General features: G+C 59.8%; 218 protein-coding genes, 1 tRNA gene and 3 pseudogenes (2 of these 222 running past the window's edge). 107 read left to right on the top strand and 115 right to left on the bottom strand.

Annotated elements, in window-relative coordinates:
- Positions 1 to 41 carry the 3' end of an alpha/beta hydrolase gene (locus FHT82_RS14805; RefSeq protein ID WP_183731802.1) on the top strand. Its footprint begins 973 nt before the window's first position, so the window shows 41 of its 1,014 coding nt (coding positions 974-1,014); its start codon lies beyond the left edge, outside the window; it ends in the stop codon at positions 39 to 41.
- A gap of 3 nt (positions 42 to 44) precedes the next feature.
- Here the strand turns inward: FHT82_RS14805 and FHT82_RS14800 are convergent, their stop codons facing one another.
- Positions 45 to 1,226, bottom strand: a complete 1,182-nt coding sequence (locus FHT82_RS14800; protein ID WP_183731799.1) for a glycosyltransferase family 1 protein — start codon at positions 1,224 to 1,226, stop codon at positions 45 to 47.
- 236 nt (positions 1,227 to 1,462) lie between these two features.
- On the bottom strand, positions 1,463 to 2,503 hold the full coding sequence (locus tag FHT82_RS14795; RefSeq protein WP_183731797.1) for a glutamine synthetase beta-grasp domain-containing protein: 1,041 nt from the start codon (positions 2,501 to 2,503) through the stop codon (positions 1,463 to 1,465).
- A gap of 427 nt (positions 2,504 to 2,930) precedes the next feature.
- On the opposite strand from FHT82_RS14795, the gene gstI reads away from it, so the two are divergent.
- Positions 2,931 to 3,122: a glutamine synthetase translation inhibitor GstI gene (gene gstI, locus FHT82_RS14790; RefSeq protein ID WP_183731794.1), complete on the top strand. Its 192-nt coding sequence runs from the start codon at positions 2,931 to 2,933 to the stop codon at positions 3,120 to 3,122.
- A 91-nt stretch (positions 3,123 to 3,213) separates the two neighbouring features.
- On the opposite strand, the gene FHT82_RS14785 is transcribed toward gstI, so the two are convergent.
- From FHT82_RS14785 to FHT82_RS14760, 6 genes are all read right to left on the bottom strand, one after another.
- Complete coding sequence (locus FHT82_RS14785) at positions 3,214 to 4,125, bottom strand: sugar kinase (protein ID WP_183731791.1); 912 nt, start codon at positions 4,123 to 4,125, stop codon at positions 3,214 to 3,216.
- Positions 4,126 to 4,239: 114 nt separating this feature from the next.
- Positions 4,240 to 5,226 (bottom strand): oligopeptide/dipeptide ABC transporter ATP-binding protein, encoded by a 987-nt coding sequence (locus FHT82_RS14780; protein WP_183731788.1) that lies wholly within the window; start codon positions 5,224 to 5,226, stop codon positions 4,240 to 4,242.
- Positions 5,219 to 6,226: an ABC transporter ATP-binding protein gene (locus FHT82_RS14775; RefSeq protein WP_183731785.1), complete on the bottom strand. Its 1,008-nt coding sequence runs from the start codon at positions 6,224 to 6,226 to the stop codon at positions 5,219 to 5,221. The genes FHT82_RS14780 and FHT82_RS14775 overlap by 8 nt, the downstream gene beginning before the upstream one ends.
- Positions 6,227 to 7,144 (bottom strand): ABC transporter permease subunit, encoded by a 918-nt coding sequence (locus tag FHT82_RS14770; RefSeq protein ID WP_183731782.1) that lies wholly within the window; start codon positions 7,142 to 7,144, stop codon positions 6,227 to 6,229.
- The gene (locus FHT82_RS14765; RefSeq protein WP_183731779.1) at positions 7,141 to 8,064 is read right to left on the bottom strand and encodes an ABC transporter permease subunit; all 924 of its coding nucleotides are present in this window, start codon (positions 8,062 to 8,064) and stop codon (positions 7,141 to 7,143) included. Before FHT82_RS14765 ends, FHT82_RS14770 begins: the two co-directional genes overlap by 4 nt.
- A gap of 48 nt (positions 8,065 to 8,112) precedes the next feature.
- Positions 8,113 to 9,693 (bottom strand): peptide ABC transporter substrate-binding protein, encoded by a 1,581-nt coding sequence (locus tag FHT82_RS14760; protein WP_183731777.1) that lies wholly within the window; start codon positions 9,691 to 9,693, stop codon positions 8,113 to 8,115.
- 274 nt (positions 9,694 to 9,967) lie between these two features.
- On the opposite strand from FHT82_RS14760, the gene FHT82_RS14755 reads away from it, so the two are divergent.
- Complete coding sequence (locus tag FHT82_RS14755; RefSeq protein ID WP_183731775.1) at positions 9,968 to 11,617, top strand: alpha-glucosidase family protein; 1,650 nt, start codon at positions 9,968 to 9,970, stop codon at positions 11,615 to 11,617.
- Here the strand turns inward: FHT82_RS14755 and FHT82_RS14750 are convergent, their stop codons facing one another.
- The 7 genes and pseudogenes from FHT82_RS14750 to FHT82_RS14725 all read right to left on the bottom strand — a co-directional run bounded on the left by FHT82_RS14750 (position 11,618) and on the right by FHT82_RS14725 (position 18,262).
- The gene (locus tag FHT82_RS14750) at positions 11,618 to 11,866 is read right to left on the bottom strand and encodes a DUF2442 domain-containing protein (protein ID WP_183731772.1); all 249 of its coding nucleotides are present in this window, start codon (positions 11,864 to 11,866) and stop codon (positions 11,618 to 11,620) included. It abuts the gene before it with no gap.
- A complete protein-coding gene (locus FHT82_RS30560) occupies positions 11,847 to 11,975 on the bottom strand; it encodes a hypothetical protein (protein WP_281411225.1) in 129 nt (42 codons plus the stop codon). The genes FHT82_RS14750 and FHT82_RS30560 overlap by 20 nt, the downstream gene beginning before the upstream one ends.
- Before the next feature lie 41 nt (positions 11,976 to 12,016).
- Positions 12,017 to 12,093, bottom strand: a pseudogene (locus FHT82_RS30350) (hypothetical protein); the annotation flags it as partial.
- A 202-nt stretch (positions 12,094 to 12,295) separates the two neighbouring features.
- Positions 12,296 to 13,993, bottom strand: a complete 1,698-nt coding sequence (gene ade, locus FHT82_RS14740; RefSeq protein WP_183731766.1) for an adenine deaminase — start codon at positions 13,991 to 13,993, stop codon at positions 12,296 to 12,298.
- A 117-nt stretch (positions 13,994 to 14,110) separates the two neighbouring features.
- Positions 14,111 to 15,214 (bottom strand): branched-chain amino acid ABC transporter substrate-binding protein, encoded by a 1,104-nt coding sequence (locus tag FHT82_RS14735; protein ID WP_183731763.1) that lies wholly within the window; start codon positions 15,212 to 15,214, stop codon positions 14,111 to 14,113.
- 527 nt (positions 15,215 to 15,741) lie between these two features.
- On the bottom strand, positions 15,742 to 16,794 hold the full coding sequence (locus tag FHT82_RS14730; RefSeq protein WP_183731760.1) for an alpha/beta fold hydrolase: 1,053 nt from the start codon (positions 16,792 to 16,794) through the stop codon (positions 15,742 to 15,744).
- A gap of 139 nt (positions 16,795 to 16,933) precedes the next feature.
- Positions 16,934 to 18,262, bottom strand: a complete 1,329-nt coding sequence (locus FHT82_RS14725) for an aspartate aminotransferase family protein (protein ID WP_007824535.1) — start codon at positions 18,260 to 18,262, stop codon at positions 16,934 to 16,936.
- A gap of 247 nt (positions 18,263 to 18,509) precedes the next feature.
- Between FHT82_RS14725 and FHT82_RS14720 the strand changes: the two genes are divergently transcribed.
- Complete coding sequence (locus tag FHT82_RS14720) at positions 18,510 to 20,483, top strand: PhoX family phosphatase (protein ID WP_183731757.1); 1,974 nt, start codon at positions 18,510 to 18,512, stop codon at positions 20,481 to 20,483.
- A 143-nt stretch (positions 20,484 to 20,626) separates the two neighbouring features.
- Here the strand turns inward: FHT82_RS14720 and FHT82_RS14715 are convergent, their stop codons facing one another.
- From FHT82_RS14715 to FHT82_RS14695, 5 genes are all read right to left on the bottom strand, one after another.
- Complete coding sequence (locus FHT82_RS14715; RefSeq protein WP_183731754.1) at positions 20,627 to 20,944, bottom strand: metalloregulator ArsR/SmtB family transcription factor; 318 nt, start codon at positions 20,942 to 20,944, stop codon at positions 20,627 to 20,629.
- A gap of 115 nt (positions 20,945 to 21,059) precedes the next feature.
- Complete coding sequence (locus tag FHT82_RS14710; RefSeq protein WP_183731751.1) at positions 21,060 to 21,809, bottom strand: pyridoxamine 5'-phosphate oxidase family protein; 750 nt, start codon at positions 21,807 to 21,809, stop codon at positions 21,060 to 21,062.
- Positions 21,810 to 21,846: 37 nt separating this feature from the next.
- On the bottom strand, positions 21,847 to 22,893 hold the full coding sequence (gene choV, locus FHT82_RS14705) for a choline ABC transporter ATP-binding protein (RefSeq protein WP_183731748.1): 1,047 nt from the start codon (positions 22,891 to 22,893) through the stop codon (positions 21,847 to 21,849).
- On the bottom strand, positions 22,890 to 23,735 hold the full coding sequence (gene choW / locus FHT82_RS14700) for a choline ABC transporter permease subunit (protein ID WP_183731745.1): 846 nt from the start codon (positions 23,733 to 23,735) through the stop codon (positions 22,890 to 22,892). Before choW ends, choV begins: the two co-directional genes overlap by 4 nt.
- A gap of 77 nt (positions 23,736 to 23,812) precedes the next feature.
- Entirely contained in the window at positions 23,813 to 24,769 is a 957-nt protein-coding gene (locus tag FHT82_RS14695; protein WP_183731742.1) for a choline ABC transporter substrate-binding protein, read from the bottom strand.
- A 235-nt stretch (positions 24,770 to 25,004) separates the two neighbouring features.
- On the opposite strand from FHT82_RS14695, the gene FHT82_RS14690 reads away from it, so the two are divergent.
- The 3 genes from FHT82_RS14690 (at position 25,005) to FHT82_RS14680 (ending at position 28,030) form a co-directional block, all read left to right on the top strand.
- Entirely contained in the window at positions 25,005 to 25,607 is a 603-nt protein-coding gene (locus FHT82_RS14690) for a thymidine kinase (protein ID WP_183731739.1), read from the top strand.
- Positions 25,608 to 25,680: 73 nt separating this feature from the next.
- Positions 25,681 to 26,754 (top strand): hypothetical protein, encoded by a 1,074-nt coding sequence (locus FHT82_RS14685; protein WP_183731736.1) that lies wholly within the window; start codon positions 25,681 to 25,683, stop codon positions 26,752 to 26,754.
- Between the two features lie 154 nt (positions 26,755 to 26,908).
- On the top strand, positions 26,909 to 28,030 hold the full coding sequence (locus tag FHT82_RS14680) for a DUF2333 family protein (protein ID WP_183731734.1): 1,122 nt from the start codon (positions 26,909 to 26,911) through the stop codon (positions 28,028 to 28,030).
- A 7-nt stretch (positions 28,031 to 28,037) separates the two neighbouring features.
- Here FHT82_RS14680 and FHT82_RS14675 read toward each other — a convergent pair whose 3' ends face one another.
- The 3 genes from FHT82_RS14675 to FHT82_RS14665 form a co-directional block, all read right to left on the bottom strand.
- The gene (locus tag FHT82_RS14675; RefSeq protein ID WP_183731731.1) at positions 28,038 to 28,499 is read right to left on the bottom strand and encodes a PAS domain-containing protein; all 462 of its coding nucleotides are present in this window, start codon (positions 28,497 to 28,499) and stop codon (positions 28,038 to 28,040) included.
- A gap of 46 nt (positions 28,500 to 28,545) precedes the next feature.
- Positions 28,546 to 29,271: a LuxR family transcriptional regulator gene (locus tag FHT82_RS14670; RefSeq protein ID WP_183731728.1), complete on the bottom strand. Its 726-nt coding sequence runs from the start codon at positions 29,269 to 29,271 to the stop codon at positions 28,546 to 28,548.
- A 145-nt stretch (positions 29,272 to 29,416) separates the two neighbouring features.
- The gene (locus tag FHT82_RS14665; protein WP_183731725.1) at positions 29,417 to 29,878 is read right to left on the bottom strand and encodes an Lrp/AsnC ligand binding domain-containing protein; all 462 of its coding nucleotides are present in this window, start codon (positions 29,876 to 29,878) and stop codon (positions 29,417 to 29,419) included.
- A 112-nt stretch (positions 29,879 to 29,990) separates the two neighbouring features.
- Here FHT82_RS14665 and putA point away from each other — a divergent pair, with 112 nt between their 5' ends.
- From putA to FHT82_RS14650, 3 genes are all read left to right on the top strand, one after another.
- Positions 29,991 to 33,107 (top strand): bifunctional proline dehydrogenase/L-glutamate gamma-semialdehyde dehydrogenase PutA, encoded by a 3,117-nt coding sequence (gene putA, locus FHT82_RS14660; protein ID WP_183731722.1) that lies wholly within the window; start codon positions 29,991 to 29,993, stop codon positions 33,105 to 33,107.
- A 95-nt stretch (positions 33,108 to 33,202) separates the two neighbouring features.
- Entirely contained in the window at positions 33,203 to 34,879 is a 1,677-nt protein-coding gene (locus FHT82_RS14655; RefSeq protein ID WP_183731719.1) for a hypothetical protein, read from the top strand.
- Positions 34,880 to 35,052: 173 nt separating this feature from the next.
- Positions 35,053 to 36,732, top strand: coding sequence for a formate--tetrahydrofolate ligase (locus FHT82_RS14650; protein ID WP_183731715.1), 1,680 nt, complete (start codon positions 35,053 to 35,055; stop codon positions 36,730 to 36,732).
- 85 nt (positions 36,733 to 36,817) lie between these two features.
- On the opposite strand, the gene FHT82_RS14645 is transcribed toward FHT82_RS14650, so the two are convergent.
- The gene (locus FHT82_RS14645) at positions 36,818 to 37,753 is read right to left on the bottom strand and encodes an extensin family protein (protein WP_183731712.1); all 936 of its coding nucleotides are present in this window, start codon (positions 37,751 to 37,753) and stop codon (positions 36,818 to 36,820) included.
- Between the two features lie 262 nt (positions 37,754 to 38,015).
- On the opposite strand from FHT82_RS14645, the gene FHT82_RS14640 reads away from it, so the two are divergent.
- Both FHT82_RS14640 and FHT82_RS14635 read left to right on the top strand, forming a co-directional pair.
- A complete protein-coding gene (locus FHT82_RS14640; protein WP_183731709.1) occupies positions 38,016 to 40,250 on the top strand; it encodes a TonB-dependent hemoglobin/transferrin/lactoferrin family receptor in 2,235 nt (744 codons plus the stop codon).
- Between the two features lie 267 nt (positions 40,251 to 40,517).
- The gene (locus FHT82_RS14635) at positions 40,518 to 42,707 is read left to right on the top strand and encodes an anthranilate synthase (RefSeq protein WP_183731706.1); all 2,190 of its coding nucleotides are present in this window, start codon (positions 40,518 to 40,520) and stop codon (positions 42,705 to 42,707) included.
- Between the two features lie 68 nt (positions 42,708 to 42,775).
- Here the strand turns inward: FHT82_RS14635 and FHT82_RS14630 are convergent, their stop codons facing one another.
- The 4 genes from FHT82_RS14630 to FHT82_RS14615 form a co-directional block, all read right to left on the bottom strand.
- The gene (locus FHT82_RS14630) at positions 42,776 to 42,940 is read right to left on the bottom strand and encodes a DUF1328 domain-containing protein (protein ID WP_007824505.1); all 165 of its coding nucleotides are present in this window, start codon (positions 42,938 to 42,940) and stop codon (positions 42,776 to 42,778) included.
- Positions 42,941 to 43,040: 100 nt separating this feature from the next.
- Positions 43,041 to 43,562, bottom strand: a complete 522-nt coding sequence (locus tag FHT82_RS14625) for a hypothetical protein (RefSeq protein WP_183731704.1) — start codon at positions 43,560 to 43,562, stop codon at positions 43,041 to 43,043.
- A gap of 117 nt (positions 43,563 to 43,679) precedes the next feature.
- Complete coding sequence (locus FHT82_RS14620) at positions 43,680 to 44,360, bottom strand: GNAT family N-acetyltransferase (protein WP_183731701.1); 681 nt, start codon at positions 44,358 to 44,360, stop codon at positions 43,680 to 43,682.
- The gene (locus tag FHT82_RS14615) at positions 44,357 to 44,851 is read right to left on the bottom strand and encodes a MarR family transcriptional regulator (protein ID WP_183731698.1); all 495 of its coding nucleotides are present in this window, start codon (positions 44,849 to 44,851) and stop codon (positions 44,357 to 44,359) included. Before FHT82_RS14615 ends, FHT82_RS14620 begins: the two co-directional genes overlap by 4 nt.
- A gap of 253 nt (positions 44,852 to 45,104) precedes the next feature.
- On the opposite strand from FHT82_RS14615, the gene emfA reads away from it, so the two are divergent.
- Together emfA and queF are read left to right on the top strand one after the other, a co-directional pair.
- Positions 45,105 to 46,019, top strand: coding sequence for a CDF family cation efflux transporter EmfA (gene emfA / locus FHT82_RS14610; RefSeq protein WP_183731695.1), 915 nt, complete (start codon positions 45,105 to 45,107; stop codon positions 46,017 to 46,019).
- Positions 46,019 to 46,483, top strand: a complete 465-nt coding sequence (gene queF, locus FHT82_RS14605; protein ID WP_183731692.1) for a preQ(1) synthase — start codon at positions 46,019 to 46,021, stop codon at positions 46,481 to 46,483. Before emfA ends, queF begins: the two co-directional genes overlap by 1 nt.
- A gap of 191 nt (positions 46,484 to 46,674) precedes the next feature.
- On the opposite strand, the gene FHT82_RS14600 is transcribed toward queF, so the two are convergent.
- Entirely contained in the window at positions 46,675 to 47,427 is a 753-nt protein-coding gene (locus FHT82_RS14600) for a DUF2076 domain-containing protein (protein WP_183731689.1), read from the bottom strand.
- A 115-nt stretch (positions 47,428 to 47,542) separates the two neighbouring features.
- Positions 47,543 to 48,253: a hypothetical protein gene (locus FHT82_RS14595; RefSeq protein ID WP_183731687.1), complete on the bottom strand. Its 711-nt coding sequence runs from the start codon at positions 48,251 to 48,253 to the stop codon at positions 47,543 to 47,545.
- Between the two features lie 157 nt (positions 48,254 to 48,410).
- Here FHT82_RS14595 and FHT82_RS14590 point away from each other — a divergent pair, with 157 nt between their 5' ends.
- The 3 genes from FHT82_RS14590 to leuA all read left to right on the top strand — a co-directional run bounded on the left by FHT82_RS14590 (position 48,411) and on the right by leuA (position 52,433).
- On the top strand, positions 48,411 to 48,998 hold the full coding sequence (locus FHT82_RS14590) for an ATP-dependent Clp protease proteolytic subunit (protein ID WP_183731684.1): 588 nt from the start codon (positions 48,411 to 48,413) through the stop codon (positions 48,996 to 48,998).
- 160 nt (positions 48,999 to 49,158) lie between these two features.
- A complete protein-coding gene (locus FHT82_RS14585) occupies positions 49,159 to 50,373 on the top strand; it encodes a benzoate/H(+) symporter BenE family transporter (protein ID WP_183731681.1) in 1,215 nt (404 codons plus the stop codon).
- A 326-nt stretch (positions 50,374 to 50,699) separates the two neighbouring features.
- On the top strand, positions 50,700 to 52,433 hold the full coding sequence (gene leuA / locus FHT82_RS14580; RefSeq protein WP_183731678.1) for a 2-isopropylmalate synthase: 1,734 nt from the start codon (positions 50,700 to 50,702) through the stop codon (positions 52,431 to 52,433).
- A gap of 99 nt (positions 52,434 to 52,532) precedes the next feature.
- Here the strand turns inward: leuA and FHT82_RS14575 are convergent, their stop codons facing one another.
- The 4 genes from FHT82_RS14575 to FHT82_RS14560 all read right to left on the bottom strand — a co-directional run bounded on the left by FHT82_RS14575 (position 52,533) and on the right by FHT82_RS14560 (position 55,733).
- Positions 52,533 to 53,369 (bottom strand): anti-sigma factor, encoded by an 837-nt coding sequence (locus FHT82_RS14575; protein ID WP_183731675.1) that lies wholly within the window; start codon positions 53,367 to 53,369, stop codon positions 52,533 to 52,535.
- A gap of 5 nt (positions 53,370 to 53,374) precedes the next feature.
- Positions 53,375 to 53,887, bottom strand: a complete 513-nt coding sequence (locus FHT82_RS14570; RefSeq protein ID WP_183731672.1) for an RNA polymerase sigma factor — start codon at positions 53,885 to 53,887, stop codon at positions 53,375 to 53,377.
- Between the two features lie 217 nt (positions 53,888 to 54,104).
- Positions 54,105 to 54,665, bottom strand: a complete 561-nt coding sequence (locus FHT82_RS14565) for a hypothetical protein (protein ID WP_183731669.1) — start codon at positions 54,663 to 54,665, stop codon at positions 54,105 to 54,107.
- Positions 54,666 to 54,824: 159 nt separating this feature from the next.
- Entirely contained in the window at positions 54,825 to 55,733 is a 909-nt protein-coding gene (locus FHT82_RS14560) for a metallophosphoesterase (protein WP_183731666.1), read from the bottom strand.
- Between the two features lie 68 nt (positions 55,734 to 55,801).
- Here FHT82_RS14560 and FHT82_RS14555 point away from each other — a divergent pair, with 68 nt between their 5' ends.
- Positions 55,802 to 56,281: an NUDIX domain-containing protein gene (locus FHT82_RS14555; protein WP_183731664.1), complete on the top strand. Its 480-nt coding sequence runs from the start codon at positions 55,802 to 55,804 to the stop codon at positions 56,279 to 56,281.
- 3 nt (positions 56,282 to 56,284) lie between these two features.
- On the opposite strand, the gene FHT82_RS14550 is transcribed toward FHT82_RS14555, so the two are convergent.
- Complete coding sequence (locus FHT82_RS14550; RefSeq protein ID WP_183731661.1) at positions 56,285 to 57,274, bottom strand: glutathione S-transferase family protein; 990 nt, start codon at positions 57,272 to 57,274, stop codon at positions 56,285 to 56,287.
- A 210-nt stretch (positions 57,275 to 57,484) separates the two neighbouring features.
- On the opposite strand from FHT82_RS14550, the pseudogene FHT82_RS14545 reads away from it, so the two are divergent.
- A pseudogene (locus FHT82_RS14545) lies at positions 57,485 to 58,058 on the top strand (N-acetyltransferase).
- On the opposite strand, the gene FHT82_RS14540 reads toward FHT82_RS14545, so the two are convergent.
- Genes FHT82_RS14540 through FHT82_RS14520 form a run of 5 tightly spaced genes read right to left on the bottom strand, consistent with a single transcriptional unit; the run spans position 58,059 to position 65,306 of the window.
- The gene (locus FHT82_RS14540; protein WP_183731658.1) at positions 58,059 to 58,475 is read right to left on the bottom strand and encodes a GNAT family N-acetyltransferase; all 417 of its coding nucleotides are present in this window, start codon (positions 58,473 to 58,475) and stop codon (positions 58,059 to 58,061) included.
- Positions 58,476 to 58,477: 2 nt separating this feature from the next.
- Complete coding sequence (locus tag FHT82_RS14535; RefSeq protein ID WP_183731654.1) at positions 58,478 to 60,550, bottom strand: hypothetical protein; 2,073 nt, start codon at positions 60,548 to 60,550, stop codon at positions 58,478 to 58,480.
- Position 60,551: 1 nt separating this feature from the next.
- A complete protein-coding gene (locus FHT82_RS14530; RefSeq protein ID WP_183731651.1) occupies positions 60,552 to 63,365 on the bottom strand; it encodes a DUF4159 domain-containing protein in 2,814 nt (937 codons plus the stop codon).
- Positions 63,362 to 64,282 carry a DUF58 domain-containing protein gene (locus tag FHT82_RS14525; protein WP_183731648.1) on the bottom strand — a complete coding sequence of 307 codons (921 nt, stop codon included), beginning with the start codon at positions 64,280 to 64,282 and terminating at the stop codon, positions 63,362 to 63,364. The genes FHT82_RS14530 and FHT82_RS14525 overlap by 4 nt, the downstream gene beginning before the upstream one ends.
- Before the next feature lie 13 nt (positions 64,283 to 64,295).
- Positions 64,296 to 65,306, bottom strand: coding sequence for a MoxR family ATPase (locus FHT82_RS14520; RefSeq protein WP_183731645.1), 1,011 nt, complete (start codon positions 65,304 to 65,306; stop codon positions 64,296 to 64,298).
- Positions 65,307 to 65,466: 160 nt separating this feature from the next.
- On the opposite strand from FHT82_RS14520, the gene FHT82_RS14515 reads away from it, so the two are divergent.
- Genes FHT82_RS14515 through FHT82_RS14505 form a run of 3 tightly spaced genes read left to right on the top strand, consistent with a single transcriptional unit; the run spans position 65,467 to position 68,002 of the window.
- On the top strand, positions 65,467 to 66,102 hold the full coding sequence (locus FHT82_RS14515) for a DUF1285 domain-containing protein (protein WP_183731642.1): 636 nt from the start codon (positions 65,467 to 65,469) through the stop codon (positions 66,100 to 66,102).
- Positions 66,099 to 66,749 carry a CoA pyrophosphatase gene (locus FHT82_RS14510; protein ID WP_183731638.1) on the top strand — a complete coding sequence of 217 codons (651 nt, stop codon included), beginning with the start codon at positions 66,099 to 66,101 and terminating at the stop codon, positions 66,747 to 66,749. Before FHT82_RS14515 ends, FHT82_RS14510 begins: the two co-directional genes overlap by 4 nt.
- Positions 66,746 to 68,002, top strand: coding sequence for a CCA tRNA nucleotidyltransferase (locus FHT82_RS14505; protein ID WP_183731636.1), 1,257 nt, complete (start codon positions 66,746 to 66,748; stop codon positions 68,000 to 68,002). The genes FHT82_RS14510 and FHT82_RS14505 overlap by 4 nt, the downstream gene beginning before the upstream one ends.
- A 2-nt stretch (positions 68,003 to 68,004) precedes the next feature.
- On the opposite strand, the gene FHT82_RS14500 is transcribed toward FHT82_RS14505, so the two are convergent.
- From FHT82_RS14500 to hemF, 3 genes are all read right to left on the bottom strand, one after another.
- On the bottom strand, positions 68,005 to 68,190 hold the full coding sequence (locus FHT82_RS14500) for a DUF1059 domain-containing protein (RefSeq protein WP_112563244.1): 186 nt from the start codon (positions 68,188 to 68,190) through the stop codon (positions 68,005 to 68,007).
- 126 nt (positions 68,191 to 68,316) lie between these two features.
- On the bottom strand, positions 68,317 to 68,592 hold the full coding sequence (locus FHT82_RS14495) for a hypothetical protein (RefSeq protein WP_183731633.1): 276 nt from the start codon (positions 68,590 to 68,592) through the stop codon (positions 68,317 to 68,319).
- Positions 68,593 to 68,714: 122 nt separating this feature from the next.
- Positions 68,715 to 69,626: an oxygen-dependent coproporphyrinogen oxidase gene (hemF, locus tag FHT82_RS14490; protein ID WP_183731630.1), complete on the bottom strand. Its 912-nt coding sequence runs from the start codon at positions 69,624 to 69,626 to the stop codon at positions 68,715 to 68,717.
- 134 nt (positions 69,627 to 69,760) lie between these two features.
- Between hemF and FHT82_RS14485 the strand changes: the two genes are divergently transcribed.
- Positions 69,761 to 70,021, top strand: coding sequence for a hypothetical protein (locus tag FHT82_RS14485; RefSeq protein WP_183731627.1), 261 nt, complete (start codon positions 69,761 to 69,763; stop codon positions 70,019 to 70,021).
- Between the two features lie 2 nt (positions 70,022 to 70,023).
- Here FHT82_RS14485 and FHT82_RS14480 read toward each other — a convergent pair whose 3' ends face one another.
- Both FHT82_RS14480 and FHT82_RS14475 read right to left on the bottom strand, forming a co-directional pair.
- On the bottom strand, positions 70,024 to 71,670 hold the full coding sequence (locus FHT82_RS14480) for a Na/Pi cotransporter family protein (RefSeq protein ID WP_183731624.1): 1,647 nt from the start codon (positions 71,668 to 71,670) through the stop codon (positions 70,024 to 70,026).
- 192 nt (positions 71,671 to 71,862) lie between these two features.
- Positions 71,863 to 72,324: a tRNA (cytidine(34)-2'-O)-methyltransferase gene (locus tag FHT82_RS14475; protein ID WP_183731622.1), complete on the bottom strand. Its 462-nt coding sequence runs from the start codon at positions 72,322 to 72,324 to the stop codon at positions 71,863 to 71,865.
- A gap of 384 nt (positions 72,325 to 72,708) precedes the next feature.
- Between FHT82_RS14475 and FHT82_RS14470 the strand changes: the two genes are divergently transcribed.
- Entirely contained in the window at positions 72,709 to 74,565 is a 1,857-nt protein-coding gene (locus tag FHT82_RS14470; RefSeq protein WP_183731619.1) for an ABC transporter ATP-binding protein, read from the top strand.
- Between the two features lie 69 nt (positions 74,566 to 74,634).
- On the opposite strand, the gene FHT82_RS14465 is transcribed toward FHT82_RS14470, so the two are convergent.
- Positions 74,635 to 74,886: a ribbon-helix-helix domain-containing protein gene (locus FHT82_RS14465; protein ID WP_183731616.1), complete on the bottom strand. Its 252-nt coding sequence runs from the start codon at positions 74,884 to 74,886 to the stop codon at positions 74,635 to 74,637.
- Positions 74,887 to 75,046: 160 nt separating this feature from the next.
- On the opposite strand from FHT82_RS14465, the gene FHT82_RS14460 reads away from it, so the two are divergent.
- Positions 75,047 to 76,945, top strand: a complete 1,899-nt coding sequence (locus FHT82_RS14460) for an ABC transporter ATP-binding protein (protein ID WP_183732753.1) — start codon at positions 75,047 to 75,049, stop codon at positions 76,943 to 76,945.
- Here the strand turns inward: FHT82_RS14460 and FHT82_RS14455 are convergent.
- A complete protein-coding gene (locus FHT82_RS14455) occupies positions 76,916 to 77,845 on the bottom strand; it encodes an endonuclease/exonuclease/phosphatase family protein (protein WP_183731613.1) in 930 nt (309 codons plus the stop codon). The two genes, FHT82_RS14460 and FHT82_RS14455, sit on opposite strands and share 30 nt — an antisense overlap.
- Before the next feature lie 287 nt (positions 77,846 to 78,132).
- On the opposite strand from FHT82_RS14455, the gene petA reads away from it, so the two are divergent.
- From petA to FHT82_RS14435, 4 genes are all read left to right on the top strand, one after another.
- Positions 78,133 to 78,708 carry a ubiquinol-cytochrome c reductase iron-sulfur subunit gene (gene petA, locus FHT82_RS14450; protein ID WP_183731610.1) on the top strand — a complete coding sequence of 192 codons (576 nt, stop codon included), beginning with the start codon at positions 78,133 to 78,135 and terminating at the stop codon, positions 78,706 to 78,708.
- A 14-nt stretch (positions 78,709 to 78,722) separates the two neighbouring features.
- The gene (locus tag FHT82_RS14445; protein ID WP_183731607.1) at positions 78,723 to 80,003 is read left to right on the top strand and encodes a cytochrome b N-terminal domain-containing protein; all 1,281 of its coding nucleotides are present in this window, start codon (positions 78,723 to 78,725) and stop codon (positions 80,001 to 80,003) included.
- Between the two features lie 25 nt (positions 80,004 to 80,028).
- Complete coding sequence (locus tag FHT82_RS14440; RefSeq protein ID WP_183731605.1) at positions 80,029 to 80,898, top strand: cytochrome c1; 870 nt, start codon at positions 80,029 to 80,031, stop codon at positions 80,896 to 80,898.
- 114 nt (positions 80,899 to 81,012) lie between these two features.
- Complete coding sequence (locus tag FHT82_RS14435) at positions 81,013 to 81,555, top strand: adenine phosphoribosyltransferase (protein WP_183731602.1); 543 nt, start codon at positions 81,013 to 81,015, stop codon at positions 81,553 to 81,555.
- A gap of 9 nt (positions 81,556 to 81,564) precedes the next feature.
- Here the strand turns inward: FHT82_RS14435 and FHT82_RS14430 are convergent, their stop codons facing one another.
- Together FHT82_RS14430 and FHT82_RS14425 are read right to left on the bottom strand one after the other, a co-directional pair.
- Positions 81,565 to 82,032 (bottom strand): MaoC family dehydratase, encoded by a 468-nt coding sequence (locus FHT82_RS14430; protein ID WP_183731599.1) that lies wholly within the window; start codon positions 82,030 to 82,032, stop codon positions 81,565 to 81,567.
- Complete coding sequence (locus FHT82_RS14425; RefSeq protein WP_183731597.1) at positions 82,029 to 82,499, bottom strand: MaoC family dehydratase; 471 nt, start codon at positions 82,497 to 82,499, stop codon at positions 82,029 to 82,031. Before FHT82_RS14425 ends, FHT82_RS14430 begins: the two co-directional genes overlap by 4 nt.
- Before the next feature lie 80 nt (positions 82,500 to 82,579).
- On the opposite strand from FHT82_RS14425, the gene FHT82_RS14420 reads away from it, so the two are divergent.
- Positions 82,580 to 83,650 (top strand): hypothetical protein, encoded by a 1,071-nt coding sequence (locus FHT82_RS14420; protein WP_183731594.1) that lies wholly within the window; start codon positions 82,580 to 82,582, stop codon positions 83,648 to 83,650.
- 117 nt (positions 83,651 to 83,767) lie between these two features.
- On the opposite strand, the gene ychF is transcribed toward FHT82_RS14420, so the two are convergent.
- Positions 83,768 to 84,871: a redox-regulated ATPase YchF gene (gene ychF / locus FHT82_RS14415; protein ID WP_183731591.1), complete on the bottom strand. Its 1,104-nt coding sequence runs from the start codon at positions 84,869 to 84,871 to the stop codon at positions 83,768 to 83,770.
- Between the two features lie 227 nt (positions 84,872 to 85,098).
- On the opposite strand from ychF, the gene clpS reads away from it, so the two are divergent.
- Entirely contained in the window at positions 85,099 to 85,410 is a 312-nt protein-coding gene (gene clpS, locus FHT82_RS14410; RefSeq protein ID WP_183731588.1) for an ATP-dependent Clp protease adapter ClpS, read from the top strand.
- Between the two features lie 24 nt (positions 85,411 to 85,434).
- Here clpS and FHT82_RS14405 read toward each other — a convergent pair whose 3' ends face one another.
- The 5 genes from FHT82_RS14405 to FHT82_RS14385 form a co-directional block, all read right to left on the bottom strand.
- Positions 85,435 to 85,890, bottom strand: a complete 456-nt coding sequence (locus FHT82_RS14405; RefSeq protein WP_183731586.1) for a GNAT family N-acetyltransferase — start codon at positions 85,888 to 85,890, stop codon at positions 85,435 to 85,437.
- Between the two features lie 5 nt (positions 85,891 to 85,895).
- Entirely contained in the window at positions 85,896 to 86,612 is a 717-nt protein-coding gene (gene pth, locus FHT82_RS14400; RefSeq protein WP_183731583.1) for an aminoacyl-tRNA hydrolase, read from the bottom strand.
- Between the two features lie 107 nt (positions 86,613 to 86,719).
- A complete protein-coding gene (locus FHT82_RS14395) occupies positions 86,720 to 87,442 on the bottom strand; it encodes a transporter substrate-binding domain-containing protein (RefSeq protein WP_183731580.1) in 723 nt (240 codons plus the stop codon).
- Positions 87,443 to 87,468: 26 nt separating this feature from the next.
- The gene (locus FHT82_RS14390; RefSeq protein WP_183731577.1) at positions 87,469 to 89,826 is read right to left on the bottom strand and encodes an EAL domain-containing protein; all 2,358 of its coding nucleotides are present in this window, start codon (positions 89,824 to 89,826) and stop codon (positions 87,469 to 87,471) included.
- 185 nt (positions 89,827 to 90,011) lie between these two features.
- Entirely contained in the window at positions 90,012 to 90,623 is a 612-nt protein-coding gene (locus FHT82_RS14385; RefSeq protein ID WP_183731573.1) for a 50S ribosomal protein L25/general stress protein Ctc, read from the bottom strand.
- Positions 90,624 to 91,028: 405 nt separating this feature from the next.
- On the opposite strand from FHT82_RS14385, the gene FHT82_RS14380 reads away from it, so the two are divergent.
- The 3 genes from FHT82_RS14380 to FHT82_RS14370 all read left to right on the top strand — a co-directional run bounded on the left by FHT82_RS14380 (position 91,029) and on the right by FHT82_RS14370 (position 97,139).
- Positions 91,029 to 93,818 (top strand): EAL domain-containing protein, encoded by a 2,790-nt coding sequence (locus FHT82_RS14380; RefSeq protein ID WP_183731571.1) that lies wholly within the window; start codon positions 91,029 to 91,031, stop codon positions 93,816 to 93,818.
- Between the two features lie 170 nt (positions 93,819 to 93,988).
- Complete coding sequence (locus tag FHT82_RS14375) at positions 93,989 to 95,512, top strand: hypothetical protein (protein WP_183731568.1); 1,524 nt, start codon at positions 93,989 to 93,991, stop codon at positions 95,510 to 95,512.
- Positions 95,513 to 95,615: 103 nt separating this feature from the next.
- Entirely contained in the window at positions 95,616 to 97,139 is a 1,524-nt protein-coding gene (locus FHT82_RS14370; RefSeq protein WP_183731565.1) for a hypothetical protein, read from the top strand.
- A 51-nt stretch (positions 97,140 to 97,190) separates the two neighbouring features.
- On the opposite strand, the gene FHT82_RS14365 is transcribed toward FHT82_RS14370, so the two are convergent.
- The 6 genes from FHT82_RS14365 to lgt form a co-directional block, all read right to left on the bottom strand.
- A complete protein-coding gene (locus tag FHT82_RS14365; RefSeq protein ID WP_183731561.1) occupies positions 97,191 to 98,123 on the bottom strand; it encodes a ribose-phosphate pyrophosphokinase in 933 nt (310 codons plus the stop codon).
- Between the two features lie 105 nt (positions 98,124 to 98,228).
- Positions 98,229 to 99,071: a hypothetical protein gene (locus FHT82_RS14360; RefSeq protein ID WP_183731558.1), complete on the bottom strand. Its 843-nt coding sequence runs from the start codon at positions 99,069 to 99,071 to the stop codon at positions 98,229 to 98,231.
- 103 nt (positions 99,072 to 99,174) lie between these two features.
- Positions 99,175 to 100,326, bottom strand: coding sequence for a Xaa-Pro peptidase family protein (locus FHT82_RS14355; protein ID WP_183731555.1), 1,152 nt, complete (start codon positions 100,324 to 100,326; stop codon positions 99,175 to 99,177).
- A gap of 5 nt (positions 100,327 to 100,331) precedes the next feature.
- Positions 100,332 to 101,126 carry a peptidoglycan editing factor PgeF gene (gene pgeF, locus FHT82_RS14350; RefSeq protein ID WP_183731553.1) on the bottom strand — a complete coding sequence of 265 codons (795 nt, stop codon included), beginning with the start codon at positions 101,124 to 101,126 and terminating at the stop codon, positions 100,332 to 100,334.
- Positions 101,127 to 101,229: 103 nt separating this feature from the next.
- Positions 101,230 to 102,330 (bottom strand): class I SAM-dependent methyltransferase, encoded by a 1,101-nt coding sequence (locus FHT82_RS14345; RefSeq protein ID WP_183731550.1) that lies wholly within the window; start codon positions 102,328 to 102,330, stop codon positions 101,230 to 101,232.
- 19 nt (positions 102,331 to 102,349) lie between these two features.
- A complete protein-coding gene (lgt, locus tag FHT82_RS14340) occupies positions 102,350 to 103,201 on the bottom strand; it encodes a prolipoprotein diacylglyceryl transferase (RefSeq protein WP_183731547.1) in 852 nt (283 codons plus the stop codon).
- A 193-nt stretch (positions 103,202 to 103,394) separates the two neighbouring features.
- Here lgt and FHT82_RS14335 point away from each other — a divergent pair, with 193 nt between their 5' ends.
- From FHT82_RS14335 to FHT82_RS14320, 4 genes are all read left to right on the top strand, one after another.
- Complete coding sequence (locus FHT82_RS14335; protein WP_183731544.1) at positions 103,395 to 103,655, top strand: accessory factor UbiK family protein; 261 nt, start codon at positions 103,395 to 103,397, stop codon at positions 103,653 to 103,655.
- Positions 103,656 to 104,055: 400 nt separating this feature from the next.
- Positions 104,056 to 104,556, top strand: coding sequence for a YbjN domain-containing protein (locus tag FHT82_RS14330; RefSeq protein ID WP_113323648.1), 501 nt, complete (start codon positions 104,056 to 104,058; stop codon positions 104,554 to 104,556).
- Between the two features lie 3 nt (positions 104,557 to 104,559).
- Entirely contained in the window at positions 104,560 to 105,387 is an 828-nt protein-coding gene (proC, locus tag FHT82_RS14325; RefSeq protein ID WP_183731541.1) for a pyrroline-5-carboxylate reductase, read from the top strand.
- 9 nt (positions 105,388 to 105,396) lie between these two features.
- Positions 105,397 to 105,738 (top strand): tRNA-binding protein, encoded by a 342-nt coding sequence (locus FHT82_RS14320; protein ID WP_183731538.1) that lies wholly within the window; start codon positions 105,397 to 105,399, stop codon positions 105,736 to 105,738.
- 44 nt (positions 105,739 to 105,782) lie between these two features.
- Here FHT82_RS14320 and FHT82_RS14315 read toward each other — a convergent pair whose 3' ends face one another.
- Entirely contained in the window at positions 105,783 to 106,352 is a 570-nt protein-coding gene (locus FHT82_RS14315) for a DUF1349 domain-containing protein (RefSeq protein ID WP_183731536.1), read from the bottom strand.
- A gap of 2 nt (positions 106,353 to 106,354) precedes the next feature.
- Positions 106,355 to 106,999: an MBL fold metallo-hydrolase gene (locus FHT82_RS14310; protein WP_183731533.1), complete on the bottom strand. Its 645-nt coding sequence runs from the start codon at positions 106,997 to 106,999 to the stop codon at positions 106,355 to 106,357.
- Positions 107,000 to 107,278: 279 nt separating this feature from the next.
- Here FHT82_RS14310 and FHT82_RS14305 point away from each other — a divergent pair, with 279 nt between their 5' ends.
- The 5 genes from FHT82_RS14305 (at position 107,279) to FHT82_RS14285 (ending at position 111,827) form a co-directional block, all read left to right on the top strand.
- Complete coding sequence (locus tag FHT82_RS14305) at positions 107,279 to 107,896, top strand: DUF1236 domain-containing protein (RefSeq protein ID WP_183731498.1); 618 nt, start codon at positions 107,279 to 107,281, stop codon at positions 107,894 to 107,896.
- A gap of 294 nt (positions 107,897 to 108,190) precedes the next feature.
- Positions 108,191 to 108,457, top strand: coding sequence for a hypothetical protein (locus FHT82_RS14300; protein ID WP_183731496.1), 267 nt, complete (start codon positions 108,191 to 108,193; stop codon positions 108,455 to 108,457).
- A 774-nt stretch (positions 108,458 to 109,231) separates the two neighbouring features.
- Positions 109,232 to 109,723 (top strand): MarR family transcriptional regulator, encoded by a 492-nt coding sequence (locus FHT82_RS14295; RefSeq protein WP_183731493.1) that lies wholly within the window; start codon positions 109,232 to 109,234, stop codon positions 109,721 to 109,723.
- Positions 109,724 to 110,425, top strand: coding sequence for a response regulator transcription factor (locus tag FHT82_RS14290; RefSeq protein ID WP_183731490.1), 702 nt, complete (start codon positions 109,724 to 109,726; stop codon positions 110,423 to 110,425).
- A gap of 25 nt (positions 110,426 to 110,450) precedes the next feature.
- Positions 110,451 to 111,827, top strand: a complete 1,377-nt coding sequence (locus FHT82_RS14285) for an ATP-binding protein (protein ID WP_183731487.1) — start codon at positions 110,451 to 110,453, stop codon at positions 111,825 to 111,827.
- Here the strand turns inward: FHT82_RS14285 and FHT82_RS14280 are convergent.
- On the bottom strand, positions 111,824 to 112,204 hold the full coding sequence (locus tag FHT82_RS14280; protein WP_246698138.1) for a helix-turn-helix domain-containing protein: 381 nt from the start codon (positions 112,202 to 112,204) through the stop codon (positions 111,824 to 111,826). The two genes, FHT82_RS14285 and FHT82_RS14280, sit on opposite strands and share 4 nt — an antisense overlap.
- 98 nt (positions 112,205 to 112,302) lie before the next feature.
- Here FHT82_RS14280 and FHT82_RS14275 point away from each other — a divergent pair, with 98 nt between their 5' ends.
- Positions 112,303 to 113,175 (top strand): oxidoreductase, encoded by an 873-nt coding sequence (locus FHT82_RS14275; protein ID WP_183731484.1) that lies wholly within the window; start codon positions 112,303 to 112,305, stop codon positions 113,173 to 113,175.
- 65 nt (positions 113,176 to 113,240) lie between these two features.
- On the opposite strand, the gene FHT82_RS14270 is transcribed toward FHT82_RS14275, so the two are convergent.
- The 3 genes from FHT82_RS14270 to FHT82_RS14260 form a co-directional block, all read right to left on the bottom strand.
- Positions 113,241 to 113,714, bottom strand: coding sequence for a BA14K family protein (locus FHT82_RS14270; RefSeq protein WP_183731481.1), 474 nt, complete (start codon positions 113,712 to 113,714; stop codon positions 113,241 to 113,243).
- Positions 113,715 to 113,857: 143 nt separating this feature from the next.
- A complete protein-coding gene (locus FHT82_RS14265) occupies positions 113,858 to 114,073 on the bottom strand; it encodes a cold-shock protein (protein ID WP_007824341.1) in 216 nt (71 codons plus the stop codon).
- A 489-nt stretch (positions 114,074 to 114,562) separates the two neighbouring features.
- Positions 114,563 to 115,453 (bottom strand): DMT family transporter, encoded by an 891-nt coding sequence (locus tag FHT82_RS14260; RefSeq protein WP_183731478.1) that lies wholly within the window; start codon positions 115,451 to 115,453, stop codon positions 114,563 to 114,565.
- A 132-nt stretch (positions 115,454 to 115,585) separates the two neighbouring features.
- Between FHT82_RS14260 and FHT82_RS14255 the strand changes: the two genes are divergently transcribed.
- Both FHT82_RS14255 and FHT82_RS14250 read left to right on the top strand, forming a co-directional pair.
- The gene (locus tag FHT82_RS14255; protein WP_183731475.1) at positions 115,586 to 116,125 is read left to right on the top strand and encodes a DUF1176 domain-containing protein; all 540 of its coding nucleotides are present in this window, start codon (positions 115,586 to 115,588) and stop codon (positions 116,123 to 116,125) included.
- The gene (locus tag FHT82_RS14250; protein ID WP_183731473.1) at positions 116,098 to 116,547 is read left to right on the top strand and encodes a hypothetical protein; all 450 of its coding nucleotides are present in this window, start codon (positions 116,098 to 116,100) and stop codon (positions 116,545 to 116,547) included. The genes FHT82_RS14255 and FHT82_RS14250 overlap by 28 nt, the downstream gene beginning before the upstream one ends.
- Here the strand turns inward: FHT82_RS14250 and FHT82_RS14245 are convergent.
- The 3 genes from FHT82_RS14245 to FHT82_RS14235 form a co-directional block, all read right to left on the bottom strand.
- Entirely contained in the window at positions 116,544 to 117,698 is a 1,155-nt protein-coding gene (locus tag FHT82_RS14245) for a PQQ-dependent sugar dehydrogenase (protein ID WP_183732747.1), read from the bottom strand. The genes FHT82_RS14250 and FHT82_RS14245 overlap by 4 nt on opposite strands.
- 109 nt (positions 117,699 to 117,807) lie before the next feature.
- The gene (locus tag FHT82_RS14240) at positions 117,808 to 118,140 is read right to left on the bottom strand and encodes a sortase (protein ID WP_183731470.1); all 333 of its coding nucleotides are present in this window, start codon (positions 118,138 to 118,140) and stop codon (positions 117,808 to 117,810) included.
- Entirely contained in the window at positions 118,130 to 118,429 is a 300-nt protein-coding gene (locus FHT82_RS14235) for a hypothetical protein (RefSeq protein WP_183731468.1), read from the bottom strand. Before FHT82_RS14235 ends, FHT82_RS14240 begins: the two co-directional genes overlap by 11 nt.
- 385 nt (positions 118,430 to 118,814) lie before the next feature.
- Here FHT82_RS14235 and FHT82_RS14230 point away from each other — a divergent pair, with 385 nt between their 5' ends.
- Entirely contained in the window at positions 118,815 to 120,017 is a 1,203-nt protein-coding gene (locus FHT82_RS14230) for a pyridoxal phosphate-dependent aminotransferase (protein ID WP_183731465.1), read from the top strand.
- A gap of 124 nt (positions 120,018 to 120,141) precedes the next feature.
- On the opposite strand, the gene FHT82_RS14225 is transcribed toward FHT82_RS14230, so the two are convergent.
- Positions 120,142 to 121,236: a calcium:proton antiporter gene (locus tag FHT82_RS14225; protein ID WP_183731462.1), complete on the bottom strand. Its 1,095-nt coding sequence runs from the start codon at positions 121,234 to 121,236 to the stop codon at positions 120,142 to 120,144.
- Positions 121,237 to 121,473: 237 nt separating this feature from the next.
- Here FHT82_RS14225 and FHT82_RS14220 point away from each other — a divergent pair, with 237 nt between their 5' ends.
- On the top strand, positions 121,474 to 121,755 hold the full coding sequence (locus FHT82_RS14220) for a DUF2188 domain-containing protein (RefSeq protein ID WP_007824317.1): 282 nt from the start codon (positions 121,474 to 121,476) through the stop codon (positions 121,753 to 121,755).
- 35 nt (positions 121,756 to 121,790) lie between these two features.
- Here FHT82_RS14220 and FHT82_RS14215 read toward each other — a convergent pair whose 3' ends face one another.
- Complete coding sequence (locus tag FHT82_RS14215; RefSeq protein WP_183731459.1) at positions 121,791 to 122,699, bottom strand: LysR family transcriptional regulator; 909 nt, start codon at positions 122,697 to 122,699, stop codon at positions 121,791 to 121,793.
- 89 nt (positions 122,700 to 122,788) lie between these two features.
- Here FHT82_RS14215 and FHT82_RS14210 point away from each other — a divergent pair, with 89 nt between their 5' ends.
- A complete protein-coding gene (locus FHT82_RS14210; protein WP_183731456.1) occupies positions 122,789 to 123,808 on the top strand; it encodes an NAD(P)H-binding protein in 1,020 nt (339 codons plus the stop codon).
- Here FHT82_RS14210 and FHT82_RS14205 read toward each other — a convergent pair.
- The 5 genes from FHT82_RS14205 to trxB form a co-directional block, all read right to left on the bottom strand.
- Positions 123,805 to 124,602, bottom strand: a complete 798-nt coding sequence (locus FHT82_RS14205) for an aminoglycoside phosphotransferase family protein (protein WP_183731453.1) — start codon at positions 124,600 to 124,602, stop codon at positions 123,805 to 123,807. The genes FHT82_RS14210 and FHT82_RS14205 overlap by 4 nt on opposite strands.
- Positions 124,603 to 124,781: 179 nt before the next feature.
- Positions 124,782 to 125,906, bottom strand: a complete 1,125-nt coding sequence (locus tag FHT82_RS14200) for an alkene reductase (protein ID WP_183731450.1) — start codon at positions 125,904 to 125,906, stop codon at positions 124,782 to 124,784.
- 99 nt (positions 125,907 to 126,005) lie between these two features.
- Positions 126,006 to 126,299: a metalloregulator ArsR/SmtB family transcription factor gene (locus tag FHT82_RS14195; RefSeq protein WP_113325116.1), complete on the bottom strand. Its 294-nt coding sequence runs from the start codon at positions 126,297 to 126,299 to the stop codon at positions 126,006 to 126,008.
- A gap of 576 nt (positions 126,300 to 126,875) precedes the next feature.
- Positions 126,876 to 127,772 (bottom strand): LysR family transcriptional regulator VtlR, encoded by an 897-nt coding sequence (locus FHT82_RS14190; RefSeq protein WP_183731448.1) that lies wholly within the window; start codon positions 127,770 to 127,772, stop codon positions 126,876 to 126,878.
- A gap of 22 nt (positions 127,773 to 127,794) precedes the next feature.
- Positions 127,795 to 128,769: a thioredoxin-disulfide reductase gene (gene trxB / locus FHT82_RS14185; RefSeq protein WP_183731445.1), complete on the bottom strand. Its 975-nt coding sequence runs from the start codon at positions 128,767 to 128,769 to the stop codon at positions 127,795 to 127,797.
- Between the two features lie 230 nt (positions 128,770 to 128,999).
- Between trxB and FHT82_RS14180 the strand changes: the two genes are divergently transcribed.
- Positions 129,000 to 129,467 (top strand): Lrp/AsnC family transcriptional regulator, encoded by a 468-nt coding sequence (locus FHT82_RS14180; protein WP_112564538.1) that lies wholly within the window; start codon positions 129,000 to 129,002, stop codon positions 129,465 to 129,467.
- 160 nt (positions 129,468 to 129,627) lie between these two features.
- Here FHT82_RS14180 and FHT82_RS14175 read toward each other — a convergent pair whose 3' ends face one another.
- From FHT82_RS14175 to FHT82_RS14145, 6 genes are all read right to left on the bottom strand, one after another.
- A complete protein-coding gene (locus tag FHT82_RS14175; protein WP_183731442.1) occupies positions 129,628 to 130,677 on the bottom strand; it encodes a glycosyltransferase family 4 protein in 1,050 nt (349 codons plus the stop codon).
- Positions 130,678 to 130,707: 30 nt separating this feature from the next.
- A complete protein-coding gene (gene greA, locus FHT82_RS14170; RefSeq protein WP_183731439.1) occupies positions 130,708 to 131,184 on the bottom strand; it encodes a transcription elongation factor GreA in 477 nt (158 codons plus the stop codon).
- Between the two features lie 365 nt (positions 131,185 to 131,549).
- Entirely contained in the window at positions 131,550 to 132,740 is a 1,191-nt protein-coding gene (locus FHT82_RS14160; RefSeq protein ID WP_183731436.1) for a DUF2235 domain-containing protein, read from the bottom strand.
- Positions 132,741 to 132,862: 122 nt separating this feature from the next.
- Positions 132,863 to 136,348: a carbamoyl-phosphate synthase large subunit gene (gene carB, locus FHT82_RS14155; RefSeq protein ID WP_183731433.1), complete on the bottom strand. Its 3,486-nt coding sequence runs from the start codon at positions 136,346 to 136,348 to the stop codon at positions 132,863 to 132,865.
- 173 nt (positions 136,349 to 136,521) lie between these two features.
- The gene (locus tag FHT82_RS14150; protein WP_183732743.1) at positions 136,522 to 137,550 is read right to left on the bottom strand and encodes a zinc-dependent alcohol dehydrogenase family protein; all 1,029 of its coding nucleotides are present in this window, start codon (positions 137,548 to 137,550) and stop codon (positions 136,522 to 136,524) included.
- A 77-nt stretch (positions 137,551 to 137,627) separates the two neighbouring features.
- Positions 137,628 to 138,398 (bottom strand): LytTR family DNA-binding domain-containing protein, encoded by a 771-nt coding sequence (locus FHT82_RS14145; RefSeq protein WP_183731419.1) that lies wholly within the window; start codon positions 138,396 to 138,398, stop codon positions 137,628 to 137,630.
- A gap of 86 nt (positions 138,399 to 138,484) precedes the next feature.
- Between FHT82_RS14145 and FHT82_RS14140 the strand changes: the two genes are divergently transcribed.
- Both FHT82_RS14140 and FHT82_RS14135 read left to right on the top strand, forming a co-directional pair.
- On the top strand, positions 138,485 to 138,973 hold the full coding sequence (locus FHT82_RS14140; protein ID WP_183731417.1) for a DUF2306 domain-containing protein: 489 nt from the start codon (positions 138,485 to 138,487) through the stop codon (positions 138,971 to 138,973).
- Between the two features lie 85 nt (positions 138,974 to 139,058).
- Entirely contained in the window at positions 139,059 to 139,988 is a 930-nt protein-coding gene (locus tag FHT82_RS14135; RefSeq protein WP_183731414.1) for a neutral zinc metallopeptidase, read from the top strand.
- A 52-nt stretch (positions 139,989 to 140,040) separates the two neighbouring features.
- On the opposite strand, the gene FHT82_RS14130 is transcribed toward FHT82_RS14135, so the two are convergent.
- Positions 140,041 to 141,033: an aldo/keto reductase gene (locus FHT82_RS14130; protein WP_183731411.1), complete on the bottom strand. Its 993-nt coding sequence runs from the start codon at positions 141,031 to 141,033 to the stop codon at positions 140,041 to 140,043.
- A gap of 110 nt (positions 141,034 to 141,143) precedes the next feature.
- Here FHT82_RS14130 and FHT82_RS14125 point away from each other — a divergent pair, with 110 nt between their 5' ends.
- The 3 genes from FHT82_RS14125 (at position 141,144) to FHT82_RS14115 (ending at position 144,975) form a co-directional block, all read left to right on the top strand.
- Entirely contained in the window at positions 141,144 to 142,049 is a 906-nt protein-coding gene (locus FHT82_RS14125; protein WP_183731408.1) for a LysR family transcriptional regulator, read from the top strand.
- A 134-nt stretch (positions 142,050 to 142,183) separates the two neighbouring features.
- Positions 142,184 to 143,431 carry a TCR/Tet family MFS transporter gene (locus FHT82_RS14120; protein ID WP_183731405.1) on the top strand — a complete coding sequence of 416 codons (1,248 nt, stop codon included), beginning with the start codon at positions 142,184 to 142,186 and terminating at the stop codon, positions 143,429 to 143,431.
- Between the two features lie 140 nt (positions 143,432 to 143,571).
- Positions 143,572 to 144,975 (top strand): MATE family efflux transporter, encoded by a 1,404-nt coding sequence (locus FHT82_RS14115; protein ID WP_183731403.1) that lies wholly within the window; start codon positions 143,572 to 143,574, stop codon positions 144,973 to 144,975.
- A 16-nt stretch (positions 144,976 to 144,991) separates the two neighbouring features.
- Here the strand turns inward: FHT82_RS14115 and FHT82_RS14110 are convergent, their stop codons facing one another.
- Together FHT82_RS14110 and carA are read right to left on the bottom strand one after the other, a co-directional pair.
- The gene (locus FHT82_RS14110; RefSeq protein ID WP_183731400.1) at positions 144,992 to 145,312 is read right to left on the bottom strand and encodes an antibiotic biosynthesis monooxygenase; all 321 of its coding nucleotides are present in this window, start codon (positions 145,310 to 145,312) and stop codon (positions 144,992 to 144,994) included.
- Positions 145,313 to 145,425: 113 nt separating this feature from the next.
- Positions 145,426 to 146,631 (bottom strand): glutamine-hydrolyzing carbamoyl-phosphate synthase small subunit, encoded by a 1,206-nt coding sequence (gene carA, locus FHT82_RS14105; protein WP_183732740.1) that lies wholly within the window; start codon positions 146,629 to 146,631, stop codon positions 145,426 to 145,428.
- A gap of 272 nt (positions 146,632 to 146,903) precedes the next feature.
- On the opposite strand from carA, the gene FHT82_RS14100 reads away from it, so the two are divergent.
- Entirely contained in the window at positions 146,904 to 147,356 is a 453-nt protein-coding gene (locus tag FHT82_RS14100; RefSeq protein WP_183731396.1) for a GatB/YqeY domain-containing protein, read from the top strand.
- Here the strand turns inward: FHT82_RS14100 and FHT82_RS14095 are convergent.
- Complete coding sequence (locus FHT82_RS14095) at positions 147,337 to 148,233, bottom strand: hypothetical protein (RefSeq protein WP_183732726.1); 897 nt, start codon at positions 148,231 to 148,233, stop codon at positions 147,337 to 147,339. The genes FHT82_RS14100 and FHT82_RS14095 overlap by 20 nt on opposite strands.
- A 761-nt stretch (positions 148,234 to 148,994) precedes the next feature.
- Between FHT82_RS14095 and dnaG the strand changes: the two genes are divergently transcribed.
- The 3 genes from dnaG (at position 148,995) to FHT82_RS14080 (ending at position 153,385) form a co-directional block, all read left to right on the top strand.
- Entirely contained in the window at positions 148,995 to 150,983 is a 1,989-nt protein-coding gene (dnaG, locus tag FHT82_RS14090; protein WP_183731393.1) for a DNA primase, read from the top strand.
- Positions 150,983 to 152,848, top strand: coding sequence for a DNA helicase RecQ (gene recQ / locus FHT82_RS14085; protein WP_183731390.1), 1,866 nt, complete (start codon positions 150,983 to 150,985; stop codon positions 152,846 to 152,848). Before dnaG ends, recQ begins: the two co-directional genes overlap by 1 nt.
- A gap of 75 nt (positions 152,849 to 152,923) precedes the next feature.
- Positions 152,924 to 153,385, top strand: a complete 462-nt coding sequence (locus FHT82_RS14080) for a cupin domain-containing protein (RefSeq protein WP_183731387.1) — start codon at positions 152,924 to 152,926, stop codon at positions 153,383 to 153,385.
- Positions 153,386 to 153,408: 23 nt separating this feature from the next.
- On the opposite strand, the gene FHT82_RS14075 is transcribed toward FHT82_RS14080, so the two are convergent.
- Both FHT82_RS14075 and FHT82_RS14070 read right to left on the bottom strand, forming a co-directional pair.
- The gene (locus FHT82_RS14075) at positions 153,409 to 153,735 is read right to left on the bottom strand and encodes a VapC toxin family PIN domain ribonuclease (protein ID WP_348647608.1); all 327 of its coding nucleotides are present in this window, start codon (positions 153,733 to 153,735) and stop codon (positions 153,409 to 153,411) included.
- 95 nt (positions 153,736 to 153,830) lie between these two features.
- Positions 153,831 to 154,073: a type II toxin-antitoxin system VapB family antitoxin gene (locus FHT82_RS14070; protein ID WP_183731385.1), complete on the bottom strand. Its 243-nt coding sequence runs from the start codon at positions 154,071 to 154,073 to the stop codon at positions 153,831 to 153,833.
- Between the two features lie 173 nt (positions 154,074 to 154,246).
- On the opposite strand from FHT82_RS14070, the gene FHT82_RS14065 reads away from it, so the two are divergent.
- On the top strand, positions 154,247 to 155,434 hold the full coding sequence (locus tag FHT82_RS14065) for a glycine C-acetyltransferase (protein WP_183731382.1): 1,188 nt from the start codon (positions 154,247 to 154,249) through the stop codon (positions 155,432 to 155,434).
- Positions 155,435 to 155,544: 110 nt separating this feature from the next.
- Positions 155,545 to 156,582 carry an L-threonine 3-dehydrogenase gene (gene tdh / locus FHT82_RS14060; RefSeq protein ID WP_183731379.1) on the top strand — a complete coding sequence of 346 codons (1,038 nt, stop codon included), beginning with the start codon at positions 155,545 to 155,547 and terminating at the stop codon, positions 156,580 to 156,582.
- A gap of 41 nt (positions 156,583 to 156,623) precedes the next feature.
- Here tdh and FHT82_RS14055 read toward each other — a convergent pair whose 3' ends face one another.
- The gene (locus FHT82_RS14055; RefSeq protein ID WP_183731376.1) at positions 156,624 to 157,166 is read right to left on the bottom strand and encodes a L,D-transpeptidase family protein; all 543 of its coding nucleotides are present in this window, start codon (positions 157,164 to 157,166) and stop codon (positions 156,624 to 156,626) included.
- A 496-nt stretch (positions 157,167 to 157,662) separates the two neighbouring features.
- Here FHT82_RS14055 and rpoD point away from each other — a divergent pair, with 496 nt between their 5' ends.
- From rpoD to FHT82_RS14015, 8 genes are all read left to right on the top strand, one after another.
- Positions 157,663 to 159,717 carry an RNA polymerase sigma factor RpoD gene (rpoD, locus tag FHT82_RS14050; protein WP_183731373.1) on the top strand — a complete coding sequence of 685 codons (2,055 nt, stop codon included), beginning with the start codon at positions 157,663 to 157,665 and terminating at the stop codon, positions 159,715 to 159,717.
- Between the two features lie 238 nt (positions 159,718 to 159,955).
- Positions 159,956 to 160,249 (top strand): GYD domain-containing protein, encoded by a 294-nt coding sequence (locus tag FHT82_RS14045; protein ID WP_183731370.1) that lies wholly within the window; start codon positions 159,956 to 159,958, stop codon positions 160,247 to 160,249.
- Between the two features lie 78 nt (positions 160,250 to 160,327).
- Positions 160,328 to 161,098: a DUF930 domain-containing protein gene (locus FHT82_RS14040; protein WP_183731367.1), complete on the top strand. Its 771-nt coding sequence runs from the start codon at positions 160,328 to 160,330 to the stop codon at positions 161,096 to 161,098.
- An 18-nt stretch (positions 161,099 to 161,116) separates the two neighbouring features.
- Positions 161,117 to 162,205, top strand: coding sequence for a DUF930 domain-containing protein (locus FHT82_RS14035; RefSeq protein ID WP_183731364.1), 1,089 nt, complete (start codon positions 161,117 to 161,119; stop codon positions 162,203 to 162,205).
- Between the two features lie 100 nt (positions 162,206 to 162,305).
- Positions 162,306 to 162,467 carry a hypothetical protein gene (locus tag FHT82_RS14030; RefSeq protein ID WP_183731361.1) on the top strand — a complete coding sequence of 54 codons (162 nt, stop codon included), beginning with the start codon at positions 162,306 to 162,308 and terminating at the stop codon, positions 162,465 to 162,467.
- Positions 162,468 to 162,517: 50 nt separating this feature from the next.
- Positions 162,518 to 163,315, top strand: a complete 798-nt coding sequence (locus FHT82_RS14025; protein WP_183731358.1) for an APH(3') family aminoglycoside O-phosphotransferase — start codon at positions 162,518 to 162,520, stop codon at positions 163,313 to 163,315.
- Between the two features lie 77 nt (positions 163,316 to 163,392).
- On the top strand, positions 163,393 to 164,193 hold the full coding sequence (locus FHT82_RS14020; protein WP_183731355.1) for an AraC family transcriptional regulator: 801 nt from the start codon (positions 163,393 to 163,395) through the stop codon (positions 164,191 to 164,193).
- A gap of 72 nt (positions 164,194 to 164,265) precedes the next feature.
- Positions 164,266 to 165,153, top strand: coding sequence for a DMT family transporter (locus tag FHT82_RS14015; protein ID WP_183731352.1), 888 nt, complete (start codon positions 164,266 to 164,268; stop codon positions 165,151 to 165,153).
- Here FHT82_RS14015 and FHT82_RS14010 read toward each other — a convergent pair.
- Positions 165,150 to 166,013 carry an AraC family transcriptional regulator gene (locus FHT82_RS14010; RefSeq protein ID WP_183731349.1) on the bottom strand — a complete coding sequence of 288 codons (864 nt, stop codon included), beginning with the start codon at positions 166,011 to 166,013 and terminating at the stop codon, positions 165,150 to 165,152. The genes FHT82_RS14015 and FHT82_RS14010 overlap by 4 nt on opposite strands.
- Before the next feature lie 135 nt (positions 166,014 to 166,148).
- Here FHT82_RS14010 and FHT82_RS14005 point away from each other — a divergent pair, with 135 nt between their 5' ends.
- From FHT82_RS14005 to FHT82_RS13970, 8 genes and pseudogenes are all read left to right on the top strand, one after another.
- Positions 166,149 to 167,084, top strand: coding sequence for a phytanoyl-CoA dioxygenase family protein (locus tag FHT82_RS14005; RefSeq protein WP_183731346.1), 936 nt, complete (start codon positions 166,149 to 166,151; stop codon positions 167,082 to 167,084).
- Positions 167,085 to 167,307: 223 nt separating this feature from the next.
- Complete coding sequence (locus FHT82_RS14000; RefSeq protein WP_183731343.1) at positions 167,308 to 167,706, top strand: DUF427 domain-containing protein; 399 nt, start codon at positions 167,308 to 167,310, stop codon at positions 167,704 to 167,706.
- Between the two features lie 139 nt (positions 167,707 to 167,845).
- Positions 167,846 to 168,472 carry a hypothetical protein gene (locus FHT82_RS13995; RefSeq protein WP_246698136.1) on the top strand — a complete coding sequence of 209 codons (627 nt, stop codon included), beginning with the start codon at positions 167,846 to 167,848 and terminating at the stop codon, positions 168,470 to 168,472.
- 16 nt (positions 168,473 to 168,488) lie between these two features.
- Positions 168,489 to 168,748: pseudogene (locus FHT82_RS13990) on the top strand (hypothetical protein); the annotation flags it as partial.
- 70 nt (positions 168,749 to 168,818) lie between these two features.
- Positions 168,819 to 169,172 (top strand): DUF1428 family protein, encoded by a 354-nt coding sequence (locus FHT82_RS13985; RefSeq protein WP_183731337.1) that lies wholly within the window; start codon positions 168,819 to 168,821, stop codon positions 169,170 to 169,172.
- 73 nt (positions 169,173 to 169,245) lie between these two features.
- The gene (locus FHT82_RS13980; RefSeq protein ID WP_183731334.1) at positions 169,246 to 169,668 is read left to right on the top strand and encodes a secondary thiamine-phosphate synthase enzyme YjbQ; all 423 of its coding nucleotides are present in this window, start codon (positions 169,246 to 169,248) and stop codon (positions 169,666 to 169,668) included.
- Between the two features lie 121 nt (positions 169,669 to 169,789).
- Positions 169,790 to 170,095, top strand: coding sequence for a hypothetical protein (locus FHT82_RS13975; RefSeq protein WP_183731331.1), 306 nt, complete (start codon positions 169,790 to 169,792; stop codon positions 170,093 to 170,095).
- A 152-nt stretch (positions 170,096 to 170,247) separates the two neighbouring features.
- On the top strand, positions 170,248 to 170,649 hold the full coding sequence (locus FHT82_RS13970; protein ID WP_183731328.1) for a hypothetical protein: 402 nt from the start codon (positions 170,248 to 170,250) through the stop codon (positions 170,647 to 170,649).
- A 108-nt stretch (positions 170,650 to 170,757) separates the two neighbouring features.
- Here the strand turns inward: FHT82_RS13970 and FHT82_RS13965 are convergent, their stop codons facing one another.
- A complete protein-coding gene (locus tag FHT82_RS13965) occupies positions 170,758 to 171,501 on the bottom strand; it encodes an SIMPL domain-containing protein (protein ID WP_183731326.1) in 744 nt (247 codons plus the stop codon).
- Positions 171,502 to 171,731: 230 nt separating this feature from the next.
- On the opposite strand from FHT82_RS13965, the gene FHT82_RS13960 reads away from it, so the two are divergent.
- Together FHT82_RS13960 and FHT82_RS13955 are read left to right on the top strand one after the other, a co-directional pair.
- Complete coding sequence (locus FHT82_RS13960; RefSeq protein WP_183731323.1) at positions 171,732 to 172,469, top strand: glycosyltransferase family 25 protein; 738 nt, start codon at positions 171,732 to 171,734, stop codon at positions 172,467 to 172,469.
- On the top strand, positions 172,463 to 173,806 hold the full coding sequence (locus tag FHT82_RS13955; protein ID WP_183731320.1) for an O-antigen ligase family protein: 1,344 nt from the start codon (positions 172,463 to 172,465) through the stop codon (positions 173,804 to 173,806). The genes FHT82_RS13960 and FHT82_RS13955 overlap by 7 nt, the downstream gene beginning before the upstream one ends.
- A 65-nt stretch (positions 173,807 to 173,871) precedes the next feature.
- Here FHT82_RS13955 and FHT82_RS13950 read toward each other — a convergent pair whose 3' ends face one another.
- Positions 173,872 to 174,255 carry a hypothetical protein gene (locus FHT82_RS13950; protein ID WP_183732827.1) on the bottom strand — a complete coding sequence of 128 codons (384 nt, stop codon included), beginning with the start codon at positions 174,253 to 174,255 and terminating at the stop codon, positions 173,872 to 173,874.
- Here FHT82_RS13950 and FHT82_RS13945 point away from each other — a divergent pair.
- Positions 174,254 to 176,467 (top strand): adenylate/guanylate cyclase domain-containing protein, encoded by a 2,214-nt coding sequence (locus FHT82_RS13945; RefSeq protein ID WP_183731317.1) that lies wholly within the window; start codon positions 174,254 to 174,256, stop codon positions 176,465 to 176,467. The two genes, FHT82_RS13950 and FHT82_RS13945, sit on opposite strands and share 2 nt — an antisense overlap.
- 14 nt (positions 176,468 to 176,481) lie before the next feature.
- Here the strand turns inward: FHT82_RS13945 and FHT82_RS13940 are convergent, their stop codons facing one another.
- Both FHT82_RS13940 and FHT82_RS13935 read right to left on the bottom strand, forming a co-directional pair.
- Positions 176,482 to 176,994 carry a YHS domain-containing (seleno)protein gene (locus FHT82_RS13940; RefSeq protein ID WP_183731314.1) on the bottom strand — a complete coding sequence of 171 codons (513 nt, stop codon included), beginning with the start codon at positions 176,992 to 176,994 and terminating at the stop codon, positions 176,482 to 176,484.
- A gap of 43 nt (positions 176,995 to 177,037) precedes the next feature.
- Complete coding sequence (locus tag FHT82_RS13935) at positions 177,038 to 177,628, bottom strand: ankyrin repeat domain-containing protein (RefSeq protein WP_183731311.1); 591 nt, start codon at positions 177,626 to 177,628, stop codon at positions 177,038 to 177,040.
- Positions 177,629 to 178,372: 744 nt separating this feature from the next.
- On the opposite strand from FHT82_RS13935, the gene FHT82_RS13930 reads away from it, so the two are divergent.
- Entirely contained in the window at positions 178,373 to 179,335 is a 963-nt protein-coding gene (locus tag FHT82_RS13930) for a sterol desaturase family protein (RefSeq protein ID WP_183731308.1), read from the top strand.
- Positions 179,336 to 179,646: 311 nt separating this feature from the next.
- Here FHT82_RS13930 and FHT82_RS13925 read toward each other — a convergent pair.
- Positions 179,647 to 179,722: transfer RNA gene (locus FHT82_RS13925), tRNA-Ile, on the bottom strand.
- A 192-nt stretch (positions 179,723 to 179,914) separates the two neighbouring features.
- On the opposite strand from FHT82_RS13925, the gene FHT82_RS13920 reads away from it, so the two are divergent.
- On the top strand, positions 179,915 to 180,283 hold the full coding sequence (locus tag FHT82_RS13920; RefSeq protein WP_183731305.1) for a response regulator: 369 nt from the start codon (positions 179,915 to 179,917) through the stop codon (positions 180,281 to 180,283).
- Here the strand turns inward: FHT82_RS13920 and FHT82_RS13915 are convergent.
- The 4 genes from FHT82_RS13915 to FHT82_RS13900 form a co-directional block, all read right to left on the bottom strand.
- Entirely contained in the window at positions 180,235 to 180,519 is a 285-nt protein-coding gene (locus FHT82_RS13915; protein ID WP_183731303.1) for a DUF2934 domain-containing protein, read from the bottom strand. The genes FHT82_RS13920 and FHT82_RS13915 overlap by 49 nt on opposite strands.
- 239 nt (positions 180,520 to 180,758) lie before the next feature.
- Positions 180,759 to 180,950 (bottom strand): hypothetical protein, encoded by a 192-nt coding sequence (locus tag FHT82_RS13910; RefSeq protein ID WP_183731300.1) that lies wholly within the window; start codon positions 180,948 to 180,950, stop codon positions 180,759 to 180,761.
- Complete coding sequence (locus FHT82_RS13905; protein ID WP_183731297.1) at positions 180,947 to 181,612, bottom strand: acyl-homoserine-lactone synthase; 666 nt, start codon at positions 181,610 to 181,612, stop codon at positions 180,947 to 180,949. The genes FHT82_RS13910 and FHT82_RS13905 overlap by 4 nt, the downstream gene beginning before the upstream one ends.
- 152 nt (positions 181,613 to 181,764) lie before the next feature.
- Complete coding sequence (locus FHT82_RS13900) at positions 181,765 to 182,490, bottom strand: LuxR family transcriptional regulator (protein ID WP_183731294.1); 726 nt, start codon at positions 182,488 to 182,490, stop codon at positions 181,765 to 181,767.
- A 126-nt stretch (positions 182,491 to 182,616) separates the two neighbouring features.
- On the opposite strand from FHT82_RS13900, the gene FHT82_RS13895 reads away from it, so the two are divergent.
- The gene (locus tag FHT82_RS13895) at positions 182,617 to 182,802 is read left to right on the top strand and encodes a hypothetical protein (protein ID WP_113300036.1); all 186 of its coding nucleotides are present in this window, start codon (positions 182,617 to 182,619) and stop codon (positions 182,800 to 182,802) included.
- Positions 182,803 to 182,821: 19 nt separating this feature from the next.
- On the opposite strand, the gene FHT82_RS13890 is transcribed toward FHT82_RS13895, so the two are convergent.
- Complete coding sequence (locus FHT82_RS13890) at positions 182,822 to 183,148, bottom strand: hypothetical protein (protein WP_183731292.1); 327 nt, start codon at positions 183,146 to 183,148, stop codon at positions 182,822 to 182,824.
- A gap of 386 nt (positions 183,149 to 183,534) precedes the next feature.
- On the opposite strand from FHT82_RS13890, the gene FHT82_RS13885 reads away from it, so the two are divergent.
- On the top strand, positions 183,535 to 185,475 hold the full coding sequence (locus tag FHT82_RS13885; protein ID WP_183731289.1) for a DUF5054 domain-containing protein: 1,941 nt from the start codon (positions 183,535 to 183,537) through the stop codon (positions 185,473 to 185,475).
- A gap of 8 nt (positions 185,476 to 185,483) precedes the next feature.
- Here FHT82_RS13885 and FHT82_RS13880 read toward each other — a convergent pair whose 3' ends face one another.
- The 3 genes from FHT82_RS13880 to FHT82_RS13870 form a co-directional block, all read right to left on the bottom strand.
- Complete coding sequence (locus FHT82_RS13880) at positions 185,484 to 185,732, bottom strand: DUF2934 domain-containing protein (protein WP_183731286.1); 249 nt, start codon at positions 185,730 to 185,732, stop codon at positions 185,484 to 185,486.
- Between the two features lie 231 nt (positions 185,733 to 185,963).
- Complete coding sequence (locus FHT82_RS13875; protein WP_183731284.1) at positions 185,964 to 186,179, bottom strand: hypothetical protein; 216 nt, start codon at positions 186,177 to 186,179, stop codon at positions 185,964 to 185,966.
- A gap of 9 nt (positions 186,180 to 186,188) precedes the next feature.
- Positions 186,189 to 186,395, bottom strand: a complete 207-nt coding sequence (locus FHT82_RS13870) for a hypothetical protein (protein ID WP_183731281.1) — start codon at positions 186,393 to 186,395, stop codon at positions 186,189 to 186,191.
- 319 nt (positions 186,396 to 186,714) lie between these two features.
- On the opposite strand from FHT82_RS13870, the gene FHT82_RS13865 reads away from it, so the two are divergent.
- Together FHT82_RS13865 and FHT82_RS13860 are read left to right on the top strand one after the other, a co-directional pair.
- The gene (locus FHT82_RS13865; RefSeq protein ID WP_183731278.1) at positions 186,715 to 187,098 is read left to right on the top strand and encodes a hypothetical protein; all 384 of its coding nucleotides are present in this window, start codon (positions 186,715 to 186,717) and stop codon (positions 187,096 to 187,098) included.
- A 94-nt stretch (positions 187,099 to 187,192) separates the two neighbouring features.
- Positions 187,193 to 187,600 carry a DUF4174 domain-containing protein gene (locus FHT82_RS13860; protein WP_183731275.1) on the top strand — a complete coding sequence of 136 codons (408 nt, stop codon included), beginning with the start codon at positions 187,193 to 187,195 and terminating at the stop codon, positions 187,598 to 187,600.
- Positions 187,601 to 187,604: 4 nt separating this feature from the next.
- Here FHT82_RS13860 and FHT82_RS13855 read toward each other — a convergent pair whose 3' ends face one another.
- Positions 187,605 to 188,315: a GntR family transcriptional regulator gene (locus FHT82_RS13855; protein ID WP_183731272.1), complete on the bottom strand. Its 711-nt coding sequence runs from the start codon at positions 188,313 to 188,315 to the stop codon at positions 187,605 to 187,607.
- Between the two features lie 268 nt (positions 188,316 to 188,583).
- On the opposite strand from FHT82_RS13855, the gene FHT82_RS13850 reads away from it, so the two are divergent.
- From FHT82_RS13850 to FHT82_RS13820, 7 genes are all read left to right on the top strand, one after another.
- Positions 188,584 to 189,672 carry an ABC transporter ATP-binding protein gene (locus tag FHT82_RS13850; RefSeq protein ID WP_183731269.1) on the top strand — a complete coding sequence of 363 codons (1,089 nt, stop codon included), beginning with the start codon at positions 188,584 to 188,586 and terminating at the stop codon, positions 189,670 to 189,672.
- A 29-nt stretch (positions 189,673 to 189,701) separates the two neighbouring features.
- Positions 189,702 to 191,003: a PotD/PotF family extracellular solute-binding protein gene (locus FHT82_RS13845; RefSeq protein ID WP_183731266.1), complete on the top strand. Its 1,302-nt coding sequence runs from the start codon at positions 189,702 to 189,704 to the stop codon at positions 191,001 to 191,003.
- Positions 191,004 to 191,166: 163 nt separating this feature from the next.
- Entirely contained in the window at positions 191,167 to 192,078 is a 912-nt protein-coding gene (locus FHT82_RS13840) for an ABC transporter permease (protein ID WP_183731263.1), read from the top strand.
- A 1-nt stretch (position 192,079) separates the two neighbouring features.
- Complete coding sequence (locus FHT82_RS13835) at positions 192,080 to 192,901, top strand: ABC transporter permease (RefSeq protein ID WP_183731260.1); 822 nt, start codon at positions 192,080 to 192,082, stop codon at positions 192,899 to 192,901.
- Position 192,902: 1 nt separating this feature from the next.
- Positions 192,903 to 193,646 (top strand): aspartate/glutamate racemase family protein, encoded by a 744-nt coding sequence (locus tag FHT82_RS13830; protein WP_183731257.1) that lies wholly within the window; start codon positions 192,903 to 192,905, stop codon positions 193,644 to 193,646.
- A gap of 109 nt (positions 193,647 to 193,755) precedes the next feature.
- A complete protein-coding gene (locus tag FHT82_RS13825; RefSeq protein WP_183731254.1) occupies positions 193,756 to 194,244 on the top strand; it encodes a heme-degrading domain-containing protein in 489 nt (162 codons plus the stop codon).
- A gap of 123 nt (positions 194,245 to 194,367) precedes the next feature.
- Complete coding sequence (locus FHT82_RS13820) at positions 194,368 to 194,991, top strand: DUF2799 domain-containing protein (RefSeq protein WP_183731251.1); 624 nt, start codon at positions 194,368 to 194,370, stop codon at positions 194,989 to 194,991.
- 10 nt (positions 194,992 to 195,001) lie between these two features.
- On the opposite strand, the gene FHT82_RS13815 is transcribed toward FHT82_RS13820, so the two are convergent.
- Positions 195,002 to 196,246 carry an AGE family epimerase/isomerase gene (locus FHT82_RS13815; RefSeq protein WP_183731249.1) on the bottom strand — a complete coding sequence of 415 codons (1,245 nt, stop codon included), beginning with the start codon at positions 196,244 to 196,246 and terminating at the stop codon, positions 195,002 to 195,004.
- 171 nt (positions 196,247 to 196,417) lie between these two features.
- Here FHT82_RS13815 and metH point away from each other — a divergent pair, with 171 nt between their 5' ends.
- From metH to FHT82_RS13800, 3 genes are all read left to right on the top strand, one after another.
- Entirely contained in the window at positions 196,418 to 200,191 is a 3,774-nt protein-coding gene (gene metH, locus FHT82_RS13810) for a methionine synthase (RefSeq protein WP_183731246.1), read from the top strand.
- 197 nt (positions 200,192 to 200,388) lie between these two features.
- A complete protein-coding gene (locus tag FHT82_RS13805) occupies positions 200,389 to 200,622 on the top strand; it encodes a type II toxin-antitoxin system prevent-host-death family antitoxin (RefSeq protein WP_183731242.1) in 234 nt (77 codons plus the stop codon).
- Positions 200,619 to 201,020 carry a type II toxin-antitoxin system VapC family toxin gene (locus FHT82_RS13800; protein WP_183731239.1) on the top strand — a complete coding sequence of 134 codons (402 nt, stop codon included), beginning with the start codon at positions 200,619 to 200,621 and terminating at the stop codon, positions 201,018 to 201,020. The genes FHT82_RS13805 and FHT82_RS13800 overlap by 4 nt, the downstream gene beginning before the upstream one ends.
- 3 nt (positions 201,021 to 201,023) lie before the next feature.
- On the opposite strand, the gene FHT82_RS13795 is transcribed toward FHT82_RS13800, so the two are convergent.
- Positions 201,024 to 201,788 (bottom strand): GntR family transcriptional regulator, encoded by a 765-nt coding sequence (locus FHT82_RS13795; RefSeq protein WP_183731236.1) that lies wholly within the window; start codon positions 201,786 to 201,788, stop codon positions 201,024 to 201,026.
- On the bottom strand, positions 201,785 to 202,669 hold the full coding sequence (locus tag FHT82_RS13790; protein ID WP_183731234.1) for an N-acetylglucosamine kinase: 885 nt from the start codon (positions 202,667 to 202,669) through the stop codon (positions 201,785 to 201,787). The genes FHT82_RS13795 and FHT82_RS13790 overlap by 4 nt, the downstream gene beginning before the upstream one ends.
- A gap of 534 nt (positions 202,670 to 203,203) precedes the next feature.
- On the opposite strand from FHT82_RS13790, the gene FHT82_RS13785 reads away from it, so the two are divergent.
- The 5 genes from FHT82_RS13785 (at position 203,204) to FHT82_RS13765 (ending at position 208,539) form a co-directional block, all read left to right on the top strand.
- Positions 203,204 to 204,463: an ABC transporter substrate-binding protein gene (locus FHT82_RS13785; protein WP_183731231.1), complete on the top strand. Its 1,260-nt coding sequence runs from the start codon at positions 203,204 to 203,206 to the stop codon at positions 204,461 to 204,463.
- Positions 204,464 to 204,661: 198 nt separating this feature from the next.
- A complete protein-coding gene (locus FHT82_RS13780) occupies positions 204,662 to 205,606 on the top strand; it encodes a sugar ABC transporter permease (protein ID WP_183731228.1) in 945 nt (314 codons plus the stop codon).
- A gap of 14 nt (positions 205,607 to 205,620) precedes the next feature.
- Positions 205,621 to 206,463: a carbohydrate ABC transporter permease gene (locus tag FHT82_RS13775; RefSeq protein WP_183731225.1), complete on the top strand. Its 843-nt coding sequence runs from the start codon at positions 205,621 to 205,623 to the stop codon at positions 206,461 to 206,463.
- Positions 206,460 to 207,527 carry a Gfo/Idh/MocA family oxidoreductase gene (locus tag FHT82_RS13770; RefSeq protein ID WP_183731224.1) on the top strand — a complete coding sequence of 356 codons (1,068 nt, stop codon included), beginning with the start codon at positions 206,460 to 206,462 and terminating at the stop codon, positions 207,525 to 207,527. Before FHT82_RS13775 ends, FHT82_RS13770 begins: the two co-directional genes overlap by 4 nt.
- Before the next feature lie 10 nt (positions 207,528 to 207,537).
- Positions 207,538 to 208,539, top strand: coding sequence for an ABC transporter ATP-binding protein (locus FHT82_RS13765; protein ID WP_183731221.1), 1,002 nt, complete (start codon positions 207,538 to 207,540; stop codon positions 208,537 to 208,539).
- Between the two features lie 230 nt (positions 208,540 to 208,769).
- On the opposite strand, the gene FHT82_RS13760 is transcribed toward FHT82_RS13765, so the two are convergent.
- The 6 genes from FHT82_RS13760 to FHT82_RS13735 form a co-directional block, all read right to left on the bottom strand.
- The gene (locus tag FHT82_RS13760; protein WP_183731218.1) at positions 208,770 to 209,075 is read right to left on the bottom strand and encodes an NIPSNAP family protein; all 306 of its coding nucleotides are present in this window, start codon (positions 209,073 to 209,075) and stop codon (positions 208,770 to 208,772) included.
- Positions 209,076 to 209,292: 217 nt separating this feature from the next.
- Complete coding sequence (locus FHT82_RS13755; RefSeq protein WP_183731215.1) at positions 209,293 to 210,354, bottom strand: ABC transporter ATP-binding protein; 1,062 nt, start codon at positions 210,352 to 210,354, stop codon at positions 209,293 to 209,295.
- A gap of 12 nt (positions 210,355 to 210,366) precedes the next feature.
- Positions 210,367 to 211,155 (bottom strand): ABC transporter permease, encoded by a 789-nt coding sequence (locus FHT82_RS13750; protein ID WP_183731212.1) that lies wholly within the window; start codon positions 211,153 to 211,155, stop codon positions 210,367 to 210,369.
- Positions 211,152 to 212,045 carry an ABC transporter permease subunit gene (locus FHT82_RS13745; protein WP_183731209.1) on the bottom strand — a complete coding sequence of 298 codons (894 nt, stop codon included), beginning with the start codon at positions 212,043 to 212,045 and terminating at the stop codon, positions 211,152 to 211,154. The genes FHT82_RS13750 and FHT82_RS13745 overlap by 4 nt, the downstream gene beginning before the upstream one ends.
- 71 nt (positions 212,046 to 212,116) lie before the next feature.
- Positions 212,117 to 213,220, bottom strand: coding sequence for an ABC transporter substrate-binding protein (locus tag FHT82_RS13740; RefSeq protein ID WP_183731206.1), 1,104 nt, complete (start codon positions 213,218 to 213,220; stop codon positions 212,117 to 212,119).
- Positions 213,221 to 213,410: 190 nt separating this feature from the next.
- Positions 213,411 to 214,283 carry a MurR/RpiR family transcriptional regulator gene (locus FHT82_RS13735; protein ID WP_183731203.1) on the bottom strand — a complete coding sequence of 291 codons (873 nt, stop codon included), beginning with the start codon at positions 214,281 to 214,283 and terminating at the stop codon, positions 213,411 to 213,413.
- A 177-nt stretch (positions 214,284 to 214,460) separates the two neighbouring features.
- Here FHT82_RS13735 and FHT82_RS13730 point away from each other — a divergent pair, with 177 nt between their 5' ends.
- The 6 genes from FHT82_RS13730 to FHT82_RS13705 all read left to right on the top strand — a co-directional run bounded on the left by FHT82_RS13730 (position 214,461) and on the right by FHT82_RS13705 (position 221,994).
- Positions 214,461 to 215,231 carry an N-formylglutamate amidohydrolase gene (locus FHT82_RS13730; protein WP_183731200.1) on the top strand — a complete coding sequence of 257 codons (771 nt, stop codon included), beginning with the start codon at positions 214,461 to 214,463 and terminating at the stop codon, positions 215,229 to 215,231.
- 120 nt (positions 215,232 to 215,351) lie between these two features.
- Positions 215,352 to 216,899, top strand: coding sequence for an amino acid permease (locus FHT82_RS13725; protein ID WP_183731197.1), 1,548 nt, complete (start codon positions 215,352 to 215,354; stop codon positions 216,897 to 216,899).
- Positions 216,900 to 217,045: 146 nt separating this feature from the next.
- A complete protein-coding gene (locus FHT82_RS13720) occupies positions 217,046 to 218,410 on the top strand; it encodes a glutamine synthetase family protein (RefSeq protein ID WP_183731194.1) in 1,365 nt (454 codons plus the stop codon).
- A 98-nt stretch (positions 218,411 to 218,508) separates the two neighbouring features.
- Positions 218,509 to 219,894: an aldehyde dehydrogenase family protein gene (locus FHT82_RS13715; RefSeq protein ID WP_183731191.1), complete on the top strand. Its 1,386-nt coding sequence runs from the start codon at positions 218,509 to 218,511 to the stop codon at positions 219,892 to 219,894.
- Positions 219,891 to 221,045 carry an iron-containing alcohol dehydrogenase gene (locus tag FHT82_RS13710; RefSeq protein ID WP_183731188.1) on the top strand — a complete coding sequence of 385 codons (1,155 nt, stop codon included), beginning with the start codon at positions 219,891 to 219,893 and terminating at the stop codon, positions 221,043 to 221,045. Before FHT82_RS13715 ends, FHT82_RS13710 begins: the two co-directional genes overlap by 4 nt.
- Before the next feature lie 238 nt (positions 221,046 to 221,283).
- Positions 221,284 to 221,994 (top strand): ParA family protein, encoded by a 711-nt coding sequence (locus FHT82_RS13705; RefSeq protein WP_183731185.1) that lies wholly within the window; start codon positions 221,284 to 221,286, stop codon positions 221,992 to 221,994.
- Between the two features lie 139 nt (positions 221,995 to 222,133).
- Here FHT82_RS13705 and FHT82_RS13700 read toward each other — a convergent pair whose 3' ends face one another.
- Positions 222,134 to 222,224, bottom strand: the final stretch of a protein-coding gene (locus FHT82_RS13700; RefSeq protein WP_183731182.1) for a L,D-transpeptidase. Its footprint extends 1,298 nt past the window's final position; the window shows 91 of its 1,389 coding nt (coding positions 1,299-1,389); its start codon lies beyond the right edge, outside the window — the gene reads right to left on this strand; it ends in the stop codon at positions 222,134 to 222,136.

Below are 222,224 nucleotides of genomic sequence, written 5' to 3'. Positions count from 1 at the left end.
CGGTGGCCAACGACACGCTACGGGCCGCCCTTCACAAGTAAGCCTCAATCCGTGGGCGGAAGAGGCCCGGCAGGTTCGCCGGGCTTTCTTCTTGGAAGGGATTTGGTGGCATACTGCCACGCTTTCTTCCATTTCGGCGTGATGACGCCGTTGGCGGCGCGGATATTGTTGATGAACTGCAGCGTCGCCGCTTCCCAGGAATATTGCATGGCAAGCTCGCGCGCCTTCTCCCGCGAGGCGGAAAGCGCAGCAAGGCAGGCCACCTGCAGATCGTCGTCCAGCGCGCCGACCAGGCTTTCCTCGCCGATGATATCCAGCGGGCCGGTGACGGGATAGGCAGCGACAGGGACGCCCGACGCAAGCGCTTCCAGAATGGTGTTGCCGAACGTGTCCGTCAGCGACGGGAAGACGAAGACATCGGCCTGCGCATAGGCCTTTGCCAGATCCTCACCGAGCTTGATGCCGGTGAAGTGCACGTCCGGATAGCGCTCTTCCAGGTCCGCGCGCGCCGGGCCGTCGCCGACCACCACCTTCGAGCCGGGCAGGTCGAGATCGAGGAAAGCCGGCAGGTTCTTTTCCAGCGCCACGCGGCCGACAGTCATAAAAATCGGGCGGGGAAGGCCGAAGGGTTTCTCCTCCAGAGGCATCGGGTGGAATTGCGTCGCATCGATGCCACGGCTCCACGGCATGAGGTTCTTCATGCCCTTTGCAGAGAGCTCCCGGGCGAGGCTAGGCGTTGCGACCATGCAGCCTGCGCCGCCGTTGTGGAACCACCGTATGAAGGCGTAGAGCCAGCTCTGGGGGATCGGCAGGCGGGCCGAAACATATTCGGGGAAACGGGTGTGGTAGCTGGTGGAGAAAGGCATGTGCTTACGAAGGCACCAGCGGCGCGCCGTCAGCCCCAGCGGGCCTTCCGTCGCGATGTGGACGTAGGAAGGATTGTGCTTCTCAATCTTGCGGGCAACGCGCCTGTACCAGGCGATCGACAGGCGGATCTCGGGATAGGTGGGGCAGGGAATGCTGGCGAAGCGCTCCGGTGTCACCATCGAGACTTCGACGCCCATCTTGGCGAGTTCCCGATTGGTGTTCTCGATTGAGCGCACGACACCATTAACCTGCGGATGCCAAGCGTCCGTCACGATCACCAGCCGCTCGGGCACGGTTCCAGCGGCCGCGGCACGAGCCCAGCTTTCGCCGCTATAAGAATTTGACGGACGTTGCAGCATGCTTCCATTTCCACCCGCGTCGCATGATTCTGGCAACGCACAACCCCTGGGCGGGGTTCCGGAATGGCGACTCCCGCTCTCTTATTTTGGCGGAAGTGCATGATGGGAATATTACAGCCCTGTATGAGTATTTACAGGCGCTTGCGGCCATAGTGGCGAGCAATTGTGTCGGCAGCCAGGGCCGGTATCTTTGAAAAGGAACGGCGCCGGCGGGGAGGCCGACGCCGCGGTAAAACTTAGGCTGCGGCCGAAGCAGAGCCGGAGGTCGGAACTTCCGAGATCGTCTTCAGAACCTGCGATGCGATCTGGTAGGGGTCGCCCTGGGAGTTCGGGCGGCGATCTTCCAGATAACCGCGGTAGTCGTTCTTGATGAACGAGTGCGGAACGCGGATCGAAGCGCCACGGTCAGCAACGCCGTAGGAGAACTTGTTCCACGGAGCCGTCTCGTGCTTGCCGGTCAGGCGCTTGTCGTTGTCAGGACCGTAGACATTGATGTGGTCCATCAGGTTCTTTTCGAACTGAGCCATCAGTGCTTCGAAATAGGCCTTGCCGCCAACTTCGCGCATGTACTTGGTCGAGAAGTTGCAATGCATGCCCGAGCCGTTCCAGTCGGTGTCGCCGAGCGGCTTGCAATGATACTCGATGTCGATGCCATACTTCTCGGTCAGGCGCTGCAGCAGGTAGCGAGCCATCCAGATCTGGTCGGCGGCCTTCTTGGAGCCCTTGCCGAAAATCTGGAACTCCCACTGGCCCTTGGCCACTTCGGCATTGATGCCTTCGTGGTTGATGCCGGCGGCGAGGCAGAGATCGAGATGTTCTTCGACGATTTCGCGGGCAACCGAGCCGACATTCGAATAGCCGACGCCGGTGTAGTACGGACCCTGCGGAGCCGGGTAGCCGGACTCGGGGAAGCCGAGCGGACGGCCGTTTTCGAAGAAGAAATATTCCTGTTCGAAGCCAAACCAGGCGTCTTCGTCATCGAGAATGGTTGCGCGAGCGTTGCTTGCATGCGGCGTGACGCCATCCGGCATCATGACTTCGCACATGACGAGCACGCCGTTGGTGCGGGCCGGATCGGGATAGACGGCAACCGGCTTCAGCACGCAATCCGAGCTGCGGCCTTCGGCCTGCATCGTCGACGAACCGTCGAAGCCCCAGAGCGGGAGCTGTTCGAGCGTCGGGAAATTATCGAATTCCTTGATCTGCGTCTTGCCACGCAGGTTCGGTACCGGGGTGTACCCATCGAGCCAAATATACTCGAGCTTATACTTTGTCATCGCGACTCTCTCTGCTGCGAACTTGAGCAAATCCTGAGGCAGTAGACGCAAGGGTGCGCTCTTCCGCCAGGGATGTCTCTTGTGAAGCACGTAGCGTGCCAGATCGTCTTTCAGACATAAAAAATTTACGAATCACCATGCCGAAGCAGTTTTCAGCCTGGGGGCGGCAGAGGGAAGGGCAATGCCGGTTGGCCCCGTTCCGCTTTGAAGCGGCCATTTTCGGGGTTGGAACCAGATCAAAATTCCGGCGTTTAGGCCAATGGATGAAGTTTTAAACAAATAAGCGCAAGCTTAATCAGGAAATGCTGCATCGATCGGCTACAATTATGACTTTGCCTATATTTTATGCTATTTGCATAAACTATGTGCATTGTGCTATTGTTTCGACCGTGAATGTTGATAGGCCGAGCTGAAGAAAGGCTATCTCATGGCAATCGGTTTCCATCGCGAATCCGCAACGATCTACCAGTTCCCAATTAAGGCTGCTCAAGGCGCGAACCGCTTCGAGCGCCTGCGCATGATGGAGCGGGAGGCGGCTGGCGTGTGCGACGCCGCGCTCGATAGCTGCTGGTATCACGACGAAGCCGTGCGCACGGACGACAAGAAAACCAATTCCTGATCTGGCGATCAGGCGTGAATGACCGCTGAGGCGGGGGCGGGCCTGCGCGTGACCGCCCGACAAGCGACATGCGCAGGCTTCAATCCTGATATCAGAGGCCGAGCTTTTCCTTCGGCACGAGTGCGCCATGTTCGCTGACGACGCGGGCGGCGATTTTAGCTCCGAAGCGGGCGGCTGCCGGGGCATCCCGGTTTTCCAGATAATGAGCCAGAAATGCGCCGTTGAAACTGTCTCCGGCGCTGGTGGTATCGACGACTTTTTTTACCTTTTCCGCTGGCACATGCATCTGCTCATTGGCGAAGCTCAGCGTTGCGCCTTCCGCGCCGTTCTTGACGACGACATGCGAGGCACCGAGCCCGCGATAGCGCTCAATGGTGGCTTCGATGGAGGCATCGCCAAAATGGGCGACCTCGTCATCGAAGCTCGGCATGACGAGCGAGGAGGCACGGCCGCCTTCGCTGATCGTCGTGTGCATGATGTCGTAGCTCGACCAGAGGCGAGGGCGGATATTCGGGTCGAAGACGACAAACTTGCCGACCGCTTTGGCACGGCGGATTTCCGCAAGCAGCGTCTCGGCGTCGTCATGGGAGAGGATGGCGAGCGTGATGCCGGAGAAATAGACGACATCGGCACTCTCCACCGCCTCTCGCAGCCGGTCCGGGTCGGCGGCGAGGCTGCGGGCGGCCGAACTGTCGCGCCAGTAGCTGAAGGAGCGTTCGCCGTTCCTCAGATTGATCATGTAGAGGCCGGGCGTCTTACCCTTGATGCGGCAGATGAGATCCGTGCCAATGCCGGCCTTGCCCATGAAGGCGACCATTTCGTCGGACATCGGATCATCGCCGAGCGCGGTGAAATAATCGACCGACCAGGCGGGCGGCAGGCAGGCGCGGGCGTACCATGCGGTGTTGAAAGTATCGCCGGCAAAGCCTTTCCGAAGCAGGCCTTCACCTGCCTGCGAGAGCTCCACCATGCATTCGCCGATCGACAGAAACCGTCCGCTCAAGCTTTCCTCCCGGATTTTTTCTGCTCTTGCGGATACGCGAAGAGGCGGGAGGAGACAAGTCAAGGAGAGTTGAAAGTCCATCGCCCCGACTGCGGAGCGATGGAGAATGTGATGTCAGGGCCTGTCCATATGGTAGCAGGCCGCCGTCTGGCCGGGGCGAACCAGTTCCGTCGGCGGCATTTCGGTGCGACAGACATCCGTTGCCTTCCAGCAGCGCGGCGAGAAGACGCAGCCCTGTGGCGGGTTCAGCGGCGAAGGTGGATCGCCCTGCAGGCGGATGCGGCTGCGCAGACGCGCGAGCTTTGGATCCGGGATCGGCGCCGCCGAGAAGAGCGCCTGCGTATAGGGATGAGCCGGATGTTCGAAGACCGTGGCGCAATCGCCGGCTTCGACCACCTTGCCGAGATAGAGCACCAGCACGTCATCCGAGATCAGGCGCACGACCGAGAGGTCGTGGCTGATGAAGATCAACGTCAAGCCGAACTCCTTGCGCAGCTTGCGAAGCAGCGTGATGACCTGGCCCTGGATCGACACGTCGAGCGCCGAGACCGGCTCGTCGCAGATGATAAGCTTCGGCCGCGTGACGACAGCACGGGCAATGCCGATACGTTGCGCCTGACCGCCCGAAAATTCGTGCGGATAGCGATTGATCATCTCAGGCACGAGACCGACGGCGGACATGATCTCGCGTACGCGTTCGAGGCGCTGGGCCTTCGAAAGCTTCGGCTCGAAAACGGTGAGTGGTTCGGCGATGATGTCGCCGACGGTCATGCGTGGGTCGAGCGAGGCGATCGGATCCTGGAAGATGATCTGCATGTCGCGGCGTGCGGCGCGCATTTCTTCATCCGAGAGATCAAGCAGATTGCGGCCCTGCCAGAGGATGCGCCCCTTCTGCGACTTGAGAAGACGCAGGATGGAGCGGCCGAGCGTCGACTTGCCGCAGCCGGATTCGCCGACGATGCCAAGCGTGCGGCCTTCGGCGAGATCGAAGCTGACATTGTTGACGGCCGTCAGCATCAGCGGCGGCTTGAAGAAGGATTTCGAGGGGATCTCGAACTGGGTCGTCAGGTTCTCGACCCTCAGAAGCGAGCGCTCAGCCATGGATCAGCAACTCCTCGCGGCGGGGGAAGGGATGGAAGCAGGCGGCGCAATGGCTTGCTCCCTGCTGTTGAAGTTGCGGCGGTCGGTCGATGCAATCATCCTGGACCTGCGGACAGCGGGGCGAGAAATTGCAGCCCTTGGGCAGGTGCTGCAGGTTCGGCGGGCGGCCGGGGATGACGACGAGATCGTCGACATCCTGATCCGGGCGCGGGATCGAAGCGTGCAGCGCTGCTGTATAGGGATGCGCCGGGTTTTCGAAGAGTTCATCGACCGGAGCTTCCTCGACGATGCGGCCGGCATACATGACGGCAACCCTGTCTGCGAGACCAGCCACGACGCCGAGGTCGTGGGTGATCATCAGAAGCGCCGTGTTCATTTCCGCCGTCAGATCATTGAAGAGATCGAGGATCTGCGCCTGGATGGTCACATCGAGCGCAGTCGTCGGCTCGTCGGCGATCAGGAGCTTCGGCTTGGTGAGCAACGCCATGGCGATGACGATGCGCTGGCGCATGCCGCCGGAAAGTTCGTGCGGATAGAGGTTGAAACGACGCGTGGGGTCAGGAATGCCGACACGCTTCAGCATATCGAGGGCCTCGGCAGATGCCGCCCTGGCGGTAAAGCCGCGGTGGATCTCAAGCTGTTCCGTCAGCTGCCGGGAAATCCTGAGAGACGGATTGAGCGCCGTCATCGGGTCCTGGAAGACCATCGCCATGTCCTTGCCGCGGACACGGTCGAGTTCGCGTGGCTTCAGCGACAGCACGTCCTGGCCTTCCAGCAAGGCCTGGCCGGTCGTTTTGCCGTTCTTGGCGAGCAGTCCCATGATGCCAAGGAAGGTCTGGCTCTTGCCGGAGCCGGATTCACCGACAATGGCGATGCGTTCGCCGCGGCGAACCGTCAGGTTCATGTTGGAGACCGCCTTCACCTGGCCCTCGGGGGTCTCGAAGGTGATCGAGTAATCCCTGAGCTCGAGAAGGGTATCTTTTTGTTTTTCTGAGGTCATCTATCGATCCTTCGGGTCGAACGCATCGCGCAGCCCGTCGCCGATGAACAGCAGGCTGAGGAGTAGAGCCACAAGGAAACTTGCCGGGAAAACCAGCAGCCAGGGCATGCTTTCCATGGCATCGGTGCCTTCGGCAATCAGGGTGCCGAGCGAAGTCAGCGGCTCTTGAACGCCGAAGCCGAGATAGGAAAGGAAGCTCTCGGTCGCGATGATCTCCGGCACGGTCAGCGCCGCGAAGATGACGACGGGGCCGATGAGGTTCGGGATGATGTGCTTGGTAATGATCTTGAAAGGCTTCTGACCCGAGGCGCGGGCAGCTTCCACGAATTCGCGGTGCTTGAGCGACAGGGTCTGTCCGCGCACGATGCGGGCCATGGTCAGCCATTCGAGCGCGCCGATCGCAGCAAAGAGCAGATAGACGTTGCGGCCGAAGATCACCATCAGCAGGATGACGAAGAGGATGTAGGGAAGTGCGTACATGATATCGACGAAGCGCATCATGATCGAGTCGAGCCTGCCCCCGATATAACCTGAGATCGCACCGTAGAGCACGCCGATGACGACGGAGACGAGGGTCGCCGTCAGCGCTACGGCAAGCGAAACGCGCGTGCCGTATAGCACACGGGCAAGCAGGTCGCGGCCGTTCGGGTCGGTGCCGAAATAGTGGCCGTTTTCGAAGGAGGGTGGAGCGCGGAAGGCGGCCCAGTCCGGGTCTTCGTAGTTGAAGGGGATGACGCTTGGGCCAAGGAAGGCGGCCAGAATGAGCAGCACCAGCACACCGATGGAGATGACGGCTGCCTTGTTGCGCGAGAGGCGGCGCAGAGCATCCCTGGTCAGCGAGCGGCCCTCCGGAGACAGGCCTTCGGCTTCCAGCAGTTCGGCTGCAAGCAGCTCTCTTTTTGCGGGATTGAGGATCATCTGTTTCTCACTTTCGGGTCCAGCCAGGCATAGGCGATATCGACCAGAAGGTTCAGGAACACGATCAGCACCATGTAGAAGATGACCGTACCGAGAACCATGCCGTAATCGCGGTTCAGCGCTGCGTTGACGAAATAGCGGCCGATGCCGGGCAATCCGAAGATGCTTTCGACAACCAGCGAGCCGGTGAGAAGGTAACTTGCCGCCGGACCCAGGTAGGAAACGACGGGCATCATGGCGGGCTTCAGCGCATGGCGCATGACCGTCAGACGCGGGCCGATGCCCTTGGCCTTGGCGGTGCGGATGAAGTTCTGGTTCATCACCTCGATCATCGAGCCGCGGGTGATGCGCGAGATGCGGCCGGCATGCGGCAGCGCCAGAACGACGATCGGCAGGACGAGATACTTGATCGAGCCATCACCCCAGCCGCCGACCGGAAACCAGGCGAGGTGGATGCCGAAGACGAGCTGCATGATGGGCGCGATCAGGAAGTTCGGCAGAACGACGCCCACCAGAATGAGCGCACTCAGAATATAGTCCGGTGCCTTGTTCTGGTAGAGCGCCCCAAGACAGCCGACGGCCACGCCGACGATGATGGCGATCAGGAAGGCAGCCGTGCCGATGGTGAAGGTGTAGGGCAGACCGATCATGATCTGCTGGGCGACGGTGAAGTCCTCACTCGCGAAGGAGGGGCCGAGGTCACCTTTCAACAGGTCGCCGACATAGATCAGGTACTGCTGAACGAGCGGCTTATCCAGATTGTAGTGGATCGCGAGGTTTTTCAGGATCACCGGCGGCAATGGCCTTTCGCCATCAAAGGGGCCGCCGGGGGCAAGGCGCAAAACGAAAAAGCAAGCTGTGACGGCGATCCACAGGACAGGGATCGTCGACAGCAATCGACGGAGAGCGTATTTGATCATGGTCGTGGAGCGGCTCTTCCCGGAGTGACCGGGAAGAGCCTTTCATCCTTATTCCTTGATGGACAGCCAGCGCGTGCGGTGGATGTCCTGAACGTTGTCGACGAAGCCCTCGATCTTGGGCGAGACGACGTTCTTGGAGACGTAGTAGTAGATCGGGAGTGCGGCTGAATCGTCCAGCGCGAGCTGTTCGGCCTTCTTGAAGATCTCGGCGCGCTTCGTCAGATCGGTCTGAGCGTTGCCCTCCTTGATCAGCTTGTCATAGTCGGCATTCGACCAGCGGCCATAGTTCATCTGAACGCCTGTCACGAGCAGGTTCAGGAAGTTGTCCGGATCGTTGTAGTCGGCGAGCCAGCCGGCACGGCCGATCTGCACTTCACCGCGCTGCAGCTGGTCGTAGTGGACCTTCGTTTCCGCGTTGACGAGCTCGACATTGACGCCAAGCGGCTTCCACATGGAGGCGATCGCAACGGCGATACGCTTGTGGTTGTCGTTGGTGTTGTACTTGAGCTCGGTCGTCAGCGGATGATCCGGGCCGAAGCCGGCTTCCTTCAGCAGCTTCTTGGCTTCTTCGACCTTGTCCTTGTAGGGAAGATCCTTCCAGGAAACGTAGGCCGGATCGCCGTAATTGGCGGTACCCGGCGGAACCCAGGAGTAAGCCGGCAGTTCGCCGGTGCCGAGGATCTGCGGACCAATCACTTCGCGGTTGATCGCCATGGAGAGAGCCTGGCGCACGCGCTTGTCGCTGAACGGCGGCTTGGTCGAGTTGATGACATAGTAGTAGAGGCCGGAGAAGGGGGCGACGTGCGCCTGACCCGGAAGGTTCTTCTTCATCCACTCGTACTGGTCGGTCGGGAAGTCGGTGAGGATATCGAATTCGCCGGCGCGGTAGCGCTTCAGCGCGGCTTCCTGATCTTCGAGCACGAAGAACTTCGCGCCGTCGATCTTCAGATCCTTAGCTCCATACCACTGATCGTTCTTGACGGTCGTGACGTGCGAACCGGGGACCCACTCGACCGGCTTGTACGGACCGTTGGTGACGATGTTGCCGATCTTGACCCAGTCCTGACCCTTGGCCTCGACGACATGCTTCGGCAGCGGATAGGCCGTGTAGTGCATCAGGGCGTTGATGAAATAGGGGGTCGGGTTCTCAAGGGTGATCTCGAGTGTCTTGTCGTCGATCGCCTTGACGCCGAGTTCGTTCAGATCGGTGATCTCGCCCTTGTTGATCTTTTCTGCGTTCTTGATGGTGAACTGCAGATAGGCGTAGTCGGCGGCGTTCTTGGGGTCGATGAGACGCTGGAAGGCGAAGACGAAGTCGCCGGCCGTTACCGGCTGGCCATCGGACCACTTGATGCCGTCACGCAGCTTGAAAGTGTAGACCTTGCCGTCAGGGGAAATGGTCCAGCTTTCGGCCTGGCCGGGAACCGGGTTGTCCTTGGCGTCTTCGGTGACGAGGCCTTCGAAGATGTCGCCGGCAATACGGTTTTCCCAGTCGCCGGAGAGTTTTTGCGGATCCAGCGAGGTGGGATCGCCACCATTATGGATATTCAGCGTGGCCGCGTGGGCCGAAAATGCGAGCAATGAGCCAACCATTGCAGACGCGAGAAATTTTTTCGTGAAAAAGGACATACTGTGTCCACCTTTCTAGGCTTTTCGCCTTTTCTTTGGTCATTTGTTCCCGATTTGACCTGTTACGTGCAGGTCAACGGCACCTTAACGCAAAGGTTTGGCGTTGCAACCCCTAAACCGGTGGGTAGCATTCGGGTGTGGACAAGCTTATAAGCGTCTCCCTTTTGTCCGATCGCGACTGCCTGATCTTTGCTCGAAAATGAGCCATTGAAGTGTTGTTTTTTGCTTCGCCGCCATTAGTCTTGCGGCGAAATGAAGCGGGAGAAGGCAGTTCATGGCGTTGCGGACGGGCGGGAATGCGGATTGGTGGCGCGGCGCTGTGATTTATCAGGTCTATCCGCGCTCGTTTCAGGATACTGATGGTGACGGGCTCGGCGATCTCAAGGGGATAACCCGGCGCCTCTCCCATATCGCAAGCCTTGGCGTCGATGCGATCTGGCTCTCGCCTTTCTTCAAATCGCCCATGGCCGACATGGGCTATGACGTCTCCGACTATTGCGACGTCGATCCGATCTTCGGCACGCTCGACGATTTCGATGCGATGATGGCGGAAGCCCACAGGCTCGGCATAAAGGTCATCATCGATCAGGTGATTTCCCATACGTCCGACCGGCATCCATGGTTCGTGGAAAGCCGCTCCAGCCGCACGAACGACAAGGCGGACTGGTATGTCTGGGCCGACCCGAAGCCCGACGGGACAGCGCCGAACAACTGGCTGTCGATCTTCGGCGGGCCGGGATGGGAATGGGATGGCGTGCGCCGGCAATATTACCAGCATAACTTCCTGACCTCGCAGCCGGACCTGAATTTTCACAGCAGGCCGGTTCAGGATGCGCTGCTGAAGACGGTGAAGTTCTGGCTCGACCGAGGCGTCGACGGTTTTCGGCTGGATACGGTGAATTATTACTTCTGTGACAAGCAGCTCCGAGACAATCCGCCGCATGTGCCGGATCCGGATCAGGCTGGTCTCGATGCGCCCGACAGCAATCCCTATGGCATGCAGAACCACCTCTACGACAAGACGCAGCCGGAAAACCTCGAATTCCTCAAGCGGTTCCGGGCTCTGCTCGATCAGTACGAGGAGCGCACGACGGTCGGCGAAGTCGGCGACGGCGCGCGCTCGTTGAAGACCGTCGCCGCCTATACGACCGGCGGCGACAAGCTGCATATGTGTTATACTTTCGATCTGCTCGGCCCTGAATTCACCGCGGCCCATATACGAGGCTGCGTCGAGACCTTCCAGCGCATGGTGAAAGATGGCTGGGTCTGCTGGGCCTTCTCCAACCACGACGTCAACCGCCACGTCAGCCGCTTCGCGCTGACAGAAGAGGAGCGGCCCATCATCGCCAAGCTGGCGATTTCGGTGCTGGCAGCGCTTCGCGGTTCGATCTGCCTCTATCAGGGCGAGGAACTGGGGCTGCCGGAGGCGGAACTTGCCTTCGAAGACCTGCGCGACCCATACGGTATCCGCTTCTGGCCTGCTTTCAAGGGACGTGACGGATGTCGCACGCCGATGCCCTGGGAGGCCGGCAAAGCGCATGCCGGGTTTACGAGCGCGGAAAAGAGCTGGCTGCCGGTTCCCTATGAACAGGCAGCGCTTGCCGTCGATACGCAGGAGAACAACGACAATTCGGTTCTGCACCATTACCGGCGCACGCTGGAATTCCGGAAGAGCCAGCCCGTGCTGCTCGATGGCAGCATGGAGTTCGTCGGTGCGGACAAGGATCTGCTCGCTTTCGTCCGCGAAAAGCAGGGCGAGAAGCTGCTTTTCGTGTTCAACCTGACGCGTGAGCCTGCGGAGTTTGAGCTTCCTGCAGGCATATCATTCGGCGAACCGCTTGCGATGCCTGGCTTTCAGGCGCTAACTGCTCGTGATTCAGTGAAGCTTTCGGCGCTGGATGCTTTTTGTGCGAGAGTTCTGTGATCAGGCGGCGGTCGGCCGTTTGACCGTCTGGTCGCCGCGTCCGGCCAACAGGCCATCGATCGAGATATCTTCGTCAAGATCACTCCAGTGAAGGCCCATCGGGCTGGTCTCGACAGTGCGAAGCTGTTCCGGGGTCGCATTCAAAAGACGCGGAAACCATGCCAGCGGTACACCCAGAGTGCGCCCGTCGTCGAGCGCGACCCACATCGTGTTTTCATCGAAAGTCACATCAGTTGCGGAAATGCTCATCCCACGCCCTTTCGATGGCGGACTGGTTCTTGATGACTTCCCGAATGATAACAGCAAGTTCGCGTGGATTGAAGCCTTTGCTGTCGGCGATGCCGATTGCTGGCTTCATCCATGACCTTAGCTTCGCCGCTCGGGCCGCGAACATGGATATGCAAGGGTTCGCGAGGATCTCCTTCGTTTGAATAAAAGAAAAACTTCAGATTTCCGAGTGTGAAAACTAGCGGCATCGGGTGCTTCCTCGACGTTTTCGGCCGGATGATTTTCTTCTTTCTGTTGTGCCGTTAAGTGCGAAGTGACGAATTTTTCAAGATTATTTCGAAATTTACGGCTGATCGATGGGCGGTCTGTGAATAAATACCCTTTGTCCGGCTATTCGTTTTCCAACCAATGAAAATATTGCACGTGCACTGAACAGAGGGATATCCAAATTTATCCAATCAGCGCGAAGCGATCGACATCTACCATCCCCCTATCCGAGATCTTCAAATGCGGGATTACGGGCAGGGGCAGGAAGGCGACCTGCAGGAAGGGTTCCTCCAGCGTCGTGCCGAGGGCATAGGCCGCCTTGCGCAGATGATGCAACGTGTCGCGCACCATCTCATAGGGTTCGAGGCTCATCAGGCCGGCGACGGGCAGAGCGATCTCGCCGGTGACCTTTCCGTCCTCGACCACCACGAAACCGCCCTTGATCTCGCCAAGGCGATTTGCCGCGAGCGCCATGTCATCCTCGCTGACGCCGACGACACAGATGTTGTGGCTGTCATGGCCGACCGTCGAGGCGATGGCGCCTTTCTTCAGGCCGAAGCCCTGAACGAAACCGTTGGCGTGATTGCCGTTCTTGCCGTGTCGTTCGATGACGGCGACCTTGATGATATCGTTGGCGAGGTCGACGGTCGTCTGGTTGCCCTTGGCCGGCAGGCGGTAGCGGCGATGCTCGGTGATGATCTTGCCGGGCATGACGCCGATGACGGATGTTTCGCCCTCGGCAACCGGTACGCCGAAATGGGCCGCATTGACCGGCCGCGCCTTGACGCTGTCGAGGCCGACGGGGGGAACGGGCTTGCGGTTAGCAAAGAGCGCATCGGTGACTTGGCGGCCGGCAGAGAAAACCATCTGCGCCCGGCAATTCTCCAGGCTGTCGATCACGACGAGATCGGCACGCCATCCGGGGGCAACGAGGCCGCGGTCGCGCAGGCCGAAGGCGCGGGCGGCGGAGATCGAGGCGGCGCGGTAAATCGCAAGCGGCTCGACGCCCTCTGCAATTGCCGTGCGGATCATGTAGTCGAGATGGCCCTGCTCGGCGATATCGAGCGGATTGCGGTCATCGGTGCAGAGCGCGAGGTAGGGGGAGAGGCGTTCCGTGATGATCGGCATCAGGGCATGCAGGTCCTTCGAGACGGAACCCTCGCGCACGAGGATATGCATGCCCTTGCGGATTTTCTCCAGCGCCTCAGTCGCACTCGTGCATTCGTGTTCGGTGCGGATGCCGGTGGAGAGATAGCCGTTGAGATCGTTGCCCAGGAGAAGCGGCGCATGTCCGTCGATATGGCCGCCCTGAAAGGCGTCGAGCTTTGCCATGCAGACGGGATCCTTGTGGATCACGCCGGGAAAATTCATGAACTCGGCAAGGCCGATGACTTTGGGATGGTCGCGATAGGGCAGGAGGCTTTCGACCGGCAGATCGGCGCCTGACGTTTCCAGATGTGTCGCCGGCACGCAGGAGGAAAGCTGGACGCGGATATCCATGATCGTTTCCAGCGCCGAAGCGAGGAAGAATTCGATGCCTTCCTTGCCGAGCACATTGGCGATTTCATGTGGGTCGCAGATGGCAGTCGTCACACCATAGGGCAGGACGCAGCGGTCGAACTCATGCGGTGTGACCAGCGAGGATTCGATATGCAGGTGCGTATCGATGAAGCCGGGAACGACGATCTTGCCGGAAATGTCGATTTCCGTCTCGCCGCTGTAGTTGCCGCAGGTCCCGATCACACGCTCGCCGCCGATGGCGATGTCCGACTGGACGAGCTCACCCGTCGCGAGGTCGAAGAAGTGTCCGCCTTTCAGGACGATATCGGCAGGCACGCGACCCACACCCTGATCGATGAGACGTTCGAGCTTGGCGGTCATATCTATCCTCGCAATGCAATCGATTCTGCGAGTTATAGCGCATCTGTTCGTGGATTCGATGCCCGCAAACAAAACCGGGCGCCATTGGCGCCCGATCGCATGTTCCATTCGCTCCGATTACTCGGCTGCGACGATCTTGCCGCCTTCCCACTTGTAGAGCGAGAAGCTCTGCGAGGAGAGGTCGCCGGTTTCGCCATAGGTGAGCTTGCCGATGACGGTCGGGATCTGGTCGCCGCTCTTCAGGGCAGCCGCAACGGCTTCCGCGTCCTCGGCGCTGCCGGCCTTTTCGATGCCGGCTTTCAGGACTTCGACGGCAGCGTAGGCGTTCAGCGTGAAGGCTTCGGCCGGGATGTTCTTGGCGGCGAGCGCATCGGCAGCGGCCTTGGAGTCCGGGCTCTTGGTGGCGTCCGAAGCATTGGTGAACAGCGTGCCGCCTGCTGCATCCGTGCCGATCGTCCAGAACTCGGTGTTGGAGAGACCGTCGCCGCCGATGATCTGGGCATTGACCGAGAGGTCATGGAGCTGGCGGGCGAGCAGGCCGCCTTCCGGGTGGTAGCCGCCGAAATAGACGAGATCGACTTTCTCGGCCTTGATGCGGGTGGTCAGAGCGGAGAAATCCTTGTCGCCGGGCGTGATGGAGTCGTTGATGACTTCGGTGACACCGCCGGCATTCAGCGTTGCCTTGAAGGCGTCGGCGAGGCCCTTGCCGTAAGCGCCCTTGTCGTTGATGATGGCGACGCGCTTGTCCTTGAAATGCTCAAGAACGTATTTGGCGGCAACTTCGGCCTGCTGGTCGTCGCGGCCGCAGGTGCGCAGAACGTTGGTCAAGCCACGCTTGGTGAGGTCGGGTGCCGTGGCGGTCGGAGTGACCATCAGCACGCCGTTTTCGGCCAGAACGTCGGAAACCGGAATGGCGACACCGGAGGTGACCGGACCGACGACGAAGCGGATGCCTTCGCCGACAACCTTGTTTGCGGCGGAAACGCCCTGCTTCGGCTCGCCGGCATCGTCGGCCAGTTCGAGCACGACCTTCTCGCCGAGAATGCCGCCGTTCTTGTTGATTTCGTCGACAGCGGTCTGCACGCCGTTCTTCACCTGGTCGCCATAGGCCGCCACTGGACCGGTCAGCGGCGCGATGAGGCCGATGGTGATATCCGCGTGCGCGAGCGGTGCAAATGCCAGCGAGGCGACGAGCGTCGCCGTCAGAGTCTTCAGGGTCATGTTCTGTCTCCTTGGGTAGGGTCGTCTTCGACCACTGGTTGCTTGCCGCGCAGGCCGTTTCTTTTGTCAGCGATCCCTTTGGGAGCGTGCCAAGGACGAGGAAAAGCTGCGCGATCAATGAGCCCTGCGGCCATATTTGGCTCGCCCGACGCATAGCAAGATTTCTAGAAATTTCGGTGAGATTCCGCAAGATGATAACAAGATCGGGATCATTTTCGCCAAATCTGGAAAGATTGCGCGCGATTTTTTGATTTTTCAGTCCATCTCCCGCAATTTTCGATCTGCCTGTCCGACCATCGGCAAGCTTGCTATGGTCATGCCAGGCAGTCTCAACCTGCAGTCAAGGTGACGTTTTTCTGATTACGCGCTTTCAGTCGCGCTTGACCCGCAACCTTTGCAGAAAGCTGAAGCGAAATCTTCTTCGCCAGACCTATCGCGGGGGCATTTCGATCGCAGGCCCTGGTCCGTCGCAAGCCCGGATGCTTCCTCGTTTCCAGTAGGCCGGGCATCGAGATGAGGGAGCTGCGCTATTGCTGAGGGAGGGCCTTTCGCAGGAAGTCGGTGACCATGCCGGTAACCTGCCGGTGAATCGTTTCGCGACCTGCGCCTACGCCGTCCCGGCAGACGATGCCCTCGCCTGGTGCTTCTTTCTCGATCCATTCGGCGGCACCAGGCTTGCAGGGTTGCATGAAGCTGAAATGCAGCGATCCCGGGATAAGGCTGTACCTGGTCGTTGTTGATGGCAGATAACGGAAAATGTAGCCTGAATCCACGTTCGTCGCGGCTATCTCCGCCTTAGTTGCCGTATCCAAATCGACATCATCAGCAGCGCCCAATACCATGACGGGGATCTGGATTGCCGCAAGGCTCTCTGGTGTCAGCCCACGGCCGGGTCCGAGGTCGAGCGTCACGACGGCACGGATTCTCGGGTCGCTGAGATCGGCGGCCAGTGCTGCACTGGAGGAGGCATCGCGGCCGATGCCGAGCGCCTCGAATATTCTGCAATAGATCGGGCTGAATTCAGCCATGCAGTTCTTCGTCACCTTGGCTGCATCGAAGCGGCCGCCCGCCAGTTCGACGACCGTCCAGCCGCCGAGCGAATGGCCGATGGCGGCGATCCGACCGGATGCCACGCCGCCCGTCAGATCAGGATTGTCGAGCAGAGCATCGATCGTGCGGCTGAGGTCGCCGGGGCGCTTCCAGAGTTCGACGGCATCGGGCTTTCGCATGTCGAATGTGGTCGTGCCGGGATGATCGGGTGCGGCGACGACATAGCCTGCTTCCACGAGATCCGCGGCGAGCCAGGCGAGGTTGCGCCAGCTGCCACCGTAGCCATGCGACAGAACGACCAGCGGATGGGGGCCGGCCATGGGTTCGGCATCCCTGATGACGGGCTGGCCGATAAAGGCAGGCGTTTCGCCAAGAAGGACCGGGGTGACGTTCGATGCAGTTGGATACCAGATGCTGACATGCGTGGGGCTATTTTTGTCGGGCAGGGAGATTTCGCGGAACCCGGTTCCGGCATGTGCTGCAGGTGCCAACAGCAGGACGAGGGAGAGAAGGAGGGCAAGTCTTGGCATGGGATCTCCATTGGGTTGATTTGCCCTGTCTGGAGGAAATCCCTGAGGCTGGAGACCGATAACGCGATCGAGGTCGCCGATATCATAGGAAAGGGCGAGACTGGAGCCTCGCCCTCGAATTCACTTGGGACGATTGAGCTCAGATGTTGTTCTGCAGGATCGTACGCAGCTTGCCGAAGAGCTCGTCGATGTGCTTCTTCTCGATGATGAGCGGCGGGGAGAGCGCGATGATGTCGCCTGTCGTGCGGATCAGCAGGCCGCTTTCGTACGCCTTGAGGAAGGCTGTGAAGGCGCGCTTGGTCGGCTCGCCGGCGATCGGGTCGAGCTCGATGGCGCCGATGAGGCCGGTATTTCTGATGTCGATGACGTTGGGGCAATCTTTCAGCGAGTGCAGCGCGTCGGCCCAATAGTCAGAAAGCTCGGCTGCGCGGGTCAGCAGGCCTTCTTCCTTGTAGGTGTCGAGCGTCGCAAGCGCTGCGGCCGAGGCGATCGGGTTACCGGAATAGGTATAACCGTGGAAGAACTCGATCATGTGCTCGGGGCCATTCATGAAGGCATCATGGATTTCCGAGGTCACGAAGACGGCGCCCATCGGGATGACGCCGTTGGTCAGGCCCTTGGCGGTGGTGATGATGTCGGGCTTCACGTCGTAATACTGGGCGGCGAAGGGGGCGCCGAGGCGACCGAAACCGGTGATGACTTCATCGAAGATCAGCAGGATGCCGTGCTTGGTGCAGATTTCACGCAGCTTCTGCAGATAGCCCTTCGGCGGAATGAGAACGCCGGTGGAGCCGGCGACCGGCTCGACGATGACGGCGGCGACGGTGGACGCGTCATGCAGGGTGACGATGCGCTCGAGTTCGGTGGCGATATCGCCACCGTGCTCGGGTTCGCCGCGGGTGAAGTTGTTCTTGCCGGGCAGATGGGTGTGCGGCATGTGGTCGACGCCGGTCAACAGGGTGCCGAACATCTTGCGATTGGTGACGATGCCGCCGACGGAGATGCCGCCGAAATTGACGCCGTGATAGCCGCGCTCGCGGCCGATCAGGCGGAAGCGTGAGCCATTGCCCTTCACGCGGTGATAGGCGAGCGCCACCTTGAGCGCCGTTTCCACCGATTCAGAACCGGAATTGGTGAAGAGGACATGGTCCAGGCCTTCCGGCGCGATGTCGACCAGGCGGTTGGCGAGCTCGAAAGCCTTGGGATGGCCGAGTTGGAAGGCCGGGGCGTAATCGAGTTCGCCGGCCTGCTCGCTGATCGCCTCGGTGATCTTCGGGCGGCAATGTCCGGCATTTACGCACCAGAGGCCAGCCGTACCGTCCAGCACCTGACGGCCGTCATGGGTCTGGTAGTACATATCCTTCGCACTCACGAAGAGGCGCGGTTCCTTCTTGAACTGACGGTTCGCGGTAAAGGGCATCCAAAAGGCGCGAAGGTCGTTTGGCGTTGCATTCAGGCGGTTGGACATGCTGTTCTCCTGGCCGTTGGGGAGGCCGTTCCCGTTTTAAGCTTGGCGCCGATTATATTTTTACTGCCCGGTCAAATTATCAGCGCCCGGCAAGGCGTCAAGCCGAAGAAGCGCCGCCCTCTGCCGTTCCCGACACTTCGGTCGTCATCAATCCTTCGCCCGGCATTGCTACAAAAATCGATGGCCGCAATGGCCGAGGACATTCCATTCATTTCCTTGAAATTCAACCATTTTACCGGAGGTAGTCATGACGGACCGCCAGAAGACCAGGCCGCGCCCCAATCCGCGGCGTGCATTTGCGCCGAGCTACGGCACCATTCTCGAAGAAGGCGTTCGTCGCCGTACCGTTCTGAAGGGCTTCATCGCTGCCATGGGCGCGGCCGCTTTTGCGCCGGCGCTCGAAGCAACGAAGGCAGAAGCCGCCGAGTCGAGCCTTACTTTCCCCGAGCTGAAGCGCGTGCGCGACACCGCCGACCACTGGCCCGAAGGTTACGAGCGCCAGATCCTCATTCGCTGGGGCGACGCGCTCTTTACCGACAGCCCGGAATTCGATGTCACCAAGCTCGACGGCAAGGACGCCGAGCGCCAGTTCGGCTACAATAACGATTTCACGCAGTTCCTGCCGCTGCCCTGGGGCGAGAAGAGCTCCGATCATGGCCTGATGGTCGTCAGCCATGAATATGCCACGCCCTTCCTGATGTTCCCGGGACTGACGATGGACAATTACCGTGAGAAGATGACCGAAGACCAGATCCGTGCTGTCATGGCCGCTGTGGGCGTCTCGGTTTTCGAAGTGCGCAAGGACGGCAACCGGTGGCAGGTCGTCAAGGACGGCAAATATAACCGCCGCATCCACATGAGCACGGAAATCGGCATTTCCGGCCCGGCCGCCGGCGACGATCGCCTCAAGACCAAGGCCGATCCAACCGGCACGGTGGTCTTCGGCACGATTTCGAACTGCAATGGCGGCATCACGCCCTGGGGCACGATGCTGTCAGGCGAAGAAGGCGCGATGGACGTATTCGCCGGCGACTATACCAAGCTGGCGAACCAGGAGCTGGTCGAGCGCCAGGGTTGGGACGAGGATGAGAACGACATCTATTCCGTCAGCCGCGTCGAGCCGCGCTTCAAGTTCGAGGAAGAGCCGAATGAATGGATGCGTTTCGACTGGGTGGTCGAAATCGATCCGTTCGATCCAACGGCAAAGCCGGTCAAGCGTACGTCGCTCGGCCGCATGACGCATGAAGGTGCACAATGTTGCGTCGCCCCTGATGGCCGCGTCGTGGTTTTCATGGGCGATGATGACGATTTCGAATATATCTACCGCTTCGTCACCCGCGATCCGTGGAACCCTGGCGATCGTGCCGCCAACAAGGACCTGCTCGACCACGGCACGCTGTCGGTCGCCAAGTTCGAAAGCGACGGTACGATGCGCTGGATCCCGCTCGTTGCTGGCGAAGGCCCGCTGACGGCGGAAGCCGGCTTCAAGACGCAGGCCGATGTGGTCCTCGCAACGCGCGCTGCCGCCGATCTCGTCGGCGCGACACCGATGGACGGGCCGGAAGGCTTCATCCCGCATCTCGGCACCGGCAAGCTCTATGTTGCCATGACCGAGAATGAGGATCGCCTGCCGAAGGGCCAGGGTGACGACGAGAAGGAACAGGTCAACGTCGCCAATCCGCGTGGCCCCAATCCGCACGGGCATTTGCTGGAACTGGTGACCCCCGGCGGTCCGGATAAGCCTGATTACGCAGCCGAGAGCTTCAAGTGGGACGTTTTCGTGCTCTGCGGCGATCCGGCAAAGCCCGAAGATCAGGCGATGTTCCACCCGGCGACCACCTCGGCTGGCTGGTTCACCGATCCCGATAACCTTGCCGTCGATCCGGCGGGCCGCCTCTGGGTGACCACCGACGGTCCGCCGCCGGAAGGCATCGCCGATTCGGTCTATGTGATGGATACGGAAGGTCCGGGCCGCGCCCTGCCGAAGCTCATCTATATCGCCCCTGTCGGTTCGGAGACCTGCTCGCCGACCTTCACGTCCGACGGCTCCAGCGCCTTCCTCTCGGTCCAGCATCCGGGCGAATTGCGCATGGCCGACAATGAGGATGCGACCTCGATGGAAGATGCCGGCACCAGTTGGCCGGACTTCAAGCCGGGTGTACCGGCTCGTCCGTCGCTCGTCGTGCTGACCCGCGGCAACAACGAAGTTGTTGGCAGCTAAGCCCGCTTTTCGCAATAAAAAGAGACCGGCAGTTCTCGCGAATTGCCGGTCTCCAACGCTTCACGTGCTGAAATAGCGTGAGCAGTGTCCGTGGAGACATCTCCTCAGACACTACTCAGACTGACATCATGTCAGCGCTAACATCAGGCTGCAGACCTGCTCCGGTTCTGTGTCACGTAGATATCCTCGAGTGTTGCAAGGATTTTCATAACCGGCTCGGAGTTGCTGGAATAGTAGATCGTCTGTGCATCGCGACGGGTCTTGACCAGCTTCTGAGCGCGCAATTTCGACAGATGCTGGGAGAGGGCCGACTGGCTCAGACCGACCTGGGTGGCGAGAACGCCGACAGGCACTTCTCCCTTTACCAGGCTGGTGAGTATCAGCAAACGCTTGGGGTTGGCCATGGCCGATAATAAAGCTGCCGCCACATTGGTGTGATCGGCCAAATCAGAGGTTTCCATATTTTTTCTTCCTAATGCGAAACGTACATCATCCGTACAGGCACAGGCCGTCAGACGGTTCTTTGACTGACGGCGAAAACTAGCAATTGGGCTTGAAGATTGTATATACCTAAATTTAAGGTATCAGGTATGCTATTTTAGATATGTTTGAACAAATGTGATCCAAATCCTCCGCGGGTATGTCGAACTCGCAACGCAACAATAAGTCACCTGAAATCATATCAAAACCTGCGAAATCGACCCCACTTATGCGCCAGGGACCGGCTTCAGGGGCCTTTAGCCTGGATGCCAGCGCTGACATCAGATCCGGATGGCGGGCTACTAAATCTTGCACTGCGGCGTCAGCTTTTTCGGCGATGTCATCATTTGCCTCGGAGTGAATCACGAGATCGCTGCCGTCTAAAATGTAAGCACGGCCGAATCCGCCGTTGAGGCTGGCCGATTGCGGGATGAGGCGAAAGAAACGAAAATCCGGGAAATCGATATAGAGTTTCGCCTTGGCGTGACGGTTGAGAAAACGGGTGCGGATGCGCGCGTGGAGGGGCGTATCCCGCTCCACCTCTTCCGCACGGCATTGGGTCGTCAGGCGGGCATGGGCGAGCGGATCGCCCTTGCCGGGCTCGCCGGTCAGGAGCGAGGCTCTGGCATCGGCGGCGAGCGCTTTCGTGTGGGTCGAGAGCGCGGAAACGAGAATGACCGGAACGCCGTCTATGTCGGTGCCGAGAAGAACCCGGCTTGCGAAGGGAAAGCCGGTTTCAGGATCGAGAACGGCGAGAGCCGCATAGCGGGCGGAGCGCAAGAGAGTGCGCGCCAGCTTGCGGGCCTCGTCGTCGGTTTCACGGAGCGTGGAGGACGGTTCTTTCATATCCGCGTTGTGGCAAAGCGGAGTGAAAGGATCAAGTCTATTCCTTCCGCTTATGCCGCGTGAGGCCGGCGACGACATCCTGCGCCGAGATCGTCCCGACAATCTGGCCGTTGTCGACCACGCCGATACTGCCAGGCTGCCGGGAGAGGGCGTCGAGGATATCGACAAGCGGTGTCGTGGGGCGCGCAGTGGCGCTGACCGACATGCCGATTGCCGCATCTCCAAGCCCGGGCTGCATGACGTCGGAGGCCATCAGCATGTTGATCGGGTTCATGTTCTGCACGAAGTCGGCGACATACTGATCGGCCGGATTCTTGACGATTTCCTGCGGCGTTCCGCACTGGATGATCCGCCCACCCTCCATGATGGCGATGCGATTGCCGATGCGGAAGGCCTCGTCGAGATCGTGGCTGACGAAGAGGATGGTCTTCTTCAGCCGCCGTTGGAATTCCAGCAGCTCATCCTGCAGTCGCGTGCGGATCAGTGGATCGAGCGCAGAGAACGGCTCGTCCATCAGCAGGATCGGAGCACCGGTGGCGAATGCGCGGGCAAGGCCGACGCGCTGCTGCATGCCGCCGGAGAGCTCGTTGACCTTGCGGTCCGCCCATTTCGTCAAGTTGACGAGTTCGAGCTGTTCGCCGACCCGGCTCTTGCGCTCGGCTTCCCGCACGCCCGAGAGCTCAAGGCCGAAACCGACATTCTCGGCAACGGTGCGCCAGGGCAGGAGGGCGAACTGCTGGAACACCATGGAGACCGTATGCGTGCGCAGGTCGCGCAGCGCCTTGGCATTGCATTTGTAGGGGTTTACCGGCCCCGTTGCCGTCGAAACGGCGACGTCGCCGCGCACGACGGGCGCAAGCCCGTTGACGGCGCGCAGGAGCGTCGACTTGCCGGAACCCGAAAGGCCCATCAGCACGAGGATTTCGCCTTCCTCTATCGTCAGCGAGGCATTGGCGACGCCGAGAACGAGGCCGGTCTCGGCGCCGATCTCGTCGCGTGAGCGACCCTGGTCAACCATGGCGAGCCCAATTTCCGGCCGGTCGCCGAAGATGATGCTAATGTCGTTGAAACTAACCGCAGTCATGCGACGTCTCCTTCGCCTGCTGTGCGGAACATGCGGTCCAGAATGATTGCCAGGATGACGATGCAGAAGCCTGCCTCAAAACCCTTGGCGATGTTGACGGTGTTCAAGGCACGCACGACCGGCACGCCGAGACCGGGAGCGCCGACGAGGGCGGCGATCACGACCATCGAGAGGGAAAGCATGATGGTCTGTGTCAGGCCGGCCATGATCTGCGGCGTTGCAAAGGGCAGCTCGACCTTGCGCAGAACCTGAACCGGCGTCGCGCCGAAAGCGACGGCGGCTTCGACGAGGGAAGGGGGTGTCGAGATGATGCCGAGGCGGGTAAGACGAATGGGGGCGGGGATGGCGAAGATGACGGTTGCGATCAGGCCCGGCACCATGCCGAGGCCGAAAAGGATAAGGGCTGGAATGAGATAAACGAAGGTCGGAATGGTCTGCATGAGGTCCAGAACGGGCCGCATCGCGGCATAGATCCAGGCGCGGCGGGCAGCCGCAATGCCGAGCGGAATGCCGATCACCATGCTGACGAAAGTCGCGGCGAGCACGAGCGCCAGCGTTTCTGTCGTCTCTTTCCAATAGCCCTGGTTCATGATGAGCAGCAGCCCAAGACACGTGAAGACCGCCACTGTAATCGACCGGCGCAGCCACCAGGCGAGGAGGCTGATGGCAAGGACGGCAATCAGCGGATTGGGCGTCTGCAGCACGAAAAGCAAGGCATTAATGACGTGCGACAACAGGGCGGAGAGTTGGTTGAAAAACCATTCGCCGTTCGTCGTCAGCCAGTCAACGAAGGTCTTGGCCCAGGGGCCAATGGGAATTTTAGCGTCGGTGATCCAATTCACGAGGCGCGCCTGTCTTTTGAGAACAAAGATCGGGATGAAAACGAAAACGGGGCGGCAGATCCGCCCCGTTCATTTCATCAGAGGCCGAGGCCGGACTTGACGGCCGCGAGGCCGTCGCCGCTGCCATCGCGGGTCTTGACGCCAGCAAGCCAGGGCTCGACCGTGGACGGATTGGCCTTCAGCCATTCGCCCGCTGCCTTTTCCGGATCTTCGCCGTCATTCAGGATCTTGTTCATGATCTCGTTCTCCATCTTCAGGGAGAACTTGAGATTCTTGATCAGTGTCCCGACGTTCGGGCACTCGCTCAGATAGCCGGCACGTACGTTGGTATAGACTTCGGCGCCGCCGAAATTCGGTCCGAAAGTGTCGTCGCCACCCGACAGATAGGTCATCTTGAAGTTGCTGTTCATCGGATGTGGTTCCCAGCCAAGGAAGACGATGGGCTTGCCATCCTTCTCGGCGCGGGCGACCTGCGCCAGCATCCCCTGCTCGGAGGATTCGACGAGTTCCATCTCCTTCATGCCGAAGGTGTTCTTGTCGATCATGTCGATGACGTGGCGGTTGCCGTCATTGCCGGGCTCGATGCCGTAGATCTTGCCGTCGAGATCGTCCTTGTGAGCGGCGATATCCTTGAAGTCCTTGATGCCGAGTTCCGCACCCTTGGCATTGGTTGCCAGCGTGTACTTGGCGCCGACGAGGTTCGGCCCGTAGGACTCGACCGACTTGTCGTCGAGGTAGGGCTGGATGTCCGCTTTCTGGGACTGCATCCAGTTGCCGAGGAAGACGTCGATGTCCTTGTTCTTCATCGAGGTATAGGTGACCGGCAAGGAGAGAACCTTGATGTCGGTTTCATAGCCGAGCTTCTTGAGGAGCAGAGAGGCGGTCGCCGTGGTCGACGTGACGTCCGTCCAGCCGATGTCCGAAAGATGGACGGTGGAGCAGCTTTCAGGGTCTGCGGAGAAGGCGGCGGTCGCAACGGAGAGGGCAGCGACTGCGGTTACGGTAACGAGTTTGAATGCGCTTGTTGTTTTCATTTTAGACTCCCAGTCTTACGTTCCCAAGCCAACCATCAATAGACCAGTTTTACAAGCGATCTCGGCGCGTTTGCGGCGTTCCGGCCACTGTGATTGCGACGCCCCGGGGTTTTTCAGAATGCCTGAACTTCCAGGTTTTCAGCGATTTCGATGCCAGGATTTCCTGTGATTATCAATTTGTCGGGGCTTTTCTTTGTGTTCTCCACCTTCCAAGAAGCCAGATAAGGAGAATCCGATGGCAAAACTCTATTTCAACTACTCGACGATGAATGCCGGCAAGTCGACCATGCTGCTGCAGGCCTCCTACAATTATCAGGAGCGCGGAATGCGCACGGTTCTCTTGATTGCGGCCTTCGACGAGCGGGTCGGGCGTGGCGTCATCGGTTCGCGCATCGGGTTGGAAGCAGAGGCCATCCCCTTCGAAAACGACAGCGATCTCTATGCTCTGATTCAGACGCTCAGCGGCGAAGGGCAGCCGATCTCCTGCGTTTTCCTCGATGAGGCGCATTTCATGACGCGCGAGCACGTTTGGCAGCTTGCCCGCGTGGTCGACAGGCTCGGCATTCCCGTTATGGTCTACGGCTTGAGGACGGATTTTCAGGGCAAACTCTTTCCGGCCTCGCAGGAACTGCTGGCGATTGCCGATGAGATGCGCGAAGTGCGCACCATTTGCCATTGCGGGCGCAAGGCGACTATGGTCGTGCGGCTCGATGCCGAGGGCAAGGTACTGCATGAGGGTGCGCAGATCGATGTCGGCGGAAACGAGAAATATGTTTCGCTGTGTCGCCGCCATTGGGACGATGCGATGAACGGTGAATGGATTGCCGAGCCGGTCTGAACGGATCGACGCCTGTTTTCTTTGACGCGGCAAGCGAATAGTCTGGAAGACGGAGATTCCCTGGGAGTGCCCGGTGCGCAAAAGCCCGCCTTTCGATAGCCAGTATGATGCCGCCCGCGGCCTTGCCGAGGCGATGGCCGGCGAGGCGGATTATTGTGCCGCCTGCATCGCCGGCTTCGATGGCGACGAGGGGCGCTCGTCCGACGAGATTTTCCTCGAGCAGAATGCGCGGTTCCAGGCCTTTTTCAACGACAGCGCCACGCTCGATGTGCTGCTTGCAGAACTCGTCTTCTCCCTCGATCGGCTGACATCAAAGGTTTCGGCCGATCTCGACAGTTTTCGCGGGCTGACGCGGCGTGAAAAGATAGCCGGATGGTTTTCCCGCCAGCGCATGTGGCGCATGCACAGCGCGCGGGTACGCGAGGCGCCGGTCGTGGAACAGCTGCTCGATCTGCTGACGAAATCCGATCTTCTGGCGACGCTGCTCAAGGGCCAGAGACGATCCCTTGTCGAGCGTCACAAGAGCGCCGAACTGAGCCTCATCGACATCGTCGAGCATCGGCGACGGCTGGTCGACAAGATCGACATTGCGCGGATGCGCATGAAGGAACTCAATGCCAAGGCATTGAACACGCAGGGCCGCATTGGCGTCTATGGCAACAAGGCGCATTGGGCGCAAATGGAGGCGGAGCGCCAGGCGCTGATAGCGGAGGCCGATCGCATTTCCGTCGAGGAACATGCGATGCGCGACGAGAGCCAGCGGCGCGAACGTTTCATCGGCATGTTCCAGGCTTTCGTCGACAGGCTGAACGGCCGTATTGCTGGCTGCAACGTGCTCATCCGCAAGCTTTCGGTCGATACCGAGGAGCGGCTCATCATCTATCAGGCGCAGGTCGATACCGACCGGCCCGGCATGAGGGTGAGGATCAAGCCGGAGCTTTTTCCTGATATCGCTGAAACCATCGCGCTTTTCGAGAAGGGCATGCTGGTGCCCCAGGATCTGGTCCAGCGTAAAAGCCGCGCCGACCAGGAATTCGCCCGCAAGTTCCCCATCTATGCCGAGGAACGGTCCGATGCGCCGCTGATCGATGTGGTGCGTAAATCCCCTGTATTCGGGCTTGGATTCTTCCGTTCGCTGCGCTCCTGACAGGACGGTGAGGGGAGGCGTATCACGTCCTATCTTGTCTGGCCCGCGCATCGTTCGGGGCGAAATATCGTTGGCTCTTGTTGTACTTGGGCAATCAAGCGCATATGTGGATGAAAAGGATATCCCCGTTTTCGCCGCCTGACAGGAGACGACGATGCTTGACCGGATTGCCGGTTTTTTCAGACTGATCGGCCAGACGATCAGCCGCTGGGTTCGCCTTTTTGCCGCCTGGGCCTTCTGGCCGTTCCTGGCCGCGCACGGATGGTATGCGCGGCGGACCTGGATGATCAGGCTGCCGATCATCGCGTTCGTTGCGCTTCTCGTCGTTCTCTACGGCTATTTCATCTGGCAGACGCAGATCTGGTCGAATTTCAATACTGACTTCGTCGATCAGTATCGTCTTTCGGAACGCAAGGTGCCGGCCGGGCAGGAAATTCCGGCGGCTGACGGGACTGCTGCCAAGACCTGCCAACGCTCGGCGATTGTCGATGTCGCGGCCGATCTGACGGATTTCAACGTCAATCAGAATGCCTGGATATCGTCGATGGTGCTCTACAAGATGGGCTTCTTCGGCATCGACTGGGATCACACGCCCTTCCTCGACAACAAGGCATCCTTCCAGCGCGGCATCAATCAGGCCGTCCGCCGCACTTCCGTCGAGCTTGTCGATACGCTGGGCCGCGTGCGCGGCACGTCCGGCATCAACAACGACCTGCAGAACGCGCGCGGCAATCTGCAGTTCGATGAATTTAGCTGGTATTTCGGCCTCAGCCCCTTCGGGCCTAAGACGCCGACGCCGGCCTATTATCGCGCGGCGATCAACAGCCTGCGCAAGTTCAATACCGATCTGGCCGGCTGCAATGCGGTCTTCGACGGCCGCGCCGACAACCTCATTCAGTTCATCGACCGCATCGCCAACGATCTCGGCAGCACCTCCGACATGCTGGCCGAGCGCTCGGAAAATCACAATCGCGGCTGGTTCGATACGCGTGCCGACGATCGCTTCTGGTTCGCGTATGGGCAACTCTACGCCTATTACGCGATTCTTTCGGCGGCGCAGGCGGATTTCTCTCAGGTTGTGTCGGAGAGAAACCTCGGGGCGATCTTGGCCGGCACGACACGGCAGTTCCAGGCGGCCCTTCGCATCCAGCCGGCGATTATTTCCAACGGGCGGGAGGACGGCTGGATCATGCCGAGCCATCTCGCCACGATGGGCTTCTATATATTGAGAGTGCGTTCGAACCTCGTTGAAATCCGCGCGGTGCTGGACCGCTAGACTGCTATTAAAGCGGAGCGCCGCCATCCTCGAAGCCGACGATGCGCAGCTTCTCGACGAATTCATAGGTGATGCCGACAATGCCGCCGCCGCTGGCGTCGTCGCGGAACTTGCCGACGGAGCGCACCATCTTGTAGCCGCCGAGTCTGTTGTCGACGCGATAGACATAGTGGAAGCCGACACGGTGGAGGCTCGCCTGCTCGAAGGTTTCGGCAATCAGCAACCGGTCTTCCTCATGGATGCGTGACATGAGTTCAGTCAGATTGACCGGACCTTCGCTGTAGGGAAGATCGAAGATCTGGTGTACGTCTTCGCTGGCGAAGAAATGTCCGGTCTCAAGGTTCATCCGCCAGAAGCCGAAGAGGCGGTAGGCGGCGAACATGGTCAGCGCTTCGGCATCGGTAACGCCGATGTGGGCACGGGACTGCGGCCGATGTTCGACGGCTGGCTGTTCGAAACGAAGAGGCACGGTTTCCCCCTAATTCGGGATGACGCGCTGATTCTCTTCTGATTCCTCAGTTGATCAGCTTCAATCGGATGGCTTTTGCTACCAACTGGGTGCGGTTGACGCAATCGAGTTTTTTAATTGCGTTGGTCATATAGGCATTTACCGTGTGATCCGAGAGCGCCAGGATCTGGCCGATCTCTATCGAGGTCTTGCCTTGTGCGGTCCAGCGTACGACCTCCAGTTCACGAGCCGAAAGCGCACTATGAGCGCTTTCCTCATTGCGCTTGACGGCGTTGTAGGTGTCGAGCGCGTGGAGAACGATCATCACGAGTTCGTTGATCTCGCTTTGGCCGAGGGATGCGCGTTCGCCGCCGAACCAGAAGACGAGGCGCTGTCCATCGGCCGAGTTGATCGGCATGGCGATACCCGCCATCATGCCGCGCTGGAGCATCAAATTCCTGATGTCGGCGGGAAAGGACTGTGCATGGCCGGGATCGCTGAGGTGCCAGACCTGCGGCACGGCCGATTCCCTCATGCGGGCGGCAAACGGACAGGCACGCAGCATATGTCCGCGATCAAAATCTTTGATGTAGGAAACCGGCAACGAGCTCTCGATGATCAGCGGCTTGAGCAGCAGATCTTCCGCCGAGGGCGCGTTCAGCAGAGTGACGTGCTCAAAACCGAAAGCGGCGGCCACTCTTCCAAGCGCCTGCGCGAACAGGCCACGCGTGCGCGCCACCGCCAGTTCGCTCGACAGCAATGACTGCCTTTCAGAGGTAGTCATGTAAGACATTATACGCCCCCGCAAGTCTTCATGTTACCGCTATCAAATACATAAATCCGCACGCATGCTAGTGCTAATTGACTTAGCACACGCTGATTAATTCATTTTGTGAAAAATTAATCAGTGAAAAAACGCGTTCAAGTTGATTTTTGACCTACACGGGTAAAAGTGTGGTGCCTTTTACCTCCTCCATCACCGCATAGGTGTGTGTTTCTCGTACGCCGGGAAGGGAAAGAATCACCTCCGAGAGGAACTGGCGATAGGCCTCCATCCCCGCCATGCGGGCCTTCACGAGATAATCGAAGCCTCCTGCGACCATATGACATTCCATGACGTCATCGCTGCGTTTTACCGCCGCAGCAAAGGCATCGAAGACGTCAGGCGTGGTACGGTCGAGCTTTACCTGCACGAAGACGAGGAGATTGCGGCCGAGCTTTTCCGGCGAGAGGATCGCCATGTAGCCGGTGATATAGCCCTCTCGCGTCAGCCGTTTGACGCGTTCGGCCGTCGCCGTCGGCGACAGGCTGACGCGTTCGGCGAGCTCTATGTTGGAAAGCCGTCCCTCCTTCTGCAGTGCGCGGAGAATCTTGCGGTCGAGACGGTCGAGTTCTTTCATTTTTCGCGGCCTTTCAGGCAGTCGGTAGGCAAAGATGGTGTTGGTTGGCGTCAGTTTAGTGAAAAACACCACGAATGAACAGCTATGTTGCTAAAATCACGGAGAACCCTTCATGCCAACCCAGATTTCCACGCCGTTTGCCCCGTTCAACGCTCCATTTGCCGGTGACGACGATCGTCTGCTGCATGGTTTTGCCGAAGGCTTGCGTTTTTCGGCCTCCCAGGATGCGGCGATCGACAAGCGTGCCGGCGGCATGATCGAGGCGATCCGCGACAATTCCGGGTCGATCGGCGGCGTGGAGGATTTCCTGCGGGAATACGGGCTTTCCACCAAGGAAGGCCTGGCGCTGATGGTGCTTGCCGAAGCACTGCTGCGCGTGCCCGATGCACTGACGCAGGACAAGCTGATCGAGGATAAGCTGAAAGAAGGCGGCTGGAGCGAGCATGAAGGAAAGGCCGACAGCTGGTTCGTCTCCGCATCGGCCTGGGCGCTCGGCCTTTCGGCCCGCATCATCCGCCCCGGCGAAACGCCCGAAGGCGTGGTGCGCGGTCTCGTCAAGCGCATGGGTCTGCCGACCGTGCGCAATGCCACCAAGCAGGCCATGCGCTTCCTCGGCCATCATTTCGTGCTCGGCGAGACGATCAAGGACGCGTTGAACCGCGCTGCCAAGAGCGAAGAGAAGGGCTATCGCCACTCCTTCGATATGCTGGGCGAGGGCGCGCGCACGGCAGAAGACGCCAAGCGATACTGGCAGTCCTATGCCGTGGCGATCGAAGCGATCGGCGGCTGGATGGCGAAGAACGCCAAGGGCAAGAGCCTGCCCGACCGTATGGGCATTTCCGTCAAGCTCTCGGCGCTGCATCCGCGTTATCTCGCCACCCATCGCGACCGCGTAATGAAGGAACTCGTGCCCGATCTCCTGAAGCTCGCGCAGATGGCCAAGGCGTATCAACTCAATTTTACGATCGATGCCGAAGAGGCCGACCGGTTGGAACTTTCGCTCGACGTGATCGCCGCCGTCTTTTCCGATCCGTCGCTTGCCGGCTGGGATGGTTTCGGTCTTGCGATCCAGGCCTATCAGAAGCGCTCGGTCGCCGTGATCGACTATGTTGACGGGCTTTGCGAGACGCTTGATCGTCGTATGATGGTGCGCCTCGTGAAAGGCGCCTACTGGGATACCGAGGTCAAGCGGGCGCAAGAGCGCGGGCTCGACGATTATCCGGTCTGGACCCGCAAGCAGGCGACGGATCTCTCCTATCTCGCCTGCGCGCAGCATATGCTTGCCAAGCGGGCGCGTATCTTCCCGCAATTTGCCACACACAATGCGCTGACGGTTTCCACCATTCTGGAGCTTGCCGGCAATGATCGCTCCGGCTTCGAATTCCAGCGCCTGCATGGCATGGGCGAGAGCCTTTACAATCACCTGATGAACTCCAACGACCGCATCGCCTGCCGCATCTATGCGCCGGTCGGAGGTTATCGCGATCTGCTCGCCTATCTCGTGCGCCGCCTTCTGGAAAATGGCGCCAACTCCTCTTTCGTCGCCATGGCCGGCGACAAGAACGTTCCTATCAAGGCACTGCTGGAGCGTCCGGCAGACAAGCTGCAATTCGATGTCGGTGCCAGTGCGCGCAACAGCAAGATCCCAATGCCGCTGCAGCTCTACGGCAAGCGCAAGAACAGCGCCGGACTGGAATTCGGTCATCGTGCGACGCTTGAAACGCTGATGGGCAATATCGGCAAGGGCATTGCGGCAATTTCGGCCACGCCGTTGATCCCCGGCTTTGCTGCTGGTGGTGCGGACGTGTCTGTCATCTCGCCATCAGACCATTCGAAGACCGTCGGCTCGGTGCGCAACGCCACCGCCGCCGATATCGACAAGGCCTTTGCCGTCGCAGTCAAGGGTTTCAAGACATGGTCTCGCCGTTCGGTCGAGGAACGCGCATCGGCGCTTGAGCGGATGGCCGATCTCATGGAGGAAAACCGCGACAGGCTTCTCGTTCTTCTCGCGGCAGAAGCCGGCAAGACGCTCGATGATGGCGTTGCCGAAGTGCGTGAAGCGGTGGATTTCTGCCGCTATTATGCCGGGGAGGCCCGCCGGCTCTTTGGCACCGTGGCCAAGATGCCGGGGCCGACCGGCGAGGACAATCGCTACCTCTGGCGCGGGCGGGGCGTCTTTGCCTGCATCTCGCCCTGGAATTTCCCGCTGGCAATCTTCCTCGGTCAGGTTTCGGCCGCGCTCGTCTCCGGCAATGCAGTGCTCGCAAAGCCCGCACCGCAGACGCCGCTGATCGCCTATGAAGCGGTCAAACTGTTTCACAAGGCCGGCGTGCCGGAAGATGCGCTGCTTTTCGTGCCTGGTGGTCCCGATGTTGGCGCCGCCATCACCGCGCATGCAGCGCTTGCCGGTGTGGCTTTCACTGGTTCAACGAAGACGGCTTGGGCGATCAACCGGGCGCTTGCTGCCAAGGACGGGCCGATCGTACCGCTGATTGCCGAAACCGGTGGCCTCAACGCCATGGTGGTCGATGCGACCGCGCTCGGCGAGCAGGTGGCAGACGACGTGGTCCTCTCGGCCTTCCGTTCGGCCGGCCAGCGCTGCTCCGCGCTTCGCCTGCTTTTCCTGCAGGAAGATGTGGCCGAGCACATGACGCAGATGATCGAAGGGGCAGCACGGGAGCTGCAACTCGGCGATCCGGCATTGGAAACCACCGATGTCGGCCCGATCATCGACGAGAAGCAGAAGGCGATGCTGGAAGCCTATATCGCCGACATGCAGAAGACGCAGAAGGTGCGTTATGCCGGCAAGGCGCCTGATGGAGGCAGCTTCTTCGCGCCGCATATTATCGAGCTCGATAAATCCACAGCGCTGACCAAGGAAGTCTTCGGACCCGTCCTGCACATCGTCAAATGGAAGGCGAAGGAATTGCCTCGGGTGTTGCAGGATATCCAGGCCTCCGGCTACGGCCTGACGCTCGGCGTCCACAGCCGCATCGAATCCACGATCCGCACCGTCACCGATGCGCTCGATACCGGCAATGTCTATGTGAACCGCAACATGATCGGTGCCGTGGTCGGCACTCAACCCTTCGGCGGCTCGGGGCTCTCGGGCACCGGTTTCAAGGCTGGCGGTCCGGCCTATCTGCAGCGATTTGCGCTGGAGCAAGTGATCTCGGTGAACACGGCCGCCGCAGGCGGCAATGCCAGCCTGATTGCCATGGGCGAGTAAAGTAATAGGACGGCAGCAAGCGCTCGCAATCCCGCTTGCTGCCGTTCAATTCAGTTGCTAAGCGTATAATCAGATGCAACTGAGGCGATCTAAGCGTGCGCTTTGCAATTTCTTTTTTTGATAAGTACTTTCCCGTCCAGTTATTATTTGTTTTGTTTCTTTTCAACTTGCCGATAGGAGCTGCTGTCTCCCAGGCTGCCGAACAGAAACAGGCGGGGCAGCCCCCAATGAGTTTCATCCTCGTGCGCCGTGCTGTTTGCAACCAACCCTGCCCGGAATGGATTTCGGCCGAGGGGCGCATTACTTCCGATACACCTGCCCAAATGAGAAAAATTCTCAAGAAGATCGGGAATCGGAAATTGCCGGTCGTGTTCCGTTCGGAAGGTGGGGATGTGAACGCTGCCTATGCTATGGGACGAATGATTCGTAAGGCTGGGCTGGAAACCGCGGTCGGTGGTACGCGGCTGGAGGGCTGCCCGCCAGAGGATCTACGTTGCGCTGCCGCCATCGCCCGGAATGGCGCTTCAGCAGGATCTACCTATTCGTATGGAGCATATTGCGTCTCTGCGTGCCCGCTGGCTTTGGCAGGTGGTACGACGCGGGCTTCGTCGCAATGGGCGTATATCGGCGTTCATCAGATCACGACCGTCTACAACAAGATGCGCGTGTCCTATCGCATTGAATATAAGATGGTGAACGGGAAGAGGCAGGAAGTCTCCCGCAAGGAGATTGGCCGCAAGGTTACCGGGCAGAGCAGCTCTACCAAGCTAGGCAAAAAAGCGACGGCAACTCTCAAGGCGTATCTGAAAGAGATGGATGTCAGCGATGACATCGTTGACCTGATGATGAGTGCCGGGCCTGAGAGCATGGCGATGGTCGTACCTACGGAAGCGCTCAGGACGGGCCTGATTACGGATATGCTGGCCTACAACGAATGGCCCGGCATGCCGCTCTGCGCCAAGGACGCGGCGCCAGAGGCTGTCTGCTATCGCCATCCGACGACTGAGGCGACTGTATCTCAGGCGCCACCGGTGCAGGATGTGGCCGCATATACATACCAGGGGGCGTCGAAAACGCATCCGATGGACTTCCTTGTGATGTATAACGGCAATTGCGTGGAAGAGTGCACGCAATGGATTTCTGCGGATGGAGACATCACACGGGATACGCCGGCTCAGCTGGACGCAATCTTGAAGACGCTCGGCGGAAGAAAGCTGCCGGTCGTCTTTCAGTCCTTTGGTGGGGACATGGAAGCTGCTTTCGCAATGGGGCGCATGATCCGGGCTGCGGGTCTGGAGACTTCAGTCGGCGGGGCGCGGTTGCCGAATTGTCCAGTGTCAGACCCGCGTTGCACGGCGAGCATGGCCAAAGGCGGGCCGACCGAGGGCGAGGTCTCTGCCAGCGGTGCTTACTGCTTTTCTAGCTGCACTCTTGCCTTCATGGGCGGAACGCCGCGGCTTGTGGGAAGCTCTGATATGGGCCTCAATCAACCGGCGGCGAAGCTAACAGAGGCCGAACGAGACAAATTCCACGCCTATTTCAATGAGATGGGCATCAGCCTAGAGACAGTCGACACGATGATGACAGCACCACCAAGCGCTAGAGGCCTCATCTATCATTCTCAGGCGCTAAAACTCGGCATCATCAATGGTGTCATCCCTGACGATGAAGAGCCCGGCTTTCATCTCTGCGGACCAAATGCGAAGGAAAGTGTCCGGTGCCCCAGAAAATCCGAGGCGGCGATCGTCCCGGCTGATGCCTCGGTAAATTGATGCCGAGATGCTTTCATGGTCTCCCGTCGTAAAGCCCGGAATCGCTGGTCCCTAATAACCATGGAATAGGGAGACCGGCATGCATGGCGCTATTCACAGTTGGGGCATATTTCGCTATCCGATTGAAATAAACGCCGAGTCCGTCGCGCGCAGAGAAAGCGGGAACCTGATCCATGGCTGCCATTAAATCCGATATCGAAATCGCGCGTGCGGCAACGAAGAAACCGATCTTCGAGATCGGGGCCAAGCTCGGCATCCCGCCGGAGCAACTCGTTCCCTATGGCCACGACAAAGCCAAGGTCAGTGCCGAGTTCACTGCTGCGCAGGAGGGCAAGAAGGACGGCAAGCTGATCCTCGTTACCGCTATCAATCCAACGCCGGCGGGCGAGGGCAAAACGACGACCACGGTCGGTCTCGGCGACGGGCTGAACCGCATCGGCAAGAAGGCGATCGTCTGTATACGCGAGGCTTCGCTCGGCCCTTGCTTCGGCGTCAAGGGTGGGGCGGCCGGCGGCGGTTATGCGCAGGTCGTGCCGATGGAAGATATCAACCTGCATTTTACCGGCGATTTCCACGCGATCACCTCGGCGCATAATCTGCTCGCGGCGATGATCGACAATCACATCTACTGGGGCAACGAAGAGAATATCGACCTGCGCCGCGTCACGTGGCGACGGGTGATGGACATGAACGACCGGGCGCTGCGCAGCATGGTCTCCTCGCTCGGCGGCGTCTCCAACGGGTTCCCGCGGCAGAACGGTTTCGATATCACCGTCGCGTCCGAAGTCATGGCGATCCTGTGTTTGGCGAGCGATCTCAAGGATCTGGAGCGCCGGCTCGGCGACATCATCATCGGCTACCGTTTCGACAAGACGCCGGTCTACGCCCGCGATCTCAAGGCAGACGGGGCGATGGCCGTGCTCCTGAAGGATGCCATGCAGCCGAACCTCGTGCAGACGCTGGAAAACAATCCGGCCTTCGTGCATGGCGGGCCTTTTGCCAATATCGCCCATGGCTGTAATTCGGTGATCGCGACGAAGACGGCGCTGAAGCTCGGCGACTATGTCGTGACGGAAGCGGGCTTCGGGGCCGATCTCGGGGCCGAGAAATTCTTCGACATCAAGTGCCGCAAGGCGGGGCTGAAGCCGAGCGCTGCCGTGATCGTCGCGACGGTCCGGGCGCTGAAGATGAATGGCGGCGTGAAGAAGGACGATCTCGGCACGGAAAATGTGGGCGCGCTGGTGCGAGGCTGCTCCAATCTCGGCCGCCACATCGCCAATGTGCGCCGGTTCGGCGTGCCGGTCGTGGTTGCGATCAACCATTTCCTTTCGGATACGGATGCGGAAATCGCTGCCGTGAAGGAATTTGTCGCGCGCCACGGCGCGGAAGCCATCCTCTGCCGCCACTGGGCGGAGGGTTCGGCCGGTATCGAGGACCTCGCCTATAAGGTGGTGGAGCTTGCCGAATCCGGACAGGCGCGGTTCGAGCCGCTCTACGGCGACGACCTGCCGCTATTCGAAAAGATCGAGATCGTCGCCTCGAAGATCTACCATGCCGGCGAGGTGACGGCTGACAAGGCTGTACGCGACCAACTTGCCGCCTGGGAGGAGCAGGGCTACGGCAAGCTGCCGGTCTGCATGGCGAAGACGCAATATTCTTTCTCGACAGATCCGAACCTGCGCGGCGCGCCGGAGGGGCATATCGTGCCGGTACGCGAAGTGCGCTTGTCGGCAGGTGCGGGCTTCGTCGTCGTCATCACCGGGGAGATCATGACCATGCCCGGCCTGCCGAAATCGCCATCCGCCGAACGGATTTTCCTCAATGACCAGGGGTATATTGAAGGGCTGTTTTGATCGGCAGCCATTTCACAATCCGATTCAAGGCTTTCGTAATCGGCTTCCGCTTTTTCGGCCAAGCCTTTTACTTCCTTATTGAATTTCAGTGGCAATAGCGATAGCCGCCCTTTCTCTTGATCACGTCGAGATGGAAGTGGGTCTCGTGGGCAATGTCGCTCTCGGGATCGAGCACTGTCGTGAAATAGAGGCAGCCTGCCGCGCTCACCGTGCGCTGGAATGCGCCTGTCAGGGTCGAATCCTCGCGACGTGAGCGGACGGCGACATCCTCGCCCTTCCCGAAGCTGAAGCTTGCGATATCGATGGCATTGCCGCGAGCATGTTCGGAAATCTTGCCGGTCTCTGCGCCGTTGCGCAGGCGGCAGATATAAGCGGAGGCCTGATTGATGGTGGTGATTTCGCCGCTCTCCGGCAGGGCGACGGAGGCTGCTGGCATGACGCTTCCCTTCATCCATCGCGCGAGCGCCAGTGCCGTCGGGCAGCGCAATGTTGCTTCAGGTTTCAGTGTGATGCCGGGCAGAGCCTGAGAGACAATGATCGGTTTGTCGATGCCGCATCCGTTGCCATCGTCGATGCGAGGTATTTCCCGGAAGACAATGCCGAGGCTCTGCAATTCTCTAATGCATTGTGCATGGTCCGCATCGCTCTCGGGCTCGATGGTCAGGTGCTGTTGCTCCAGGGTCAGCTCACCGGGTCTTATTGGCTTCTGGTCTTCCGGCGGAACAGGAGGCAACTCATCCTTTCCGCTTGGGGGTGCGGGAGAGGTTTCGCCGGGTTTGGGCTGCGGTGTCGGAACCTCGGAAGCCGGCGGTATCGTCTCGGGCTTCTGCTCGGGCGCAGCCTCCGGCTGAGGCTTGGGAGCCTCCTCGGTTTCTGGTTTCTTTTCTGGTTGAGGGACAGCAGGCGCTTCGGTTGCGGCTTCAGGTCTTGCCTGCGGCACCGGGCCGGTTCGCGGCAGTTTTGCGCCGGGGAGCAGGGCGAGTGCGGCAAGAAGGACCGCCGTCTTCCGAAATTCTCTCACACGTCGTTTCCCGTCGTTGATCGAGCGGAGGAAACGCAAGAGCGGCGATTTCGTTGCAGTTGCGCAACGTTTGAGAAGATCGTTAAAACTTGAGCATATAATTCAACATAAATCACCCATATATATTGACAATAAAACTCATGTTTTTTATGCGGCAAAAAGAAGGCGGAAATCTCCGCAATCGTCCGCAAGCCTAGCCAGCCCCTCGAGCGTCTGACACGCCACGACAGCCAGCCCGGTAATTTCCATTTGAGGGTAGGTTATGATCGTCCGGCATTGGCGCTCGGTTCTAATGGTCTGCACAGCAGCCGCACTTGTTCTTCCCGTTTCACAGGCTCTCGCTCAGAGTGCACCGGCAGCGACGCCGGCCACGAATGCCGACGGCGCAACCGTTCTCCAGAAGATCGTCGTCAAGGGAAATCGGGCGGCGCCCGGCAGCATTGCCGACACGCCGCTTGCGACCCAGATCGACAGGAAGGAACTGGAACAGAAGCAGGTCACGAACTACGACGACATCGGTCGCAGCGTCGATGCGACCGTGAACTATTCGCGTGCCGACGGGGGCTTCAACCTGCGCGGCCTTTCCGGTCCGCGTATCCTGACGACCATCGATGGAATCCCGATCCCCTATGTTTCCAATAGTTCGCGTCAGGGCGCCTTTGCGACCAGCAACGCCAATGGCGGCGGCGATACCTTCGATTTCGATTCACTTTCCTCTCTCGACATCGTGCGCGGCGCGGATTCGAGCAAGGGCGGCTCGGGTATGCTCGGCGGTGCCTTCGTTCTCAACACGCTCGAGCCTGAAGACCTGATCCCGGAAGATCGCGACTGGGGTGCGATCGTCAAGTCGACCTATGACAGCGAAGATCGCAGCATTGCAGGCTCCGCTGCTGCCGCCAAAAAGGTCGGCAACACGTCGATCCTTTTCCAGGGTTCTTATCGCAAGGGCCACGAGCGCGACAACACGGGCGATAACGACAGCTATGGCCGCTTGCGCACCGAGGCGGATCCGGCTGATTTCGATCAGAACAATCTGCTCTTCAAGGTGCGCCAGGACCTCGAAGGCGGCCATCGCATCGGCCTGACGGCTGAACGTTTCCGGCGCGATCTGAAGACCGATCTTCGGGAGCAGCAAGGCTTTGGCCGCACATACATGATCAACAATTTCGACGGCCGTGAATTGCGCGACCGCGATCGTGTCTCGCTCGATTATGATTATGAAGCGCAGTCTTCCGATGCCTTCTTCAGCAGTGCTCGGGCGACGCTCTATTGGCTTGATTTGAAGAAGGAAGCCGGCAGCCAGGGCCGAACGGCCGCTAATGTTGCCTACGGCCGTAACAATGAGATCGAAAACGAAACCTGGGGCTTCAGTGGCACCGCGACCAAGGATTTCGAATATTCCGGTCTCAATCACTCCGTTCGCGTTGGTCTCGATGTCGGCGTATCGAAGTGGACCCAGTTCAGCTGGGCGCTTTGCCCGACGCCGACGACATGCCCTTCTCTGAACAATCAGGCGGAAGTGCCAAATGTCGACAGCCAGAACCTTGCTTTGACTTTCGAAGATAAGATCGAAATCGGCAATACCGGCTTCGCGCTGACGCCGGGCTTCCGCTTCGACTGGTTTAATTACAACCCGTCGACTGGTGGTGGGTTTGCAACCAATACCGGCCTCAGCCGTTTCGGAGATCTCCGCGATCGCACTGAAGCAGCAATGTCACCAAAGCTGCTTGCGACCTACGATCTGACGCCCGATGTCCAGCTTTATGCGCAGTTGGCAGTTGGCTTCCGAGCTCCCACCGTGGACGAACTCTATAGCCGCTTCTACAATCCCAACGGCCGCTATGCGCAGCTTGGCAATCCCGATCTTGAGCCGGAAATCGGCCGTGGCATCGAGATCGGTGCCAATTTCGACACGGGCGGCATGCAGGGGCGAGTGGCCGCTTTCCACACCCGTTATCAGAACTTCATTGAGACGCAGCAGAACTACAACCCCGTAGCCAACTTCACGGAATTCAATTACGTGAACGTCTCGTCGGCCTCGATTTCGGGCCTCGAAGCGAATGTGATCAAGACCTTCGACAACGGCATCAATCTTCATACCTCGCTTGCTTATACCTATGGTCGGAATGACGATACGCAGGAGCGGCTGCGCTCTGTTGCACCGTTCAAGGCCATTATCGGCGGCGGTTGGAGCAACGACGAATACGGTTTCGACCTCTCCTCGACACTCTCGTCGCAGATGACCGGCAACGATAATGCGGAGACGTCTTTCGATGCACCTGGTTATGGCATCGTCGATCTGACGGCATGGTGGACGCCTGAGCAGGTCAAGGGTCTGCGCATCCAGGGCGGTGTCTATAACATCTTCGATCAGGAATATTACAGCGCGCTGGCAGTTCGTGACGTTAATTTGAGTTCACCGACGGCGTCACAGCCGAAGGAGTGGTACACGGAGCCGGGACGTACCTTCAAGATCTCGGTCACCAAGACTTTCTAACTGCAAATCAGCCTTTCAAGGCTGGGGTAGGGGCGGCTTTCGGGTCGCCCTTTTTCGTGCGCGAATGGCCCCTTGCGCTTGGCTTCATCTCAGGCTAACAATTTTGCCCATGAAGAAGTCCTTGAACATTGCAGTTTGGTGGTGGGCTCGCTGAGGCGGCCTCGACCAATCGTGTCCAAAGACGACGAACGAGCCGCCCGAAACTTCGAGGCGGCTTTTTTGTTTCAAAGGTCGCCTTTCGTCCGGGTCCGATAACGGAGTGGAACTATGGTAACGATCCTGCGGGATGATGGTGCGGAAATCTATGAGACCAAGGGCGGCATCACCGTCACCCGGCAAAGGCGGGCAATTCCCTATGCCGACGCGGTCTCGTCCTATGTCGACAAGCTCGACGAGCGGCGCGGCGCCGTCTTCTCGTCGAACTACGAATATCCGGGCCGCTATACGCGTTGGGATACGGCCGTCGTCGATCCGCCGCTCGGTGTTTCCTCCTTTGGCCGCAATGTCTGGATCGAAGCCTATAACGAGCGCGGCGAGGTCGTCCTCGGCTTTATCGTCGAGCGGTTGAAGACGGTTCGCGAGATCGAACTCGGTGTATCGACCGCGCGCAAGCTCGACCTGACGGTCAAGATGCCTGACCGCGTCTTTACCGAGGAAGAGCGCTCGAAGATGCCGACGGTCTTTACCGTCCTTCGCGCCATTACCGATCTCTTCCATTCGCAGGCCGATGCCAGCCTCGGCTTTTATGGCGCCTTCGGTTACGATCTCGCCTTCCAGTTCGATGCGATCAACCTGAAGCTGGAGCGGCCTTCCGACCAGCGCGACATGGTTCTCTACCTGCCGGACGAAATCCTCGTCGTCGACAACTATGCCGCCAAGGCCTGGATCGACCGCTACGATTTCGCCAAGGACGGCAAGACGACCGAGGGCAAGGCCGAGGATATTGCGGCAGAGCCTTTCGTGCGCACCGACGTCATCCCGCCGAAGAGCGATCACCGGCCGGGCGAATATGCCGACCTCGTCGTCAAGGCGAAGGAGAGCTTCCGCAAGGGCGATCTCTTCGAAGTGGTGCCTGGCCAGAAGTTCATGGAGCGTTGCGAAAGCAAGCCGTCCGATATTTCCAAGCGGCTGAAGGCGATCAATCCATCGCCCTATTCCTTCTTCATCAATCTCGGCAATCAGGAATATCTGGTCGGCGCCTCGCCGGAAATGTTCGTGCGCGTTTCCGGCCGCCGCATCGAGACCTGCCCGATCTCGGGTACGATCAAGCGCGGCGACGATCCGATTGCCGACAGCGAGCAGATCCTGAAGCTCTTGAACTCGAAGAAGGATGAGTCCGAACTGACCATGTGCTCGGATGTCGACCGCAACGACAAGAGCCGCGTGTGCGAGCCGGGTTCGGTCAAGGTCATCGGCCGCCGGCAGATCGAGATGTATTCGCGCCTCATCCACACGGTCGACCACATTGAAGGCCGTCTGCGCGACGATATGGATGCGTTCGATGGTTTCCTCAGCCACGCCTGGGCGGTGACCGTCACTGGCGCGCCGAAGCTCTGGGCCATGCGTTTTATCGAATCCCATGAGAAGAGCCCACGCGCATGGTATGGTGGGGCGATCGGCATGGTCGGCTTCAATGGCGACATGAATACCGGCCTGACGCTGCGCACCGTGCGCATCAAGGATGGCATCGCGGAAGTGCGCGCCGGTGCGACGCTGCTGAACGATTCCATTCCTGAGGAAGAAGAAGCCGAAACCGAACTGAAGGCCTCTGCCATGCTTTCCGCCATCCGCGATGCAAAGACCGGCAATTCCGGCAAGATCCAGCGCGATGTCGCCTCTGTCGGGAAGGGCGTCAACATTCTGTTGATCGACCACGAGGACAGCTTCGTGCACACGCTGGCGAATTACTTCCGCCAGACGGGAGCCACGGTCTCGACCGTGCGCACGCCGGTGCCCGAAGAAATTTTCGATCGGCTGAATCCGGATCTCGTGGTGCTGTCGCCCGGTCCCGGCAACCCGAAGGATTTCGACTGCAAGGCGACGATCAAGAAGGCCAGGGCACGCAATCTGCCGATCTTCGGCGTCTGCCTCGGCCTGCAGGCACTGGCCGAAGCCTATGGCGGCGAGCTTCGCCATCTGGCGCTGCCGATGCATGGCAAGCCGTCGCGCATCCGCGTGCTCGAGCCGGGTATCGTCTTCTCCGGCCTTGCCAAGGAAGTGACGGTTGGCCGCTATCACTCGATCTTTGCCGATCCTTCGACGCTGCCGCGGGAGTTCATCATCACGGCTGAAAGCGAGGATGGTACGATCATGGGCATCGAGCATGCCAAGGAGCCGATCGCAGCCGTGCAATTCCATCCGGAATCGATCATGACGCTCGGTGGCGATGCCGGCATGCGGATGATCGAGAATGTGGTGGCGCATCTCGCTCGCCGGGCCAAGACCAAGGCCGCCTGATGCCAAAGGCATAAACAATAAGAACCCGCCGGAAACGGCGGGTTCTTATTGTGCGTTAGGTTGTCGGTCTAGACCCGCCGCATGAGCCGGGCGACGATGGACACGACGAACAGCACCAGGAAGATGAAGAACAGGACCTGGGCGATCGAAGCGGATGCGCCGGCAATGCCGCCAAATCCAAGGACGCCTGCAATCAGGGCTACGACGAGAAATACCAGAGCATAATACAGCATCGCGATCTCCTTCAGCGGTTGCTGGCAAGGATAACGGAAGCGTGAGCGCTTCGTTCCATTGTCGCCGCAACAATTGGATTTGCGTGCTGACTAAGTCTGCTCAGCCGAACTGCAAATCGGTCTTGAAAGACCGGTCGCCATCGCGCGGCATCGGCGGTTCTGCTGCCGCCAGATAGGATCTTGCCGGTCCCGTCAGCACGAACCAGAGGCTGGCGCCGATCATGAAATAGGCAGCGGACGGATCGTCCGAGCGGGTAATGAAGGGAAGGCAGGCGGCGGTGAAGAGGATGGCGAGCCGGACGGCCCATTCGGCCTCACGCTTCATGAAGGCCCTGGCTTTCAGCTTTTTGTAGGTGGCAGCATTGTAGCCGTCGGCATCGCGGCCGGTGAACAGCGTCCAGGCGGAGGGGAGCGCGAGCATGACGAGGCCGCCGTAGCACAATAGGAGCGCTGGACCAGCAAGGAAATGGCTGGCCGCGAAGATCAGCAGGCCTGTCACGGCAATGTTCCAGAGCGGCTCCAGCCGTTCCGGCGACAGGCCGGTCCGGATGTGCCAGGCCCGCAAGGAACTGGCCGCACCGTCAAGCAACGGTTGGTCGATGTAGCGATTGATCCAATGCATGTCTCACGCGGTCCCCAATTGACTGCAGCGCCGTCCACACCATGCAATTGGGTCGCTATCATGGCGCGCATGGCAAAAGCGTGAGCCTATGGTGTTTTAGCAAGTATATGAGGGGGCCTATGCGCGGCGCTTGACGACGTGCAGGTTCATTTCCGATCGCAGCGTGAAGCCAAGTGCCTTGTAGAGCGTGATGGCCGACGTGTTGGTGTAATAGGCATGCAGGAAGACGGTATCGCCCCTGGCGGAAATTTCTCCGGCGACGTAGCGGAAGAGCAGGGTGCCGAGGCCGCGCCCCTGAAAATCGGGATGGGTGCAAAGGCCGCTGAGCTCGCCAAATCCAGGGTGACGCAGGCGCTGGCCGGCCATGGCGACGAGCCGGCCGTCGATCTTCACACCCCAGAAGGTTCCGAGGCTTTGGGCACGAAGGGTGAAAGGGCCAGGCTTGGTCAGCGTTGCCAAAGCGAGCATTTCTTCCGCATCATCAATGGTCAGTGGCTGCAGCCGGCTGTCGGAAATACGCTCGTAAGGCCGCTCGGCGATCATCTGCACCAGCTTTCCTTCGGAGACGACCGTCAGCCCCTGTGGTATGGTGACGGGTCCGGCTTCGACGATCGCCATGACCTCGTCTGCCGCCGGCAGGTTTTCGAGCGCTTCGAGGCTTTCGCGCGTCTCGTCGGCGGCGGCCGCGAAAGGAACGATGGAGGGCGGATAGCGCATCGCATGTTCGCCGCCTTCGGCGAGTTCGGCATGCGTCGTCTGAAGCGCGTTCCAGATCGGTCGGTCGAGGATATGGCTCATGCGGTTTTCTCCTGCGCGGCGCTGGTGCGGCGGATGAGCGGCGCTTCTGAAAGCCCATCCTCGATTGCCGCAAGCTGTTCAAGCAGCGGGCCGTGGAGATCCCCGCAGAGATCGGCAACGGCGGCTGCGATGCGCGGCCAAACCTGTTGTCTGGAATAGTCGACGAGTTCCTGTCCTTTCTGTGTCAGTGAAACGACCCTGCGCCGCTGATCTTCGGCGGACTGTTGCATATCGAGGAAGCCGAGCTCCATGAGCTGGGAAGCGGTGCGCGTCGCGCCGGGTTGGGTGATGCCCACGGCCTGCGCCAATTCCCCTATGGTCAGAGGACCGAGCCTGTCGATGGCGCCGAGAAAGGGATATTGCGCGGCCTGTATCGAGACGCCCAATTCCTCGATCACCTCCTGTGTGTCGGCCTGCAGTCGTTCGCCGATCCGGCGGAAGCGGCTGCCAAGGCATAGGTAGCCCAGCGATTTCACCATATCTTCAACCAAAGCAGGTTCCTTTTCAAATTCCATAATAAGTTATATAAGTTATTATGGAATTGGCGTCAATCATGCGACGCGGCGTAGAGGACGCCATTCACTCGGGAAGAACTTGCCTTTGTTTTAATCTGCAAGGCCTTTGACTTTTTGGACCCGATTGCCCATATCACCCGCATTGGCCGCCTGCGCGATTCCCGCGTGGGCGGTTTTGCGTTTCGATGGCTTAAATGCTGCAATTCATTCGCATCCGCAGGGGGACGATATGAACGACGAGAGCAATCTCACGGTCCGGAAACTGGCGTTCTGGGGCATTCCCGTTTCGCTCGGTGTGATGGGACTGAAGATGGTCGCCTGGTGGGTGACGGGCTCCGTGGCGCTGCTCTCGGACGGGCTGGAATCCTTCGTCAACGTGGTGGCGGCTTTCATCGCCTTCTTTGTCATCCGCTATGCGCAGAAGCCTGCTGACCACGATCATCCTTTCGGCCATCATAAGGCGGAGTATCTTTCGGCCGTCACCGAAGGGGTGATGATCGTCGTCGCTGCGCTGCTGATCGTCGAGGCGGCCGTCGGCCAACTTGCCGATCCGCGTATGCTCGAAGCGCCGGTTCTGGGTCTTGCGATCAACTTCGCCGCCGGGGTTATCAATGCCATCTGGGCGCAGCTTTTGATCCGTACCGGGCGAAAGCACCGGTCTGCGGCTTTGACGGCGGATGGGCAGCACATCATGTCGGATGTTGTCACCTCCGTTGGCGTTCTCGTTGGCCTACTTCTGGCGCTTGCGACGGGCTATGCGATCTTCGACCCCATTCTTGCCATTCTCGTTGCGCTCAACATCCTGTATCAGGGCTGGAAGGTGATCTCTCAGTCGATCGGCGGGCTGATGGACCAGGCGGTCGAGCCGCAGGAGGAGGAGGCGATCAAGCAGGCGATCGCCACCCATGCGGCAGGCTCGATCGGCGTGCATGACCTGAAGACGCGGCGCGCCGGTTCGGTGACCTTCGTCGATTTCCATCTTGTCGTGCCCGCCAAGATGACGGTTCGTGAAGCCCATGATATTTGCGACCGCCTTGAAGATGCCATTCGCGCAGCGCATGCGGGCGCGACAATTGCCATTCACGTGGAGCCGGAGGGCGAAAAAGCTCACGGTATCCGCGTCAAAGTGATCAAGGAGGCGTAATGCCGAAGACAGACGTTTCCAGCCTTTCGATGCTGGGCCAGCAGACGGAAACCGCAAAGAACCCCGAAGAAGCGGTCCTGGAAAAGGTGCCTGCCAACCACGTCGGCACCGATTATGTCGTACGCTTCACGGCACCGGAGTTCACGTCGCTCTGCCCGATGACCGGTCAGCCGGATTTCGCCCATATCGTCATCGATTACATTCCGAACGAATGGCTGGTGGAATCGAAATCGCTGAAGCTCTTCCTGCATTCCTTCCGCAATCACGGCGCTTTCCACGAGGATTGCTCGATTTACATCGCCAAGCGCATCGTCGAGCTGCTTGAACCGAAGTGGCTGCGCATCGGCGCCTACTGGTATCCGCGCGGCGGCATTCCGATCGACGTTTTCTGGCAGACCGGCAAGCCGCCGGAAGGTGTATGGCTGCCGGATCAGGGCGTTGCGACCTATCGCGGACGTGGGTGAGCCGCGGTCGGGCACAGCCCGAGCAATCGATAGTTCTTCCTTCAATGCAATTCCGGACGAAAAACCGCCAGGCACTTTTTCTGGAATTGCTTTGAATCGATTGCAGCAGCGAACGCCCTGAGCCTAAGCGAAGGGCCGGGATACGGTGCGGCAGTTTAAAACCCGCTGTCGCACATACAGCGCATCAGTTCTCAGACATCCGTCGTATCGCTATCGGAATCGTCGGAAAAGTCGTCGTCATTGTCGTCATAATCGGCCTGCTGGACATTGTCGTCATTATTCGTCCGGTTATCGTCGGCCTGGCTGTTGTCGCCATAGTAGTTGTTGATGACGGTTTCCTCGGTTGGCGCGCTGGCATTGCCGAAGGGATTGGCGCCGCCAAAAGGCGAACCCCAGCCAAGCGACGACATGTGGTTGCCGAAGATGCCGGAAAGCGAATTGGCAAGCAGCATGCCGCCGGCGACACCGGCTGCCGTGCCGAGAGCGCCGCGCAGGAAGCTGCCGCCGGCGGACGGCGCGTAGGCCTGCTGGCTCCAGGGGCCGGTCGGCTGCTGTGCCATTTGACGGCTATTGTCATAGCCGCGCGGTTGTTCGTAGCTATCTCTCGGTGCGCCACCCCATGGGCCGGGAGCGGGCGCCGGCTGTTGTGTCTGCGTGTTGCCGAAGATGGAGCTCAGGAAGCCGCCTTGTTCCGCCTGGCGGTGACCCCCTTCGCCCGCTTCGAGCTGGCGGACGCGCTCCTCAAGCTCCTTGATGTGGTTGGCAGCGGCTTCCAGACCCTTTTCCTGAACGATAACGGCCTGTGCCAGATAATAGGTGGCAGAGGGTTGCGCACGGGTGGCTTCCGATATCAGCGCTTCGGCTTCCGGATCGCGCGGCGTGGCGGCTGCGGTACGGACGCGATCGAAGAGGGCGGTCAGCAATTGGCGTTCTTCCGGTGACATGTCCTGTCTCCTTTAAAGTTCTGCGGCTTTAGCGTTCGGCGGGAGGGCCGCGTTAAGCTGAGTTAGGAAGCGATTGGGGCATTTCAAAGCCTTGGCGGCTTACATTTCAGTAAGCTCAGACTTCCTTAAGCCAGATGCGCAGAGGCCCCAGAAATTCGAAGCCCGTGCGCAGCGCCTCGTCCAGGTCGTCGCCGTGTTCGTAGCCGACAAGCGGTTCTCCCGGATAGAGCCTGGCGGCCTGCGCGATCAGCCCGCGGCGGATGGTTTCACCGTGCCGGTCCTCGGCAAACAAGTTGGAATGGCCGACGACGCCGGCGTGGTGATTGAGGATCCCGCCGCCGACCGGTTGGCCGTGCTCGAAACCAAGCAGGAAAGTGATTTCAGGATCATGCAGCAGTGGCTCGGTAAAGATCGTCTGCGTTATCGGCCCGTTCGCCTTGCCCCATTCCGCATCCCATCGCGCAAGATCGGCAGCGCTTTCCATGCGCTCCCATGTGAATGGGGACGGTGCCGGGATTGGCGTGCGCATACCGATCCATTCGGCTTCGAATAGCATCGTGAAGCCGAGGGGTGCGAGATCGACAGCCGCGTAGCTGTCCTTGACTGCCCAGTCGCGCTTCTCGCTGCTGATCAGCGTCTCGATCGCCTCTACCGCTTCGTCGTCCGCCTCCGTCAACGTTATGGCATCGGGATAGAAGGGCGGCGTGCCGCGGCGGTGGAACCAGAGCGTTGACGTGAACTCGCCGGGCGAGCCCTGCGCCTTGCAGACGGCGTCGCACCAGAATGCGTTATTGCGCACGGCTGCGCGTAGCAGGGAGGAGGTCATTTTGCGTTTCTCCCGGTCTTTTCAGAGGATGCGATGATATCGTCCGTTTGTCATAAGAATATCTTCACCGCTTCCTGCTTCCTCTTTTTCCCGCATTGTTTTACGCATTGAGTCGCACTATGTGCGAGGAACCGCATTGGACGTGAGAGAGGTTCGAATGAACGAAGAAGAAGAACAGGACGAAAAGACGAAGGAACTGCCGCTCGGCAAGGAAACGGAGGCGAACCTTTTCAAGTCGCGTTCGATCTTCATCTACGGGCCGATCACGCAGGAACTGGCACAGAAGGTCTGCACTCAGCTCGTGGCGCTTGCTGCCGCCAATGACGAAGATATCCGCATCTACGTGAATTCGCCCGGCGGCCATGTCGAATCCGGCGATTCCATTCACGACATGATCAAGTTCATCAAGCCGAAGGTCTGGATGATCGGTACGGGCTGGGTCGCCTCTGCCGGTGCGCTCATCTATGCCGCAGCTCCGAAAGAACGTCGTATCTGCCTGCCGAACACCCGCTTCCTGCTGCACCAGCCGTCCGGCGGCACGCGCGGCATGGCTTCGGACATCGAGATCCAGGCACGCGAGATCATCAAGATGAACGAGCGACTGATCAAGATCTTCTCGAAGGCCACCGGCCAGGCGGAAGAAAAGATCGCCAAGGATATCGACCGCGATTACTGGCTCTCGGCCGAGGACGCCGTTGCCTATGGTCTCGTCGCTCGCGTCGTGACCTCACAGAACGAAATCTGATCTTTCGCTGATCTGTTTTTGAATTTACGCCCCGTCTGTCAGCCGCAGGCGGGGCGTTTCCCTATCCGCCGAGATAACGACAAGTAATCTCGGGGATTGCCGCTCAGGCGAACATTTCCGGCGGCAATCCGGCTTGCGTGCAATTCTCTTATGCTGCTCCATGCGCAATCTTCGCAGCCGGAGTCGCGCCATGCTCAAAGATTTTTCCGTCCAGAGCCTGTTCATGGGGCTGTTGACGGCGTTCGTCGGGTTTACCAGCTCCTTTGCCGTGGTGCTGCACGGATTGCAGGCGGTTGGTGCGACCGATGCGCAGGCCGCTTCGGGGCTGATGGCGCTGTCGATTTCCATGGGGCTTTGCGCCGTCGTGCTCAGCGCCGTTACGCGCCTGCCGGTCAGCATTGCCTGGTCGACCCCCGGTGCGGCGCTGCTGGCGAGCATCGGCACGATCGACGGCGGTTTCGATGCGGCTGTCGGAGCCTTCATTCTCTGCGGTGTGCTGATCGTCGTTGCCGGGCTGTTCAAGCCGCTCGGGCGGGCCGTCGCCGCCATTCCCGCGCCACTTGCCAATGCCATGCTCTCGGGTGTTTTGCTCGGTCTCTGCTTTGCCCCGGTGAAGGCGATCGCCTTCAATCCGCTGCTTGGATTGCCGATCATTCTGACCTGGATCGTGGTCGGCGCCTTCAAGCGCCTTTGGGCCGTGCCGGCAGCGCTGGTGGCCTTCGTGCTGGTGCTGGCCTTCGGTGTCGATATTCCGGAGGGGGCGCTGGCTTCACTCGAACAGTCGCTGGTGCCTGTCGTCGATATCGTCCATCCGGTCTACAATCTCGCAGGCTTCGTGTCCATTGCGCTGCCGCTCTTCATCGTGACGATGGCATCGCAGAACATTCCCGGTATCGCCGTGCTGAAGGTCAATCACTATGATCCGAAGCCGGGACTGCTCTTTGCCGTCACCGGGGTCTTCTCGCTTCTGGCGGCGCCCTTCGGCGGCCATGCGGTCAATCTGGCGGCCATCACGGCGGCGATGTGCGCCGGGCAGGATGCGCATGCCGATCCTTCGCGGCGCTATTGGGCAGCGCTGATTTCGGGTGTCGGTTACGTCATTCTCGGCCTGCTTGCGGGCGCAGTGACGGCCTTTGTCGCATTGGCGCCGCCGATCCTGATCGAGGCCGTGGCGGGTCTCGCACTTGTCGGTGCCTTCTCCGGGTCTGCCATGGCGGCCTTTCAGGCGCCTGATACGCGCGAGGCGGCGGCGATCACTTTCCTCGTCACGGCATCGGGCGTTTCCTTCGGCGGCATTTCCGGCGCCTTCTGGGGGCTGGTTGCCGGTGGGCTGATGCTCGCGCTGTCTCGAATTGTGCAGATGACGAAAAAATAGGTGAGGGGTTGCCGGAATTTCCGCCGAAGGTTATAAGCGCGGTCATGAAGAGCACAAGCGCACGGATTTCCGAGACGATTGCACGCAGCCGCACGGCATTGCGTGACAATACGCGCGCCCTGACCGCGCTTCTTCTCCTCGGCCTTACGCGCGGTTGCCGGGTCCTTTGAGGAGCGCCCGGCGGCCGAAAGCCGCCCGGCTATCGCTCCTCGCGACTCACTCTCAAAATTGACCAAACGACCGAGTAAAGGTCCGCATTTGCAGTCGCCAAGCCTGATATGATCGGCTAAGACGCGGGGCAAATGCCGGGACGAGGAGACAAGACAATGGACATGAACACCAGCCGATCCTCCGCAAGCGCTGCTTCCGCCAAGGGCATGCCCGACGCCGCCGTGAAGTACCGGGCTTATCCGCAGGTAAACATTCCCGACCGCACCTGGCCGACCAAGACCATCACCAAGGCGCCGATCTGGTGCTCCGTCGACCTGCGCGACGGCAATCAGGCGCTCGTCGATCCGATGGGGCACGACCGCAAGGCGCGCATGTTCCAGTTGCTGCTCGAAATGGGTTTCAAGGAAATCGAGATCGGTTTCCCATCGGCCTCGCAGACCGATTTCGATTTTGCCCGCTGGTGCATCGAAGAGGGCAATGTGCCTGACGACGTGTCGCTGCAGGTGCTGGTGCAGTGCCGGCCTGAGCTGATCACGCGCACCTTCGAGGCGCTTCAAGGCGCAAACCGGCCGATCGTGCACTTCTATAATTCCACCAGCGAATTGCAGCGCCGCGTGGTGTTCGCCAAGGATGTGCGGGGCATCAAGCAGATTGCCGTCGATGCCGCCAAGATGATCACTGACATGGCAGCCAAGGCCGGCGGCGGTTACCGTTTCGAGTATTCGCCCGAGAGCTTTACCGGCACCGAACTGGACGTGGCGCTGGAAATCTGCAACGCCGTCATCGACGTTGTGAAGCCGACGCCCGATAACAAGCTCATCATCAACCTGCCTTCGACCGTCGAAATGGCGACCCCGAACGTCTATGCCGACCAGATCGAATGGATGTGCCGCAATCTCGATAACAGAGAAAACCTGATCATCTCGCTGCATCCGCATAATGACCGCGGCACCGGCATTGCCGCCGCTGAGCTGGCCTTGCTGGCAGGCGCTGACCGCGTCGAAGGCACGCTCTTCGGCAATGGCGAGCGCACCGGCAATGTCGATGTCGTCACCATGGCGCTCAACATGTTCACGCAGGGCGTCGATCCGGAAATCGATTGCTCCAACATCGAGCGCATCAAGGAAGTGTTCGAATATTCGAACCAGATGGCGATCGCCGAGCGTCATCCCTATGTCGGCGAACTGGTCTACACGGCCTTTTCCGGCTCGCATCAGGATGCGATCAACAAGGGCATGAAGGCTGCTCAGGTCGCCAACCATCCTGTCTGGGAAGTGCCTTACCTGCCGATCGACCCGCGTGATGTCGGCCGCTCCTACGAGGCGATCATCCGCATCAATTCGCAGTCCGGCAAGGGCGGCATCGCTTATATCCTGCAGCAGGATTACGGGCTCAACCTGCCGCGCAACCTGCAGGTCGAATTCCGCGAAGACATCCAGCGCATCACCGACGAAGAAGGCAAGGAGCTTCCCTCCAAGCGCATCCACGACCGCTTCATCGAGCGCTACGTGACGCAGCCGGGTGGGCGTCTGAAGTTTGTCGACCACCACACCTATCCCGATACAGAGCGCAAGGGACAGCGGATCGTCGCGGCCGAGATTACCGACAATGGCGAGATCAAGCGTATCGAAGGCCGCGGCAACGGCCCGATCGATGGCTTCATCAATGCGTTGTCGCACTATCTCGGCATCGAGATGTCGGTCGAGGATTATTCGGAGCATTCGCTGCAGCACGGCTCGAATGCCGCTGCCATCTCCTATGTCGAGACGTCCTATCCGGGCGGCAAGCTCTTCGGCGCAGGTATCAACACCAATATCGTCGCCGCATCGCTCGAAGCAATCGTGTCCGCGGCTAACCGCGTCCTCGACGTGAAGGCCGGCAAGGCCTGAGCATTCTGATCAGGCCGCGACTGCCTCGGGGTGACGCGGCCTGACGATGCAATCGGCGTGCTCATCGAGCTCGTCCTGCGCTTGCGTATCTCGTCAGATTCAGATTTCGGCAGCGATTTCCAAGGCAAGCTGGCCGAGCGTGGCTTCGGCGGAGGGGCCGGCCAGCACATAGGAGGTGCCGGCATTGTGCCAGGTCACGAGGCCGATCTCGTCGCGGATCGTTTCCTTGAAGTCTTCCGTTTCCGGCGGCTGTGCATCCTTGCGGAAGCAGATCGAGATGATATCGCCGTCGGTGTTGGAATAGACGAGCTGGCCGACGGGGCGGCTGTCGCCGAGGATCACGCGTGCGCCCTGGAAGGTCCAGGATCCGGCCGAGAGATCCGGCACACGGAACGGTACGCCGATTGCGGTCGTCAGCCAGGATGAGATTTCCTCGGACTGCGAGGCCGGCACTTCGACGAGGTGGCGCGGTTGGCGCACGAGAAGCCGCTGGAAGGCGGTGACGTCGCCCAACCAGTCATTCGTGTTGATTTGGGGCGCTGTGACTCGTGTGGCGTCATCCGTATCCGGGGCATTGCCGATGAAATAACCGATGCTACCGCCGACGACGAAAAGAATGAGGGCTACGGCAAGCGCCTGGCGGCCGCTGGGCGCGAGCTTGAGCTGAAAGCGGGCATTGCGTTGCGCGATCGGCGTCTTCGGCGGTTGCGTGCTTTTGATGGAGCGGACAAGCGACAACGGGACCGGTTCCTTCAGCATGTCGTCCAGTTTACGGCGGCCGAAATCGACGCCGTGGCGTAGCTTATCGTAGATCTTACGGGCGGTTTCATCTGTTGCCAGCCTGCTTTCCAGCTCCAGCTTTTGTTCCGGTGTGGTTTCGCCGTCGAGGAGGGCGGCAAGCTGGGCTTCAAGCGGCTGTTTTTTGAAATCGAGCAAATCAGTCAGTACCTGTGGACGGGCGGATTGTGACCGGACAATGCGGCGAAATGGAGTCGTGCCGTCGCAAGCTGACCGGCAATGCTGCCGATTGTGATGCCCATGATTTCGGCTGCCTGCTGATAGCTGTGCCCTTCCACGTCGATCAGCACGAAGATGCTGGCCACGCCCTCAGGCATCTCCGCGAGCATACGGTGCAGGGCATCGGTATCGACGACCGTTGCGCGATCGCGAATGGCGTCGCGGATGTCAGTCACGTTACCTCGTGTAGTCGGTCGCGGCTTGCGCTTGCGGCTGTCTTCCGCCCATTGCTGGCGGGCCAGCGTATAGATCCAGCTTTCCAGCCGGCCTTCGCCGTTCCACTGATGCCCTTTGGAAATTGCGCGCAGACAGACCGCTTGGACCAGCTCATCGGCTGCAGCCGTCTCTCCCGCGAGCGTGATGGCAAAGCGGCGGAGGCGGGGCAGAAGGCCGACGAGATCACGCCGGATATCGGTGGTGGTGGCGGGTTGGCGCATTGTCTTTCCAAGAAGCATTCACATCGGCCGGCATTCAACTGTTTTGCATTCGGGCCGGCTTCGCGTACAGGCCCTGCCCGGCGGGCGTGAAGCCATCGTATCTACCCCGGCCATGCAGGCGGCTTTATGAAACAAGTCGCCTGTATTTCGCAAGCGCGGGGGTGAATTCATCCATCCCTTCCCAAGGGATTTCGTACCATAGCCCGCGGAGCTTGCCTCAATATGTCCTGTAGCCGTTCAGGCTCTGGAGAAGAGCGCGATAGGCCCAGGTATTTTCGCCGCCGCGATCACGGATCTCGACGAGCTGCACGCGGGCGCCCTGGAGGTCGCCCTGTTCGGCAAGCGCCATACCCATGTAGGAGCGGGCGAGGATGTAATTCTCATCCTGTTGCAGCGCCTTCTTGTAGTAGGACATGCCGAGCTCCATGCGGCCAGCCTTGCGGTTGGCATAGCCGAGATAATTCAGGATGCGCGGATCGTTCTGGTTCTGCGCGAGGTTCAGCACCGTGATAGCGTTCTCGTATTGGCCGGTATAGGCAAATTCCCGGGCAAAGTTGTAGAGGTCGTCATCGTTGAAGCTCTGCTTCTTCGGATCAACGCATTCCTTCTTCTTGGCATCCCAGACCTTGCCCTTGGTGCAGGTCTTGGTCGTTTGGGTCTTCTGCGGCGGCGAGGTGTCATCGTTCCCGCCACCGACCGCAAAGGCGGATGTGGCGAGACCGAAAGCAAAGACGGAAACAAGCGAAAGTCTGCACAGGCGATGAAGAGAAGAAGTCATCGGGCGTACTCCGTTTTGAAGCGCTGCGGTTGTTGAATTGTACGCCGACGCTTAAAAATACCAAGAGCCCCGGCGGCCTTTATTGCCTATGCTGCGACATTGGTGACCGATCTTCACAGGTTGGTTCAAAAGCTGCCGGAATCGGTTCCGCAATCGCCTTTAAAGTGCGAAAATATCTACACTTTCCGGCATCATGCCATCGGCCGTATCGTTGATGCTGAAGCGCTCGCCCTTCACCTCCCAGGCGCCCGGGGAACCGGAAATGGAGAAGAGATTATAGGCGGCGCGGGGCTTGATGCCGCCCGGTCCCTGCGAGGCCGAAGCTATGCCGACGACAGGCACCGGGCCTGTCTGTCCGCGCAGCCAGTAAAGCGTGTTGAGATGGGTATGGCCGTGCAGCACGAGCTCTGCGCCGCCGGTGGAAACGACGGCCGCGAAACGGCGGATACCGATCATGCGCTTGTAGAAGGAGGTCGCGCCGCGGATCGGCGGATGGTGGATCATGACGACACGGAACAGACCGGCTTCACCGGCAGCGCGCAGCATGTTGACCGTATCGCGTGCCTGGCGCGCGCCGAAGAAGCCCGACGCGGCGAAGGGCGGAGTCGCAACGGCAGTCGAGCAGCCGACGATTGCAACTTTGTCGCGGATGCGAAGGTAGGGAAAGATATGCCGGTCTGCCTCCCATTCCGGCGGGGCAAGGTCGCCGCGCACATAGTCGTACCAGGCGCGCATCGACTTCTCGTAGGCGCCCGGCACATAGGCGTCGTGGTTGCCGGGTACGACCGACGTAGCGGCTGGATCGCCGAGTTCCTGCAGCCAGGCTGCCGCGCTCCGGATCTCGATGCCGCTCGCCAGATTGACGAGGTCGCCGGTCACCGCCAGATGGTCGGCCTCGTGGGTGCGGATATCGTCCAGCAGCAGATCGAGCGTGCTGCCGAAAAGATGCTTGCGCCGGTTGCGGTGCCAGTTCACAAAGCCCGTAATACGTTTTGAGAAAAGTTCGTGAATGGAAAGGCGGGGCAGGGGTCCGAGATGGACGTCGGAGATATGCGCGAGCTTGAACATGCAACGACACATAGACCAGCTTATTTACAATTCAAACACATCCCCGCGATGAGAGTATGAAAGAGCCCATGGCAGACAAACAAACATGGCCCCTTCACATGAAAGTGTTGGTGCGATTGCTGCACGTCTATTTTTCCGTCGCGCGTGGAATGACGATGGGGGTGCGTGCAGCCTGTTTCGACGAGCAGGGACGCCTCTTTCTCGTTCGTCACAGCTATACGGGCGGATGGCATATGCCGGGCGGCGGGCTTGAGCGAAACGAGACGGCAGAAGAGGCGCTCATCAAGGAATTGCGGGAGGAAGGCAACCTCAAGATCGTCGGCAAGCCGCAGCTCTTCCACGTCTATTTCAACACCAACATTACCCGGCGCGACCATGTGGTTTTCTACCGCGCCACCGTGGAGCAGATTGCGCCGCGGCCGCCGGACTGGGAGATTGCCGAAAGCGGCTTCTTCGAGGTCGACGATCTGCCCGAGGAGACGACCGAAGCGACGCTGCGAAGGCTTGCCGAGCTCCGCGGCGAGGCGGAGCCGGCGCATTACTGGTGAGGCTCAGGCTGCGGCTGCGAACTTGTCGCGGCCATGCGGCCGGTCGAGATCGAGGGCTGGGCCTGATGGCACGATGCCGGTCGGGTTGATCGTCTTGTGGCTGCGGTAATAGTGCTCCTTGATGTGGCGCAGATTGACCGTGTCTGCCACGTCAGGCGTCTGATAGAGGTCGCGCAGATAGCCTTGCAGGTTGCCGTAGTCCTCGATGCGGCGGATATTGCATTTGAAGTGGCCGACATAAACTGGGTCGAAACGTACCAGCGTCGTGAAGAGGCGCCAATCGGCTTCGGTCTGGCGATCGCCGAAAAGGTAGCGACCCTTGCCGAGGCGTTCATCGAGCCTGTCAAGCGTTTCGAACAGCTTGACGACATTCTCTTCGTAGGCGGCCTGCGTGGTGGCAAAGCCCGCCTTGTAGACGCCGTTGTTGACCGTGTCGTAGACGACATCGTTCAGTGCATCGATGTCCGCCCGCAGGTCTTCCGGATAATAATCCGGCGTCGAGCCCGTCAGACGATTGAAGGCGCTGTTGAACATGCGGATGATTTCAGCAGACTCGTTGTTGACGATCGTGCCCGTATGCTTGTCCCAGAGCACCGGGACGGTGACGCGGCCGGAATAATGCGGATCGGCCTTCACATAGACTTCCCAGAGAGCCTTCGAGCCGAAGAGCTGGTCGCCGGTGGCGCCATTGCCGACCTTGAATTCCCAGCCGTTTTCCAGCATCAACGGATCGACGACCGAAACGGAAATCAGGTCTTCGAGCTTCTTCAGCTTGCGGAAGATCAGCGTGCGATGCGCCCAGGGGCAGGCGAAGGAGACGTAAAGGTGATAGCGGCCAGCCTCGGCCCTGAAACCGCCTTTGCCGCTGGGGCCGGCTTCCCCATCGGCCGTGATCCAGTTGCGGAATTGCGAGGGCTGACGCTTGAAATGGCCCTTCGTTTCCTTCGTGTCGTACCAGACGTCATGCCAGACGCCGTCCACCAGCATGCCCATGGGATTCACCTCTGAAATTGATCGTGGCTGAGTAGATATCGCATCATGCGGCGTTTTGCAGGCGACAAAGATTGAACACTGCGTCTCAGCCGCCCGGATCCCGTCCGAATTTTTGCAATAGACGGCAGAAATTTTTCCTGCTATCCGCCTTCCTCACAAATTTCTGGAATCCTGCTTGATGTCTATTCTCAGAGGCCTGCGACGACGCTGATGCTCCCGAACGCCTGAGGGCGTGTTCGCGAACCTATATATCTGCGTCTATCCGGTCTCTGTTCCCATGCTCATGTACAAGCACGATCTCGTCTACCTCACCGAGGACGCGTCTCACGACGCCGCTATCGAACTCATCAACGAAGAAGCCTTCGGCCCCGGCCGGCATACGCGCGCCGCTGCCCGTATTCGCGAGCAGGGACCGCATGACCTGTCGCTCTCCTTCATCTGCGCCGATGACGGCGAGACGATTGCTTCGGTGCGGATGACGCCGGTTCTGGCCGGAACGGTGAAGGGCCATCTCCTCGGACCGCTTGCCGTGCGGCCGTCGCACAAGAGCAGGGGTATCGGCCGGGAATTGGTGCGCATCGCGGTCGAGGCTGCCAAGCGCAAGGGTTCGGAAGCCGTCATCCTTGTGGGCGACCCGCCCTATTACGGTCCGCTCGGCTTCGAGAAGGTCGCCTACGCCGCGCTGACTTTTCCGGGGCCAGTCGATCCGAGCCGGGTACTGGTCGTCCCGATTGCCGAAGACACGCATGCGCGGCTGAAGGGCACGATTGCCTGGCGGAAGTAGTCAGAGCAGCTTCTTCAGAAACGTCCGCGTTCTTCCCTCAGGAAAATCCGGCAGTTCGCCGAAGATCTCGTAGCCTTGGCGCTGGTAGGCGCTGAGCGCGTGCGGGTTGAAGGTATCGATCCAGGCGCCGCGGCAACCGCGGGCGGCGGCTTCCTCTTCCGCCTTGGCGAGAATCTTGCCGGCCAGGCCGCTGCCGCGCAGCGTGTCGGGAATGTAGAGCATCTGCACGAAGAGCCAGCCCCAGGCCGTGTAGCCGGACAGGCCGCCCGAGATTTTTCCATCGGTGTCACGGATCAGAACGGCGAGCGGCTGGCGTTCGGACGGGCCGACATCCTCGGTGTTGAAGGCCGTCAGGCCATCGGTGATGACGGCAAGCTCTTCCGGAGAAGGGGAGGCGGTGAGCTCGAATTCCGGCATGGCTAGCGCCCCTCGCGCCACCACATGGCGCCGAAGGCCAGAAGCAGAATTCCAACACCCGCAAAGCCGGCAAAGAGCGGCAGGGTATTGATGCCCTTCAGCACGGTCTCGTTGGTCATACGGATCTGCATGCGGTCATTGTCGGTCACGCGCACCTGGCCGCGCACGGGCAGGATCGGCGGGACATTGATGGCACCGGCATTGTTGACGACACGAGTCACGAGGCCGCGGCTCTTGTCGGTGATCGGCTTCAGCGCCACGGTCGTCGAGATCATCGCCTTGAATTCCGGCGCATCGACGGCGCCGACATGGGCAAGCGTCGTCAGATCGCCGTTGCGGATTTCGAAGAGGCCGATCTCGTCCATGCGCTTTTCGGCCTTGTAAAGGCCAGGCTCGGTCTGCATCAGCGGCAGGTTCTCGGTCTTGCCTGAGGGATAACGCACGACCGCGTCACCGGGCGCATCACCGATCGTCTGGCGGGTGATTTCCAGCGTGCGGCCGGAGGTGCGCGCCGTCAGTGCTTCTTCTTCCAGCGCCGGTTCCTTCATCAGCCAGTGGGCGATGCGGCGGTAGAGTGAAACATGCGGGCCGCCGCCTTCGAAGCCGCGCGCCCAGAGCCAGCCCTGGTCGGAGAGCAGCATGGCGACACGGCCCTGGCCGGCACGGTTCAATACGAGCAGCGGATGGTTGTCGGCGCCGACCATGACGGTCTGGCCCTGCGGTCTGTCGACGTCGACGCTCCGGAACCAGCGGCCCCAATGCGGCGGTTCGTCGGCGGAACCGTCGAGCCCGCGGGTCACCGGATGCTTGCGGCCCTGTTCGGAAAGGCGGGGATAGAAGGCCCGCTCGATCATCCGTCCGGTCGGCTCTGCCGGCAGCACGGAAGCGAGCGGCGTCATGGCGATTGATTCGGGGCTTGCATGTTCCGGGCCGGCGGCAATCAACAGGGCGCCGCCATTCTCCACATATTGCGCGATGTTGTCATAATAGAGCATCGGCAGCACATTGGCGCGATCCTGATAGCGGTCGAAGATGATCAGGTCGAAATCCTTGATCTTGTCGACAAAGAGCTCGCGGGTCGGGAAAGCGATCAGCGACAGCTCGTTGATCGGCGTGCCGTCCTGTTTTTCCGGCGGGCGCAGAATGGTGAAGTGGACGAGGTCGACGGAGGCGTCGGACTTCAAGAGGTTGCGCCAGGCGCGCTCGCCTGCATGCGGTTCGCCGGAGACGAGAAGAACGCGCAGGTTCTGGCGGATGCCGTCGATGATATGGACCGCGCGGTTATTGGCGTCCGTCACTTCGCCGGGGATGCTGGCCACAGAAAATTCCAGGACATTCGCGCCGCCGCGCGTCACCCTGAAGGAGAAGGGTGTATCCTGGCCGGGCGTCGCCTGCAGCGTGGCGATCTCGTCGCCGTTCAGGCGCACGGTTACATTCGCGACGCCGCCGGGGCTTGGGCCATCGTCGAAGACGCGCAGCACAAGCTGCTGCTCCTCGTTGACGATGCCGAAGCGGGGCGCCTTGATGACCTCGATGCGGCGGTCGAACTCGTTCGGCTTGCCTGTAATCAAGCCATGGATCGGCGCGTCGAAGCCGAGCGCCTGATTGACGCCGGGTACATCGTGCACTTCGCCATCCGTCAGCATGATCGCGCCGCCGACGCGCGAGGGCGGCACATCGGCAATCGAAGCCGACAGCGCCTCGAACAGGCGGGTGGAGGGGATGTCGGAGTTGCGATCCTCATTCACATCGACAAAACGCGGCTCGATCTGCGGAAAGCGCGCGAGCTGCGTCTTCAGCGACGCAAGCGCATCATCCGTCATCGTCATGCGATCGGCCGTCTGCTGGCTCTGGCTGCGGTCGACGATGACGGGGACGATCGTTGAAAGCGGGTCGCGATCTTCCTGCAACAGCACCGGATTGGCAAGTGCTGCAAGCAGGGCAAGTGCCGCAAGCGTGCGGATCCAAGCGCCTCGAATGCCGCGCCAGATCGCGAAAGCGGCAATCATCAGCACGATGGCGGTCAATACCGCCAGAAACGGCCAGGGCAGGAAGGGCGAATAATCGAGCGTCATGTCACTGCCCCAGACGTTCAAGCAGGTCGGGCACGTGGACCTGGTCTGTCTTGTAGTTGCCGGTCAGCATGTACATCATGATGTTGACGCCGGCGCGGAAGGCATATTCGCGCTGTGTATCATCCGGCGGCACGGTGGGCAGCAGCGGCGTGTCATTGTCGTCAACGGCCCATGCGCCGGCAAAATCATTTGCGGTGATCAGGATCGGTGAGACGCCGTCTGCGGCGGCGGCCGGCTTGTTGCTGTTGTTCTGTCCGCCCTGCCGCGCCTCGATCCAGAGCGGGCTGCCAGTGTAACGGCCGGGGAAGTTCGACAGCAGATAGAAGGACTTGGTCAGCACATGATCGTGTGGGACGGGCTCCAGCGGCGGAATATCCAGATTGGCAAGGATCTGCTGCAGGCGCTGGCCGTTGGCGGTCGTGTCGCTGCCGCCTTCGAGCGAGTCGATCTGGTCGCGCGTGTCGAAAAGCACCGTGCCGCCGTTGCGCATATAGGCGTCGATGCGGCTGATGGCGGCGTTGGATGGCATCGGCGCGGTTGCCGAAATCGGCCAGTAGATGATCGGGTAGAAGGATAGCTCGTCCTTATTCAGGTCAATGCCAACAGGCGGGGACGGCTCCAGCGTCGTGCGGTAGGTCAGGAATCTCGTGAGGCCGTTGAGCCCCTCTTCGGAAATATTGTCCACATCCTGCTCGCCGGTCACGACATAGGCGAGATGGGTATTGTCGAGCCGCTGCATGATGATGTCATCGCCCGGCTGGGTATCGTTGGCATGCAAGATGTCCGGCTGCAGCATCAGGCCGGCCGCAAGTGCCACGGCGATCGTCGCGGCAGTGCGAGCGCGCGGGCGCATACGGGAGAAGGCGCCGTTCATGAAGAGCACGATCAGGCTGTCGGCCAGAAGCAGCAGGAAGGCGATGAAGAAGAGCAGGGGCTTGGCCGACCAGCTTTCACCGCCGACGAGGCCGGCGCGGACGACATTGACGCCACTGATGTCGAGCGGTTTCAGCTCGGCATTGTCGGGCAGCACGTTCAGCGCTGCAAAGCCGTCTTCCGAGCCGTAGAGGCCGGGCGGGTTGTCAAAATTGGCAAGTGGCGCGGCCTTGGCATTCGGGATCAGCGGACGGGCATTGCCGGTCTCCGCGACCAGCATGCCCTTGGCCGTCAGCATGCGGAAGGGCGGCAAGGTCTCGGCGACACGCGCGCTGCCCGTCGATTCCGAGGTCACGCCGCCGGACCGTGAGATCTGGATGAGGTGTCGCAGCATCTCGACGAAGGTACCCGATATCGGCAGGTTCGACCAGGTTGCCTCGGCACTCACATGGAAGAGCACGATCTGACCGGCATTCATCTTGTTCATGGTCACGAGCGGCGTGCCGTCGGTAAGGCTTGCCCAGGTGCGCTCGGCAAGATCGGGCGTCGGCTCTGCCAGCACCTGGCGGTTAACGGTCACGTCGGTCGGCCGTGCTATGCCGGCAAAGGGGCTGAAGCTTGGGAAATCCGCGAGTGCCTGCGGTTCGCTCCAGGACAGGCTGCCGCCAAGCGCCCGTTCGCCCTGGCGCAGGGTGACCGGGATCAGCGGATCCTCTGCCGGTGCCGCAGCAAGGCGCGGACCGGCAAAGCGCAGCAGCATGCCGCCATTCGATATCCAGCGCTGCAGCGGCGCGTAGGTATCCTCCGGCAGGCGGCCGATATCGGCCATGATGATGATGGAGGGATTGTTCGCAAGCAGCTTCGGAATGGCGACCGAAAGATTGGCGTCGGTCGGCCGTACCAGATCCGCATAGGGCTCCAGGGCTCTCTGGATGTAATAGAGCGGCGACAGCAGCGGTTGGAATTCATCGCCGCTTTCGCCAGAGAGGAGTACGACCCTGCGGCGCTTGAAGGCATCGTCGAGCAGATGCACGGCGCCTGCGGTGGCGCCGGTATTGATGCTGACGCGGGCAAAATCGTTGCGCATCTCGAAGGGCGCCGAAATGCCGGCATTGACGGCAGTCTGGCCGGGCGCGAAATCGGCCCTGCCGGTGGCGATCACGCGGCCCTGCGCGTCCTGTGCGTTGAGCGCGACGGAGGCAGCGCCAGCGGGGCTGAGGCGTGTCACCTTCACCGTCATCGCATCGGCCGTATTGGTGGCGCCGGAGATTGCTATCGTCTGAGCCGTATCGCCTTCGATCACGCGCAGTTCGGCTGGCTGAAGGTCGGAGAGTTGACGGACGGTGGCGTCGTTATCGCTGCTTGCCGCGCCATCTGTGATGAAGGCCAGCGTGCCGGGATGCGTGCCGTTCAGCGCGGCGCGCAGAGCCTCGAAAGCCCGTTGGCGATCCGGTGCGAGCGGCTTCGGCTCGGCAGCGCGCAGCTTTTCCCGGGCGGCCGAGGCCGTGCCGGGTGTCGCGTCGTTGGTCGGATCGGCGGTGAAAGCAATGGAGACGACAGCGCCGGCAGACTCGGCATCGTCGATCAGCGCGTCGGCCGTCTGGACGCGGCGCTCCCAGTCGGGTGCCGAAGCCCAGCTGTTGTCGACGAAGAGGACGAGCGGACCACCGGACGCGAGCGAGCCCGTGCGCGGATTGAAGACCGGATCGGCGATCGCGAAGATGATGGCGGCTGCCAGAAGCATGCGCAGCAGCGTCAGCCACCAGGGGCTCTGCGCCGGCGTTTCCTCACGTTTCAGCACAGTCGCCAGGATTTTCAGCGGCGGGAAGACTTCCGCCTGCGGGCGTGGCGGGGTGAGCCGCAGCAGCCACCAGATGACGGGAAGGGCAATCAGCGCGCCGAGGATGGCGGGATAGGCGAAGGCAAAGGGGAGCGCGCTCAAAGCTGTCCTCCATGCGTTGCCTTTGCCGGCATGCCGGAAAGATACATATGGACGGCGACCAGCGCTTCGGACGCCAAGTGATCGGTGCGGTGGCTGACGAAGGTCCAGCCGAGATGGCGCAGCGATTGCCCGAGATTTTCGCGTCGAGCCAGATAGGCGTTGCGATAGGCTTCCCGTAGGCTCTCGGCGCGGCCTGATGTCAGCCTTTCGCCGGTCTCCGGATCGGTGAATTCGGTGCGGCCGTTATAGGGGAAGATCTCCTCGGCCGGATCGGCGATCTCGACCACATGGCCGCGCAGGCCGCGGCGGGCAAGCGGGCCGAGGCGGGCCATGATGGCGGGCGCGTCATCGAGGAAATCGCCGATGAGGATGAGATCGCTCCAACCGCGCACCATCACGGTTTCGGGCAGGCCGCCGGTCAGCGGCGTGTGCATCAGCGCGGCAGCAAGCCTTTCGGCTGCATTGCGGGCGGAGATGGGCTCCATCACGCCGGGGCAGCCGATGCGCTCGCCGGATCGGGCGAGGATTTCGGCAAGCGCCAACATGATGACCAGCGCCCGGCTTTCCTTGGATACGCTGCCGTAGCTCGACTTGAACATCATCGAGGGTGACATGTCCGCCCAGAGCCAGATCGTATGAGCGGCTTCCCATTCGCGGTCGCGCACATAGGTGTGGTCGTCGCGGGCGGAGCGGCGCCAGTCGATGCGCGACAGACTTTCGCCTTCGCTATAGGGGCGGAACTGCCAGAAATTCTCGCCGATGCCGCGCTTGCGGCGGCCATGCCAGCCGGCGATCACGGTATTGGCGATGCGCTTGGCTTCCACCAGGCAATCCGGCACGAGGGCAGCCCGCTGCCTTGCGCGGGAAAGGGCATCATTGCCTGACGTCGGGTTGACGATCTGTCCGATGGATGCCACGCGCTGCGCTTCCTTATCCCTTTGCCTGCCTGACCAGTCCAGCGATAACGTCGCGCACCGACATGCCCTCGGCACGGGCGGCGAAGGTCAGCGCCATACGGTGCTCGAGAACAGGCTCGGCAAGCGCATAGATATCGTCGAGCGAGGGCGCCAGGCGGCCTTCGTAGAGGGCGCGGGCGCGGGCACAGAGCATCATCGCCTGGCCGGCGCGCGGGCCGGGACCCCAGGCGACATGCTTGTCGGTGGACGCATTGCCCTGGCCCGGACGGGCGGAGCGAACCAGCGAAAGGATTGCGTCAACGACGGTGTCGCTGACCGGCATCTGGCGCACGAGCGTCTGGATTTCCGCGAGACGCGCGGCATTGATGACCGGTTCGGGCCTGGCTTCGGTGAGACCGGTGGTTTCCAGCAGGATCTGGCGTTCGGCCGCAAGCTCGGGATAATGGACGTCGACCTGCAGCAGGAAGCGGTCCAACTGGGCTTCGGGAAGCGGATAGGTGCCTTCTTGCTCCAGCGGGTTCTGTGTCGCCAGAACGTGGAAGGGCGAAGGCAGGTCATAGCGCTGGCCGGCAATCGTGATATGATATTCCTGCATGGCCTGCAGCAGTGCCGACTGGGTGCGCGGGGAGGCGCGGTTGATTTCGTCAGCCATCAGAAGCTGGGCGAAGATCGGACCCTTGACGAAACGGAAGGAGCGGCGGCCGCTCTCGTCCTGGTCCATCACTTCGGAACCGAGGATATCCGAGGGCATCAGGTCGGGTGTGAACTGGATGCGGTTGGCGGCAAGGCCGAGAACTTCGCCGAGCGTCGTCACGAGCCTCGTCTTGGCAAGGCCCGGAACACCGACGAGAAGCGCATGACCACCGGAGAGAACGGCGAGAAGCGTGTTTTCGACCACGCTTTCCTGACCGAAGATGACCTTGGAAACTTCCGTGCGGATGGCGGCGATATCGGATAGCGCTCTTTCTGCGGCGGCGACAATCGCCTGTTCATCGAGGCTGGCTTCGGTCTTGATCATACCCATGGGCGTCTCCAACGGCTGAAATCATTCGGCTGCGAATCGTCTGACTTTAATAGGCGTGCCTCATACCCGATACAGTTATGAACATGTTGCGGGCTGACAAGTTTGTTTCAAATGACTATCTCGTGACTTTATTTTGTTAAAAGCAAACCGGGACGGAAGAATGGCAGCCGAGGAAATGAGGCAGATGGCGGATGCAGCGGGGCTTGCCGCGCTGATTTCGCGCGCTTCCGAGGCGAAATCCGGCAAAAAGCGCGGCTTGCCGCCTGTCGAAAAATGGAATCCGCCCTTTTGCGGCGATATCGACATGGAAATCCGGGCGGACGGCACATGGTTCTACATGGGCACGCCGATCGGCCGGCAGCCACTGGTCCAGCTCTTTTCCACCGTTTTGAGGAAGGACGGTGACGGGAAAACCTATCTTGTAACTCCTGTGGAAAAGGTCGGCATCAGGGTTATCGACGCGCCCTTTGTCGCTGTCGAGATGAATGCGAGCGAGCGGGACGGGCGGCAGGTTCTAACTTTCCGCACCAATGTCGGCGACGTCATAGAGGCCGGCAAGGATCACCCTTTGCGTTTTCCGGGGCATGGGCCAGGGCACAGGAAAGACAGTGAACTGAAGCCCTATCTGCATGTGCGGGGGCGGCTTGAAGCATTGGTGTCACGTGCCGTGATGTATGAATTGGTCGAGCTCGGCGAGGTGGCCGAGGTCGCGGGCCGGGACATGTTCGTCGTCCGCACCGGCGGTGAGACTTTTCCGATCATGCCGGTCGATGAACTGGAAGCAGCCTCCCGATGAGCGAAGCGATCAGCAAGACCTATCCCCCGTTTTCGGCTGCCGAGTTCCGTCGCCGTGCGCTCAATCAGATCGGCGCACCCATCGATCATGCCTGGCGTGACCATGGCGATCATGTGCTCAATCCCGATATCGTTGCGCTGGTCGAGACCTTCAAGCTGCGCGACGCGGCGGTGCTGGTGCCTGTTGTTGATGATGGCGATGAGGCGAAGGTGATCTTCACCAAGCGGACGTCGACACTTCGCAAGCATTCCGGCCAGATCGCCTTTCCCGGTGGTTCCATCGATCCCGACGATGTCTCGCCCGAGATGGCGGCGATCCGCGAGACCGAAGAGGAGATCGGCCTTGGCGGCGGTTTCGTCGAAACGGTCGGGCGGCTGCCGAACTATCTGTCGTCCACCGGCTTCCGCATCACGCCCGTCCTTGGCGTTGTGCAGCGGGGTTTTTCGCTGCAGCCTAACCCCACCGAAGTGGACGATGTTTTCGAGGTGCCGCTTTCCTTTCTCATGAACCCGGCCAACCACACGCGAGACAAACGCATGGTCGACGGCATCGACCGGCATTTCTACCGCATGCCCTATGAAACGCGGATGATCTGGGGCATCACCGCCGGCATCGTCCGCACGCTCTATGAAAGGCTCTATGCATGACCTCAGTCGCCGACCAGGCCTGGTTTCAGGATCCGGCGCTCAGCCGTGTCTTTGCGCTGCTGAACGCCGATGGTGGGGAAGGGCGTGTTGTCGGTGGCGCGGTGCGCAACAGCTTGATGGGGCTTGCGGTCGCCGATATCGATATCGCCACCACGCTGCTGCCGGAAGCCGTCATGGAGCGGGCCGCTGCTGCAAGCATCAAGGCGGTGCCGACCGGAATTGATCATGGAACGGTGACGCTCGTTATCGATGGCCGCCCCTTCGAAGTGACGACGTTGCGTACCGATGTCGAAACGGATGGCCGTCGCGCCAAGGTGGCCTTCAGCGCAGACTGGCAATCGGATGCGGAACGGCGCGACCTCACCATCAATGCGCTTTACGCAAATGCTGCGGGCGAAGTGATCGATCTCGTCGGCGGGCTCGTTGATATCGAGAAGCGCAATATCCGCTTCATCGGCAATGCAGCGACGCGGATCGCCGAGGATTATCTGCGCATCCTGCGCTTCTTCCGTTTCTTCGCCTGGTACGGTTCCGGACGGCCCGATGCGGAAGGGCTGAGAGCGTCATCCGCCGCGCATTCGAAGCTGAAAACGCTGTCGCCCGAACGGGTCTGGTCGGAGCTCAAAAAGCTCCTGTCGGCGGAAGATCCAGGCCGGGCGCTTCTCTGGATGCGGCAGGTTGCGGTTCTCTCGGAAATCCTGCCGGAAACGGAAAAATGGGGCATCGATGCTATTCCGGCGCTCGTTTCGACCGAGAAGGCGCTCGGCTGGGTACCTGATCCCTTGCTTCGGCTTGCCTCGATTATTCCGCCTGATCCGGCGCGGCTGGAGGAATTGGCAACGCGGCTGAAATTTTCGAATGCAGAAGCCGCCTATTTCAGGGCCTGGGCAAAAGCCGCTCCAGTCAATGATGAGATTTCCGCTGCCGCCTTCGAGAAACTGCTCTACAGAAACGGCGTGGACGGCATCATCGTTCGGCTGAAACTGGCGCTCGGCGTTGCCCGCGGCAAGGCAGAGAATGGTAGTTTTGATGAAATGAGCCGTTCGGCGCGGCTTTCGAAGCTTCTGGATCACGCACGCATCTGGAAGAAACCGCAGTTTCCGCTGAATGGCGCAGATGTGATGGCCACAGGCATGCAGGCCGGCCCGAAGGTCGGTGAAATCCTGTCGACCTTGGAACACCAGTGGGTGGAAGAGAATTTCGTTTCCGACCGGGCGGCATTGCTCGCCCGGCTCTCGGAGATTACAGGTTGAGATCAGGCCGCGTTCGCTTCGTCGCGGATGCGGGCCTTGATGTTGTCCACCATGTTTTCGCGAATGATCGTTTCGCCGTGGGCGGTTCTCATATGTTCGACGGCGCGGCGAACGACTTCAGCATCATTGTCGGCCCTTGTGTGCCAATCGCATCCGGGAACGAGCGTACCGCATTCGAAAAGTCGCATGGTCTTCTCCTGTCTCTGAAATGCAGAACCATCGCGCTTTCGCGCGACTGAGGAATGTGCGGCAATGGAGAAGGTTCCGGTGGAGGAAAGCTCCGGCCGACCTGGATGCCGGCCGAAAAGCTCTGTTTATGGATGGGGCATTGCCCAGGCCATGTAGGTGTCCGAAAGGTGAGCGGGCATGTTGCTGTTGGCAGCACCCGTTGCCTGCTGTTGAAGCTCTTCCGGAGTCTTGCCGCTTGCGAGCTGCAATTTCACCTGCTCGACAAAGCAGGAGAGCGGCAGGTCCGAGCCGCTTTTTGCTCTCAAGTTTTCGGCGATGCGCGTTAGAAACTCGGGCGCGTCGATGGCGCGAGACGTTTCCTGAATACCTGCAGAAGCAGGCAAACCGCTTTGTACCGTCATGACAATCCTCCTCCGATTGTAACGCACGAGACTCATTTAGGACGCACTCAGCTCTGATGAAGGCCTTTCAACGCGATTTTACCGGAATAGTATTTCAATTTTATCAGCACGCCTCTCGCAGCCTATGGCCAGCGTACGACAGGCGGCAGGGATGAGAGAATGGATTCGACATTGCCGCCGGTTTTCAGGCCGAAGATCGTCCCCCGGTCATAGAGTAGATTAAACTCGACATAGCGGCCACGGCGAATCAATTGTTCGTCACGGTCGGCCTCCGTCCAGGTTTTGTTGAAGTTTGAGCGGACGATCTTGGGATAGACCATGGAAAAAGCCCGGCCGACATCCCGCGTGAAGGCGAAATCGGCATTCCAGCCGCCGGCCTCCTCGCTGGAGCGCAGCCAGTCGTAGAAGATGCCGCCGACGCCACGCGCCTCGTTGCGATGCTTGAGGAAGAAATAGTCGTCGCACCATTTCTTGTAGGCATCGTAATCGGCGACCGCGTGGTTGCGGCAGGTGATTTCCATCGCCTTGTGGAAGAGCTGCGTGTCTTCATCTTCCTGCGTGCGGCGGCGTCCGAGCACCGGCGTCAGATCGGCACCACCGCCGAACCAGCGGCTGGTGGTGACGACCATGCGGGTGTTCATGTGAACGGCCGGCACGTTGGGATTGACGGGGTGGGCGATCAGCGAAATGCCCGACGCCCAGAAGCGCGGATCCTCGCTGGCGCCTGGGATCTGGGCGCGGAAGTCGGGTGCGAATTCGCCGAAGACCGTGGAGGTGTGAACGCCGACCTTCTCGAAGACGCGGCCTTCCATCATCGACATGCGGCCACCGCCGCCCGCACCATTTTCACGCGACCAGTCCTTGGTGACGAAGCGGCCGGGCTCCTGATCGGAGAGAGGGCCTTCGAGCTCATCCTCCAACGCTTCGAAGGATGCGCAGATCGTGTCCCGCAGCCCCTCGAACCATGTTCGGGCGGCGGTCTTCTTGTCCTCGATGTCTTCGGGCAGGCCGATCGGCAGTTCCGGTCTTTCCATGCGATTCGCTCTTTCCTGATCTCAACAGTGGTTTAGCAGGTGAGGCAGAGGCCCGCCAGGAGAGGGAAGCACCTGCAAGATTCGACTCGCAAAGGCTGGACTTCGATACTACGTTCCATCCAGAGGTAGGTTTCATGGCGAAAATTCCGGGGCCTCCGCCCTTCGAAGGCTTGAAGCGCAGGATCGCAAGGCATCGGGCAGAAGCGTCCGCCCGGCAAAAGGATCATTTTGTCCGTGAGACATACAGGATGGGGCTTATCGAAGCACGCGCCAAGGCGCGTGAATGGTTCGACGAATATCCCAAGGCCGCCTACTGGACCGAAGTGGAGAGCTGGCGCCAGCTCGAGGGCGACCAGATCGAATTCACCATGCGCCGCCTGCCTTCCGCCGACTGAACCTATTCTGCCGCATCACGCAGGCGGCTTTCGATCAGAAGGCCGCTTTCATCGAGGATCGGATGTGCCACAGAGACGATGTGAGCGTTGATGCGCTTCAGGTCGCGCAGCATATCGAGATGGAGCGAACTCGTCTGCAGGCTGTCGGCACGCCCATCGCGCAAGCGCTCCAGATGCCGCTCGGCCGATTGTTTCTCCATTCGGCGCACTTCGACCTTCACTTCCATCATCTGTCGGGCGAGGTTGAAATCGCGGGTAACGAAGATCGTCTGAGCGACGCGCAGATTGTCGATCGTCAGATCGAACAGCTTGCGCAATTCCCTGTAGCCGTCTTCGGAGAATTTCAGGCCGAGCGAAACCTTCTTGCCGACCTGCTCCAGCAAGCCTTTCTCGATGATGTCGCCCATGTGCTCGAGATTGATCGCGTAGTCGATAATAACGATCGAGCGGCGGGCGTTCTCGTCGCTCAGGCCGCCACGTCCGAGTCGGGAAAGGTAGACTTTCACTTCCTGCTGCAGCAGGTCGACGCGTTTTTCGAGCGCCGGGATCTCGGCGAGCTTGGACATGTCATTATGTTCGAAGGCTTCGGAGGCGCGCAGCAGCATGCGTTCGATGAGATCGCCGACGCTGAGCACCTCGCGCGTCGCGCTGGCAAGCGCTACGACGGGCGTCGACAATTCCTGCATGTCGAGGAATTTGGGTCCCTGATCCGGCTGCGCAACATCGGGCACGAGGCGGGCGGTGAAGGTGGAGAGCATCCGCGAAAAAGGCCAGGCGAGGCCAGCGAGCAGGATGTTGAAGATCAGATGCGCATCGACCGGCAGCTTGGTGGGGCCGAAAGGCAGCATTTGCAGGAGTGGCGCGGCGTAACCGGCAAGCGGCAGCGCAATCAGGCAGCCCATCGTCCGCACGATGAGATTGCCGAGTGTGACGCGTTTGGCTGAGGCAGGGCCGGAGAGTGTGGCGACGACAGGAGGGATCGCGCCGCCGAGGTTGGCGCCGAGGACGAGAACGATGATGAGTTCCGGCGATACGATGCCCGTTGCGGCAAGCGACAGGATCAGGACGACGACCGCAAGACTCGACGAGGATATGAAGGCCAATGCTGCAGACAATACGAGCGCAACGGGCCAGGCGTCGCCGAGCAAGCCGATGAAGGCCGCCAGCGCCGGCGAGTTGCGCATCGGCTCCGTCGCACTGCCGAGCAGATGCAGCGAGAAGAGCATGAGGCCAATGCCGATCAGTGCCGCGCCGCCGCCGTGACGGGCGCTGGAGCCTCCGCGATAGAGCACGATGCCGGCAAGGATGAGAAGGGGCGAAAGCCATTCGATGCCGGTCGCGACGATCCAGGCGGTCACGGCCGTGCCGACATTGGCGCCAAGCAGCACGATCTGGGCCATGCGCGGCTTGATGAGATCGCGCTCCACGAAAGAAGCCGTCATCAGCGCCGTCGCAGTCGAACTTTGCAGAGCGATCGTTGCCAGGAAACCCGACAGGATCGATCGCGGACCGGTTGCGGTGCCGGTCGCCAGCCCAGTTCTCAAGCGTGCTCCGAAAGCGCGCGTGACGCCGTCCTTGACCTGCGCCAGGCCGAAGAGCAGCAGCGCTATCGCGCCGAACAGATTGATCATGACGATCGTGGATTCCATGGCCTTGGCTTTTTCTTCTTCTTCTTGAAGAGTTTATCTCGATTCTACATTTCCGTAGTCGAGTAAATCATTGGAATCTCACTGCTTGTACAGATTTATTGATTGCCTGGCTAATTAATATAGGCGCTTTTGCGTCGATTCAAAGTATTGTTTGCGACATGCAGGCCGCCGAGGATCGGCATGCTTGCCGATTCAGGACCAGATGGTCTGGCGCATCGCTTCGCCAACGATCATCGCGGCGGAGACGGCAAGGTTGATCGAACGCTGCCCATCCACCATCGGGATCAGGATGCGCCCGTTGGTGCGTTCATGCACGTGATCGGGGGCGCCGGCGCTTTCTCGGCCGAAGATCAGGATATCGTCGGGACGGAAGGCGAAATCTGTGTAGCGCTGCGATGCCTTCGTGGTGGCGAGGATCAGGCGGCGGCCGGTGACTGCGCGCCATTCCTCGAAGCGTTCCCAATTGACATGTCGGGTAAGTGCAGCGGTGGCCAGATAGTCCATGCCGGCACGTTTCAGGTTTCGATCGGAAATGTCGAATCCGGCGGGCTCGATGATATCGACCGCAAAGCCCAAGCAGGCGGCAAGGCGCAGGATTGTTCCGGTATTGCCGGGAATATCGGGTTGATAGAGCGCCAGTCTGAGGTCCGCCATGGGAAGTTGTCCGTGTGATAATGCGAAAATGACCTATCCGAACTGTGATTTTGAAGCAACATGACGCTTTTTGACCATTCGGCGGTCACTTTCCGATGCGGTGGGGCTGGAAATTTAGGCAATTTCGCGTTATCGGTGCATATCTTCAATCGCCAACAGGGAGCGCCGACATGACTATATTTGTGCTGATGCGTCTCCCGCCTGTGATGCCACTGTTGGTGACCTGGCGCGTATAAAGCGCTTTTTCTTCCCCAATTGCCCATTTGATTCATTGCGGGGCTATTACGGCCTCGCCCCTTGAGCCTCCGGTTCCCATATGTGCTTGCATGCGCCCTTGCGGGTGTGAAGCCGGGACCGGAACGCGGAAGTTCCGGAGCGATTTTCATGTTTGACTGGTTCGAACAGCGACTTAATCCCTTTCCGAGCGAGGAGCCGGTTGCTCCCCCGAAAGGTCTCTTTGCCTTCTGCTGGCACTATACCAAGCCGGCGGCGGGATGGCTCGCGCTCATGGCCTTTCTCACGGCGCTGATCGCGGTTGGTGAAGTGGCGCTTTTCCAGTTTCTCGGCGATATCGTCGACTGGCTGACGAATGCCGACCGCGCGACCTTCCTGCAGAACGAAGGCCACAAGCTCATCTGGATGGGTGCCCTGGTATTGATCGGCCTGCCGCTCGTTGCCGGCCTCGATTCGCTGATCATGCACCAGATGATGCTCGGCAATTATCCGATGATCGCGCGCTGGCAGATGCACCGCTTCCTGCTGCGCCACAGCATGACATTCTTTGCCAACGAGTTTGCCGGACGCGTTGCAACCAAGGTCATGCAGACGTCGCTTGCCGTGCGCGAAACGGTGATGAAGATTCTCGATGTCTTCGTCTATGTCGTGACCTATTTCCTGTCGATGATCGTCATCATCGCCGCTGCCGACTGGCGGTTGATGCTGCCGGTCCTCGCCTGGCTCAGCATCTACATCGGTATCGTCAGCTATTTCGTGCCGCGGCTTCGCAAGATCGCGTCGCAGCAGGCTGACGCGCGCTCGCTGATGACAGGCCGCGTGGTGGACAGCTACACGAACATCGCCACTGTAAAGCTGTTTTCCCATGCGGGCAGGGAAGAGGTCTATGCAAGGGAAAGCATGGATGGGTTCCTGGATACGGTGCACAGGCAGATGCGCAAGGTGACGCTCTTCCATATGAGCGTCTACCTGAACAACTGCATATCCCTGTTCGTTATCTCCAGCCTGTCCATCTATCTGTGGCTGAACGGCACGATCTCGGTTGGCGCGATCTCCATCGCCATCGGCCTTGCGATGCGCGTCAACGGCATGTCTCAGTGGATCATGTGGGAAGTCTCGGCGCTCTTCGAAAACATCGGCACCGTCTATGACGGCATGGAGATGATGGCGAAGCAGCACGATATCGTCGACAAGCCGGGTGCGCCGCAGCTGACGGCGAAGAAGGGTGCGATCCATTATGAACGCATCGGTTTCCATTACGGCAAGGGCAAGGGCGTCGTCGACAACCTGTCGCTCGATATCAAGGCCGGCGAGAAGGTCGGTCTCGTCGGACGCTCCGGTGCAGGCAAGACGACGCTGATGAACCTGCTGTTGCGCTTCTACGATCTGGAGTCGGGACGCATCACCATCGACGGCCAGGATATCTCCGAGGTGTCGCAGGACAGCCTGCGCTCGCTGATCGGCGTGGTGACGCAGGATACGTCGCTGCTGCACCGCTCGATCCGCGACAACATCGCCTATGGGCGCCCGGATGCGACTGATGAGGACGTGATCGAGGCGGCAAGGCGGGCGAATGCGTGGGAGTTTGTCGAAGGGCTTGTCGACATGCAGGGCCGCAAGGGGCTCGACGCGCAGGTCGGTGAGCGCGGCGTAAAACTGTCCGGCGGCCAGCGCCAGCGTATCGCGATCGCCCGCGTGTTCCTGAAGGACGCGCCGATCCTGGTGCTCGACGAGGCGACCTCGGCGCTCGATTCCGAAGTGGAAGCAGCGATCCAGGAGAACCTCTTTGCGCTGATGGAAGGCAAGACGGTGATCGCGATCGCCCACCGCCTGTCGACGCTGACCGAGATGGATCGGCTGATCGTGCTTGACAAGGGCCGGATCATCGAAAGCGGCACGCATGCCGAACTGGTGAGCCATGGCGGCATCTATGCCGACCTGTGGAACCGCCAGTCCGGTGGCTTCCTTGCCGATCACGAGGAAGAGGCTGAAGTCGCAGCCCAATAACAAAACAGCCCTTCCCGCGTCAGTGGGGAGGGCTTTTCTTTTTTGGAGCTGAAAATAGGCGGCGCCCGCTTAGAGTGTGCGGACCCGATCGGCGCAGAGGCTGTCGGCCCAGTCGATGACACGATGATGCTCCACGACAATGATCGAGTTCGAGGCGAGCGACTGCAGCGTGAAAATCCGCTGACGTTCCTCGCGCTCGATCCAGTTTGCTATGGCTTCCGTTACGATGCTGTCGCGCGGCACATCCAGCGCATCCGCCAGGGCGTCGAGCTTTTCCGCAAGGGGGAGCGGAAGATGCGCATTGAGCGTTTTCGTTTCCATATCTGCGGTCTCCGGTAAGACGCGATCATGGCATGAGATTGTGGCTGCTTCCACCCGTATCAGCGTAGGTGACGCGGATATTACCGATCATTACGAAAATATAAGGTTGTGTCCGCCCTATTCTCTTTGCCGCAATTCTGAACGGGCCTATATCGCGGTGATGCTGCTCACTCCGATCCTTCGCCTGTTTGAAACCTGGATAGATCCCTTCCGCGCCCGCGACAATATTCAGCCGCCGCGCAACACGCTGGGATTCATCTGGTTCTATATCGGCCAAGCCAAGTGGCCGTTCATCGCCATGCTGGTGCTCGGCGGCATGTCGGCGGCAATCGAAGCCGCACTTTTCTGGTTCGTCGGGCGGCTTGTCGATATCCTCAGCACGATCAAGCCCGGAACCGGCTGGAGTTCACTTCTCAGCTCCCATGGCAGTGAGCTTTTCGGCATGCTGGCACTGATCGGCATCGTTCGCTTCGTCGTCGCCTTCCTGATCGCTCTGATCGACCAGCAGGTGATTACGCCGGGTTTCTACAACCTAGCGCGCTGGCAGTCCTATCTGCATGTGTCACGCCAGTCGCTCGCCTTCTTCCAGAGCGATTTTTCTGGTCGCATCGTCACCAAGGTCTGGTCGGCAGGGCAGGCGACGGGCGATCTCGTAACATCGCTGATGGAAAGCGTGTGGTTCGTCGGCATCTATGCCGTCACCACGCTGGTTCTGGTCGGGCAGCTCGATTTCTCGCTGGCGGCAGTGGTCCTTTTCTGGCTGGCTGCGTTCAGCGTGCTTGCCCGCTATTTCGTTCCGCGCATCCGCTATCACTCGCGCGAGACCGCTGAAGCAGCCTCGTTGCTCAATGGCCGCATCGTTGATGCCTACAGCAATATCCAGACGTTGAAGCTCTTCGCACGTGACGAAGAGAGCGACCGCTACATGCTCGATGGCTTCAACGCCTATCAGGACACGGTGCTGAAGTTCACGCGCTTCATCACCGGTGTGCGTGCGTCGATGGCGCTGCTGTCAGGCCTGATGATCGTGACCATGGCGGGCATCAGCATCGATCTATGGCTTCGCGGGCTGATCAGCTCGGGCGGGGTCGCCTTTTCGCTGACGCTGGTCCTGAGGCTGAACTTCCTGCTCGGGCGGTTGATGACGCAGTTCAACGGCATCATGCGTAACCTCGGAACCATTCAGAACGCCGCCGAGCTGATTTCGCAGCCGCTGCATCTCGTCAACCGCCCCGATGCAAAGGAACTCGTCATCCGGCAGCCGGGCATCCGTTTCGAGAATGTTTCCTTCCACTATGGCAAGGAAAACGCGGTCATCGACAATTTCTCGCTGACAATCCGGCCGGGCGAGAAGGTCGGCATCATCGGCCGCTCCGGCGCCGGCAAATCGACGCTCGTGAACCTCCTCCTGCGTCTCTACGATCTTGAAGGCGGGCGTATTCTCATCGACGGCCAGAATATCGCTGCCGTCACCCAGGAATCGCTGCGCATGCAGATCGGTATGGTCAGCCAGGATACTTCATTGCTGCATCGATCCGTGCGCGACAACATTCTATTCGGCCGACCCGATGCTGGTGAGGAACGGCTTGTCGAAGCTGCCAGGCGTGCCGAGGCGCTCGACTTTATCGAAGTGCTGCGGGACCAGCAGGGGCGCAAGGGTTTCGACGCGCATGTCGGCGAACGCGGCGTCAAGCTTTCGGGGGGGCAGCGCCAGCGCATCGCCATTGCCCGCGTGATGCTGAAGGATGCGCCGATCCTCGTTCTCGACGAGGCGACGTCGGCGCTCGATTCAGAAGTGGAAGAGGCCATCCAGTCGAACCTCAACCGCGTGATGGAAGGCAAGACGGTGCTTGCGATCGCTCACCGGCTTTCCACGATTGCCGCACTCGACAGGCTTGTCGTCGTTGACCGCGGCAAAATCATCGAGGAAGGCACGCATGACATGCTTCTGAAGCAGGGCGGGCTCTATGCTGAGCTCTGGGCACGCCAGTCCGGCGGTTTTCTCGCCTCCGGCGACGATGATGCGCGTTCAGTATTCGCGAACGAAATCGCTGACTAGGCCGTAGTGGTTCGAGCCGAAGCTGTCGCCCAGCCGGCTCGTCGAGCGGATGAGCAGCGGCGATCTTGCGAAGATATGGTCGATGCTGATGCCGAATGGCCCGGCAGCGACCGGCCATGTGGTCGGTTCCGGGAAGGCGGTGGTAAGGCCCGTTCCGCGCAGGAATTCCTGGATGGTCGGGGCGAGGATTGCGGAATTGAAATCCCCGGCAACCACCAGCGCACCGGTGCGGGACTGCATGATAGCCTTCAGCTCCACCAGTTCATCGGCCTGAAAATCGTCGAAATAGGGCTTGGTGAGGTGCGGAAACAGAAAATCTACCCAGGTTCCGTCAAAATCGATCTTGGTCGAGACCAGCCTCTGCTTCCAGAGAGCGCCGAGATCGTAGACCTTGTGCGCGGCAAAGGGACGTTTCGACAACACGAGCGTATCGCAGGCGTCGCTCATGTCACAGCCGATGCGATATGGATAGATCTGCGCCAGCCGCGGCAATTGCGAGAAGACCGGCTGTGCTTCCATGATGTCGACCACATCGGCGCCGGATGCCAGCACGGCGTCGGCGATTTTCTCGGCGTTCCCGAAATTGTCGAACTCGATATTGAAGGACATCAGCCGGAAAAGGCGGGGCGCATCTTCCGCAGGCATTTTGCCGGCGAATTCGCGCAGCATGATGACACCGTGGATATTCAGGAAGGTTGCCACTGCCAGCATCACGAAGCCGTACCAGTGCCGTTTGAAAAAGAGGGCAACGACTGCGCCAATTGCGCAGATGATGCTGAGATGAATCTGGAAGCTGTAAACGAGCGAAAGCAGCCAGAAATCGGTGAAGTAGCGAAGCGAAACGAGGGCCAGAACGATGGGGATGAGGACGCTCAATACGCAGAAAACAGTATGCCTCATCGGCGCAAATCCAAATTCTCATGGCAAACTCACCAGCGCCTAACATGCCCCCTGGTTTGTTGCAATGCAGCAAAGTTGCAAGCCAGTGATTGCCTTAAAAAATTCACTGAAATTTCCCGCGACATTGTGCCCTCATCCCCTTGCCAAGGCTGGACATAATTTGCGATCAAGCATAGAACGCGCCGGATTGGTGGGGAATCTATGTCCGAAATATGTACTTGTAGATTCGCCGCCGCCGGAGGGGCAGGGCGGAATTCCGCGACAATTGCGCAGAGGATGGTTAAGCCGTGAGCGAACACGTAACGACAAGCGAGGCCTCAGAGCCCACTCGCCGTGATTTCCTTTATCTCACCACCGGCATGGCTGGTGCGGTCGGGGCCGTTGCGGTTGCCTGGCCGTTCATCGACCAGATGCGCCCGGATGCGTCGACGCTGGCGCTGGCTTCCATCGAAGTCGATGTCGCAAGCCTCGAGCCCGGCATGTCGCTGACCGTCAAGTGGCGCGGCAAGCCGATCTTCATCCGCAACCGTACGCCGGAAGAAGTCAAGGCGGCTGCCGACGTCCAGTTGTCGGATCTCAAGGATCCGATCGCCCGCAATGCAAACCTTCCTGCCGATGCTCCGGCAACGGGCGCTGACCGCTCGGGCGGCAAGGATAAGGAAAACTGGATCGTCATGGTCGGCACCTGCACCCATCTCGGCTGCGTTCCGCTCGGTCAGGCTGGCGAATACAATGGTTGGTTCTGTCCCTGCCATGGTTCGGTCTACGACACGGCCGGCCGCATCCGCAAAGGTCCGGCGCCGGAGAACCTGGCGATTCCGACCTTTTCGTTTTTGTCCGACACAAAGATCAAGATCGGTTGAGGGGAGACTGATTAATGAGTGGCCATTCCAGCTACGAGCCATCAACCGGCCTGGAAAAATGGGTCGATGCGCGCCTTCCGCTGCCGCGCATGGTTTATGACAGCTTCATTGCCTATCCGGTTCCGCGGAACCTGAACTACGCCTACACATTCGGTGCGATGCTCGCCGTTATGCTGATCGTACAGATCCTGACGGGTGTGACGCTTGCCATGCACTATGTCGCCGACACGACGATCGCTTTCAACTCCGTTGAAAAGATCATGCGTGACGTCAACCATGGCTGGCTGCTGCGCTATCTGCATGCCAACGGCGCATCCTTCTTCTTCGTCGCCGTCTACCTTCATATTGCCCGCGGCCTCTACTACGGTTCCTACAAGGCGCCGCGCGAAATCCTCTGGATCCTCGGCGTCGTCATTTACCTGCTGATGATGGCAACCGGCTTCATGGGCTACGTCCTGCCCTGGGGCCAGATGTCCTTCTGGGGCGCGACCGTCATCACCGGCTTCTTCTCGGCCTTCCCGCTGGTCGGCGAATGGGTTCAACAGTTCCTGCTCGGCGGCTTCGCCGTCGACCAGCCGACGCTGAACCGCTTCTTCTCGCTGCACTACCTGCTGCCCTTCATGATCGCCGGCGTCGTCGTGCTGCACATCTGGGCCTTGCACGTCACCGGCCAGACGAACCCGACGGGCGTCGAGGTCAAGACCAAGACGGACACGGTTCGTTTCACGCCTTACGCAACGCTCAAGGATGCGCTCGGCGTCTCGATCTTCCTGATCGTCTATGCCTACTTCGTCTTTTACCTGCCGAACTATCTCGGCCATGCCGATAACTACATTCCGGCCGACCCGCTAAAGACCCCGGCTCACATCGTTCCGGAATGGTACTTCCTGCCGTTCTACGCCATGCTGCGTTCGATCACGTTCAACGTCGGCCCGATCGACTCCAAGCTCGGCGGCGTCCTCGTCATGTTCGGCGCGATCATCGTGCTGTTCTTCCTGCCTTGGCTCGATACTTCGAAGGTCCGCTCTGCGGTCTATCGTCCCTGGTACAAGCTGTTCTACTGGCTGTTCGTGATCAACGCGATCATCCTCGGCTGGCTTGGTTCGCAGCCGGCAGAAGGCCTGTACACGACGATCTCGCAGATCTGCACACTCCTCTACTTCGCTTTCTTCCTGGTCGCGATGCCGGTTCTCGGTCTGGTGGAAACACCGCGCCGTATCCCGAACTCGATCACCGAAGCGGTGCTCGAGAAGCGCAATAAGACAGCTGCTGCCGGTGCAGCGGCCAATGCGTAAGCGCGCGACGGAAGGGAACAGAAACATGAAAAAGCTTGTTGCAAGCATTCTCTCGCTCGCTGTCGTGGCTGGTATTGGCGGCGGAGCCCTTGCCCAGGAAGCGGCCCCGGCCGCCCATCATGAGGAAGGTGCTACCCCGCACTATCCGCTGAAGGAACCGAAGGAAATCGACTGGACCTTTGCCGGCCCGTTCGGCCATTACGACAAGGGCCAGCTCCAGCGCGGCCTGAAGGTCTACACGGAAGTCTGTGCCGCCTGCCACTCGATGAACCTCGTGCCATTCCGCACGCTGAGCGAGCTCGGGTATTCGGATGCGCAGGTGAAGACCTTCGCTGCCAATTATGAAGTTCAGGACGGTCCGGATGCCAGCGGCGAAATGTTCACCCGCAAGGCAGTTCCGTCCGACCACTTCCCGTCGCCCTATCCAAACGCGGAAGCCGGAGCTGCTGCCAACAATGGTGCTGCTCCGCCTGACATGTCGCTGCTCGCCAAGGCACGCGAAGTCGAACGCGGCTTCCCGCAGTTCGTCTTCGACATCTTCACCCAGTATCAAGAAAGCGGCCCTGATTATATCTATTCGCTGCTGACCGGTTACGAAGAGCCGCCGGCTGGTTTCCAGGTTCCGGCTGGTGCGCACTACAACCCATATTTCCACGCTGCCGCTGCCTTCGCCATGCCGAAGCCGCTCTCCGACGATCAGGTCACCTATGACGACGGTTCGCCGCAGACGGTCGATCAGTATGCCAAGGATGTGTCCTCTTTCCTGATGTGGGCTTCCGAGCCGCACCTCGAAGAGCGCAAGCGCACCGGCTTCATGGTCATGATCTTCCTGCTGATCTTCACCGTGCTGATCTACCTGACCAAGCGGTCGATCTACTCCCGGACCGACCACTAAGCGATCCTCAGTCCCAAGGGAAAGGCGGCTTCTCAGCCGCCTTTTTTATTTGGTTTGGTCCGGCGCAATTGATAGTGTGCCTGCGTTTCATGCCCTCGCAGATACGGATTTTCCATGAACCATACGCTTTCGGAGCTTGCGACAAGCATCCGCTCCATTCCGGACTACCCCAAGCCCGGTATCATCTTTCGCGACATCACAACGTTGCTCGGCAATCCGCGTGCCTTTCGCCGGGCGGTCGATGAGCTCGTGCAGCCCTACGCTGGTCTGAAGGTCGACAAGATTGCCGGCATGGAAGCGCGCGGCTTCATCATCGGCGGCGCGGTCGCGCACCAGCTGTCCTCGGGCTTCGTTCCGATTCGCAAGAAGGGCAAGCTGCCGCATGAGACCGTGCGCATCGCCTATAGCCTGGAATATGGCGTGGACGAGATGGAGATGCACCGCGACGCCGTCCAGCCGGGCGAGAAGGTGATCCTCGTCGACGATCTGATCGCCACGGGCGGCACGGCTGTCGGGGCAACGCAGCTACTTCGCCAGATCGGCGCGGAAGTCGTCGGCGCCTGCTTCGTCATCGACCTGCCGGATCTCGGCGGCCGCAAGAAGCTCGAGGATCTCGGCGTTGATGTGCACACCCTCGTCGAGTTCGCCGGGCACTAACCCCCGAGCCTATTCGAATTCCAGGACGCTGCTCTCGAAGCGGATCACTGTAACACCATCCTGATTGACGCCTTCGCAGAGGATGGCGTTGAGATTCCAGCCCGGCCGTGACGTAAGCGGCCGGCTGGAGACAAAGGCCACCGAATAGGTGATCGTCTCGTCGACGAAGACCGGCTTCAGCCATTGAAGCTTCTGGAAGCCGGGCGAGGGGCCGAGTTTCGGCGGCTCCAACCCCTGCTCCGACAGCCGGCGCATTTCTGTCATCCAGTAATCCAGAAAGCAGCGCATCCAGGCGGCCACCGTATGCCAGCCGGAAGCGCAGAGCGCCCCGAACATGGTGTCACGAGCGGCTTCCTTGTCGATATGGAAGCGCTGCGGGTCGTATTTCCTGGCAAAGCGGAGGATGTTTTCCTCGGTAAAGACGTAAGCGCCGATTTCGGTTTTTTCGCCGACGGCGTAGAGCTCGGACATTCTCATGCGCCAGTCTCCGGCCTGTTGCGCATGCCGAAGATGACGGAATTCTCCGACAGGCAGACCACTTCGCCGCGCTGGTTTTCCACCTCGTGGCGGAATTTGACGATGCCGAGGCCGGGACGCGAGCGCATGGCGCGCGCCTCCAGGACCGTCGAATGGCCGGAGAGCATGTCGCCTGCCAGAACCGGCTTACGCCACTCCATGAAGTCGACGCCGGGCGCGCCTTCGCATAGGGAATTCAGCACGTAGCTGTCTGCCATCATGCGCATGAACATGGCCGAGATATGCCAACCGGAGGCGGCAAGCCCACCGAGGATGCTGGCGCGGCCGGCAGCTTCATCCAGATGCATGGGCTGCGGGTCGAACTCGATGGCAAATTCAATGATTTCGGGTGCCGTTACGGCTTTCGGGCCGAGCGGAAAGCGCCGACCCGGCTGGAAATCCTCATAGGCGAGCTTTTCTGCGGGCATCAGAGTCTCCCATCATAGGCAGGCCTCATTGCTTACAATAGCATTCGCACGGGCTCAATGATTCCGTAGGGGTAAACGGCATGGCTGAACTAAGGGCGATACTCGATGAAGCGGCGCGCGAAGGGTTGATCACCGCCGAAGCCGGCGTGCGGCTGGCGCCGTTTCTTGCTGCGCGTGGCGTCGTCGTCGAACAGCGTGCGACAGCAGCTTCCGAGGCGGCCTGGTCGGATACCGAGACGCCGCGTTTCGTGCGCGGCTTCCACGACGTGCTGATCACTATCGGCATCCTGATTGCCCTTGCAGGCCTCTGGGGGCTCACGTCGCTTTATGCGGTGCTGCCGGCAATCCTAGTACTGGCGGAGATCCTCGTGAAGCGCCAGCGCCTTGCGCTGCCGGCCGTCGTGCTGACGCTGGCTGTCTTTACCTGGACTTTCCGGATGATGCTGTCAGTCTATCCGTCCAATGCCGATCTTTGGCTCACGGGCGATGGCATTGACGGTTTCATCGTCGCATTCCCCGTTGTCATGGGGCTTTTCTATCTGCGCTACCGTGTGCCGCTTGCTCTGGCACTCTCAATCTTCTCCGGTCTCGCCCTTGTGCTCGCGCTCGTCTTGCGCCTGCTGCAATGGGGGAGCGGCGACGATGCCTTCATCCTCAATCATCCCACGCTCGTCTCTGTTATCCTGTTTGCCTGCGCCGTTGGCCTGTTCGTCGCAGCCCTCGGCTTCGATCTCAGCGACAGGTTCCGCCAGACGACACGATCGGATGTCGCCTTCTGGCTTCATCTCGTTGCGGCGCCGGCCTTGCTTTACAGCATCCGGACATTGCTTCCGCTCGACGGGGGCTGGCTGGATATCATGGACGCGAATTCGTTCAAGACACCGGTCGTCGTCATAATCGTCGCGCTGCTGATGCTGATCGGGCTGATCATCGACCGGCGTGCTTTCGTCACGTCGGGCCTGTTGACGCTGGGCCTGGCGATTTATGGGATATTCAGGCAGGGGAGCGCAACGGTCGATACTTATATCTTCGGAACGCTCGTTGTCGTCGGCGTGATCGTGCTCGTCATCGGTACGGGCTGGATGCCGCTTCGGCGCATCGTGCTGCGCGTCTTGCCTTCAGGCATGGTCGAGAGGCTGCCGCCCGGCTGAGCGGCAGCCAAGCGTGTCGCGATCCCCAGGATTCGCTTCCCACGCTTCAGGGTCTTGGTTTTACGCATGTCGTTATTGCAAAACGCTACAGAGCTTTGCGCGATATGCTTTGGTCGATCAGGTGTTGAAGCGGAAGTGAATGACGTCGCCGTCCTGGACGACGTATTCCTTGCCTTCGTCGCGCGCTTTGCCTGCTTCCTTGGCACCGACTTCGCCGCCGAACTGGATGTAATCGTCATAGGCGATGGTGTTGGCGCGGATGAAGCCGCGCTCGAAATCCGAGTGGATCACGCCGGCGGCCTGCGGCGCCTTGGTGCCGCGCTCAATTGTCCAGGCGCGGGTTTCCTTCGGGCCGACGGTGAAATAGGTGATCAGGTGGAGCAGCTTGTAGCCGGCGCGGATCAGACGATCGAGGCCTGCCTCGTCCAGACCGAGGGCTGAGAGGAATTCCTTGGCTTCTTCGTCCGGAAGCTGGGCGACTTCGGACTCGATCGCCGCCGAGATGATGACGGTTTCGGCGCCCTGCGCCTTCGCCATGGCGGCAACCGCCTCGGTATATTTGTTTCCGGTCGCCGCATCGCCTTCCGCGACGTTGCAGACATAGAGAACCGGATGCGACGTCAAAAGGTTGAGGCTCTTCAGGATGCGGGTCTCTTCGGCATCGAGCTTGGACAGCAGCGTGCGGACGGGCTTGCCATCCTGCAGCAGCGCCAGCGAGGCTTCCATGATCGGCAGCATGGCCATGGAATCCTTGTCCTTGCCGGTGGCGCGCTTGCGGGTCTGTTCCGTGCGGCGCTCGAGGCTGTCGAGGTCGGCGAGCATCAGCTCGGTCTCGATCGTTTCGGCGTCGGCAACCGGATCGATGCGGCCTTCCACATGGGTGATGTCGCCGTCTTCGAAACAGCGCAGCACATGCACGATGGCATCGACTTCGCGGATATTGGCGAGGAACTGGTTGCCGAGGCCTTCACCCTTCGACGCGCCGCGCACGAGGCCGGCAATATCGACGAAGTTGATGCGGGTCGGGATGATTTCCTTCGACTTCGCGACGTCCGCGAGCTTCCGCATGCGTTCATCGGGAACGGCTACTTCACCAGTGTTCGGTTCGATCGTGCAGAACGGATAGTTTGCGGCCTGCGCGGCGGCCGTCTTGGTGAGCGCATTGAAGAGGGTCGATTTGCCGACATTCGGCAGACCGACGATACCGCATTTGAAGCCCATGGCTGAAACCTGCTGTTCTCAAGAATTCCTTGGCCGTGGCTATGGGATAAAGGAGGAGAGCGGTCAAGTCTTGGAGCGCTTTTCTCGCAGCTCCCTTGCCGACAGGGCGTCGTGGCCTTATTCTTACCATGGCGGGATTTCCCGGACACTTGGTGTCGAAATTCTGCAATCGAAAAAGTCTAGTTAGATCGAAACCCCTTCCCATGTCATCAACGGGCGGATTTCCGATGGTTGACAACGACATTGCCTTAAAACCCAAGACCCGAACGAAGCTCAAGCTGGACAAGCCGAAGCTTTACAAGGTCATTCTCGTCAACGACGATTATACACCGCGTGAATTCGTCATCATGGTGCTGAGAGCCGTCTTCCGCATGAGCGAGGATACCGGCTACCGTGTGATGATGACGGCGCACAAGCTCGGCTCTTGCGTAGTCGTGGTCTGCACAAAGGATATTGCTGAGACCAAAGCCAAGGAGGCCATCGACCTTGCCAAGGAGATGGGCTTCCCGCTGATGTTTACTACCGAGCCCGAGGAATAGGCCCCCGAGGAAAGGGCGTGCGTCTCAAGATTGCCGGCGGATCTGGTAGCCGGTCTTATCCTGCACGAAACCGCAATTTTCATAGAAACGCAGTGTCGCCGGATCTTTCGATCCGGTCAGCAGCATGACCTTGTAGCAGCCGGCTTTCCAGGCTTGAGCAATCGCATGCCGGATGACTTTGCCGGCATAGCCCTGTTTGCGATGATCGGCGTGGGTGACGACGTTTTCGATGAGCGCATAGGAGGCGCCGTTGCGCGTCAGGTTGGGTATGACGATCAGCGTGACCGTCGCGGCAGCGATCTCGCCGGCAAAGCCGATCAAGACCGTTACGCCGGGCTGCGCCAGAATGGCGGAAAAGCGTTCCATTGCCACATCCGGAGCGAGGACCGGATCGGTCGGGCTGAGGTGCTGGTAGAGCGTGGTCAGGCCCTGCAGATCGCCGACGGCCGCAGGCCGGATGCTGAAATCCCCGCCTGCCATCGCGTTCAGTCGCTCTTGTTGCCGAACATCTTTTTCAGCATCTCGGCCATGGGGCCGGTCGTCGGAAGCTTCTGCTGGCTCTGATTGCGCGCCTGATGGATATGGGACTTTCCCGCTGGCTTCTTCTCCGGCTTCGGCTTTTCCTCTTCCGCCTTGCCGCCAAGCGCCAATGCGATCTTGTTCATCAGCTGGGAATCTTCGTTGCGAACCAGCATCTCGGCATTGTCGGCAAGCGTATCGAGCAGCGGCTCTAGCCAGGCATTGTCAGCTTTGGCGAAATCGCCGAGCACGTGGTTATGCACGAGTTCCTTGACGCCGGGATGGCCGATGCCGATGCGCAGACGGCGGTATTCCTTGCCGCAATGGGCATCGAGCGACTTGATGCCGTTATGGCCGCCATGGCCGCCGCCGGTCTTCAGCCGCGCCTTGCCGGCCGGCAGGTCGAGCTCGTCATAGATCGCCACGAGATCGGAAGGCTGCAGCTTGTAGAAGCGCATGGCTTCACCGACCGCCTCGCCCGACAGGTTCATGAAGGTCTGCGGCTTGATAAGCAGCACCTTCTCGCCGGCCAGCTCGCCTTCTGATATCTCGGCCTTGAACTTCTTCGACCAGGGCGAAAAGCTGTGGCGGCGGTAGATGGCATCCACCGCCATGAATCCAATATTGTGCCGGTTACCGGCATATTTCGCGCCGGGATTGCCGAGACCCGCGATGATCAGCATGGCCTGCCTTCCTTGCAAGAGCTGTTGGCGTTCACCACCGCGAAATGGCGGCAAAGTCAAGTGGCAAAGTCAATCGGCAAAGACGGGCGTGAACGGCAGGCGGCCGGTCATTTCAGCAGATGCAGACCGTATCTCAGGAAGATCTGCTCCTGTTCGCCGCTGGCGATCAGCTTGTCCAGCGAGGCCTGCATACGGGCCAGAAGATCGTCCGGGAAGTTCCTTTCGCAGGCAATTCCCATCGGTTGGGAGGAGAGCACCGTTACCATTTTCAGCGGCTGATCGGTTTTCAGCTTGTCGAAATAGAGTTCGGAGATCGGCATCATGTCGATGCGGCCGCCGAGCAGCTTGCGCAGTGTCGCGTTGAAATCGCTGGCGACATCGAGTTTGGTGAAGCCCTTCTCCCTCAGCGTCACTTCCGTGTAGTCGCCGCGCTGTGTGCCGATCACATATTTCTTCGCCTCTTCGAGATTGGCAGCCGAGACGCCTGATCCCTTGCGTGTGATCAGGATGTTGCGGTCGACGAGAAGCGGCTCGACCCATTTGAACAGGCCGTCGCGCGAGGCATTGTGGGCGGTCGCGAAAACACAGGTCATCGGCGTCGAACGAGCCAGGCTGAAGGCGCGAGCCCAGGGCATCACGTCGAGCGTATAATCGATACCGATATCGGCCATGACCTTCTCGACCTGCTCGACGGTTGCGCCCTTGATGACCTTTCCGTCGCGGTAGTTGAAGGGGGCGTATTCCTCGGTCACGAAGGCTACCGTCTGGGCTGAGGCAGACGTGGCAAAGCAGGGTAGGGTAAGAAGAGCAAGAAGCAGCAGCTTTTTCATCGCGATACCTCCCATATCTCGTCAGTTCATGAAGCGCGCGCCACATCCGAGAGCGAGCTGCTCAGTTCCTCGATCAGCCTGGCGGCATTCTGCGGACGGTGGAACAGATAACCCTGACCATAGTCGAGGCCCATCTGGTGCAGCGTGCCGCACTCCTCTTCCGTCTCGACGCCTTCGGCAATCACGGTGCAGTTCATCTTGTGCGACAGCGTGGTGATGCCTTCGATCAGCATACGGCTCTTCTGGCGCACGTCATCATCAGCATCATTGATGGCGCGGGTGAAGGACTGGTCGATCTTGATGATGTCGACCGGGAAGCGATTGAGATAACTCAGCGACGAGTAGCCGGTACCGAAATCGTCGAGCGCGATGCGGCAGCCGAAACGGCGCAGTTCCGTCACGATCATGCGGATCTGCGGGTTGTCGTGCATCAGCACCGCTTCCGTGATCTCGACGACGATACGATCCGGCAGGATGCCATGGCGGCCCAAAATGGCGGCAAGGCGGGCGGCGAGCGCCGGCTCGAACTGCAGCGGCGAGAAATTGATCGCGAGATAGGTGTCCTGCATGCCTGGCAGGCGGGATATCTTCGCCAGATTGGCGATCGCCTTTTCCATGATGACGTTGCCGACGCGGACGATCTTGGCAGTCTCTTCGGCGACGCTGATGATCTCGGCCGGCGGCATGAGACCCTTCTGTGGATGGTTGAGGCGCATCAGCGCTTCGAACCCGGCAATACCGCGGCCGTTCAGGTTGACGATCGGCTGCAGATAGGCCTCGAACCAGTCGTCGGCGAGGCCGGCTTCGATATGCGCTTCGATCTCGGCGCGGCGGCGGGCGTGGTCGAGCATGCTGCTATCGAAGATCTGTGCGCCGTTCTTGCCGTCGCGCTTCTTGGCGTACATGGCCATGTCGGATTTCTGCAGCAGTTCGGCGGCGGTCGCAGCGTGGCGAGGATAGATAGCGATACCGATAGAAGCGCTGAGATGCATGTCCGGACCGAAGGGCGTCTCGAAGATCGAAGCGATCTGGTCGCACATGGCGCGGGCGCGCTTCTCGGCATTCTTGGCCGGTAACAGGATGGCGAATTCATCGCCGCCAAGACGGGCGGCTTCATCGGAGGGAGCAAGCAGGGTCTTCAGCCGCTCCACGAGTTCGATGAGCGCGGTATCGCCTGCGGCGTGGCCCATGTTGTCGTTGATCCACTTGAAGCGATCGAGGTCGACGAAGAGGCAGGCGAGTTCCTGATCGGCGGCATCGGCGGCTGCGATCTTGCTGTCGAGCACGGCTTCGAAGCCCTGGCGGTTCAGGAGGCCGGTCAGATGGTCCGTGATCGCCTGGCGATGGTTGCGGTCTTCGGAGGCCTTCAGCTCGGTCACATCGGTCATGACGGAGAGAGACTGACCTTCCTGCCCGTGGGCCGTGAGCGCCGATTCGATGATGAGGACATCCATGATGCGGCCGTCCATGCAGACGAACTTGACAGTGACGTCGCCGGTGCCGTTCTCACGCTGGCTCTTGCGCCTGATGAACTTGTCGCGGGTGAAGGGCGTGACGAGATCGGAGAAATTCCGGCCGATGACGGCGGCGCGATGGTAGCCGGTGGCAAACAGCCAGTAGTCGCTGACGGCGGTGATGCGGTCTTCTTCATCGAGTGAGAAGAGCATGGCCGGCGTCAGATTGTAGATGTCGGTGGTGCGGCGGTGCGCGAGCTTCAGCTCGGTCTCCTCGTTCTCCAGCTTCGTCTGCATTTCGTTGAAGCTTTGCGCGAGGCGACCCATCTCATCATTCGATTGCCAATCGACATGGTGGCGGGAGCCAAGCTGGCGGGTGGCCTCGATCGCGGCCGTCAGGCGCATCAGGGGTTGGATGACGAAGAGACGGTTACCGATCAGCGCGGTCGCGAAAACGGCGAGCACCGCAAAAATGAAGATCGAGATGAAGACGACCTCTTCCTGCTTCAGGCCGGAAAAGAGACCGAGTGCCGGATAGAAGACGGAAATGCTGCCGAGGTTCTTCGGACCGTCGACGGTGTTGTAGATGATGGCGCGGGAAACCTGGACCAGCTTGCCGTCGAAGGACCGCGGAATGGTGGACTGGCTGACGTCGAGCTGGCCCGACTGGTCGCGGACTTCTACCTTGACGATGGCGCCTTGCGAAACGACCGTCGCGCTGATCTGGGTGACACTATCAGCATCAAGATCCCAGAGCGGCTTGGCGAGTGCCTGGGCATTGGCCACAAGAAGAACGGAAATATGGTCGCGTATTTCCTTGTCGGCGCGTTCGGAGGAAAGGAAAAGAAAAAGAACAAAGAGAGGAGCTACAAAAACAAGCAGTGCTCCGCAAACAATCGCAAAAAATCTGTTCTCAACGGAATTATTCATGGTTCCGTTTGCTCCACGGGGTCGGAATATTCTGCGGTCACGCGGCAGGGCGGAAACTTCGTAACCAGCCGGAGCATGCTTCCATGAATGTGTTAAATGTTGCTGAAATGCGCTTTTTCGGCAATGAAAAAGCCCGCCTTCCTCAAGGAAAACGGGCCTTATGCTTTACAAATTGGTAGAAGCTATCAGGCGTCTGCTTCGCCTTCGGCAGCAGACTCATCGATGCCGGCAGCCGGAGCAATGATCGTTGCGATGGTGAAGTCGCGGTCGGCGATCACAGGCGTGACGCCCTTCGGTAGCGTGACTTCCGAGATGTGGATGCTGTCGCCGATCTTGTGGGCGGAGAGGTCAACCGTGAAGAATTCCGGGATCGCGTCAGCCGGGCAGTGAACTTCGACTTCGTGACGAACGATATTCAGAACGCCGCCGACCTTGAGGCCCGGGGACTTTTCTTCGTTGACGAAGTGAACCGGGATTTCAACGGTAACCTGGGTGTTGCCGGATACGCGCAGGAAATCGACATGCATCGTGAAGTCGCGGACCGGATCGAGCTGGTAATCCTTCGGCAGAACCTTGTACTTCTTGCCGTCGACGTCGATGGTCGCTACGGTGGTCATGAAGCCACCGGCATGAATACGCTTCGTCACCTCATTGGTGCTGATAGCGATGGAAATCGGGGCCTGCTTGTCACCATAGATGACAGCGGGAATAAAGCCGTTGCGGCGGAGTTCACGGGCGGACCCCTTACCAACCCGTTCGCGCGCCTCGGCCTTGAGCTCGTAAGTTTCGTGGCTCATGGCTAGTCCTTTCGAGGTTATTTGGAGAGTCCGCAGCGGGCTTGAAGCCTGGTGCCGTCGGACCGGAGGCGGGCATGCCCATCCTCATCCGCGTTGCCTCCAAGGGTGTCTACGCGGACGCGTGGCCTATAATATAAGTGTCACGCAAACGCAAGCGGTCCGGCAGTGGCTTTCGATCGACCCTGCCTCACCGGCACTACAACCAGAATATTTCGCTTAATACAATCCACAATACAATCCACAGTGTTTTGCAGGTGCCCTTGAGAAACCGCTGATAAGCCTTTGTTGTCTGGGCGTTAATCACAAGGTCGAACAGACGGTTCCACTTTACCTGCAAAGGCGCCGGATTATCCATTCTTTAACGCGGCCGGACCGATCTCAGTCTTGAAAAGAATGGGTTTTCTCATGTTTGCGATCGTATCCTGCCTGACATACCAACACGACTTGACGCTGGTTCTGGTCGCAGCCGTACTATGCCTTGCGTCCAATCTCGGAACGATCCTGTTCCTGAGAAGCGCCGGCAGGACAAAAGGCGTGCCGCGCTGGATTTGGCTTTCGGTTGCGGGGGCGGCAGGCGGCTTCGGCATCTGGTCGACGCATTTCGTCGCCATGCTGGCCTATGATCCGGGCATCGTTGTCGGCTATGATCGCGACCTGACGCTTATTTCGCTTGGCGCGGCCTTTGCCTCCACCTTTATAGCCGGCCTTGCCGCCGCGTCGCTTCCAGGTTCTCAGGCCAACATTGCCGCAGGCCTGGTTTTCGGTGTCGGCGTTGCAGCCATGCATTTCATCGGCATGGCGGGACTGCAGGTTCCTGGGACCGTCGTCTGGGATCGGCATCTCGTTATCGCTGCGCTGATCATATCGGTCGCCATGGCGATCTGGGGATTTGCGCTCACAAAGAACTGGAAAGGTTCGAACTGGAGCATTCTCGCTGCCGCTTCCGCGCTGTCGCTCGGCATCGTCTTGATGCATTTCACCGCAATGGGCGCTCTCTCGTTTGTCGAAGGGGGTGGCAACGCCATCGAGCCTCAGGCGCTCTCGAAGCCGTTCCTTCTGGCGACCATTCTCGTCGTATCGATCTCAATGCTGGCCTCGGGCATTTCGGCATCGATCATTGCGTTCCGGGCGGCCAAGCAGGCGCGTGCGAGCGAAACCAAGTTTGAGCTGCTCGTGCAGGGGGTGATGGATTACGCAATCTATATGCTCGATCCTTCAGGCGTCGTGACGAATTGGAATGCGGGGGCCGAGCGCGCGAAGGGCTATACCGCAGCGGAAATTGTAGGCGAGAATTTTGCGCGGTTTTACTCTGTTGAAGATCAGCAGAAGGGCCTTCCAAAACTGGCTCTCGAATCAGCGCTTGCCAACGGCAGGTTTGAGGCGGAGGGGCTGCGTTTTCGCAAGGACGGCTCGTCTTTCTGGGCGCATGTCGTCATCCAGCCAGTGTATGACGACAGCCATCATCTCATCGGATATGTGAAGATCACCCGCGATATCACGCAGGCAAAGATCGACGGGGATCGCATCAAGGAAGTATCGAGGAATCTCGATCTCGCTCTGGAGAACATGAGCCAGGGAATCTCGATGTTTGACAGCAATGAGCGGCTGATCCTCGCAAACGCCAGGTACAGCCAGCTCTTCGGGTTTCCGCAGGACTTCATTCGCCCAGGTCTTGCCTATTCCGAGATCGTTCGCAGCGGCTATCAGATCGCTTTCGGCAATGGTGACGCCGCAGATTCGAGGGCGACCGATCACTATCGCAGGCATATGGCGACCATGCGCTCGGGTCAGAAGACCCTGGTGCATCAGACGACGAACGGCCGGTCAATTCTTGCAACGTTCAATGTCCTGGCGGATGGCGGCTGGCTCACGACATTCGAAGACATTACCGAACGGCTGGCGCGTGAAGAGAAAATCGCGTTCATGGCCAAGCACGATGCTTTGACCGGTCTGCCGAACCGTCCCACCTTCAATGATTACCTGTCGCATCAGCTGGCAATTGCCAAAAGACTGTCCAGCAAGGTTGCGGTCATTGGCATCGATCTGGATAAATTCAAAGAAATCAATGACCAGATGGGCCATGTCGCAGGCGATTTCGTGTTGAGTACGTTGGCCGTACGGTTGAACGGCATCCTGCGTGACGAAGAGCTGGTCGCCCGACTTGGGGGCGATGAGTTCGCGGCCGTAAAGCGCTTCAACGACAGGGCTGAGCTTGACGACTTCGTTGCGAGGCTGGAAGCCACGCTCATGGAGAGGATGGATTTCGAGGGGCATCAGATCGTCCCCGGCGCAAGTGTTGGTGTCGCAATTTACCCCGACGCTGGCGAAACGGCCGAAACACTTGTCGCAAATGCCGACCTTGCCATGTATCGTGCAAAACACGAGGTTGGGCACAACGTCTGCTTCTACGAAGAGTCCATGGACGAAGCGTCGCGGGACAGGAGAAAACTGGCTCGCGACCTCTGGGCTGCGATCGAGCGCGACCAGATGTACCTTCACTACCAGGTTCAGAAGTCGGTGGCGACCGGCAAGACGACCGGCTACGAGGTGTTGCTCAGATGGAACCATCCAGAGCGCGGAAACATCCCGCCCGTCGATTTCATTCCGATTGCCGAGGAGTGCGGTGCGATCGTGCCTATCGGAGAATGGGTCCTTCGCGAGGCATGCAGGGAAGCGGTCAGCTGGAAGGACGACATCAAGATCGCCGTCAATATTTCGCCCATCCAGATCGCCCATGCAAACATCGCCGAGCTGGTTCGTTCCGTCCTCCAGGAAACCGGCCTGCCAGCATCGCGGCTCGAACTTGAAATAACCGAGTCATCGATCATCGTCGACAAGAGCAAGGCGCTGGTTGCCATGCGTGCGCTCAAGCAGCAGGGCGTTGCGATCGCGATCGACGATTTTGGAACAGGCTATTCGTCGCTAGAGACCCTTCGCTCGTTCCCCTTCGACAAGATCAAGCTCGATCGCAGCTTCATGAACGAAGTCGAGACCAGTCAGGAGGCAAAGGCGGTCATTCGATCCATCCTGGCGCTGGGACGCGGCCTGTCGATCCCCGTGCTTGCCGAGGGCGTCGAAACGCTGAGCCAACTCGAACTATTGACATCCGAAGGCTGCGACGAGGCTCAGGGCTACTATTTCGGTCGCCCGGCGCGAATGGAACAGCAATCAGTTGTGCTCAATACTGCGGCCTGAGGCGGAGCGAGATCAGGATCGGAAGCGCGCGCGTGAGGCAGTGCCCGGCAGGGTACGATCACTCTCCCAGCCATGATCGCAAAATAACATTTGTCCAAACGTGCCGGGTTGACACCGGAAGATATCCGATCTTCCTATGGCCGCATTCAAAGCGGCTGAGGAGAGTGCGGATGCGTCTGAAACTTGTCACGACAACGAGCCTTGTTGCCCTATCGCTGTTCGGGGCAGCGCATGGTGCTGAGATCAATCAGGATGGAGCGAACAAGCTTCGCGACAGCCTGACGAAAGTGTTGCCTGACGATTTTGCAAAGAGCGGTTTTGTAACCGTCAACCCGGCGGGCAACCGCTACGAGGTCATTTATGACCTTGCCAAGCTGCTCAGCAAAGTGGACCCGGCCAAGATTGTCGTGAACGGGCTGACGCCCTGGTCGGTCTTCGCCACGCCGCTGGACAGCGGCTTCTGGAATCTCGAAGGCAACAACAGCTTCAACATATCCGGCAGCGTCAAGGACCCGGACGGCAAGGCGACGGATTTCACCTATTCCATCGCCTCGATGGTCTACGATGGCGTTTTCGATCCTGCGATCGCCTATCTACGTTCCGGCAATTTCAAGGCCAGCGACATCCGAATTACCTCGAAGTCCGATATGGACCAGGTCGATGCGACCTTTGCCGGCATGAACTACAGGCTCGATTCGACCGACAGCGCCAACGGCAACGGTCGCCTCGATTTCAAGGCGAACGGTTCGCTTTCCGCGCTGTCGGAGACGGTCACCAGCCCGCAGATGCCGCCGGTCAACATCAAGGCGGATTCGATCGACTTCGACGCCGACGTCGCGAGCCTGCCGGCGAAGGAAATCCGCGATATCGTCTTCTTCATCCTGGAGCACGCGGATGAGAAGGAGCTCAGCAGGGAAGACGGCGAGAAGCTGAAATCGGTCCTTAAGGCATCCTTCCCCCTGTTCTCCTCGATCAACGAAACGATCACGGCGAACAACCTGACGGTCGGGACTGCCGCTGGAAGCGGCGGCGCCGAGGCCCTCGGCTATAATTTCTCCGTCGACGGGCCGAGTGACGCCGTCCGGTTTGCCTTCGGCATGAACGCTGCAGGCGTCACACTCGACAGCCCTGTCGTACCAGCGAGCTACCATGCCTTCCTGCCGAAGAGCATCGATATGCAGATCGCCGTTCCCGACATGGATTTTGCCGCCTTCGGCGACGAGTTCATGAAGATCGATTTCTCGTCTGGCAACAACTCGGAGGAAAGCGGCAAGCAGGCTGCCGAGAAGCTCTTTCATGACGGCGTCGTCGTCGTGGACTTGCCGAAGTTTACCGCGGTCTCCGACGTCTACGATATCGACGTCACCGGCAAGCTGCAGGGCCGTGTCGATACGCAGAAGGATTATTCGGTCCAGGCTTCGGTCCTGGCGCGGGATCTCGACAAGTCGATCGCTGCCATCCAGGAGCTTGCCAAGAGCGACCCGAACCTCCAGCAGGTCTCCTTCGGCATGATGATGGCCAAAGGCTTTGCCAAGACCGATCCGGATGGCCGCTCGCGCTGGGATATCAGCGTTGCCGGTGACGGTTCGGTGGCGATCAACGGCCAGCAGATCAAGGGACCGGATGCCGAGGAGCCGGATCAGGGGCAGGAACCAGATCAGGGGCAGGACACGGCGCCGCCGAAGCAACCTTGAGCTTTCTCAACGGCGATCAAAGATAAGGGAAGCCGGCCTCGTGCCGGCTTTTTGCTCCCGTCGCACAGCTCCATTGGGCTTTGTCTTTTAAGAGCTTTTATGGATGCGGCTGCTTGACATTGAGCACCATGACCCCCGAATGTGCGCAACTTCAGCGGATGGGGATATTTCAGGGATGCGTCTAAAAATTGTTACAGCAACGAGCCTTTTTTTGCTCTCCGCAATCGGTGCGGCCCAAGGCATGGAGATGCGGCAGAAGGATGCCGATGATTTTCGTGACGGCCTTCTCAGCTCGTTTCCCGGCCTTGCGAATTCCGATTTCCTGACAGTCAAGCCGGCAGGTGACCGCCTCGAAGTCATTCTTGATTTCAATGGGTTTTTCGAGGGCTTGGATCCGAAGACGTTCAGGATGGCTGGGTTCGGGCCGTGGTCGTTTTTCTTTGTGCCACAAGACAATAGCGTAGCCAAAATCAATGCTGAGGACAGTGTAAAAGCCTCCCTTCTGGCCCAAGGAGTCGATGGGAAAGCCATTGAGGGCAATTACTCGATCGAATCTTTTGTGCTCGATGGGCTGATTGTTCTGCCTGGCAGCACACAGATTAAAACCTTGGCCAAGAATATCGATTTTACCTCGAAACTTGGTGGTGACCAGAGCACCTTCCGAGCCGATAGTATCGACTCTACAAATATTTTAGGTTCCAGCGATGAAGGTAAAGGACGTTGGGACTATGACGGCAGCACATTTTTCTCGGGCGTATACCAGCGGAGCATACAATCGGAGGCGCCGGTATTTGAAATTTCGGCAGACCTGATCAACCATGAGTACCACTGGGCCAATGTACCGTCGAAGGAGGTCATTAATCTCGCTTCTCTATTGATCACCAGGGGCGTTGGAACAGTCTCGAACTTTGAGAGGGTCCGGGCAGAAATGTTGCGGTCTTTTCCGCTTCTTTCTTCACTGGATGAGCGCATCTATACGGACAACCTCAAAGTAACGAGCCCAATCGGAAACCTGTCCGCAAGAAAACTGAACGCTCGAGTCGCTCTCCAAGGGGAGACCGCCGCGATGAGGCTGGGTATGACTGTATCCGGCACGGATATAAAAATGGACAGTCCAACGATCCCGTCGGTCTACGCGGCGCTACTTCCTACAAGTCTTGATATGACACTCGTGTTAGACGGGATGGATTTTGTCTCAGCCGGAAAGGAACTTGCCGCTGGCCCTGTATCGAATCAAGCGCAAGCAGAGGAGATGGGGCGCAGATTTGCCTTGAAGCTTAGTCGTGACGGCGCTCAGGCCTTCGTTCTCAAGCAATTGGTAATGAAGTCGGATTTTTATGATCTGGTAATGTTTGGGAGTGTTCGTGAAAACGACGAGAAGAAGGCTCAACTGAAGCTCTGGATCACAGCCCGCGATTTCGACAAATCGATCGCCGCGGTTCAGGAACTTGCCAAGACCAGACCTGAGATCAATGAAGTCAGTCTTGCTATGCTGATGGCCAAAGGTTTCGCGGCAGCCAACGCGGATGGTGGTGCGCACTGGGATGTTATTTTCAACGAGGATGGCACATTAATTGTCAATGGACAGCAGGTCCAGGGACCGAGAAATGCGATTCAGGCACAATGACAACTGAGCAAAATGGCTAAATCGAAAGAGCCGGTCAAATACCGGCTCTTTTTAGTCGAAGAGGCTGGAGACGGACTCTTCCTGAGCCGTGCGGCTGATGGCTTCGCCGATCAGCGGCGCCGTCGTCACGACGCGGATGTTGTGGGCGGAGAGCACGGCCGTCGTAGGCTGGATCGAGTCCGTGATGACGAGTTCGCGCAGCTTCGAGGAGGTGACGCGGGTGACCGCGCCGCCGGAGAGGACGCCGTGGGTGATATAGGCGGTGACGCTGGAAGCGCCCTTGGCAAGCATGGCGTCGGCCGCGTTGCAGAGCGTGCCACCGGAATCGACGATGTCGTCGATCAGCAGGCAGTCCTTGCCGGTGACGTCGCCGATGATGTTCATGACTTCGGATTCACCCGGCCGATCGCGACGCTTGTCGACGATGGCCAGAAGACAGTCCAGCCGCTTAGCGAGCGCGCGGGCGCGCACTACGCCGCCGACGTCGGGCGAGACGACCATGACGTTGCTGAGGTCATAGTGGCTTTTGATGTCGCGCGTCAGGACCGGCAGGGCGAAGAGGTTGTCTGTGGGTATATCGAAGAAGCCCTGGATCTGCCCGGCATGGAGATCGAGCGTCATGACGCGGTCCGCGCCGGCTTCGGTAATGAGGTTTGCGACCAGCTTGGCGGAGATCGGCGTACGGCCGGAGGCGCGGCGGTCCTGGCGGGCATAGCCGAAATAGGGCAGAACGGCCGTGATGCGGCGGGCTGACGAACGACGCATCGCGTCGATCATGATCAGCAGTTCCATCAGGTGGTCGTTGGCAGGAAAGGCGGTCGGCTGTACGAGGAAAACGTCCTCACCGCGCACATTTTCCTGGATTTCCACGAAGATTTCCTGGTCGGCAAACCTTCGGACACTGGCTTTCCCCAAGGGAACATTGAGATAGTTGCAGATCGCTTCGGCGAGTTGCCGGTTCGAATTGCCTGCGAAAACCTTCATTTTGGTCCGCCTGTTATGCGCTGATAGCCGCGCTTTTTAGCCAGCTTCCCGGTGAATGCAAGGGCTAAGGCGTCACATACTTTTATATTTATAAAAAGCTTGTGACTAATTGCCCTGGCTTTGCCGCCAGGATGTAAATTCCGAGATCGTCTTGGAGGCGATCTGCTGCATCACGGAAGCGGGCACACCGGCCCAGGGATCGGCCGCCGCCGTCGGCACGCTTTCCTGTCCCTGAATGCGGTGCAGCCGGGCGCCCGCATTGTCGAGTACGTCCCAGACATAGACCACGGTGACCTTGCCCTCGTCGCTGAAAGCGGAGAGGTAGCCCTTCAGAATATAGTCGCTGCTGGTGTCGTTGGAGCTCTTGATGGCAAGGCCATGAGCGCGGGCCTCCGCGCCAAGCTGGCGGGACAGCGGTGTGACGGCCTGGACCGGTGCGCCGATGATCGGCAGGAAGCGCACCGTATTGCCGCGTATCGACGTCGATGAGGAAACCGAGGGATCAAGTGCGGCCGTCTGTGTCGGCTGCTGTGGCGCCGGTTGTTCGGTTACGGACGGTGGCGCCAGTGACTCGCTTTCGATCGGACCGGAAGCGGCGGGCGAAGAACCATCACGGGAAAGCGCATCGGCCTGGGCCTGCATGGTCGTCGGCGGCGCGCCGGTGCCGGGCCGGTAGGCCTGCGCCGGGTAGTTCGGTTGGGTCGGATAGGTCTGTTGGCTGTAGGCTGGCGTATAGCCGTTCCGGCGGGGTGCGGCCGGGAAGGTTTGTTGCGGCTCTCCGGCCATGCGCTCGGCGTCGCTCTGCGTCACCGGTGTGGACGAGCGCTGATTCATCGAGGAGTCGCCGATTTCCATCGGCGGCGTCAGCGTCAACGCGTCGGTCGTGTTGCAAGCGGAAAGCAAGGCAAGACAGATCAGGAGCGTGGGCGCAGTCGCAACTCGCGTCATCCCTCGGTTCGTCCTTCCCACGTCAGCGTCAGCCCCGTGCGAATTTATGGAGGTGGGGGGACCTGTCTGTCAATTCCGGAATCTTGCCGGTGATGTCAGCGGCTTAGACGCCGATGAAATCCAGCTGATGTCGCGAGAGCGCCCGCGGCGCTTCGCCGGTCGTGAGATAGGTCTGACCGAGCGTCATGGCGGTGCCGGTATCGGAATCGGCAATGATCATGTGCACGAAGAGCGACATGTTCGGGTCGATCGGCTGCAGGTTGCCGGCATGGAACATCTGGTGCTCCATCCAGGACGGCGAGAAGCGCGCGCCGAGCGAATAGCCGCAGGCATTCAGGCGATGACGGGCGAGGCCGCGTTCGTCCATGATCCTGGCATGCATGTCGAAGACATCACCGAAGGTATGGCCGGGCTTCAGCACCGTCTCGATCGCCTGGATCGTTTCGAGGCAGGCATTGTAGAGCTCGCGGTGGCGGTGCGTCGGCTCGCCGATGACGATCGTGCGCATCATGGCGGCATGATAATGCGCGTAAGCGCCAGCCCATTCGAGTGTCAATTGGTCGTTGGCGTCGAGCTTGCGGCGGCCGGCCTTGTAGCGGCAGAGCAGGGCATCTGCGCCGGAGCCGATGATAAATTCGTTGGCCGGATAGTCGCCGCCGCCGGTGAAGATGGCGCCCTGCATGGCGGCGAGGATATCGGCTTCATCGGCGCCCGGTTTGGTCAGGCGGATTGCTGCGTCCAGCGCATCGTCCGCTAGCACGGCGGCGTGCTCGATATAAGCGACTTCGGTCGGGCTCTTGATGAGGCGCAGGCGGCTGACGAGGTAAGAGGCGTCGCTGATCTGGCCGAAGGTCGTCAGTTGCGCGTCGAGCAGCCGGGCGACGCGGCCGGTCATGCCGTGCGTGTCGTATTCGACGCCGATGCGGGCGCCGAGCAGGTCCATTTCGATGAGCAGGTTCTTGAGGTCCATCGTCGGGTCGGCATTGACGCGGTCGACCCAGACATGGATGTCCTCGATAACAGAAGTATGCCGGGCCTGACGCAGGTCGGCCGAGCGGGTGAGGAGCGCCATGGTGCCGTCAGCCTTGACGACCAGCGTCTGGAAGAAGCAGTAGCCGAACGTGTCGTAGCCGGTCAGCCAGTACATGCTCTCCTGCGCGAAGAGCAGCAGAGCATCGAGCTTCTCTTCCTTCATCCTGTCCGTCAGGCGGGCAAGCCGGCTTGCGAATTCAGCCCGTTCGAAATGAAGTGCCATGCTGCTTACATCTCCCTGATGCTGATCGCCGAAATCTGGCGGCCGTAATCCGGCTCCTTTTTATGTGTGGTTCGCCGATAGGAAAAAAAGCGCTCGCTATCGGGATAAGTGCAGAGGCCGAGGCTTTCGGCACGCACGCCGGCGTTTTTCAGCCGCTCGACGGTCAGTCCCGGCAGGTCGAACATCGCGTGGCCCGCCGACGGGGAGGGAATGAAGTAACGTTCGTAGGCCGGATCATAGGCAAGGAAGCGCTCGACGAATTCCGGGCCGACCTCATAACTTGCCTGGCTGATCGAGGGGCCGAGGCAGGCGACGATGTTGTCCCTGGCCGCGCCAAGGGCCTCCATCGCGTCAATCGTATTTTCGAGCACACCCGTCAGCGCGCCTTTCCAGCCGGCATGGGCAGCGCCGATCACGCGGTTTTCGGGATCTGCGAATAAGATCGGGCCGCAGTCGGCTGCCAGCACACCAAGCGCGATGCCCGGTGTTGCCGTGACCATTGCATCGGCCGGCGGCCGGCAGCCGTCATAGTTCGGCCCGATGGTGACGACGTCAGGCGAATGGACCTGATGGACAGTTGCCAGTCGCTCGACCGGCAAATCGAACCAAGCGGCGACGCGCCTGCGGTTCTCCTTCACATTGTCGCGCTCGTCATTCGAGCCAAGGCCGACATTGAGGCCGCGATAGATGCCTTGTGAAATGCCGCCCGCGCGGGTGAAATATCCATGGCGGATCGCGCCGCCGGCTGCTTCGTTCAGCAGCGCGCTTTCGATCGGTGCTGGAGAGGCCGCGTCTGTCATTTGATATCCAGGTTTTTGGAGAGGCATCGACACCGTCCTGGCCGGATCTCTTCCGGCGAAGCAGTGTCAGCTACGGCGATGTTGGCGAGCGCGACGCTGTCTGTCAATCCACTGGGCGAAACGGCATCAGGTCGATCGCCGGATGCGAGACGGCCAGCACCTTGAAAAGTTCGCCCATGCGGCCTTCACCTGCACCGGCGAGCCGGTCGACCGCAGCCTGGATTATCTGTTGCGTATGCGGCTCACGGTCGCGGCCGAGCGCGGCAGCGCGCTCCAGAATGCCGAGACCGGTCAGGAAATCACCCTGATGCAGCGCGCCGTTGATATGGAGACCGCTGGAGGCGGCCGTTTCCGCAAGCTGCTGAAAGTCGACATGGCTCGTCAGGTCGGCCTCGCCGGGATGGGCAAGCGGCGGATCGAATTCATGCATGCGCACGGCCTGCAGCGTGTCGCCGAAACCGGTGACAAGGTGGCCGTAGTCGATTGCGAGCGCCGTGCCGCTGAAGACCCGCAGCCTTTCGCAGATGGCGCTCATGACAGCCTGGCGCGCAGGCGAGATCTCGAACAGCGTACCAACCGGCACGTTCTGCGTGGGCTCCGGCAGCAGCGCCGGATCGATGCCGGCAACACCCGCTGCAAAGGTCAGTTCCTCATCGGCACCGAGGCCGACCATGCGTTCGCGGAAACCGGTCGGCGTGCGCACGAACTGGCGGATCGGGATCGCGTCGAAGAGTTCATTGGCGACGATCAGCGTGAAGCCCGGCGGTACTTCATCGAAGCCGGCATGCCAGCTGACTTTGCCGTCATAGGCTTCGAGCGTCTGGCTCTGGACATCGCGCAGGCGTTCGCTGGTCTCGACGAGGTGGATCGTCATGTTGTCGAAGAGCGGCGGGGCGATGCGCGAAATCACGCGCAGCATGTCCGCCATCATCGTGCCGCGGCCGGGGCCGATCTCGACGAGGCGAACGCCGGCCGGTGTGCCGTGGCGCTGCCAGGCATGGACGACGAAAACACCGATCATTTCGCCGAAGAGCTGGCTGACCTCGGGCGCAGTGACGAAATCGCCCGAACGGCCGAAGGGCTCGCGGGTGCGGTAATAGCCGTGTTCAGGATCGGCAAGGCACAGCGAGAAATAGTCGGTGACGCTGATCGGCCCGTTTGCCTGGATGATCGTCTTGATCTTTTCGCCCAAAGCGGTGGTCATGGCGGTCGTCCCGATAGCTTCAGTGCTGCAGGGCAGCAGCCTGACGGCGGGCGCGAAAGATCGCCCAAAGGCCAAGCAGGATCATGGGGAAGGACAGAACCATGCCCATCGTTAGCCAGCTGGTGCCGAGCAGATAGCCAAGCTGCGCATCCGGCTCGCGGAAGAATTCCACGAAGATGCGCGAGAGCGCGTAGCCGCAGACGAAGACGCCGGTGATGAGGCCCGGGCTTTTCAGCGCCTTGGCGCCATAGACGAGGGCGGCAAGAACGAAGAGCAGCACGATACCTTCGAGGCCGGCTTCGTAGAGCTGGCTCGGATGGCGGGCGAAGGGGCCTCCAGTCGGAAAGACGACTGCCCATGGCATATCCGTCAGCCGGCCCCAGAGTTCACCATTGATGAAATTGGCGATACGGCCAAAGAACAGGCCGCAGGGCACGACCGTCGCAACGATATCGAAGAGGTTCCAGATCGGGATACGGTTGCGGCGGGCAAAGAGAATCATGGCGATCGCCGTGCCGGTCAGGCCGCCATGGAAGGACATGCCTCCATTCCAGATCTGGATGGCACGGATCGGGTTTTCGACGATGGCGCCGAGATCGTAGAAGAGGATGTAGCCGATGCGGCCACCAAGGACGATGCCAAGGGCTGCCCAGACGATGAAATCGTCGAGCTGTGCTCTCGTGATGGGCGAGGTATCGTTCGGCCAGAGCGCATCGTTTGCAGCGATGCGGCGCGCATAGGCCCAGCCGAGCAGGATGCCGGCGACATAGGCCAAGCCATACCAATGAATCGCCAGCGGGCCGATCGAAAAAGCGATCGGGTCGATATTAGGGAAAGGCATTATAGCAAGAAGATCAGCAGCTATCGGCAAGGTTTTCCCACCCGTTGAGATGCGCGGAACATGGCTCCGCGATCTTCGACGGTCAAGTGCATTGTTGGTCACGGGCCAGTGCGCAGGGGCTTATCCCATGCAAAGCGCTTGCATCCTCAACGGCGAAGCCCTACCTCCATTTTCAGTGGCCGCAAGGCCCGACATTCACGTCGTGCGAAGGGAGAAATACGCCATGACGACCGGAACGAACCGCATCATGGATGAATTCGCCAAGCTGATGACCGATGCCGCCGGTGCTGCGCAGGGCGTGCGCAAGGAGATCGAGACGGCGTTCAACGCTCATGCCGAACGCTGGCTGAACAGCATGGACATCGTCAAGCGCGAGGAATTCGAAGCCGTGCGCGAAATGGCGATCAAGGCGCGTGACGAAAACGAGGCTCTTGCCGCCCGCATCGCTGCGCTCGAAGCCAAGCTTGCTGCAAAGGGCAAGTAAGCCCGTATCGCACAAGATGCTGTATAAGGTGCGGCGTGGCCCATATGTTACATGCCGCATCTTCGATAAAAAAATCCGGTGCTATTTTCCACCTGTGGACACTGCAAAAAAAGCCAATGGGCAGAGTCTTTTACCTCCCCCGCTGAATCTGATTCCATAAGTGCTTTCCACAACAGGCCAGGCCAAATTTCCGAGAAGGGGGCTGGCAGGTCGCAAGGGGCATTATAGACTGATTTTAAATGATGATTCGAAGCGAATTGGTAAGCTCCGGGCAGGTTCACTGCGTTAGTCTGGCAGCGGTTCAGCGATCATCCAAGTGGTGGTTTCCGGTATTGCGTGTGTCTCGTTTTGTGTTTTTCACGAAGTTAGGCCGCATTCATTCCGGTCAAGAAGGTGCTGCATGAGCCTTATGGAATTGGAAGTCGAACGCCAGTCGAACCCGGTCGACATGATCGAGTACGTGGCTTCAAACAATGACTGGGCATTCGAGCGCTCCGGCGAAGACGAGATTGCGATGACGGTCGAGGGCCGCTGGGCCGACTATCACGTCTCCTTCTCGTGGATGGAGGAATTCGAAGCGTTGCATCTTGGCTGCGCCTTCGACATCAAGGTTCCCGAAATCAGGGTCAACGAGGTGGTGAAGCTGCTCTCGGCGATCAACGGCCAGGTGCTGATGGGGCATTTCGACCTGTGGCGCCAGGAAGATGTCGTCATCTTCCGTCAGTCGCTGTTGCTTGCCGGCGGTGCCGAGCCCACTAACCGCCAGGTGGAAGTTCTGCTTTCCAGCGCGCTCGATACCTGCGAAGCTTATTTTCAAGCTTTCCAGTTCGTCGTCTGGTCCGGTATGGAAGCCAACAAGGCGATGGAAGCGGTCCTGTTTGAAACCGTCGGTGAGGCGTAAAACATGCCTGCGAATGCCTTTTCCGCCGCCAATCCGGTCGTTCTCATCGGTGCCGGCAATATGGGCGGAGCGATGCTTTCCGGCTGGCTGAAGAGCGGCGTTCCGGGCTCCTCCGTGGTCGTGGTCGATCCCGGCCCGTCGCCGGCGATGCTGGCGACCATCGCCGATGCGGGTGCCTCCCATGTCACGACTGCTCCTGACGGTCTCAAGGCCGGCGTACTGTTCCTTGCCGTAAAGCCGCAGGTGATGGAAGCCGTGCTTCCGGCGGTCAAAAGCGTGGTCGGGCCTCAGACGGTGGTGGTTTCGGTCGCCGCTGGCAAGACGCTGGCTTTCCTGGAAAAGCATCTCGGCGAAGCGGCCATGGTGCGCGCGATGCCGAACACGCCTGCCATGGTCGGGCGCGGTGTGACCGGCGCCTTTGCCAATGCGCGTGTGAGCGCTAAACAGCGTGACGGCGTCAATGCTCTTCTTCGTGTCTCCGGCCCTGTCGAATGGGTGCCCGCCGAATCCGACATCGATTCGGTGACGGCGCTCTCGGGCAGCGGGCCGGCTTATGTGTTCTATCTCGTCGAGTGTATGGCAGAAGCGGGCCGTAAACTTGGCCTGCAGGCGGACCTTGCCATGCGTCTTGCGCGGGAAACTGTCGCGGGGGCTGGTGAGCTGCTGCACCAGTCCCCCGACGACGCGGCGCGCCTGCGCCAGAACGTGACCTCGCCGGGCGGCACGACTGCGGCAGCACTTTCCGTGCTGATGGCGGAAGATGGCATGCAGCCGCTGTTCGACCAGGCGCTCGCGGCAGCTCGCAAGCGCGCCGAAGAACTCGCCGGCTGAGAGAAGACCGTGGCCGAAGAGATCACCTTTGCCGATTTCGAGCGCGTCGATATCCGTGTCGGCACGGTCATCGAAGCAAATCCCTTTCCGGAAGCCCGCAAGCCGGCAATCAAACTGCTGATCGATTTCGGCTCCGAAATCGGTGTGAAGAAATCCTCCGCGCAGATCACGGTCCACTATTCGCCGGAGCGGCTCGTCGGACGGCAGGTCCTCGCCGTCGTCAACTTTCCGCCGCGCCAGATCGGGCCGTTCCGCTCGGAAGTGCTCACACTCGGTTTTGCGGACGAGAAGGGCGACATCGTGCTTGCAGCGGTCGAACGTCCGGTGCCGAACGGTCAGAGGCTGATGTAGGCGAGCCGACGCGAGTCATCGTCGGCGCGCGCGGTGGGAAGGACTCAGTGGATATCGCGAGACAGCGGATCGGTCAGCGTAAAATCGTGGAAGACGGCTTCGAAACCGGCGCGTTGCGGCGAACAGAAGACGGGGCCGACCAGCACGTTCTCGAAAGCGGGATCGAACCAGGCGAGGCGGGCCATGCGCCATTCGTCCATCGTATCCGTGCTGTACTGGATAAAGATAGCGTCGCCATTGCGCGTGGCGCGCACTGAGATCGCATCGAAATCATGGCCGATACGGAAAGCCGACCAGTCGGAATTGCCGTTTGTGACCACAGCGCTGAAGTGCCTGGCCCCATCGGTATATTCGATGCCGCATTTTATCCAGTGCTTCTCATCGGCGCGGATCATCAGGCCAGCCTGATCGTAGAGCGCTTCGTAGTTGCCGGAGAAGGTGACCTCGGCGGTGAAATCGCCCTTGCGGCTTTCATGCAGGAAGTGGCCGTCGTCGCGGTGAAAGCCGTAATAGGTGCCCTGCCAGAAATCGGTCTTCTCGCCGGAGCGGACGTGAAGGCCGCCGTCGCGTTCCTCGAAGAAGGGCGGCGCGTTCAGCCAGGCCATGTGTTTCATGCTCAGATCTCCCGCAGGAAGGGATTATTACGGCGTTCGTCGCCGATGCGGCTGCCGGGGCCGTGTCCGCAGATGAAGCCGACGTCGTCGCCGAGCGGCAGCACCTTGTCCCGGATGGAATCGAGAAGCTGGCGATGATTGCCGCCCGGCAGGTCGGTGCGGCCGATCGAGCCGTTGAAGAGCACATCGCCGAGATGGGCGAAGTTCTGGGCGCGGTTGAAATAGATGACGTGGCCCGGCGCATGGCCCGGCGTGTGATAGACCTCGAATTCGTGCGAGCCGAAGGAGACCTTGTCGCCATCCTTCAGCCAGCGGTCGGGCGTGACGTTCTGCAGGCCCTGCACGCCATATTTCGCGGCCTGGGTCTCGATGCGCAGCAGGAGTGGCAGATCATCCTCATGCGGGCCGACGATGTCGATGCCGAGCTTGTCCTTGAGCTCCTTGGCACCGCCCGCATGATCGAGATGGCCGTGGGTCAGCCAGATTTCCTTGATCTTGAGGCCGTGCTCCTCGATCACGCCCGCAATGAGCGAGACATCGCCGCCGGGGTCGACGACCACGCCTTCCTTCGTATCGGGATCGAAGAGAATGGTGCAGTTCTGCTGGAAGGGTGTCACCGGAATGATACCGGCCTGGAGCATGCCCATGAATGCCTCGCTTCGCGTCTTCAATGACCTGTCTCTATAGGCGCAAACGCAGTCGAAGGCAGCCGGAATTTTCGGCAGACTCACGCGAAAAAGACAAGCCGCAACAGGAATTTATCGGCTTTTCAAAGGGTGGGTCGTGATGCTCTCCGGCGGGTTTATTCCATTTTTTCAGATGCTTATCGAGGATTTCCTCGTGCCGTTCGTCAGCCAGTTCGTGCGCCGCGGAACATCCTCGCAACCCACGCGTTGTCAGCCCATCACAACAAGGGAGACCTTACAATGACCTTGAAGAGAAACCTTCTGCTGGCCGGCGCCTTTCTGGCCGCAAGCGCCGGCTTCGCCCAGGCGGACATGGTGGCGACGTCCATCAACGACCTCAACATCCGCTCCGGCCCCGGCCCGCAATATCCTTCCGTCGGTCTTGCCACGCGCGGCTCGACCGCCGTGCTCGATGGCTGTATCGAAGGCAGCCGCTGGTGCCGTGTCGACGTGAATGGCGTGCGCGGCTGGGTCTATGCCGAATATCTGCAGGTCGATCAGGGCGGCTCGCCCGTCATCGTCGAGCAGCACCGCGCCGATCTCGGCGTGCCTGTCGTGACTTATGAAACGACCTCCAGCGTCGTGCCGGCAGAGCCTATGCCCGCACCGGGCGACGAGTTGATCGGCCCGGTCGGCTCGGTCGAGGCCATCACGCCGCCAGACGAAGTCCGCACCTATATCGACACGACCCCGACACAGACCGTGCAGCTTGGCGGCGATGTCGTCGTCGGTGCCGAAGTGCCCGCCGACGTAACCTTCCAGACGATCCCGGATTACCAGTACCGCTATGTCCGCATCAACGACCGGCCAGTGCTGGTCGATCCGGGCACGCGCCGCATCGTCTATGTCTATCAATAAGCTCAAGGGGAGAGGCGGCCATGCGGCCGCCTTCGGTTTGTCGGCGGCCTCGCCTCCACTTGGCGTCATCCTCAGCCTCCTGCCTGATATCTGTTGCTGATGGGCGACCGCAGATGCTCGGGACGAGACCGGGCAAGACGAAAAAGCAAGCGTATCCGCCCGGGGCGATCTTTATAAGCTCTCGCATGGGTTGCCAGAATTCTCTACTTCTCCTCCTGAATATGATAATATTCCAATATGTCATCCGGTGATGGCATGAGTCGGCGATCGGGGAGATCGTCAGAGGAGGAAATTATGGAAGCGCTACTTCCGCTCATCACACAATTGATTGCGGGTGCTGTTGGCGGCAATGTCGCAAGTGCTGCACTCAAGCAGCAGGCGATCAACGTCGTTGCCCGCACGATCGCGGGCGCTATCGGCGGTATCGGCGGCGGCATGTTGCTCAGCATGCTCGGTGGCGAAGCGGCAATGACCGGGCTGATCGCCGATGGCATCGGCGGGCTGATCGGCGGCGGCATCCTTTCGACGCTCGCCGGGCTGGTCATGGCCAAGGCACGCTGAAGGTTCGAGCGCTCTGGACGCTGGACAACGAAACGCCCCGGCAGACGTAAGCGTCTGGCCGGATTGGCTGAGGTCTTATTCGGCGGCGGTTGCAGCGGCCGGATAGATTTCCTTCATGCAGTCGTTCATCAGCGTTCCCGAGATCGTCTCCGACGTGAGGCGATACGGCTGATTTTGGACATAGGGTGACTTCCGCGGCCAAGCCGGTCGGGAAGCACTCGGAGAGGCTCTAAGTTCTTCCGGGAAGAATCTAGGCAAATGCCCTTCGGCTTTTCAGCCGGGTTGAAGTCATTGCCCACGCCGGATGGCAATTGCCATGTTGATGCAGTTCGCCTGGGCGGAAACATCCATCATCTTGCTGCCGCGCTACGCGATCGGCCGCACGTAAGCGTCGGGAAGGGCTGGCGCTTAGGCGTTTGACCGTTGCCGTGTCCAGCTTCTCGACGGAGTAGGCATCTTGAAGCCGAGGATCTCGGTGACTTGCGCAGGCGCTGATTGTGTTTCAGTGAGTTTGAAGACCTTGCCCCCTCCGGCGCGTTTGCGCCATGTCTGTTGATTGTTGTCCCCATTACGTTCTATCCACTGACGCAAGGGGAAACTGCGCGTTGCGTTGGAGATTTGTCGGGCGGGCTTTAGTTTTCGGGAAAAGAACAGTCCGTGCGGGGCTCCCGCAAAGTTTAGGGAAGCTATCGGCGACGTAAATTCATGTCACCAAGGCTGGCATATTTTTATGAAAACGTCGCTGACATCGCGCTAAGAGAGAGGAAATGCCGAGTGCCACGACAGACCAGCTCGAAAGCAGGCAAACCTCAGCCGCTGGCCACGCCGATGGAGGATGTCGGCATCATCGATTTCGAGATCATCGAGCTGTTCTTCTTCGCCTATCGCGACTTCGTATCCGATCCCGACGCCATTCTCGAAAAGAGTGGCTTCGGGCGGGCACATCACCGCGTCGTGCACTTCGTCAACCGCAATCCAGGCATGACGGTCGCCGATCTGCTCGATACGCTGAAGATCACCAAGCAGAGCCTCGCAAGAGTGCTGAAACAACTGATCGATTCAGGCTATATTCGGCAGGTGGCAGGCCCGGAGGATCGCCGCCAGCGCAAGCTCTATCCCACCAAATCGGGCAGGGAGCTGGCACTGGCGCTTGCCGAGCCGCAATCACGCCGTATTGAACGGGCATTCGAGGGAGCTTCCCCGGAGGCGCGGGAGGGCGTAAAGGCATTCCTCAGAGGCATGCGAGACAGACAGAAGGCGGGTTGAATGGCGGTGAAAACAGGCATTTCCGATGATGCGGCGCATCTTCTCGTCGTCGACGACGACACCCGTATCCGCGCGCTCCTGAACCGCTACCTGACGGAAAACGGTTTTCGTGTGACCATTGCCTCCGATGGGGCGGAGGCGCAGCGCAAGCTCGCGGGGCTCGATTTCGACCTCATCATCATGGACGTGATGATGCCGGGGGAATCCGGCATCGACGTGACGCGCGGGCTCAGGGCCGTGAAGAACGTGCCGATCATCATGCTGACCGCACTTGCCGAATCCGACAACCGCATCGCCGGTCTCGAGGCAGGTGCCGACGACTATCTCTCCAAGCCTTTCGATCCGCGCGAACTGGTGCTGCGCGTCAACAACATCCTGCGACGCAACAGCGGCGGCGATACGCCGAAGATCGAGCAGATCATGTTCGGCCCCTATACTTTTTCGCTGACGCGCAAGGAGTTGAAGAAGGCGGCGGAAGTAATCCGCCTGACGGATCGTGAGCAGGAGATCATGCTGCTTTTTGCCCGTCGGGCCGGCGACACGATCCCGCGGCACGAGTTGATCGGAGACGATGCGGAAGTCGGCGAACGCACCATCGACGTTCAGATCAACCGCCTGCGCCGCAAGATCGAGGACGATCCTGCCAATCCGGTCTGGCTGCAGACAGTGCGCGGTATCGGATACAGGCTGAGCATCGACTGAAACGACAGGTTCGGGACCGGCGCAAATGGTGACATTCGACAGCCTGCGGCGGGAAGACCGCTCTCCTGCACCCGGCTGGCGCTGGTTCGTCCGCTGGCTGCGCCGGCGATTGCCGACAGGCCTCTATACGCGTTCGCTGCTCATCATCATCATTCCGATGGTGCTTCTGCAGTCGGTCGTCGCAGCTGTGTTCATGGAGCGTCACTGGCAGATGGTGACGGAGCGGCTGTCGCTTGCCGTGACCCGAGATATCGCCGCCATTATCGAGATCATCGACACCTTTCCGCAGGATGCCGATTATAGCGATATAACCCGCATTGCCCGCGATCAGCTCAACTTGCAGATTTCAATCGAGCCGGATGGAGATCTACCGCCGCCGCGCGAAAAGCCGTTTTTCTCGATTCTCGACGGCATTCTGAGCGACGAGATCACCGAGGAAATCCGCCGTCCGTTCTGGATCGATACGGTCGGCAATTCCAACCTCATCGAGATCCGCATCAAGCTCGACAACCGCATCCTGCGCGTCATCACGAAGCGCAGCCAGGCCTATGCATCGAATACCCATATCTTCATTCTCTGGATGGTTGGCGCGTCACTGGTGCTGATCGCGATCTCGATCCTCTTCCTGCGCGGCCAGATCCGGCCGATCCTCAATCTGGCGCGGGCGGCGGAAAGCTTCGGCAAGGGGCAGAAGGCCGATAGTTTCTATCCGCGCGGCGCTGACGAGGTTCGCCGGGCCGGCCTTGCTTTCATTCTCATGCGTGAGCGTATCGAGCGGCAGATGGAGCAGCGCACCGCGATGCTCTCAGGCGTCAGCCACGACCTTAGAACCATCCTGACGCGTTTCAAGCTGCAGCTGGCGCTCGCCGGGGATAACCCTGATCTTGCCGGGCTCAATGAAGACGTCAACGACATGCAGACCATGCTGGAGGCCTATATGGCCTTTGCCAAGGGTGAGGTGGAGGAGGATGTCGGCGAGCTGAAGCTCAGCGAGATCTTCGAGAAGCTCGAGATCGATTTCGAGCTTCACGGCAAGGTGTTGACCTATTCCATCGAGGGCGAGGACCATATCTCGGTGCGCCCCAATGCCTTCCTGCGACTTGTGACCAATCTCGCCTCGAATGCAAGGCGTTACGCCGACACGCTCCATATCGAGGCCAAGCATGGTGCGAAATGGCTGACGATCGTCTTCGATGACAATGGTCCCGGCATTCCGGAGAAGTACCGGGAGGATGTGTTCAAGCCGTTCTTCCGGCTGGATAGCGCACGCAATCTCGATGCTTCGGGCACTGGTCTCGGGCTTGCCATCGTGAGGGATATCGCGCGCAGCCACGGCGGCAACATCACGCTTGGCGACGGCCCGCTTGGAGGGCTGAGAGCGACGGTACGTATTCCAGCCTAATTCCTGGCCGCCGATTTGGAGGTGTCGAATTCATTCAGGTGGATGACGATCCAGCGCCACAGCGAGACGACCTGCGTCAGCAATTCGCGGCCGAGCGGCGTCAGCTCGTATTCCACGCGCGGCGGCACCTGCGGATAGAGCGTGCGGATGACGAGGCCGTCGCTTTCGAGCGTGCGCAGGGTCTGTGTCAGCACCTTCTGGCTGATATCCTCCACCCGCTCCAGCACCCTTGAAAACCGCAAGGGGCCATCGGCCTCGGAAAGCACGTGCAGGACGCGCAGCGGCCATTTCGCAGCGGCGCGTTCCAGCATCTGCCGGGCTCGCGCATCCTGCTCGTCGCTCATGTTGCGGCAGAAATCGAAGATATCGTCTTTCATCGTGGTTACTTTCAGGTGCGTATAGATCTCTAAGGTACCTTCTTTCTAATGGAAACAATAGGTCCTAAATGGATGGGGAACCGAAAAGGAGGTTTCCAATGTCGAAGGTTTGGTTGATTACAGGAAGTTCGCGCGGCCTTGGCCGGGCGTTGGCAAATGCCGTGCTCGAAGCTGGTGACAAGCTGGTTGCGACGGCGCGCGATCCGGGCCAGCTTGCCGATCTCGTCGAAACGTATGGCCCACGCGTTCTCGCGTTGCCACTCGATGTGACCGATGAGGCGGCGGCTGAGACTGTGGTGAAGACCGCGGTCGAAACATTCGGCCGGCTCGACGTGCTGGTCAACAATGCAGGTTACGGCAATGTCGCGCCGATCGAGGATACGAGCCTTGCGGATTTCCGGGCACAGATCGAGACAAATCTCTTCGGCACAATCATCATGACAAAGGCGGCGATCCCGGTCATGCGCGGGCAGGGGGCAGGGCATATCATCCAGTTCTCGTCCGTCGGCGGCAGGATTGGGCCTGTCGGACGTGCACCCTATGCGGCGGCGAAATGGGGCGTCGAAGGCTTTTCCGAAGTGCTCTCCAAGGAGGTCGGACCGCTCGGCATCAAGGTGACAGTGATCGAGCCCGGCGGTTTCCGTACGGATTTCGCCGGCTCCTCGACGGTTCTTTTCGAAGGCCGTCCGGAATATGCCGAAACAGTCGGCGCCATGGCAGATTACCAGCGCAACTATAATGGCCGCCAGCCCGGCGATCCGACCAAGGCGGCTGCCGTGGTGCTGCATATTGCTTCGCTCGATGCGCCGCCGCTGCGACTGCTGCTCGGCAGCGATGCGGCTGCAGCGGTAGAAAAGGCGGATGCCGCGCGAATGGAGGCCGATCGCACATGGCGTGTCGTCAGCCAGTCGACCGATTTCGAACAGGGCGGAGGTGCCAAGCCTATGCCCTGGGAGAAGAAGGCCGGCTGAGATATCGACAAAAGAAGAGCGCCGCTCTGTGGCGGCGCTCTTCTCGTCAGAGTGTTTTCTGCCTATCAGCTTGCGACGCAGAAGTGCTCGCGACCGTCATTGCCGACATAGGTGCCGCTCTGCGGATCGAAGCTGCGGTAGCGGTAGGAGCAATAGCGCTGCCATTGAGCGCTCCAGGGTTCCATGGCGCCGACCGAGCGACCGTAGACAGGGCGACCATAGACCGGCTCGGAATAGACGGGCTCGGAATAGACGGGACGCGGCGCGCGATAGACCGGCGGCGGAGCATATTCCGGCTCATAGACCGGCGGGTCGATGTAGCGGCGCTCTTCGTAGACCGGGCCGTTATTGGCATTGGCGATGGCAGAGCCGACGATCAGGCCCGTGGCAAGGCCGACAGCGCCGCCAACGAGTGCATCGTTGCCGTGGTCGTGGCCGTGACGCCAGTAGCGGTCGCCAGCCGAGGCTTCGCCGATGGCCGAGAGGGTCAGGGCAACGGCAGTTGCCGTCAGAAGAATGGTCTTTGCAAGCCTGTTCATGGCGTAAAATCCCAGTATCGGGAACCGGAAGCGGTCCCTTCTCTATGGTTCCGAAACTAGTGGCTTCATGCTGAATGGAGTCTGAACGACAAAACCCGGCATCGCTGCCGGGCTTCAACTCGAATTCCATGCCTATGCGAGGGTCAGCCTGAAATCTGCAGATTGACGGCCTTCGGACCCTTGCCGCGGCGATCCGGCTCCGTGTCGAAGCTTACCTTCTGATTTTCCGTCAGACCGGCCAGACCGGAAGCCTGAACGGCAGAAATGTGAACGAAGATATCGGCGCCGCCCTTGTCCGGCTTGATAAAGCCGAAGCCCTTGTCGGTATTGAAGAATTTTACAGTGCCAGTCTCGGCCATGCCTCAGGTCCTTTTGTCTCCGCCCGCCATCCACACGGGCAGCATTACGCTATTGCCTTCTTGCGAAGACGCTGGCAGGCAGATCTTGAAATGTGAGAAAAAGGTCCCCTCTACCTCCGCCGGCTCCAGACAGGACTTATTGCCTGCTGTTTTTTGGAACCAGCTGACCGGAATATTAGCGTTTCCGGCGCGCAAATTCTTAAGGACTTCCCATGCTCGCAAAATGCCCGAACGCGCGAAGAGTGCTGCGTTTGACGGATTTTGGCAAGCAAAAGTTTTTTAACGTGTTGCTAAGAACACACCCGCAAATCTGGCCTGTTTTCGCGAAAACGCAAAAAATCCTCCGTCAGAAGCAAATGATTAACGTTTTATATCGTCTGCAATATAAGTTCCGGGCAGAATTTACCAAAAATACAACGATAGCGCGTCTTGTCGCCAGCATAAAAAAATTTCTAGATGGCTCTGAATGCCCCACAAATGGACGCGTGTTCAGACCATTTGCGCGCGGCGACGGGTCATTTCGGGCACGAGTTCGACTACAAGCATAGCGGTAAACATCAGTGCGCAACCGACATAACCAAGCGGCGGCATGCTTTCGCCCAAGAGAAGTGCGGCGAGCGTGGCGCCGAACAGCGCTTCGGCGGAGAGGAAGATCGCCGCCTGCGACGGCGTGGTGTAGCGCTGGGCGATGACCTGCAGCACGAAGGCGACGCCGGAGGAGAAGATGCCGACATAGAGAATTTCGGGCGCTGCTGCGCGGATATCTGTCAGCCTGATCGGTTCGAATATCGCGGCGATGATGAGTGCGCAGACTGCCGTAAACGCGAACTGGGCGCTGGACAGGGCAAGAGGCCGGCCGGTTTCGGCGACCGTCGTTCCAGCAAGCGTAATCTGGACGGACCAGAAGATGGCGCAGACGACTGTGAGCAGGTCGCCGACGGTGAGCGACGAGAACTGGCCGCCGGAGAGAAGATAAATGCCTGATACGGCCATGATTGCGCCCGGCCAGATGACCCAGTGCGGCGAGCGACGGAGGAAGAAAACAGCAATCAACGGCACGAAGATCACATAGAGTCCGGTGATGAAGCTGGAATTGGTGACGGTCGTCGTCTGCAGGCCGATCTGCTGTGTCGATGCGCCACCGAAGAGCGCAAGGCCGATCATCAGATAGAGGCCGAGGTGCCTGCGGCTGGTGGCGACCTTTACTTTGCGGGCTTCAAGGAGCGTGAAGGGCAGAGTGGCGAGTGCAGCGATGGCGAAACGCAGGCCGATAAACCAGAAGGGGCCGATCGCCTTCATTGCCGTCGATTGGGCGACGAAGCCTCCGCCCCAGATCGCGGCTGCGAGCAATAGAAGGAGGTTCGCTTGAACGCGCGTCATTTCACCCTCAATGTTGGGGAAGCGTCTAGGAGTTATGCTTTGTGGGTTAGCAGTTGCATTTCTTTTGAGCAAGGACGAGGTTTTGCCAAACGGTTTGAAGGCGTGCGCATGGGGGTGCGAAGGGTTGCCGTTGTGACGGTAATCGTTGTGTCGGGGCTCGGGGAAGCGTCGGCCGAGACATCCTCATCCGTGCGGCCGATTTTGCGCTTTGCCGATCTGCCAAAGGCGGTGCGGTCAGACATCGAGCCCAAGGATCGCGACTGCCATATCGAAGAGAGCCGCCTTGCCTATGGCGATGCCTTCCAGGTTGTCGATGCCGGAGGAAAGAGGCTGATCATCGTGCCGTGCGGCCTGGCAGGTGCCTACAATATGCCGTTCGCGCTTTATGGCGGTTACGGTGAGGAGATTTCCAGGGCGATCTTCCCGCTGAAGTTTTCGGAAACGACGGGCGATACAGCCTTCAACATCCGTTACGATAGGGTGGAGGGGCGTTTTACCTCCTTCCTGAAAGGGCGAGGCATGGGCGATTGTGGCAGCTATTATGTCTGGCGCGCTGCCGAGCCGGGCAGCAAGGATTTGCTTGTTCTCGAGGAAGTGCGGATCAAGGAAGAATGCGATGCCGGAGGTGACGGCGGCCCGGCGGCATGGCCGCTCATATGGAAGCGCCAGTGATCGCAGGATATTCCGGCACGCCGCTCATCCGGAAATTGGGGTTGAAGCCAGGGCTGGTTGCCTTGCTCATCAATGTTCCCGGCGGGCTGACCGAGATCGATGGTTTTGAAGGTTTTGCTTCGGTCGAGCATAGCTTGCCGCCGGGCTCCTGTCGGCAGTTCGATTATATTCATGTCTTCGAAACGCAGCGCACGGCATTGGAAGAGATGGCCACTGGGCTGCTTCGGGCCATCAGGCCCGACGGCATGGTCTGGATATCCTGGCCGAAGAAGAGCTCGAAAGTGCCGACCAGCATCACTGAGGATGGGCTACGCGAGATCCTGCTGCCGACCGGACTCGTCGACGTCAAGGTCTGCGCCGTCGACGAGACATGGTCGGGGCTGAAATTCGTGATCCGCAGGGAATTGCGAAGCGCGCTTTAGCCGGCCCGGTCCTGGGCGCGGGAAACCCGGAGCAGTTCACCATCATCCTCGTCGGTCACCATCAGCAGTGCGCCATCGGGGGCGACGATGACATCGCGGATGCGGCCATAATTGCCTTCGAACATGCGTTCCTCGGTGGTGAAGGCGCCGCTTGCATCCCGCTGCATGCGCGACAGCAACTGGAATTTCAGGGCGGCGATGATGAAATTGCCGTTCCATTCCGGAAACATCTTGCCGCGATAGACGGCGAGGGCACCCGGCGCGATCGACGGGTCCCAATAGTGCAGGGGCTGCTCCAGGCCCTCCTTGGCAGTTCCTTCACCGATCTTGGCGCCGGAATAGTCGCGGCCGTAAGTGATGATCGGCCAGCCGTAGTTCTTTCCGGGCTCGGGATTGTTGATTTCGTCACCGCCGCGCGCGCCATGCTCGACGGTGTAGAGCTTGCCGTTGGCACTGTCGAAGGCGATGCCCTGCGGGTTGCGATGGCCCTTGGACCAGATTTCCGGCAGGGCCTTGCTGCTGTCCTTGAAGGGATTGTCGGCGGGAGTGCTGCCATCGGCGTTGAGGTGGACGATGGAACCGGCGTCATCCTTCCAATCCTGCGACCGGTCGCGGTTGCCGCGGTCGCCGACGCTGATGAACAGCGAGCCGTCGGGCGCGATTGCGATGCGCGAGCCGTACTGGATGTTGCCGCGGGTAAAAAGCCGCATGGTGAAGACGGGCGTGACGTTTTCGAGGCTCTTTTCATCTGATGACAGCGTGGCGCTGAAGGCTTCCGTGCCAGAGCCTCTGTTGTTGGCAGTTGCGGCGGTCAGATAGAGTTTGCGGCTGGTGGCAAAATCCGGGGAGAGGGCGACATCCATCAGGCCGCCCTGACCGCGCGCGTTGACCTCAGGCACGCCACCGATCGGGTCGGAAACCTTGCCGTCGCGGATGATGCGCAGTCGTCCCGGCCGCTCCGTAACGATATAGCTGCCATCAGGCAGGACCTCGACCGCCCAGGGGTGCTCCAGTCCCTCTGCGAGTTTCTCGACACGAACCGAGACTTCCTGCGTCTTGACGATATCCCCAGTCTGGGCAAGGGCGGGACCTGCAAAGGCAGCAACGCCGGCGAGCAGCGCGGCGAAACGGAATGTCGAAATGGCGTCCATCATAGTCCCCATCGGCAGTTTCTGGGAAAGATGGCGTAGGGCATGGGGCGCTTCAACCATGTTTGGCGCGCCATAACGGTTTCGTGTTCTCAGGTTGAATGAGAGGAGGTCAGTTGATCACAGGAGGAGGGAAGCGGGTGTCGAAATCAGCATATTGCAGCTCCGCACTCATCATCCGTTGTGTGATGAAACCAGTGCGCTTTGCTTCGGCCTTCAGGAAAAGCCCGCAGCCGATCAGCGCCATGCCGTAGAAGGCGAGGCACACGATACCAACGGCGACCAATTTCTCGATGATCGAAAGTCCGGGGAGGCGGGGTCTCGGCGATGCGGGCGGCGCCTCGTGGGCCGCGGCGGCAGCCATGGCGAGCTCCATGTAGGTCGGCAGCGGCTCGAACGCGTCTTCATCCTCGTTCCCGCCTGTACGCTGCGATCTACCGGGCATCGCCCTTGCCTCCCGAAACAACGAGACCCTTGATGCGTCGCAGCCAGATGGCAAAACCGTTTGCTGCGACAAAGGCGGCAAAAAGCATCGTCAGGCCTTGGGTGATCGTCTGGTCGGCATGCGTTGCCTGGAGGGCGCTGGAGGCCATGGCCGGTGCTGCTTCGGCGACTGAAAAGAGGCTGAATGTCGCGACGACACAGCATGCAAAAGCGATGACTGCCACCATCAGCGACAGGCAAACCCGGCTTGTGCGCAGGCGTCCCGCCGCGCGCTCGTCTTCCAGAAACATGGCATGCCCTCAATAACCAATGTCCGATGGTGATAGAATACCGGTTTGATCTCGGCGCTCTCACGACCGAATTGCGGCATGCCGCAGCATTTGTTGCGGCTTATTCGTGGCAAATGGTAAACGGCCGATAACCTTGATTTTAAGGAATAAAACGGGGCCGACTTCAGAAACTAATTCAACTTCCTGTGAGGCTGGATCAGTCATCTGCGGCGTCTCGCCGAAGCGCGGTTCAGAATTCCGGATGCGGCTGCGGCAATAGATCAATAAGAATCATCGTCGCCATCACGCCTTTGCGCTTGAAATGCTGTCATACATTGGACATAGAGCTTAGCGCAGAACTCCGGTCCCGGCCTTCTGCCCGTTTCAACCTTGTAGGACCGATATCATGGCTTTCCTTGCCGATGCCCTTTCCCGCGTGAAGCCTTCAGCCACCATCGCTGTTTCTCAGAAAGCGCGCGAGCTGAAAGCCAAAGGACGCGATGTCATCGGCCTTGGTGCCGGCGAGCCGGATTTCGATACGCCCGATAATATCAAGAAAGCCGCTATCGACGCGATCAATCGCGGCGAGACGAAATACACGCCGGTATCCGGTATCCCCGAGTTGCGCAAGGCGATTGCCGCCAAGTTCAAGCGCGAGAACGGTCTGGAATATTCCTGGGAGCAGACGATCGTCGGCACGGGCGGCAAGCAGATCCTTTTCAACGCCTTCATGGCGACGCTGAACCCCGGCGATGAAGTCGTGATCCCCGCGCCTTACTGGGTGTCCTATCCCGAGATGGTGGCGCTTTGCGGCGGCACGCCGGTTTTCGTTTCGGCCACCCAGGAGCATAATTTCAAGCTCCAGCCCGCCGATCTCGAAAAGGCGATCACGCAGAAGACCAAATGGTTCATTTTCAACTCGCCGTCCAACCCGACGGGCGCCGCCTATACGCATGCTGAGCTGAAGGCGCTGACCGATGTGCTGATGAAGCATCCGCATGTCTGGGTGCTGACCGACGACATGTACGAGCATCTGACCTATGGCGACTTCAAATTCGTCACGCCGGTCGAAGTCGAGCCGAAGCTCTACGACCGCACCCTGACGATGAACGGCGTCTCCAAGGCCTATGCGATGACTGGCTGGCGCATCGGCTATGCGGCAGGCCCGATCCAGCTGATCAAGGCTATGGACATGATTCAGGGGCAGCAGACATCCGGTGCGACCTCGATCGCCCAGTGGGCGGCTGTCGAAGCGTTGAACGGCACACAGGACTTCATCCCTGAGAACAAGAAGATCTTCGAAGGCCGTCGCGATCTCGTCGTTTCCATGCTGAACCAGGCCAAGGGCATCGTCTGCCCGGTGCCGGAAGGCGCCTTCTACGTTTATCCGTCCTGCGCCGGGTTGATCGGCAAGACGGCTCCGTCGGGCAAGGTGATCGAGAACGATGAGGATTTCGTTTCCGAGCTGCTGGAATCGGAAGGTGTTGCCGTCGTGCACGGCTCGGCCTTCGGCCTCGGCCCGAACTTCCGCATCTCCTATGCGACCTCGGAAGAGCTGCTCGAGGAAGCCTGCCGCCGCATTCAGCGCTTCTGCGCGGCCTGCAAGTAATCGGTGGCATCAGCCCCATTCGAAGAGCTCGCCAGAGATGGCGGGCTTTTTTATTGTGTCGTTTTTCACTTCAACGTGCTGCGGAAATGATTCCGCTTTTGCCGCCAAGTCGCTGATTTCAGATTCAAAGTCCGATCGCGGTCAGCATGATGAAGGTGGCGAAGAGGATGAAATGGGTCATGCCCTCGATGGCGTTCGTCTCACCATCGTTAAGGTTGATGGCAGCGGCAATCAGGGTGATCGACACCATGACCGTCTGGACCGGCGACATGGCCATGATGAAGGGCTGGCCGGTGTAGAGCGCGATCCCCTCCATGACCGGCACTGTCAGGATGACCGTCGAGAGAGAGGCACCCATAGCTATGTTGACGGTTGCCTGCATGCGGTTGCGCAGGGCCGCCCGCAAGGCCGTCAGGATTTCCGGTGCTGCGGAGATGGCGGCAACCACGATGGCCGTTACGGCAATCGGAGCACCGCTGTCGCGCAGGCCTTCGCTCATAAAACCTGACATGAATTCGGCGAGCGTACCGATGATGACGACACCGATGAGGATGAATGCGATCGAGGTTGAGACCGAACCCTCTTCATCGTGCTCCTCGGGATGTTCCTTCTGCCGTTCCGAGCGCGGGTAGCTGTAGGAGAAGAAGTAGCTGTGCTGGCCAACCTGCATGCGCAGGAAGAGGCCGTAGAGGGCAATCATCGCGATGATGGTGAAGCCCGAGTAATAATGCCATTTATCGTCGGGCACGAATTCCGGAACGATCATCGAAATGCCCATGGCCGTCAGGATCATCACGCCATAGGTCTTGCCGGAATTGTCGTTATAGGGCTGCTCGCCGTGCTTCAGGCCGCCGAGGAGGGCGGCAAGGCCGAGGACGCCGTTGATGTCGAGCATGAGTGCCGAATAGATCGTGTCGCGCACCAGCGTCGGCGAGCTTTCTTCGCCGCTTATCATGATGCCGAGGATGATGACTTCGACGGCGACGGCCGAGAGTGTCAGGATCATCGTGCCGTAGGGGTCGCCGACCTTGACGGCTAGCAGTTCGGCATGATGGGCGACGCGCATGGAGGCGAGCACGATGGTTACGATCAGGGCGGCGGCTGCGACGAGCGCCATGCCTCGACCGGCCTCCATAACAGAATGTTCCAGCAAATAGGCGATGACCGCGACGACGACCGCCACGATCAGGAATCTTTCCTCCTTAAGATGCAATGCCATGTCTATCACCAGCGCCGATTTTGATTCCCTGGGCAATCTAAGCCGGTGATTTTTCTATGCAAGCAGACTCGCGACTGATGGAATTTGCAGTCTGTGACGATTAATGGAATACTGCTTTTCATACGGCAGCCGGAAAACAGATCGCGGCGTCCTCGAAATCTTCTCAAGCGGCCCGCGCTGAACCGGACATGATCCGGAAGCCCACGGATGCGCAAGGAGAAAAGAGGAGACACATGCATGGTCAAGGTGGTCTACGAAGTCGTACCGCATGACGGCGGCTGGGCCTACAAGCTTGGGGACGTCTATTCCGAGGCATTTCCGAGCCACTCCGAAGCGCTCGAAGCAGCCCGCATCGTTGCAGCCGAACAGCAGGTCGGCGGTGATTCCGCGGAGATCAGCTGGCAGGATGCGCAGGGCAAGTGGCACGAGGAATATGCCGAGGGCGGCGATCGTCCTGAGACCGAGGTCGTGGACGGCTTTACCAAGGGCCGTTCCCCAGAGGTTTCTCCGGAGCCCTGATCTTCCGCCGATTTCTATCGTCTTTCAGCGCGTCGTCAGGCGCGCGTTTCCTTGCATGACTTGATATAGTTTAGCAGGCCCCTGACCAGCGCGTCGAAGGTAACGCGGCAGCGTGGTGAGGTCTTGAGGCTCTCGTGCATGGCGACCCATGTGCCGAGGGGGATTTCGAATTCATCCGCCATGATATGGACGAGGTCGGGGTTTGGACGGGCAAGCCCCGTCTGGCAGATGCCAACGCCGATGCCGGCACGAATGGCTGTGTAATGCGCCAGATGGCTGCTGGTGCGGAAGGAATAGGCAAGCTCGTCGGCCAGCGGGTGGAGCGTGCGCATCATGCGGATATAGGCCGTCTGCCGGTCAAAGCCGATGAGGCGATGGCCGGCAAGCTCGGCCATGGTCTGCGGCGTGCCGTGGCGTTCCAGATAGCGGCGATGCGCATGAAAGCCGAGCGGAATATCGCCGATGCGCCGCACCACCAGCGCATCCTGCTGCGGCTCGGCCATGCGCACGGCAATATCCGCCTCCCGGTTCATCAGATCTTCCAGCGCATCGGAGGCCGAAAGTTCCACCTGCAATCCGGGATAGGCGTCCTGCAGATCGGCAATGATCGGCGGCAGCACCTCGATGCCGATCACTTCGCTGGCACTGATACGCACGGTGCCTTCCACCTTGTCGCGCTGGCTGGATGCGGTGCGCAGGAGGGCAGCAGCCGTGGTCGCGAGCATTTCGGCATAGGGCTGGAGATCGAGCGCCACGTCTGTCGGCAGCAGGCCGTTGGATGAGCGGATGAAAAGCTCCGCGCCGACAGCCTCCTCCAGTGCGTCGATATGGCGGCCGATCGTCGGCTGCGTCAGGCCGAGTTCGCGGGCGGCGGCCGAAAGCGATCCCTGCCTCACCACGGTGAGAAAGGAGCGGTAGAAGTCCCAGCTTGGTTCGATGTTCATATATTTATGTATAGCGATGCAACTTATTTCGTCAATTTTGTTTATCTGCCTGTGGAGGCATAGTCGTCTCATTGAACAAGGAGACGATCATGAGCAGCGAATATCAGGACAGGAAACTGGCGCTCGTTCTCGGCGCGACCGGCGGCATCGGCGGCGCAGTCGCCCGCAAGCTGCGGGCGCGCGGCTGGAAGGTGAGGGCGCTCAACCGAAACGCTGCGAAGGCATCCGGGAGCGAGCTGGGTTTCGAGTGGGTGCAGGGCGACGCGATGAACGCGGCCGATGTGCGCAGTGCTGGGGAGGGCACGAGCCTTATCGTCCACGCCGTCAATCCGCCCGGCTATCGTGACTGGGAGAAGCTGGTTCCGCCGATGCTGGAGAATACGATTGCGGCGGCTCGTGCCGTCGGTGCGCGCATCCTGCTGCCGGGTACCGTCTATAATTTCGGGCCAGATGCCTTTCCTGATGTGATGGAGGACAGTCCGCAGCATCCGGTGACAAAGAAGGGCAAGATCCGTGTCGAGATGGAGAAGAGCCTGAAGGCTGCCTCTGAGACCGGCACAGGTGTCATCATCGTTCGCGCTGGGGATTTTTTCGGGCCGGGCGCTACCGGCAACAGCTGGTTCTCCGCCGCTTTCGCCACACCGGGCAAGCCTGTTGGTACCATCAGGAACCCGGCTTTGCCCGGCGTCGGGCACCATTGGGCCTATCTGCCCGATGTTGCCGAGACGATGGTGCAGCTCGTCGAGCGAGCCGAACGCCTGCCGGCCTTCGCCTGCTATCACATGAACGGCTTCTGGGATTGCGATGGCCGCCAGATGGCGGAGGCGGTTCAACGTGTCGCCGGCGGCAAGGCGAAGATCGGCCGCTTTCCATGGTTCGTTGTGCCGCTGCTTGCTCCCTTCATGACTGTCATGCGGGAGTTGAAGGAGATGCGCTATCTCTGGAAGGTACCGTTGCGCATGAAGAACGACAGGCTGGTGGCCGAACTCGGAACCGAGCCGCATACGCCGATCGATGAGGCCGTGCGTGCGTCGCTCATCGCCCAGGGCTCGATATCGGAACCGCATGGTGCAACGGCGCTTCCTTCGCACGCCAAAAAGGCGGGTTAAGCAAGTTCCGCGAGTGCGATGCGCGCGACCGTCAGAGGCTTCTCCGCCGAGGCATGGTCGTCATCTTCAAGGAACCAGGCTGCGGAGAGACCGGAATAGGCGACGATCCATTTGAGCAGTCGCGCCGGCTCGATATCGGCTTCCTTGGAGACGATCGGCAACTGACGTTGGAGGCGTTCGGGATCTGTCACCGTCGGCAGGTCTTCGTTGGCGAAGATATTGGCGAAGTCGTAACCGCGCTCGCCATAGATCCGCTTGGGATCGATTGCCAGCCAGCCTCGGTCACCGAAATCGAGGATGTTGCGGTGATGGATGTCGCCATGGAGAATGCTGAGCTGCTGTGGTGCAGCAAGTAGATTGCTGGCGATCTTCCAGCAATCGACAAAGGTGCCGCCATAGGTATGTGCTGCCGGTTCCAGACTGCGGAACCAGCGCTCAAGTGTTGGGGAATCGTGAAGAGGCGTAGGGCGCGGCGCGTGCAGCCTTGCTGCAGTGCGCACCATGATGCGGCTTGCTTCATCGTCTTCGCCGTTCAGCGCCATATTAAGCAGTGAATATTTGTCCGTTGCCCGTTCCAGAAGGACAGCGTCGCCTTCATGCGCGTAGACACGAGCCGCGCCATCGCCATCCCACCATTTCATCAGCAATGCGCCGTCACGCTCGCTGCTGTCGGTTGCGACTTTCAGCATGGCAGGTTTGTCCTGCCAGATGACCGGCAGGAGACGGCTTGAATGGGTGATGATGGGTTCGCCGTCCGATGTCAGCGACCAGCGTTCGAGATAAGGCGAGAACATGCGTGCATGCTACAGCATCGGCCCGAAATTCGGAATCGATTTTCGGAAAGCCTGATGCGTAGATTCTTCAAAGAGTTAGAGCGTCCTTCGTGCGTCCGAATGGACGCACGGCGCTCTAGCGGCAATGCCCTGAAATGGAAATCCCGCCGTACGGCGGGATTTCTGTTTGTCGAAGATGATCAGGCGACCTTTTCGAGTGCCGGATAATCGACATAACCCTTTGCGCTGCCACCGTAGAAGGTGGACTGATCCGGGGTGTTGAGCGGCAGGTTCTTTTCCAGGCGCTCGACGAGATCGGGATTGGAGATGAAGGGTTTGCCGAAGGCGATGAGGTCGGCGGTGCCGTTTTCGACGGTTTCGATCGCCATGTCTCTGTTGTAGCCGTTATTGACCATCCAGGCCGCCTTGCCGCCTGCCTTTTCATAGGCAGTGCGCAGCGCCTTGTAATCGAAGGAGGGATTGTCGCCCTGGCGATAATCGCGCTCGCCACCGGTCTGGCCCTCGACGACATGGATATAGGCGAGGTCGTACTTGCCGAGACCTTCAACGACATGCGTGAAGAGCGCCTGCGGGTTGGAATCGTAGGAGTCGCCCGAGGGGGTGACCGGCGAAATGCGGATTGCGGTACGGCGGGCGCCGATTTCCCTGGTCACGGCTTCGACGACCTGGAAGGTGAAACGCGCACGGTTTTCGATCGAGCCGCCATATTCGTCGGTGCGGTCGTTGACGCCGTCGCGCATGAACTGGTCGAGCAGATAGCCATTGGCGCCGTGGATTTCGACACCGTCGAAACCGGCATCGATCGCGGCGCGTGCGGCCTTGCGATAATCCTCGATGATCCCAGGGATTTCGGAGGCTTCGAGTGCGCGCGGCTCGGACGTGTCGGTAAAGGCGCCGGTGCCGTCAGCGTTGACGAGATAGGTCTTGGCCTTGGCGATGCGGTTGGTCGAGGAGACCGGCTTGCCGCCGTTCGGCTGCAGCTCGGTGTGGGAGATACGGCCGACATGCCACATCTGCACAACAATCTTGCCGCCTTCGGCATGAACGGCATTCGTCACGCGCTTCCACCCGTCAAGGGCTTCCTTGCTGTAGAGGCCGGGAACATTGGCATAACCCTGGCCTTGATGCGTGATGGCAGTCGCCTCGGTGATGATGAGGCCGGCCGTGGCGCGCTGCCGATAATATTCGACGTTGAGGTCGTTCGGGATTGCGCCCGGCGAGCGGTTGCGGGTAAGCGGCGCCATGACGATATGGTTCTTGAGAGCGATATCGCCGATCTGCGTCGGCTGGAAAAGCTTGGCCATGAAAGGTCCTTTCTGCTTGGGGGATCACTCGGCGGCAGCGGAGGCGGTCTGCGCCCGGCCGGAGAGATAGGTGAGAACAGTTGCTGCAAGGGGCATGATTTACAGATCCTGCGTCAGCTGCTGGAGGAAGGCAGCGATCGTTTCTTCGTTGCGCTTGTAGAAGATCCACTGGCCGACGCGCTTGCTGGTGACGAGGCCGGCACGGTGAAGGGTGCCGAGGTGCGCGGACACGGTGGACTGGGAAAGGCCGCAGCGTTCGAACTGACTGGCGCAGACGCCCATTTCAAATGGGTGCTCCTGCGTCGGAAAATGTTCTTCCGGGTTTTTCAGCCAGTTGAGGATGTCCATCCGGGCAGGGTTGGCCAGCGCCTTGAGGATCTCGTCTTTGTCCATCGTCGTTCATCGAACTATAAATCGGATTTTCTCGATATATGGTTCGAAGATTCTCGATATGCAAATCACGGAGGCGTGAGGGCAGGGCTTTTTCGTTCCGCTTAAAATTTAAGCAAAAAAAGAGGGCCACTGGAAAACCAGGGCCCTTATAAGTGTGAAGGTCAAAAACCTCCAGAGGGGAACAGCCAACGCGGTGGCACTGGGAGAGAAGCCACCAAATGCATCAGCTATGAGCGATATGGTGGTTCTTTGTGCAGCTTTCAATAGTTTTTTGTGCATGTCAGCTATGCACTGCACAAATTTTTCCGCATTGCGGTATCTGCCGGCAAAAATTCAGGCAAAAAGAAAAATTCGGGCAAAAAAAAGAGGGCCACCGGAAAACCAGGGCCCTTATAAGTGTGAAGGTCAAAAACCTCCAGAGGGGAACAGCTAATGCGGTGGAACTGGGAGGAAAAGCCACCGTGTGCATCAGCTATGTGCTATTTGGTGTTTTAATGAGCAAACGGCAACCCTTTTTTGTGCATGTCAGTCATGCGCAGGTTGCATGATTTGAAATCTCTTCCATAAAAATGGAAATCAGAAGTTCCAGTTGCGGGCCTTGCTGACGATGAAATCGCGGAAGGCTTTCAACTTGGCGGCGTTCTTTATCTCGTCCGGATAGCAGAAATAGGTATCGAAGGAGGGAACGTCGGCATTGATCGCAAGCTGAATCAGGCCGGGGTCTCGACCGACGATATAATCCGGCAGGCAGGCGATGCCGATGCCGAGAAGGCAAGCGCGCTTGATCGAGGTCTGGCTGTTGATCTGCAGATGCGGAATGCGCTTGTTGTCCGACGAGCGGCCGGCGATTTCCAGCCAGTTGACGTCGAGCAGATAGTTCGGTGCGGGTTCGCCGAAAGTGATGATGCGATGATTGTCCAGATCCTCGATCTTTTGCGGCTCGCCATGGCGGTTGATGTAGGAGGGGGCCGCATAAACGTGCATATGCACGGTGAAGAGCTTGCGCTGGATCAGGTCGGACTGCTGCGGCTGGCGAAGGCGGATGGCGCAATCGGCATGGCGCATGTTCACATCCACTTCCTCGTTGTCGAGGATGAGCTGGATCTGAACATCGGGATAAAGCTGCAGGAATTCCTGGATCTTGTCTGTCAGCCAGCCCTGGCCGAGGCCGACAGTCGTGGTGACGCGCAACTTGCCGGACGGCGTTTCTGTCGTTTCGGTCAGCTGCATCTTCACGGTTTCAAGCTTCAGAAGCACATCATGGGCGGTGCGGTAAAGCAGCTCGCCCTGTTCGGTGAGGATCAGGCCGCGCGCATGGCGGTGGAAGAGCTTGGTGCCCACATCCTGCTCGAGCGCGCTGACCTGACGGCTGATGGCCGACTGGGACAGATGCAGCTTGTCAGCCGCATGCGTAAAAGATCCGGCTTCGGCGGCTGCGTGGAAAATACGCAGCTTGTCCCAATCCAATGGCATTCCCCCACCCCTCATGCCACAATTACTCCGCTGCTACGGCAACGGGCATATGGCCCGTCAGATAACGTTCTGCCTCGAGGGCGGCCATGCATCCCATGCCTGCGGCGGTGATCGCCTGGCGGAACGTATCATCCGTCACATCGCCTGCGGCATAGACTCCCTCCAGGCTGGTCGCAGTCGAATCCGGTGCGGTCCAGAGATAGCCATTGTCCTTCAGCTTCAGCTTGCCCTTGAAAAGTTCGGTTGCGGGCGCGTGACCGATTGCCACGAAGACACCATCAATGGCGACATCGGTGATGGCGCCGGTGCGGGTATCGCGCAGGCGAGCGCCGGAAACGGACGGCGGCATGGGGGGCTTTGCCGGCGTACCCGTGATCTCGGCGACCTCGGTGTTCCAGAGAACCTTGACGTTCTCCTTGGAAAAGAGACGTTCCTGCAGGATCTTTTCTGCGCGGAAGCCGTCGCGGCGGTGCACGACGGTGACCGACTTCGCGATGTTGGAGAGATAGAGCGCTTCCTCGACGGCGCTGTTGCCGCCGCCGACCACGATCACATCCTTGTTGCGATAGAAGAAGCCATCGCAGGTGGCGCAGGCCGAGACGCCGAAGCCCTGGAAATGCTGCTCGCTTTCGATGCCGAGCCATTTGGCCTTGGCGCCGGTCGCGATAACAAGCGTATCGGCGGTCCAGACCTGGCCGCTATCGGTGCGGGCAACGAAGGGGCGCTGGTTGAGATCGACTTCGGTCACGAGGTCGTTGACGATTTCAGCGCCGACATGCTGGGCTTGCTGCAACATCTGGTCCATCAGCCACGGCCCCTGGATCGGATCCGCAAAGCCCGGATAGTTCTCGACGTCGGTGGTGATCATGAGCTGGCCACCCTGTTCCAGACCGGCGATCAAAACCGGTTTCAGCATGGCGCGCGCGGCATAGACCGCAGCCGTATAACCGGCAGGTCCGGAGCCGATGATGAGCACCTTGGTATGGTGGGCAGACATGGAATTTCCTTTCGACTGGCAGGATGCGGCGGCTAAGAGGTGAATAAGGCCGTTTCGCGATCCCATCGCCATTTATGAACGACCAATGCTTTTATTCAAGGGCAGCCTTGCATTACCAACAAGGCAAATGCAGGTGCTGTGCAAGATTCCGTCATCTCACTGAAACTTTCTTGCGTATTCCGTGGCTTTATATAGAAGCTGCCCGCGGAGAATTAAAGAAAGGCCTGAGCGTGGTTCGCGCTGAACTTGACGTCATCGACATAAAGATATTGCGAGAACTGCAGGCAGACGGCCGCATGACCAATGTGGAGCTTGCCGACCGGGTGGGAATATCGGCGCCGCCCTGCCTGCGTCGTGTGCGCAAGCTTGAAGAGGCCGGCGTCATCGAAGGCTATCACGCGATGTTGAACAGCCCGAAGCTCGGGCTTGATCTCGTTGCCTTCTGCATGGTCGGTCTCAAGCACCAGTCCGAAGCCAATCTGAAGGCCTTTGCTGCAGCCACTGCCGAATGGCCGCTGGTGCGTCAGGCCTGGATGGTGTCCGGCGACAGCGATTTCCTGCTGCATTGTGTGGCCCAGAACCTTACCCGCTTCCAGGACTTCGTCATCGAAGTTCTGACGGCCAACGAGCATGTCGATACCGTTCGCACCATGCTGACGATCCGGCAGGTGAAGAAGCTCGGGCTGGTAGAACTGTAATCTAGCTAGCCGCGCCAGGCCTTGCTGAGCCCGTGGCCTCCGGCGGCAGCTCGGGATCGCGCCAGAAGCTCTTGAAATGGCGCGGCGCGCAGGCATTCTTGAAGCTTACGCACCATTCGCGCGGCCAATATTGCAGATGTCCATGCGTCTGACGAAAGGCTTACACGCCGAGAAGTTGCTGGTAAATTCGGTTGATCGCCGTCGCTTCCTTTTCCAGTGCGAAATTTTCCCGTACGTGCCGGAGAGCCGTCTCGCCCTGTGCGATGGCGAGGGCGGGATCGGCAAGATAGGTGGCGATGGCTGCCATCAGCGCCTCGCCATCACCGGGCGGCACGACGACGCCGTTCTCGCCCGGCACGATCATCTCGGCATAAGCGCCGGCATCGGATGCCACGACTGCCGTTTTCGAGGCCATGGCTTCCAGCGGTGTGAGGCCGAAGCCCTCGTTGCGGGAAGGGGCGACGTAGAGCGTCAGGCGGCGATACCAGATTTTGATATCAGGGACTTCGCCGATGAAGACGATGCGGTTGGTGAGGCCGGCTGCGGAAATGTCGGCCTTCAGCTTGTCGGCGAATGCCGTATGCTCCGGCGTGACGCGGCCGGAAATGACGGCCGTCCAGTCCGGATGCTGCGGCAGGAGTGCGATCATCGCCTGGACGAAAAGGTCGGTACCCTTTTGATGGCGCACGCGGCCGAAGCAGCCGACGAGATAGCGGCCCGGCAGGCCGGTAGCAGCGATCGTATCGTCAGACCCTTCAGGCGGGTGGAAGAGGGTAAGATCGACGCCGTGCTGGATGACCGTGTGCGGTACCTTGAGGAAGGAGCCGGAACGGCTGCTGGTGGCGATGACAGCATCCATCCGGCGGATCAGCCAGCGCGTATAGTAAGTATGGCGGCGCTGGGCGGCCGAGGTGAAGACGAGCTTCAGCGGCATGCGCAGCACGTGGCGCATGAGGATGCCCGCCGCCATCTCATTGTTGCGGCGCGCGTGCCAGATGCGGCGGCGCCGGCCGGCCGGCGGACGCCAGAGACCGGCAAGCTGCGGCCATTTCAAACGGGGAAGTTCCGGCGGCAGGCCGGGGCCGAGTGCGGCGATCCTGATCCCCAGCCGGATCTGGCAAGGGATGAGCTGGACGATCGTCGACGTGACGCCGGAGAGCCGGCGTTTCAGGTTGGGCGCGATGATCTCGACGTCACTGATATCCGGCACTGGCTGCTCTTGTGAGAGAGGCGAAGGCAATCAACCCCAGGAAACGGAAAGGATTTCGTAGGCTTTCGAACCGCCGGGCGCGTTGACTTCGATGGAATCGCCGACTTCCTTGCCGATCAGCGCGCGGGCGATCGGGGAGGAGATGGAGATGCGGCCCTGCTTCACGTCGGCTTCCTGATCGCCGACGATCTGATAGGTCTTTTCCTCTTCGGTGTCCTCGTCGATGAGCTTCACCTTGGCGCCGAACTTGATCTTGTCGCCCGACATCTTGGAGAGGTCGATGATTTCGGCACGCGCCGTCAGGTCTTCGAGCTCGGTAATGCGGCCTTCATTGTGGCTCTGCGCTTCCTTGGCGGCATGGTACTCGGCATTTTCGGAGAGGTCGCCATGGGCGCGCGCTTCCGCAATTGCCTCGATGATTCGCGGGCGCTCCTCCTGCTGACGCCAGCGCAGTTCTTCCTGCAGCTTGACGAAACCACCCTGTGTCATCGGTACCTTATCAACCATTTTTTCGTCCTTCTCTCCCTGCATCTACAGTTCGCGCAGACACAAAAGAAAACAGGTCCCGAAGGGGAACTTCGGAACCATGTTACAATCTTAGTTCGTTGCTTATAGCAGATCGACACGCGCCATTTCCATAAAATTCGTATCGGCGCTTTTTGCTTCCCGCAGAAGTGCCTGCTTTTGAAGGGAAGTTGCATGAAGGCCCGCTTCTTGGCCTTGATTTTGCCGCCATGAATATTTGGTGAACATGCTGATGAAGAAATCACTTAGAGAACGGTTGGCGATCCTCTCCGATGCCGCTAAATATGATGCTTCCCGCGCCGTCGGCGGCAGGGGCAAACGGGATTCGGTAACCTCCAGTGCCCGTGTCAGGGGACAAAGACCGGATCTTTCGGCAGGTTCGGCGGATTATATCCTGTCACCATGCGCACCCTCACGGATTCATGCAGGTTTGCGCCATCGGGGATGAAACGCCTGTCTTCGCGGGGCAGATAGATGCCCCTTCTGTTGCCTCGCTTGCGCCAGGAATTTTCCGGCACGCGCCGCGGAATATATTCGAGCAGTTTCCAGCCTGCGCTCATTGAGTCATGCAGCGGTGCGGCCGCATTGAGCTCGACATAGTACTTGTCGCTCTTGCCAAGGACGATGTTGTTGATCGTCCGCGAAATGTAGAGCAGGCCTGCTGGCCCCGTTTCGCGGATCATCCAGTCAAGCGGTATCTTGATCTGGGCGCTCTCAGCCTCCGGGTAACCGCCGCCGATATCGCCGTGGACACCGGCAAACCAGACCTCCTTGAAGTCCTGTTTTGTGGTCGCGGGCTTGAAGGGATTGCCGCGATAGTCCTGATCCGGCGTCCATACTTCCGGCTGGAACATGGTTCTCCGCTCGTCGATTGCCATTGCGTGGCGCACAAATTCGACGCTGGGATTCTTGCGGGTGAAAGGATGCGTCTTGAACTGAATGCGCCCTTTGCCCTTTTCGATGACCGAAGCAACCGTATCGAAGAGGCCGAGCAGCTTGATCGGCGGGCGGTCGTTGCGCAGCATGCGCTCATAGAGCCGCATGCTCTTGAAGGCCGATGAGGGATCGCCTCCATCGGCGCGCTGCTCCTGTTCGGGAATGCCCTTGTAGGTTCTGTAGGCGTAATCGAGCAGGTTCAGGTGATATCTGCTGCACAGCCCAAAGGCATGAATGAAACCTGCAAGAACGCGGGCCGTATAGGCGCCGCGGCTGAAGCCGAAAATATAGATGCGATCTCGGTCGGGATGGCCTCCATGATCGTCGGGTGAGCCGGCATCGTAATTTTCGACGAGGAAGCGGTAGGCGCCTTTGACGTTTTCATCGAGACCCCAACCAGTGGCAAGGCCCCAGACCTCGATCGACTCGCGGTAGAAGGGCGACCAGGCATCTGCTGCACCCAGCGTGCCGACGCCGGGGTCGTAGTAGACGATCTGATCGTCGGAGCGCTTCAGCGTTCCGAACAGACGCAAAATATTGGTGCGGTCTGCAGTTATCTCGTTCGACGTGCCGTCGAACAGAATGACGATGTTCTTCGACATGCTGCTTCCCCGATACGGCCGGGGAGCAGGCTAACACCAAGTATCCATATCTGCAATTTTGGGTCGCAGTTTTGCCGGATGGGGGAGGTGAGCGCGAAGAGGCAAGGCGCCTCTTCGCGGGATCAGAAGTAGCTCTGCAGCGGGCGGACTTCGAGATTGCCGGCCTTGAGCGCCTTGATCGCCTGAGCGGCGGCTTCGGCGCCGGCCATCGTCGTATAGTAAGGCACCTTCTGCATCAGCGTGGCGCGGCGCAGCGACTTCGAATCCGAAATCGCCTTGTTGCCGTCAGTCGTGTTGATGACGAGCTGGACCTGGCGGTTGCGGATGGCATCCTCGATGTGCGGACGCCCCTCGAGAACCTTGTTGATCTTGGTCGCTTCGATACCGTTTTCGCCGAGGAAACGGGCGGTGCCGCCGGTTGCCAGCACCTTGAAGCCCTGTTCCACCAGGATGCGGATCGCTGGCAGGACGCGGGCCTTGTCGGCATCGCGGACGGACACGAAGACCGTGCCTTCACGCGGCAGTTCGACACCGGCGCCGAGCTGCGACTTGGCGAAGGCCAGCGCGAAATCACTGTCGAGGCCGATGACTTCGCCGGTCGAGCGCATTTCCGGTCCGAGCAGCGTATCGACGCCGGGGAAGCGGGCGAAGGGGAAGACGGCTTCCTTGACGGCGATGTGCTTGAGCGCACGCGGATCGGGCTTCTCGCCATAGGCTGCGAAGGTCGCATCCAGCTTCTCGCCGGCCATGACGCGGGCGGCGATCTTGGCGATCGGCGCGCCGATGGTCTTGGCGACGAAGGGTACCGTGCGCGAGGCGCGGGGATTGACTTCCAGCACGTAGACGGTGTCGTCCTTGATGGCGAACTGGACGTTCATCAGGCCGCCGACATTCAGCGCCTTCGCCATAGCCTTGGCCTGGCGTTCCAGCTCATCGAGCATTTCGCGCGAAAGCGTGCGCGGTGGCAGCGAGCAGGCGCTATCGCCCGAATGGATGCCGGCCTCTTCGATATGTTCCATGATGCCGGCGACATAGACGTCGGTGCCGTCGGAGAGGCAGTCGACATCGACTTCGATGGCATTGGTCAGGTAGCTGTCGAAGAGCAGCGGGTTCTTGCCTAGCAGGGTGTTGATCTGGCCGGTCTTGTCGTTCGGATAGCGCGCCTTGATATCCTCGGGCACCAGTTCCGGAACCGTATCGAGCAGGTAGGTCTGCAGCTGGCTCTCGGCATGGATGATCTGCATGGCGCGGCCGCCGAGCACGTAGGACGGGCGAACGACCAGCGGGAAGCCGATTTCAGCCGCGACGAGGCGGGCCTGCTCGACCGAGTAGGCGATGCCGTTGTTCGGCTGGTTGAGGTCGAGCTTCATCAGAAGCTTCTGGAAGCGGTCGCGGTCTTCGGCGAGGTCGATCATATCGGGCGCGGTGCCGAGGATCGGGATGCCGTTCTTTTCCAGGGCTTCTGCAAGCTTCAGAGGGGTCTGGCCGCCGAACTGGACGATGACACCGACCACTTCGCCCTTTTCCTGCTCAGCGCGCAGGATTTCGATCACGTCTTCGGCCGTCAGCGGCTCGAAATAGAGGCGATCGGAGGTGTCGTAATCGGTCGAGACCGTTTCCGGGTTGCAGTTGATCATGATTGCTTCATAGCCGGCATCCTTCAGCGCGAAGGCGGCATGGCAGCAGCAATAGTCGAACTCGATGCCCTGGCCGATGCGGTTCGGACCGCCGCCGAGGATGACGACCTTCTTGCGGTCGGACACGAGAGCTTCAGAGCGTGCAGCGCCGACGAAGGGCGTCTCATAGGTCGAGTACATGTAAGCAGTCGGCGAGGCGAACTCGGCTGCGGAGGTGTCGATGCGCTTGAAGACCGGGCGGACGTTCAGGCTGTTGCGCAGCTCGGCCACTTCCTTCGGGCGCTTGCCCGTCAGTGTTGCAAGGCGAGCGTCGGAGAAGCCCATGGCTTTCAGCATGCGCAGGTTCGCCGCATCGTCAGGCAGGCCGTGCTCGCGGATGCGGGCTTCCATGTCGACGATGTTCTTGAGCTGGGCGATGAACCATGGATCGATCTTGCAGCCTTCATGCACCTCCTCGATGCTGAGGCCCATGCGCAGGGCCTGGGCGACCATGCGCAGGCGATCCGGCGTCGGCGTGCCGATCGCGGCGCGGATGGCGTTGTGGCTGGATTCGCCTTCTTCGGAGTCGGGGATTTCGATTTCGTCGAGGCCGGTCAGGCCAGTTTCGAGGCCGCGCAGCGCCTTCTGCAACGATTCGGCGAAGGTGCGGCCGATCGCCATGACTTCGCCGACCGACTTCATGGCCGTGGTCAGGACCGGTGAGGCGCCAGGGAATTTTTCGAAGGCGAAACGCGGGATCTTGGTGACGACATAGTCGATCGACGGTTCGAACGAGGCGGGCGTTGCGCCGCCGGTAATGTCGTTTTCAAGTTCGTCGAGCGTGTAGCCGATGGCGAGCTTGGCGGCGATCTTGGCGATCGGGAAGCCGGTGGCCTTGGAGGCGAGCGCAGACGAGCGCGAGACGCGCGGGTTCATTTCGATGACGACGAGGCGACCGTCCTTCGGGTTGACAGCGAACTGCACGTTCGAGCCGCCGGTCTCGACGCCGATCTCGCGCAGCACCGCAATCGAGGCGTTGCGCATGATCTGGTATTCCTTGTCCGTCAGCGTCAGCGCCGGGGCGACGGTGATCGAGTCGCCGGTGTGGACACCCATCGGATCGATGTTTTCGATGGAGCAGATGATGATGCAGTTGTCCGCCTTGTCGCGGACGACCTCCATCTCATACTCCTTCCAGCCGAGAACGGATTCTTCGATCAGCACTTCCGTGGTCGGCGAGGCATCCAGACCGCCGCCGACGATGTCGAAGAACTCCGAGCGATTGTAGGCAATGCCCCCGCCGGTGCCGCCGAGCGTGAAGGACGGACGGATGATGGCCGGCAGGCCGACATGGTCGAGCGCTTGGGCGGCGATTGCCATGGCGTGGTTCATGTAGCGTTGCTTGCGGTCGCTCTCGCCGAGGTTCCACTGGTTTTCGAGCTCATCGAGCGCCTTGTCGAGCTCAGGGCCGGAGAGGCTTTCGCGCAGCTTGGCGCGTTCGGCCTCGTGCGTCTTGCGGTCGGCATCCTTGATGTCGGTGGCGTTTGCCAGCATCGAGCGCGGGGTTTCGAGACCGATCTTCGCCATCGCCTCGCGGAAGAGGGCGCGGTCCTCGGCCTTGTCGATGGCGGCGGGCTTGGCGCCGATCATCTCGACATTGTAGCGGTCGAGCACGCCCATGCGCTTCAGGGAGAGGGCGGTGTTCAGCGCCGTCTGGCCGCCCATGGTCGGCAGCAGCGCGTCCGGGCGCTCCTTGGCGATGATCTTGGCGACGACTTCAGGAGTGATCGGTTCGACGTAAGTTGCGTCGGCTAGGCCCGGATCGGTCATGATCGTTGCCGGGTTGGAGTTGACGAGGATGACGCGGTAGCCTTCCTCCTTCAGCGCCTTGCAGGCCTGGGTACCGGAATAGTCGAATTCGCAAGCCTGGCCAATGACGATCGGTCCCGCGCCGATGATGAGGATCGATTTGATGTCTTGGCGCTTCGGCATGGGCGATATCCATTGTCTGGCTGCGCAAAAAGCCGGCCAGGGTGGGAGGGCACCGGGTCGGGTCGCGCATTGAGGGTCTTTTCAGGCTAGAAGCGGCTTATAGGCAAATGTTTTTGCAAACGGAACCCCATAAATCACGGAATCGACAGGAATTCGGACCGGCCTTTGGAAGCCTATCGCCTGGCAGGTATCACAAGCGTGCGAATCTCGCCCCCAAAAGCAGGATTGGCGATCGCTTCCGGTGTCTGTTCGAGCGTGATCCGGCGGGAGATCAGTGGCCCAACCTTGATCGCACCCGAGGCAATGAGATCGACGGCGCGCTGATGGGTGAACGGGTTGAGGAAGGAACTGACGAGGTTCACCTCGCGAAACAGCAGGTCGAAGGGTTCGATCTCGATTCTTGCGCCTTGCGGCATGACGCCGAGGATGACGGCAGTACCGCCGCGTTTGGCAAGTTTCGGCGCCTGCACCATGGTTTCCGGCACGCCGGCGCATTCGAAGACGATATCGGTGCCGCCGGGCAGCAATCCATCCGCGCCGGTGATTCCGCTGACGACATCCGCCCGTGACGGATCGAAGGTGGCTGTGGCACCGAGGCTTTCGGCAAGTACCCGTTTTTCGGCATTGCGGGTGACAAGGAGAATACGTGTCGCGCCGGCAAGCCGGGCAAGCTGGATGGTCAGCAGGCCGATCACCCCGCCGCCGAGCACGATGACGGAGGTGCCGGTCTTTATATTGGCGAGATCGACGCCGTGCAGGCAGCAGGCGAGCGGCTCGCAAAAGGCGCCGTGCAGCGCATCGAGCTCGAGCGGCAGTTCAAAAGCCTGTTTCTGCGGGAGGATGACATAATCGGCAAAACCACCATCGTGGTGGATGCCGATCGCCTGCAGGTTCCGGCAGAGATTGACGCGGCCATCGTGGCATTGCTCACAGCGGCCGCAGGCGATGTTGGGATCACCCGTCACACGCATGCCGGGACGAAAGCCGATGACGTCGGGGCCGACGGCTTCGATGATGCCGGTAAATTCGTGGCCGAGCGTCACCGGTGGATGGGAAGGGAATTCGCCGAGGAACAGATGCCGGTCGGTGCCGCAGATGCCGCAGGCTTCGATGCGGACAAGCAGGTCGTCCGGTCCGGGAATGGGCTTTTCGACCTCGCGCAGGAACAGTTTTCCCGTCGCTTCCAGGCGCACGGCTTTCATCGGCATGATCCTCCAAGTCTCCTCGCCATCAGGAAGCGGGAAAGCGGGAGTCGCGTCAAGCATTTACCGGCATTTCTTCAGCCGAAGCGGCGGCGTGCTTCCTCGGCAAAACTGCGACTGACCGGGACCTGCGTGCCGTCGCGGGTGAGGATGAGGATCTTGCCGTTGTCGCGTTTCAGGGCTTCGACATGAGCGTCCGCCACCCAATGCGACCTATGCACCTGAAGTCCCGGCGTTGCGCCGATCTCCCGGAGCGCATCGGAAAAGCGCAGCAGCACCAGTTCGCGGCCGCGGCTGGTGACGACCTCGGTATAATGATCCTGCACGGAAAGGCGCAGCAAGGCGCCGCGATTGTGCGGCTTCAGCCGGTCGAGGATCGATGTTGATGGGGGTATCTCTGCTGTTGCCTGTTCGATCTGGCGATGCATCGTGAGATAGGTCAGGAAGCAGAAGAGTGCACAGAGCGGCAGCGCGAAGACGGCCCTGTAGAGGCCGCTCCCAAGCGAGACCGGATCGCCGATGAAGGCATAGTCGACGAGACCGATCGCAAAGCCGATCGGCAGGGCTGCGATCAGCGAGCCGATCATCATGCGCCAGAACATCCGGTTCAGCACCTTGCGCAGCAGGCCGTCGGCCAGCACCGAAAACAGGATGGCGATCGACCATGCGACGGCATGCAGGATCAGCCAATAGGCGAGGCGCTTACCGGCCGGCATGCTGTCCATCGTACCGTAGGGACCGGTCACTACAAAGATCAGGACAACGGCGAGGAAAGTTCCCCAGAAGCGCGAAGAGCGCCAGAAGAGCTGCAATTCGCGAAGCGTGGATTGCAAGGATGGGTGATCCACGAAGTTTCCTCGCCGTTTACGCCATCTTTGTTGAGAGGAAATGCAGTCATGCCGGAAACAAGGGGCGATTTCAACCGGAGCCGACCATGACCCTCGAGCCACTGTTCAATGCACCTTTTGCCATTCGGATCCACGTCCTCGCCGTTATCCCGGCAGCAATCCTTGGCGCCTATCTGATCGCCCGGCCGAAGGGCACGCCAAGGCACCGGCTACTCGGCAAGATCTGGATGGCGCTGATGGTCATGACGGCGCTCTCGAGCTTCTTCATTCACCAGATCAATCTGTTTTATGGCTTCAGTCCGATCCACCTTCTTTCCATCGCGGTGCTGGCTGGAAGCTGGCGGGCCATAGTGGCTGCGCGGCGGCACGATATCCGCGGTCACAAGCGGGCAGTGCTCGGCATGTATTTCGGCGGCATCGTCGTTGCTGGCCTTGCCACGCTGCTACCGGGCCGGTTGATGAGTGCCGTCGCCTTCTCCGGCAACAGCTGGCTGGCCGCAGCGATGCTCGGGCTGGTCGCCGCTGCGATCGTTGGCGCCATCCGATTTCGGCCGCGCCGCAGCCGGGCGGCGTGATGAGGCGGCTGGAATTTGCCTTCGCACCGGATATATAACTGACTCCTGAGAGCATGCACGGGCGCATCGCCGGGGGAGATCGAAGATGGAATGGAAAGGCCGGCGTCAGTCCGACAATGTCGAGGATCGCCGCGGCGATCCATCCGGTGGTATGGGACGCAATCCATTCGGCCGCGGCGGCGGCTTCAGCTTTCCATCGGGCGGCGGCGTTGGCCGTCGCGGCGGCGGGCTCAGCATCGGCACAATCATCTTCCTCGTCGTCATCTACCTGATCTTCAAGGCGATGGGCATCGACCTGATGCAGGTGATGGAAGGCGGCGGCTCGACGGGCGGGGGTGGCTACACGCAAAGCGAATCCTCCTCGCAGGCTCCGGCAAATGACGAGATGACCGCTTTCGTGCGCACGGTTCTTGCTGAAACCGAAGATACCTGGCACGGCATCTTCCAGTCGCAGGGCAAGGACTATGAGGAGCCGCGCCTCGTTCTGTTCTCCGGACAGACGCAGTCGGCCTGCGGATTTGCATCCGCCGCGACCGGGCCGTTCTATTGCCCTGGCGATCACAAGGTCTATCTCGATACGGCCTTCTTCCAGCAGCTTTCCGACCAGTTCGGCGCATCCGGCGATTTCGCCGAAGCCTATGTGGTTGCCCACGAGGTCGGCCATCATGTGCAGAACCTGCTCGGAATCCTGCCGAAATTCAATCAGGCGCGCCAGAGCATGAGCGAGGCCGATGCCAACAAGATGTCGGTCCGGGTTGAACTGCAGGCGGATTGCTTCGCCGGCATCTGGGGCAAGTATACGCAGCAGAAGGGTATTCTCGAGGCCGGCGATCTGGAGGAGGCGCTGAACGCGGCGCAGCAGATCGGCGACGATACGCTGCAGAAGCGCTCGCAGGGCTATGTTGTTCCAGAAAGCTTCAACCACGGTACGTCGGCGCAGCGCATGCGGTGGTTCAAGCGTGGTTTCGACAGCGGGCAGCTTTCGGCCTGCGATACGTTCTCCAACCCGATTTGATCAGGAGATCCGGCACCCGGCGTTCAGTGCAGGGTGCCGGCAGTGCGATAACTTACTTTTCGCTGTCCATATGCTTGAGCTGGGCTTCCGGATAACGGGCGCCCTTGGCGGCACCCTTCGGCACGGCGCGTTCGATGGCGGAAAGATCGTCAGAAGTCAGTTCCACCGCACGGGAGCCGAGCGCTTCCGTCAGGCGATCACGACGGCGGGCGCCGATAAGCGGCACGATATCCTTGCCCTGTGCCGCCACCCAGGCGATGGCGACCTGGGCGACCGAGGCGCCCTTGAGTGTGGCGATCTTTCTGAGTTCTTCGACCAGAGCAAGGTTCTCGTCGACATTGCCGTCCTGGAAGCGGGGGCTGACGGCGCGGAAATCGCCGGCGGCCTGCTGCCCCTTCTGCCAGTGGCCGCTGATGAGGCCACGCGACAGCACGCCATAGGCGGTGATTGAAATGCCGAGCTCGCGGGTCACCGGCAGGATTTCGTCTTCGATGCCGCGGGAGATCAGCGAATATTCGATCTGCAGGTCGGCAATCGGTGCAACGGCAGCGGCCCGGCGGATCGTATCGGCGCCGACTTCCGAGAGACCGACATGGCGGACATAACCCGCCTTGATGAGATCGGCAATCGCACCGACCGTGTCCTCGATCTGCACGTTCGGATCGAGGCGGGCAGGGCGGTAGATGTCGATGTAATCGACGCCGAGGCGCTGCAGCGTGTAGGCGAGGAAGTTCTTTATGGCGATCGGACGGGCGTCATAGCCGTTCCAGCCATTCGCGGGATCGCGCAGCGCGCCGAACTTGACGCTGATGACGACGTTTTCGCGCTTGCGGCCCTTGAGCGCCTCGCCGATCAGCATTTCATTATGGCCCATGCCGTAGAAATCGCCGGTGTCGAGCAGGTTGATGCCCGCATCGAGCGCGGCATGAATGGTGGCAATGCTCTCAGCGCGGTCAGACGGGCCGTACATGCCCGACATGCCCATGCAGCCGAGGCCGATGACCGAGACTTCCGGGCCAGTCTTTCCCAAACGATAGGTCTGCATCTTCTTCTCCTTCAGCGACGCCTGGTGGCGTCTTCGGATGCCGTTTTACCGCAGCCGGGTTTGTGCGATAATCCGGATAGTCTCGAACAGGCCGTACGGAAAAATGCACAATGGATGATCTTCCCCTCAGTGATCTGGATGCCTTCGCCGCAATTGCAAGGGAGCGGAGTTTCCGCTCGGCGGCCCGCAAGCGCGGGGTTTCGGCGTCGTCCCTGAGCGATTCGCTGCGGCGGCTGGAAGAACGGCTCGGTGTCCGGCTTCTGAACCGCACGACGCGCTCTGTTACGCCGACGGCGGCGGGCGAGAGATTGCTCGAAAAGCTTTCGCCGGCGCTTTCGGAAGTGGCGGCTGCGCTCGGCCAACTCGACAGTTTTCGCGACAATCCGGTGGGCACGCTCAGGCTGAATGTACCGAGCATTGTCGTAAAGCTTTTCATGGCTGATCTCGCAGTGCGGTTTCTGGCGCTTTACCCGCAGATCACGCTTGAGATCATCGCCGAGGATACATTTATAGATGTGCTGGCCGCCGGTTTTGATGCCGGTGTTCGATACGACGAGAGGCTGGAACGCGACATGATCGCGGTGCCGATCGGTCCACGCAGGCAGCGCTATGTGACGGCGGCCGCTCCCGCCTATCTTGAGCGGCGCGGCGTGCCGCAGCATCCGCGGGATCTGCTGGAGCATAGCTGCATCCGCCATCGCTTTCTAAGCGGAGCCTCGCTCCCCTGGGAATTCGAACGTGGAGAAGAGGTATTGGTCATCGCGCCGTCAGGTCCCGTCATCGCCAACGCGGTTGATATGGAAATCGAGGCGGCGCTCGCCGGGCTCGGCGTTGTCAGAACTTTCGAGGAACTGGTTGTGCCCGGCATCGCGGATGGCCGCCTGATGCCGATCCTGAGCGAATGGGATAGCGAATTTTCCGGCCCGTTCCTCTATTATCCAAGCCGCCATCACATGCCCGCGCCGCTGCGGGCTTTTGTGGATTTTGTGCGGATGGAGCAGCGAAAAAGCGCCTGAACCATCTATTTCAGCGGAGTTGTCATCAAGAACATTGAAATGTTCACGTATTGTTTCGGTCGCTGCAATGAGCTATGTCACATCTTCGGCGACGAGATCGTCTTTCCAGAAAATGTCGACTGTAGAGATGCTTCATGCTTGATCCGAAATTCGTTCGCCGCGGCCTTTTCCTGGTCTTCATCATCCTTTTTCTGGATGTTATCGGCATTGCCATCATCATGCCGGTCCTGCCTGTCTATCTCGAGCAATTGACCGGCGGCACGGTCAGCGATGCGGCGGTCGATGGCGGCTGGCTCATGCTCATTTATTCGCTGATGCAGTTCCTGTTTGCGCCGCTGCTCGGAAACCTGAGCGACCGTTTCGGGCGCCGCCCGATCCTGCTGCTGTCGGTGCTGACCTTCGCCTTCGACAATTTCATCTGCGCTGTCGCTACCAGCTACTGGATGCTCTTCGTCGGTCGCGTGCTTGCCGGCATCAGTGGCGGCAGTTTCGCCACCTGCTCGGCCTATATCGCCGATATCAGCAATGACGAGAACCGTGCGAAGAATTTCGGCCTGATCGGTATCGCCTTTGGCGTTGGTTTCACTGTCGGTCCGGTCCTTGGCGGATTTCTTGGCGAGTTCGGGCCGCGCGTGCCGTTCTACGGTGCGGCCGCACTTTCCTTCGTCAATTTCATCGCAGCCTGTTTCCTGCTGCCGGAAACGCTTGATACAAAGAACCGCCGCAGCTTCGAGTGGAAACGCTCAAACCCGCTCGGTGCCTTGCGGCAGATGCGACACTATCCCGGCATCGGTTGGGTCTGCCTCGTGATGTTCCTGTTTTTCCTCGCCCATGCCGTTTATCCTTCGGTCTGGTCCTTCGTCACGACCTTCCGATACGGATGGAGCGAAGGGCAGATCGGCCTCTCGCTCGGCATCTACGGCATTGGTGCCGCATTGGTCATGGGGCTCGTGCTGCCGCGCGTCGTGCCTGTTCTCGGTGAATGGAAGACGGCGCTACTCGGCCTGTGTTTCTCGATGACAGCCCTCACAGGCTATGCCTTCGCCTGGGAAGGCTGGGTCGTCTACACGGTGATCGTGCTGACAGTCATGGAAAATGTTGCCGATCCGCCATTGCGCAGCATCGCCGCCGGCAAGGTGCCGCCCTCGGCGCAGGGCGAGTTGCAAGGCGCGCTCACCAGCATCAGCAGCATTACGACGATCATCGGCCCGCTGATCTTCACGCAGATGTTCGGCTATTTCACCAAGCCGGACGCGCCGGTCACCTTCGCCGGTGCGCCCTTTCTCCTCGCAGCATTTTTCATTCTCGTCTCTGCAGTTGTATTCCTGACGCGAGTGAGGAGATCGAAGGCGCCGGCTGGAGTCTTCAACGCGGCGGAATGATCCATCAAAAACAGTGAAGCTGTGATGAATTTTTCAGCATCTGCCTGTTTTGGGGTGGTTCTTTGCGCCGCTTTGCTCTAAGCCGGCATGATATTTTGCCGCCCTGCGGCCGTTAACGATTCAATCTCAGGAATAGTGTCATGGACACGCCGATCGACGTGCGCACCATCGCGCCTGCAGCAGACAACCGCTGGTCTGCGCATATCCGCGCCACGCTGATGCTCGGCGTGCCGCTGATCGGTGCGCAACTGGCGCAATTCGGCATCGGCATGACCGACGTGATGATCGTCGGCCAGCTCGGTGCCGAAAACCTCGCGGCCATGGTACTTTCCGCGCAGTTCCTGTTTACGATCCTGATCTTCGGCTCGGGCTTTGCCATCGCCGTCATCCCGATGGTGGCGCATGCCTATGGCAGCGGCGACGTGGTGACGGTGCGCCGGTCGCTGCGCATGGGGATCTGGGTAGTCATCTGCTACTGGCTGCTGATGCAGCCGGCCTTCTTCAATTCCGAGGCGATCCTGCGGTATTTCGGGCAGAAGCCTGAGGTCGCGAAGCTCGCGCACGGCTATATCATCATCGGTCAGTTCGGCGTGCTGCCGGGCCTGCTCTACAATGTCATGCGCGCGCTCGTCAGCGCCATCGGCAAAGCCGGTGTCATTCTCCAGGTCACCATCGCCATGCTGGTGCTGAATGCGATTGGCGCTTATATCCTGGTGCTCGGTCATTTCGGCCTGCCGGTCATGGGGCTTGAAGGCGCTGCGATCGTCTCCGTCGCGGTGCAGACGGCCGGTTTCCTCTTCATCCTGTCCTATGTGCAGGGCAGGGAGGAGACGCGGCGCTACGAGATTTTCGTTCGTTTCTGGAAGCCGGACTGGCATGCTTTCTTCGAGGTCATCCGCTTGGGCTTGCCGATCAGCATCACCATCCTCGCCGAAGTCAGTTTGTTCACGGCCGCCTCGCTGCTGATGGGCCATATCGGCACGATCGAGCTTGCCGCGCATGGCATCGCTCTGCAGTGGGCGTCGATGGCCTTCATGATTCCGCTCGGCCTCGGTCAGGCGGCAACCGTGCGCGTCGGTGTCGCGCACGGGCAGGGCGATCATGCCGGGCTGGTGCGGGCGGCGATTACGGTGCTGATCATCGCCAGTATCGCCGCCATCATCGGCAGCATCATTTTTGCGACCATACCGCAACTTCTGGGACGCCTGTTTCTCGATGTCAGCCTGCCGGAGGCGCCGCAGGTGCTGGCCTATGCCGGTCCGCTGATCGTCATTGCTGGTCTCTTCCAGTTTGTCGACGGCCTGCAGGCAATCGCCAGCGGTTTGCTGCGCGGGTTGAAGGATGCGCGCGTGCCGATGATCATGGCGCTGATCGCCTATTGGCCGATCGGCTTCTTCCTCGCCTGGGCCTTTGCCTTCCCGCTCGGTTTCGGCGGCCTCGGCATCTGGTTCGGCTTCCTCGTCGGGCTTGCGGCCGCTGCCGCCATGCTCTGTGCGCGCTTCTATATTCTCGTTCGCCGGGAGGGGGCAACGGCCGGCGCCTGAGCCGGCCGTCCTGGTATCAGGCGGCCACGGGCTTGTAGCTGGCGATATCGGCGCGAATGCCGAGACGTGCAAACATTTCCTGCGGGTCGAAATTGGCGGCCTTATGGGCTGCCGCAACAACAGCCCGCACGCGCTCGACGACATCGGCGCTTTCCCATTCGGCGACTGTCACGAAATTGAATTCGCCGGGACCGGCAACCTGTTCCAGCACCGTATGATTGATGAAGCCGTCCTGCGCCTCCAGCACCTTATGGGTCATCATCACGTTGACAAGAAATTCCTCGCGCGCCGCTGCCGGCACGATGAATTTGTCTATCCTGTAGAAAGCTCCGCTCATCCAGTTTTCTCCTGCATCTGATGTTGGCAGGCAGTTCTGTAATTCCTCAAGTTAAGTTGAGGTCAATATGCGGGCAAAGAAAAAGGCCCGCCTGAGCGAGCCTCGATCTGATGTCAGCGTTCGGCGAGCGCCGGTTCACCCTTCTTCTCGCGCACCATGTTGACGAAGCGGCGGAAGAGATAGTGGCTGTCCTGCGGGCCGGGTGATGCTTCCGGATGGTGCTGGACGGAGAAGACCGATTTGCCGAGAACGCGCAGGCCGCAATTGGTACCGTCGAACAGCGATACGTGAGTCTCCTCAACACCTTCGGGCAGCGACTTCGTGTCGACTGCGAAGCCGTGGTTCATGGAGACGATCTCGACCTTGCCGGTCGTGTGGTCCTTCACCGGATGGTTTGCGCCGTGGTGACCTTGATGCATCTTCTCGGTCTTGGCGCCGAGAGCGAGGCCAAGCATCTGGTGGCCGAGGCAGATGCCGAAGACGGGTATATCGGTGCTGATCAGTTCCTTGATGACGGGCACGGCATATTCGCCTGTCGCGGCCGGATCGCCCGGGCCGTTCGACAGGAAGATACCGTCCGGCTGCAGGGCGAGTACGTCCTCAGCGCTGGTCGTTGCCGGCATGACGGTGACCTTGCAGTCGAGGCCGGCAAAAAGGCGCAGGATGTTTCGCTTCACGCCGTAATCCAGGCAGACGACATGATACTTGCTGTCAGAGGCGCCGAGTTCGCCATAACCTTCATTCCAGATCCAGGGGGTCTGCGACCACTGCGAGGACTGGCCGGAGGAGGCGATCTTGGCGAGGTCGAGGCCTTCGAGGCCGCTCCAGGCCTTTGCTTCCGCCTTCAGCGCATCGATGTCGAAAGTGCCCGCGGGATCATGGGCGATGACAGCGTTCGGCGAGCCGTTCTCGCGGATCCAGGCCGTCAGCGCGCGGGTGTCGATGCCGCAAAGGCCGATGATGCCGCGGGCCTTTAGCCAGGCATCGAGATGCTTGATGGCACGATAGTTCGAGGGCTCGGTGATGTCGGCCTTGAAGATCACGCCGACCGCGCCGTGGCGCGCTGCCGGCGTCAGGTCTTCAATGTCTTCCTCGTTCGTGCCGATATTGCCGATATGGGGGAAGGTGAAGGTGACGATCTGGCCGAGATAGGAGGGGTCGGTGAGGATTTCCTCGTAACCGGTCAGCGCCGTATTGAAGACCGCCTCGGCCTGGACCTTGCCGGTTGCCCCGATGCCCTTGCCTTCGATGACGGTGCCGTCGGCAAGAACGAGCAGGGCGGTCGGCTTTTCGGTTGTCCAGGGTGCTGTCGCGGTCATCTTCATCCCGTTTCCGGCGGGCTCTTGCGTTCGGGTAACGCTGGCCGGCCATTTGATCTCGCAGGCGCAGGCGCGCGGCTTTTGCCGCGTTTGACGCCTGATCACGAATTTTGGTGCAGGTGGCGGTAAATAGCCACGCTCTCTGCCTAGGTCAATCTTTGTACCGCAGATTGCGGCACTTTTCCTGCTGATATTGGCGGGATTCTCGCAATTTATTTGATCCCATGCATCAGCGTGGTTTATGAAAGCGCCATTTTAAAAGGAGTAGTGACATGCTGCGCGATCAACTCACCACCCAGCTCAAAGAGGCCATGAAGGCGAAGAAGATGGATCGTCTCGGCACTATCCGTCTCATTCAGGCTGCGATCAAGGATCGCGACATCGCCAATCGCGGCGCCGGCAAGGAAGAGGCGGGCGACGATGAAGTGCTGCAGATCCTCGCCAAGATGGTGAAGCAGCGCGATGAGTCGGCGAAGATCTACGAAGAGAATGCCCGTCCGGAACTTGCCGAAAAGGAACGCGCCGAAATCGCCGTCATCCAGGATTTTCTGCCGAAGCAGCTTTCCGACGATGAAGTGCGCGCCAATATCGCCGCCATCATCAAGGACGTCGGCGCCGAAGGTCCGAAGGACATGGGCAAGATCATGGCTGCTCTCAAAGAGCGTTATGCCGGCCAGATGGACTTTGCCAAGGCTTCCGGCACGGTCAAAGAGCTGCTGAAATAAGACGTCTCGCCTGCGGTTGTTCTTCGACCGCAGGCCCAAGCACTTGCTCGGCGGCGGCGTCTATGATGGCGAATTTCGCCGCCTGATAATTCCAGTATTCAAGCACGAAACCGCGGGAGAGCCAGAAATCGCCCTTTCTCGGGGGCTCGGTCCAGCCCACGCTTCCCATATTCGCCGCCTGGGTGAGCAAGCGCTTCAGGTGCGTGTTGGAGATCATGAACTGATCGCGGATCTCGCGCAGCGACAGTGGGCCGACGACGACGTGGTCGGTAGAATGCGGAAAGCCCGGCAGGCGCGAAATCAGATAGTCCATCACAAGGCCGCCGGAATTGGCCCAGTTGAAGAGATTGAAAGTGGCGCCGGGATTGCGGACAGCTTCGGTCTCGATGATCTTTCTGGCGATGAGCGGCTGAAGGCTGGCGATCAATGTGGGATCGGCCGTCAGATTTTCCGCACGGCGGCCGCCGTCGAGGCTATCCAGAATCATCAGGTGGGCGACCAGCCATTTGGTGAAATGCTGTTCGGCCGTTTCCGTCGGTTCGAGAAAGCGGGTGCGCTTGTCTTCGCCCGGAGCGGAACGTAGAAACCGATAGGCCAGCATTTCCTGTACGAAGGCGGCTGCGGTGTTGCGGCTGGCGATCTTGTTCTGGACGGCGAAATCGATGAACCGGCCAGAATAAAGGCCGCGCTTCTCATCGCCTGGATAGCCGTAATAGAGAGCGAAGCCCGCATGCGCCATTAGCCAGCGCTGTTGTGCGGCGAATATCGATGCAATACGCGGGCTCTCGCGGTAAATTGCGAGCATTTGATTGGCACAATGAAGAATTGCAGCAAGAAAATTATCGTCGGCTGCAAGTTTTTCTGCGGTGTAGGCCATAGCGCTGTCCAGGAGTTTTGCGCATTCATTTGCCACGCCTATTGGAAGTGTCAATGCTTTTGTATTTTGGGAGTTAACCGGCAAGGTTAAACGCAACAAAGTCGCAACGCCGGGGCTGAGCATTTCAGGTTTCTCCGAAAGACTGAAATGTCCAGTGTATTTGTCTTAACGCAATTTCGGATGCAAGCCGTTGCGCACTTTCCTGGAATTGCCCAAAAAATAAGAAGGCAGGAGCTGGGGGCGCTCCTGCCTTCTTGCTCTTTGCTTCCGTCAGCGACGCAGGGTTTAAACCCAAGCCGGCGGGTATTTGCAAAGGCACCCTTGCGAGGCGGCGCCGGGGGTAGGGATGGTGCCTCGCTTGGGGATCGCTTTGTTGAGACCGAACTTATGGCCAGGCCCCGGCTTATTCAAATTACAAAAATATAATAATCCCGGATTCGGCCTTCCGGGCTGTGAATATGGAGGCGCGCAGCGCTCCTCCGAGCGGGAAGTGAAAACTGGCCGAATCTTCTATAACAGATTGTTTTTACGTGCTCTTTCTAAAGAAAGATTTTCGCGGAGTGGATGATGCCGGTGTCTCGAAAATTGAGATATGTCAAAAATGTCGCACCCTCTGCGTGGCCCCGATAACGCTTTGTTGAGTGGCGTTTGCCGAGATTTTTGACAGGGTTGCCGGCCCTGTGAAAAGCGGGATTTAAGGCAGAAGTTTCGTGGCGCAGCGTGGCAAAGCTGCTTATATGGAGGTTCTGCAAGAGGTAGAGATGCGCTTTTCACCCACCTTCCTGGACGATATCCGTGACCGCGTTCCCATATCGAACGTGATTGCGCGGCGCGTGAACTGGGACAAGCGCAAGACCAACGTGTCGCGTGGCGACTATTGGGCCTGCTGCCCCTTCCACGGCGAGAAGTCGCCAAGCTTCCATTGCGAGGACCGCAAGGGTCGTTACCATTGCTTCGGCTGCGGGGTGACCGGCGATCATTTCCGCTTTCTGACCGAGCTTGAGGGCCTGAGCTTCCCCGAAGCCGTGCAGACGATCGCAGATATGGCCGGCGTGCCGATGCCGGTTGCCGATCCGCAAATGGAAAAGCGGGAGAAGGAGCGCACTTCGCTTCTCGACGTCATGGAAATGGCGACGCAGTTCTTTCAGGATCAGTTGCAGACGGCCAATGGCGCCAGGGCGCGCGCCTATCTGCGCGACCGCGGGCTGACGGGCCGCACGATCGAGACCTTCAGGCTCGGGTTTGCGCCTGACAGCCGCAATGCGCTGAAGGAATTTTTGGCCGGCAAGGGTGTCACCAAGGAGCAGATCGAGGCGTGCGGCCTGGTGGTGCATGAAAACGTGCCGGTCTCCTATGACCGGTTCCGAGACCGCATCATGTTCCCGATCCTTTCCTCTCGCGAGAAGGTCATCGCCTTCGGTGGACGCGCCATGTCGCCGGATGCGCCGGCGAAATATCTCAATTCCAACGAGACAGAGCTCTTCCATAAGGGCAATGTGCTCTACAATTTCGCTCGTGCGCGCCGCGCGATGCAGGGCGCGAACGGCGAGGGCACGATCATCGCCGTCGAAGGCTATATGGATGTCATCGCGCTGCATCAGGCCGGCGTCGAAAATGCTGTCGCACCACTCGGCACGGCACTGACCGAAAACCAGCTTGATCTGCTCTGGAAGATGACATCGCAGCCGGTGCTCTGCTTCGATGGCGACGGTGCCGGTATCCGCGCCGCCAATCGCGCCGCCGATCTGGCGCTGCCGCATCTGAAGCCGGGGCGTAGCGTGCGTTTCGCGCTGCTGCCCGATGGCAAGGATCCCGACGATCTCGTGAAGCACGAGGGCAGGGCGCCCTTCGACAAGGTCATGGCGCAGGCCAAGCCGCTCTCGGAAATGCTGTGGGATCGCGAGGCGCGGAGCGGCAAGTTCGACACGCCGGAAGCGCGCGCCGAACTGGAAGCGCGGCTGAGACAGCTCGTGGCCGTCATTGCCGACGAAAATGTGCGCCGCCATTACCAGCAGGATATGCGCGATCGCCTGAACAGCTTCTTCCAGCCGCAATTCCAGAACCGCGGCGGTGGCGAGCGGCGCAATTTTGGTGGTGGCAATGGTGGCGGCAGTTTTCGGGGTCAGAAGGGTGGCGCTCCGGCGGGACCCCGAACCCCGGTCGCCGCGTCGGATCGTCTGGCTCGCTCGGGTCTCGTGCGCGGCCATCAGGACAATGCGGCGCTCAGGGAATGCGTGCTGGCCCTGACGGTCATCAATCACCCCTCGCTGATGCTCGACGATTACGATGAGATTGCCGCGATCGACTATGACAATCGCGACCTGCAGAAGCTCTGGTCGGCGATGCTGGGGGCGGCGGCCGTCGTTGCCGGGCCGCATCTGACGCGTGATTATCTGATGGAATGCCTCGATGTTGCGGGGTTCGGCCCGCTCCTGAAAAACCTCGATCAGCAGGTGCGCAATGCGCGGCTCTGGACGGCGACCGAGGCGGCGGCGATGGAGGATGCCCGCGAGGGCTATCGTCAGGCGCTTGCCTTCCACAAGCGCGCCAAGGATCTGCGCTGGCAGAAGATCGAGTTGGAGCGCGATATCGCGCAGGCGACGGAGGCCGGTGACGATTCCGAGATCGACCGGTTGATGCGCGCGTCCCAGGAAGTGCATTTCGAGGCGCTGCGGCTCGAAAACCAGGAAGCCATCATCGATGGCTTCGGTGTGCTCTCCGGTCGCGTCAAGGGCGCTGCGAGCCACTGATGCCGCAGACCGAACGCGACGAACCACCATTCTCGGCCTCCGGTGCCCTGTTTGCAGGCACGGCGCAGCCGCTCGACGTGCTGAAACGCGTCTATGGCTATTCGGCCTTTCGCGGCAGGCAGCAGGAAGTGGTCGAGCATGTCGTCGCCGGCGGCGATGCCGTCGTGCTCTTCCCGACCGGGGCCGGCAAATCGCTCTGCTTCCAGATCCCCGCCCTTTGCCGCCAGGGTCTCGGCATCGTCGTCTCGCCGCTGATTGCGCTGATGCGTGATCAGGTGGAAGCGATGAAGCAGCTCGGCATTCGCGCCGCAGCGCTCAATTCCTCGATATCGCGCGAGGAATATGTCGCGATCCGCCGCGGCATTTCCTCCGGCGATCTCGACCTGCTCTATGTCACCCCGGAACGTATCCTTATGGATGGTTTCCGCGAGCTGATCGGTAATGCGAAGATCGCGCTGTTTGCGATCGACGAAGCGCATTGCGTCTCGCAATGGGGCCATGATTTCCGGCCGGAATATCGCGAGCTCGGCAAGCTCACCGAGCAATATCCCGGCGTGCCGCGCATCGCGCTGACGGCTACCGCCGATCCGCACACGCGCGAGGACATTATCGAGCGGCTGATGCTCGACAATGCCGCGGTTTTCACGACGAGCTTCGACCGGCCGAATATTTCCTATGAGATCGTCGAGCGAGATCAGCCGCGCCAGCAGCTCCTGCGCTTTCTCTCCGGCCACAAGGGCAATAGCGGCATCGTCTATTGCCTGTCGCGTGCCAAGGTGGAGGACACGGCAGACTGGCTGAACACGCAGGGCATCCGGGCGCTGCCCTATCACGCAGGTATGGACCGGGCGCTGCGTGACGCCAACCAGGATGCCTTCCTGAAGGAAGAAGAACTCTGCCTTGTCGCGACTGTCGCCTTCGGTATGGGCATCGATAAGCCGAATGTGCGGTATGTCGCCCATCTCGATCTGCCGGGCTCGGTCGAGGCCTATTATCAGGAGACAGGCCGCGCGGGACGTGACGGCCTGCCGTCCGAGGTATGGATGGCCTATGGCATGGCCGATGTCATCCAGCGCCGGCGGATGATCGATGAGGGCAATGCGGCCGACGAGATCAAGCGTATCGAACGCGGCAAGCTGAATGCGCTGCTGGCGATCTGCGAGACGGCATCCTGCCGGCGGCAGGCGATCCTGGCGCATTTCGGCGAAGCGCATGGCGGCAAATGCGGCAGTTGCGATACCTGCCTGAAGCCGGTCGAGACCTGGGATGGAACGGAGGCGGCGATCAAGGCGCTGGCGGCAGTCTATCGCACCGGTGAACGTTTTGGCGCCGGTCATGTCATCGATGTGCTCGTCGGTAATGTCAACGAGAAGACCGAGCGCTTCCGCCATGTCGATATGCCGGTCTTCGGTGTCGGCAAGGATATTCCAGTTCGGACCTGGCAGTCCGTTTGCCGCCAGCTTATGGCCATGGGGCTGATCCGCGTCGATCACGAGGCTTTCGGAGCCCTGAAGCTGGAGCCGGAGTCGCGTGCCGTCTTCAAGCGCGAGCGCGAGGTCTTTTTCCGCAAGGATCGCGCGCCCTCCGAGCGCCGGGCGAAAAAGACCGAGCGCGCGGAGCGCAGGACGGGGCTTTCGGGTGCGGACGGCGCGCTCTTCGAAGCGCTCAGGGCCGAGCGCATGTCGATTGCTAAGTCGCTCGGCGTGCCGCCCTATGTCGTCTTCCCGGATACGACGCTGATCGCCTTCGCCACCGAGCGGCCGCGCAGCCGCAAGGAACTGCTCGGCATTTCCGGCGTCGGCCAATCCAAGCTCGAGCGCTACGGCGACGCCTTTCTGGATATCATTCTCTCCCACGACGAATAACGTGGCTGTACGGATCTTCCGCTGCAAGCGATGCGGAAATCTGCTAAGGTTCCTCAGGAGTTTGGGGGAACTTACATGGCGCAGTTCAATAGAGCAGTGGCGTCACTGCCCGGACGCGAGCGGATTGCCAGGCATCCGCATGGCGGGCAAGTGTTCATTCATGCAACGGCGGAGGAAACGGCCGGCGCTTACGGCATCTGGGAAACCTTCTCGGCGCCCGGCACCGGCCCTTCACGGCATATGCATACCCGCGAGACGGAGGTCTTTCGCGTCATTGAGGGAAGTTACCGCTTCTGGTGCGGAAACGAGATGATCGAGGCGCCGGTCGGCTCCGTGGTCGTGCTGCCGCCGAATGTGCCGCATCACTGGCGCAATGTCGGCGACAGCATGGGGCGGATGATGGGTTTCGTCACACCGGGTGGTTTCGAGCATTTCTTCGTGGAACTCGAACGGGCTGAGGCCGCGACACCAGAAACGATCCTGCCGATCCAGCATAGGTTCGGCCTTGTGGAGATCGGCGACGGTCCTGATCCCTAAATATCAGATCCTCGAGAGGGCGATCAGGCGAGATCGGTATGGAGGAAATCGCTGCCTTTGTAGAGAAGGCGCGTTTTCAGTGCTTTGGCACAGGCATAGGCAAAACAATCGCCGAAATTCAGATCCGCCGGATGACCAACGACTTTTCCGTAGTGCATGCTTGCAGACAGAGCACCTTCGCCGATCTCATGTGAGATCGAAATCTCGTCAAGAACCAGATCTTCGGCGAATGCATCGATCGCTTGGGCCGCTGCCTTTAGGAGTTCGGGTGTCGTCTTCCTGCCCGCCGGCGTCTTCTGCCGTGCGAGTGCCTGGATGGCTACGAAGCGGACAAGGGGCGAGATGTGCATGGCGGGATCGCCCGATGCCGCCAAACTCTTCTCAAGCTCTTCATGGCCGGGCTATCGAGCAAGGATGGCGACGATTGCCGATGCGTCGATGAACATCAGCTACCCCACATCTCGTCGCTAAATTTCTTCATGTCGAACGACGGATCATTTGGCCCCATCGCATCCGCCAGCGATTTTGCACGCGCAAGGCGTTCACGCAACGGCCGGCTTTGCCGTGCGCGCGCAAGCTCATGATGGAGCGCCGTTCGCACAGCGTCGGTTTTTGTCGCAGCCTTGGTCAAACGCTGTAGCTCAGTTGCAAGCTCGTCGACTTCGGCGTCCCGAATATAAAGCGCCATGATGATATTCCTTTTGCATATGCGAATATCATTCTTGAATATTCATTTCGATATCTGTGCCGGCGGATCGTCGGCTGCGAAAATATTTTCGTACCGGATCAGCGACATGCGCACTCGCTTTGTGCTAATTGCAACCCCCATCGGAGGACGTTTTTGGGATAAGGGCGTATACAATGACAAAAGCATTTCTCTCCCACCTGCAGTCGGAGCTTGCCTCGCTCAAGGATGCCGGCCTCTACAAGTCCGAACGCGTTATCACATCGAAGCAGGCCGGCGAAATCGCCGTTGCCTCTGGCGAGCGCGTGCTGAATTTCTGCGCCAACAACTATCTCGGCCTTGCCAATAACGAGGAACTGGCGGAAGCCGGCAAGAAGGCGCTCGACCGTTATGGCTACGGCATGGCGTCCGTGCGTTTCATCTGCGGCACGCAGGAAGAGCACAAGCAGCTTGAAGCGCGCATCTCTTCCTTCCTCGGCATGGAAGATACGATCCTCTATTCCTCCTGCTTCGATGCCAATGGCGGCCTGTTCGAGGCGCTGCTCGGTGAGGAAGATGCGATCATCTCCGATGCGCTGAACCATGCCTCGATTATCGACGGCGTGCGCCTCTCCAAAGCCAAGCGTTTCCGCTACGCCAACAACGACATGGCGGCGCTGGAAGAGGAATTGAAGAAGGCCGAAGGCAGCCGTTTCAAGCTGATTGCGACCGACGGCGTCTTCTCGATGGATGGCATCATCGCCAATCTGCAGGGCGTGTGCGATCTCGCCGAGAAATATGGTGCCATGGTCATGGTGGATGACAGCCACGCCGTCGGGTTTGTCGGCAGGCATGGTCGCGGTTCGCCGGAATATTGCGGCGTCGAGGGCCGGGTCGATATCGTCACCGGCACCCTCGGTAAGGCGCTTGGCGGCGCATCCGGCGGCTATACGTCGGCAAAGGCTGAAATCGTCGAGTGGTTGCGGCAGCGCTCGCGCCCCTATCTTTTCTCCAACACGCTGGCGCCAGTCATCGCGGCCGCATCGCTGAAGGTTTTCGACCTCATCGACAACGGCGATGCGCTGCGCGAGCGGCTGTCGGCCAATGCGTCGCTCTTCCGCGCCGAAATGACCAAGCTTGGCTTTACGCTCGCAGGCGAGGGGCATGCGATCATCCCCGTCATGCTGGGAGATGCGAAGCTTGCGCAGGATATGGCGGCACTGATGCTGGAAAAGGGCGTCTATGTGATCGGCTTCTCCTTCCCCGTCGTGCCGAAGGGGCAGGCACGCATCCGCACGCAGATGTCGGCCGCGCATTCGAAGGCGGATGTGGAGCGGGCGATTGCGGCCTTTGCCGGAGCCGGCCGTGAACTCGGCGTGATTTGAAGAGCAGTTGACGGTGTGCCATGAGGCCCCCTCATCCGCCCTTTTGGGCACCTTCTCCCCGCTGGGGAGAAGGGGAGGGTTGGCCTCGGCGAAAGCCAAAGGGAAAAGCGATGTCCAACATGATGAAAGCACTGGTCAAGGCCAAGCCTGAAGTCGGCCTCTGGATGGAACATGTGCCGGTGCCGGAAGTCGGCCCGAACGACGTGCTGATCCGGGTGAAGAAATCGGCAATCTGCGGAACGGACGTGCATATCTGGAACTGGGACCAGTGGGCGCAGAAGACCATTCCGGTGCCGATGGTGGTTGGCCACGAATTCTCCGGCGAAATTGCCGAGATCGGTTCTGCCGTCACCAAATATCGCGTCGGCGAACGCGTCTCAGGCGAAGGCCATATCGTCTGCGGCAAATGCCGCAACTGCCGCGGGGGCAGGGGGCATCTCTGCCGCAACACGCTCGGCGTCGGCGTCAACCGCCCAGGCTCCTTCGGCGAATTCGTCTGCATTCCGGAAGCCAATGTCGTCGCCATTCCCGATGATATTCCCGATGAGATCGCGGCGATCTTCGATCCGTTCGGCAATGCCGTTCACACCGCGCTTTCCTTCGATCTCGTCGGCGAGGACGTGCTGGTGACGGGTGCGGGGCCGATCGGCATCATGGGCGCGCTCGTTGCCAAGCGCTCCGGCGCGCGCAAGGTGGTTATCACCGACATCAACCCGCATCGTCTCGATCTCGCCCGCAAGCTCGGCATCGACCACGTCGTGGACGCCTCGAAGGAAAATCTTGCCGACGTGATGAAGTCGATCGGTATGACCGAAGGCTTCGACGTCGGCCTCGAAATGTCGGGCGCCGCACCTGCCTTCCGCGACATGATCGACAAGATGAACAATGGCGGTAAGATCGCCATCCTCGGCATTGCGCCCGCCGGCTTCGAGATCGACTGGAACAAGGTCATCTTCAAGATGCTGAACCTCAAGGGCATCTATGGCCGCGAGATGTTCGAGACCTGGTACAAGATGATTGCCTTCGTGCAGGGTGGCCTCGACCTGTCGCCGCTTATCACCCACCGCATCAAGATCGACGATTTCCGCGATGGCTTCGAGGCGATGCGCTCGGGCAATTCCGGCAAGGTCGTGATGGACTGGATGTGAGGCGAGGCAGATATGACGGCCCGTCGCGGCAAGGCGGCAGCTTAGGGCGCAATCTCTATAGGCGTATGATCGGGGACGCGCGCCCAGATATCCCGCATCTCCTGGTCGGTGACGGCAATGCACCCATCCGTCCAATCCCAGAGCCGGTGCATAGTCTGAAGGAAGCCCCAGCCATTAGGGAGCCCATGGATCATGATATCGCCACCGGGAGAATAGCCCTTCGCTTCGGCATTCAGCCGATCGGCCGGGCTGGGATAGGAAATATGCAGACTGAGATGCGCCATGGATCTGGGATTTCGCCAGTCGATTTCGTAGCGCCCCTCGGGCGTTTTCTCATCACCTTCCCGTTGTTTCGGCCCCTCGTCGGCAGTGCTTCCAAGGGAGATCCGGTAGGTCGAAAGGGGAGTATCGCCTCTGAAGAGAACCATGCGACGATCAGATTTATAAACGCGGATGAGGTCAGCCTGCTGTTCCAGCGGCGCGTCCGGAGGCGGGGAGCCTGAGCCGATCTTCGCCATCACTTTCGTATAAGCGAAAAAGCTGACTGCGATCGCAGCCAGAAGGATCAACCTGTTTCTCGTCATGATCCTTGCCACCGGGATTCCCCATAATCGTGTATGGTTTGTTTTTTTAGCTCATGTTGGCTATTTGCGAAGAATCTATGGCGTACAGTCGGAATGATCTGCGGCACTTCCGGTGTTTATTCAAAAGCCCTTGTCTTTTCCCGGTGACATACTAGATAAGCATCGCAATCGCTGGCGCGGTTCAAAGCCTGTGGATAAGGCTTTTTCCGGGTTTTCGGTGGCTTTTTTTCTGGAAAAGCTTGACGAGAACAAATTTTGTGGGAATCACCGTTCCACTTGAGCGGTGAACTGGGTCAAGGCGGATCGCACAACCATGGCCGGAAATCCAATGGCAATGAAGATTTGCTGTCCGATGCCGGCGATCGTGGTTAATCAGGCTTTAAATGTCATCCCGTTAGGTGGGTATAGGTGATTCGAGGCCGGCGCGCACGCCAGAGCCACGAGGCGGCCATTCACCGCAGCGAGTATGAATAGCGTCAGGAAGGCGACGATATAAATGGCAACGAAGGTCAAAGAGAACGAAGAAGCGGAAGTCGAACGCGACGGCGCAAGCGACGGCCCTCTTCTCGATCTTTCCGATGACGCGGTCAAGAAGATGATCAAGGCCGCCAAGAAGCGCGGCTATGTGACAATGGACGAGCTCAATGCCGTCCTGCCTTCCGAAGAAGTGACGTCCGAACAGATCGAAGACACGATGGCGATGCTGTCGGACATGGGCATTAACGTCATCGAGGATGAAGAGGCTGAGGAAGCCGGCGCTTCCGGTGGCGATGACGACGACAGCTCTGATAATGACGACAGCGAAGGCGGCGAACTTGCGCCTTCCGGCGGCACCGCGCTTGCGACCGCCAAGAAGAAAGAACCGACAGACCGTACCGACGACCCGGTGCGCATGTATCTGCGCGAAATGGGTTCCGTCGAGCTTCTGTCGCGCGAAGGCGAAATCGCCATCGCAAAGCGCATCGAGGCCGGCCGCGAAACGATGATCGCAGGCCTCTGTGAGAGCCCGCTGACGTTCCAGGCGCTGATCATCTGGCGCGACGAATTGAACGAAGGCACCACACTGCTGCGCGAGATCATCGATCTCGAAACCACCTATTCCGGTCCGGAAGCCAAGGCTGCCCCGCAGTTCCAGAGCCCCGAGAAGATCGAGGCTGACCGCAAGGCTGCCGAAGAGAAGGAAAGGACCCGGCGTTCGCGTTCCGGTGACGACGACATTACCGATGTCGGCGGCGAAGGCATGCCTCCCGAAGAGGAAGAAGAGGACGAGGACGAATCCAACCTCTCGCTCGCCGCGATGGAAGCCGAACTGCGTCCGCAGGTCATGGAAACGCTCGACATCATCGCCGAGACCTACAAGAAGCTGCGCAAGCTGCAGGACCAGCAGGTCGAGCAGCGCCTTGCCGCCACCGGTACCTTGTCTTCCGCCCAGGAGCGCCGCTACAAGGAGCTCAAGGACGAGCTGATCAAGGCCGTCAAGTCGCTGTCGCTCAACCAGAACCGCATCGACGCGCTGGTCGAGCAGCTCTACGACATCAACAAGCGCCTCGTGCAGAACGAAGGCCGCCTGCTGCGTCTGGCCGAATCCTACGGCGTCAAGCGCGATAGCTTCCTGGAACAGTATCAGGGTGCCGAGCTCGATCCGAACTGGATGAAGTCGATCGGCAATCTGGCCGCCCGCGGCTGGAAGGAATTCGCCAAGAGCGAAAACACCACGATCCGCGACATCCGCCAGGAGATCCAGAATCTCGCAACGGAAACCGGCATCTCGATCTCGGAATTCCGCCGCATCGTGCACATGGTGCAGAAGGGCGAGCGCGAAGCGCGCATCGCCAAGAAGGAAATGGTCGAAGCGAACCTTCGCCTCGTCATCTCCATCGCCAAGAAGTACACGAACCGCGGCCTGCAGTTCCTCGACCTCATTCAGGAAGGCAATATCGGCCTGATGAAGGCGGTCGATAAGTTCGAATACCGCCGCGGCTACAAGTTCTCGACCTATGCGACGTGGTGGATTCGTCAGGCGATCACCCGCTCGATCGCCGATCAGGCCCGCACGATCCGTATTCCGGTGCACATGATCGAAACGATCAACAAGATCGTTCGTACCTCGCGCCAGATGCTGCATGAAATCGGCCGCGAGCCGACGCCGGAAGAGCTGGCCGAAAAGCTTGCCATGCCGCTCGAAAAGGTCCGAAAGGTCCTGAAGATCGCCAAGGAGCCGATCTCTCTCGAAACCCCCGTGGGCGACGAAGAGGATTCGCATCTCGGCGATTTCATCGAGGACAAGAACGCGCTCTTGCCGATCGATGCGGCTATCCAGGCGAACCTGCGCGAGACGACGACCCGCGTTCTGGCATCGCTGACGCCGCGCGAGGAGCGTGTGCTGCGCATGCGCTTCGGCATCGGCATGAACACCGACCACACGCTTGAAGAAGTCGGCCAGCAGTTCTCGGTCACCCGCGAACGTATCCGCCAGATCGAGGCGAAGGCGTTGCGCAAGCTCAAGCATCCGAGCCGCTCCAGAAAGCTGCGTTCGTTCCTCGACAGCTAAAGCTTCGACGACGATCGAAATCAGAACCCGGTCAGCCTTGCTGGCCGGGTTTTTCTTCGTCCACAAGGGCGGACTGGATTAGCCCATTGGGACATATCTAGCCCGATTGATGGTTCCCGCATTGCTTGTCCCCGTGGAGTGACAGGCTTATAATTTCGATTGCGGGGGGAGAGAGCGGTCGCGGCGTGCGAGCGGTATCATGCGCCGCGTGATCGTGGCCTCCGCCGGGAGGTGCAGCATGACCACGTACATTCTGCTGATAAACTGGACCGATCAGGGCATCCGGAGCGCGAAGGACTCTCCCAAGCGGTTGGATGCGGCAAGGAACTTGCTCGGCAGCATGGGCGGTTCCTTCGACAAGTTTTACCTCACCATGGGCGAGTACGACATGATTGCCGTCTGCGAGGCGCCTGATGACCGCGTGATGGCGCGCTTCACGCTGTCTCTTGCTGCGGCCGGCAATGTGCGCACGAAAACCTTGAAAGCATTTCCGGAAGTGCATTATCGCGACATCATCGCGTCGCTCACATAGGCCAGGATGGCCGATAATTGGTGATGAGCCAGATGCGGCGTTGCGGTTGTCCTGCGGCGCTGGCAGTGTCGCTGCGCCTTGAACCCAGAGCATGGACTTGCCTTGCCGATGGAACATGCCGGCCTGTTGCAGAGAGGAAAGTTCGATCCGGCCTTGCCGGTATCGCTCATGCTGCATGTGGTCATCGGCTTGCTCCTGCTCGCTTTCCTACCTGACGTGGAGCCTGTCAGGCCGCCGCCGGAAGACAGCATCGACGTTGAAGTCGTGACGCCGCCCGCAATCGCCACTCCAATTCCGCCGCCTGCCGTTCGGCAGCCGCCGGACAGAGGCGTGGACAGCGAGAATTCGGTGGCGGAAGAGGCGGCGCCCGCAGCACCCGAGACAGCGTCGAGAGAAATAGCTCCTTCCTTGCCGACATCGCCCAAGCCGGTCATATCCGGCCCGCCGGAGCTGGCGCAGGCAAGGGAGCTGTTTTCGGGGAAGACTCTGGCCAGTCCGCGCAGCCGGGCGGCTCGTGAGATGCTCGGCACATTGTCGGGCAGCGAGCGCAATCTGCAGCTCTGCAATCTCGAAGCCTTGGAACAGGTCAGCCGTTCGCGGCCGGGCTCTGCGCCGGATCTCGTTGCGCCCTATGCCATGAAGCCGGAGAAGGTGAGGGGCATCAGCGTCGAGGTCGAGGGTGGGGCTTTCAGGAGCAAGCGCAACTGGTTCAATATCCGGTTCCATTGTGAAGTCGATCCCGCCGGCCGGGCGGTGGTCGCCTTTGCCTTTGCGATCGGTGAGGCCATTCCGAGGGGTGAGTGGCAGGAGCACAATCTGGTCGTCGAGGATGGCGAGGCCGACCAATGATCACGAGGTTTTTTTGATTTGTGGCTTGATGCTGCCGATTTTAAAGGCCACATCGCTGCTGTGACAGAAGAAGACGTCGAACCGGCAGATACCGACCACGAGAAGGAGCACGAGGAGCCTCGCGTTCGCTGGGGTGTTGTTGCGTCTGTGCTCCTGCATGTTCCAGTCGTTGCACTTCTGATTTTTGGCCTCCCGAAAATCCAACCAAAGCCCGCCGACGACGAGAGTGTGAAGGTGGAGCTAGTCCCGCCGCCCGAGGAGAAAAAACCGGAGGAAAAGAAGCCGGAGGAGAAGCCGAAAGAGGAAGAGAAGCCTCAGAAGCAGGCAAAAGCCGAGCCGCCACCGCCTCCGCCGCCTGCAAAGCGTCCGCCACCTCCGCCAAAGATGTCGCCTACCGTGTTCGAATTTGCAGAAAAGGATACTGTACCAGACCAGCGGGAGGCTGGACCATCACAGCAGGCACAGGCGCCTAAGCCGTCCGTCAGCGACGTAAAGCAGGCGGAGATGTCCCCCACTGATCCGTCAAAGCCGGATCAGCCTAGAACAAACGAGTTGAGCTCTTCGACGAATCCAGTACCGGAGGATATCGATCTGCCGCAGGTCGAAGCCGCGGAAGCCAATCCCGAAAAGAATGGCCCGGCGTCTACGGGAAGCACTGAGGCCAAAACAGATTTCGAGACAGCAAAACCGTTGGAAGAGTCCAAGGCACCAGCGCAAACCGATGTGAAAGCCAAGGAGGCAGTTCAACTCACCAAAGCGCGGACATTGTTTTCGGGAGAAATTACGTCCGATCCAGCTATCAAAACGGCGATGAGGAGCCTGTCGCGCAGTGAGCGTATCGATCAGCTTTGTCAGACTGAGCTAAAACAACAACTGATTCACTCGTCGATGCAGTACAAGCCACGTTGGCTGCCTTCTTTCCGACTTTCGGCGGGGAATGTGCTCGATGCGAAAGACGGGGCCTTCAAAAACGGAAGTGAATGGTACGACGTACGGTTTCGCTGTGAGGTCGACAGCGATGCCACGAAGGTCGTATCCTTTGCCTATGATGTCGGCGATGCGGTTCCGAGAAGCCAATGGAAAAGCCGGCGCTTCCCGGCAGATTAGTCTTGGCGGAGTGTCTCGCGTCGCAACAAGCCACGCGCAAGGAACCATCTCTATCGTGTTCCTATGCCCGTTATGGTACGGTAGCGAAGGGACAAATGATATGTCGAACGAGATCGAGCACTTCTTCGAGCGTCAGGAAGAAGCTGTCAGTCTGATGTTTCTGGAACACAAGGCAGACGAGCTGACCGACATTCTGGTCGCGGCCCTGGAAGAGGCTTTCGAAATTCTCCTCGAAAGCGCTCCAGCCGAAACCTTCCACTAAGGCGCCACCACCGGCTCTCCGGCAGAGCTTCTTCCCATTACAGGATCGTCATGGTCGTTCCGCTTCAGGAGGATGGCAGGCTTCCGGTTTCGCTTCGGAGCCATCTTGGCGGCTATGAATGGCGGCGCGATGCTCTCGGCCGTTCCTCGGCTTGCGTTTTCCGACTGGAGGCCGAAAGGCGTCCCGGGCTTTATCTGAAGGTCGAGGAGGCGGGGGCGTTTTGCGAGCTTGCTGACGAGGCCGAGAGGCTCGTCTGGCTTGCGAGCCGCGGCCTTCCATGCCCCGAGGTCATCACCCACGAGAGCGATGGCGAACGCAGCTTCCTCTTGATGACGGCGTTGCCGGGCGCCGATCTTGTTACGGCCGCAACGCTGCTGCCGGAAGAGCGCGTCGAAGTCCTCGCCTCCGCACTCAGCACACTCCACAGCCTGGATGTCAGTGCCTGCCCTTTCGATCATCGTCTGGACAGTCGCCTTGCCGCCGCCGAGGCGCGCATGCGGGCAGGCGTTGTCGATGAGGCGGATTTCGACGAGAAGCGGCTCGGCAAAAGCGCCTTCTTCCTGTTCGGCGAATTGCAGCGGCTACGGCCGGCAAGCGAGAATCTTGTCATTGCGCATGGCGATGCCTGCCTGCCGAACTTCCTGGCAGCAGATGGACGGTTTGCCGGTTATATCGATTGCTGCCGCCTTGGCGTTGCCGACCGCTATCAGGATATCGCGCTTGCCTGCCACAGCATCGCCTATAATTTCGGCGAGGAATTCGTGCGGCTGTTTCTCAATACCTACGGCCTGTCGATCATCGATCCCGTGAAGATGGACTATTATCAGCTTCTCGACGAGTTCTTTTAAAGCGATTCCAGCAAAAGTGTGCAGCCGCTTGCCCGGTCCGCCATCGGCTGGCAAAGTCGGCTGCGAAGGAGATTGCTATGGCAGCCAGCCAGTTCAGGATGCTGAACTCGTCAGTGCCGGGCGTGGAGGCCGTGGTGGCGACGACGGGCCATCGTTTCGCGCGCCATACGCATGAGCAGTTCGGCATCGGTCTACTCTTCTCGGGTGCGCAGAAATCGCTGAGCGGGCGCGGCATGGTCGAGGCGGAAGCCGGCGATCTCATCACCGTCAATCCGAATGAGGTGCATGATGGCTCACCGATCGGCGAGGCGCGCTCCTGGAGTATTCTCTACTTCGATCCCGCCGTCATGGATGGTCTTGCACGCGAAGTGGCAGAGGGCGGGGTTCGCCGCTCGGAGATTCCGCGACCCGTCATTCACGACAGACAGCTCGCCGACCGGTTCCGCGCGCTGTTTTCTGCCGTCACCGGCAATGAGGAGCGGTTGCGCTGCGAGGAAATGCTGCTGTCAGTCATTGCCGATGCGATGCGCGAAACAGTAATGGGGGAAATGCCTGAGAGGGTACCGCATTCCATCGCCTATGCCCGCAGCTTGATCGACGATGATCCGGCCGCCGAAACTTCACTTGCCGATCTGGCGCGCGAAAGCGGGCTCAGCCGGTTTCAGGTGCTGCGCGCCTTTGCGAGGGCAACGGGTTTTACGCCGCATGCCTATCTCGTTCAGGCGCGTGTGCATCTTGCCCGCCGGCTGATCGCCCGTGGCGCGCCACTGGCGGAGGCGGCTTTCGAAAGCGGCTTTGCCGACCAGAGCCATATGACGCGCGCTTTCGTCTCACGCTACGGCCTTACGCCCGGTGCCTATGCGCGCGGTCGTTCCTGAGCGCTTGCAATTTCATTCAAGACGTCAGGCCTCTCAACCTGTTTCCTTCTGCCGTCTCGAAAGGAGCGGCAGATGAGCAGGGAATTTCAGGGTTATATCTATCTCGCACTGGCTATGACGACGGTCGGCAGCACAGTGATTGCCAGCAAGGTCATCGCCTCCGGGTTGCCGCCCTTTACGGCGGCGGCCTTGCGTTTCGCAGTGGCCTTTCCTTTTTTCCTTTTCCTGATGCGATGGACGGGATCGCGATTGCCGCGGCTTTCTGGGCGGGACTGGCTGATCCTCGTCACGCAGGCCGGCGCAGGAAGCGTCGGATATACGACCTTGCTGATATCAGGCCTGTCGCTGACGTCAGCGGCCAATGCCGGCGTCATCATCGGGACGCTGCCTGTCGTCTCCGCAGCGATCTCCATCCTCGTGCTTGGCGAGAGGCCGCAGCGCTTCCTGCTTCTGGCAATTGGTCTTGCGGCGGCAGGCGTCTTTTCCATCGTCTTTTCGCCGGCCGCCGGAAGCGGGTCCCTTGCCGGTGATATGCTGATTTTTGGCGCTGTTATCTGCGAAGGGCTATTCATTCTGCTCAACAAGCGGCTTGGCACGGCGATTCCGCCATTGACGCAGTCGGCGCTCATGACGGCCATCGGCTTCATCGTTGCCGGTGTGCCGGCTCTGTTCGAGCATCATGATATCGGCATCGCTTCGCAACCCGCTTTGCTCGCGGTCGTCTATTACGCGCTGGTGCCGACCGTCGGCGGCTTCATACTCTGGTATGCGGGGGCGGAGCGCGTCAGCGGCGCTGAGGCCTCTCTATTCACGGCCATCGCACCAGCTACAGCTGTCATTTTCGCCTTCCTGGTTCTTGGCGAGGCGATCGGCTCCAACCAGATTTTCGGGATCGCCTGCGTATTGGCGGCGGTCATCGGCCTTGGCCTCACGAGCCTGCGCCGGACGGCGAGAAGCTAGGCGCGGCGGAAGACGTCGCGATACTCCCGTGGCGTCATGCCGGTCTGCGTCCTGAATTGCCTGTTGAAGTTTGCGAGCGAGCCGTAGCCGACCGCATCGGCAATATGGCCGACGGGCTGGCTGGTGGCGGAGAGGCGAGCGCAGGCGTCGCCGATGCGCATGCGGATCAGATAGTCGGAGACGGTGGTACCCGTGTGGCGACGGAAGAGCCGGTGCAGGCCGGAGACGCTGAGGGCTGCGATATCGGCCAGCTCTTCCAGGCCGATCGTGCGGGCGTAATGCAGATGCAGGTGGGTGAGAACCCGGTCGATGCGCTCACGGCTTTCCTGCAGTTCCGGGCTCTGGCCGGGCGTGCTGGCAAGCGCGGATGCCTGCCGGTCAGTGGCAATCCGGCCGAGGATATTCAGAAGGGACAGCAGCCGTTCGGCGGGTGGTTTTGAAAAGACCGCCTCGATTTCGCTGCGCACAGTGTCTGCCGTTTCCTTCGAAAATTGCAGCCCTCGATCGGCGCGCGACAGCATCGCTTCGATCGGGGCGAGCTCGACCGCGCCCGCCGTCACATGACGGATCCAGTCTGGATGAAACCAGAGAACCAGCGCGATATGCGGGGTGGTCTCGTCATATTTCGCGCGGGATACCCAGGTGTGCGGCAGGTTGGGGCCGACGAGCACAAGGTCGCCGTCCCCGTATTCCCCGGTATGATCGCCGATGAAGCGCTGGCCGATGGAATTCAGCGTCAGGGTCAGCTCGAATTCGGGATGGTGGTGCCACTGGAAAGGAATCGCGTCATCCAGCCGCCGGTTTAGCATGCTCCAGGACGCATCGGCATGCCGTGGCAGGATTTCGAGATAAGGCCTCATCGGGCGCCTTTCAGATCATTGACGCCAGAATAGTATCATAATTTGCCAAGGTGGCACAACATGTGCCGCGAGGCGCGGCTACACTCCCATCATCGCCTGAAACCACAGGAATGGATCAAATGATGGGAGGATCTCATGGAACTGGCAGTGAAACGCGACGCTCATCCGACGGCCTCGTCGGTTACCACCCAACTCAAGGACATCAAGAAGAAGCTGCCGCTGCGGGTGCTCTCGGAGGCGGACTGGCAGCACTGGATCACCAAGGGCTATGTGATCGTTCGCCAGGCCGTTCCTGCGGACAATGTCGCGCGGCTTGTGGACGTGCTCTGGCGTTTTGACGAGAAGGATCCGAACGACCCTTCCACCTGGTATGCGCCGCAGCGCCGCGAGCACAAGATGAAGGAGCTCAACAATACCGGCATGCTGGAGATCTACAATCACCAGGCGCTCTGGGATAACCGGATGGAGAAGCGCGTCTATGACGTCTTCGTCGATATCTGGGACCGCGAAGACCTGTGGGTGACGATCGACCGCGCCAACCTCAACCCACCGAAGAAGGTGAAGGGCAATCCCAACGGCTTCATCCACTGGGATGTCGATACATCCATCCGGCCGCTGCCGATCGGCGTGCAGGGCGTGCTGAGCCTCAAGAAGCAGGACGGCGATGTCGGCGGCTTCCAGTGCGTACCCTATCTCTTCGAGCATTTCGACGAATGGGTGAAGACGCAGCCCGAGAACCGTGATCCGATGCATCCCGATATGACCGGCCTTTCCGTCATCAATATCGATATGGAGCCGGGCGACCTGATGATCTTCAATTCGCTGCTCGCTCACGGCGTTCGTCCGAACCATTCGGATAACCGGGTGCGCATGGCGCAATATATATCCATGCACCCGGCCGAATACGACAATGCCGAGGAGCGCGAGGAGCGCATCCGCCTGTGGCGGGAGCTCGACCATCCCAAGCGCGATGCATTCCCTGGCGATCCGCGCGAATGGGAAAAGCACAATGCCAAGACCGCCGAGCTGACGCTGCTCGGCCGCAAGCTGCTCGGCCTCGACCGCTGGTGAGGCGATAGAAGACACAAGCCGCGGAGGAGAACACTTCCGCGGCTCTTTCATCATCATCGGCGATATGATTGCGCGGTCCGGCACGAATCCGCCAATGCTATCCCTCATCCACACATCTGCGGGTGAAATTCGCCGAGAACGAGGAGGGGACCGCTGACCCCTTGGGATGGCCGGTTGCCTACCCTATCTCTTTCGGAGAGATATCAATCCGGAGATGACATCCATGTCAGGCAAGCCGATCAAGATTCCGGGGCCGGATCATCCGATCACCGTCGAACACAATCCCTCCCGCGTCGTCGTCAAGCTCGGCGGCCGCGTGATCGCCGATACGCATGATGCGCTGACGCTTCGCGAGGCTTCCTATCCGCCGGTGCAGTATATCCCACGGAAGGACGTGGATATGTCGCTTCTGGAGCGCACCGACCATGAGAGCCATTGCCCCTATAAGGGAGATGCCTCCTATTACAGCATTCCTGATGGCGGCGAGCGTTCGAAGAATGCGATCTGGACGTATGAGGCGCCCAATCCTGCCGTTGCCAACATCAAGGGCCATATGGCCTTTTATCCTGATAGGGTCGATTCCATCGAAGAGCTGCCGTCGCCCGAAGCAGGGCAGTTCTAAGGGATAACTTGACTTCCACCTTCTGATCTATCGCATCGGGAAAATGATGCCGGATGTGTAAGCGTATTGGGTTAATATGAATCTTCCTCAGGTTGCAGTACTCTCGTCGCGCGCGAGGATACTGCAGGCCGGGGACCTCATGAAACTGGATCAGGTGGAGCTTCGCTCCGAAGTATTGGATATCCGTATCGTGGAGGGCCTCGGCGATGGTTCTTTCAATCTTGAATTCGATGTCTTTCGTAGCGACGGATATGTTCTGATCCTTCTGGAAATACTGGCGGGCAGAGGCGATTTCCTTGTTCAGGGTTTCGATGAGGAAAATAGTGCCGCCTCTTCACTTCGGGGCCGGCAAAGGGTCTACATCGTAAGACCTGTTGAAGCTGATCGAAGGATTGCTGTCGGCATGTTCGCGGCCATCAACAGCAAGGTCCGGGCGACGATCGCCTGCTTCAAGCGGAAGATCGTCAATATATCAGGGGAATTGTCCTGTCCGCTGTGCCGGGCGCTCTCCAAAGTGCTCGTTGCTTCGGCACTTGCCTGGATGGGTATTCCTTCTCCGGACATTCAGGATGCGGCTGAGACTTCCACCACTCCCTCTGTCGAGCAGATGAGGAAGCTTCTAAGCGGCACGGCGACCATAGGCAGTTCGCAGAACGAGCTGCTCGCTCTTGTCGGCCCGGATTTGCGTTCGGCAATCCTCGATGTCATGGAGGAGACCATTTGGCTGCTCAACATGCGCGACCAGTTCTATACCGCCGCGTGCTAGATCGTCGGGCTGCTGTCAGCTTTTGACGCCGGATGACATGCGCGGGTGCGTCAATGCCGTCAATTCGCTCTTCATCGGCACTTCAAACCAGCTCGGCGAGTTCGAATCCGGCATGCTTGCCGGTGTGGTCGGTCCGGTTGCCGCCGGCATTGTCGGCGGGTCGGTACGATCGCCGTCGTGCTTTTGTGGACGCGGTTTTTCCCCGATCTCCTCAAGGTGAAGACCTTCAGGGCTGATGGGCTCTCATCTCCTTGCCGCATCGGCCGCGGGCGTTAATTGACGCGGCAATGTCGGATGTGACCGGCGTCGAACGTCCTTCGGACGTTAACGCAAGAGGAGACGTGCAATGTCTTATATTGATGGTTTCATCGTCGCCGTTCCCCGCGAGAATGTCGATGCCTATAAGGAATTCTCCGCCTATGCCGGGTCGATCTGGAAGGAATATGGCGCGCTCGAATATGTCGAGTGTCTCGGCAACGACGTGCCCTATGGCGAACTGACCTCATTTCCGCGCGCTGTCATGGCCAGGGATGACGAAGTGGTGGTCTTTTCGTGGATCCTCTACAAATCCAAGCAGCATCGCGACGAGATCAATACCAAGGTCATGGCCGATCCGCGCCTTTCCAGCGACAAATGGAAGATGCCATTTGACGGCAAGCGCATGATCTACGGCGGTTTCGAGGAACTGCTGCGGCTCTAGTTTTGGCTCATTTCCATTGACTTCACAGGCAAGGCGCGCCACCTCGCAGGGACAATTTGCGACGGAGTCCGCCTTGCCCCAGACAACAGTAATACTTTCCACCCGCGGCCAGGGCCTCTACGAATTCACCGATCAGGCCAATGCTTTCGTGCGCCAGTCCGGCATCGAGGAGGGGTTGCTGACGGTCTTCGTGCGTCATACTTCCTGCTCGCTGCTCATCCAGGAAAATGCCGATCCCGATGTGAAGACGGATCTCAATAGCTTTTTTCGCCGCCTTGTGCCGCCGTCTTCCGACCCGTCCATGCGCTGGGTCGTTCATACGGCGGAGGGGCCGGACGACATGCCTGCCCACATCAGGGCGGCGCTGACGCAGGTTTCGATCGGCATTCCCATCAGCCATGGCCGGCTGGTGCTCGGCACTTGGCAGGGCATCTATCTCTTCGAACACCGTGACCGCCCGCACCGGCGCGACGTGGTCCTGCATCTGAGCCCATGATCTCATTAACCGTTCTGAATGCCAACTGAATGGGCGGTTCGAACGGCATTCAGCTTCAAGCGTTTAGTCTTGAGACAATCCCAAAAGGAGATCGAGGAAACACCACGAGGAGACAACCCCAATGTCGCATTTCCTTGCCAAGGCTTCACTTGCCGCACTGCTCGCTCTGTGCTCCATCCCGCTCGCGGGTTCTGCCGCTTTCGCCGCGCCGCAGACGGATTTCGTCGTCAAGGCGCAGTACTACCGTCCGCCAGTTCGCGGTTGCTCGCCGATGGAGGCCATCCGCAAGGCCCGTTATTCCGGCCTGCGTGACGTGCGCATTTCCCACATCACGCCGCGCCGGGTCGTCGTTGCCGGCCGGGATCGCCGTGGCTGGGACCGCATGACTTTCGCCAACGTGCGCGGCTGCCCTGTCATGTACCGCTAATTCCATCGGCCGGAGCCGGGAAAGCCTGGGCTTCGGCCATTTTGCCTTGACCGCGACACTTTAGACCGTCTTCTCTCGGGACTGTATGTAAGTGATTCCGAAGCAGGCTTCGGCAATTGCCCGCGCGGCTACTAACTACGAGGATCTTTTTCATGATGCAGTTTCTGGTGAAGGCGGGGCTTGCGGCTCTTCTTTCCGCTGCTGCGCTGGCTGGCACCGTTGTGCCGGCTTCCGCACAGGTGAATATCATTATCGGCGAACCGGACCGTGGTCCGCCGCCGCCGGATTGGCGCCGCCCGCCGCCACCGCCGCCGGGATACGGCCGTCCGCCTATGCCTCCGCCGGGTTATGGTCGCCCGCCGGGTTACGGTCGTCCACCGCGTGGCGTCTGCGATCCGCGCATGGCGGAAAACATCGCCGAGGATTACGGCCTGCGCCGTACGCGTGTCGTCGATGTCACGCCACGCCGTGTCGTCGTGCAGGGCTGGAGCCGTCGCGGCCCCGACCAGATGACCTTTGGCAACGTTCGCGGTTGCCCGCTCCTGCGCCGCTGATATCGGCGTACGATCTTCACCAAGAAACCGCCCCTGCTGTCTGCAAGGGCGGTTTTCTTTTGAGTGGCGTTTAAGCGCGGGGCAGGGCGCCGAAGCGCCCAGACTGTTTTACTGCTTGATCGCAAACGTCACGTTGACGGTGACATTGTAGCTGTTTTCGCCGCCCTGAACCGGAACAGCAGCGACATCGGAGGCTTCCTTCATCATCGCTGCCCGATAGATCGGCTGCGGCATCGGACGGACGACATTCTCGCTGATCTCGATGATGCGGCCGACCTCGACGCCGGCGGCTTGGCTCAGCGTCTTGGCTTTCTTGATCGCGTTGGCGACGGCGTTCTTGCGGGCTTCCTCGAGGGCTGCTTCCGGCTTGTCGTTGGTGAACTGGATATCGCCGCCCTGATTGATGCCGAGCGTGACGGACTGGTCGATGATCTCGCCCAGCTTGGAAAGGTCACGGACGCGCACGGTGACCGAATTGCTGGTCTGGTAGCCGATCAGCTGCGGCGGCTGCGGCTGGTTATCGACCGGCTGCGGGTAATTGTACTGCGGCTGGATCGAAAAGCCCGAGGTCTGCAGGTCGCGCTCGGCAATGCCGCTCTTCTTCAGCGCAGCCAGCACCTCCTTCATGGCCTTGTTGTTCTCGTCTAGCGCTTCGCGGGCGGTCTTTGCCTGCTTGACCACGGCGAGATTGACGACGGCCATATCGGGAGCCAATGCCGATTCGCCTTCTGCGGATACGTTGATGACCGCTTCGCGCGGCTGATTCTCTTCCGCCAGAAGCGGAGCGGATGCCGCGAGCGGCAGGCTCAGAAAGGCTGTCAGAAGGGCAGTCTTGGTGTAGTTCGGCGCCATGTTTGTTCCTCGGCTGTTTGCGTCCCTGCGAGCTTTGTGTCTGCGGATTGTGAAGCTATTGCGGCAATAGCGCGCATGAGAATTTCCCTACTATAAATAATGGGTTCGACCAAAGGGTGTGGGGGAAGAAACAACGCATGGTAGATGGTGGCGGCATATGGCAGTTGCCCGCGATTAAGCATCACCTTATAAAGAAGTGCATTTCCATCTCATACTGAAGTTCCGCCTTTATGAAACTTGGTGCCTATGTCATCAACCTGAATCGCTCCATCGTCCGGTGGGAACAGCTTTCGCGAAAAGCCAATTCGCTGGAGCTCGATATCATCAGGATATCCGGCGTGGACGGTTCGCAGATCCAGCCGCACGACAAGGCGGATATCAACCAGCGGCAATTTCTTCTTCGCAACGGCAGGAACTATCTGCCGGGCGAGCATGGTTGCCACCGCAGCCATCTCAAGGCGCTTACCGAGTTTCTAAACAGCAGCAATGATGCCGCCATCATCATGGAGGACGATGTCGAGCTGCAGGCCGATCTGATGCGGCGCGCGGAGGCGGTGCTTGCCACCGTTCCGAAGGCGGAGCTGGTCAAGCTTCTCAATCACCGGTCCAATGGATTCAGATACAAGGCGATGACGAAATATCGCGATATCATTGGCCGCTGCGTTCACGGGCCGCAGGGCTCGGCGGCCTGCTATCTCGTCACCCGATCCGGCGCGGAGAAGCTGCTGCGAACCATGTCCGTCATGGTCTATCCCTTCGATGTGGCAATAGAACGCGGGTGGTCGACCAAGGTTAATACCTTTACGCTCAAGGACAATCTGTTAGAGCTAGGGCCGAACAGTCACGAGACGGCGATTGCGACGAAGCTCGACTACAGGCGGCAGAAATTCACGGGAATACGCCGCTCCGTCACTCATCTGCTTCGCGCCGCCGATTATGCTAGAAGGGTACGGTATTCTCTATGGTAGCGAGCGAAGAGCCGATTGCGACGCCCTCCCGCCTCAAGCCCGTCCTTGTCATCCTGTGGCTGCTGTTGATTTCGGCTCCCATTGTGGAAAGCGATATCTATCGCTATGCGGCACTGCTGCTGATCGGGACGACCTATGCCTATTTCAGGCCGAATTTTCGCCTGCTGAAGGGTGACTGGCTGGCCAATGCCTGCCTTGCCTGGGGTGCCTATGCGCTGCTGCGCTTTTTCTTCGGCCTGATCGTCGACGGCGAGAAGGGGGCGTCCGATTGGCTCTACGCCTTTCCGCTGTTTTTCCCGGCTGTCGGCATCGCGCTCTTTTCCAGCCGGAAACATGTCGAAACGGTCTTTGCGATCTATTTCCCGGTGGCACTGGCCGCCCTGCTGATTTCCACCGACTACCGGCTGATCCTTGCTGGCGACGACCGCATTTCGCCACTTTACCACAACAACCTGATCCATGGCGCGATCGGCTGCGGCTTCCTGATGATCGGCGCCTTCTACTGGCTGCTGCATGCCTGGGAGACCGGCAAACTCGCGCGCCGTTCCGGCAGCTGGATTGTTGCCGTCGCAACGCTCGTCATCGCGCTCTGCCTTTTCAATATTTATGGCTCGAAGGCAAAAGGCGTCTGGCTGAGTCTCGTCCTCGTCGGGCCTCTCATGCTCGCTTCACTGCTGCTTTATGCAAACAGGCGCCGGGCCGCGCTGGTAGGGGCTGCTGTCCTCGCTCTCATCGCAGCGGCACTTTTTGTCGGCGGCGATGATATCTGGAGGTTTGCCGGCCCGACCTATGAGGCAACCGCACGGATCGAGACTGAAATCTCGGCGCATGGCGTATGGAATGCCGTTAGTTCCGCGATCGCGTCGAAAGATACGCCGGAGTCGATGAGCGAGCGGCTGCAGCTCTGGGCGAACGCCTCGGAAGTGATTGCCCAGGCGCCACTTTTTGGTGCCGGCAACCACTGGCTCACGCTCTGGAGTTCGACCACTTATGCGGGCGTGCCCTATACGCTGCTTCACAATGGCTATTTCGAAATGCTCGTCCGCCACGGGCTGTTCGGCATTATCGTTTTCGCCGTTCTGGCGGTCGCCATGTACAGACGCGTCGTGGCCGCGTGGAGGGAGAAACTGATCAGTCTCAGCGCTTTGCTGGCCTATACCATGATCACACTGTTCTTCCTCGGAACCATTCTGTCCAATTCCAACAATCGGCTGGCAATCGGCGAATCGTTCTTCTTCGTGTTTTCCGCCGTCGCGTTTGCCTGCGGGATCATGTTGAAGAAGGGGGAGGTCAGGCAGGAGGCCAGCATGGTCGCCGGTGATCGGAAGGCTGCCTGAGAGGGCGATGAAAGCCCGACCCAAAAGGGATTGCTGAGCGCTCCTGCGTTGGAGCGCCCGCGTTGTCAGATACCGAAATCGTCCAGAAACGAAGGATGGATGGCAGTCTTCCTTGCCTCGCGCGCATCACGATAGCGCTGCTGGGCAGAACCGAAGCCATTAACGATCCGTTGCATGAAGCCGCTTTTACGGCGTTTAAAAATCAAGTGCATAGCAAGCTCACTTTTCTTATTTTTGTTAGCCGGCGAGCATATAATTTGTGCGTGATGCTGTAACAATGGGCATTTTGGCATGCCACCTATGCAGAATATGACAGTGATGTGACAGCGGCGCGGCCTCAGGCCGCCCCGCAACAGGCTGAGGACCTTCCTCTCACCGTCGATGGTATCGGCTATGGCGGTACTGTAAGATGCTGCCGCTGTCGTCCTTTCGGGGGAAGAGACTGGCATGGAGCGCCGCCTTGCAGCTGTCCTGATTGCCGACGTCGTGGGCTATGGCCGTCTAAGCCAGGTCGACGAGGAGGGGACGCGTCTTCGTTTCCAGGCGGACCTGAGAGAGATTGTCGAGCCTTCGATCGCCGAGCATAGCGGGCGGTTGGTCAAAACCATGGGCGACGGGCTACTGGTCGAGTTTCACAGCGTCGTCGATGCCATGCGTTGCGCAGTGGACGTGCAGAAGCTGAAGGCGAAGCATAATGCTGAGATCCCGGCCGATCGGCGTCTCGATTTCCGCATCGGCATCAACCTTGGTGACCTCATCGTCGAGGGTGACGATATTCATGGCGATGGCGTCAACCTGGCCGACCGCATGCAGTCGCTCGCTGAACCCGGTGGAATAGCGATCTCAGGCCCAGCCTACGATCAGGTGAAATCGAAACTCGACGTCGGTTTCGTCTCGCTCGGCGAGCAGAGGGTCAAAAGCATTGCCGAGCCCGTGCGAGTCTATCGTGTCGTGTTCGGCCCATTGGCGGCAAACAGAGCTGCCAACGCCCGCCGATATCCTGGCCGCTGGCGCATCGCAGCAATAGCCGTTGCGATCCTTTTCATTCCGGCGGTAGCGGCCCTGTGGTGGCAGCCATGGGTGCTGCTCGAAACCCCATCGTTGACCCAGCGCTTTGCCTATCCTTTGCCCGACAAACCTTCCGTTGCCGTATTGCCATTCATCAATGTCAGCGGCGATGTCGAGCACGATCATCTCGCCGAAGGTCTGACGGATGACCTGATTACGGAACTGTCGAAAGTCTCCGGCCTCTTCGTCATCGCGCGCCATTCCGTCTTTGCGGTGCGCGACGATGGCGGCAAGATACAGGATGTGGCGGCCGAACTCGGTGTCCACTATGTGCTTGAAGGCACGCTGCAGCGCGCAGGCTCGCGATTGCGTATCAACGTCAAACTGATCGATGCGCTGACCGGGCTTTCCCTCTGGGCCGAGCGCTATGACCGCGAATATGCCGACCTCTTCGCAGTTCAGGATGACGTGATCGGCAAGATCATCGCAGCGCTTGCCATCAGGCTGAGTGAAGGCGAGCGCACGCAATTGGCGCAGATCCCGACGGAGAATCTCGAGGCCTATGATTACTATATGCGCGCCGAGCAGGCGGGTCTCACCTATGGAGACGTGGTGACCTATCGCGAGGCGCTGTCCTATTATCAGAAGGCGATCGACCTCGATCCGAATTTTGCCGATGCGCATGCAGGGATCGCGCGGATCGCCGTCGATGTCTGGCGCAACGATTACAATATCCTCTGGTCGGCCGCCGTAGCCCGCAAGATCGCCTATGACGCTGCAGGGCAGGCATTGAAGATCGATGCGAACAATGCGCGGGCGCATACCGTGCTTGCTCTACTGCAATTGGTCGATGGCCGCCAGACGGAGGCGCTGACATCGGCAAACCGTGCCGTGCAGGCGCAGCCGAGCGACGCTGAAGCAAATGGCAATCTGGCCCTCGTGCTCGCTCATATCGGCAATCATGACCAGGCGATCAGCGAAATGGAAAAGGCGCTGCGCTTCGATCCTTCGCCGTCGCCCGGCTTCCAGTTGCTGGCCGGTATCGTTTTCTACATCGTTGGAGACGAAGACCGGGCGATCTCGCTGATGGAGGCTGCCCGCGACGCGCTTCCCAAAGCGGAGGCTGCGCGCGAATTTCTCACGGCAGCCTACATCGATGACGGCGATAAGACGCGTAGCCTGCAGGAGAAGACGAAGCTCCTGGAGCTCTTTCCCGAAAGCAATCTGAACTATTACGGCTATCTCTACGACTACTGGCGCAAGGACGATCTGAACAAGCACTTGAGCAGGTTGCAGAAGGCCGGAATTCCCGACTGGCCCTTTGGGTTTCAGGGCAAGGAGGACGACCGGGTCACCGGCGAGCAGTTGCGGGATCTCATCAGCGATAAGACGTGGACCGGCAAACACCGCAACGGCACACAATTCGTGCAGTTCTTCGACAAAGCCGGCAACACGGCCTATCGCAGCACCAATACCAACATAACAGGCACGGTCGAAATTCAGGGGGACTGGCTCTGCGAAAAGTTCCCGGGCTATTTCCTCGATCGGATGGTCTGCGGGAGCGTTTATCGCAATCACGCTGCGGAGGAACCCGGCGCGACATATGTTCATGTCACGCCGCAGGCGCTGAAATTCTTCTCGATCGGGCGCTGACGGCGATTGGTCACCTACTGGGCAGAGGGATGCTGCCAGTCTTTCTGCGCCTTCTCCGAGATCAGGATGTTCTGCACTTCCGACCAGTGCTTCTGGGAATCAACCACCTTGGTGGGGTTCTTCACCAGTCCTTCGGCAGCACCCGGATCATAGCTGATATAGAGCTTGCCTTCGATGATCCGCCAGGCATTCGGATCGATATTGGTGGTCACCGTTCCGAAGGACACGCCATCGGCGCAGTAGCCGCCATATTGCGGGGCATATTTGCCGGGATCCTTGACGAACATGTCACGATGCTCGGCACTGGCGAAATACCAGGTCGCGCCCAGCCAGTGATGGGAATATTGCGGCGATCCTTCCACGGCTTTATCATCCGTGAAATAGGCGACAGGGTCATAACCCTTGATCGCCACCTCCCCGAAATAGCCCGTATTGATGAAGTCTTCCGCTGTGGCCTCGTTTGCCAGCAGAAGGACGGCGATGCCGCCTGTAGCTGCAGCCTTCACAAATCCATTCCAGTGAGACATTTCAAAGCTCCCGTTTTCAGGCGCGGTCAAATCCGCTGCACGGTCATTTTCGCTTCGTGCATTCGTCATAGAGCCACTGACCCGTAAGGTCCGCTCCCTGACAGGCGGCGCCCGCTTTCAACAACAGAGTGACGGAATCCCAGTGCGATCGCCATCCGGCCTGGGTCACCGGCGTGTAGCCGTTTCTTTCCTTCGGCTCGACATCGGCCTTTTGCGCAAGCAGGAAAGCGATGACATCGGCATGGCCTTCCTCGGCTGCCGCATGCAGCGGCGTCATATGATAGAAGTTCTCGTGGTCGTTGACGGAGGCGCCTCTTGCGACCAGCAGTTCCACGATATCGAGATGGCCGCCATAGGCGGCCGCATGCAGCGCCGTCAGCCCGCCCTTGTTGCGGATCTCGATGTCGCCGCCGCGATCAAGAAGAAGAGCGACGACATCGGCCTTGCCGGACAGCGCCGCAATCAGCAGCGCCGGTTCGCCGGTATTGTCAGGCTCGGAGAGGTTTGCGCCCTGATCCGCAAGCTGCTTGACGCGCTCGACATCGCCTGCGCGCGCGGCATCGTGCAGTGGGCCTGCCGTGGCTGCGGAAATCCCAAGGCCTATACAGATGAAGCTGATCCAAATGGCATTCATCGCGCACCCCCGTCTTGCCATCCCTGGCTTCACAAGCGCGAAAGTGTAGTTAAGCTATCATGAATATGAGGGATCGACAATAAATAGGGGTGCCATTCGGGAGCAAAGGGCTGTGCTGCCCGCATATGGAACGGATGATGGTTTAGAATCACGTGAAGGCCGTGAGACAATGATGCGCTTTGACCTTGAAGCATATGGCTTGACCGAGACTTCCGACCCAAGGTCTGATATCGGCGCGTAATGCTCTGGATGAGAGAGAGCTAGCTGAAGAGCCTTTTGATTCCACGGAGGGTGACGGGTGGAACTGACGTGTGCCTCCAGTTCATTACGTCTATAACCGATTTGACCTCTGACGAAGCGACGAGCGCATTATTCGACGCCATTATTTTTAAGGCAGCCGTATGAGGATGCCGCGCGTGCGCTGCATATTGAGCTGATTGACTAGCGCCTTGGCTGATCGGACATATTTGGGCTCGTTCGATGGCGAAGGCACCAAGCGAGGCGAACAACGGTCTCGACCAGAATCGAAAAGGGCGACTCCTAGATGGAGAGAGCCACCCTTTTCTTCCCCCATAGCGCCAGCAGCACCGTAACTAGCGGACGGACCGGGGTCTGCAATCGGACCAAAGTCCCACGTCCTTTAGAGATTGCATATCCCTTTTCGGTAGACGCTTCCGCTGTTATGCGAAATTGTATGGAATTGAATCTGTTATAAAATTTGCCGGTTCGTGTTGGAGCAATGCCATGGAGCTGGTCGAATTCTGCCTGCACAAGCTTGGAAGTTTTTTTTACAACACTTACTATCTGAATGGTCGGGCAATGGCGCTCAGTTTCGCCATTTCCATTGGCCTGGTTCTGACGGTTTTCGCGGTGGAACTCACCTATGTGGGGTTCGGCAATTCCGGGTTCCGTCGGGTTTTCTTCGAACGCAGCAAATCCACAATCACCGACATCGTCTATTTCGTCCTTCAGGCGACGGGAATGATTACGCTATTCGCGGCGCTCGCATCATTTGGTCTGTCCTATGCCATCACCCACGCGGCTCAGGATGCCCCCCACCTGGACCTTGCCCGGAGGCTGCCAGGCTGGGCACATGTTCTCTTATTCCTAGTGCTGTCAGACTTCTTGAGCTACTGGCAGCATCGGTTGATGCACCGGCTGCCCGTACTATGGCGGCTGCACGAATTTCACCACGCAGCCGAAGAGTTCAACGCGCTGACTTCGTCGCGGGAGCATCCGCTGGAGAAGGCCATAAACATGGCCATTATGGTCGTTCCGGCGCTGCTTATCGGCCTGCCAACGGCCGAATTCGCCTTCGTGACCATCACCTTTGGCGCCATTGGTCTGGTCAAGCACAGTGCCATTCCCTGGCATGGCTGGTTTGGCAAATACGTGATCCAGTCACCACGCGACCACTTCATCCATCACTCCCGAGTGCGGGAACATCACGACAAGAATTTCGCCAATTATTTCCCGATCTGGGATCATTTGTTCGGCACCTATTACGAGGGCGATGCAGACGGTGCAAAGCTCGGTCTGGACCGCGACTACTTCAACCAAACCGATCCGTTCCGCGAAACCATCGCCACAGAAATCCGTTTCTTCCAACGCGCGGGGCAAGCTGCCAAGGCCAAGTGCGGCATAAGCCCCATAAGCGGAAAAGCTGCCTCGCCGCAGGGGCTGTCGGGCTCGGGACAGCGCCGGTAGCGAAGCTGGCATCGCTCTGTTGTGATAAGCGGCAGCTTTCTGGAATTCACGAACTAGCTCCGATTGACAGAAATGGGTCGATTCCAGCCGCCGCTTCCGCTCCAACAAACCAGCCAATATCAGCAATCGACGGAGGTTTTAACGCGCCTTCGAGAGCGCTTTGAAGGGCCTTCAAAGGCTGACGACAGCGATCTTTTCGGAGCTAAAAATTCCGGAACCTAGTGTCAAAATTCCGGATTTTCGTGTCCGGCTACACCGACTTGTCCGGAATTTAATGAGTTTTTAGGAAGATCAACCACCTAAAAGTGGAATGGTGGGCCCGGAGGGACTCGAACCCCCAACCAAGCGGTTATGAGCCGCCGGCTCTAACCATTGAGCTACAGGCCCGGCACCCAGGGTGCGGTCAGCCGGGGCAATGGCACCCGCGGCTTGTGTCCGCTTAACGCAAATCCGGGACAGTCACAAGCCATGAGCGCAAGCATCTGTGGACGATGCATATTTCCGGTTTGCCCTCTGGAACCTTCGCAGGCGGGCTACATTTACTCCTGTCAGACTGGATCTGAAGAGGGCAATCGCAGAATGGTGGCTTCCCAGGGTGCCGTGGTGCTCATCGTCGAAGATGAGCCGCTGATCAGGTTCAATATCCTGGATGTGCTCGAAGAAGTGGGGCATGTGGCGCTCGAGGCGGGGAACGCGGATGAGGCAATGGTGCTTCTGAAGGCCCGAGACGATGTCGATGTCCTCTTCACCGACGTCAACATGGCCGGTTCGATGGACGGCATCCAGCTTGCCAAGCGGGTGCGGGCGATGCGGCCGAATATCGGCATCATCATCACCTCGGGCATGGTGCGGCTCGATCCGATGTCGTTGCCGGCGAACGCGGCTTTCCTGCCGAAACCCTATCTGCACGAGGCCTTGATTTCGGCGATCGCTTCCATGACACGGTAGCTGCAGCCAGAGCGGTCAATCGGGGTTTGCCATCGACGGCGGCGGGATGGGGATGCCAGTTGCCCTGGTCGCGGCTTCGGTTTCTTCGAGCTGTTTGCTGGCCTTGGTGTCTCGTCGCCGCGCAGTTCGGCTTCGGCATCGCTCCAATGGCGCAGATCTTCGCCTTCCGGCCTGCCTTCCTTTTCCCAGATTGCATAGGCGCGTTCGCGCACGCGGTCCTCGTTCCGGTCCGTCATGGCTATCTCCCTTGGTTTTCGATCACATAAAACCGGCCGGGGAGCGGAATGTTCCGACGAAGCGCCTGAGATCGGGAGGCGCAGCCGGGCCTGAAGGGGAGGTCTGCTTCAAGGCCCGGCCGCTGCCCCGGGGGAACCGTTAGAACATTTCCATTTTTCTTCGAGTCATGGAAATGCTCTACCTCTTTGTTTTCACGCAATTCCGGACGCAAAACGCTCAAGCACTTTGCTGGAATTGCTTAGTTGTAGCTGCTCTTCAGCAGGTCGTTTTCCTGATGTGCCTTCTTCTCGTAGATCGTGAAGAGAGCCATCGAGAGCAGATAGGAGAGGAAGGGGTCTCCCATCTGCGTGGCGATATCGCGGGATGCGAGGATATGTCGTTCCAGCGCGCCGATATCTTTTTGCACGGTGGTTTCGTTCAAGCGGTTCATGCTGCCATCTCCAGGAATTGGGTCACGACGGAACGTGTCGGGACGTAGCGGGTATAGAGGGGGGTATCGATGCCGAGGGATGCGCGCATCCTGTCCAGCACACGTTCGGAAACTTCGAAGGCGCCGCAGCAGACCGGATACTTGCCGTAGCCATCGGCGCGGCCGAGTTCATCGACTTCGGCGCCGGCGCGCTTGTAGACGCGCTTCAGATGCGGCTCATAGTTTGAGATCATGGTATGGATGCCGTGATCGAGGGCACATTCGCAGAGTGCGAGCAGCAGCATGGAGAAGGCGCGGCCGGTGTCGATGTCTGGGAAATCGGCTGATATCGCTTCCTCGTCGATGCACATGCGGGTGCCTTCCCAGATGCCGGGGGCGACGAGATTGGCTGCCTGCGGGAAGGTTGCGCGGAAGACGTCGTAAAGGAGGGTCGGTCCGGTCGTCGGCATCAGGCGCATGCCGCCGTAAAGGCGGGTGCGGGTTTCGTTGCACCAGACGAGATAGGCCGGGCAGAGCGAGTCATAGCTGTCGCGCTCGAAGGGGCCGATTACCGGTACGTTCCAGCCAAGGCTATCCGCGAAGACTTTCTTGCGCAGGCGGAACATCTGGTCGAGTATGAAAGCGTATTTCTGATACTCATGTGCCTGAATGATAACGAACATTTTGCCCTCCAGCGTGTTGGGTTCGTGAGGGCAGAATGGTTCAGAACGGCGGGATCGGAAATTCCCTCATATGGGTGCCTACAGATGAGCCCCCGCATATGAGGGGGTGCTTGGAGTCTTTCCTTGCCAGGATGATATCTGACCAGGAGTTTCTATGGATTGATGATACGCAGCTGCACGGCCCGCGAGGCGGCCGCGGAAATAGTGGCGCAGCCGAGCTTGAAGCGTGCGGTTTTCAGGTAGTCGCGGGTCGTATGCTCGGAAATGCCGAGGATGACGGCGATGTCTTTGTAGTCCTTGCCGAGTGCCGTCCAATGCAGGCATTCGATTTCGCGTGGGGAAAGCGTCGGCACCGGGTCGTTCTCGCCGTGAAGCTCGTAGATGGCCTTCCGATGGATGACATGGGCGAGTTCGATCCACTCATTGCGATAGAGCTTAACCATGGAGGTCCAGTCATCGAGCGGAATGCGGGCATTGATCGATAGCAGCGCGCGGCGCTGCGCCTTGTCGGCAACGGGGATCGAATAGCCGTTTCCGCCGATCCCGTGCTTCTGGGCGTCGACGAGCATGGCATAGGCTTCCGGTGTCGGCTCGACCTCGCTCCAGTCGAAGGGCAGCTGGCGCTCGAAGCCCTGTTTGACGATCGGATCGACCTTCACATAGCTGTTGAGCAGATAGCGAGACACCCAGGCATCCGGATAGGTGGTGCGCACAAAAGGGGCGTCTATCTTTGCCGCAATGGTCTGAGCAAGGTGATAGGTGACATAGTCGACGGCATATTCCGCCTGGAAAATGCGGATGGAAGCATCGACATTTTCCGCAGCCTTGATCTGTTCGAAAACAGCTTCGAATTTTTGCGAATGGCTATTTTCCGTCATCGTGCCGCCTGCCTTAAATCGTTCAATTTTATCGCGAGGAATGTCAAAAATACAAGGCATCCCCACATATGCGGGGAATGACTTTTCCAGATCCATCTGTTAGCGCCTTTTCCGGGGAGGCTCCAGATGGACAGCAAGAGAACGTTCGATATCGCCGAATGCCATCAGGCCGCCAAAGGGCTGAAATCGAGCTGGCAGGACATGGCTGGCTCCGAGGCGCTGATCCGCGCGCTCGTCGCCGAACGCAACGGCGATACGTTGCTTGCCTTGTTCTGGACAGAGGTTCACCGGACGCTCTGCGAAGAGAAATAGTCACTCCTTTGTCGTTACATCAGTTATGAATTCCTTCGATATGGACGGGACTGCCGAGCGCCCGCCGGATTGGCTGCTGCGCAGCTTCCGCGATGATTTCCGCGCGCAGCAAGGTATTTGGCGGTCCCGAAAAGCTCTCCTGCCATTCCTCCGCTTCGATCGTTTCTTCGGCGAGAATGCCTGACGCATCGAGCCGGACGATGTGATCGCTCATTGCGCCGCGAATATCTGCCGTTCCCGAAACTGGCCCCAAAATGGTCGTGCCCGAGGGAATATCGAAGGGCACTTGGAAACAGAGATCATTCGCCTGGCTGGAACGTGTGACATGGACGGTGAATTCGGTCATGGAGCGGCCATCGGCGAAGGTTCGGATACGTCGTGTAAAGCAGCAAGATGACAGGCATATCGCGAACGTATCTCACCGGCCATCAAGGCAGATGGCATATGAACACGTCTTCACATTCTTTCGTTAGATAATTGCGGTCTGGTATCGCAGGCAAGACGCTCGAAACAAAGTACAACAAAATATCCAGCATATTCGGGCACCTCACTCAAATATGCTTGACGGATCGTTACGCTGCAGCGCAGAGGTGTTTGTGGAAACGATTACACAGCAGGTTGTTGTATCATATTGGGAGGATGGCCGGTATTGCGCGGTGGACGCACAGCGCCTTGCGCGGAGACCGCGTGAAAGCCGCCCGATGGCGGCAAGGCCGGCCCAATGGAATGAAAATGACCGAAAAGCGTGTGCATCTGGTCTTCAAGACCCATCTCGACATCGGCTTTACGGATCATGCCGAAAAAGTCCGCCGTCAATATCACGAGCGCTTCATCCCGCAGGCGATCGAGACCGGCGCGCATTTCCATGCCGAAAACCCTGAAGAGCCGAAGTTCATCTGGACAACGGGCGCATGGCTGATCTGGGATCATCTGAATTCGCGCTCGCCGGCCGAGGTTGCAGCGCTCGAGCAGGCGATCGAGCGGGGACTCATCCGCTGGCACGGGCTGCCCTTCACCACCCACACGGAGCTGATGTCGTCAGACCTGTTTCGCGCCGGTCTTTCCTATTCGCAGGAGCTCGACCGCCGTTTCGGCAAAAAGACGATTGCGGCGAAGATGACCGACGTTCCCGGCCACACGCTCGGCATGGTGCCTTTGCTGGCCGAGGCCGGCATCCGCTTCCTGCATCTCGGCGTCAACACCGCTTCCCCGCCGCCTGATGTGCCCGATGTTTTCCGCTGGCGCGCGCCAGACGGAGCGGAAGTCGTCGTCATGTACCAGCGCTCCTATGGCGAGACCTATTTCCCCGAAGGTTTCGACGACGGGCTGAGCTTTGCGCATACGCAGGACAATATCGGTCCGCAGAGCGTGCCGCAGACTGCCGAAGCCTATCGCGACATGCGCCGCCATGAGCCTGACGCGATCATCCGCGCGGCGACGCTGGAGGATTATGGTGCGATCCTCTGGGACAAGCGCGAGCGCTTTCCAGTGCTGGAGCTGGAGTTGGGCGACAGCTGGATCCATGGCAGCGCCGCCGATCCCTTGAAGACGGCGAAATTTCTGGCCCTGCAGCGGCTCTATGACCGTTTTGCCGGCGAGGGGCTCAATACGCGGCGGCTCGCCTTTGGGCGCGGGCTTGCCATGGTGGCGGAGCATACGTGCGGGGTGGATATCAAATCCTACCTGCGCGACGACAGGGCCTGGGCAAAAGCCGATTTCAAAACTGCTCGCAAAACGGACTACCGGTTCGCCTATACCGAGGCTTCGTGGGACGAGCAGCGCGGCTATATCGACCAGGCCGTCGCCGAACTCGATGCCGACGACCAGCAGCAGGCACAGGCTGTGCTTGCGGAGCTTTTTGCGCCGTCGCTCGTCGACAGCATGAGCCGTGAAACCCGTCTCAGCACCGGCGGCTGGTCGATCGAGCTGAATGAGGTGACGGGTGATGTCACGGCGCTCACATCACCGCAGGGCCGGCGGATCACCGGCCGTGCTGGCTCTCTGATCGCCTATCGCTATGAGAGTTACGACGCTGCCGACGTCAACAGGCATATGGACAGCTATCTCACTCATCGCCAAGAATGGGCGGTGCTGGATCACGACAAGCCGGGGCTTGGCCGTTCTGGTGCTGCGCTCTCCAAGGTTTTCGTGCCTGATCTTGAGAGTGCCGGCGAGGGAGGGCTTCTGCTGTCCATGCCCACTGAGGCCGTTGAACGCTTCGGCGCACCGCGCCAGCTTGCCGTTGCGTTTTCGGTCGATGGCGATACCTTGCAACTGCGACTTACGCTGCGCGACAAGCCGGCGAACCGCATGCCGGAGGCAAGTTTCCTTTCCTTTACGCCCGAGGATACAAAGGGCTGGGCTTTCAGGAAGATGGGTCTCTGGCACCCATCCGGAAATTTTGCCAGATCCGGTGGAGCGCAGCTTCAGGCCGTGACGGCAGTCCGTGGCGACTTCGAGGATGCTGGAGGGGATGCCGGGGCGCTCGTCATCAAGCCCCTAGACACGCCGCTGGTCGCGCCGCAGAGCTGGGATTTCATGAGTTTCTGCAAAGGTTTACCGGATTTTGAAGAGGGAATCCGCTTCAACCTGCAAAACAATAAATGGGGAACCAATTTCCCGATGTGGTGGGAAGGCGATCTCTCGGCCCGTTTCCGGGTCAGTTTGGAATAGCCGTGCGTTCAACCGGCCCGCGACACCTTTTGGCGTTGGTAGCCGAGAGCGGCCGGCCTGCGTGGTTTCGGCGCTTTCGGGCGAAATTTGACGAGGACTTCATTGCCATCCGTCGAGGCACGAGTGCGCTCCAGCCTCTCTCGTTCGGCCGTTGCCTGGAGCCAATGTTCGGCGTCGCGGCCGTGCGGCCTGCCTTCCGCTTCCCAGATTGCATAGGCTCGCTTGCATATCCACTCATGCCGGGAGGTGTTGCTCATCGTTCCGTCCTTCTTGCGCCGATCTTTTTCCCCCGATCGATTCCACACGATCAGCCTTCCGCCAAAGGCGGTACCTCAAGCTGATCTTGTAGAAGGAGCCGACGATGCCGGCATTTCGAAGGGGGCCGCATGGCGTTTTGCCATGCTCACCGGAAGAACGATTTCACCTGAGATGTGTTCCCGACATATTCGGTGAAATTTCGCTTCAGGAGGCCGTAGAGGCAGGAGCGGTCATTCAGGGCGTGACCGCTCGCTGTTGGCTTCGTCGTGTTTGACGTTCCAGTCCTTATGCGACCTCTGGCCGGGCGGTGTGCGATGGATGGTGGCATCATCGGAATGGGTGATGTCGCGCGGCTTGGCGCTGGAGACGCCGTTGTTGCGGCGGCCCTCGTCCGAACGGGCGAACTGTCCTTCGGCATCTTTGCGGATTTTGTCTTTGCCGTTCACGATCCTGACCTACTCGCGGATACGGTCGGGCTGAACTGGCGGACGGCGCTTGGCCGCCATCAACAAGTCCAGCTCGACGGAAGACGGACCGAAACGCGTGAAGAGGCTTTCGGCCTGTTCGTTCTTGAGGCCGTATTTGGTGGCGAATTCGTGAAGACTATAGGGGCGGCCACGCAGGGTGCGGCTGCGTCGTTCAGGTTGGTGAATTTGCGTCATTGCTGATCTCCCCAGACTGCTTGCTGGGGAAAAACCGGTCAGCGCCTTAAAGGTTCCAAAATCGGCCTTTCCGATGCCGTCTACAGGCGAAGCCGCTGTTTGAGCCTGTCCCAGCAACAAAAAATGCCGGCAAGTCTCAATGAATTTCAATCGGTTAGAACTTGCCGCGAGCAGTGCGCTCAGAAATGGCTTTATCACGCCTGTGTTACTCTATAAAATGAATCGTGTATCCGGTCCGAAGGAGGAGCCGAGCTGTTGTTTCCGCGTCGATCCGGACCGGGTCTTGAGGAAGCTGGCTTAATCCACAGAGGAGACAGACATGATGAATGCACTGCCGCCACTTCACAACGGACATGCACCGTTTACCCTGCAGCAGCTCTTCCGCGAGGCGCTTTACGCCTATGAGGAATGGGACAGCGAATTGACGGAGCCGATCGTTACCTATGAAGGCAGGGTCATCCCGATCAGCTTCGTTTTCGAAGCCATGCGCGAATGCACCGATATCGTCCCGGCCAATATCGTCAGCGCCGTCACCGAACGGTTGACCAAGCCCTGGGAAGGCGAGGGACCGTTGGACCAGATGACCTTTTCCACGGCGGCGCGCGTGCTGCGCGTTCTGGTGCGCAAGCGCCTTCTTGCCAATGGTACGCCTGATATCGCAGCACTTTCGACGCGCGCATCCGAAGGCGAACCGCGCGAATAGCCCTACAGGATCGCGGCATTGGCCGCGATCCTCTCCCATTCGGGAACCGTGCTCATTTCCAGCCGTTGAAACAGGCAGAGAAGGAATGAGCACCATGTTGAAATCCATCCTGCAAGAAATCATCGGATCCGGCGTCCGCAAGCCTCATCTGCCGCGATCGCTGGAACAGTTCCTGGGCGAGAAGAATATCTTGATCGTCTTTGCCGACGCCGAGGACGACAGGCCGATCATTCAGGACGAATTGCTGCGCAAATCGCAGATGCGGCTGATCGAAGACGATATCGAGGTCTTCACCATTGCCGGCGGCGGTGCATTCTCCCTATTCGAGGATGGACATGACCTTGATGCCGACGATGTGCGCGAACAGCTTCAGGGGCCGCTCAGCGGCGAATTCGGGTTTGTGCTGATCGGCACGGACGGCAAGGTCAAGCTGCGCTCCAGCGAACCGATGAGCGCGGAGGAAATCAGCCGCGCCGCCGATATCCATTCACCAGGCCACTGATCTCTCAGAGTTCGAATGCTTCCTTGAGGCCGAGGCTCTTGCGTTCGCGCAGGTCGAGATCAGCCTCGATATGGGCGATATGGTGCAGCATCAGATGGCAGGCGCGGTCGAGTTCCTTGCGTTCGATCGCCTCGATGATGTCCCCGTGCTCGACATGGCCGCAGCTTGAGACCGTCGATTGCCCGTAAAGCGCGATCACCAGGGATGAGCGGGCGACCAGCTCTTCCATGAAGCGCTGCATGATCGCATTACCGGATATAGCCGCGAGCGTCAGGTGGAAATCGCCCGAGGCCTTGATCTCTGCCCGTCTTGCCGTCTGGCCGCGTTCGCTCATCAGCCGGCCTTCCTCCAAAAGCAATTGCTTCAGGTGCTGGATATCGGATGGTGTGATGCGGGCGGCAGCTTCCCGCAGGATGCCGGGCTCGACCAATCGGCGGGCGGCAAAAATCTGCCGGGCCTCTTCCGGGGAGGGATACGCGACGAAAGCCCCGCGGTTCTTTTCGACGCTGACGAGACCTTCATAGGATAGCGCCTGCAAGGCAGCGCGCGCCAGCGTGCGGCTGACATTGAAGAGATTGCCGACATCGCTTTCCGACAGTTTCGTGCCGGGGGACAGCCGCCGCTCGACGATCGCGTCCCTGATCGCATCGCGGATCTGCGGGACGCCCGTATCCTGGGCATCGTCTTGGCTCATGGCGCTGGCGGCAGATTTCATGAAATCGGTTTCCTTGATGTCAGTAAAACCATAGCCGTCTTCGTCTCAAAAGTTAAACGGATTTTGTGAGCAGAATTTAGTCAGAATTGTATACGATTTTCTGCACGAATTGAGCACGAAAGCCCATTTTGTGTGCAGCGCGAAAAATGTCCGCTCTTTCGCCAGGGGGCATTGTGTCATGAAAAATTCATGATTTGCAAGGGTTTGGAATGCGCCCATTAAATTGGCACGGCAGATGCATCGTCATTCTCGAACAGAGGAAGACACGATGTCGAAAGCGGCAGAGATCGATATAGCATCCGTTTCCAAGGTCTATGGCGCGACCACCGCAGTGCATGCCATCAGCCTTAAAATCCCGGCAGGTTCCTATTGCTGCTTCCTGGGTCCTTCAGGCTGCGGCAAGACCTCGACGCTGCGCATGATCGCCGGTCACGAGACCATTTCATCGGGCGATGTCCGCCTCGGCAACGTCGTCGTCACCGATTTCCCGCCGGCAAAGCGCGGCACGGCGATGATGTTCCAGTCCTACGCGCTGTTTCCCCATCTCGACCTTATCGACAATGTTGCTTTCAGCCTGAAGATGAAGGGTGTCGACAAGGACGAACGTCGCGCCAAGGCGCTCGACATGCTGAAGCTCATGCAGATGGATGGCTATGCAGCCCGCCGACCGGCGCAGCTTTCGGGCGGCCAGCAGCAGCGCGTGGCGCTGGCGCGTGCGCTGATTACCGATCCGGAAGCTTTGCTGCTCGACGAGCCGCTCTCCGCGCTCGACCCGTTCCTGAAGATCCGCATGCGGGCGGAGCTGAAGAAGCTGCAGAAGACGCTCGGCATCACGTTCGTGCATGTGACGCACAGCCAGGAAGAGGCGATGGCGCTCGCCGACCTGATCGTCATCATGAATGACGGGCGCATCGAACAGGCCGCTGCACCGCGCGACGTTTTCGAGAAGCCGGCAACTGCCTTCGTTGCGCGTTTCATGGGCGATCATAACGTGCTCTCCGGCCGGGTGACATCGAGCGAGAACGGCGTTGTCGTGATGCAGGTGCCGGAGGGGCAGAGCTTTTCCGTGCGCGGGACCGGCAGGGAGATCGGCGAGCCCATCGATATCGGCATCCGCACCGACCGCGTGCGCCTCCAGGTGGCGACCGAATGGACCCTCGGCTTCAACGGTATCGTCTCCAACATCGAATATCGCGGCTCCTCGGTGAAGATCACCGTGTTCGGAGCCGGAAGCGACGACTTCACCGTCATCGCAAGTGACAGCGACTATTTCGCAAAGCCGGTCTCGGTCGGCGATGCGGTGTCTCTGAGTTGGGCTCTGGAGGACGCCGTCCTCCTCGGCCGCGTTTCCGCGTGACCTTCAGCATCAAAAAAAGGGGAACTGCCATGACGACTGAAACGAAAACCACGACTAAAGCGGAAAAGGGTATTTCCCGCCGCTCGCTCCTGAAGACGGGTGCTGCCGCCGTCGGCGCCATTGCCGGCTCGGGCGCCATCACCGGCTTCCCAACCATCTGGGCGCAGACGAACATCACGCTTCGCCAGTTCGGCACCGGCGTTTCGAACATCAATGCGATCGCCGAGAAGTGCAAAGCCGATCTCGGCATCACGCTGGAGATGACGGCGACCGATTCCGATGCCGCTGCCCAGCGCGCCGTCACCCAGCCCGACAGCTACGACATTGCCGATATCGAATACTGGATCCTGAAAAAGGTCTATCCGGCCGGCGTCATCCAGCCGATGGATGTGAAGAAGCTGAAATATTACGACCAGGTCGTGCCGCTCTTCAAGAACGGCAAGCTGAAGCCAGACAGCGTCATTGCCCAGGGCACGGCGCCGCACACCGTTGGCTATGTCGAAAGCAAGGATGCCAAGACTTTCGCCAAGGGGGAGACCGAGCTCTTCACCATGATGCCGACGATCTACAATGCCGATACGCTCGGCATTCGCCCCGACCTCGTCGGCCGCGAGATCACCACCTGGGCTGATATCATGGATCCGAAGTTCAAGGGCAAGACCTCGATCCTCAACATCCCGTCGATCGGCATCATGGACGCCGCGATGATCATGGAAGCTCTGGGCAACATCAAATATGCCGACAAGGGCAACATGACCAAGGCGGAGATCGACAAGACGATCGAGTTCCTGATCAAGGCAAAGCAGGACGGCCAATTCCGCGCCTTCTGGAAGAGCTTCGACGAATCGGTCAACCTGATGGCATCGGGCGAAGTCGTCATCCAGTCCATGTGGTCGCCGGCCGTCGCCGCCGTCCGCTCCAAGGGCATTGCCTGCAAATATCAGCCGCTCAAGGAAGGCTATCGTTCATGGGGTGGCGGTCTCGGCCTCGCCGCGCACCTCAAGGGCGCGCAGCTCGACGCCGCCTACGAGTATATCAATTGGTACACCTCTGGCTGGGTCGGCGGCTATCTCAACCGTCAGGGCTACTACTCCGCTTGCATGGATACGGCCAAGAACTTCATGACGGCAGACGAATGGGGCTATTGGATCGAAGGCAAGGCGGCGCAGGGCGATATCCTTTCGCCGGAAGGCAAGGTCATGGAAAAGGCTGGTGCTGTTCGCGATGGCGGTTCGTTCGAAGAGCGCATGGGTCATGTGGCGTGCTGGAACTCCGTCATGGATGAAGACCGCTACATGGTCCGCCGCTGGAACGAATTCATCGCGGCGTAAAGCTGGGTCGGCGTTTGCCGCTTTCCCCTCCCCAACCCTCCCCACAAGGGGGGAGGGAGCACGGCGAGGGCGCGGCATAAAACTTCCTCCCCTTTGTGGGGAGGGTTGGGGAGGGGTCTTTGACGACCTCTCCTTTCTTCCTTGATGAACGAAAGGACCAGACATGGCCACGATCGCTTCAGAGCAGACGATACCGGCAGCGGAGATGCCCAAACGCGCCTTCCGGCTTGCGCCATGGGCGATCTCCTATCTGCAGGCCACGCCGCTGATCGCCATCCTCGGCTTCTTCTTCATCCTGCCGATCGCCATGATCGCGGTCGTCAGTTTCTGGGATTATGATTTCGCCGGCCTCTATCCCGATTTCCTGACCATGAACTACACCGAGACGCTCGGTTCATGGGTGACGTGGAAGACCTATCTCAACACGCTGAAATTCACTGTCATCGTCTGGGCGCTGACGCTCTTCATCGGCTTCTGGGTCGCCTATTTCCTGGCCTTCCATATCCGCAAGACCTCGACGCAGATGATCCTCTTCCTCGTCTGCACCGTGCCCTTCATGACATCGAACATCATCCGCATGATCTCGTGGATCCCGGTGCTCGGCCGCAATGGCCTCGTCAATTCGGCGCTGGTGCAGATGGGCATCGTACCGCAGCCGGTGGAATGGCTGCTCTATTCGGATTTCGCCGTGGTGCTCGCCATGGTGCATCTCTATACGCTGTTCATGGTGACACCGATCTTCAATACGCTGATGCGCATCGACCGTTCGCTCTTCGAAGCGGCGCGCGATGCCGGTGCTTCCGGCTGGCAGGTTTTGTGGAATGTGGTGATCCCGCTTGCCAAGCCTGGCATGGCGATCGGCACGATCTTCGTTGTCACGCTTGTCATGGCGGATTTTTCCACCGTGCAGGTCATGTCGGGCGGGCAGAGTGCTTCGGTGGCGCTGATGATGAAGAACCAGATGTCGTTGCTGCAATATCCGGCCGCTGCCGCCAATGCGGTCGTGCTGCTGGCAGTGGTGCTCACGATGGTCGCCGCGATTCTGCGCGTCGTCGATATCCGCAGGGAGCTCTGAGATGAATCGCGAAAAACGCTCCTTCGAATTCTATGTGCTGGCACTCTTCTTCGCTGTCTTCGTGCTCTTTCTCTACGGGCCGCTCTCGGCAATTGTCATCCTCTCCTTCCAGGGACCGGATGGCGGCCTGACCTTCCCGCTGAACGGCGTCTCGACGCACTGGTTCTTCAATCTCTTCGAGAAGCAGGCGGTCGGCGATTTCGGCGCGTCCTTCCAGCGCTCCTTCATTCTCGGCCTGATGGTGATGATCGTGACCGTCGTGGTTTCGCTGATGGCCGGCCTTGCCTTCCGCCGGCGGTTTCGCGGCTCATCGGTGCTGTTTTATGCGACAGTCGCAAGCCTCGTCGTGCCCTCGATCATCATCTCGCTTGGTATCGGCGTCGTCTTCCAGCAAGGCGGTTTGCGACCGGCATGGTATTCCTCGGCCTTCGGTGCGCATCTGACCTGGACGCTGCCCTTCGGCGTGCTGATCATGTTCGCCGTCTTCAATCGCTTCTCGCCGGCATACGAGGAGGCGGCTCGCGATCTCGGGGCGACCTCGTGGCAGACATTCCGGCATGTCGTGCTGCCGATGATCGCGCCGAGCCTGATCGGCGTCGGTCTCTTCGGCTTCACGCTTTCCTATGACGAATTCGCCCGCACGCTGATGACGTCAGGCACCTACAACACGCTGCCGCTCGAAATCTACGGCATGACCACGAACGTCACGACGCCGGTGCTCTATGCGCTCGGCACGGTCACGACGCTCTTCTCCTTCACCATCATTCTCGTCGCGCTCGGCATCATGATGATGCTCGGCCGGCGGCAGGCAAAGACCCGCTGACATGCGCATATTGATCGTCAATCCCAATACGACTGCCTCCATGACCGAGAAGGCGGCAACGGCCGGCCGCGCGGTTGCTGCCGCCGGTACGGAGATCATTGCCGCGACCTCGCGCATGGGGCCTGTCTCCATCGAGGGGCATTACGACGGTGCGCTCGCCATCCCCGGCCTGCTGACGGAGCTGAAGGAGCGGCAGGAGGCCGGTTACGATGCGGCGATCGTTGCCTGCTTCGACGATACGGGGCTCGATGCCGCGCGCACCTTCGCTGATGTGCCTGTTCTCGGGCTCTGCGAATCCGCTGTCGCTACCGCAGGCTTCCTTGCCCAGCGCTTCACGGTGGTGACGACGCTGGAGCGTTCCCGGGTGCTGATCGATAATCTCGTGCGCCGTTATGGCATGGGCGGTCGGGCGAAGGTGAGGGCATCGGATATTCCGGTGCTGGAACTGGAAGATGCTGGATCTGGCGCGATCGGCAAGCTGAAGGCGGAAATCGAACGGGCGCTTTCGGAAGATGGTGCGGAGGCGATCGTGCTCGGCTGTGCCGGCATGACGGATCTGGCGCGCGAACTGCAGGATGTCTACGGCGTGCCTGTCATCGATGGGGTCGCGGCTGCCGTGAAGCAGGCGGAAGCGCTGGTCTCGCTCGGCCTTTCCACCAGCAAGCGCGGTTCCTATGCATCGCCGCTGCCCAAACATTTCATGGGCGCGATGAGCGGTTTTGCGCCGATCCGGGCGGCCGGCTGAACATGGTGCGAACACTCGCAATGGTGCATAGCGCCAAGTTTTGACTTTACTTTTCCCCTTCGCGTGAGAATTGTCGCAGCCGATTATCACGTTAGAGGAGAGCCGTGCCATGTCGATCGACGAGGATCTGATCCGTATCGCGGAACAGGAAAAGGCACTGAGCTTCGACGCCTTCGATCTGACGACTGCATGGCAGCTCGGCAAGCTCTTGCAGGAGCTCGCCACCGAACGCGGCCTCGGCATCGCAATCGATATCACACTGCATTCCATGCCGGTCTTCTACGCGGCCTTGCCGGGTGTGACGCCTGACAATGTCAATTGGGTACGCCGCAAGCGCAACATGGTCTTCCGCTATTTCCGCAGCAGCTACGCTTCCGGCCTCAAACTGCAGAAGGAAGGCAAGACGGTCGAGGACAACGGTCTTTCCGGCGCCGACTATGCGCCGCATGGCGGCAGTTTTCCGATCAACGTCAGAGGCACGGGCTGCATCGGCGCCGTCACCGTATCAGGCCTGCCGCAGCGGGACGATCACAACCTCGCAGTCGAAGCCTTGGCGCTGATCCTGGCGAAGGATCTCGATACGCTGCGGCTGGCGTGAATTCTGCCGCATTTCCGACAAATAAAAGCCACGAAAAGCGCAAGATCGCGATCCGTTCCCGGTGACTGACGTATTTCGTGACGATAAGGTGCGCCCGGTTTTGTGACTTGCTGCCGGGACATCATGTTACGTTTGCTCTTTGCCTTTGCTGCCATTGGTTTTAGTCTTTTCCTCACCTCCTGCAATACGCTCTCGAAGGAGGAATGCGTCGCCGCCGACTGGCGGGTGATCGGTGAATCCGACGGCGCTGCCGGCCACGAGCCGCAGGAGCGTTTTGCCGCGCATGCCAAATCCTGCGAGCGGGTGAAGATCGTGCCCGATCAGACGATCTGGTATCAGGGCTATCAGGCGGGTCTCGTGCGTTATTGCACGCCGATGAGCGGCCTGATGCACGGGCAGGCGGGTCACAGCTACTCCAATGTCTGCCCACCGGCGACGGCTGCAGGCTTCCTGCGCGGCTATACGCTTGGGAACCGCCAGTATTCGCTGCAATCACGGCTAAGCTCGCTGCAGAGCGATTACGGATCGAAGGAAGCCGAGATCGACGACCTGTCACGAAAGCTCAAGGATGCGCCTGATGCGGACCGGCACGATATCCGCCGGCGGATGGACGATCTCGAAGACGATTTGCGCCGCATTCGTAGAGAGCAGCGCGACGTTGAGGATGAACTCGATGACGCGAGCGCTGAGGTGCAGTGGTTCCAGCAGAACCCGAACGCAGCGCCGCCGGTCATGCCGGGCTACTGAGGCTTTCGCCTCAAAGCTTGCCGCCGGCCTCGCTGATGCCTTTGGTCAGGCTGCCCGTTGCCGGGAAGAGCGGGATGAGGCAGGCCTGCAGGGCGTGGTAGATGTCGCCCTTGCCGGGGAAGAGCGAGTGTGAGGGCACGAGATCTTCCGTCAGTTCCTCGTGCCAGCCGCCGTTCCTGTGGTCGATGAAGGCGCGTTCGATCACGTTCCAGATCTTGCGGTAGCATTCTTCGTGATAATCGCTCGGCAGGTGCTCGTTGAGGAAGTGCGCAGCAGCAGCACCCTCGCAGGCCGGCCACCAGAGCTTGTTGCGCTTGGCCGGCTTGTCGGCCCAATCGAGCGTGTAGAAGAAGCCGCCCTTGTCATTGTCCCAGCCGAGAGCCATGGATTGCTCGAAGAGGGCTTTGGCTGCATCCGGCATCCAGTCGATCTTCTTACCGCCGAGCGCCCAGAGCTGCAGGATCAGGCGGGTCCATTCCAGCCAGTGGCCCGGCGTCGTGCCGGCCGGGCGGAACATTTCGTTCTGATGATAGTAATCCTTATCGAGGTTCCATTCGGCATCGAAATGTTCGGCGACGCGCCAGTCGACGGAGCCCGCCGAACGGCGGATGACGAGATCGGTAATGCTTTCGGCCTTGGTGAGATAGTCTTGGTCGCCGGTCGCCTCGAAAGCGGCCATCAGCGCTTCGGTGAGGTGCATGTTGGAATTCTGGCCGCGATAGCTGCCGCCATCGAGCGGTTGCCAGTCGGCAGTGAATTCCTCAGCAATCGCGCCGTGCTTGGCTTCCCAGAACCTGGTGTTCAGGACCTCGGTAATATCGGCGAGCATACCGTCGGCCAGCGGATGGCCTGCTATCTTTGCCGAGGAGGCTGCAAGCAGCACGAAGGCGTGACCGTAGCCCTGCTTGTTGGAATCGACAGGACTGTCGTTATTCAGCGACCAGAAGTAACCGCCGTTCTTACGGTCGCGATGGTGGTTCCAGATGTAGTTCATGCCGTGGTCGACCACATCGGCGGCACCCGGGCGGCCGAGAAGCGTGCCGATCGCGAAGCAGTGCACGGCGCGCGAGGCGATATGGAGCGGCCGCACTTGGCCTTCGGCGTCGAGCGGCTTGCCGGCGTTATCGAGATCGTAAAAGCCGCCTTTGGGATTGATGGAATTGTGCTGGAAGAAATCGAAGAGACCGTTGGCCTGCGAAAGCAGCCAGCCGCGATGATAGGCACGGGCGGACCAGTTGCCGAGTGCAGGTGCCATGATACTCCTCCGAATTCGTGCATGATGCCTTATGAAAGGCCTATATAGAGGTCGTGCGAGTCTGTCATCCGCCAAGGCTTGCAATGCCCTAAACCGATAGACATATGTTGACATAAAGATATCTTTATGTGATTTGTCGTTTCTGATCTTATGACGTCAAGGAGCCTTCCCGTGTTTGATAGCCTTTTTGGTCCCGAAGGGGGCAAGCGTGATGGCAGTGAAGTGTTTGCGGCGCTTAAGAAAGCAGCCAGCGAGCGCATCCTCGTTCTTGACGGCGCCATGGGCACGCAGATCCAGGGCCTGGGCTTCGATGAAGACCATTTCCGCGGCTCGCGGTTCATCGGCTGCGTTTGCCATCAGAAGGGCAATAACGACCTCTTGATCCTGTCGCAGCCGGATGCGATCGAGGAAATCCATTATAAATACGCCAAGGCCGGCGCCGATATCCTCGAGACCAACACCTTCTCCTCGACCCGCATCGCGCAGGCCGATTACCAGATGGAAGGCGAGGTCTATGCGCTGAACAAGGAAGGTGCCGAAATCGTGCGCCGTGCTGCCCAGCGTGCGGAGCGCGAGGACGGCAGGCGCCGCTTCGTGGCCGGTGCCATCGGCCCGACGAACCGCACGGCCTCCATCTCGCCCGACGTCAACAATCCTGGCTTCCGCGCCGTTACCTTCGATGACCTGCGCGAAGCCTATGCGGAGCAGATCGACGGCCTGATTGATGGTGGTGCCGATATCATCCTCATCGAGACGATCTTCGACACGCTGAATGCGAAGGCTGCGATCTTTGCCTGCGAGGAGCGCTTCGCGGCCAAGGGCATCCGCCTGCCGGTCATGATTTCGGGCACGATCACCGACCTTTCCGGTCGTACGCTCTCCGGCCAGACGCCGAGCGCCTTCTGGAATTCGGTGCGTCATGCCAATCCCTTCACGATCGGCCTCAACTGCGCGCTCGGCGCCAATGCGATGCGTCCGCATCTGCAGGAGCTTTCGGGCGTCGCCGATACCTTCATCTGCGCCTATCCGAATGCCGGCCTGCCGAACGAATTCGGCCAGTATGACGAGACGCCGGAACTGATGGCGGCGCAGATCGACAGTTTTGCCCGCGAAGGCCTGGTCAATATCGTCGGCGGCTGCTGCGGCTCCACGCCCGAGCATATCCGTGTCATTGCCGAGACGGTTGCCAAGTACAAGCCGCGGCCGATCCCCGAGCATCGCCCCTTCATGTCGCTGTCGGGCCTCGAACCCTTCGAGCTGACTAAGGACATTCCCTTCGTCAATGTTGGCGAGCGTACCAACGTCACCGGTTCGGCCCGCTTCCGCAAGCTGATCACCAATGCCGATTTCACGGCAGCGCTCGATGTCGCCCGCGACCAGGTCGAAAACGGTGCGCAGGTGATCGACATCAACATGGACGAAGGGCTGATCGATTCCGAAAAGGCGATGGTCGAGTTCCTGAATCTGATTGCCGCCGAGCCCGATATCGCCCGCGTGCCTGTCATGATCGACTCGTCGAAGTTTTCGATCATCGAATCCGGCCTGAAGCGCGTTCAGGGCAAGCCGATCGTCAACTCGATCTCGTTGAAGGAAGGCGAGGAGAATTTCCTTGCCCAGGCGCGCCTGTTGCGTAATTACGGGGCGGCCGTGGTCGTCATGGCTTTCGACGAGACGGGCCAGGCCGACAGCTATGAACGCAAGGTCGAGATCTGCACCCGCGCCTACAAGCTGCTCACCGAAAAGGTCGGCTTCCCGCCCGAAGACATCATCTTCGACCCGAACATCTTTGCGGTCGCGACTGGTATCGAAGAGCACAATAATTACGGCGTCGACTTCATCGAGGCGACGCGCACGATCCGCAAGACCATGCCGCTCGTCCATATCTCCGGCGGCGTCTCGAACCTCTCCTTCTCCTTCCGCGGCAACGAGCCGGTGCGTGAGGCGATGCATGCCGTGTTCCTTTACCACGCCATCCAAGCGGGCATGGACATGGGCATCGTCAATGCCGGCCAGCTGGCCGTCTATGACCAGATCGATCCGGAACTGCGCGAGGCCTGCGAAGACGTGGTGCTGAACCGTCGCGCGGATGCGACCGAACGGTTGCTCGAGGTTGCTGAACGCTTCCGGGGCGCTGCCGGCAAGGAAGGCAAGGTACAGGATCTCTCCTGGCGCGAGTGGAGCGTCGAAAAGCGTCTCGAACATGCGCTGGTCAACGGCATTACCGAATATATCGAGGCCGATACCGAGGAAGCCCGTCAGAAGGCGGCGCGCCCGCTGCACGTCATCGAAGGCCCGCTGATGGCGGGCATGAACGTAGTCGGCGATCTCTTTGGTTCGGGCAAGATGTTCCTGCCGCAGGTGGTGAAATCCGCCCGCGTCATGAAGCAGGCCGTTGCCGTTCTTCTTCCTTACATGGAAGAAGAGAAGCGCCAGAATGGCGGCGAGGAACGCAAGTCTGCCGGCAAGATCCTGATGGCGACCGTCAAGGGCGACGTACACGATATCGGCAAGAACATTGTCGGCGTCGTGCTCGCCTGCAACAATTACGAGATCATCGATCTCGGCGTCATGGTTCCGGCAACGAAGATCCTCGAGACGGCTGTCGCCGAGAAGGTCGATGTCATCGGTCTCTCCGGCCTGATTACGCCGTCGCTGGACGAGATGGTGCATGTGGCGGCCGAAATGGAGCGGCAGGGCTTCGACATTCCGCTGTTGATCGGAGGAGCGACGACCAGCCGTGTGCACACGGCCGTCAAGATCCATCCGGGCTACAACAAGGGCCAGTCGATCTATGTGACCGACGCCAGCCGTGCCGTTGGCGTCGTATCCTCGCTGCTCTCGCCCGAGGGGCGCCAGACGTATATCGACGACATCAGGGCTGAATATGCCAAGGTCGCTGCCGCGCATGCGCGCAGCGAAGCAGAGAAGGTACGTCTGCCGTTGTCGCGTGCCCGCGAAAATGCGCAGAAGGTCGACTGGGCCGCCTACAAGCCGACCAAGCCGAGCTTCCTCGGCACCAAGGTGTTCGAAGATTACGATCTGGCCGAGCTTGCCAAGTACATCGACTGGACCCCGTTCTTCCAGACATGGGAACTGCGGGGCCGCTACCCTGCCATTCTCGAAGACGAGAAGCAGGGCGAAGCCGCTCGTGCGCTCTGGAACGACGCCCAGGCGATGCTGAAGAAGATCATCGACGAGAAGTGGTTCCGTCCGCGTGCCGTCATCGGCTTCTGGCCGGCCGGTACCGTCGGTGACGATATCCGCCTCTTCAAGGACGATGCGCGCAGGCAAGAGTTGGCGACGTTCTATACGCTTCGCCAGCAGCTTTCGAAGCGCGACGGCCGCCCGAATGTGGCGCTTTCGGACTTCGTAGCGCCCGTGGACAGCGGCGTGCAGGATTATGTCGGCGGTTTCGTGGTGACGGCAGGCTTCGAGGAGATCGCCATTGCCGAACGTTTCGAGCGTTCGAACGACGATTATTCCTCGATCCTCGTGAAGGCGCTTGCCGACCGCTTCGCCGAAGCTTTCGCCGAATGCATGCATGAGCGCGTGCGTCGCGAATATTGGGGCTACGCCAAGGACGAGCATCTCTCCAACGAGGATCTCATTACGGAGGCCTATGCCGGCATCCGCCCGGCGCCTGGTTACCCGGCCCAGCCTGATCACACCGAGAAGAAGACCCTGTTCGGTCTTCTCGATGCGGAGAAAACTGCCGGTGTGAAGCTGACGGAGAGCTATGCGATGTGGCCTGGCTCGTCGGTCTCCGGCATCTATATCGGCCACCCCGACTCCTACTATTTCGGCGTCGCCAAGGTGGAGCGCGATCAGGTGGAAGACTATTCCAAGCGCAAGGGCATGGAGATATCCGAAGTCGAGCGCTGGCTCGGACCGGTGCTCAACTATGTGCCACGCAAGGCTGACGAGGATATCGAAGACGCGGCTTGATTGCGGAGTCTTTCCAGTCGCTTGAGGCGGCTGGTTGGGGGATTGATTCAATGGATGGAAAGCCGGGACGTGATTCACGTCCCGGCTTTATCTTTTTGATATGCCTCGCATTTATCCGGCCTCTAGATCTTTTGAATTTGATAGCGAAATTGACGGTGGGGTGCTATGCTTAGCCAAGTTAGCTAATGAGAGCTGTCATGCAAGTTACTATCCATGCCGCGAAGACCAATTTGTCGAAGTTGATCGATGCCGCCCTTTCCGGCGAGGAAGTGGTGATCGCCAAGGGGCGCAAGCCTGTCGTGAAGATCGTTCCGATTGGCCAGACACCGTTCAAGATCGGGCTGCTGAAGGGGCAGCTCGGCGGCAAGGGGCCTGATTTTTTTGAGCCTTTGGATGAAGAGGAACTCGCATCCTGGGAAGGGGCTGAGTGAATACGCTTCTGCTCGACACCCATGCCTGGGCATGGTCGCTGACGGGCGACGATCGCCTCTCGGCCAAGGCGGTTGCTCTGATCGAAAAGGCCGAGACCGTTCTCGTCAGTCCCATATCCCTGTTTGAAATCGGCCAGAAAGTCCGCCTTGGAAAATGGCCTGAGATGGAGCCCTTCATAGAGCGGCTTGCAGATCTTTTGCAGGAGCAGGGCGGCATCACAGCCGCGTTGACGCCGGACATATGTTTGAGCGCGGCCATAATGGACTGGCAGCATCGCGATCCCTTCGATCGGCTGCTTGCGGCCACTGCCATGCAAAATGGAATCCCCATCATTTCCGCTGACGTGGTCTTCGACGAGTTGGGCGGAGATGAGCTTTGGATCGCTCGCTTCTGGTAGGGCCTACGTCGCGCCGATCGTCAGCTCGGCGACGAAGTCATAGGCGTCGCCGCGATAGAGCGAGCGGGTGAATTCCACCGCGCGGCCAGAGCCGAGATAGGAAATACGCTCGATCGAAAGTCCGGCCTGGCCGACGGGGACGCCGAGCAGATGGGCGTCGGCTTCCTTCATGTTGGTCGCGGATATGCGCTGGACGGCGCGTACGGGGCGCACGCCGAGGCGCTCCAGTTCGGCGTAGAGCGAGTTGGTGACGGAGGAGGGGTCGGGCAGGAATTCGCCCGAGACGCTTGCATGTTCGATCGCCAAGGGCTGGTCGTCGGCGATACGCAGGCGCGACAGGCGGGAGACCTTGATGTCGGTGCCGAGGCCGAGGATCATCATCTCGTCGGGCGAGGGAGTGTGGACGCCCTTGTGAAGCCATTCGGACCGGGCGGTCATGCCGCGCCGGGCCATATCCTCGGTGAAGGAGGTGAGTTGCGACAGGCGCTGTTCGACCTTCGAAACCGGCTTGGCGACGAAAGTGCCGGAGCCGTGGCGGCGCACCAGCAGGCCGTCGGCCACAAGCTCGTCGATCGCCTTGCGCACGGTGACGCGACTGACGGCGGCAAATTCGGCGATGTCGCGTTCCGGCGGCAGGGCGTCGCCATGGGCGAGGGTGCCGCTGCGGACGGCATCTTCCAGTGTGCGGCGCAGCTTCACATAGAGCGGGCCGGTGCCGCCAGCCTGCAAGCGCTCAGGCGAAAGGATGGAGGCGAGATCGTCGGTCATGCCGCACCTCTCTGCCGTTGGTTCAGGAGTTTGACGGCGAGATCGACCGCACCCCGCAGCGCATCGGCCTTCGGCTCCGACAGCAGCGCCTTGTGCCGGTCGGCAATCCAGGGATGATAGGCTTTCGCCAGTCCGCCAAGCAGGCAGATGGACGGGCATTCCGGCCAGGACAGCGCGTCGAGGCTTTCGTCGATGGCGCGCGCCGCATCCTTGATGATCTCGATTGCCGTGGCATCGCCCGCCAGCGCGCCTTCGAAGACCATGGGCGCGTAACGCGCAAAATCCGTTGGGCGGGCCGTATGGGCGAATTCGACGACGCGTTCGGGATCGTTGTCGTATTCGGCCATGAGCTTCTCGGTCAGCGATGAGGCAGTGCGGACCTTGTCATAGGCAAGCAAGGATCTTTCCAGCAGATCGCGGCCAAGACGGGCGCCGCTTGCCTGATCGCCGACGATGGAACCCCAGCCGCCGATGCCATGCAGCTTGCCGTTCCGGCGCGCATTGTAGACGGAGCCGGTTCCGAAAGCGCCGACAATGCCATCGGCGTCGCCGAGTGCGCCCTGCAGCGAAATCAGCGCATCGGTGACGACTCGTGCATTCTTGAAGGGCAGGGCCTTTTCGATGCGCTTGCCGTAGTCGCCGACATTGGCGCCGGCAACACCGACGACTGCAGTGGCTATGGAAACGGTTTCACTTTCGAGCCCCGCATCGCGCAGAGCAACGCGGGCGGATTCGACGATATTGACGAGAGAGGTTTCCAGGTCGGAAAGGATATTGGCAGGGCCAGCCCTGCCGTGGCCGATGACATTGCCCATTCTGTCCGCAACTGCGGCCCGGCAGCTTGTTCCACCGCCATCTATACCGATTGCAAGTTCCGTCATCGGACCTCCGGATACGCCGTTCCCTTATGTTTTTTATTACAATACCAAAAAAATACCATTTACCAAGCGGAAATGATCAGGAAATTTCCTGTTTTTAACATATTGATTTTAAACGATAAAAATTTTTTATGAATTTTCTCTCCTCCAGAAGTTAATTTCGGCTGGACAATTGGTATTTTTTTGGCCTTAATTCTGGAAAAGGGAACAGCGTATCGAGGCATGTGAAAACCGGCAAAGAAAAACAGCGCCGGCCAGGTTTCGAGAAAGGTGCAGACAGTGATCCGTAGGGTCGGCAAGGCTCGCGGATGTACGAGGCATCTTTCCAAGCTTTTTCCTTATTTTTCAGGCGCCCGGTTCAGCGTATCGGGAGGGCGCACCGTCCGGCCGGGGGCTATCGTCTTCCGTGTCGACAGAGCTTCGGGGCCGGCAATCTTGGCGGCTCTAAAAGGGGCGTTGGGTGTTTCCTCAGGCACGCCAACTGCTTGTTTCAGATCGAAAACAGCGCCTTGCGGCGCTTAAAAACAGGAGAGGGAAATGAAAAACACTGCTCTGAAAAGCCTGCTGCTTGCCTCCAGCCTGCTGTCGTCGGCTGGCCTCGTTCATGCCGCCGACGTGACGCTCACCGTCGAAAGCTGGCGTAACGACGACCTGCAGATCTGGCAGGAGAAGATCATCCCGGCTTTCGAAGCCAAGAACCCGGGCATCAAGATCGTCTTCTCGCCGACCGCTCCGACTGAATACAATGCTTCGCTGAACGCCAAGCTCGACGCCGGTTCCGCAGGCGATATCATCACCTGCCGTCCCTTCGACGCATCGCTCGAACTCTTCAACAAGAAGCAGCTCGTCGATCTCACCAGCCTGTCCGGCATGGAAAACTTCTCGCCGGTCGCCAAGGCCGCATGGTCGACGGACGACGGCAAGTCGACCTTCTGCGTGCCGATGGCTTCGGTCATCCATGGCTTCATCTACAATAAGGATGCCTTCGACAAGCTCGGCATTGCTATTCCGAAGACGGAAGACGAGTTCTTCGCCGCCCTCGACAAGATCAAGGCCGACGGTACCTACATCCCGCTTGCCATGGGCACGAAGGATCTCTGGGAAGCCGCGACCATGGGCTACCAGAATATCGGCCCGAACTACTGGAAGGGTGAAGAAGGCCGCGAAGCTCTGATATCAGGCAAGCAGAAGCTGACCGATCCCGAATGGGTCAAGCCCTATGAAGAGCTTGCCAAGTGGAAGTCCTATCTCGGCGACGGTTTCGAAGCCCAGACCTATTCGGACAGCCAGAACCTCTTCACGCTCGGCCGTGCCGCCATCTATCCGGCCGGTTCGTGGGAAATCGCGCTCTTCAACACGCAGGCGCAGTTCAAGATGGGTGCCTTCCCGCCGCCGGTTCCGAAGGCCGGCGACCAGGGCTACATCTCCGACCATCCGGATATCGGTGTTGCTCTGAACGCCAAGAGCACGCACCAGGAAGAAGCCAAGAAGTTCCTCAGCTGGGTCGCTTCGCCTGAGTTTGCGGACATCTATGCAAACTCCCTACCGGGCTTCTTCAGCCTGAACTCCAACCCGGTCAAGATGAGCGACCCGCTGGCTCAGGAATTCGTTTCCTGGCGCGGCCCGTACAAGTCGACCGTCCGTTCGACCTATCAGATCCTGTCGCGCGGTACGCCGAACCTCGAAAACGAGACCTGGGTTGAATCGGCAAACGTCATCAATGGCACGGATACGCCTGCCGTTGCTGGCGAGAAGCTGCAGAAGGGCCTCGACAGCTGGTACAAGCCGGGCAAGTAAGCCGAAGGCATGATTAGAGGGCGGCATCGGGTTGCCGCCCTCGTTCCCGTATCCTCGGCCAGGCTGGGGATGTCACAGGAACCGAGCCACGCGAAGTCTTTTGCGTGAAAGAGTCTCCCGCACCGCTGAAGCGGCGCTGCTCGATCCCCGTCGTGAACAGGGATGAGGGAGAGAACGAAGCCAAAAGCGAGCCAAGTAATGACCGATCAGACATCGGCAATTCCTGAACCGATCAAGCGTCCTATACGCTGGCATATCGGAATTTTCCTTCTTCCGGCCTTCATCGTCTATTCGGCGATCATGATCCTGCCGCTGATCGAAACGCTCCGGCTTTCTTTCTACAATACCGTTGACGGAGCTCCCACCTTCGTCGGACTCGCCAATTACAAGGTTCTCTTCGGCGATGCCCGCTGGGTGCACGACTTCTGGAATGCGCTGCGCAACAACGTGGTCTTCTTCATCATCCATATGTGCGTGCAGAACCCGATCGGGATTGCGCTCGCAGCCCTTCTGTCGACGCCGCGGCTGCGTTTCGTTGCCTTCTACCGCACGGCGATCTTCCTGCCGACGCTGCTTTCCTTCGTCATCGTCGGTTTCATCTGGAAGCTGATCCTCTCACCGATCTGGGGCGTCGCACCCTGGCTGATGAGCCTCGTCGGCCTGAAGTGGGCCTTTGCGCCCTGGCTCGGCCAGTCCGGCCCTGCGCTGATTGCGGTGTCGCTGATCTCCAACTGGCAATATATCGGCATTCCGATGATGCTGATTTACGCGGCCCTTCTCAGCATTCCCGAGGAAGTCATCGAGGCTGCCGAATGCGACGGCATTACAGGCTGGGCGCAGTTCTGGAAGATCAAGCTGCCGCTGGTTCTGCCGGCAATCGGCATCATCTCGATCCTCACCTTCGTCGGCAATTTCAACGCCTTCGACCTGATCTACACGGTGCAGGGCGCGCTTGCGGGTCCCGACATGTCGACGGATATTTTGGGCACGCTGCTTTACCGCACCTTCTTCGGCTTCCAGCTGCAGCTCGGCGACCGCTCCATGGGCGCGACGATCGCAACGGTCATGTTCCTGATCATCCTTGCCGGCGTCTCCTTCTATCTTTTCTCCATCCAGCGGCGCATGCGCCGCTACCAGTTCTGAGGAGTGTGAGCCCCATGTCGAACAGAGCGCGCACATCCCCCATCCGCACCGGCCTCGTGCATCTGGCGCTGGTTGGCTACACGCTGATCGCCATCTTCCCGGTGTTCCTGACGATCATCAATTCGTTCAAGGATCGCAACTCGATCTTCCGGTCGCCGCTGCAGGTGCCGACGCCGTCCACCTTCAGCCTCGTCGGTTACCAGACAGTGCTGGGGCAGGGTGACTTCGCCACCTATTTCCAGAACAGCTTCATCGTGACGATCGTGGCGATCTTCCTCGTACTGCTGTTCGGGGCCATGGCCGCCTTCGCGCTGTCGGAATATCGCTTCAGGGGCAATACGCTCGTTGGCCTCTATATGGCGATCGGCATCATGATTCCGATCCGTCTCGGCACGGTCGCCATCCTGCAGGGCATGGTCGCGACCGGCCTCGTCAACACGCTGACGGCGCTGATCCTCGTCTATACGGCGCAGGGCATACCGCTCGCGATCTTCATCCTGTCGGAATTCATGCGCACCGTCTCTGACGACCTGAAGAATGCCGGTCGCATCGATGGTCTCTCCGAATATGCGATCTTCTTCCGCCTCGTGCTGCCGCTGGTGCGGCCGGCCATGGCGACGGTTGCCGTCTTCACCATGATCCCGATCTGGAACGACCTGTGGTTCCCGCTGATCCTGGCGCCGTCGGAAGCCACCAAGACTGTGACGCTCGGTTCGCAGATCTTCATCGGCCAGTTCGTCACCAACTGGAATGCGGTTCTCGCGGCCCTGTCGCTGGCGATCCTGCCGATCCTCGTTCTCTATGTCATCTTCTCGCGGCAGCTGATCCGCGGCATTACCTCGGGAGCCGTCAAGTGAGCCAATCCGACAAGCCGATCCGCGTTCTCGTCGCCGGCCTCGGCAATATGGGCCGCAGCCATGCGCTCGCCTATCATAACAATCCGGGCTACGAGATCGTCGGCCTCGTCAACCGCTCGAAGCCGTCGCAGTTGGCACCTGAGCTGGAGCAGTACACGATCCATCCCGATTTCATGACGGCGCTTGCCGAGCTGAAGCCGGATCTTTGCTCGATCAATACCTATTCCGACAGCCATGCCGATTACGCGGTGGCCGCCTTCGAGGCTGGCTGCGACGTCTTCGTCGAAAAGCCGCTGGCAACGACCGTTGCCGATGCGGAGCGCGTCGTGGCTGCGGCGAAGAAGGCAAAGAAGAAGCTGGTGATCGGCTATATCCTTCGCCATCATCCGTCCTGGAAGAAGCTGATCGAAGAAGCGCGAAAGCTCGGTGGTCCCTATGTCTTCCGCATGAACCTCAATCAGCAGTCCAGCGGGCCGACCTGGGCGACGCATAAGTCACTGATGCAGACGACCTCGCCGATCGTCGATTGCGGCGTGCACTATGTCGACGTCATGTGCCAGATCACCGATGCTAGGGCGGTCGAGGTGCGCGGCATGGGCCTGCGCCTGTCGAACGAGATCGCGCCTGATATGTATAATTACGGCCATCTGCAGGTGCTCTACGAAGACGGTTCCGTCGGCTGGTACGAGGCTGGCTGGGGGCCGATGATTTCCGAGACCGCTTTCTTCGTGAAGGATGTCATGTCGCCGAACGGCGCCGTTTCGATCGTCATGGACCCGAAGGCGAAGTCCGACGACATCGACACGCATACCAAGACCTCCGTCATCCGCCTGCATACGGCAGAGACCGGGCCTGACGGCAAATTCATCCGTCCCGATCAGGACATGACGATGGAAGGCGAGCCAGGTCATCAGGCGCTTTGCGACCTGGAACAGGCTTTCGTGGCGCGCGCTATCAACGAGGATCTGGACCTTACCCGCCATATGGATGATGCCGTAGCCTCGCTGCGCATCTGCCTTGCCGCCGACGAGAGCGTGCGCACCGGCCGACCGGTTAGACTATAAGGAAAGACTAGTGGGATCGCTTCAACTCAAATCCATCCGCAAGGCCTACGGCAAGCATGACGTGCTGAAGGGCATCGATCTCGAGGTCAAGGACGGCGAATTCGTCATCTTCGTCGGCCCCTCCGGCTGTGGGAAATCGACCCTGCTGCGCAGCATCGCCGGCTTGGAAGACGTGACATCAGGTGCCGTCATCATCAATGGCCGCGACGAGACGCTGACGCCACCGGCCAAGCGTGGCATCGCCATGGTGTTCCAGTCCTACGCGCTCTATCCGCACCTGACGGTCAAGGACAATATGGGCCTCGGCCTCAAGCAGGCGGGTACTGCGAAGGACGAGATCGAAAAGCGCGTTTCCGAGGCGTCCTCGATGCTGTCGCTGGAACAATATCTGGCCCGCCGCCCGGCCGAACTTTCGGGTGGTCAGCGCCAGCGCGTGGCGATCGGCCGCGCGATCGTGCGCGAACCGGAACTTTTCCTGTTCGATGAGCCGCTTTCCAACCTCGATGCGGCGCTGCGTGTGCAGACGCGCCTCGAGATCGCCCGCCTGCATCGCAGCCTCAAGGCGACGATGATCTATGTCACCCACGATCAGGTCGAAGCCATGACGCTTGCCGACAAGATCGTGGTGCTGAATGCCGGTGCGATCGAGCAGATCGGCTCGCCGATGGAGCTCTATAACCGCCCGGCCAATGTCTTCGTCGCCGGCTTCATCGGCTCGCCGCAGATGAACTTTATTTCCGGCGACAAGGTGGGGGATGCCGATGCAAAAACCGTTGGTATCCGTCCCGAGCATCTGACGCTGTCGCGCGACAGCGGCACCTGGAAGGCGAAGACCGTGCATGTCGAGCATCTCGGTGCCGACACCATCGTCTATCTGGAATCCGAGCAGTGCGGCCTGCTGACCGCGCGTCTCTTCGGTGAGCACAAATACGAGCCCGACGAGATCGTCTATGCGACGCCGGACGGCACCCATATCCATCGCTTCGATGCAAACGACAAGGCGATCCGCTGATCGCAGTCGGAACACGAAAGCCCCGCCATCGAGCGGGGCTTTTTCGTCCTGGCGATAAAGCGGCCGGAATCAGCGCCGAAAGAGCCGGCCATCGATGATGATCAGGCTCGCCATGAGGCGGCGGGTGGCCAACAGCGACGGGACAACCCGGATATCCGAATTATCTGGAATTCGGTGCTGTATTATCGTGATCGCCCGGATTCATATGTTTCGACCGAGTTCCCGCACGCTCAGCCAAGGACCGGGCGCATGAAACTGCGCTCGTAGCTGACGATGCTGCGGTTGCGCTTGTCGAGCTCGAAGGCGGCTTGGCATTCCGGGTCGTTTGCCATGCGCGTCCGGTAATCCTCGTAAGCCGCGAGGCTCGGGAAGGAGAACAGTGCGATTGCGATATTGTTGGCACCTTCGGACGGCAGAAAGTAGCCGTGGTGGATGCCGCCCATCCTGTTGACGATCGGGATCCAGAGCCGCGCATATTCCTCGAATTCGGCGAGCTTATAGGGATCGATCACATAGCGCAGATAGCAGGTAATCATCGAAGTATCCTGTCATGGGAAAACCGGGCGGATGGCCTTCGGCCTGTTTCGTTCATTGCTGTGGCCGAAGGCCAGGACGGCGACGCCAAAGTGAGATCAAATTGTCTCTATGCAGCACGGTTCGCGTCACTTCAACCTCTCTGTGACAGTGCGCCAACCGGAACGGAAAAAGGCGCCGCATCGGCGACGCCTTCCCGACGAATTCGATCGCTTCCGATCAGTCGCGGATAACGAGCAGGTCGGCGGCCATGAAGCGGAGTGTCACGGTCTCGCCAGCGGACGGCGGAGTGACACCCGGGCTGTTGAACATGTCGAAGGAGATCACGTTGCCGCCGACATCCATGCGGGTGCGGATGACCGAACCGAGGAAGTGTGCGGAGACGACCTTACCTGTCAGAGCCGTATCGCTGCGGGCGCCTTCGGCGAGCGAACCAGCTTCCGGGCGCAGAGCGAGCTGAACGGTATCGCCGACCTTGTAGGCCTGAACCGATTGCTTCAGTGTCACACCCTGATCGCCGATCTGGATACGGTTGCTGTCGGGGTCGACGACCTTGGCTTCGATGAGGTTCAGCGTGCCGACGAAGGAGGCGACGAAACGCGTTGCGGGCGTGTTGTAGATCTCGAAGGGCGTGCCGATCTGGTCTGCCTTGCCGGCATTCATGACGACGATGCGGTCTGAGATCGAGAGCGCTTCTTCCTGGTCGTGCGTGACGAAAACCGTGGTGATGCCGAGCGACTGCTGGATCTGGCGGATTTCTTCGCGCAGTGACACGCGGATCTTGGCGTCGAGAGCGGACAGCGGTTCGTCGAGCAGCAAGACCTGAGGCTTGACGGCAAGGGCGCGGGCGAGTGCTACGCGCTGCTGCTGGCCGCCCGACATCTGGTACGGGAAGCGGTCTGCCAGGTGATCGAGCTTGATCAGGCCAAGCATTTCCTTGACGCGGGCGTCGATCTCAGGCTTCGGTGCGCCGGCGACCTTGAGGCCGAAGGCGACGTTGTCGTGCACCGTCATGTTGGGAAATAGTGCATAGGCCTGGAAGACCATGCCGATATTGCGCTGGTTCGGTTTCAGCGAGCTCTGGTCTTTGCCATTGATCGTCAGCGTGCCGCCGGTAGGCGTCTCAAAACCGGCGATCATGCGCAAAACGGTCGTCTTGCCGCAGCCTGATGGACCAAGGAAGGAGACGAATTCCCCTTTCTCGATGTTCATGTTGAAGTTCTTGACGACCTGGGTCTGGCCGAAGGATTTCTGAATATTGGTCAGCGTAAGAAAGGACATGAGCCAAATACCTTATGCTTTAGCCGGGCGGGCTTTGCCAAAGCGAGAAACGAGGTTGAGCAGGCCCATGCTGAGCCAGGTGATCGAGAATGCGATGACCGCAAGCGCGGAAGGCTCATAGGCCTTGTTTGCACCGACGAGCTGCAGGTAGGGACCGAAGGCTGGACGGTTCAGAAGTGCTGCGAAGGTGAATTCGCCCATGACGATCGCGAGCGTGATGAAGGCGCCCGAGAGCACACCGCTCATGACGTTCGGGAAGATGCATTTGAACATGATCGTCATCCAGCTCGCACCCAGGCTTTCGGCTGCTTCCGTCAGCGTGCGCACGTCGATGGCGCGCATGGCGGTATCGACGGAGCGGTACATATAGGGCAGCGAGAGCGTGATGTAGGAGATGACGAGGAGCATGTCGGTGCTCCTTGCATAGCCTGTCAGCGGTAGGATCGATGACGAGTTGTACATGCGCAGGTAGCCGAACACGATGACGATCGCCGGAATGACGAGCGGCAGCAGCGTGATGAATTCGACGACCTGACGCATCTGCGGCAGACGCAGGCGCACCCAATAGGCCGTCGGCACGACGAGCAGCATGCCGAAGACGATGGTGAGTGCCGCCATCAGCATGGAGTAACCGAAGGTCTCGCGGAACTGGACGTCCGAAAAGACTGACTGATAGGCGTCGAAACTATAAGTGCCACGACGCATACGCAGCGAAAACTCGATGGTGCCGATCAGTGGAATGACGAAATAGGAAGCGCCGATGATAATGGCGATCCAGGCTCCAAGACGTTGAGCTTTCATTTCTGCCACCTTTCGGCACGCATGCGCAACATGAGGTAAAGGATGTTGGAGACGCCGGTTATGACGATCATGCCGAACGCAATGGCGTATCCAAGGTTGGCGTTATGCAGAACGTCACCACGGATCTGAGCGTAGAGCAGGATTGGCACGATGTTCAGCGAACTGCCAGTCAGCGCGAAGGCGGTAGCGATGGCGCCGAAGGCGTTGGCGAAGAGCAGCAGCGCCGTGCCGAGCAGGCTCGGCCAGAGGATCGGCAGGGCGACCATCGTCCAATATTGGCGGTTGGTGGCGCCGAGAATCTCAGAGGCTTCGCGCCATTCCTTCTTCATGCCGTCGAGCGCCGGTGTCAGGATCAGCACCATCAGCGGGATCTGGAAATACATGTAGGTGATGGTGAGGCCGAAGAAAGACAGCAGGTTGAAGCCGGTGCCGTAGAGATTGAAGCCAAAATAATCACGCAGCAAGACCGTCACCAGGCCGGTGCGGCCGAGCGTTGCGAGAAAGGCGAAGGCGAGCGGCACGCCGGCGAAATTCGAGGCGACGCCGGAGAAGGTCAAAAGCGTCGAGCGCACCCAGCTGGGCAGACCGCCGAGCACGACGGCCCAGGCAAGGAAGAAGCCAATCAGCGCGCCGCCGAGAGCCGACGCCACCGAGACCCGGATACTGATCCAGTAGGCGCTGATAATGGATGGAGTGAAGAGATCGCCGATGTTCTTCAGCGTGAAATCGCCCTCGGGCGTCAGGAACGCGCCGGCCACGAGATAAAGCGTGGGGATGATCAGAAACAGCAGAGAAAAAATAAGGAAGGGTGCAATGCCCAGCCAGTCGATCACGCGGTCTTTGTTGATCAAGGGGGCGCTGCTTACCATAGGTGTTGAAACGGTACTCATGGAAAGCTCATCCTGGGGCGTCGGAGTGAGAAAACCTCCCCGCCTTTTGGGCGGGGAGGCAGGATCGGAGATTACTTGACGGCGGCGCCGACGACGGAATCCCAGTTCTTGGTGATGGCTTCCTTGCCGGCAGCCTGTTCTTCGAGCGTCGGGAAGACGGCCTTTTCATAGGCTGCTGCCGGCGGCAGCTTGTCGAGCAGGTCCTTCGGGATCTTGTTGTTCTTGGCAAGATCGTTGAAGCGGATCGGGTGGCAATAGCCCTTCAGCCAGCCGAGCTGACCTTCGTCGGAATAGAGGTATTCCATCCAGAGCTTGGCAGCGTTCGGGTGCGGAGCGAAGGCAGAGATGGCCTGGACGTAGACGCCGGCGACGACGCCCGTCTTCGGAACAACGACTTCGAACGGAGGATTGCCCTTCAGGCTTTCACCCCAGGAAAGCGCGTTGTAGTCCCAGGCGACGATGATCGGCGTGGAACCCTGAGCGAAGGGAGCAGCCTTGCCGACGACAGGCACGAAGTTGCCAGCCTTGTTCAGTTCGGCGAAGAACTTCAGGCCTTCTTCGCCGGCCTTGGCTGCGTCACCGCCGGATGCGGAAAGACCTGCAGCATAGACGCCCTGGACGGCCTGGTTGGCGGTGCGCGGATCGCCTGCGAGAGCAACGCTGTTTGCGTAATCGCTCTTCTTCAGATCGGGCCAATCAGCCGGCGATTCTTTGACGAGGTCCTTGTTCACGAGGAACGAGAGAACGCCGTAATAGTCGCCGTACCAGTAGCCTTCTGCATCCTTGGCGGAATCCGGGATCGAATCCCAGGTGGAGACCTTGTAAGGCTGGATCAGGCCGTCTTTCTTGGCGGACGGACCGAAGGAGAGACCGACGTCGATAACGTCGGGAGCCTGCGGGCCGGTGTTGCCCTTGTTGGCCTTGATGGCTTCGACTTCGTCACCCGAGCCGGCATCCGGGTTCAGTTCGTTGACTTCCAGGCCGTATTTGGCCTTGAAGCCGGCAATGACGTCGCCATAGCCACACCAGTCATGCGGGAGGGCGATCGTGGTCAGCGTGCCTTCCTTCTTGGCGGCGGCAATAAGTTCCGCGCTCGGTTCTGCGGCAGCAATCGCGGTTGAAGCCACGATCATCGCAGTAGAAAGCGACAGAAGTCGAGAAATGTTAGAGATCACTGTAGTTCTCCTTCGGGTTTTCAGTGTCCGGCGATGCTGTTAATGAGCTTGCATGAAGCTTGTATGACAGTTGCATGACGTTAATTTTGCCATGAATAGCAGGCGCTTGCAGCAGATGTTTCATTTGCGACAGGCTGTTCTGTTTCCGCGAGATCCGTTGTTGTTTTTGCCCCTTTTTTAGTTGTCCCTCCTAACCGGGTTTGCGGAAAAGCCGGGTCTGTTCGAACAGGCCTTCCAGCGTTTTCATGCGCTCCTTCGTCTCGTCCCATGTCGAGTTCTGCACCGCTTCGATCAGTGCCTCGACGATGAAGAGCGTGACGACGGAGGAATCCCATGCCGACGGCGCCTCGATCTGTACACGAAAGGCGTGACGGGCGAGCTTGGCGGCGGGCGAAGCCCACTGGTCGGTGAAGATGATGATTTCGGCTCCGCGCTTGCGGGCGGCAGTGGCAAGGCTCACCATTTCCTGCTCGTAGCGGCGGATATCGAAGATGATGAGCAGGTCGCCCTGATTCATATTGAGGACATATTGCGGCCAGCTCGACGAATTGGAGGAGAGCAGCGCCGTGTTCGGGCGAATGACCTGCATATGGGTAAAGAAGTATTCGGCCAGCGCGCCGGTGATGCGCCCGCCGACGAAATAGAGCGTGCGCTTGCGGTCCGAGAGCAGGGCGGCGACGCTGTCGAAGGTTGCGGTATCGAGATCGGAAAGCGTCTGGCGCAGATTGCCCATGATGGCATCGGCGAAGCGGTTCAATATGTGGGTGCCCGGCGCGTTCTGAGCCCAGCGGTCGTGTTTGGCAATCGGGTTGGAAATCGTCGCCTCGACTTCCTGGTGTAGATGCTGCTGGAAATCCGGATAGCCCTTGTAACCGAGCTTCTGGACCATGCGCACGACCGTCGGCGTGGAGACGCCGGCATTTTCGGCGATGGTGGTGATGCTGCCGAGGCCGGAGACGGGGTAGTTGTCGAGAAGGCTTTCAGCCAATTGCTTCTCGGCGCGCGTGAGCACGCCGAAATACGAATGAATGACGTCCGAAACGGTCTTGGCCGCGACACTCACGTGATTTTGCTCCCCGGGATGGTCTGGCGCCACTTTCCCACTGAAAGTTAACAACGCTGTCACAATCCATGTCAATGACTGTCATGAAAAGAAATTTTCAGAGTGCGCTTGACACTGCCGCAAACCTGAAGAATTCTTTTCTTGTAAAGAATTTATTAAGCGATGGGGGAAGCGCCTTTGGTGCTGGCTCAGGCCCGAATTCTCAGCGATGCCGACGGCGAATGCGTCGCAATCGAACGCGCTCACGGCAAGAACCCCGTGCTCATCATCTGCGAGCACGCATCCCGCACGCTTCCTGAACATTTCGGCGATCTCGGTCTTTCCGAAGAAGCGCTGTCGAGCCACATCGCCTGGGATCCGGGTGCGCTTGCCGTTGCCCGCGCCATTTCGGCAGCTCTTGATGCGACACTCATCTACCAGCGCTTCTCGCGGCTGATCTATGACTGCAACCGGCCGCCGAGTTCGCCGGGCGCCATGCCCGAGGTCAGCGAGATCTATACGATTCCCGGTAACAAGGATTTGACCGAGGGCGAGCGCCGTGCCCGCACGGAAGCTCTCTATCTGCCGTTCCACGATGCCATCAGCGCCCTGATCCGCGACCGTCAGGCGAGCGGGCAAGACAGCGTGATCGTGACGATCCACAGTTTTACACCGATCTATAATGGCCGGCAGCGCGCTGTCGAACTCGGCATCCTCCACGACGAGGACAGCCGCCTTGCCGACCGCATGCTGGATTTTGCAGCCGAGGCGCCGCTCTACCGTACCGAACGCAACGAACCCTACGGGCCTGAGGACGGCGTGACGCACACGCTGATCCTACACGGCATTTCCAATGGGCTTCGCAATGTTATGATCGAGGTCCGCAACGACCTCATCGCAGACGATACCGGCCAAGGGGTCGTGGCCGACTATCTCACAAGGCTTCTCCAGCAGAGTCTGGATGCCTGAATAAAAAGAAGACCCCGGGGAGCAGTTTAACTGCGAACAGCCCGCAAGGCGAAAAGCCACGGGCACTATTGGCACAGGATCGGCCGCAATTCCGCGGGCGATTGTCAACAGGGGGAAGTCATGTCGGACTATACTGAAAGTGATAAGAAGCAGGATATGCATATCCTGCATTCCATGGGCTATGCCCAGGAACTCGAACGGCGAATGAGCTCGTTCTCGAACTTTGCCGTTTCCTTCTCGATCATCTGCATTTTGTCGGGCGGCATCAACTCGCTAGCGCAGGCAACCGCGGGTGCAGGCGGTGCCGCCATCGGCATCGGCTGGCCGGTCGGCTGCTTCGTTTCGCTTGTCTTCGCCGTCGCCATGGCGCAGATCAGTTCCGCCTACCCGACGGCCGGCGGCCTCTATCACTGGGGTTCGATCCTCGGCAACCGCTTCACCGGCTGGTTGACCGCCTGGTTCAACCTGCTCGGTCTCGTCACCGTTCTCGGCGCCATCAACGTCGGCACCTACTATTTCTTCATGGGCGCCTTCGGCACGGGCTATCTCGGCCTGACGGACACGACGACGGTGCGCATCGTCTTTCTGGTGATCATCACCGGCGCGCAGGCGCTTGTGAATCATATGGGCATCGGGCTCACCGCAAAGCTCACGGACTTCTCCGGTTACCTGATTTTTGCAACCGCAATCGCGCTTGCTGCCGTGTGCCTGCTGTCGGCTCCGTCCTATGAGTTCGGCCGTCTCTTCACCTTCGCCAACTATTCGGGTGAAGCGGGTGGCAATGTCTGGCCGGCGACTTCGGGCACCTGGGTGTTCCTGCTCGGCCTGCTGCTGCCGATCTACACGATCACCGGCTATGACGCTTCCGCCCATACATCGGAAGAAACCGTCAAGGCGGCGCATTCCGTACCGCGCGGCATGGTCTCGTCCGTCCTTTGGTCGGCTCTCTTCGGCTATATCATGCTGTGCTCCTTCGTACTCATGCTGCCAAACATGGACGATGCGGCAAAGCAGGGCTGGAACGTGTTCTTCTGGGCGATGGATACGCAGGTCAATTCGTTTGTGAAGGATATCCTCTACTTCGCGATCTTCGTCAGCCAGTGGCTGTGCGGCCTTGCGACCGTCACCTCGGTCTCGCGCATGATCTTCGCCTTCTCGCGTGATGGCGGCCTGCCGGCCGCCAAGGCGCTGTCGAAGGTGAGCCCGAACTACCGCACGCCGGTTGCCGCGATCTGGACGGGCTCGATCCTCTCTGTGCTCTTCGTCTGGGGCTCGTCGCTCGTTTCTATCGGCGAGACGCCGGTTTACACCATTGTCGTATCATGCACGGTCATCTTCCTGTTCTTCTCCTTCGCGATCCCGATTACGCTCGGCCTCTTCGCCTGGGGGACCTCGAAGTGGGACAAGATGGGTCCGTGGAATCTTGGCGAGGGTACGTTCAAGCTCTTCGCGGTTCTCTCGATCCTCGCGATGATCCTGATCTTCGTTCTTGGTATCCAACCGCCGAACGATTGGGCGCTCTACATCACCGTCGGCTTCTTGGTTCTGACAGGCATCGTCTGGTTCGGCTTTGAAAGCCGTCGCTTCAAGGGGCCGCCGATTGGCGATGAAGTGGTAAGGCGCCAGGCTGAGATCGCAGCGGCCGAAAGGGCTGTCGGCGAAAGCTAAGAACTGAGGCTTCCCTCTCACATGGCGGGGCCGCGTCGCGCGGCCCCATCACGGCTCAACGAAAAGGCATCGAACGGGTTGATCCCGGCGCTCGCATGCCGTTTCGTTGTCCCGATTTCCCGGTTTCAATTTCAGGCGGATACATCATGAGCAGCTATACTCTCGACGATCTCAGACAGGACGTTGCCGACGGGCGCATCGATACGGTGCTGGCCTGCCAGGTGGACATGCAGGGACGCCTGATGGGCAAGCGTTTCCAGGCAGAATTTTTCCTCGAAAGCGCCTGGAAGGAAACGCACAGCTGCAATTATCTGCAGGCGACCGACATGGAGATGGAAACCGTCTCCGGCTACAAGGCAACAAGCTGGGAAAAGGGTTACGGCGACTATGCGATGAAGCCGGACCTTTCGACACTGCGGCTCATTCCTTGGCTCGAAGGCACGGCGCTCGTGCTTTGCGATGTGCTGGACCATCATACGCATGAGGAAGTGGCGCATTCGCCGCGCGCGATCCTGAAGAAGCAAGTGAAACGGCTGGAGGACATGGGCATGAAGGCCTACATGGCTTCCGAGCTCGAATTCTTCCTCTTCGACCAGAGCTACGAGGCAGCCCAGGCGTCCGGCTACCGTAACCTGAAACTCGCCAGTGCCTATAACGAGGATTACCACATCTTCCAGACGACCAAGGAAGAAGAGGTGATGCGGGCGATCCGCAAGGGTCTGCAGGGCGCCGGCATTCCGGTCGAAAATTCCAAGGGTGAGGCATCCGCCGGCCAGGAGGAAATCAATGTACGTTATGCCGATGCGCTTGCTATGGCCGACCGGCATGCGATCATCAAGAACGGCTGCAAGGAAATTGCCTGGTCGAAAGGCAAGGCGATCACCTTCCTCGCCAAGTGGCATTACAATGCCGCCGGCAGTTCCTCGCATATCCACCAGTCACTTTGGAGCCTGGAAGAAAAGCCGCTCTTCTTCGATCATGCCGGTCATCATGGCATGACGCCGCTGATGCAGAACTATATTGCCGGGCTGCTCAGCCACGCGAGCGAGATTACCTATTTCCTGGCACCTTACATCAACTCCTACAAGCGCTTTATGGCCGGCACCTTCGCGCCGACCAAGGCCGTGTGGAGCAAGGACAACCGCACGGCCGGTTATCGCCTCTGCGGCGAAGAGACAAAGGCGATCCGCATCGAATGCCGCGTCGGCGGCTCCGATCTCAATCCCTATCTCGCCTTCGCGGCCCTGCTTGCCGCCGGTATCGACGGCATCGAGAAGAAGCTGGAACTGGAAGCGCCCTATGTGGGGGACGCCTATTTCGGCAAGGATATCCGCGAAATCCCGCGCACGCTGCGGGCTGCCACCAAGGCCATGACGGAATCGGAGATGCTGCGCACAGCCTTCGGCGACGATGTCATCGACCACTATACCCGCGCTGCCGAATGGGAGCAGGAAGAATACGACCGCCGCATCACGGATTGGGAAGTGGCGCGCGGCTTCGAGAGAGCTTAAGAACATATCCGAAGCGGAAAGTCGCCCGACCGGGTTCTCCTTGAGGGATCAGTCGTGGCGTCTTTCCCTGCGGCTCAGAAGAAAACAGGATTCAGATCATGACAATGATCCAATGCATTTCGCCGATCGACGGCTCTGTTTATGCGGAGCGTCCGGCGCTTTCGCTCGAAGCGGCAAAGGAAGCCGTCGCGCGTGCGCGCAAAGCGCAGAAGGCTTGGGCCAGGCGTCCGCTCGAAGATCGTGTCCAGCTGGTGCTGAAAGGTGTCGCCCGTCTCAACGAGATGTCCGATGTCGTTGTGCCCGAACTTGCCTGGCAGATGGGTCGGCCGATCAAGTATGGTGGCGAATATCGCGGCTTCAACGAACGCTCCAATTATGTTGCCTCGATCGCAGCCGATGCGCTGGCGCCTGTTGTCGTCGAGGAGAGCGACCAGTTCGAGCGCCGCATCGAGCGCGAGCCGCATGGCGTCGTCTTCGTGATCGCGCCCTGGAACTACCCCTATATGACGGCGATCAACACGATCGCTCCGGCGCTGATGGCCGGCAATACCGTTGTGCTGAAGCATGCCTCACAGACGCTGCTCGTCGGCGAGCGTTTGGTGCAGGCCTTTGTCGAGGCCGGTATTCCCGAGGACGTGTTCCAGAATGTTTTCCTCGATCATGAGACGACTTCGGCCCTGATTGCGGCCGGCAGCTTCAACTTCATCAATTTCACTGGCTCGGTCGAAGGAGGCCGCTCGATGGAGCGGGCTGCGGCCGGCACTTTCACCGGGCTCGGCCTCGAGCTCGGCGGCAAGGATCCGGGCTATGTGATGGAAGATGCCGACCTCGATGCGGCCGTCGATACGCTGATGGATGGCGCGACCTACAATTCCGGTCAGTGCTGCTGCGGCATCGAGCGCATCTATGTGCATGAATCGCTCTATGACGCCTTTGTCGAGAAGTCGGTCGCCTGGGTTTCAAACTACAAGCTCGGCAATCCGCTCGATCCGGAGACAACGCTCGGCCCGATGGCCCACAAGCGCTTCGCCAAGGTGGTGCGCGAACAGATCGCCGACGCGGTCGCCAAGGGTGCCAAGGCGCTCGTCGATCCGAAACTCTTCCCGGCCGATGACGGCGGCGCTTATCTCGCGCCGCAGATCCTCGTCAATGTCGACCATTCCATGGCCTTCATGCGCGAAGAAACCTTCGGTCCGGCCGTCGGCATCATGAAGGTGAAGGGTGACGATGAGGCCCTAGCGCTGATGAATGACAGCCAGTACGGTCTTACCGCCTCGCTCTGGACCAAGGATGCCGAGCGGGCAGGGCGGCTTGGCCGCGACATCGAAACCGGCACCGTCTTCATGAACCGCGCCGACTATCTCGATCCGGCGCTGTGCTGGACCGGTGTCAAGGAAACCGGCCGCGGCGGCTCGCTGTCGATCATCGGCTTCCACAATCTGACGCGCCCGAAATCCTACCATCTCAAGAAGGTTACAGCATGAGCAGCGCCAACATCACCGCCAACTGGAGCTACCCGACATCCGTCAAGCTCGGCCGCGGCCGCATCAAGGAACTGGCCGACGCCTGCAAGAGCCTCGGCATGAAGAAGCCGCTGCTCGTCACCGACCGCGGCCTCGCCTCGATGGCGATCACCAAGAACGCGCTCGACATTCTCGAAGATGCCGGGCTTGGCCGGGCGATCTTCGCCGATGTCGATCCGAACCCGAACGAGAAGAACCTCGAAGCCGGCATCAAGGCCTTCCGCGATGGCGGCCATGACGGCGTCGTAGCCTTCGGCGGCGGCTCGGGCCTCGATCTTGGCAAGTGCGTGGCCTTCATGGTCGGCCAGACGCGCCCCGTCTGGGATTTTGAAGATATCGGCGACTGGTGGACGCGCGCGAGCATCGAAGGCATCGCGCCGATCGTTGCCGTGCCGACGACGGCCGGCACCGGCTCGGAAGTCGGCCGCGCCAGCGTCATCACCAATTCCGCGACTCATGTGAAGAAGATCATCTTCCATCCGAAATTCCTGCCGGGTGTCGTCATCGCCGATCCGGAACTGACGGTCGGCATGCCGAAGATCATCACCGCCGGCACCGGCATGGATGCCTTCGCCCATTGCCTGGAGGCTTACTCTTCGCCGTTCTACCATCCGATGTCGGCTGGCATCGCGCTGGAAGGCATGCGCCTCGTCAAGGAATTCCTGCCGCGCGCCTATAAGGAAGGCACGGATCTGGAAGCGCGCGCCAACATGATGTCGGCAGCCGCCATGGGCGCGGTCGCCTTCCAGAAGGGGCTTGGCGCAATCCATGCGCTCTCGCACCCGATCGGTGCCGTCTACAACACGCATCACGGCATGACCAATGCCGTCGTGATGCCCGCGGTGCTGCGCTTCAACCGCCCGGCCATCGAAGAGAAGATTGCGCGCGCCGCAGCCTATCTCGGCATATCAGGCGGTTTCGACGGCTTCTACGATTACGTGCTGAAGCTGCGTTCCGACCTCAACGTCCCTGACAATCTGACGGCGATGGGAATCACCCCCGACCGGATCGATGAATTGGCGACAATGGCGATCGAAGACCCGAGCGCCGGTGGCAATCCGGTTGCAATGACGCTTGAAAATACTAAGACCCTGTTCAGGGATTGCTTCTGATCAGATAAAGGCGGACCTATTAACTTTCCCGGAAAGCCTTGGTTTTCCGGGATTTTTTGTTTTTGGCGCATGCTTATTTCTGATGATGTGAAAAATGCAGGCCGCAATTTCAGCGGGTCCGGTTAACAGTTTGTTAACCACGATTGGAAAGGATGGGTTAACCGCACGATGCACCGACGGTGCGATTAACAACGAGCGATGCCGGCTCGCGCGCCACTCGCCTTCGAGGACTAAGAATATGCCAGTCATCACATTCGCAAATACCAAGGGCGGCGCCGGCAAGACCACAGCCGTATTGCTGCTTGCCACTGAACTTGCCCGTCAGGGCTACCGTGTCACCATCCTTGATGCCGACCCGCAGCACTGGATTTCCCGCTGGCACGAAATCTCCGGCCATGTGCCTAACATCAGCGTCATCGACTTCGTAACGACCGCCTCACTGCCGCAGCACATCAGCGAAAACAGGCAGAATACCGATTATTTCATCATCGATCTGCCGGGTGCGCGCAATCCGCTGCTGGCAACAGCCGTCGGTCTCTCCGACCATGTCCTGATTCCGATCCAGGGCTGCGCCATGGATGCCCGCGGCGGCGCCCAGGTTCTCGAACTCCTGCAGTATCTTGAGGAGAAGGCAAGCATCAAGATCGGCCATTCGGTCGTGCTGACGCGTGTGAACTCCATGGTCACCACCCGCGCGCTGCAGCTCGTCAAGGCGCTGTTGAACGAGCGCCATGTGCCGGTTCTCGATACGGCCATCATCGAACGCTCTGCATTCCGCGACATCTTCGATTGCGGCGGCACGCTGCATACGATGGATCCGATGCGCGTCAGCAATCTCGACAAGGCCCGTGAAAATGCCCTCTGTTTCGCAGAGGAAATCATTCGCAAGGTGCCGGGCCGGCTTCCAGTTGCTGTTCGGCTGGCAAACGCGATGCGCAGCGCTGCCTGATCGCAACATCTCGATAGAAGAATTGATGCCTCGGTTTGTGCCGGGGCATTTTCCTATTTGAGATTACAAGCAGGTGGAGTTGCTGCTCCTCATCCAGTTCGGCGAGCGCCCGGCGGAGACACCAGGCGAATAGACGTCCTCAATCGACGAATTCGACCGTCACGCCGGGCTTGACCATCTTGGCAAGCTCCGTCGCATCCCAGTTTGTCAGGCGGATGCAGCCGTGGCTC

It is taken from the genome of Rhizobium sp. BK275 (assembly GCF_014193555.1).
Lineage (GTDB): Bacteria > Pseudomonadota > Alphaproteobacteria > Rhizobiales > Rhizobiaceae > Rhizobium.
This window is presented reverse-complemented; position numbering and strand designations above follow the sequence as displayed.

What these genes read in the sequence shown, in the direction of transcription:
- FHT82_RS14800 (WP_183731799.1), bottom strand. Translation starts at nt 1,226, where the DNA reads ATGCTGCAACGTCCGTCAAATTCTTATAGCGGCGAAAGCTGGGCTCGT.
- FHT82_RS14795 (WP_183731797.1), bottom strand. Translation starts at nt 2,503, where the DNA reads ATGACAAAGTATAAGCTCGAGTATATTTGGCTCGATGGGTACACCCCG.
- gstI (WP_183731794.1), top strand. Translation starts at nt 2,931, where the DNA reads ATGGCAATCGGTTTCCATCGCGAATCCGCAACGATCTACCAGTTCCCA.
- FHT82_RS14780 (WP_183731788.1), bottom strand. Translation starts at nt 5,226, where the DNA reads ATGGCTGAGCGCTCGCTTCTGAGGGTCGAGAACCTGACGACCCAGTTC.
- FHT82_RS14775 (WP_183731785.1), bottom strand. Translation starts at nt 6,226, where the DNA reads ATGACCTCAGAAAAACAAAAAGATACCCTTCTCGAGCTCAGGGATTAC.
- FHT82_RS14770 (WP_183731782.1), bottom strand. Translation starts at nt 7,144, where the DNA reads ATGATCCTCAATCCCGCAAAAAGAGAGCTGCTTGCAGCCGAACTGCTG.
- FHT82_RS14765 (WP_183731779.1), bottom strand. Translation starts at nt 8,064, where the DNA reads ATGATCAAATACGCTCTCCGTCGATTGCTGTCGACGATCCCTGTCCTG.
- FHT82_RS14760 (WP_183731777.1), bottom strand. Translation starts at nt 9,693, where the DNA reads ATGTCCTTTTTCACGAAAAAATTTCTCGCGTCTGCAATGGTTGGCTCA.
- FHT82_RS14755 (WP_183731775.1), top strand. Translation starts at nt 9,968, where the DNA reads ATGGCGTTGCGGACGGGCGGGAATGCGGATTGGTGGCGCGGCGCTGTG.
- FHT82_RS14750 (WP_183731772.1), bottom strand. Translation starts at nt 11,866, where the DNA reads ATGAGCATTTCCGCAACTGATGTGACTTTCGATGAAAACACGATGTGG.
- FHT82_RS30560 (WP_281411225.1), bottom strand. Translation starts at nt 11,975, where the DNA reads ATGAAGCCAGCAATCGGCATCGCCGACAGCAAAGGCTTCAATCCACGC.
- ade (WP_183731766.1), bottom strand. Translation starts at nt 13,993, where the DNA reads ATGACCGCCAAGCTCGAACGTCTCATCGATCAGGGTGTGGGTCGCGTG.
- FHT82_RS14735 (WP_183731763.1), bottom strand. Translation starts at nt 15,214, where the DNA reads ATGACCCTGAAGACTCTGACGGCGACGCTCGTCGCCTCGCTGGCATTT.
- FHT82_RS14730 (WP_183731760.1), bottom strand. Translation starts at nt 16,794, where the DNA reads ATGCCAAGACTTGCCCTCCTTCTCTCCCTCGTCCTGCTGTTGGCACCT.
- FHT82_RS14725 (WP_007824535.1), bottom strand. Translation starts at nt 18,262, where the DNA reads ATGTCCAACCGCCTGAATGCAACGCCAAACGACCTTCGCGCCTTTTGG.
- FHT82_RS14720 (WP_183731757.1), top strand. Translation starts at nt 18,510, where the DNA reads ATGACGGACCGCCAGAAGACCAGGCCGCGCCCCAATCCGCGGCGTGCA.
- FHT82_RS14715 (WP_183731754.1), bottom strand. Translation starts at nt 20,944, where the DNA reads ATGGAAACCTCTGATTTGGCCGATCACACCAATGTGGCGGCAGCTTTA.
- FHT82_RS14710 (WP_183731751.1), bottom strand. Translation starts at nt 21,809, where the DNA reads ATGAAAGAACCGTCCTCCACGCTCCGTGAAACCGACGACGAGGCCCGC.
- choV (WP_183731748.1), bottom strand. Translation starts at nt 22,893, where the DNA reads ATGACTGCGGTTAGTTTCAACGACATTAGCATCATCTTCGGCGACCGG.
- FHT82_RS14695 (WP_183731742.1), bottom strand. Translation starts at nt 24,769, where the DNA reads ATGAAAACAACAAGCGCATTCAAACTCGTTACCGTAACCGCAGTCGCT.
- FHT82_RS14690 (WP_183731739.1), top strand. Translation starts at nt 25,005, where the DNA reads ATGGCAAAACTCTATTTCAACTACTCGACGATGAATGCCGGCAAGTCG.
- FHT82_RS14680 (WP_183731734.1), top strand. Translation starts at nt 26,909, where the DNA reads ATGCTTGACCGGATTGCCGGTTTTTTCAGACTGATCGGCCAGACGATC.
- FHT82_RS14670 (WP_183731728.1), bottom strand. Translation starts at nt 29,271, where the DNA reads ATGTCTTACATGACTACCTCTGAAAGGCAGTCATTGCTGTCGAGCGAA.
- FHT82_RS14665 (WP_183731725.1), bottom strand. Translation starts at nt 29,878, where the DNA reads ATGAAAGAACTCGACCGTCTCGACCGCAAGATTCTCCGCGCACTGCAG.
- putA (WP_183731722.1), top strand. Translation starts at nt 29,991, where the DNA reads ATGCCAACCCAGATTTCCACGCCGTTTGCCCCGTTCAACGCTCCATTT.
- FHT82_RS14650 (WP_183731715.1), top strand. Translation starts at nt 35,053, where the DNA reads ATGGCTGCCATTAAATCCGATATCGAAATCGCGCGTGCGGCAACGAAG.
- FHT82_RS14640 (WP_183731709.1), top strand. Translation starts at nt 38,016, where the DNA reads ATGATCGTCCGGCATTGGCGCTCGGTTCTAATGGTCTGCACAGCAGCC.
- FHT82_RS14635 (WP_183731706.1), top strand. Translation starts at nt 40,518, where the DNA reads ATGGTAACGATCCTGCGGGATGATGGTGCGGAAATCTATGAGACCAAG.
- FHT82_RS14630 (WP_007824505.1), bottom strand. Translation starts at nt 42,940, where the DNA reads ATGCTGTATTATGCTCTGGTATTTCTCGTCGTAGCCCTGATTGCAGGC.
- FHT82_RS14625 (WP_183731704.1), bottom strand. Translation starts at nt 43,562, where the DNA reads ATGCATTGGATCAATCGCTACATCGACCAACCGTTGCTTGACGGTGCG.
- FHT82_RS14620 (WP_183731701.1), bottom strand. Translation starts at nt 44,360, where the DNA reads ATGAGCCATATCCTCGACCGACCGATCTGGAACGCGCTTCAGACGACG.
- emfA (WP_183731695.1), top strand. Translation starts at nt 45,105, where the DNA reads ATGAACGACGAGAGCAATCTCACGGTCCGGAAACTGGCGTTCTGGGGC.
- queF (WP_183731692.1), top strand. Translation starts at nt 46,019, where the DNA reads ATGCCGAAGACAGACGTTTCCAGCCTTTCGATGCTGGGCCAGCAGACG.
- FHT82_RS14600 (WP_183731689.1), bottom strand. Translation starts at nt 47,427, where the DNA reads ATGTCACCGGAAGAACGCCAATTGCTGACCGCCCTCTTCGATCGCGTC.
- FHT82_RS14595 (WP_183731687.1), bottom strand. Translation starts at nt 48,253, where the DNA reads ATGACCTCCTCCCTGCTACGCGCAGCCGTGCGCAATAACGCATTCTGG.
- FHT82_RS14590 (WP_183731684.1), top strand. Translation starts at nt 48,411, where the DNA reads ATGAACGAAGAAGAAGAACAGGACGAAAAGACGAAGGAACTGCCGCTC.
- FHT82_RS14585 (WP_183731681.1), top strand. Translation starts at nt 49,159, where the DNA reads ATGCGCAATCTTCGCAGCCGGAGTCGCGCCATGCTCAAAGATTTTTCC.
- leuA (WP_183731678.1), top strand. Translation starts at nt 50,700, where the DNA reads ATGGACATGAACACCAGCCGATCCTCCGCAAGCGCTGCTTCCGCCAAG.
- FHT82_RS14570 (WP_183731672.1), bottom strand. Translation starts at nt 53,887, where the DNA reads ATGCGCCAACCCGCCACCACCACCGATATCCGGCGTGATCTCGTCGGC.
- FHT82_RS14565 (WP_183731669.1), bottom strand. Translation starts at nt 54,665, where the DNA reads ATGACTTCTTCTCTTCATCGCCTGTGCAGACTTTCGCTTGTTTCCGTC.
- FHT82_RS14560 (WP_183731666.1), bottom strand. Translation starts at nt 55,733, where the DNA reads ATGTTCAAGCTCGCGCATATCTCCGACGTCCATCTCGGACCCCTGCCC.
- FHT82_RS14555 (WP_183731664.1), top strand. Translation starts at nt 55,802, where the DNA reads ATGGCAGACAAACAAACATGGCCCCTTCACATGAAAGTGTTGGTGCGA.
- FHT82_RS14550 (WP_183731661.1), bottom strand. Translation starts at nt 57,274, where the DNA reads ATGGGCATGCTGGTGGACGGCGTCTGGCATGACGTCTGGTACGACACG.
- FHT82_RS14540 (WP_183731658.1), bottom strand. Translation starts at nt 58,475, where the DNA reads ATGCCGGAATTCGAGCTCACCGCCTCCCCTTCTCCGGAAGAGCTTGCC.
- FHT82_RS14535 (WP_183731654.1), bottom strand. Translation starts at nt 60,550, where the DNA reads ATGACGCTCGATTATTCGCCCTTCCTGCCCTGGCCGTTTCTGGCGGTA.
- FHT82_RS14520 (WP_183731645.1), bottom strand. Translation starts at nt 65,306, where the DNA reads ATGGGTATGATCAAGACCGAAGCCAGCCTCGATGAACAGGCGATTGTC.
- FHT82_RS14515 (WP_183731642.1), top strand. Translation starts at nt 65,467, where the DNA reads ATGGCAGCCGAGGAAATGAGGCAGATGGCGGATGCAGCGGGGCTTGCC.
- FHT82_RS14510 (WP_183731638.1), top strand. Translation starts at nt 66,099, where the DNA reads ATGAGCGAAGCGATCAGCAAGACCTATCCCCCGTTTTCGGCTGCCGAG.
- FHT82_RS14505 (WP_183731636.1), top strand. Translation starts at nt 66,746, where the DNA reads ATGACCTCAGTCGCCGACCAGGCCTGGTTTCAGGATCCGGCGCTCAGC.
- FHT82_RS14500 (WP_112563244.1), bottom strand. Translation starts at nt 68,190, where the DNA reads ATGCGACTTTTCGAATGCGGTACGCTCGTTCCCGGATGCGATTGGCAC.
- FHT82_RS14495 (WP_183731633.1), bottom strand. Translation starts at nt 68,592, where the DNA reads ATGACGGTACAAAGCGGTTTGCCTGCTTCTGCAGGTATTCAGGAAACG.
- hemF (WP_183731630.1), bottom strand. Translation starts at nt 69,626, where the DNA reads ATGGAAAGACCGGAACTGCCGATCGGCCTGCCCGAAGACATCGAGGAC.
- FHT82_RS14485 (WP_183731627.1), top strand. Translation starts at nt 69,761, where the DNA reads ATGGCGAAAATTCCGGGGCCTCCGCCCTTCGAAGGCTTGAAGCGCAGG.
- FHT82_RS14480 (WP_183731624.1), bottom strand. Translation starts at nt 71,670, where the DNA reads ATGGAATCCACGATCGTCATGATCAATCTGTTCGGCGCGATAGCGCTG.
- FHT82_RS14475 (WP_183731622.1), bottom strand. Translation starts at nt 72,324, where the DNA reads ATGGCGGACCTCAGACTGGCGCTCTATCAACCCGATATTCCCGGCAAT.
- FHT82_RS14470 (WP_183731619.1), top strand. Translation starts at nt 72,709, where the DNA reads ATGTTTGACTGGTTCGAACAGCGACTTAATCCCTTTCCGAGCGAGGAG.
- FHT82_RS14465 (WP_183731616.1), bottom strand. Translation starts at nt 74,886, where the DNA reads ATGGAAACGAAAACGCTCAATGCGCATCTTCCGCTCCCCCTTGCGGAA.
- FHT82_RS14460 (WP_183732753.1), top strand. Translation starts at nt 75,047, where the DNA reads ATGCTGCTCACTCCGATCCTTCGCCTGTTTGAAACCTGGATAGATCCC.
- FHT82_RS14455 (WP_183731613.1), bottom strand. Translation starts at nt 77,845, where the DNA reads ATGAGGCATACTGTTTTCTGCGTATTGAGCGTCCTCATCCCCATCGTT.
- FHT82_RS14445 (WP_183731607.1), top strand. Translation starts at nt 78,723, where the DNA reads ATGAGTGGCCATTCCAGCTACGAGCCATCAACCGGCCTGGAAAAATGG.
- FHT82_RS14440 (WP_183731605.1), top strand. Translation starts at nt 80,029, where the DNA reads ATGAAAAAGCTTGTTGCAAGCATTCTCTCGCTCGCTGTCGTGGCTGGT.
- FHT82_RS14435 (WP_183731602.1), top strand. Translation starts at nt 81,013, where the DNA reads ATGAACCATACGCTTTCGGAGCTTGCGACAAGCATCCGCTCCATTCCG.
- FHT82_RS14430 (WP_183731599.1), bottom strand. Translation starts at nt 82,032, where the DNA reads ATGAGAATGTCCGAGCTCTACGCCGTCGGCGAAAAAACCGAAATCGGC.
- FHT82_RS14425 (WP_183731597.1), bottom strand. Translation starts at nt 82,499, where the DNA reads ATGCCCGCAGAAAAGCTCGCCTATGAGGATTTCCAGCCGGGTCGGCGC.
- FHT82_RS14420 (WP_183731594.1), top strand. Translation starts at nt 82,580, where the DNA reads ATGGCTGAACTAAGGGCGATACTCGATGAAGCGGCGCGCGAAGGGTTG.
- ychF (WP_183731591.1), bottom strand. Translation starts at nt 84,871, where the DNA reads ATGGGCTTCAAATGCGGTATCGTCGGTCTGCCGAATGTCGGCAAATCG.
- clpS (WP_183731588.1), top strand. Translation starts at nt 85,099, where the DNA reads ATGGTTGACAACGACATTGCCTTAAAACCCAAGACCCGAACGAAGCTC.
- FHT82_RS14405 (WP_183731586.1), bottom strand. Translation starts at nt 85,890, where the DNA reads ATGGCAGGCGGGGATTTCAGCATCCGGCCTGCGGCCGTCGGCGATCTG.
- pth (WP_183731583.1), bottom strand. Translation starts at nt 86,612, where the DNA reads ATGCTGATCATCGCGGGTCTCGGCAATCCCGGCGCGAAATATGCCGGT.
- FHT82_RS14395 (WP_183731580.1), bottom strand. Translation starts at nt 87,442, where the DNA reads ATGAAAAAGCTGCTGCTTCTTGCTCTTCTTACCCTACCCTGCTTTGCC.
- FHT82_RS14390 (WP_183731577.1), bottom strand. Translation starts at nt 89,826, where the DNA reads ATGAATAATTCCGTTGAGAACAGATTTTTTGCGATTGTTTGCGGAGCA.
- FHT82_RS14385 (WP_183731573.1), bottom strand. Translation starts at nt 90,623, where the DNA reads ATGAGCCACGAAACTTACGAGCTCAAGGCCGAGGCGCGCGAACGGGTT.
- FHT82_RS14380 (WP_183731571.1), top strand. Translation starts at nt 91,029, where the DNA reads ATGTTTGCGATCGTATCCTGCCTGACATACCAACACGACTTGACGCTG.
- FHT82_RS14375 (WP_183731568.1), top strand. Translation starts at nt 93,989, where the DNA reads ATGCGTCTGAAACTTGTCACGACAACGAGCCTTGTTGCCCTATCGCTG.
- FHT82_RS14370 (WP_183731565.1), top strand. Translation starts at nt 95,616, where the DNA reads ATGCGGCTGCTTGACATTGAGCACCATGACCCCCGAATGTGCGCAACT.
- FHT82_RS14365 (WP_183731561.1), bottom strand. Translation starts at nt 98,123, where the DNA reads ATGAAGGTTTTCGCAGGCAATTCGAACCGGCAACTCGCCGAAGCGATC.
- FHT82_RS14360 (WP_183731558.1), bottom strand. Translation starts at nt 99,071, where the DNA reads ATGACGCGAGTTGCGACTGCGCCCACGCTCCTGATCTGTCTTGCCTTG.
- FHT82_RS14355 (WP_183731555.1), bottom strand. Translation starts at nt 100,326, where the DNA reads ATGGCACTTCATTTCGAACGGGCTGAATTCGCAAGCCGGCTTGCCCGC.
- pgeF (WP_183731553.1), bottom strand. Translation starts at nt 101,126, where the DNA reads ATGACAGACGCGGCCTCTCCAGCACCGATCGAAAGCGCGCTGCTGAAC.
- FHT82_RS14345 (WP_183731550.1), bottom strand. Translation starts at nt 102,330, where the DNA reads ATGACCACCGCTTTGGGCGAAAAGATCAAGACGATCATCCAGGCAAAC.
- FHT82_RS14335 (WP_183731544.1), top strand. Translation starts at nt 103,395, where the DNA reads ATGACGACCGGAACGAACCGCATCATGGATGAATTCGCCAAGCTGATG.
- FHT82_RS14330 (WP_113323648.1), top strand. Translation starts at nt 104,056, where the DNA reads ATGAGCCTTATGGAATTGGAAGTCGAACGCCAGTCGAACCCGGTCGAC.
- proC (WP_183731541.1), top strand. Translation starts at nt 104,560, where the DNA reads ATGCCTGCGAATGCCTTTTCCGCCGCCAATCCGGTCGTTCTCATCGGT.
- FHT82_RS14315 (WP_183731536.1), bottom strand. Translation starts at nt 106,352, where the DNA reads ATGAAACACATGGCCTGGCTGAACGCGCCGCCCTTCTTCGAGGAACGC.
- FHT82_RS14310 (WP_183731533.1), bottom strand. Translation starts at nt 106,999, where the DNA reads ATGGGCATGCTCCAGGCCGGTATCATTCCGGTGACACCCTTCCAGCAG.
- FHT82_RS14305 (WP_183731498.1), top strand. Translation starts at nt 107,279, where the DNA reads ATGACCTTGAAGAGAAACCTTCTGCTGGCCGGCGCCTTTCTGGCCGCA.
- FHT82_RS14300 (WP_183731496.1), top strand. Translation starts at nt 108,191, where the DNA reads ATGGAAGCGCTACTTCCGCTCATCACACAATTGATTGCGGGTGCTGTT.
- FHT82_RS14290 (WP_183731490.1), top strand. Translation starts at nt 109,724, where the DNA reads ATGGCGGTGAAAACAGGCATTTCCGATGATGCGGCGCATCTTCTCGTC.
- FHT82_RS14285 (WP_183731487.1), top strand. Translation starts at nt 110,451, where the DNA reads ATGGTGACATTCGACAGCCTGCGGCGGGAAGACCGCTCTCCTGCACCC.
- FHT82_RS14280 (WP_246698138.1), bottom strand. Translation starts at nt 112,204, where the DNA reads ATGAAAGACGATATCTTCGATTTCTGCCGCAACATGAGCGACGAGCAG.
- FHT82_RS14275 (WP_183731484.1), top strand. Translation starts at nt 112,303, where the DNA reads ATGTCGAAGGTTTGGTTGATTACAGGAAGTTCGCGCGGCCTTGGCCGG.
- FHT82_RS14270 (WP_183731481.1), bottom strand. Translation starts at nt 113,714, where the DNA reads ATGAACAGGCTTGCAAAGACCATTCTTCTGACGGCAACTGCCGTTGCC.
- FHT82_RS14265 (WP_007824341.1), bottom strand. Translation starts at nt 114,073, where the DNA reads ATGGCCGAGACTGGCACTGTAAAATTCTTCAATACCGACAAGGGCTTC.
- FHT82_RS14260 (WP_183731478.1), bottom strand. Translation starts at nt 115,453, where the DNA reads ATGACGCGCGTTCAAGCGAACCTCCTTCTATTGCTCGCAGCCGCGATC.
- FHT82_RS14250 (WP_183731473.1), top strand. Translation starts at nt 116,098, where the DNA reads ATGGCCGCTCATATGGAAGCGCCAGTGATCGCAGGATATTCCGGCACG.
- FHT82_RS14245 (WP_183732747.1), bottom strand. Translation starts at nt 117,698, where the DNA reads ATGGACGCCATTTCGACATTCCGTTTCGCCGCGCTGCTCGCCGGCGTT.
- FHT82_RS14240 (WP_183731470.1), bottom strand. Translation starts at nt 118,140, where the DNA reads ATGCCCGGTAGATCGCAGCGTACAGGCGGGAACGAGGATGAAGACGCG.
- FHT82_RS14235 (WP_183731468.1), bottom strand. Translation starts at nt 118,429, where the DNA reads ATGTTTCTGGAAGACGAGCGCGCGGCGGGACGCCTGCGCACAAGCCGG.
- FHT82_RS14230 (WP_183731465.1), top strand. Translation starts at nt 118,815, where the DNA reads ATGGCTTTCCTTGCCGATGCCCTTTCCCGCGTGAAGCCTTCAGCCACC.
- FHT82_RS14225 (WP_183731462.1), bottom strand. Translation starts at nt 121,236, where the DNA reads ATGGCATTGCATCTTAAGGAGGAAAGATTCCTGATCGTGGCGGTCGTC.
- FHT82_RS14220 (WP_007824317.1), top strand. Translation starts at nt 121,474, where the DNA reads ATGGTCAAGGTGGTCTACGAAGTCGTACCGCATGACGGCGGCTGGGCC.
- FHT82_RS14215 (WP_183731459.1), bottom strand. Translation starts at nt 122,699, where the DNA reads ATGAACATCGAACCAAGCTGGGACTTCTACCGCTCCTTTCTCACCGTG.
- FHT82_RS14210 (WP_183731456.1), top strand. Translation starts at nt 122,789, where the DNA reads ATGAGCAGCGAATATCAGGACAGGAAACTGGCGCTCGTTCTCGGCGCG.
- FHT82_RS14205 (WP_183731453.1), bottom strand. Translation starts at nt 124,602, where the DNA reads ATGTTCTCGCCTTATCTCGAACGCTGGTCGCTGACATCGGACGGCGAA.
- FHT82_RS14200 (WP_183731450.1), bottom strand. Translation starts at nt 125,906, where the DNA reads ATGGCCAAGCTTTTCCAGCCGACGCAGATCGGCGATATCGCTCTCAAG.
- FHT82_RS14195 (WP_113325116.1), bottom strand. Translation starts at nt 126,299, where the DNA reads ATGGACAAAGACGAGATCCTCAAGGCGCTGGCCAACCCTGCCCGGATG.
- FHT82_RS14190 (WP_183731448.1), bottom strand. Translation starts at nt 127,772, where the DNA reads ATGCCATTGGATTGGGACAAGCTGCGTATTTTCCACGCAGCCGCCGAA.
- trxB (WP_183731445.1), bottom strand. Translation starts at nt 128,769, where the DNA reads ATGTCTGCCCACCATACCAAGGTGCTCATCATCGGCTCCGGACCTGCC.
- greA (WP_183731439.1), bottom strand. Translation starts at nt 131,184, where the DNA reads ATGGTTGATAAGGTACCGATGACACAGGGTGGTTTCGTCAAGCTGCAG.
- FHT82_RS14160 (WP_183731436.1), bottom strand. Translation starts at nt 132,740, where the DNA reads ATGTCGAAGAACATCGTCATTCTGTTCGACGGCACGTCGAACGAGATA.
- carB (WP_183731433.1), bottom strand. Translation starts at nt 136,348, where the DNA reads ATGCCGAAGCGCCAAGACATCAAATCGATCCTCATCATCGGCGCGGGA.
- FHT82_RS14150 (WP_183732743.1), bottom strand. Translation starts at nt 137,550, where the DNA reads ATGAAAGCCGTGCGCCTGGAAGCGACGGGAAAACTGTTCCTGCGCGAG.
- FHT82_RS14140 (WP_183731417.1), top strand. Translation starts at nt 138,485, where the DNA reads ATGACCCTCGAGCCACTGTTCAATGCACCTTTTGCCATTCGGATCCAC.
- FHT82_RS14135 (WP_183731414.1), top strand. Translation starts at nt 139,059, where the DNA reads ATGGAATGGAAAGGCCGGCGTCAGTCCGACAATGTCGAGGATCGCCGC.
- FHT82_RS14130 (WP_183731411.1), bottom strand. Translation starts at nt 141,033, where the DNA reads ATGCAGACCTATCGTTTGGGAAAGACTGGCCCGGAAGTCTCGGTCATC.
- FHT82_RS14125 (WP_183731408.1), top strand. Translation starts at nt 141,144, where the DNA reads ATGGATGATCTTCCCCTCAGTGATCTGGATGCCTTCGCCGCAATTGCA.
- FHT82_RS14120 (WP_183731405.1), top strand. Translation starts at nt 142,184, where the DNA reads ATGCTTGATCCGAAATTCGTTCGCCGCGGCCTTTTCCTGGTCTTCATC.
- FHT82_RS14115 (WP_183731403.1), top strand. Translation starts at nt 143,572, where the DNA reads ATGGACACGCCGATCGACGTGCGCACCATCGCGCCTGCAGCAGACAAC.
- FHT82_RS14110 (WP_183731400.1), bottom strand. Translation starts at nt 145,312, where the DNA reads ATGAGCGGAGCTTTCTACAGGATAGACAAATTCATCGTGCCGGCAGCG.
- carA (WP_183732740.1), bottom strand. Translation starts at nt 146,631, where the DNA reads ATGACCGCGACAGCACCCTGGACAACCGAAAAGCCGACCGCCCTGCTC.
- FHT82_RS14100 (WP_183731396.1), top strand. Translation starts at nt 146,904, where the DNA reads ATGCTGCGCGATCAACTCACCACCCAGCTCAAAGAGGCCATGAAGGCG.
- FHT82_RS14095 (WP_183732726.1), bottom strand. Translation starts at nt 148,233, where the DNA reads ATGGCCTACACCGCAGAAAAACTTGCAGCCGACGATAATTTTCTTGCT.
- dnaG (WP_183731393.1), top strand. Translation starts at nt 148,995, where the DNA reads ATGCGCTTTTCACCCACCTTCCTGGACGATATCCGTGACCGCGTTCCC.
- recQ (WP_183731390.1), top strand. Translation starts at nt 150,983, where the DNA reads ATGCCGCAGACCGAACGCGACGAACCACCATTCTCGGCCTCCGGTGCC.
- FHT82_RS14080 (WP_183731387.1), top strand. Translation starts at nt 152,924, where the DNA reads ATGGCGCAGTTCAATAGAGCAGTGGCGTCACTGCCCGGACGCGAGCGG.
- FHT82_RS14075 (WP_348647608.1), bottom strand. Translation starts at nt 153,735, where the DNA reads ATGCACATCTCGCCCCTTGTCCGCTTCGTAGCCATCCAGGCACTCGCA.
- FHT82_RS14070 (WP_183731385.1), bottom strand. Translation starts at nt 154,073, where the DNA reads ATGGCGCTTTATATTCGGGACGCCGAAGTCGACGAGCTTGCAACTGAG.
- FHT82_RS14065 (WP_183731382.1), top strand. Translation starts at nt 154,247, where the DNA reads ATGACAAAAGCATTTCTCTCCCACCTGCAGTCGGAGCTTGCCTCGCTC.
- tdh (WP_183731379.1), top strand. Translation starts at nt 155,545, where the DNA reads ATGTCCAACATGATGAAAGCACTGGTCAAGGCCAAGCCTGAAGTCGGC.
- FHT82_RS14055 (WP_183731376.1), bottom strand. Translation starts at nt 157,166, where the DNA reads ATGACGAGAAACAGGTTGATCCTTCTGGCTGCGATCGCAGTCAGCTTT.
- rpoD (WP_183731373.1), top strand. Translation starts at nt 157,663, where the DNA reads ATGGCAACGAAGGTCAAAGAGAACGAAGAAGCGGAAGTCGAACGCGAC.
- FHT82_RS14045 (WP_183731370.1), top strand. Translation starts at nt 159,956, where the DNA reads ATGACCACGTACATTCTGCTGATAAACTGGACCGATCAGGGCATCCGG.
- FHT82_RS14030 (WP_183731361.1), top strand. Translation starts at nt 162,306, where the DNA reads ATGTCGAACGAGATCGAGCACTTCTTCGAGCGTCAGGAAGAAGCTGTC.
- FHT82_RS14025 (WP_183731358.1), top strand. Translation starts at nt 162,518, where the DNA reads ATGGTCGTTCCGCTTCAGGAGGATGGCAGGCTTCCGGTTTCGCTTCGG.
- FHT82_RS14020 (WP_183731355.1), top strand. Translation starts at nt 163,393, where the DNA reads ATGGCAGCCAGCCAGTTCAGGATGCTGAACTCGTCAGTGCCGGGCGTG.
- FHT82_RS14015 (WP_183731352.1), top strand. Translation starts at nt 164,266, where the DNA reads ATGAGCAGGGAATTTCAGGGTTATATCTATCTCGCACTGGCTATGACG.
- FHT82_RS14010 (WP_183731349.1), bottom strand. Translation starts at nt 166,013, where the DNA reads ATGAGGCCTTATCTCGAAATCCTGCCACGGCATGCCGATGCGTCCTGG.
- FHT82_RS14005 (WP_183731346.1), top strand. Translation starts at nt 166,149, where the DNA reads ATGGAACTGGCAGTGAAACGCGACGCTCATCCGACGGCCTCGTCGGTT.
- FHT82_RS14000 (WP_183731343.1), top strand. Translation starts at nt 167,308, where the DNA reads ATGTCAGGCAAGCCGATCAAGATTCCGGGGCCGGATCATCCGATCACC.
- FHT82_RS13995 (WP_246698136.1), top strand. Translation starts at nt 167,846, where the DNA reads ATGAAACTGGATCAGGTGGAGCTTCGCTCCGAAGTATTGGATATCCGT.
- FHT82_RS13985 (WP_183731337.1), top strand. Translation starts at nt 168,819, where the DNA reads ATGTCTTATATTGATGGTTTCATCGTCGCCGTTCCCCGCGAGAATGTC.
- FHT82_RS13975 (WP_183731331.1), top strand. Translation starts at nt 169,790, where the DNA reads ATGTCGCATTTCCTTGCCAAGGCTTCACTTGCCGCACTGCTCGCTCTG.
- FHT82_RS13970 (WP_183731328.1), top strand. Translation starts at nt 170,248, where the DNA reads ATGATGCAGTTTCTGGTGAAGGCGGGGCTTGCGGCTCTTCTTTCCGCT.
- FHT82_RS13965 (WP_183731326.1), bottom strand. Translation starts at nt 171,501, where the DNA reads ATGGCGCCGAACTACACCAAGACTGCCCTTCTGACAGCCTTTCTGAGC.
- FHT82_RS13960 (WP_183731323.1), top strand. Translation starts at nt 171,732, where the DNA reads ATGAAACTTGGTGCCTATGTCATCAACCTGAATCGCTCCATCGTCCGG.
- FHT82_RS13955 (WP_183731320.1), top strand. Translation starts at nt 172,463, where the DNA reads ATGGTAGCGAGCGAAGAGCCGATTGCGACGCCCTCCCGCCTCAAGCCC.
- FHT82_RS13945 (WP_183731317.1), top strand. Translation starts at nt 174,254, where the DNA reads ATGGAGCGCCGCCTTGCAGCTGTCCTGATTGCCGACGTCGTGGGCTAT.
- FHT82_RS13950 (WP_183732827.1), bottom strand. Translation starts at nt 174,255, where the DNA reads ATGCCAGTCTCTTCCCCCGAAAGGACGACAGCGGCAGCATCTTACAGT.
- FHT82_RS13940 (WP_183731314.1), bottom strand. Translation starts at nt 176,994, where the DNA reads ATGTCTCACTGGAATGGATTTGTGAAGGCTGCAGCTACAGGCGGCATC.
- FHT82_RS13935 (WP_183731311.1), bottom strand. Translation starts at nt 177,628, where the DNA reads ATGAATGCCATTTGGATCAGCTTCATCTGTATAGGCCTTGGGATTTCC.
- FHT82_RS13930 (WP_183731308.1), top strand. Translation starts at nt 178,373, where the DNA reads ATGGAGCTGGTCGAATTCTGCCTGCACAAGCTTGGAAGTTTTTTTTAC.
- FHT82_RS13920 (WP_183731305.1), top strand. Translation starts at nt 179,915, where the DNA reads ATGGTGGCTTCCCAGGGTGCCGTGGTGCTCATCGTCGAAGATGAGCCG.
- FHT82_RS13915 (WP_183731303.1), bottom strand. Translation starts at nt 180,519, where the DNA reads ATGACGGACCGGAACGAGGACCGCGTGCGCGAACGCGCCTATGCAATC.
- FHT82_RS13910 (WP_183731300.1), bottom strand. Translation starts at nt 180,950, where the DNA reads ATGAACCGCTTGAACGAAACCACCGTGCAAAAAGATATCGGCGCGCTG.
- FHT82_RS13905 (WP_183731297.1), bottom strand. Translation starts at nt 181,612, where the DNA reads ATGTTCGTTATCATTCAGGCACATGAGTATCAGAAATACGCTTTCATA.
- FHT82_RS13900 (WP_183731294.1), bottom strand. Translation starts at nt 182,490, where the DNA reads ATGACGGAAAATAGCCATTCGCAAAAATTCGAAGCTGTTTTCGAACAG.
- FHT82_RS13895 (WP_113300036.1), top strand. Translation starts at nt 182,617, where the DNA reads ATGGACAGCAAGAGAACGTTCGATATCGCCGAATGCCATCAGGCCGCC.
- FHT82_RS13890 (WP_183731292.1), bottom strand. Translation starts at nt 183,148, where the DNA reads ATGACCGAATTCACCGTCCATGTCACACGTTCCAGCCAGGCGAATGAT.
- FHT82_RS13885 (WP_183731289.1), top strand. Translation starts at nt 183,535, where the DNA reads ATGACCGAAAAGCGTGTGCATCTGGTCTTCAAGACCCATCTCGACATC.
- FHT82_RS13880 (WP_183731286.1), bottom strand. Translation starts at nt 185,732, where the DNA reads ATGAGCAACACCTCCCGGCATGAGTGGATATGCAAGCGAGCCTATGCA.
- FHT82_RS13870 (WP_183731281.1), bottom strand. Translation starts at nt 186,395, where the DNA reads ATGACGCAAATTCACCAACCTGAACGACGCAGCCGCACCCTGCGTGGC.
- FHT82_RS13865 (WP_183731278.1), top strand. Translation starts at nt 186,715, where the DNA reads ATGATGAATGCACTGCCGCCACTTCACAACGGACATGCACCGTTTACC.
- FHT82_RS13860 (WP_183731275.1), top strand. Translation starts at nt 187,193, where the DNA reads ATGTTGAAATCCATCCTGCAAGAAATCATCGGATCCGGCGTCCGCAAG.
- FHT82_RS13855 (WP_183731272.1), bottom strand. Translation starts at nt 188,315, where the DNA reads ATGAAATCTGCCGCCAGCGCCATGAGCCAAGACGATGCCCAGGATACG.
- FHT82_RS13850 (WP_183731269.1), top strand. Translation starts at nt 188,584, where the DNA reads ATGTCGAAAGCGGCAGAGATCGATATAGCATCCGTTTCCAAGGTCTAT.
- FHT82_RS13845 (WP_183731266.1), top strand. Translation starts at nt 189,702, where the DNA reads ATGACGACTGAAACGAAAACCACGACTAAAGCGGAAAAGGGTATTTCC.
- FHT82_RS13840 (WP_183731263.1), top strand. Translation starts at nt 191,167, where the DNA reads ATGGCCACGATCGCTTCAGAGCAGACGATACCGGCAGCGGAGATGCCC.
- FHT82_RS13835 (WP_183731260.1), top strand. Translation starts at nt 192,080, where the DNA reads ATGAATCGCGAAAAACGCTCCTTCGAATTCTATGTGCTGGCACTCTTC.
- FHT82_RS13830 (WP_183731257.1), top strand. Translation starts at nt 192,903, where the DNA reads ATGCGCATATTGATCGTCAATCCCAATACGACTGCCTCCATGACCGAG.
- FHT82_RS13825 (WP_183731254.1), top strand. Translation starts at nt 193,756, where the DNA reads ATGTCGATCGACGAGGATCTGATCCGTATCGCGGAACAGGAAAAGGCA.
- FHT82_RS13820 (WP_183731251.1), top strand. Translation starts at nt 194,368, where the DNA reads ATGTTACGTTTGCTCTTTGCCTTTGCTGCCATTGGTTTTAGTCTTTTC.
- FHT82_RS13815 (WP_183731249.1), bottom strand. Translation starts at nt 196,246, where the DNA reads ATGGCACCTGCACTCGGCAACTGGTCCGCCCGTGCCTATCATCGCGGC.
- FHT82_RS13805 (WP_183731242.1), top strand. Translation starts at nt 200,389, where the DNA reads ATGCAAGTTACTATCCATGCCGCGAAGACCAATTTGTCGAAGTTGATC.
- FHT82_RS13795 (WP_183731236.1), bottom strand. Translation starts at nt 201,788, where the DNA reads ATGACCGACGATCTCGCCTCCATCCTTTCGCCTGAGCGCTTGCAGGCT.
- FHT82_RS13790 (WP_183731234.1), bottom strand. Translation starts at nt 202,669, where the DNA reads ATGACGGAACTTGCAATCGGTATAGATGGCGGTGGAACAAGCTGCCGG.
- FHT82_RS13785 (WP_183731231.1), top strand. Translation starts at nt 203,204, where the DNA reads ATGAAAAACACTGCTCTGAAAAGCCTGCTGCTTGCCTCCAGCCTGCTG.
- FHT82_RS13780 (WP_183731228.1), top strand. Translation starts at nt 204,662, where the DNA reads ATGACCGATCAGACATCGGCAATTCCTGAACCGATCAAGCGTCCTATA.
- FHT82_RS13775 (WP_183731225.1), top strand. Translation starts at nt 205,621, where the DNA reads ATGTCGAACAGAGCGCGCACATCCCCCATCCGCACCGGCCTCGTGCAT.
- FHT82_RS13760 (WP_183731218.1), bottom strand. Translation starts at nt 209,075, where the DNA reads ATGATTACCTGCTATCTGCGCTATGTGATCGATCCCTATAAGCTCGCC.
- FHT82_RS13755 (WP_183731215.1), bottom strand. Translation starts at nt 210,354, where the DNA reads ATGTCCTTTCTTACGCTGACCAATATTCAGAAATCCTTCGGCCAGACC.
- FHT82_RS13750 (WP_183731212.1), bottom strand. Translation starts at nt 211,155, where the DNA reads ATGAAAGCTCAACGTCTTGGAGCCTGGATCGCCATTATCATCGGCGCT.
- FHT82_RS13745 (WP_183731209.1), bottom strand. Translation starts at nt 212,045, where the DNA reads ATGAGTACCGTTTCAACACCTATGGTAAGCAGCGCCCCCTTGATCAAC.
- FHT82_RS13725 (WP_183731197.1), top strand. Translation starts at nt 215,352, where the DNA reads ATGTCGGACTATACTGAAAGTGATAAGAAGCAGGATATGCATATCCTG.
- FHT82_RS13720 (WP_183731194.1), top strand. Translation starts at nt 217,046, where the DNA reads ATGAGCAGCTATACTCTCGACGATCTCAGACAGGACGTTGCCGACGGG.
- FHT82_RS13715 (WP_183731191.1), top strand. Translation starts at nt 218,509, where the DNA reads ATGACAATGATCCAATGCATTTCGCCGATCGACGGCTCTGTTTATGCG.
- FHT82_RS13710 (WP_183731188.1), top strand. Translation starts at nt 219,891, where the DNA reads ATGAGCAGCGCCAACATCACCGCCAACTGGAGCTACCCGACATCCGTC.
- FHT82_RS13705 (WP_183731185.1), top strand. Translation starts at nt 221,284, where the DNA reads ATGCCAGTCATCACATTCGCAAATACCAAGGGCGGCGCCGGCAAGACC.